Raw genomic sequence first — 168,160 nt, 5'->3', positions numbered from 1 at the left:
TTATAAAATTTAATACGACAAGTTCTGTCGCTATGAATCTATATCTTTGTATTAGAGATAAGATCAAGAACCCCGGGAAGTCATCATCTTATTAAATCAAACTATTAACCTAAAATTATTATTTTAAATTATGTTCAAAAAACAACTAGTAATCATTTTTCTTTTTCTATTTTTCATTTCTTATGCACAGAATGAATTTATTACGGTGTGGAAACCTAATATCACTGGTACCATCGATAATGCAATCTCTTTTGGCGGGACAGGAACCAACTACACGATTAGCTGGGAAGAAGTAGGATATCCTCAGCATAATGGAATTCTTTCTGTAACCTCTAATACCAGTACTTTTACGACTATTTCTTTTGGTACTCCTTTACATACCAATCCAATCCAGGCAACCTACAAAGTGAAAGTATCCAACGGTAATGGATTATTTTATGGATTTAAAGGCAGTGCTTATATGAATGCCACCGGAAATCCGGAACTCTTTGAAGTGAGTCAATGGGGAGATATACTTTGGCTTCAGCAATTTACTCAGGGTTTTGCATATTGTCAGAATCTTAACGTAACGGCTACAGATACGCCTAATTTAAGCCAAATAAACAATGTATCACAAATGTTCTCTAATTGTCCATCTCTGATTGGAAATGATTCATTTTCTAACTGGAACACAAGCACCATTACGAATATGAATGGTATGTTTAACAAAGCCAAATTGTTTAACCAGAATATTGGAACCTGGAATACAGCGAAAGTAACCGATTTTCGGGATATGTTTTCTTCAGCTTCAGCTTTTAATCAAAATATTTCTGCCTGGAATACCTCGTCCGGAACCAATTTCATTTCAATGTTCCAGGATGCGGTAGCGTTCAACCAGCCATTAAATTCATGGAATACAAGCAATGCGACGAATTTCCGTTATATGTTCTCTAATGCTAAATCCTTTAATCAGCCCCTTAATAATTGGAACACCAGTAAAGTAGTAAATTTTGACCAGATGTTTACCGATGCTTCGTCATTTAATCAGCCTATTGGAAACTGGGATGTTAGTAAAGTTGGAGGTGCTTATGGTTTTATGATGTTTAATGGTGCTACGCTTTTTAATCAGGATATTTCTGCCTGGAATATCAGCTTTCAAAATGTTCCTTCAGCCTATGTATATTTCGGATTTAATAATTCTGGTTTATCATGTATTAATTATAATAAATTTCTAATTGCTCTCAGCAATAATCCTACATTATCAAACTTAGGATCCGCAATTGGAGTTATAGAAGCAGCAGGATTAACTTATTCTACACCACAAGCCATTATGGCAAGAGCTCAATTGGTAAACAAAGGTTTTAATATTAATGGAGATGCTTATAATGCCAGCTGCAATTCAACCTTAGCAACTGCTGAAACAGTAAAACAAGCTAAGACCCCAGCTTATCCAAATCCAACAACAGGAGTGATCACTGTGGAGTCTGCAGCTAACGAAAATGTTTATTTATATGACATCACAGGTAAGCTCATTAAAAATATGACTTTAAGTAAAGGAAGTAACCGTATCGACCTAACAGAATATCCATCAGGAAATTATCTACTAAAAGGCAATACAGTTTTCACTAAAATAGTTAAGAAATAAATTATTTTCTTTTACGATAAGTTTGTCCAATACCTAATTTTATAGATTAAGCCCCAGAATCATAGATTTTGGGGCTTAATTGTTATGATAGGTTTTCTTTATCAAATTCACTTATCTGATACTCGGTTTAATATATTGAAAATTCTTTAACACTTTTCAATAAGAACTTGTTATTATTATATATTTAATTATTTTTAACAAAACTATAAAAACCAACGTTAGCTTTAATTAAAAAAATGAGTGATATTACTACTATTGTCAGCCAATTAGAGAATGCTCTCAATATCAAATTAGAAAAATCGGAGAGAAATACTGAGATGAGCGGAAACTCTCATTCTTCTGGTATGAATAAATTATGTCTTTCAAACCTGCATTTTGAAAATTTCTCAGTTCTCGAACCTATCTTTGAAACACTCAAATATCTGACATTAATAGAATGTTCGATTGATGACATACAGGATTTACACAAAATAAAACTATATTCTCTTACCCTAAATAAATGTACAGTCCCCAGTGAGGGAACTTTTAATCCTGAAGCAACAAAGGTTGAGGAAACACGTTATAATTTTCAATTTTTGAACCTGGAAAATATGATTGTTCCACATCCTGGGTTTTTCTCACCTATTTCTAACCATCTTGAATACGTTAAGTTTATTAACTGTACCGTACACAATATAAGTGAATTAAATCTTTTTCCAGATTTATATTATCTTACCATTGATAATTCCAACATCATTGAACAGGAAAATGTTATTCAGTATCAGGGAAAAACAGATAAAGGAAGCTCTGTGATACATTTTAAAAATATGTACATAAAGGATTTCGATCCCTTCCTGCCCATTTCTAACAGCTTAGATTCTATAAAGTTAAACAATTGCGAAGTGGAAAGTTTAAAAAATATTCACCAATTTTCCTCTCTGAAAAGGCTCTATGTACATCCTCCTTTACAAGTTAATGACCTCAGTATACCGGATTATGATGGGAAACAATTTGAATTAGAATTTGTGATGATAGCACCAGAACATATGATGGATTATTGGGCAAATAAAAATTGGATAACCCCTGATTTTAATACAGAAATGCTGGTATCAATCGCTCCATTTGTACGAGACCTTTTGGTAAATGGTTATCATCTTATGAATACCCATATTTTAAAGGACTTTCCGATATTAGATCATTTAGATTTTAATAAATGTTCAATAGATCTGAAAGATTATGTATTAGTAGCTCCAAAAATTCAAGAGGTTAACTTTAGCAGCACAAAAGTTAAAAATCAGAAAGCATTCAAATATTTTACGAAACTGGAAGAAATCACATTATCAGCCGATTACAACGAACCAAAATATATACATCTTAAAAAACTTCTGCCACTGAAAGGGCATTTAAAAAAAATTACTATTTATGAAAAAGAGATAATCCTAAACCTGGATCAGTTGAAGCATTTTAATGCGTTGGAAAAGCTTTGGATTGATGTAGATTCTATTGAGCTCGCACAGGACATCCTTTCTATTGAATCCCTCAAAGATCTTTATCTGAATGTTTTTGGACTAAAGCAGAAAATTAAAAGACCAATAATACTGGACTTACAGCAATTAAAAAATGTGGAAAAATTGCACCTCGATTCAAATGATGATATCTATTTTAAAGGAATAAGCCATCTGAAATCTTTAAAAATGCTTGAGGTGGATGATGATGGTGATCTGCAAGAATTGACCACTTTACCTTTACTTGAGAAATTGGTGGTAAAAGAAGAAACTATCAATAAATTCCCTAAACTGGAGCAAGTAAAGATATTGGACTTGCATGTTCCAGAAAATTACGAAGTATCTTCACTGGAAAAATTTCCAAACCTTGAAAAGCTTGAACTCAATCTATGGTCTAATCAAAAAATAGCCATTAACGGATTAGAAAAGTTAAAAACTATTGTATTTGATTATATTAATTTTGACGACATTGTTTCTTTTGAAAATCTGCCAAGTCTTGAAGAATTAGATCTTACTGAGTGTGGTGTTTCTGATTTCTCCAAATTGAAAAATCTTACCAGTTTAAAAAAACTTAATCTGGAAAATAATGACATTAAAAGTCTCGAAGGTATAGAAAATCTTAAGAATCTGGAACAATTAGCATTCTATCTAGGGGATATCTCGGATCTCAGCCTCTTGAATACACTACCCAAACTTCGGGAAATTTTCATTCAGGATTATCATAAGGAAAAAGAGAATATTATAGCCCAGCTTGATAAACCCGAAATACTAATTAGGAATGATGATACTTTTGAAATAAGTATTGATTAGAAATACAAAACCAAAAGTGGGATAATCCGGATGATAGAGTGGTGTAAGCAGGACCAATACGCGTTAGATGGAAACAGCAGTAATCTGAGTGGAGCAGAGAAACAATTGCTTCTTAAAGAGATACAGAATAAAAATAGGAGGGAACCACTTATATCATAATAGAAGTTTTATAAAACTGTAAAAATTATTTATATTCGTTAATAAATAAGTGATCCTACTGGAACAACATAAAAAACCATGAAAAAAGTAATCATATTTCTTGCCTTTACTTTTGCGTTACAATCCTGTAAAAATGAAAAGCAAAAATCAGTAGAAACCCAAAGTACAGAAGTTCAAAAAGAACAACAGAATAACATTACTGTAGATCATTCCTCTCAAAATACTGAAGGAAAGAAAAATCCAAATGACTTTATACCAAAAGGATATGTCATCAACAAATATGAAGGCGGAATTTCTGCTGAAGGCTGGAACGAAATAAAAGGAGATCTGAACAAAGACGGGTTAGAAGACATCGTACTCATCATCAAAGGCACAGACAAAAGTAGAGTTATAAAGGATGAAAACCGTGGTGAATTAGACCGAAACCGAAGAGGGATTATTGTACTCTTGAATAAAGGTAATTACTATGAGTTAGCCTCCAAAAACTACAATTGCTTTTCATCTGAAAATGAGGATGGTGGTGTATATTTTGCCCCTGAACTGAGTGTAAGCATAGAAAAAGGAAACCTGCATATCGATTATGGGCATGGCAGATATGGGAGTTGGGGGTACACTTTTAGGTATCAAAATGGAGATATGGAACTCATTGGCTATGATTCATATTCAAGCAGAGGTCCGGTGCCTCAATATGAAGTGAGTATTAATTTTCTGACAAAAAAGAAACTTACAAAAGACAACTTAAATAAAGAGGATGATGGAGATCATTATGAAGTCAAGTACAAAGATACTTGGGAACCTATCAAGTTTGAACAGCTTATCAAATTATCTGAAATAAGGGATTTTGACGAGCTGGAGTTTAATTAATAAAATAAATCAATAATAATATTAATAGGAGAGTACACTATATATTTTATAGTGAATATCTTTGGTTGATCCATTATTTAATAACCAACTACGAACTAAGAATTAATGACAGAGAGATTTCCTACCATAAACAGTACACTTTCACCAAATGAACTTGGTAAATTTATTCAACAGAAGTATACACTAACCGATAAAACACAATGTAGCATATTTCGACTTGCTATGAATCATTTATACATTGTTCATGATGACGAAAACAAATACGTTTTTAGAGTTTACACCCATAACTGGCGCACTAAATTAGAAATCGAAGAAGAATTAAGGCTTTTAATTCTTCTAAAGGATGAAGACCGACAAGTTGCTTTTCCAATAGCTGATAAATCGGGCCAATTCATTCAAGAGATTGAAGCACCTGAAGGTACTAGGTTTGGCGTTTTATTTTCGTACGCAAAAGGTATAAAAACAGCAATTTTTTCAGGACAAACAAGCTTTCTGATTGGTCAGGCACTAGCAAAGGTCCATCAATCAACAGAAGATCTCGAACTGATGAGAATATCTTACAATGCTCACAACCTGCTTGATAACCCTGTTGCAAGAACAAAAGAATTCTATAGTAAAAATACTAATGAAATCGAATTTTTAGAAACCCTTTCTGCTTTCTTAACGCTAAAAATGGAAAATATTGACAAACAGAAAATGAGGTATGGAACTGTTCATCTTGATGTTTGGTTTGATAATTTGCATATTGACAATGAAAAAGAAATAACATTTTTTGACTTTGATTTTTGTGGTAATGGCTATTTATGCTTTGACATTTCTTATTTTCTATTTCAGTTATTTACAACCAATCTGAACGAAGAAGAATATCAGGCAAAAGCTGATAGTTTTATAAAAGGTTACGAGACTGTAACTGAAATTAGTAATGAAGAAAAAAAGTTTTTACCTTATGCATGTTTGGCAATTATGACCTATTATATAAGTGTTCAGTGCGACAGATTTGATTACTGGACAAATATCTTCCTGAATGAAGATCATTTAAAAAGAATGGTCAGGAACTTAAAACGATGGACTGATTACAATAAAATTGAGATTAATAGTAAACAAAAAGAAAGGAATAATTCGTAAGGCATTTGAAGAAACATAGGAAAGGCTTTCAACAGCAAAATCCGAATTAAAATAGATAGATTTAGTTTTCACACAACTCTTAAATTTTTTTTTGATTATAAAATGAATCAACAATAAATCTCAGAAAACGATACTATACGCGAATAGATTGCGTAGTAAGAACATACCTTTGAGAGATTGTTAATAAATACAACATTTATATGAAGTTCTCAAGTGATTTGGTGATTTATGATTTTTTTATTGTTAACTAAATATAACCTTTATTATTCATAAGAAATATGGCCATCTGCCCACATGATAATTTCATCCCCATCTTGGAGGATATTCGTCGAATTTGATGTTCCAACAATACAAGGAATATCATATTCTCTTGATAGTATACAAGCGTGTGACAATATTCCACCTTCATCTGTAATGATCCCTTTGCATTTTCTGAATAGAGCTACCATATTAGGTTGCGTCATTTCCGTGACAATTATTTTATCAATGTAATCATGAGGTTCCACTATTGACTTATAATTAATTATCTTCACAATACCATGAACATTTCTGTTCAGAGATGGTATTCCAAAAAGAATGCTGTCTAATAATGGTGTGGGTGAATAGTTATTCTCAAATGATTCACCAAAGTAAATGCGCGGTGTCATTTGTTTATTCTTCTTTCTTTTCATTAACACACCGAGGCTCCTTTTATTTTTCTCTGCCTGTGATAGCTTAATATTATTTTTGATTAAGGCCACGATGTCATCAGCAAGATAATACTGATATAAATCACTCTGAGATACATTGTAGTTTTCATAAATCCACTCCATTAGTTCCAACATGTAAAAATAAACCCCAGCCCAACCTTTCTTTACATTCATTCTTTCAATTGATAATTTTTTCAAAAAGATTAAATCACTATCCAGAGTCAATTGAAAATTATCCTCTTTATCCTTATCCTTATCCTTATCCTTATCCTTTATTTTATACTGCCTTCTCACTCCTTCTATCATTTCATTTTTAGTTTTGTAGTTAATAGCTAAATAAGGGTATTTATTTATGTGGTTAAGTATACTGCAATCACTACTGTCATTTAAAGATGAAAAGTCTTCTTGCTCACGAAACATTAAGTCATCGTTATCAGCCGATAACAGCCCTGCAATTTCATTATGAGACCACCTTAATAACAACTTCCTTTCAATGATGTCAGTTACGATAGGTTCTGAACGCATATAATATCGGATATATTTACAGTAATGTGATGATAGCATTCTGAAATAATCAGCAGCAGTATCTTTTGAAAATGATTTTGGACGTTCAATAAATTCAATGGGATCAATGTAATCATATTGTTTAGAAAGTACTTTCATTGAATATTTTAATGCTGAAATGTGGTCATTAAGCCCAATGTAGCAATCAAATACTCCGCTTAAATCTCTGCTATAAATAATTTCCCTATGAAGATAAAGTTCACTACTGCCATTTTCCTCATCTTCACATCTTGTTTTAAAAGCCTGCTCCATTGCCCAAAGTGGTTCGTGTGTTGACCATGCATATCGAAAAGAATCGGATGGGATCACAGTTATAGCTCTACACTGTAATATCCATACTTTTTCGTCATGGTCTATACACCACTCAATATCCACAGCCTTTTTAAAAATCATCTCAAGACGAATTATGTATTCATACAATGTTAATGGGATGTCTTCATTATCTTCATAAGATTTCTTTTTTAAGGAAACCGTTTTGGGGATGATGCTTCCAGACACTATATTCTCGCATCGCCCTTTGTTATATTCAATGTAAATATCATTGTCTCCATTAACTGGATTTATTGAAAAAGCCACTCCAGACATCTTTGCATCAATCTGCTTTTGTACAATCACGGGAATATTTTTGCTCTTTTTAGAATATTCTCTTACAGCTTGAAGAGATATCCCTATTTTATCAGAAGAAACATCTAGCAATGTTTTATAAATACCTGCTGCTGATTTCTTTTTTCCATCTTCTTTATCAGAGCTTGACCTAACTGAAACTTTTCCATGAGATATAAATTTATCATACAATTTTGTAAGTTTTTTATCTGAAATATTTTCAGAACCGTTAATGACAAATCCTGGTGGAACAGCAATTCCTGCCTTAGCGACTATCATTAAATTAAATGCTTTATTTCCCACTAAAGATTTAGCAGCGTTCTTATATAAATCAATTGCCATATTTATTTATTGTTGATAATTATTTTAAAATTACAAATTAAATATAGAAATATAATCACCAATAAGAGATATTTTATGTTAAATTATAAAAATACATATTTAAACTTTTCTTGTTTTTTCCACTCCCAAGGGCTTAGAACTTTTGTATCATACCAAAACCTAATTTTTGCATTTTCCTAATACAATATTTTAAAAAGATAATATACGCCAATAGATTGCGTAGTAAGAATATACCTTTGAGAAATTGTTAATAAATACAACATTTATATGAAGTTCTCAAGTGATTTGGTGATTTATGATTTAGAAGGAAGTTGCAAAACTTTTGGAAAAAACGAAATAAATGAAACCAATATAATAGAAATAGGGGCTGTAAAATTAGACAAGAAGACTTTTGAAATAAAAAGTGAATTTTCAATTTTAATACAACCAAAACATTTTCCAATTCTACCTGAAATTACGGAGATTACAAACATTACCAATGAAATGGTTGAAAATGAAAAGTATTTTGATGAAGCCATTCTCCAGTTTTTGGATTGGTACGGAGAAAAAAACAAATCAACGCTAGCAGGTTGGGGGTTGTACTATGATTTACCGCTTTTGAGGAAAGAATTTACAGAATTTGGATTAGATTATAACAAATATTTTGTTGGTGGAGGTTTTGATATCAGAGCATTAGGGGTTTATTGGCTGGCTAAAAAAAACATTTCTACATCTGGAATTTCATTGGAAAGAGTTTTAGAAAAAATGAATATAAAAGAAGATTTTAAATTTCATAGAGCATTAGACGATGCTAAAGCAACAGCATTAATATTACAACAGATTCTTAAGGAAAAATAACTGTCTAATCCTTATATTCATACAAAAATAACAAACCATCTAAAACGTAATGACAGAAAATTACATACAATATGCTGAAGGATATCAGAAAGACAATATTGATGAAAAGGATATAGTAAAAGCGATAAAAGACATTCAATTAATGGATGACGAGCATGGAGTTTTCTGGGTTTCAGTTATAACCCATGATGAAAACGTGATCGAGGTAAATAAAGATCTGTAACTTTCTGTAATTTTTGAACAAAAAGAAATTAAATATCAAGCTAACGATTGGAAAGAAGTTGCTGAACTATATAAACTATTGTTGCTTGAAAAATTCGATGAGATAACTTCGAGAATAAAATAGCAAAGATCGGACATGGGTTATAGTTGTGTAATATCAAAGAAATGGTGTTCAAGATGAGAAGATTTTAAATTCTGAAATATACACAATTTAACATAATATAAATTATAGGAAAAATATAATGTTACGGAAAAGAGTATTGCTATCTCTTTTATAAGGGTCTCCAGCACATAATTCAGAGATTCCTCAAACTGAATCTGAATATCAGACATTATACCATTCCTGTCATTCTCATGATGCCAATACCTCTCTACAAATTCTTAAGTTGAAATAATAAAATTCTGGCCGTTTGTCAGCAAATATATATTTTCCTATAAATCATTCATTCTTATCTTAGTTCAATTATTTTTTTTGAGTGATCTATAATGCCTATAGTTCTGAATAATCCGCTTACATAATTTTTAAATTCCGTAGAATTGATTCCTGAGGATTTATTCAAATATTCTTTACGCATATCACTGTATCAGACAGGCACATTTCAAATTGTGAAAATGACTTTGATACTAAATATTTTAAAAGCTCATCACCAAGCCCAGAATTTCTGTCACCATTGTCTCTGATCTCAATGATAAGACTCTGAATGCCTTTAGCTTTTAACTCTGAAAACATTTATTGATTACCTGTTAAGGATCTTAAAAATTATCATTTTCTGTAATGGTTTAAAAGGCATCTTTTAACCTAAAAAAGAGATAAAGTTCTTCATTATCACTTCAATTACTTCCCTCTTCCAGCATCTGGTCCAGTTAAAAAACCTCTATTTCCCAAGCTTCTCTTCCAAATAACCTTTAACAACTTCCCGGAACTCATCTTTCGTCATAAACTGATCCAGAAACTCATCAAGATTGCCTTTATTGTCAAGCTCATCAAAATAAACTTCATGATCCGTACTGTAAACCGTTGGATTCGATTGGTCACAATCTTCCGTACAGATAAAATAATGATCCGGATATCCATAGGAATACAATATGCAGAGAAATTCAGGTTTAGAAATCCCTACAACACCCTGTACATAGTCTTCATCAATCAAATCATCGAATTCTTCCTGGTCTTCTGAGCCTTCCTTAAAAGGTGTAAACATCCAATCTTTCACAAAATACTGTCCATACGCCAGATCATGAGCTGAAAAATAATGTGCCAGCAGGTTCTCGTAGAACTTCTCCTGCTGATTCTGATACAATTCCTTATTCGCTTCATAAAACTGGTCAATTCCATAAACATCCCAATCTTTATCGTACAAATAGTGAGTAAACTTTATCTGTTTCCAATTCTCTGCAAAGCTTTTATCAACATCTACAGCCTCTGTATTGCCACCTAAAGCTTTGATTTTATTGATTATAGTATCATTCATTTTTTATTTTTTTCGTGGTTATTAAGTCCGTTATTCCATAATGTATCTGCTATCTCTTCATGGCTGTATTCATAATAGTTACCATCTTTATCTTTATGAGACTGAAACAGTTTAATATCATACCCCTTGAAATTCAATTTTAAAAAATCAGGAAAATAGCTGCTTCCGAAACAGATATAATTATAAAAAATTCCCTTAAAAGATAAATCATCAGGGTCCGGAATTTCAAAAGTTTTCATTCTTCTTACAATTTCGGACAGCTCATCTTTGGTAATATCCGCCACCATTTGAGGATTTGGTAAGCTGATATCAAAAGACAGATGCTCTGCCCCATCTCCTTCCCACCATTCCCAAAGATTAAACTGAAACATTTCTTTTCCCGTCATAACATGAAGCCTGTCTTCCAGTTTTTTATATTTAGTGGAATCTTCGTCTCCATGTTCATCACAATAATCCGTATATTCCAGAATAAGTCTCAAGATTTCAGGGTATCGTTTTCCAGCCGTTTCAAAATCCGGTTCTATTTCACTTCTTAATTCCATTATTTCTTTTATCTTCAAATATATTATGTTAAATCAATCAACAATAAACCTCTCTCCTGTTACTTTTTCCCAATAAAAATACAAAATCTTGCCACATGACAATCTTTATCTTTTTAAAAGGAGTTAATTTTACTCTAACCAAAAAATAGACGTATATGAAACCTAAAATGATCTGGGCCAATCTGGCAGTTGCCGATCTGGAACGCACCCAAAAGTTTTATGAAGCCGTGGGATGTACCCCAAACAATCCACATACATCTAATGAATTAGTAAGCTTCTTTTTCGGAGAAAATAATTTCGTCATCCACTTCTTTCTGAAAAACATCCTCGAAACCAATGTAAAAGGGGTCTCCTTTGGTAATTCCCAAACTTCCAATGAGGTCATATTTACCCTTTCAGCAGAAACCAGTGAGCACGTAGATCAATGGGCTGAAGAAGTTAAAAAAGCCGGTGGTACCATTGTTTCAGAACCTGAGAATTTTGGGAACAATTATTATGGGTTTGTCTTTGCAGACCCTGACGGCCATAAATTTAATGTCTTCAAAATGTAAAAACTCAAAAATTTTAGTCTAAAATGAAATTTGCCCATAAATCACCTGTAATTTCAGTCAGATAGCATAGGTACAGGATTGAAAACAGGGCGTATTTGGGCTTCTTTTCGATTTTCCAAATTTATAAGGCTATCATTCAATTATGAGATGTTTTTTTAGCAATTTATAAGAAATATAGAGTTGTTCAAAAAACACAGTGTAAAAGGTTTTAAAATATATGAATTAGAATAGACCTGAGTTATTCAGGTCTATTCTATTGAAATTTCTACTTATAAATCTTTTTCTTTAACCATAAACTTATTCGTACAAGTACTATTAAAACAGGTACTTCTACTAATGGTCCGATTACCCCTACAAATGCCTGTTGAGAGTGTATTCCAAATACAGCAATTGCTACGGCAATCGCTAATTCAAAATTATTCCCTGTTGCTGTAAAAGCTATAGAAGCATTTTTATCATACGGAACATTGAATGACTTACTTATAAAGAAACTCACGAAGAACATTAATACAAAATATACTATTAATGGTATCGCTACTTTTAAAACATCCAATGGTAGTTCTAAAATCGTATCTCCTTTCAGACTGAACATAAGTACAATCGTAAATAGAAGTGCATATAAAGTTAACGGAGCTATTTTAGGAATAAAATCCCTATTGTACCATTCCAAGCCTTTCCAGTTAGTTAGACAGTAACGGCTTAAAAAGCCCAATAAAAAAGGAATCCCTAAATAAATCATAACACTTTGTGTAACATCTCTCATTGACACGGTTACATTAAAATTAGCCAAGCCTAATTTCTCAGGTAAGAAATTGATAAAGAGCCAAACCATAAAACTGTAACTCAAAACCTGAAATATACTGTTTAGAGCTACTAATAATGCTCCGTACTCACGGTTACCTTTTGCCAGGTCATTCCATACTAGTACCATTGCAATGCATCTTGCTAAACCTATAAGTATTAAGCCAATCATATAGCCAGGTTCATCTCTCAGGAAAAGGATTGCTAACATGAACATTAAAACCGGGCCAATAATCCAATTCAGTAACAAAGAAATTCCCATAACTTTTTTGTCTGTAAGTACTTTTGGTAGTAGTGAATAATCAACCTTTGCTAATGGTGGGTACATCATGACTATTAAGCCAATTGCCAATGGAATATTTGTAGTACCCACGGATAGAGAGTTTATAACTTCAGAAATATTAGGGAAGAAATACCCTAACCCTATTCCTGAAAACATCGCCAAAAATATCCAAAGAGTAAGGAATCTATCAAGAAATTTTAATTTTGGTTGCATTACAATTGTTTAGTCAATTCTTATTTTTTTATCTGTGAAAAAACATAAAACATTTCAGCAGCAATCTGTAAACTTCTCTTGCTATATACCTCTGCTTGTTCAGGCGTATCATCGGAAATTTTTGGATCGTCAAAAGTAATAGGAATACGTTTCTCAGCTCCAGCAATAAAAGGACAGCCACCATCTGCCTGAGAACAAGTCATGATTGCTGCAAAGCCATAAGCAGGATTAAAAGGACTATCATATCTTTTAGAAAAGCCTATGACTGGATGTCTATCTTCGTCAAATTTAATAGCATAAACAGGATTTTCAGTATCAGAAATTTTCATAATTAAAAGCCCCTGTTCCTTCAAAGTTTCTGCGATTTTGGGAAACATTGCCGTTTCTTCTGTTCCTCCTGAATAACAGGTGACATTCGGAACGTCATGATAAACACTTGCAACCTGTGCCCAAATTTGTGACAAATGACTTCTTCTTGAATTATGAGTACAAATAAAGTTAATGGTTATTTCTTTTTGTTCTTCTAATCTTTTCTGAACAAAATCAACCAATGGTGCTAAAGTAGCTTTTCTATCTTTCCCTATTTCCTGATTTTTTAGTAACTCTATTGTTTTTAATAGTTCTGGATACATCGTTTATTAAATTTTAATTTATTCAAGTTAGCAACATCCAGAATTTGGTGTACAGCAAGATGTTTGAGCAGAAGAAAGTTCAGATAAGTTTACTTTTTCTTTTTTCACGGGAATTCCGCAAGCATCCTGAGCTAAACAAGCTGTTGTTTTGTTTTTAAGAACAAAGTTTTTCCCATTAAACTCTAAATCGAACTTGCCAATTGTTGTATTCTGATACTCAACCTCAATTTCATCATTATCAATTCCCAGTTTTTCTTCTGACAAATTGATAATATTTAGAAGTTTTGTAGGTTTTAAGCGATGTTCAAAATCATTAGCATTCCACAATTGGAAGTTTACTACCTTTTCAATTCTTATTGTTCCGCCACAATCAATAAAATGTTTTGTTACGGTTCCTACTTCTGTTACATGAAAATGTTCAGGAACAAATGTTCCATTTTCTAATTGAAATTCTACATTCTCTAATCTTGGTAAAATTTCTTTGATTTCAGATAATTTCATCAATTTTTATTTATCGGTTAAACGCAATATTACGATACATATGTTTAAAAAAATGCATTAACAGCATTTCTGATTGTTAACAGTGAGAATAATTTTTGAAAAGTAGTCTTTGAGTATTCCAAAAGTGTTTTCATCAATACAATAGCAAATTGCCGTACCTTCAATATTCCCTTTGATTAAACCTGCATTCTTTAATTCTTTCAAATGCTGAGATACTGTTGCCTGAGCCAATGGTAATTCATTAACAATATCTCCACAGATACAAGTGTCTACTTTTAGCAAATATTCTATAATAGCAACTCTTGCAGGATGCCCTAATGCCTTAGCAATAGTAGCTATTTTATTTTGTTCATCTGTAAAATGGTCTGTCTTAGTGGCTCCCATAGCATTTTATATATTGCAATATTACGATATAATTTATCAGTAAAAAAATAATTTATCATTTTTTATGGATTAAAGTATTCGTATGTAGTATAACATTCTGTAAATAAAATAATTAAATTTAAAAATAACCATTTATTATTTATTCACCCCCAAGCTGTTATATAACTGCACCTGCCAGATTCCCACAACCTCTTTCAGCATAACAAAGGTAAATGCTGCATTATAACTGTTAGGAAATACAGTGATCTCAGTATCTATAAAATCTGATGCTTGTGGAATGGGTTTTAATCCAAAAGTCTTAAAAAGAGCAACAGATCTTTTCATATGAAAACCTGAAGTCACCAGATATAGGCTGGTATTGCCCATCTTTTTCAATATCTCGCTGGAAAATTTTGCATTCTGATAGGTATTCATGCTCTTATCTTCCTTAATAATATCAGAATTCGGTACTCCCATCTTTTTAAAATCTTCCCGAAATAACTCTGCTTCACTTATATGCCCTCTTCCCTTTCCGGAAATTAATATTGTACAGGGTTGATTCTTTTTCTGGTATTCATGATACAACTGATAGGCGGTCACCATTCTGGAATAAGACATGGTATGCAGTTTCTCTGTATGGTCAATATCTACAACTCCGCCGCCCAGCACTACAATGATGGGATTCTGAACAGTTGCTGCCTTCATTTCAGGAGTATGGAGGTAATTTTTCTGTAAATATGCGGAAGTTAATTTACCCAGAAACCCGTTTCCTATAAAGATGATTAATGCCACCACCGATACAAAAATTCCTATTCTCAGATTTTTACATTTATTCTTCCTTTTCAGCAGAGCGATGATAATTACCGCAAGAAATACTAAAAAATAAGGTTCTGTAAAAAGCTGTAAAACACGGAATAAAAAGTCCAGTAAAAATTTCATCGATAATAGTATTGATTAACGCTCAGAAAACATTGAGTTTTCAAAGATAAGGTTATTTCATGACTAGTGCTTTTCTCACTGCATTTCAATGGTTTATTGAAAGTCGTTTTATTTTTAATAATTTTAGCAGAACAGAATTATTAAGTACAATGGATTATCAAACATTCCAGCCCCATCCGGAACTGGCTTCAATTATCAAATGTTATTGGACGCTGGACAGTCCCAAAGAAGACATTCCCCAAACCCAAACCATTATTCCTGATGGCTGCATGGAAATGATTTTCCATTATGGAGATCTATACAAACAGTATATTGATGGAGAAGCCGTTGTACAGCCAAGATATTGTGTTTTCGGACAGCTTACTGAACCTTTAAGAATTGAATCTACAGGCATTACCGGAATATTTTCGGTTCGTTTCCACCATGATGGCTTTCTTCCTTTTGCAACAATTCCTATTAAACAAATGGATGATAAAGCCGTTCCATTAGATCATCTGTTTGGAACAGCCGGAACTGAATTGGGAGAAAAAGTCTACCAATCCAACACCATACAGGAAAAAATAGACCTTGTAGAATCCTTTCTGCGTGAAAGGCTGAATACCGAAACTATTGATAGAATTGTACAATCTACCATCGATATTCTTTTGCAGGTTAACGGACAAATATCCGTCAATGAACTTTCCCAGCAAACCAATATCAACCGCAGACAATTGGAACGCAGGTTCTCTTCAGCGATTGGTATGAGTCCTAAACAGCTTTCCAAAACCATAAGGCTGCAATCAATACTGAAGCATCTTCTCCATAAAGAATATGTGAATCTTACGACTCTAGCTTACGATGCAGAATATTATGACCAGGCCCATTTTATCAAAGACTTTAAAGAATTTACAGGACTTACTCCCAAAGAATTTTATGGTGATAATCTGCAAATGACCTCTCTTTTTTATGGAAAAGATTCCTGATGTCGCATTTTTACAATTTTGAGACTTTGCTTATCCAGAACTTTGCTGGAATAAAATAATAAGGCAATGAAAATAAAATTAATCATCATCCTAATCGGCAGCCTGCTTATAGGCAGCTGGACTCAAAAACAAGGCGAGATCAAAAAGCTGGAATGGCTGCTCGGTACCTGGGAAAGCAAAACGCCCAAAGGAAGCCTTTATGAAACCTGGACTCAGAAAAGCAATACCGAACTTCAGGGAAAAAGTTATTATCTGAAGAATAATGACACCATTATGTTTGAGTTTGTACAATTGGTAGAAAAAGACAAAAAACTGCATTATATTGTCTCTGTAAAAGGTCAGCATGATGAACAGCCTGTCGATTTTATTTCAACGCCTGGCTCAAATCCTACTTCATTAATATTTGAAAACCGGCAGAACGACTTCCCGCAAACAATTACCTATAAAAAAATCCGGAAAGATTCTTTATTTGCTGAGATCTCAGGTCTTATGAATGGGAAAATGGCCAGACAGGCATTCCCGATGAAGAAAATAAAATAGGCTTATTTCTGAAACAGAAAAATAATAGTCTTACTTTTTGAACCATTAAGAATATATTAAGTTGTTAAGATAATTAAGGAAAATATCTGAGGATATTTGTAAAGCAAGTTCATCAAATATTTAGCTTTAAATAAAGGGTTTCGGAGGCCTCCGGCCGCCGAAACTATATCCATCCACCTTCATCAGGCAAGTTCACTTGCTCACCCTTAGCTCCCTAAAAATATCCAGCCACCAGCATAAAACTTTGCGTTAAAAAAGCTCACGCAGATCAAGCAGATATCGCAGATTCTAATCCCCAATCATCTGCATAATCTCCGAAATCTGCGAGAGATCTCAAAAGCCTTCGAATCACTATCCACACCTTCATCAGGCAAGTTCACTTGCCCACCCTTAGCTCCCTAAAAATATAACAGCTACCTCCATAAAACTTTGCGTCTAAAAAACTCTCCCATAGATCACACAGATTTCGCAGATTTTTTTTGCCACGAATGCACTAATAAAAAAGATTTCGTTCATTTTAAAGCCTATACAATGATATCTTATAAAGTTTATAAAAAGGGGTCTTTATTTACCATAACGAAATATCCTATTCGTGCATTAGTGGCAAATAATATTTTTAGTAGATAAAATGTTTTGTTTACACCTCTTCATAGTTCATCTCTTTTTCTAAAGTAATCTGATTTCTCCGAACCGTCACCACCACATGATCTCCCGGTTCAAAACCACACTCCAGCAACCACTTCCCTGCCAACCGGATTTCCGGGAAGAAAACCAGCCTTCTATAGGCTCTTTCAAATGATTTATGGGAAACCGTAAGGTTACGAATGGAGACAATCTTATATTTGCCCCGAATAATTACTTTTCTCATATCGTTGTTTTTCAACAAAGCAAGAAATATCATGACAGCTATACCAGTTAAAAATGAATATTTTATGCCGTAGAATGGATATTTTAGAAGATAATTTATTTTAAAAAGGGGCTTTATTTTTACCTTTTAAAGCTTTATATTTGTTATTATGACTTACACAGATATGCAAAATAAGAAAATACATCAAGGTAGAAATATAAAACGTTTCCGTGAAATGCTGGGCATCAAGCAGGAAGCCTTAGCTTTTGAATTGGGTGACGACTGGAACCAGAAGAAAGTCTCTCTTTTAGAGCAAAAAGAAACCGTAGAATCTGATATTCTAGCGCAGGTAGCGAAGATTTTGAAAGTTCCGGCGGAAGCGATTGAGAATTTTGATGAGGAACAGGCAGTGAATATTATTTCTAATACTTTCAATACACATGACCACTCAAATGGTGTGAATGTTCAGCCTACATTTAATTTCAACCCTCTTGATAAAATGGTAGAACTTTATGAGCGTATGCTTGAGCAGCAGAGAGAGATGATTGAGAAGTTGGAGAAATTAATAGAAAAAGATAATGATATAAGATGAGTGAAGCTGTATATTTTGAAAATTTTTCTACTAATTTATTAATTGGAACTCCATTACGCTCAACAATTTCAATAAGATACTTGAGTATCTGTAAAAGATTGAACAAAGATTTTTGGAATTTGGATGATAATATTACTGGGGGTAGATATATTGGTTCTTTTGGCCGGAATACTGCTACTGGATGGGTTAGTGATATAGATATGCTATTTGAGATGCCCTGGACACTATATCAAAGTTATAATAGCTACATTGGTAATGGTCAATCTGCATTTTTACAAGCAGTTAAAAATGCGCTTGCAAAAACCTACCCTAATACAACTCTAAAAGGAGATGGTCAGATTGTTTCGATAAAGTTTACAGATGGCATGGAAATAGAAGTGCTTCCTGTTTTTAAAAATGACGATGGTTCATATACTTTTGCTGACTCAAATGGTGGGGGCAGTTGGAAAACAACCAATCCTATACCAGAAATTAACACAATAGGTATTGGTGATATCACGACCAATTACAATCTACGCCCTCTATGCAGGATGACAAGAGCATGGAAGCACTATTGTAATGTTCCTATTAAAGGATTATTAATAGATACATTGGCTTATAGATTTTTAACTAATTGGGAACATCGCAATAAATCTTATCTATACTACGACTTGATGTGTCGTGATTTTTTTGAATACCTCAAAAATCAACCACAAAATCAATTAACTTGGTCTGCAATAGGAAGCTATCAAACAATAAATAATCCTGAAAATTTTCGATATAAATCTACAATTGCTTATAATAAAGCGAAAGAGGCTATCAAATATCAAAATGATAATATGGAATGGTCTGCAAAACAAAAATGGAAAGAAATATATGGAAACAGATTCCCTAACTAAAGAAGTACTAGAGGCCCAATTAAGAGAAAATTATGGAAAAATAGTCTATTCTCACAAAACACAGGAAAAATGTGCTGATATACTTACTCGGAGAAACAATTGTATTAAAAATATACAAATAATTTTAGCGGCTCTTATTACAACAGGGCTTTTAGTTAGAGTATTTAAAGGAGAAGAATGGGCATTAATTATTAGTACAATTTTGTCTGCGATCCAATTCGGTTTTACAAGTTTTCTCAAAGAATATAATTTAGGTGAAACTATTCAAAAACATTCAACAGCTGCCCTTGAATTATTTGACATTAGAGAAAAATATCTCTCTCTTTTGACCGATTTAAAAGCAGGATTACTCACACCTGAGTCTATAATTGAAAAGAGAAACGAATTATTAGATGATCTTTCTAAGACTTATAAAGGTTCGCCTAGGACTTTTAGCAAAGCTTATACCCAAGCACAACAAGCTCTTCAGATAAATGAGGAATTAACTTTCAGTGATTCAGAAATTGATAAATTCCTTCCATTAAAACTAAGAAAAGACAATTAGAAAAATATTTTCTATTTATTTATAAATTATTTTCTCATGAAAATACTAAAGAAAAATAAAGCTTCACAATCGTTTATAAATGCTGCGATAGAGTTTGAGAGCATAGAAAGAATTCTACTTTATCTAAAGGTAAGTAATAATTTGATTAATGAAGATTTATTAAAATCTATCGATAAATTAAAATCATTCAATGGTAAATTAGAACTTCCTTATGAACTTAACCCTCAACAAGAGAAAGAATTCTTAGAAATAAATTACTATGAGACAACATTATCAACAATGATGTACATTAAAACAATTGATAATTTTGAAAATTATTTCAAAGAGATTTTATCAGAGATAGTAATAAGTGACCCTCGAGTACTCAAATCCAAAGAAACTGAACAACTTGATTTTATTTTATCCTTTAAAGATTATCAAAGTTTAATTAATGCAATTGCTAATAAGAAGATTGAAGCATTATTTTATCAAAGTATCGATGGAATTCAAAAATTTTTTAAAGAAAGAGTTGGAGTAGAAATATTTAAAGAGAAATCTGAACAAATAAATCTTCTTATTAAACAAAGAAATTTAGCTGTCCATAACCGAAGTAAAATTTCAAAAGATTTCATTCGCCAATTTCCAAATGAAAATTTTATAGAAAGCCACTACTTAAACTTTAACTTTGATTATGTTCAAAAATTAGTGCCAGCATTGTATAAAGTAATAAGTGAGCTTGATTATGAATTTACTAAAAAATTCAACCTTCATGAAGTTGAATATTAACTTTTAAATTAATCTTGAATGAAACTAATAATACTACCCAAAGGACTTTCAGAAAATTTACTTAATTACAAATTATCTCAAATAGATTCCAAGGAACTTGATGATATATTGTATGAGCTCAAACAGATTGATAATAAAGTTCAGATTTCAGATCTAAATTTGGGTAAAGGAGCTGACTGGGTTCTAGTTCTTGCTATACTTAGCTCCATAACAAGTGTAATCACCCTTGGGGAAAAGCTTGAAAAAGGAATTGAAGGCTGGACTAAAATAGGTAAAAGAATTACCAATATATTCAAAAATTCTGATAGAGTTTATGTTGATGAAAATGGTGCAAAAATATTAGCCATCACGCATATTTCTAAAAAACATCCCATAGAGAGTATTACACTAATTGATAATCATACAATTTTTTTAGCTGATTTTTCTACGTGGTTTAGTCAGCGAAACTCAGAAAGCTTTACCTCGAAACCATTCAACATATATAATTTCACTTTTGACATAAATAATCAAAGAACAATCTCTTTAATTATTAAATCAAATGGCCAAATAACAGAATTGTTAGACATTGATAATGAGTCAATAAATCTCCCTTTCTGACTCTATAATAGGTAAATAATCAAGACTTTTCCCAAAAAAAACTTGCGTAGCTAAATAACTACACATATATTTATAGTCAAATAACTACACAATGAATTTAAGAAGAGATGTATTCCAGGCCATCGCAGACCCTACCAGAAGATCTATATTGATGCTGGTGGCTGCTCAATCTATGACTGCAGGAGCCATTGCTTCCAATTTCGATACCGCAAGACCTACCGTTTCCAAGCATCTTCAGATCCTCACAGAATGCGAACTTCTGAGATCTGAACAGAACGGCCGTGAAATTACGTACCACCTTAATCCCAATAAAATGAAAGAAATAGCCGATTTTATAGAGCCATTCCGCAACATGTGGGATGAGAAATTCAATAAGCTGGAAAGTGTGATGAAGGCGTACCAGAATTTGAAAAATGAGTAATAATAAGTAAGACAGATAGATAATAGACGAAGAGATGAGAGACGATGAGGGCAAAGTTTAACTTGTAGATTGTATATAGTTAATTTTGCTTCGCAAGTGAATCGTTAATCATCAGGGAAAGGATGCCAACCTTAAACGCTCCCACTCTAAAACCCTAATACTCTAATACTCTAATACTCTCAAACCCCAAAACACCAACCTTAAAATATGGAACTAAAAACAAAAATCCAGGCAGAAGATGGAAAGCAGGAAATCTTCATTATCAGAGAATTTGATCTTCCTTTAGAATTGCTTTTCAAGGCGTATACTGAAGCTGAACTTTTCGAACAATGGATGGGAACCAAAGTGACCAAATTTGAAAACCAACCCCACGGAAGTTACCGTTTTGAAACTTCAAATCCTCAGGGAGAAGTAATGTTTAGTGCTAACGGAACGATTCACGACATTGTTGAAAATGAGAAAATTATAAGAACATTCCAGATGGAAAATACTCCTTTTCCGGTTCAGATCGAGTTCTTAGAATTTGAAAAACTAACAGATAAAACAAGTAAAATCACCATCCAGACGATATACAAATCCATAGACTTCAGAGATCAGCATCTGAAAATGCCGTTTGCTCAGGGAATTAATAGGGCGCATGATCGTTTGCAGGAGATGTTTAGAGACCAATAGATAATAGACGAAGAGATGAGAGACGATGATGTCTGAGTTTAACTTGTGGATGCCAATAGTGAATTTTGCTTCGCAAGTGAATCGTCAATTATTAGTGAAAGGAAAACAACTTTGAACTTTAAGCATCAAACTTTGAACGTTATCACACTCCTACTCTAATACTCTCAAACCCTAAAACCCTCAAACCCAAAAACATGAATCCAAAAGTTAATTTTTTCTTCGAAAACGCCACACAGTGGAAAGAAGAATTTGAAGCATTAAGAACCATTGCTCTAAGTACCGAATTGGTAGAAGATTTAAAATGGGGCTGTCCGTGTTATACCTATGAAGGGAAAAATATTTTCTTAATTCACGGATTTAAAGAATATTGTGCCCTACTCTTTTTCAAAGGCGCTTTGATGAAAGATCCCGACCAGATTTTAATTCAGCAATCTGAAAATGTACAGGCTGCAAGACAAATCCGTTTTACTGAGATACAACAGATCAATGATCTTGAAAAAGAACTTCGGGCATATATGTTTGAAGCGGTTGAAATTGAAGAGTCCGGAGTAAAGGTTGAAATGAAGAAAACCAAAGACTTCGAAATGGTTGAAGAGTTTCAAAACAGACTGGATCAGGATGCTATATTAAAAGATGCTTTTGAAGCCCTAACCCCAGGCCGACAAAGAGCTTATCTACTCCACTTTTCCTCTGCCAAACAATCCAAAACAAGGGAAGCAAGAATAGAAAAATGCATCCCTCAAATCCTCGAAGGAAAAGGCCTTACCGACTAATCACAAAACATAATCAATATGGAAACATCAAACCGATCAGAAAAAAGAACAAAGATCATCTATTGGATCTTTACACTCTGGATGGCATTAGGCATGGTTTCTACTGCCATTGTTCAGCTTATGAAAAATAAGGATGAGCTAGCCAATTTCACCAACCTTGGCTATCCAGCTTACCTCATGACCATCATCGGAGTCTGGAAACTTCTCGGCGTCATTGCCATACTCATCCCGAAACGTTTATTACTCAAAGAATGGGCTTACGCAGGATTTTTCTTCGTCATGTCCGGAGCAGTTATTTCGCATCTTATTGTGGGAGATACCGCTGGAAGAACCTTCCCTGCTGTCTTACTGTTTGTTCTGGTTATGATTTCATGGTATTTCAGACCTGCAAACCGAAAAATCTCTCTCAACAACAACTAACACACAATTAAAAATTTTATGCAGATAACATTGATTTTGTTGGAATATCGCAAAGACACTAAGGATTAAAACCTAATGCTGTTTTTAAGGCGCAAGAAAATCTAAGATTTTCACCAAATATGAGATGAAAGTATGTAGCATTCAATTTTATCGGAGATAAAATCCTTGCGCCTTAAAAATATTCTCAGCCTCAAAAGCCTATTGCGCCTTTGCGAGTTCCAACAACAGAAACCAACTCATTCAAAAGAAGTAAAAACAAAATTTAACATGAAAAAGGAATGACAGAATCATACTAAATAAGATATCAGAATGAGTGTAAAATTTTATATAATCACTTAATTTTTAATAGTAAAGTTTTTTTAAATTAATTTTATCGTGATAAAATCTTTGCGCCTTAAAAATATTCTCAGCCTCCAAAACCTCTTGCGCCTTTGCGAGTTCCAACAACAGAAACCAACTCATTCAAAAAGAACAAACAGTAAAACAAAATTTAACATGAAAAAGAAATCATTAACTCCCGAACAAAGCGAAACTCTTCTAAAAGTACTGAAAACCCGTTTTGAAAAAAATATGAATCGCCACAAAGGTTTGAAATGGGAAAACATCCAATCCAAACTGAAATCCAGCCCTGAAAAGCTCTGGTCATTAAATGAAATGGAAGAAACAGAAGGCGAACCTGATGTTGTGGATTATAACCAAAAAACAGACGAATATATCTTCTTCGACTGTGCTCCGGAAAGCCCAAAACGCAGAAGCCTTTGCTACGATTACCCAGCATGGGAATCAAGAAAAGCCAACAAACCTGAAAGCAACGCCATTGATAAAGCTTCAGAAATGGGTATTGATATTTTAACCGAAGAACAATACCGCCACCTTCAGGAATTAGGAAAGTTTGATCAGAAAACATCCAGCTGGATACAGACACCTGCTTCAATTAGAGAACTTGGAGGCGCTGTTTTCTGCGACAGACGTTACAATACCGTTTTCTATTATCATAACGGTGCAGATTCTTATTATGCGGCGAGAGGGTTTAGGGGGAGTTTGAGAGTTTGAGTGTATTAGTGTATTAGAGTATTAGAGTATTAGAGTATTAGAGTATTAGAGTGAAAATGAAAAATCAACGATTTTTAAAATTTATGTGAACTTCTAATACGCAAAGCTTGACAACTTAAAAAACTAAAGTGTTCAAAAACTTTTATGACTTTTGTGGTTAAATAATAAAGATTGGATTCCTACCGAATGACAAAGTGTACGTAACAAGAAAATCAAAGATTTTCAAAACTTATGTAAACTTCTAATATGCAAAGCTTGATAACTTAAAAAACTAAAGCGTTCAAAAACTTTTATGACTTTTGTGGTTAAACAATAATTTTAAACCATTAAGATATTACTTAATGGTTTAAAAAAATGTTCATTAATTTAGCAGCCAGGGAGATTCCACGCTCCAGAATATAATATTAACCCCAAGAAAATTCTGTGCATAATTCACAAATTCTTCTTTTGTAAAGGGCTTTTTTGTTTTTGGATTTATATAAGTTAAAGTGGGCTCCTGGACTGCCATAGCGACCAGTGGCAATTTTCCTTTATATTGATTAAAAAACGGATAAGAGTTCTTCATCTGAGCCTTTTTATCAGGAACAATGTCCGGCCCGCCTAACCCTATCTTATTTTTATCGGCAAAATCAAATAATCTGGACATATACTGATGGTCATTTTCCCATTCGCACGGAAAAAAATTGACATATTGTAATACATAAGATTCTTTGAATGCTTGCCTTGCAAATTTTAAATTATCCAACTCTGCCTGAAAATATTTATCACAGCTAAAGCCGGTTTTATCTTTTTTCATTTCAATATCTATTGAGGTTTCAGGAAGATTAATTCCCTGAATTTTCCCATCAAACCTTTTCCCCAGCTCTCCTATCAGCTTTTGATATCGTTCTCTAACGGCAGGATTCCATTGCTGGGTTACCCAACCACTTCCAACAGGTTTATTCTCTCCCGGATTATCATATTGAGCCACCAGTCCACCGGTATACTCCTTTTCCTTCAAAATATAATCAGGAACATATCTTGCCTGAGGCTCAAAAAATCTGTCCTGGAGCTGGATAAACAGTTTTTTATCTAAAGAAGTCAAATACTCTAAATCTTTTTCAATGCCTGAAAAATTATAAACATCTTTTGAAGTCTCTAAAGCTCTCCAGTTATAGACAATCTGCACTCCTCCAATATCTTTTCGTACAATCATCTTTTCAATATTCTTCAGGTCTCCCGATGAAGTATAAATATAGTTTTGAGGTGTTTGCCCCATCAAAGAATGCAACCCTAAAAATAATAATCCTAATCCCAGCATTCTGACAGTCTTTTTCATAATAATAAATTTAAAAATAGAATAATATAAATCATTTTCCGTGCCCAAATGAATGATATTTTTAAACTTTAGAAAAATATTCATTAATATATAAATAGTATCACTAATTTAGCGCTTCAAAATTTGATTTTAAATAACTAAGGATATGAAGAAATTAATTTTAATAGTTGCTGTTTCAGCAGTAATGATCAATTGTAATAAAAAAACTGAAGCTCCTGCTCCTAAAGTGAATACTGATACTATTGCAGTAGAAGAACCTGTGATAGATACACTAGGGCCAAAATCGTTCTGCTATGTAGGAGTAACTGGAAAAGACAGTGTTTTTGCTTCTATTGACGACAACCTGGGAACGATTACCGGAAAACTATCGTATAAAAACAGTGAAAAAGACAGTTCAAAAGGAGACGTAACAGGATTTAAATCTGGAGATACTCTGAAACTTACCTACGAATTTTCTTCTGAAGGTAAAAAGAGTAAAAGAGATATTTACTTCTTACAGAAAGACAATGCTTTAACAGAAGGAATTGGAGATCATAAAGAAGAAGACGGACAATCTAAGTATGCCGATGAAAAAAAGATCAGCTACAAAGACGGACAAAAATTAAGCACTGCTGACTGTAAAATAGTGGACAAAGCTGTAAAATAAACAATCTCTATTGAAATCAAACAAAAATGCTGTTCTCAACTTCTAGGAACAGCATTTTTTATTTGTCATTATTTACTGGCATTCTACAAAAGAAAAGGTTTCATTTACCATTGGTAAACAAAACCTTTTTTTACATGTATATAAAGCGATTATTCTGCCTTATTCTTCAACATCATCAGAAGGCTGTAAGCTCCTTTCTGTACAATCTTTTTATCTTTTAAAAAATCTGCTTTTACAATTTCTGTAAACTGATCATCTGAAATACCAATGACCACGGGAATCATCTTATAATTTGATTTTCCAAGGTCTTCAAAAACATAGTTTTTGCTTTCAAAAGAAACTACAGCATCATTCGGAAGTCCCTGAGTGTATCGGTTGCTGATATTCACTTCAGCATTGATGTACATCCCTTTTACAAATTCTGAATGGGCAGATGATAATTTGGCTACTGCCGTTGCAGAACCTCCGTTTTCAATACTTGGAACTACACTTACAATTCTGGCATTGGACTTCACATCAGGTTTTTGATTGTTATATACCAGGATTTCCTGCCCTGTTTTTATATCATTAACATCATTTTCAAAAATTTTTAATTCTAAAAGTAATCCGGCCGGATTAATCAGTTCAAATAAAGTATCTGCAGGATTGATATATTGACCGTTATTCACCAGTATTTTGCTCACAAAACCACTGAATGGTGCATAAACATTAATTCTGCTTCTTATATTTCCGGTGTTTAGCCCTTTAGCATTGATTCCGATGATTCGCAGCTTTTCTTCAAGACCTCTCAGGGTAGCATTTAAAGTTGAATAATCTGCCTGTGCAGTTTCCATGGTTTTATCGCTGCTTGCTTTGCTTGTATTAAGGTCCTTCTGACGGTTCAAGTTCAGTCTTGCCGCCTCAAGCTGCGCTTTGGTTACAAGATAATCCTGCTGAAGCTGTATGAATTGCGGATCTTCCACCACTGCCAGTACCTGACCTTTAGTGAAGTGGCTTCCATTAATTATGTTGATTGATTTGATATGTCCGCCCATAATGCTTGAAACAGAACTGATATGAGAAGGCGCAATCTCTGCTTTTCCATTCAGGCGAACCAGTTTCTCCATATTTCTGTTCTGAATGGTTGTAGTTGTAATTCCTACTGACTGAATTTGCTGTGAGGTAAGATGAACGGTATTTTCAGTCCCTTTTGCAAATTTTGTGTTTTCATAAACTGTTTTTTCCTCTTCTTTCTTGCCTGAACATGATGACAAGGCAAATACTAGGGCCAGACTGTATATTGATATTATTTTGAATTGCATGATGCTGTTATTTTGAAATTAAGAAATTGAGTTCTGCTCCGATCTGATTCAGTCTTTCCAGGCTATCAATGTAATCTGCCTTGGTCTTTACAGCCTGATTCACCAGGATTACCCAGTTCAGGTAATCAATTTCTCCTGCATCCATCTGCTTTTGAGCGGTTTTTAAGATCGTTTCAGATTTGGGGAGCTGTTTCTGCTCATAATTTTCAATGATTCTCTGCTGATTCATATAGTTGTTCAACTGTTGTCCCAATCTATTTTTAAGTTCAATTTCTTTTCTTTGATATTGATTTTCAGAGATGGCAATTTTGGCTTCAGCAGCTTTGGCTAATGCTCTTTGCCCTTTAGTAAACAATGGAATTCCTACTCCCACCTGAACTGAATTAAAACGGTTATTATTGATGTTTTTCATGCTCTGATTGGTATAGCCGATAAGAAGGTCAGGAAGCAATCTGCTTTTTTCAAGCTGTACTTCAGCCTCTCCTACTTTAATCTGTTGTTGCAGATACTGAAGCTCAGGATGCTGTTTTACCATTTCCTCTGAAATCTGAAGTCCTACGTTCATTGTTGGTCTCTCTGCAATAGGTTGGTAAGGAGTATCAGACTGAAGAAGTAACTGAAGCTGTAGTTTTGCAATACTCAGATCATTTTCAAGAGAATTCAGCTGTACTTTCATCTGTTCCTTTTGAATTTCTGCAGTAGCTTCCTCTAAAATGTTTGCTTCTCCTTTTTTTAATCTTAAACCGGCTTTATCAGCAAAGTTGCTGTACAGTTGGCTAATGTATTCCAATACTTTTTTCTTTTCCTGAAGGACCAATATTCTATAGAAAACATCCGTAACTTCTTTGGTAAGCTGTGTTTTTGTAAGGTTTTGGCTGATAACACTTGCCGTCCATTCTGCATCCAGCATCTGTTTTCTTTTTGAATACACCGTTGGAAAATTGAATCTTTGGGAAATTGCGAATGAATTATCAGTTTCTTCACCCTGAATCTGTCCGAATGCTCCCGTAACTTCCAGTTGGGGAAGATCAAGATAGCTGGCTTTTAGCTTTTCCTGATAATCAGCAATTAATTTTGAACTTTTAAGCATTCCGTTTTGTTGGTAAGCCTTTTCCAAAGCCTGTTCAAAAGTGATATTTTCCTGTGCCTGAATGCTTCCGAAAGAAATCAACAGCAAGAAAACAGACAGTTTTTTATAGTTTATTTTTTTAGAGAATTTCATTTTATCTTTATTAATATGTTCAAATAAGACGTAGAGAATAGGAAGTACAAATAAGGTTAAGAAAGTGGCAAGCATCAACCCTCCTATTACTACGGTTGCCAAAGGTCTCTGTACTTCAGCTCCTGCACCATTACTTATCGCCATAGGAAGAAAACCTAATGAAGCAACAAAAGCCGTCATCAGAACCGGACGAAGCCTGATTCTTGTTCCCATCAGTACAATTCTGCTGGTATTGGTTATTCCGTTCTTTTTTAAGCGGTTAAACTCTGAGATCAAAACAATTCCATTAAGTACAGCCACTCCAAATAAAGCAATGAATCCAACTCCGGCACTGATGCTGAAAGGCATTCCTCTTAAAGCAAGGAAGTATACCCCTCCGATTGCTGATAACGGAATGGCAGTGTAGATTAATAAACTGTGTTTTACAGAACCAAATGCAAAAAATAACAGCAGGAAAATCATTACCAGAGAAATAGGAACAGCAAGTCCCAACCTTGCTTTAGCTTCGTTTAAGTTTTCAAAAGTTCCCCCATAAGAAATGGTATAGCCTGGTGTAAATTTCAGCCCTTTAGCTGCTTTTTGCTGCAACTCTTCCACAATGCTCTGAACATCTCTACCCCTTGCATTAAAACCTACAATAATTCTTCTTTTGGTATCTTCTCTCTGAATCTGGTTAGGACTGTTTTTAAGCTCTACTTTTGCCAGCTGAGATAAGGGAATCTGCTCTCCTGAAGCGGTAGGAACCAGTAAATTCTGAATGCTGGCAATATCTTTTTTATATTCATTATCCATGCGGACAACAATGTCAAACTTTTTCTCTCCTTCATATAATGCTCCAGCAGTTTGGCCTGCAAAAGCCATATTGATGACCCTGTTGATTTCAGCAACAGAAATATTGTACCTTGATAATTCGGATCGGTTGTAGTCTATAACTACCTGTGGGGCTCCTTCAACAGGTTCTATATAAAGATCCTGGGCTCCTTTTACCGTATTGATGATACTTCCCAACTTTTTAGCATAGGTAGTAAGACTGTCAAGATCTTCTCCATAAATTTTACAGACTATATCCTGTCTGGCTCCGGTCATCAGCTCATTAAAGCGCATTTGCACCGGAAACTGGAAGCTTGTTGTCAATCCTGGAATAACACTTAATGCTTTACTCATCTTTTCAGAAAGCTCAGGAAATGAAGAAGCTGATGTCCATTCTTTTTTAGGTTTTAAAACAATAATCATATCTCCTGCATCCATCGGCATTGGTTCTGTTGGAATCTCAGCACTTCCGATCTTGACAACGATCTTCTGTACTTCAGGAAACTGTTTTAAAAGAATGTCGGAAGCTTGAGTAGTGACTTTTTTAGTCTCATTAATATTACTTCCCTGAAGAATTCTCATCTCAACTGCAAAATCTCCTTCTTCCAACGATGGAATAAATTCACCACCCATTCTGGAAAGGGTGAAAACAGCGCCGGCAAAAAGAACAACAACAGCCAAAATAATTGTTTTTCGGTACTTTAAAGCTTTCATCAGGTACTTTTGATGTCCTATTTCCACTTTAGTCATTACCCTGTCTGAAATATTGTCTTTTTCCTTTTTCTTTCTGCTTAATACCAATGAACTCATCATAGGAATGTAAGTAAGGGAAAGAATAAATGCCCCAATCAGCGCAAAAGCAACAGTTTGTGCCATCGGTTTGAACATTTTTCCTTCAATTCCCTGTAGAGTAAAGATCGGAAGGTAAACAATAAGAATAATGATCTGTCCGAAAACAGCACTATTTACCATTTTGGTAGCAGAACCTGAAACCTGGTCATCCATTTCCTTTTTGCTCAGCATATTATCTTTACCAAAGTGTTTTTTATGCGCCAGCTGATGAAGAACGGCTTCTACAATAATCACTGCACCATCCACAATAAGACCGAAGTCTAATGCTCCGAGGCTCATCAGGTTTCCTCCAACACCAAAGATATTCATCATAATAATGGCAAACAGCATGGCTAAAGGAATAACAGAAGCTACTAACAATCCAGCTCTGAAGTTTCCAAGGAATAAAACAAGAATGAAAACTACGATCAAAGCCCCCTCCATCAGATTGGTTTTTACTGTACTGATGGTATTGTTCACCATTTTAGCACGGTCAAGAAAAGGTTCAATTACAACACCTTCGGGCAAAGATTCCTGGATTTTTTCAAGTCTTTGTTTAATATTGCCAATCACAACGTTGGCATTTTCTCCTTTAAGCATCAATACAATGGCTCCAGATACTTCTCCGGTATCATTATAAGTCATGGCACCATACCTTGTCGCATATCCGATCTTTACAGAAGCTACGTCTTTGATATGAACCGGTATCCCATCTTTGGTTTCTGCCACCTGAATACTTCCGATATCTTCTGTGGTACCCAAAAGCCCTTCACTCCGGATAAAAAGGACGGTTTCTTTCTTTTCAATATAAGCTCCTCCGGTATTCTGGTTGTTTTTTTCCAACGCAGCAAAGACATTATTGATATTGATATTAAAAGCCTGAAGTTTATTAGGATTAATGGCAATCTCATATTGTTTCAGCTTTCCTCCAAAACTGCTTACATCCGCTACTCCTTTGGTTCCCAGCAATTGTCGTCTGACAACCCAGTCCTGAATAGTTCTCAGCTCTGTTTCGTCATATACATTTTCATAGCCTTTTTTGGCTCTTACCACATATTGGAAAATCTCTCCCAATCCTGTAGAAATAGGCCCCAGCTCCGGTTTACCAATCCCCTCAGGAATATTGTCCTGAACGAGCTGTAAGCGTTCCTGAACCTGCTGGCGTGCCCAATATACATCGGTATCATCATCGAAAACTACGGTTACTAATGACAATCCGAATCTGGAAAGACTTCGGAGTTCAGTGATTCCACTGATATTACTCGTTGCCTGCTCAATAGGAAAGGTTACAAGACGCTCAATATCTGCAGCTCCATAGGATGGTGCGGTAGTGATAATCTGTACCTGGTTATTGGTGATATCAGGCTGTGCATCAATGGGAAGTTTGGTGGTTTCATATACTCCGAAAAGGACTAATCCTATGGTGAACAGAGCAATGATGAGTTTATTCTTTACAGAAAACTCAATAATTTTGTTTAACATGAAAAATGATTAATTAGATGATTTGCAAAATTTTACCAACTTACTGTATTTTAATACGTTAACAATAAAATTATCAACTTATTTAAGTTCAAAGTAAATATTGAAAAGTATTTTTTAATGCAAAATACAAGTAGAATGATAACAAACTACATAGTTGATTGATAGATAATAAGAATCCAATACTTCAAGTAAATCTTAAAGTATTGATTTTTAAATTTTAATCAATTAAGAATGCCGCGGAGGCTGGAAAATATTGGAAAGATAAAGGTTTGAAAAGTCCTTTTCCTGATAAATGCTATTTTTCTGAGGAATTCTGATTTCCTTAGGTTTTTTGATCTCAAAGGTATAATCAGGAAGCTGGGCATGTACGGTGAGTACAATAGGTGGATTGATAAACGGAAGTTTTTGATCCAGATCCCAGTCAGCATCTTTTTTGTGATTATCATAGTGTTCCATGACAAATTCTGAAAGATTTCCATGATATTCCATAAAATGCTCTACAAACATAGGCACCTTCACTACTTCCCCCATATTGGTGGTAGCCAGCACATACATCATTGAACATAATATGGAGAACCATTTTAACATGAGTGCAAATATAAGGTTTAAATTTTTCTTAAACAGGCTCCAGTATTAATTTTTTGAGAATTTTATTCCCTTAAAAAATGGTTTAAAACTCTTCGTAATAATGTTAGATTTATCAAATAAAAATTAAAGCCTTGATTTCAATCTGCTTAAAGTTTCCTGTGAAATATTTAGATAGGAAGCCACCATTTTATTAGAAAGTCGCCTTACCACAACAGGATTTTCATTCAGCAGCTGACGGTACTTTTCAAGCGCATCCTGAACAAGGAAAGACATCAGCCTCTTCGTATTACTCACATAAGCTGTTTCCAGATATATTCTGTAAAATTTTTCCCATTGCGGAATAATATCCAGGAGATGGTAAAAACTTTCATGACTAATGTAATATACTTCTGAATCCTCCACGGCCTGAATAAATTCGTCGGAGGGCTCAGAAGTAATAAAACTGGTTAATGCTGTTGCAAACTGATTTTCAAATGCAAAATATCGTGTGGAATCCTGCCCCTCTTCATTAATAAAAAATATACGAAGACAACCGTTTACGACAAAAAATGTCCGTTGGCTGTGCTGTCCGTTGGTAAGGAGTGTCTCATTCTTTTTTAATTGAACACATTTGAAATAAGAAAGAATGGTATTCAGTTCTTCATCCGTTACTGATATTCTATTTTTAATATATGAAGCTAAAAGTTCCTGCATGTAAGCAAAAGTAGTGATAAAAAGGTTTTGCTTACTGTTTTTATCTAAACTGTCCGGATATTTTCTGCCTGTCCGGCTTTCCAGTATGAGCATATATATAAACCATGAGGATCCCATTGTAGGGTTGTTTTAAAATAATTACGAAGCTCATGCACCGTTGTGTATTCTGCAGCGATATACACATATTCTTTCAAAACTCCGGGTGGAAACTGAACAGATTTCACAGCTTCTGCAAGTTTGCTTCCTTCTTCCGGATGAGGATTGTGAAGCCATTCAACTGATACATCTGCTGCAGAACACAGGATAAGCTCATCTTCTTTGTCTGCCACCTCTAATAGTATTTTTGCTGATACGTAAGAAGGAAACTGCTCAGCAACAGCACAAATGACAGGCAATGCTGTTGCATCTCCCGCCAGCAGATAAAAATCGGCATCGGGAACTAAAGGTCTTGTACTTTCTTTCATCCCTATTTCCAAAGAATCACCAGGATTCGCTTGTAATGCCCATGCAGATGCAGGCCCGTTATCACCATGGGCAACAAAATCTATAGTTAATTCCCGGTTTTTAAGATCAATTTTTCTGTTAGTATATGTTCTTATTACAGGAATACTTCCTTCTTCAACAGGAATAAATATTTTATTATTAGAACCAGAGTGCACATTGGTTAACAGACCAATCTGGTCTTCATTGATTTCAAACACCACACGGATAAGATGTGGAGTGAGATACTGTTTATTTTTAATGATAAATGCAGAACGTATTTTTTTCGTTTTTTCTGCCTGAGTGATGATAGAATTTTCCATTTTTATTTTTTATTACCTAGTAGAATAATCATAGATACAATACAGCTGATACCCCCGAAAAGATACACTGCCTGATAATCAAACCAGCCTGCAATCAGTCCGGCAATTGGTCCTGCTAATCCTAATGAAAGATCAACAAAAGCAACGTACGCTCCCAATGCTGTTCCTCTCATTTGTGGTTTTACTTTTTGAATGGCAAGAACTCCCAAAGCCGGAAAGACCAATGAAAATCCAACCCCGGTCAGCCCACATCCGATAATAGCTAATGTTTTGGAAGCAGACGTCCATATCAGCAGTTGTCCTGCCACTTCGATGATCAAAGAGATGAAAGCAATCTTAAAACCTCCGTATTTATCAGGAAATGAAGCAAATAATATTCGGGTAAGAACGTAACATATTCCAAAAATTATAAAAGCAAGTGAAGCATCCCCCCAATTCTTTTGTGAGAAAAATAAAGCAATAAAAGAAGCAATACATCCAAAAGCCATTGATGAAAAAGCAAGGCTCAGGCCCTGGCCTGATATTGCACCGATCACCTTGTAAAAAGGCGTTCGCACATGATCTTTATCTACAGGAATAGAAGGAAGTTTTGCAGTAGAAAGCCAACTTATAAGGGGAAGCAAGGCTATAAGGATAAAGGCAGGCAGCATATTGAATTCTTTGCTCAGCCAGATGCTGACAGGAGCTCCGATTGCAATTCCTGCATACATAGCAATACCGTTCCAGGTCATCACTTTTCCAGAATTAGAGTGTCCTACCAGCCCTATTCCCCACGTTAATGCTCCGGTAACCAGAAAGCTTTCGCCAACACCATGAATGATTCTTGCTGCTAACAGAAAGATAAGTGCCATCAGCGGATGAGCCTGAAATAGTACTGCAAGTACATAAACAACCCCGGCAATAACAGCTAATACCACACCAGACATTTTACTTTTCTTGGCTCCTCTGGTATCTGTAATTTTTCCGGAATATGCGCGGGTCAAAAGTGTTGACAATGATTGGAGACCAATAACAAGTCCTACAATAATGCTGTCAAAACCTAATGTGTTCTGGACAAATCCGGGAAGTACTCCCAGTGCAATTCCTATCGTAAGGTAAACTCCGAATACCGAAATGATAATGGGAGCAGTCGCCTGGTAGAAATTAATAGTCTGTCCTTTTTCTAATATTATACTCATAAATTTTGTTTAAAATATTCGGGTGCAAATGTCACTGAACAGTCAACACGAAACTTTGATTTAGATCAAAAAAGGAAAAAAGGCTACTCTTTTGATTCGGAATAATGTTGTAACGTTTTGAGTTCCTGATGCACGGTTGCTGTCCAGAAATCCAGTTCCCATTCTTTTTTGCGGACGGTTTCAAGAGAAAAGATACCTTTATGATAATTTTTCATCAGTTCTTTTCTTTGATAATCTGCAAGTTCAAGTTCTAAATGGAAATATTTTTTTTTCCATTCGGTATTGCCAGAATTTGAAAATGTTTGGGCAGCATGGAGCAGCTGGTCTTCTTCTTTTTCCAGTTTTTCAGACATAATTTTTATGGCCTCCCCAACCATACTGTTATCGCGGTTCAAACTTTTTAAAAAAATATTTGATTGTTTCAACAGAAGTATGTTCAGGTCTTTTTCTTCCTGTTTGCCGGGAGCAGAAGGTTTTATCATACGAATAAGCCTGGGAAGTGTAAGTCCCTGAATAACCAATGTAAAAATGATTACCACAAATGAAACAAATAACAGAGTATTTCTTTGTTCTATAACAATTCCCAGACTGTTCCGAACCGGTAAAGCCAAAGCCGCCGCCAGGGATACTACTCCACGCATTCCGGACCATGATAAAATAATATACTCCTTTTTGGATTGGGTCATAAAGCAACTTCCTTTTTTAGGAGCCTGCTGGAAAAAAGCAGGAAATAAAGCAAGTACAGCCAGTCTTACGATGACCAGAATAGTAAAAAGAAGAAAGCCATAGAAAACAAGGATAAGCAACTCGCCTTTAGGTATATTTGAAATAATTATCGGCAGTTGCATTCCCAGAATTAAAAATACCAATCCGTTCAGAATAAAAATAATAACATCCCAGAAATGACTCATCTGTATCCTGCTGCCCGCACTGAATAAAGAAAATGAATTCCAGGAAAGAAACATTCCCAATACTACGACTGCCAAAACACCGGAACATCCCAGATGCTCTGCAAAACTGTATGCAGCAAAAGGAAGCAGGATAACAGCAAAGGTTTCTGCACTGCTGTCTCCGTTAAAATACCTGTGTAATTTTAAGAATATAAAACCTATCACAAGTCCAATGAATATTCCACCAATACTGATCCCAACAAACTGGAGTCCTGCATTCCAGAAAGAAAATACTCCACTGGTAACAGCGATAACGGCACATTTGTAGGCAATCAGCGCTGATGCATCATTTAGAAGACTTTCTCCTTCAAGGATGGTTGTTAATTTCGGAGGCAGCGGAAGGTTCTTTGTAATGCTTGTGGCTGCAACAGCATCGGGTGGCGAGATGACAGCTCCCAGTACAAAAGATAACGGCCAGGTGAAACCGGGAATAATACTGTGAACAGTTACAGCAATAATGGTGGTGGTAAGAAACACCAAACCTACAGCCATCAGTGAAATTGTAGGAAATTCTCTTTTGAAATCAGGGATGGATGTATTCCAGGCTGCATCAAACAATATAGGGGGAAGTACAGTATAGAAAATCATTTCCGGGCTCATATCAATAGATGGAACGACCTTAGTAAGGCTCAATATAAGCCCTGCCAATACCAGTACAATAGGAAGCTCAAGTTTTATTTTGTCTTTTACCGAAATCAGGATCATTAAAATGATGGATATCCAGATTATTTTTTCAAGTTCTGCCATAGCTTAATAATAAGCAGCGAAATTAAAGAGCCTTTACAGGCAGAACTATGATCTAGATCAAAAAGCGTATTGTAGATTTACACAAAATCCAATAACCCGTCAGTAAGCTGTCTCCACTGAATTTTGGCAATTCCTGCCATTCCTCCTATGGCTACCATTAGATTACGGACAATATCAATAAAGCTGGCATTAAAGTTAGGGGATTCATTTCTTCCATATACAGCCGCTTTTAAATAGGTAGAATCCCTCTGAATCATAAAAGTAGACGTTGCTTTTGAACTGTAAAAATGAGCAATATGTTTGCTTTTATCTGTTGGATTGCGGGAGGGTCTGCAGGTCATCGTAATACTTTCCGAATGAGCATCTTCATAATAACAAATATCAGTAATTTCTACCCAGTCATATCCTTTGGCTTCTGTTTCTCCCGGTCCGGGAATATTGATTCTGACAAAGTCTCCTTTCTGTGGATCCCGGTCAACAGGCTGGCCATTGGAAGTATAGAGCTTAAAGGCTGCATAGGCTTCTCCACAATAACTCTTCCATTGACTGACAGAAAAGAATCTCTTTTTTAATATCCCATATTTTAATGGAAGCAGAGACGGATCATATTTCACATAGGTTTCTGTGTCATGGAATCCACCTGATTGCTGATCGGGAACTCCTCTAATCTGTTTTGGTTTCATACTTCTTTTTATTCAAATTAAAACAAACTATCCATTTTATTTTATGAGCAGAGTCACATTGAGATCATCAATTTTACTTCAGTAAGCATATCCTATTATGATTGAACAATCAGTTATTCCTTTTCGCGGACTATTTATTCCTTTTTGAGGACCCTGATTCAGGATTAGGACCAGTAAGTTTGTTTTACAATATTATTAATGTTAAAGTGAGTGTTCATAGGAAGCCGGCAGAAATAAATCGGAAATTATTTTTGTAGGTAATGAGTAATGTAGATTTAATTGATCGTTAAGATCTTAATAGTTTTCTTTTTTTGGCTCCGGTTTCCTTTATTACTACCCTTCTTCACACAGATTACAATATACAATGGAACAACAGAGACAGCTAATTTTAAATGGGAATATGCAGAAAGTAATGTGGCAGATGTCCTGGCCGGCAGTGGTCGCAATGGTACTGTACGGACTGAATAATTTCCTTGACGGAATTTTTGTAGGACATTTAATAAGCAATACAGCTCTTGCTGCCGTGGGAGTAGCCTATCCTCTGGCACAGTTTGCCCAGGGATTTGGAACATTAATAGGTACCGGTGTAGGATCTGCAGTAAGTATCTGGATTGGAGCAGGGGATAAAGATAAGCTGAACAGAGCGATGGGAACCGTTAATTTTCTTACACTGATTTTTTCTGTTGCAATTACAGTTCCCTGCTATATTTTCGCCAGAGATCTTGTATATATGATGGGCGGAAGAGGTGAAATTTTGACCCTGGGAGTAGAATATTTCAGAGCTACCATTCTGGGCAGTTTTTTTTGGATTCATGGGCTGGCACTGAATATGCTAATCCGTGCAGAAGGACGTATGAAAACTGCAGCCTGGATGATTGCCGTAGGTTTGATTGTAGATGTAGCATTAAAACCATTGTTCATTGATTCCTTTGGTGGCGGAGTAAGCGGTGCGGCATGGGCTACCAATGTTTCTATGATAATTTATATGGTACTGGGAGTCTGGTATTATGCATCCGGAAAGGCATCTTTTGTCACTCACTTTTGGACCTTAAAGTACGACAAGGCTATAATCAGGGAAGCTCTTTCTCTGGGAATGCCCGGCTTTATTATGATGGTGATGATTGTTGTTCAGAATATTGTGGTCTTCAATGTGATTGCCAAATATGGTAAAGATTCAGATGTCACCTTTTTTACAGCAGTTAACCGATTTTATATTTTATTAAATACTCCGCTTTGGGGTCTCATGAGAGCTTTACAGCCGGTATCAGGAATGAATTTTGGCGCTGAAAAATATGAAAGAACCATCAGGGCATACCGGCTTTTCTCCTTCACAGGACTTATCATTCTGATCCCTTTCTGGCTTTTTGTCATGTTTTATCCGGCAGAGGTTTTATCTGTAATGATTCCCAATGTATCTTTCCAGGCAAGCCAGCTAGCTGATTTCAGAATTTATATGAGTGTTTTACCGGCTTTACCGTTTATTTTTATGGCAATGGTTTGGTTTCCTTCTGTAGAAAATGCCCGTCCGGCTACCGTGATAAGTATTTTAAGGCAGCTCGTCTTGTATATTCCTGCCCTTCTTATTATTCCTATGCTGTATGGAATTCACAGCATTTACATTGTGAGTGCAATAATAGAATGGATCGTGTTTGGTGGAGTAATTTATATGATAAGGCTAAATTTCAAAATGTTAAGAAAAAGTAAAATATATTAACGAATGACTATTTTTAATTGAAATAAATAATATTTAAAAAAAATACACATATAATGCGTTGCATAATGTAATTTTTGCTTATATTTGTGAATCGAAATAATTTTTTTTCATCATTTGTGTTTTTTTAAGGTCTCCTTTCTGGAGGCCTTTTTGCTTTAATCAAATATATAATTGATATTTTTTTATTTATATGATAAATAGATAAAAAGAGAGTTATCTATAGAATTTGGGGACGTAAATACTTTTATATTAACATTTATAAAAATTATAATTCATGAATAAATCCCTTTTTCTAACCCTAAGTTAATATTTTTCATAAAATCTGTTGGTTTCGATTGCATTACACTCTGAAAACTTCTGCTATAAGCCTGTACACTTTTATATCCTACTTCATAAGCAGTTTCTGAAATTGTTAAATTTCCTGAACTCAAAAGTTCAAGGCTTTTAATAATGCGGAGCATTTGCTGATATTTACTCAGGGTAAGGCCGGTTTCCTTTTTGAATATACGTTCCAGGCTTCGGGAAGAAAGCAATGCCAGCTCTCCCAGCTCTTCTATTTTGATCTCAGTATTGTAATAATGATGAAGATGTTCCATGACTTTTTCTAAGCGTTTATCTTTGGGAAGGCAAAGATGAAGCTTCAGGGACTGTTCCACAAAATGAGGAAGTTCATTAAAAAGAGCTTTTAAAAAAATGGTTTCACCAGCATCCTTTTTCATCAGCTTAGACCATTTTTCTGCATACTTTATCATTTCCCTCAATACAGGAGGAACGGAAAATACATTGATCTCATCATAGAAAGCATTCTTCTGATCCGTGTCTGCAAACATAATCATCAGTTTGATCTTTTCTGAATGGGAATTGGTTTTATGAATAATATTGGATGGTATCCAGGCTGCGTGATTCTGCGGAAGAAGATAAATACGTTCTTCAATCGTGATATACTGAAACCCACTTTCCACATATACCAATTGCCCCTTTTTATGGTGATGGAGAACGTTATCATGAACCCAGTTATCTTCAAACCATACAAAATAAGGCTGCTTAAGTTCATCTATCCTGATATTGTCGTTAGCATTCATGTCGTTTTAGGTTAAAACTTTGGCAAAATTAAACAAAATTACTATGCTAATTTTGTACAAAAGTTTTTAATATGATGAAGAACGAAGTAAGAAAGAACGCTTCTTATGTTTTAATGATTTTAAATGTATTGGTGGTTATATTGATTTCCAGTAATCTTAGGTCTCCCATTGTTGCAGTATCTCCGGTACTTGGTGATGTAAGAGATGCTCTGAAGCTGGATAATTTTCAGGTAAGCCTTCTCACCTCTATTCCACTTTTTATGTTTGCGGTCTGCTCAGTTTTGGTAAGCCGGTTTTCGAATAAGCTTGGAATCAGCAAACTGTTGATGTATTCATTGATTATTTTAAGTTTTGGACTGTTTCTCAGAATTTCAGGTTCTCTTTGGTTATTATTTATCGGTTCAGTATTTATCGGCTTAGGAATCTGTATCGGAAATGTGGTGACTCCCGGCTATGTAAAGAATAATTTCCCGAAACAGATCGGGCTGATGACAGGAATCTTTGCGGTTTCTATGAATCTTACAGCTGCTTTAGCATCGGGATTCAGTGTGAGAATCGGAGAATGGACAGGTTTCGGATGGCGTGGTTCTCTGGGGATATGGCTGGTGATCGCTGCTTTGGGATTTCTGGTATTGATCCTGGAAATGATATTTAACAAAAAAAATCCTAACCAGCCTAAAACAGCTTTAGGAACTTCTGATTTTAATATGTTTAAATCTTCTCAGGCCTGGAATATCAGTATTTTTATGGGATTGCAGTCTTTATTTTATTACTGTATGGTTGCCTGGGTGCCTTCATTCCTCACTGATTATAATATGCCTGGTGAAAGCTCAGGATGGGTTCTTTTTGTTATTCAGATCACTATGATTCCCATAACATTCTGCTGCCCGATTATTGCCAGTAAAATGAAGAATCAAAGAATCATGATCCTGTTTATATGTGCGCTGATGTTTGCAAGCACCATGATGTTTGTATTCCTGAAATCTCAATGGATCTATGTGAATGCCGTAATTATTGGGATTTCCAATGGGTTGTCTTTCAGCTTATCAATTCTGTTTTTCTCTACAAGAACAAAAAGCAGTATCAATGCAGTGAAGATTTCCGGAATGGCACAATCCGTAGGCTATCTGATTGCAGCATTTGGACCACCGGTATTTGGAAAATTGCATGATTGGGATATTTCATGGAACACTTCATTCTATTTTCTGAGTGCTGCAGTATTGATCATGCTTTTCTTTGGTTTGAAGGCTGCAAGAAATAAATATGTGGAAGATTAATGAATGATAATTAGTTTTAATTTTAAATAAAGATGAGGCTTTTCCTGTTTGGAAGGCCTCATTTTATTAATGAAGTCATTTTAATCAAAAAAAATATATATTTCTTCTCCATCTTTTGGAATAAAAACAGAACCTTGCATTTTCTTATTTTTTCAAAATTTTATCATACATTTGGGAAGAAACCTAAAACATTTTATATAGAGAGTTACATAATATAACTTCAAATTTTTCTAAAAAAAACAAACAATGAAAAAAAAATTATTACTTGTGTTCATTCTTGTAACGCAAATTTCTTTTGCACAAATTATCTCCAAAGATCCTGCGTTTGCTTCAAACGGAATTTACAGCCTCCCAACAGGAAGCTCTTATTTAGGAGAATTAACAGAAACAAACAATACCGTATTTTACCAATCCTTTGACTCCAACACTAACCAGGTAATTGTTTCTAAAATGACAAGCTATAATGGCTCTTTGGACTCTACTTTTGGAACCAATGGTAAGGTTGCATTGAATTACGGATCAGGCGCTCTGGTTGGATTTGTAAGACATTCCAATGATCAATTGACTTTATTATTAAGGAGACATGACAATATAAATAACATCCATTATTTAGATGTAGTCCGGTTACTTTCCAATGGACAGTTAGACCCTTCATTTTCCAATGGCGGAATAAAGGCATTAGCCAATTTTTCTCAAGACAATTTCGATATAAAAAGCAACCTCATAGAACAAGGAAATAAAATAATTATTTCAGGAACAGGTATAGATTCCGTAGGCTTTTTTGATGGGTACACGCATACATTCAGATTAAATTCTGACGGCACATCAGATAACAGCTTTGGAAATAATGGAAAATTGTCAACATATGGGATTCCCCGCTTCATGTTAGATAACCAGTCCAATATTTTTTGCTGGGGACAAAATTCAATAAAAAAATATTCTCCTGACGGGCAGCCTATAACCGGTTTTGGTAACAATGGTGAGGCTTCATTAAATGAGGTAAATGTTAATGTTGTAAAAGTGGATTCGGGGAATAGAATTATATTCGCAAGATTTGGAGTATTAGAGCCTGCTACCATAAAAAGACTGAATGCTGACGGTACGCAGGATACCACATTCAGTTATAATGGTGTTTCTGGCATTGAATTTTGGGATATCTACGAAAAAAACGGTTCTTATTATATCGGAGGGATTGCTGATTTTAATAATGCACCTAGTTATTATATCTCTAAACTTAATCAAAATGGAACTGTTGATACTATATTTGGGGAATATATAGAAAACGATTCTAATTTATTATATCATAATGTTAGTAGGCTCAAGGTTTTTGATAACAGTATAATTGTTTACGGAAATGGAACCACAACAGAAATTGTTAAATATCTTTTAGCTGCCCCAGTTACATTATCTACAACTGAAACTTCAAAAAATGATCCTAAAATTGTTTTTGAAACCCCTGTAAAACAAAATTTAATTTATCAATCGAAAGAAAAAATCGGTAAAATAGAGATCCATTCTGTTGATGGAAGGTTATTAAAAACCGTAAAAGAAAACAATTCTAATGTTTCTGAACTTTCTAATGGAATTTATTTTGTGAAAACAATTTTTGAAAATGGAAAAATTGTCACAAAAAAACTTATTAAGAAGTAAGAAATCTATATTAAAAAAAACACCAGTTTTTACAAATGAAAAGAATCATTATTTTGATTTCCTATGCATGATTGCTCAAACGAGCTTAAAAGACATCAATTAAATGAACATAAATACCTTATAGGCTCCTAAAACCTATAAGGTATATTAAAAATATTGTTTGAAGGAATTGTTTATCCGATAAACTCATCCAAAACTTCCAGAATATTCCGATATACAAAATCCAATTCTTCGGATGTAGCACAATACGGAGGAACCAAATACATTACATTTCCCAATGGCCTCATAATGATTCCCCTTTTTAAAAATTCATTGTAAAGCTGTTTTCCTATCTCATTGAAATAAGAAGTTCCATGTCCGGTTTTAAAATCAAAAGCCAGAATAGTTCCGATCTGACGGGCATTTTCAACTTGCGGATGAGCAGCCAGCACTTTGATAAACGCTGAGTGCTGCTGAGAAATACGTTTAATATTCATTTGGGTTTCTTCCTTAAGTAATAATTCCATGCTTGCCAAAGCTGCAGTGCAGGCTAAAGGATTAGCTGTAAAAGAATGGCCGTGGAAAAGTGTTTTATATTTGTCATCAGACCAGAATGCTTCATAAATTGCTTTAGAGCAGGTTGTAATTCCCATGGGCATTGTTCCGCCTGTTAACCCTTTTGAAAAGCACATGATGTCCGGCTGTTCTGTAAGGTAATTGGCAGCAAAGAGTCTTCCCGTTCTTCCAAATCCTGTAAAAACCTCATCCTGAATCATCAGGATTTCCTGCTCTCTGCAAAATTTCATCAGGCTATCCAGATCTTCAGCGTTATACATTAGCATTCCTGCTGCACCCTGAACTAATGGCTCATAAATAAAACAAGCTACCTCATCGGCAATATCTTTAATCTGCGATTGTAACTTTTGTAGATTATCAGCATTGGGGGTATCAATAAATACGACTTCAAACAGCCTGCTTTCAAAAGGTTTGGTCCAATAGCTTTTTCCGCTTACAGACATCGCTCCAAAAGTATCACCATGGTATGCATTTTTAAAAGCAAGAATCTTTGTTTTTTCTTTTCCCTGATTGTGAGCATATTGAATACACATTTTCAAAGCTACTTCTACCGCTGTAGATCCATTATCAGAATAAAAAACCTTGTCCTGATTAGCAGGCAAAAGCTTTAACAGTCTTTCCGAAAGCTGAGTGGCCGGCTCATGAGTAAATCCAGCAAAAATAACCTGTTCCAGAGTATTGAGCTGTTCAAATATACGTTGGGCAATATAGGGATGAGAATGTCCATGCAGGGTTACCCACCATGAAGAAACCACATCCATATATTTTTTACCTTCATTGTCAAAAAGGTAAAGACCCTTCCCTTTTACAATGGGAATGATATTGTCAGCCGTTTTCATCTGGGTGTAAGGATGCCAGTTAACGGCTTTATCTCTTTCCTGAAGATTAGTTGGTGTAATTGTATCCATATTTGATATAAAATGTATTGATGGCAATAATATTTTCTGTTTTTAACGCAATGTTCGCTAAGGTTTTATAATCATACTGAATGATTTCTAAGATCGCAAGGGCGTTTCACTCAGCTAAGACTGATCATTTGCTTACTAGAGCAAAAGTTTACTGTCTCCGCTGAATGCAATGCCTTTGCGAACGGAAAATATGAAGTTTCATTATGCATTCTTGCGGCCTTAGCGTTTAAATTATAATAAATAAGCGTTTCTGCTTTTAACGCAATGTTCGCTAAGGTTTTATAATCATGCAGTATGATTTCTAAGATCGCAAGGGCGTTTCACTCAGCTAAGACTGATCATTTGCTTACTAGAGCAGAAGTTTACTGTCTCCGCTGAATGCAATGCCTTTGCGAACGAAAAATATGAAGTTTCATTATGCTTCTCTTGCGGTCTTAGCGTTTAAATTATAATAAATAAGTGTTTCTGCTTTTAACGCAATGCTCGCTAAGGTTTTATAATCATGCAGTATGATTTCTAAGATCGCAAGGGCGTTTCACTCAGCTAAGACTGATCATTTGCTTACTAGAGCAGAAGTTTACTGTCTCTGCTGAATGAAACGCCCTTGCGAACAAAAAATAAGCAGTTTCATTATGCCTCTCTTGCGGTCTTAGCGTTTAAATTGTATCAATCATCTAAAATTAACGCGAAGACCGCTAAATATTAAAATCCAGAAACTCATTATTTATAATTGTCTTAACAACAGGTTTCTTTTTTCATCATCGGCTTTAATCCAAGAGTTTCCAGCATTTGCATATCTTCAGAAACACCCGGATTAGGAGTTACCAGTAATGTTTCTCTTTCCCCTGTGAAGATAGAGTTAGCACCCGCCATAAAACACCATGCCTGTTCCGTTTCTGTCATTTCTATACGCCCTGCACTTAACCTTACCATGGAAGATGGCATCACGATTCTTGCAGTGGCAATCATTCTTACCATTTCCCAGGTATCTACTTTCTCGTTATCTTCCAATGGAGTTCCTTCTACTCTAGCTAAAGCATTGATAGGAACAGACTCCGGATGTTTAGGCATAGTAGCTAATGTCAACAGCATAGAAATTCTGTCTCTGTGTGTTTCCCCTAAGCCGATAATTCCACCTGAACACACCGTGATTCCCGCTTTTCGGACATTGTTAATTGTATTGATTCTATTATCAAAGGTTCTGGTAGAAATGATTTCTTCATAATACTGTTCAGAAGTATCAAGATTATGGTTATAAGCATATAATCCTGCTTCCTGAAGCCTTACAGCCTGCTCTTCGGTAAGCATTCCCAGAGTACAGCATACTTCCAGCCCCAATTCATTCACCCCTTTTACCATATCAATAACCCTGTCGAAATCACGGTTATTACGCACTTCACGCCATGCCGCCGCCATACAGAAACGGGATGAACCACTGTCTTTGGCTTTTTGAGCATGGGCAATTACGGTTTCAGTTGGTAACAAAGCCTGTACTTTGATATTGGTATGATAACGTGCTGCCTGTCCGCAGTATGAACAGTCTTCCGGACAGCCTCCGGTTTTGATGGATAATAAAGTTGAGATCTGTACCTCAGAAGGGTCATGCCACTCACGGTGTACGGTTGCAGCCTTATAAATCAATTCCATAAGAGGTAAATGATATATTTCTTCTATTTCTTCTTTGGTCCAGTTGTTTCTGATTGTTGTTCTGTCCATTATCATAATTTTGTTATTTTTAATTGTTTTGCAGTCGCTTTAACATGTTCCCTATTTGTACTTCCTATTTCTGGAATTTTGATAATTTTTGTTTCAGCCGTAATAAAGTTTGAAATCACTCTTTCTGTATCTACAGGAAAGTATCCGTTAAGAATCAGATATTCCAATGTGATGTTTCTTTGCTTCAGGGCCATTATGGAGAGTAAAGTATGATTGATGCAACCCAAATAATTTCTCACTACGAGGGCTGCAGGAAGCTTCAGCTTTTCAATCAGGTCAATCATAAAAATATCATCCGAAAGCGGAACCATAAGTCCGCCGGCACCTTCTACAATCAGAGAGTTTTGAGTTTCAGGTAGTTGGAAATCTTCAAGCTTTATCCGTATATTTTCTGCTCCTGCAGATTGATGTGGAGATGCAGCCAATTGAAAGCGGTAAGTTTCCGGATAGCATAATGTATCATCTGTCCATGTCTCAATTTTATGACTGTCTGTATTATGCAGGTCTCCAGATTGTACGGGCTTCCAGTAATCTGCTTTAAAATATTGTACTAAAATGGCGGAACAGACTGTTTTTCCAATTTCAGTTCCTATTCCTGTTATAAATAATTTCATTCGGGTTCTTAAGTTGTATTTCTATGGATTTGGTTTTCCTTGTTTAAATGAAATCTCTAATAATTTCTGTAAGCCTGATAATCTCCGGCTCAGTATTAAAATGATGGAGACAGATCCGCAGCCTTTCAGTTCCTTCTTTTACGGTTGGACTGTAAATAGCATAGGTTAAAAATCCTTCGCCTGATAATGCTTTCTGTAAGGATTTCAACTTTTCATTATCAGGAATGATTATAGCCTGAATCGGACTTGTTTCCGAAGATGGAGATTCTACCCTTTGGTTTCTGAATATTTTTATGTTTTCCTGAAGCTGAAGGGGTAAATCCTGATGATTTTCTAAGAAATTGTATCCTTCTTTTATCCTCATCCATTGGAAGTCCTGTGCAGAAGTGGTATAAATAAATGGAGATGCAAAATTCACCAGATAAGATTTGATACTGTCATGACAAAGTATTACTGCACCATGAGCTCCCAATGCTTTACCATAAGTGATTACATTAGCTGTAACCTGATCTTCCAAACCATATTTATTCACCAGGCCATATCCGAAGACGCCGAATGCATGGGCTTCATCAACAATTAAACTGGCTTCATACTTCTTTGCCAGTTCAGCAATCTCTTTGAGAGGAGCAAGATCTCCCTCCATAGAGTAAAGGCTTTCTACCGCGATATAGCAATGTCCTTCCTGCTTTTTTAAAATCCTTTCCAAATGCCCAGGATCGTTATGCCTGAATTTCAATTTTCTGGCATTTGACATTTTACAGGCATCATGTACGGAACGATGTATCTGTTCATCCACGATAATCGTATCATGGCGGGCTGGGAGCGTTGAAAATAAAGCCAGATTAGCAGTATAACCCGACGGAAAAAGTAATGCAGCCCGAAACCTATGCTCTTCAGCGATAAAAATTTCTGCAGATTCGGCCACTCTGCTGTTTCCGCTAATGAGCCTGGAACCTGTGCTTCCCGAAAGCAGCTGAGGACTCTCATGGATCTTCTCCAGCATGATCCTTTGAAGGTCTTTACTTTGGGCTAATCCCAGATAATCATTGGAATAGAAATCTATCCCTTCAGCTTTTGGTTTTAGCGTTCTTAATATCCCCTCCTGCTTTCTTTTGTGAAGCGCCTCCTCAAACCGGTTGATGTTTTTAAGCATAATCCAATTGAGCCACTTCTTCCGTAATAGCATTGATCCATTGCTGATGCAGGTCTTTTTCTATTTCCAGAATATGATCTGCATGCAGCTGCCAGTTTTCAGAAAATTCATTAAGCTGATTAATCATCTCTTCCAGATGTCCTTCCTCTTCCAGGATAATAGATTTTACCATGATTTTAGAAGATTCTTCTGTAAGGATTTCCTGATACACGGGATAAAGTTCATCAGCACGCACTTCAATAGCATAAGTCACGAAGAGGTAAGCTGCATATTTCAGCTCTTCTTTAGTCAGCTGAAAAACATACTGAAGGTACCTGCAGGCTTTAATATCCAATGAATGCAGATATTGCCGGGTTGCTATAGGAGCCAGTAATTCTTTGTTTTCATAAGTTTTGCAAAGTTCAGGATCTATTTTTCCAATCTGTTTTTTAAGATAGTAGGCGTGGCGATGTTCCTCAGCCGCATGTTTAAGCTGAATGAGCGTAACCATTACCGGATGTTCACATTTTGATATTTTCCTTGCGCCGGCATTTTCCATAAAAGAAAGAGTGTTTAGCCACTTAGCATGGGTGTTGCCATCCTGTACTATTCTTTTAAGCAGATGATGAAATTCCATAGATTTTTATTTTGATGTCAAAAGTAGTATATTGCCGGATGGTTACATGGTGCCAGTTTTTACATTATGGATAGTCCGGTTAAGATTCCTTATGAAAGTTTTATTAAAATAGATAGAAAATCAGAGACTTCTATCTATTTACAAATCGCTAATCAATTGGTGAATGCCATCCAAAGAGGTTTCTTACCATTTGGAACCAAACTTCCGGGAACCAGAGCCTTCAGTGAGATACTGGATGTACACAGAAATACAGCTGTAGCGGTATATGATGAACTGTCTGCACAAGGTTGGGTGGAAAGTTTTCCGAACAAAGGAACGTTTGTGATTGGAAAAGATCAAGAAAAGCCCATAAAAGTAAAGGACTTCGAGGAAAACAACCTTCAAAATTATCCTAAGAGCACAGGATTTACTTTTAAAACCTCCAATATTCTGGATAATCCCTTTGAGCATTCGGACTGTGAATATGTTTTTAATGATGGGGTTCCGGATATCAGGCTTACCCAGATCGGGCAGCATTCCCGGTTTTACAGTTCTATTCTTAAGCGGAAATCCAATCAGAAAGTTTTTGGTCATTATAATCATGATGGAAGTGAATTTTTCAAGGAACATCTGTCTCAATACCTTAATCTTTCCCGCGGCTTGCCTATTTCAAAGAACAATCTTCTGATTACCCGAAGTACAGAAATGAGTATTTATATTGTTTCCGAAATCCTTTTGTCTTCAGGTGATACCGTTTTGGTAGGTGACTTGAGTTATTTTTCAGTGAATATGATCTTTCAAAAAGCAGGAGTAAATATTGTAACCCTTCCGATTGATGAAGACGGAATAATTGTAGAAAGTGTCAGAGAAGCCTGTCAGAAAAATAAAATAAGAATGCTCTATCTTACCCCGCACCATCATTATCCTACAACAGTGGCTTTAAGTGCACAGCGGAGACTGGAGTTACTTGAGCTGGCCAATGAATACGGATTTGTTATTCTAGAAGACGATTATGATTACGAATTCCATTATGATAAAAGCCCGATTCTGCCTTTAGCGAGTGCAGATACCAACGGAATGGTGATCTATATTGGATCTTTCGGGAAATCATTGGCTCCGGGGTTCAGGACCGGATTTATTGTTGCTCCTGAAAATCTGATGGTAGAAATGCGGAAACACCTTGGAATTATAGACCGCCAGGGTGATATCCTCATGGAAAGAACATTGGGGGAAATGATTGAAGAAGGAGAAATCAATCGTTATCTGAAAAAATCCTTAAAGGTATATCAGGAAAGGCGGGATCATTTCAGTACCTTGCTCAAAGAAAATCTTGGAGAGGTGATCACTTTTGAAAAGCCTTCCGGAGGCCTTGCGATCTGGATGGAATGGAATATCCCTGTTAATCTGATGCAGCTGAGCCGGAAATGTGCCCAGGATAATCTCTTTATCCCCAAAACCCTGCTTTATCAGAATAAAAATCTTACTGCAATGAGATTAGGCTTTGGAGATCTAAGCTTTGATGAAATGGAAAGAAGTATTGAAATTCTTTCACAGAACACCCAATATTTCAGATAAAAAAGCCTCTACAATGATAGAGGCTGATGGTATTTACTTGTTCCTGATTTGAAGTTTCTTCTTTTTTCTGTTTACATAAATGATGAATCCGGTAATAGGAAGCGAAGTAGCAATCATTCCGGCTAAAAGATACATAATTCGTCCGGTGACTCCGAAGATACTTCCTGTATGCAGGTCATAATTTCTTTCTCTTAAGGCAGTACCATACCCTATTTTTTCATCTTTATAAGCCTGATGTTTTAATATTTTTCCGGAATACTGGTCAAAATTATATTGTTCATTCTGATATTGTTTATTTCCGTAGGTTAATTCAGCATAATAAGTCCCTTCATCTGTTCTTGGGAAGTTAATCAATGCTGATTTTTTATTAATCAGATCTTTTTCCACTTTTTCGCCAATGCTGTTCAAAATAAATTCCCGGTTTGTAAACTCTTCTGAAGGAATGCTGCTCTTTGACTTTTGTTCAGTTGGTACGTTTCCATTCAAAGTATTTTTTACCCATTTATCTACGTTTTCAAAATTCCAGATGAGTGCGGAATAAGAGATGAGAATCAAAGGAATTATGGCATAAAACCCCAGGACATTGTGAAGATCATAATTCACTCTTTTCCAGCTTGCTGAAGTTTTAATGAAAAACATGCCCTTAAGCATATTTTTACTCATCTTTTTAGGATACCATATGATGAGCCCGGAAAAAAGAATAATAGCTAACATGAGTGTAGAATATCCTGTAATGGTTTTTCCTATTTTTTCCCCTAATAAAAGTCTTCGGTGAAGATCCAGTACAATTTCAAAAAAGTTATGTTTAGCATCTTCCACTTCATGAACTTTTCCTGTATATGGATCAATATAAACCCGGTAATAATAAAGATAGGTTCCCCAATAGGTCAAGGCATCATTATCCATTTTAAGGGTCCGGAACACATAAGTTCTTGATGGATCAGAAGAAATCTGAACTCTTTTGATTTTGAGTCCGTCAGGAAGTGCTTTTTCAGCTTTTAATGAAAGTTCGGAAAGAGATAATTTTTTGTCTCCAACAGTTTTTATAAAATATCTGTCCGGATATACGAGATGTTTTAATTCCTCTTCAAAAGCAAGAATACATCCGGTAGCCGCCATTACCACAACTACAAGCCCGGATGTTAATCCGAGCCATAGATGTAATTGAAGGGCCGCTTTTCTCAATGTAAGCTTCATGATTAAAATTTAAGACTTACCTCAGCAACAAAATTCCGAGGCATTTGGGCAACAATTACTCCCTGTCCTGCAAAATACTGAACATTCCCAATATTATTCATTTTAAAACCTATTCTATATCTTTCTTTTTCAAGAGAAACAGAAGCGTTCACAAGAGTATAAGCCGGGAAGGTAAACTTTCCTGTGTCTGTTTTATTCTCACTGAGCTGATGCCCTACACGATTAACTCCAAAGCCTAAGCCAAGCCCTTGTAAACTGCCGGATTGAAGAGTATAACTTACCCAGGAATTAAATACGTTAGCTGGTCCTGCAGAACCTGGACGTCTTCCGTTTACTGTTGCTTCAGCTTTAACGAATTTGCTGTCATTGTATGCATATCCGGTCATGATATTAAGCCCCTGAATAGGATTGGCAATGATCTCTACTTCGATTCCTTTACTTCTTTGCTCCCCATCCTGAATGGTAGCACCGAAGCTTTTTCCATTTCTAATGACTTCAATTACTCTCTGTATATTGTCAACCTGTATATCATAATATCCTACGGTAAAATTCAAACGGTTTTTCCAAAGATTTCCTTTGAATCCTATTTCCCATTGATTGGCTTTTTGGGGTTTCATAACTCCACTATAGTCAGTAAGCTCCTGGTTAACAGGGGGTGTATAGCTGAAACCATTCATATAGTTCCCATATACTGATAAACGATCCTTAAAGATTTGGTAAACAACTCCTACTTTAGGTGATAATGCTGTTTGTGTAAAATCTCCGGAACGGGTATTTTTATTCAGATCCAGTTGTCCCTTGCTTTCATAATGGTCCACACGTAAACTCAACAACGTAATTAATCTGTCTGTGATATAAATAGCATCAGAAAGATAGGCTCCATAGACATTACTTGAGGTTGTAGTTCTGGTAAGTGCGGCTTTTGACCCCTGTATTTTCTGCAAAGCAAGATCTCTGGAGATAAAACCGTACTTAATTCCGGGATTTTGTCCGTTAATTGTATCATATTTAATGATGGGTGAATGGTTATTGTTCAGAGATTGGTTTAAATAATCTAGGCCAATAAGAACCTTATTCTTTATTTTTCCAATGTTGAACTGCCCGTTGAAATTCTGTTGAACACTTGTAGAGGCTGCTTCAGAATTCTGCCATTGTACATTGCGTTCAAGCTGGGTATCATTATCTTTTCCTCTGATAAACTGATACTGATATAAACCTTCAGTTTTTCTATAGTTTCTTGAAACAAGAGTCTGTGAGGTCCAGTTATTTGAAATTTTATAGTTAATCTCAGCTTTTACATTGGTAGATGGAGCCTTCAAAGTCATATCATTATTAGAGTACGATCTTTTCCAGTCAAAACCAAGCTCATCAGGAGTATGTGCCAGAAATGCCCGCCCTCTTGGAAGGAAAATAATGGGCGTATTGGTTCCTTCATAATTGTAAATCTGAGCGCCAAGGCTGAATTTCAGTTTATCATTTACCTGATAGCTTAAGGTTGGTGAAACAAAAAAAGACTTTCTGAATTCTGAATCTCTAAAACCATTTTGGTATTGATAAGCAGCATTCAAGCGGAATAATGTTTTTCTGGATTCTGTGATCGGTCCGTAAACATCAACGGTTGCACGATTCAGGTTGTAACTTCCTAGCATATAAGAAATTTCACCACCGAAATAATCTTTTGGCTTTTTGGTTACAAGATTAATAAGCCCTCCAAATGAAGTAACAGCACCTCCGTACAATGTTCCGGATGGACCTTTAATCACTTCAATACGTTCAATATCGGAAGGGTCTATTTCTCCGTTGGTAGTGGCAGGAACTCCATCTACCATTGATATTTTTGTTGGAAATCCTCTAAGACTATAATAAAAGCTTCCATCTCCGGAACCTCTTCCCGGGCTTCCCTGCATTTTTACCATACCGGGAACATTTTTTACCACTTCCGAAACATCATACGTAAGCTGCTCCTTCAGAATTTGTTGGTTAATACTTGTATAAGCCTGCGGATTTTCGAGATTTTTCAAAGGCATTTTTGAGACGGAAATGCTGTCTTTATTCAGAAATTTGTTTCTGCTGAAGGCATACACTGTAATTCCTTCAATCTCATTGCTTTGTGCAGGAGCGAAAATGGCAGGTATTTCATAAACATCCTTTTCAATCCTGATTTTTTCCTGCATAAGCTCAATATCATTTAAGACTACCTGAAGCGTATATTCACCAGGAGCTACATTCTCAAAGTAATAATCACCTTGATGATTGGTTTTTGCCTGATAAGAGGTATTAACAAGTCTTAAAATAGCATTTTTTATAGGTAATTTTTCAGAAACCAGAACTTTCCCATGGATGCGCTCACTTTGCTGGGCAGATAAAGCAGGGGAAAATAGAGTAAGAGTTAAAAGTAATATAGAGGTTTTAAGTATTTTCATGTTATTGTTTTTGTAGAAGTATATTGTTTTTCATGTGTTTGAATTGTAATTTCATAAAGTTTTTCAGTAGCATTTAAATTCTAAAATTTTCCATGTATCATTTCTTAAGATTATTAAAAATTGAGTTACATAAAACAGGGGCATCATCATACCTGCTGTTTGATGTGGAAGAATAAAGGAGTTATTCATATAGGTTTTATAAGTGTTTTAAAACGAATAAGTGGAGTCAACACTTGTCTTTATTGAGTTTATATTGAAGGAAATCAATAGGTTGAAGCAAGGCTTTGCAAGAAAATGTTTCATTAGTTTTTTAATTTATTCTTATTTGGAATAATTAAAAACAAAGATAAAAATAAATCACAATAACTCTAACTTTTTAATTGATAATCTAAAGAGTAATGAATTTTGGATAATCTAAGCTCGTTAACAACGAAAAAATCCTTTTTAAGACAATGCTTAAAAAGGATTTTATGGTAAAATTTTAATAACCTGTTCTATTTGAAATATTTGTCAAACAGAGTGAGCTGCTCAGAAAGTGAACGGCTCCAATATTGAGTATCATGAGCACCTAAGGATTCTGTATAAAGATGCTGGATTTTCTGTTCTGTAAGCTTGGTATGAAATTTTCTGTTTTGTCCGATCATCTGAACATCCTCAGTTCCACAGTCGAAAATATAACGTTGTCCGGCTGTTTCCATTAATTTGATCTTGCTGTCTGTAAGGAAGTTGGGATTTATTGATTCTAAAGGACCAAGTACCTTATTCACCATATATTTATTATACCCTTCCCCAAATACATTAAAGTCTAAAGCTCCACATGAACTTCCCACAATTCCAAATGTTTTGTTATAGGTAACACCAATATTTGTGGCACCATAGCCACCCATACTCCATCCCAGGATTCCTCTGAACTTTTTCTCCGTTTTTACCGGATAGTTCTTATCAATAAATTCAACAAGTTCTTTTCCAATAAAAGTTTGGTATTGGGAATCTTTAACAACCGGGCTGTCTACATACCATGAACTGTAATTCCCATCAGGCAAAACGTAAATGGTTTTATACTCCTGAGCTTTCTTAACGATATCCGGAATATCCTCTTTAATGATCCTGTCCGGATTTCCGCTGAAACCATGAAGAATATATACGGATGGATACGTTGTATTGGGTTGTAAATTCGGAGTAATAATAATGGTTTTGATCTTTTTATTCATTTTAGGACTGAAAACTTCCTGATGAATGACCTTCTGTGCTGAAAACTGTGCAAAAACACTTAAAACAACAATGCTTATTAACTTTTTCATACTTTTTAAATTTAATTAATGATGAGCAGATCATGAAAATACATCGTATATAAATTTAAGATCTTTTACTTAAATAATCAATGGTTCCATAATCTTATGACATAGCAAAGTTGCACCGGAAAAAAAGGAAAAGAGTCAACAAATGTTGACGCTTTTGTTAATTTATTTCTTTAAGCATTTATGAGCATCAGTATTTCCAAAGCATTAAGCCTGCCTGATAGCCTGCCCCAAGTGTCCAGATGAGAATATTTTCCCCCTTTTGCAGCTTTCTTACATTCTTCCGGTATTGATGCAGTGCCAGAAAAGGACTTGAAGAACCGGTATATCCTACTTCTCTTGAATAGAAAGGAACCTTTTCAGGGGGTAAATTGAAATGGTCACTAATAATATTAATATTTTTTAATGAAAATTGAGAAAATAAAAACAAGTCGATTTTTTCAATGCTCAGATGGTTGCGTTCTAAAAAACTGTTCATATCATTCAGTGCAAAGTTGACACTCCCACTTCCATCGAAGCTCTTATCCCATAAAGTGACATCATTAGGGTGGTAACAAGAATATCCGTTAGGAGGAAACAGTACCGTATTGCAGATACTACTGTCTGTATGGTAGAGAACATCCATTAACCCTGAAGAAGAGTCATCTTTTTCTACAATAAAGGCAAAAGAAGAATCCGAAAAGCAAAATGCCGTTACAGGATTTTCAGAATCCACAATACCAGATAATTTTTCAGAACATATTATCAATGCTTTTTGGGCAGTATCGGATACGGATAGATATTTTGTAATTTGGTCCAAAGCCACAAATGCTCCAATACAATTGGCATTGATGTCATAACACAGTGTATTGGCCTTGCCTTGTAATGCATGATGAATCTTGATAGCATCACAAGGAATGAGATGTTCTGAAGTGCTGGTTACAAATACAATCATATCAATATCCAAAACGGAAGTATTACTTTCTCTGAGTACTCCCTTTGCTGCATGTATTGCCATAGACAATGTTGTCTCTTCAGAGTCTTCAGTTACAATATACCGATTGCTTCGCCCCAGTGCATTCTGAATCTTTTGCATAGATACATTTTGCTGTTCAAATTGCTTGATAACAAACTCATTGGTTTCAGCATATTCCGGATGATAAAAATAAGTATGACCTAATTTCATGGTTTTGGTTTTATTAATTTAATTATTTCCCTATAAAGGGATTTAATGTAAAAATAATAAAATATACCATGCAAAAAATTGTATTACGAAAAATTATTTTACAAATAAATAGTTTTGTTTAAAATATAAACATGGAATTCGGAAAACGATAATATTATCTGTTGATTTCCTTTTTTATACGGCTGAGCTGAGTTGGGGTAATCCCTAAATATGATGCTATATGATGCTGTTTAAGCCTGTTGTACAGGGATTTATTTTCGAGCAATAATAAATACCGTTGTTTTGCGGTTTCAAATTTTAAAGAAACTTCAAGGGGCTCCTTTTTTACCACCCAGTTTTTCTCCAGATACCTGATATGAAAAAGGGCAAGATCATGATATTGTTCCAATAATTCCCGATACGTTTTAACCGGATATTTAATGACTGAGCAATCTTCAAGAGCAATGATACTGAAATCACTGGGTACGTTTTTGATGATGGCAGCGGTAGAAGCTACAAAACTGTTTTCTTCAAAAAAGATCTTATAAATAGAGCTCCCTGCTTCATCAGTCATATAATATCCTATTAAACCGGATTTTATAAAGTAATAATATCTGGCCATATTTCCGGATTCCAGAAGAAGTTCGTTTTTTTGAAAATGTTCTTCACTGCAGATATCCATCAGAGCTGCTGTAGTTTTCTCTGATAGAGGATAATAGGTATTAATTTCTTTTAAGAATTCTGAATTGTTCATCATATCAAAGAAATAACTTTTGAATTATATCTGGATGGAAAGTGTTTAATAATATTGATACAAATTTAAAGTGCAGGAAAATTTAATCCAATATTTTCTTCATCATCAGATCGGTCTGCTCCTCGTCACCAAGCCTGAAGGTATGCTTATCAAATTCAACAAACCCGTTCTTCCTGTAAAAGTTTAAAGCTCTCAGGTTTTCTTCCCAAACACCTAGCCACAGATATGATTTATTGAGGTGCTGAGCAGTTTTCAATGCCTGATCATAAAGAAGCTGACCTACTTTTTTACCATGGTGGCTTTTCTTTACATAGATTCTTTCAATTTCAAGACCGGTTTCATCCTGTAATTCAGTCTGTGCTTTACTGCAATTGACTTTCAGATAGCCAACCGGATTGTCTTCTTCCCAGGCAATATAGAAATGGGAGTCCGGATTGTTCAGTTCAGATCTTACCTTTTCTGTATTGAAGCTTTCTCTTAGGTATTTTTCCATGGCTTCTTCGGTATTGTCTTCAGCAAAGGTTTCAGTAAAAGTCTGAATTCCCAGCTTCTGTATACAATCTGTATCTTCGGCAGAAGCTTTGTTGATGATTATTGATGCCATTTTTTGAATAGATTTTATGAAAATAATATTTTTTTAAATGCTTCAGAAGCCAAATGAACCTGTACGCTCCAGTCATCAGCAGCATCATTGCCCGCATCATCAGAAATGTATTTTAAACATAGAAACGGAATATTCTCTTTTTGTGCAATTAATGCTAAAGGATAGGCCTCCATATCTACAATATTATAATCAGTTTCAGAATGATTCATCTCAAAACTGTCACCACTACCACAGATTCCTTCCTTCAAACTATCCATCTTCAGGCCGTACTCTAACACAGGTGGAACTCCTGATAATGGAGTTTCATACATTTTAAATCCAAGACCTCTTACATCCATATCCCTCTGGATAAATTTTGTACAGCAAACCACCTCCCCTTTATGAAATCCTTTGCTTCCGGCAGAACCCAGATTTACAATTAATTTAGGCTTTCTGGTTTGAATTTCTTTGGTAAGCTCTATAGCTGCATTTACCTTTCCTATTCCAGTTATTAATTTATTTTTCCCGTCAAATACTGTTCCTGCTTCAGAATCCAGTGCAAAAACAAAAAGTGTGTCTGCGATGGGATAATGAATTTCATTATTAATTTTTATCATTAAAGAATATAGATTTATACTGTTTTACAAAGATACGAGAGTTTTACCGGATTTTAGAAATGTTGGTTATTTTAATACTTATTCTGATGTTTTTGAAATAGTATGATTAAAATAAAACCCCAAGCTAATAACCTGGGGTTTTTAAAATATTAAATGCTACATCCATCAGCATCACAGGAAGCTCCGCTGTCTCCGGAGAGATCTTTGAAAGGACTTACTGTTTCTTTATAAGTCTGTTGCAATGCATTTTCAAACACTTCTACAGGTTGTGCTCCTGAAACTGCATATTTTCCGTTCAGAACAAAGAAAGGAACTCCTGAAACGCCATTGTTTCTTGCTTCCATAATATCCTGATTTACCTCGTAATCCAATTGATCGGTAGTAACTGCTTCTCTGGCTTCTTCTTTATCAATCCCTAAGTTTTCAGCAAGCGAAATCAGAACTTCCGGATCACCTACATTTTTAGCTTCAGTAAAATGAGCGATAAACAATGCTTCTTCCATTTCATTGGATTTGTTGTACTTCTTAGCTAAATGAAGAAGCCTGTGTGCGCTGAAAGTATTGATGATTAAAGTCTTTCCAAAATCAAAATTGATCCCTGCTCCTTTTCCCATTTGAGCCACCTGAGCCAGCATCTGTGTAGCCTGAGCTTCAGCAACACCTTTTTTCTCTCTGAAATACTGGATGGTATCCTGAGTTTTATGAGCATCTAAGGTTGGATCTAGCTGAAAGCTTTTCCACTCTACTTCTACTTCATCTTTAAATGGCAATTTTTCCAGTGCCTGTTCAAAATTATTTTTCCCGATATAGCAAAACGGACACATAACATCCGACCAGATTTCTATTTTCATTGTATTTAATTTAAATTTGATAGATCAAAGATACGGAATTATTTTAATGTAACAAAAATTGTTACATTTGTTTTACAGACCCTGAAAAAAACTTTTCCCTTTTTTCAAATATATTTCTCATTATCATCATAAGGAATGCAAGAATTCCGAAAACAAAGCCTATCCATGGTGTATATTCTACTCCCTGAGTGATAATAATCCAACCTCCAATAGTAGTTCCCAAAGTAACCCCCAGATTACCGAATGAAGTAGCCAGGCTGTTCGCAAATTCCAATGAGTCAGGTGCTGCAGAGATCATATAGGTAGAAGCATTCAGGAAGCTTGGTGAATAAAGAAATCCCCAGATTCCTATAACAATGACCGTAGCTAATGCATTCTCATTGGAAACAGAAAGTAATATGGGAATCAATACCGTTCCGGAAAGAAAGAATGCTAATGTGGCAGTTACATTTTTATTAAGCATTTTACCGGCTACTCTATTCGCTATAATTCCAACAGCTCCAAATAAAAAAAGCATATAACTTACCATTGCAGTATCCATTCCTTTCGCTTTACCCAGATAATCTGCAAAATAGCTATAAGTGGAAAACCAGGCTGTAATCATAAAGAAATTGGTAAGAGTACTCAGGATAAACGGTGGCTGCTTCAATATACTGATCTGGCTTCCAAATGATTTTTTCTCACTCACAGGCATAGGTGGCAGAAAAAAATGAATGATAAGCAAAGCGATCAAGCTTATTGCAGCCTGGATCATAAACGAATACTCCCACGAATAAAGTCCGGAAACCCATGTTGCAAAAGGAACAGTAGTAACCATTGCAATGGCTACCCCACTGAAAACAATACTCATCAGCTCATTCTTATTGGTGTTGTCATTTCCGGATACTGCTACAGACAATGCTGTTGCAATATAGACCGGCTGTAAAAATGCAGGAAGAATTCTTACTATCATCAGCAGCCAGAAAGGTGGTGAAAAGGAAGAGACAATCCCTGTGAACAGAAACATAAGGATAGCAGCAGTCATTATTTTTTTCCGGTCAATACCCGAAGTAAACAAAGTCATAAAAGGACCTGTAAGAGCAATGACCAGAGCAAAAGCACTTAAAAGATAACCTGCCTCATCTATGCTGATTTTATAATACTCTGCAACCTGCGGAAGAATTCCAATGATTCCAAATTCTGTAGTAATAACTGCAATAAACCCTAAGGATCCAATATAAGCATACTTTTTCATGGTTCTTTATTGAAAGGTTTATCCCAAATATTGTCGAGCAAAGTCCGCCATTTCACCAATGGCTGATTGTGTTTCATCCAAAACCTCTCCCATATGCATAAATCCATGAACCATATCTTTATAAAAAATTGATTTAACAGACATTCCGGCATTCTCCATATTCATCGTAAGATGTTTTGCATCGTCTGCCAAAGGATCATGTTCAGCGATGATAATAAGAGTTGGAGGTGTATTTTTAAAGTCTTTAATTAAAATAGGAACAGCAAGCGGGTTATGGGCTTCCTCTTTGGGAAGATACCAGTTCCAGGCATCTATTCCTCCCTGTTTATTCAGTACCGGTCCGTTTTCATAGGTTTCCCAGGTTTTGGTATTAAGTTGATTATCCACTGCCGGATAGATCAGCACCTGAAACTTAAAAAGTTCTCCTATTTGGGTAGAAACAGCTGTGGATAAGCCTCCGCCGGCACTGTCCCCTATGATTCCTATTTGATCCCGATCAATTCCTAATGATTCTGCATTTTCTATAACCCATTGTACAGCGTCAAGACAATCATTCAGGCCTGCAGGAAACGGATGTTCCGGAGCAAGACGATAATCGATGAAAATCACAACAGATTCTGTTTTATTAGCTAGTTTACGCACAACTGCATCATGTGTTTCATAGCCACCGGCAATAAACCATCCACCATGTATATAAATTATTGCAGAGGATTTTTGAACGGCTTTCCCTTTAGGACGATACATTCTAACCGGAATCTGATGATCAGCCATCGGAATATCAAGCTCTTCAATCATAGCTACAGCTTCTTTTTTTCCGCTGAGCTGCAGAGTCATTGTTTCAAGATATTTTCGGGTATCGTCTAATGGGTTTTGAGGATTAAAAGACTGTATTTTTTCCAAATGATTTAAAATCTGATTGATTTTAGGTGTCAACTGCATTTTGTTGTAATTTTAAATTAATATTATTTTGCAGTGAACATTAGCGCTATTGTTATTTATCTGCTTTTATATGGGCAAAATTAGTTTTCATATCTTACATTTGCACTATACGGATATCATTGTATGGTACTAACAAATTTGTAAGTAATGGGAAAGATAAAAGAAAGTTCAACGAATAATATCAACAAGCAATATATTCAGGAATGTGATTTGAGTTATGCCGTATGTAAGATTGGCGGAAGATGGAAACTATTTATTCTGAGTAAATTAAAAGATGAAAAGCTGCGTTTCAGCGAACTTAAAAGGTCTATTTCAGGAATTACAGAGAGAATGCTTACCCTCCAGTTAAGGGAACTTGAAAAAGAAGGTCTGGTAAAAAGAACAGTATATGCAGAAGTCCCGCCAAGAGTAGATTATGAACTTACAGAAATTGCCAGAGAACTGATTCCTATATGGGATGCCTTAAATGAATGGGGTGGAAAACACCGGAAGTTTGTTGAGGAACAGGAAGAATGTATTGAATAATAGTAGGTATGATAAAGACTATGTGCCTATCATAAAAATCATTTTTTTTTATCATACAGGCACATAGAATATTGTAATGAGATCAGTTTTATGTATAAAGTAATAAAACTATAGCTCTTCTTTAATAATTTCAATGAAACGGTTAACAGCCTCGTCTCCAGTATTCCAGGAAGTAATCAGACGAATAGCAGAAAACTCTTCATCTATTTTTTTCCACACAAAGAATTCAAAGTTCTCCGATAGAATCTGAATAAGGCCGTTGCTTAGAATCGGGAAAATCTGATTGGTATAGGTATCGGAAAGGAATTGTACTCCTTTTTCCTGCAATGCATTTTTTATTTTCATAGCCTGTTGGTTCGCGTGTTTGGCCAGATCAAAATACAGGTCATCCTTCATCAGTTCCAGAAACTGAATTCCTAATAATCTGCCTTTTGCCAGCAATGCTCCTTTCTGTTTAATATTGAATGCAAAATCCTCCTGAAGTGCCGGATTATTAATAACAATCGCCTCTCCAATTAAAGCCCCGTTTTTAGTTCCTCCCAAATAGAAAATATCCGTCAGTTCCGCTACTTTTTCCAGGGTAAGATCACTGATTTCAGAAGTTAGCCCATGTCCCAGCCTGGCTCCATCCATGAACAGATAAAGGTGGTTTTGCTTACAGAATTCTGAAAGTTCTTTCAATTCATTAGCCTGATAAATGGTTCCCAGCTCTGTAGAATTGGAAATATAAATCAACTTTGGCATTACCTGATGTGGTATATTCCTATGATTTTCCAACACCGGAATAATATCTGATGGTCTTAATTTTCCATCTTCGGTTTCAATACTTAATATTTTGTGTCCTGTTGCTTCAATCGCTCCCGTTTCATTGTTCAGAATATGTCCTGTAGACGCTGAAATGGCACATTGATAAGGTCTTAAAACAGAGGAAATCACAATTAGATTTGCCTGTGTTCCTCCGGAAACAAGGTAAACATCAGAATTATCTTTTCCTATTCTTTTCTTAATCAATTCCTTAGCTTTTAAGGAGTATTCATCTTCGCCATATCCGGCTTGCTGTTCAAGATTATATTGCAGAAGTGCATGTAGAATATTCGGGTGACATCCCTCAGAATAATCGTTTTTAAATGAAAATTTCATAGAGTAAAATTAAAAAAAGTTAAAATAACAAGAGTAATCTTTTAAGAATATTTTGTTAGATTTGTAGTGAAAATCATCTAACATTTTGAAAACAACCCTAACAGAAGAAAATTACCTGAAAGCTTTGTTTCATTTAGTTGACAATGAAGGAAAGGTGACGATTAACGAACTCAGCAAATTTTTGAATGTAAAAATGCCGAGCGTTAACAATATGATGAAAAAATTTGCCGAAAAGAAATGGGTCATTTATGAGACCTACAAACCTCTGATCGTTACAGAAAACGGAAAGCGTGAAGCTGCTCTGGTGGTACGCAAACACCGGCTTACCGAAATGTTCCTGGTTAAAAAAATGAATTTCGGCTGGGAAAATGTCCATGAAATCGCAGAACAGCTGGAACATGTGCATTCCAAGATATTTTTTGATAAAATGGATGAAATTCTGGATCATCCTAAATTCGATCCACATGGAGAACCTATTCCTGATAAAGATGGGAACATTATTTCTCAGGACCTTCAGAAATTAAGCCATTGTCAAGAAGGAGAAACTGTTGTTTTTGCTTCTGTTACTCTTTCAGATGATGCTTTTTTAAGCTATTTAAATGATCGGAAACTTCTCCTGAATACCAAGGTGAAAGTTATTAAAATTGAAAATTTTGATAAATCGATGACCATCGAGATTGGTGATAAGAAAGAAATCCTCAGTAAGAAGGCCACTGAAAAAATATTGGTAAAAAAATAATCTACTATAAACTGCTTTATTTTTGAAGCAGTTTTTTTTATGCCTCGAATACATTAAAACTGAGATAAATAAGAATTGGATTAGTAAATAAGCCTTAAAATTTGTGTATTAGTGCCCATTATAAAACCATATTTTAGTCGGACCTAATTCATTGTAGATAAAATTTTCGCACCTTAACAACGCATAACTTGCTCATAACTAAGGTTTTATTATTTCACAATAATAGCTCCAAAAATACAAATCATTGGGTATTCTCCTCTTCCGCAACTGTTAAAAAACGGTTAAACTTCTTTTCATAAAAAACTTAGAGAATTAATTTTACTAGGTTTGCAAAATATTCCATTGAGATCCATCTTTCTCATAAGTACCAAAATTTTAACTATTACCTTAAAGATTTATGAAAAAAAGCATTCAGTTTTTTATTGTTTCGATGCTGTTGAGCCCTTTTGCAAGTGCCCAGGTAAAAGATTTTGTAATCGAACCGCCAATTAAAAACAACTTATATATTTACAAGACTTTCGGCGTATTCGGAGGTAAAGAATATTCTGCCAACTCAGTATATCTTATCACCCAAAAAGGGGTGGTCTTATTTGATGTTCCATGGGAAAAAGTACAATACCAAAGCCTGATGGATACCATCAAAAAACGTCATAACTTACCTGTTGTTGCCGTATTTGCCACGCATTCTCATGATGACCGTGCAGGAGATCTTAGTTTTTTCAACAACAAAGGGATTAAAACATATGCTACTACCAAGACCAATGAATTCCTGAAAAAAGATGGAAAAGCAACCTCCACTGAGATTATCAAAACCGGAAAGCCTTACAAAATAGGTGGTGAAGAGTTTGTAGTAGATTTTCTTGGAGAAGGACATACTGCCGACAATGTAGTGGTATGGTTTCCAAAATATAAAGTTCTGGACGGTGGCTGCCTTGTAAAGAGTACTTCCGCTACTGATTTAGGAAATATCAAAGAAGCCAATGTAGAACAATGGCCTAAGACTATGAATAAACTGAAAACAAAATATTCAAAAGCTACACTGATTATTCCGGGGCATGATGAATGGAAAGGCGGCGGACATGTAGAGCATACTTTGGAGCTTCTGAACAAAAAATAAAATCATTTCAATCTAAAAGACCCGGCTTCTGCCGGGTCTTTTTAGGTCATACTATTTTGTTAAAAGATATTTGATGGCTTCTTCCATTACCCTGTCTGTAAATGTTTTAGGGCTGCTTGTCATTTGTGCAACTTCAGCATCCGAAGGCGGCGTCACATAAATATCCGGCTTTACGCCAATCCCCTCAATAACTTCATCATTAAGAGTCTTGGTGGCCATCAATGGCATATAAAACTCAAGAATACCACCGGCAACCTTATCCCGGGTACCTCCGTTAAAATCATCTGATCCTCCCAAGCCTGCAGTAGCTCCAGCACTGTAATCTCCAATAGAAATAGCATGAGTTCCCTGACTTTTGAACATCAATGTAGACATTTCTGACATGCTTGCACTTCCTTTATCCGTTAAAACAGCAACCGGAATATTCCCGGGAATTCCAAACATATGAGACTGTGCCTGTACCGGAACCCACGGAGTATAATTAAATTGTCCGTTTCCTTCTTTTGTTCTCTGATAAAATGCAACAGTGCTTTTAGTAATAAACCTGTCTGTGAAAAAACGGGCATCAACAATATTACCACCACCATTACCTCTTAAATCAATAATCACTTTCTTAATATCTCCTTTGTGCAAAGGATTCAGAAACTTTTTATAAAAAGGGGCACTAGTTAATATTTTGTCTGCCGCAGTCTGGAACTGGCTCAAATTATATCCATATTTCACATGATTATCCATCTCCTGCATAAACCATTGGATATAAGGAAGGGTTTCACTATTTAACACGGAAGAGTAAGTAGTTGTACTATTATATTTTACAAGATTCTTAGACTTAGTGAGTAACTGTTGGATCAAATCTAAAAACGAATCTGATAAAACTTCTGTACTTTTAAACGTTCCAATCTGGCTATTGAAAGATTTCATTTCATTTGAATTTGGAAATGAGTTCCATTCGTTTAAAATATTGATAGTAAAGTTTTTAACTTCATTTCTCTTGTTAATATCACCAATTGCATTGAGTTGTGGACTGTTTTCAATAGCTGCAGGGGTAAGAACAAGCGAATTTCCCGGACCTGGGCTTAAATATTTATCAGCAAGATCAATTTTAAGAGACCTTGCCAGTAAAAAGCTACTATATGAAAAATAGTAAATGTCAGGATTAGACTTTAGGCTTCCCATAAGATATGTCATACTTCCACCATCTGAATAGTTATAAGTCCGAGACTCTGCATCATTCAGTCTATCTTTCATATATCCGTACTTTGCACCAAACGGATAAATATTAGCTCTAGCTTCTTTCATCCCACCATAAAATGTATACGTATTGGTTATACCGGAATTTGAAAAAGGCACATTTATCTTAACATAAAAATGTCTGTCTATAATTGGATTTACGATTTCGGTAAAATATACACTTGCTTTTTCAGCATCCGCTTGCAATTCAGCATCGCTTACTCCAATTCTATTATAGGATTTTAAAGCAGCAAATTTCGGATAATATTCTTTATAGATGGCATTCCAATCCATCCCATCTTTTCCTTTCTGTTCGTAAAAATAATTATACCGCTGATCCATTACCGTCCAGAATACTTTAAAAAGATCGGCATAGGATTTTATATCATTGCTTGTATATCTTGTTGGTTCCGTGACAGAGGAATCATTATCCTGCATACAGGAATTGAATGTCGCAGATGCTGAAAGCAGTACGAACCCTAAATAAATAATATTTTTTTTCATTTTATAGATTTTAATTGATAGGAAAAACTTTGTTATTTGAACTTATAGGCAACACCTAAAGAAATCATATATGACCGAATGGTTGATTTACGGTCTTTATCATCATTCGCCATATTGATATCCGAAAGCCCATACTGGTAATTATAGGATGCATATACATCAAACTTCTTAAGAGAATATCCTAACTGAGCTTGACCTACCAATCCATATCCCCATCTGTTAAGCTGATTTTCATTCTTTTTGAAATCATACTTATCCGATACCTGTGTATAATTGAAAATTCCGTTTTCCTGTAATTCATTAAATACCGGATATCTACCCTCTCTTCCCATACGAAGCCAGTAGTCTGTATACATTCCACCCGCAATTTTGATCCACACACCAGTAGTTTCATGTGGATTGTTCAGGATATAGCCCCCTACCATTAAAGGAAGGGTTAAAAAATTGTTATTATATTCTGTGTACCACCCTTCCCGGTTTCCCGTTCTCTCAAACTTATAATTCTTTTGCTGGAAGGAAGCTCCGGTAGAAACAAAGAGTGATTTCCAGACCATATATTCTCCGGACAAATTGACCCCGAAGCCATACCGCCCCGTATATCTTGAATCAACAAGATTTGAAAGATCTGAATTTAAAGCACCATACGTATACCCTGCATCCAGACTTACCTTGATTTTATTTTGCCCCATCACTACTGTTCCGGCAGAAAAAAGACAAAGACAAAAGATTTTAGACATTTTTTTTTTCATAGATATTTTTTTGAGTTTATTTCATTTATAGTAACCTTAGTGTATCAATCATTAATGATTCACATCATAATAAGTTATAGATTCCTGCAAAACTATATCATAAATCAAAAAAGCTGTTAAAAACAGCATACTACACAAATACATTACTAACTCAACTAATTAATAATCAATATATTATATACTACCCACCACAATATTCACCTTAGGTATATAAGACTTAAAAAGAATATGATGTAGGGTCTATGTAGGGTAAATAATATAATATTTAGAAAATTAAAATGCAGGAAGTAAATATCCATGATAATTTTACGATGATGCAGAGTCAATAAAAAAAACCCGAATGATTGTTTCATTCGGGTTTTTTTATTTAAAAGCTGATGCTATTAGTCTAATACACTCCAACCTCTCTTCGGGTTGGTATTGGTAGAAACCTCCTGTTCATTAACAATGATGTTTTCTTTTCTCTGACCGATGTAATCCAGTTCACTCAGTTTAGAGAAAATTGTCTCCAGACTTCTTAACATCTGTTGGATGTAAAGTAAAGGCTCTCCGCAATTGTGGTGATCATAATTTGTTTCAGCAACGATAGACAATTGATTCAATAAAGTATGAGGTGCAATCTCACTCCATTCCAAACTATAGTTCAGCATTTCTTCCAATTCTGCAGGAACAAGTAGCTGTGTTGAGTTGTACAGGTGAAGCGCCAGCTTTGCAAAAGATTCAATTAAAAATACCGGCGGTTGGTAAGGCGTAATATTTCTGAATTGGAAATACATATCTCCAAAGGTAGTCACCATCGTATTACAAACAAATTTCACATTTTGAGCTAAAGCTGTATTCTGGTTTTTATGAGACGCTTTCTGAATAATTTTAAAAGCATACTGCTGCAGGTTTCCAATAGATTTCGCAAAGCTGCTGTAATAATCTACTAATGCCGGATGACTCTGAACAGAAGTACAGGGCGGAATAAAATTAGAGTCTACCTGTGCAATATTGGCTTTTAAATCTACCTTTCCTATAATCAGATAATTTCCTCCTGAGTAGCTACTGTTCAATGAAGTTACAGGAAGAAGTTCAATATGGTGATTCGGTTGTGCACTTGGGTGACGTGGTGGAATTTCTTCTGGATCAATATCGCCGAAAGGAACTTTATCAAACGGATTTACAGAGATCAAAATATAATATTCTCCATCAGCCTGCTCTTCACTCATTGATTTTGCCAGGGATTTTACACTGATTCTTCTGTCGCTTAATTCAATACGGTACCCTGCCATGGTAACAGCACTGCATCTTTTGATAACCAGCTGCACATCGTTAGTGGCAGTATTGTGAACATCAAAAATAGTACGGTCTGTATACTCAGTAGAAATAGGCAAAAGCCCATAGTTATATGTAGTAATCCCAAGCGAATTGGAATCTCTGATGGTATCAATTAAGAAATTATCCTGATCATTAAGGTGTCTTTGGGAAACTTTCATTCCATCCACCCAGTTGATTGCAAAATGTTTAATAGGCTGTATCATGTTTAATACTTTTTAATTTTTTGTGTTATGATTTTCTTGCGACTCCCTCCTCTTCATGCTGAATGACTCTTTTACAAATCACCACTTCATTTTCAGAAATGCTGTTTGCAGTAATGTCCTGGTCGAAATCTATATATTTTCTAAAGCTGAAAAACGATTTTTTAGTATAAAAGATCCAGTAATAAGGTTCTTTTACCTCATCTGAAAGATGAATGATAGATCCAGGGTTCTTGTGGTTATAATCATCCACTACTCTGTAAAACCAGTCTCCAAAAGTGATTCCTGTCGGAAGAGTTTTCGCCTTAATTCTGAATCGGTTTGAATCTTCAAGATTTTTACTTAATTCTACATTCAAAACCATCAGACGGTCAAAATCTGCCCCTTCAAAATCAGGAAGTTTTTGATCCGGGGAATATCTCCATGTTTTATAAATATCAAAAGGAATACTGATAAACTGAATATAGCAATAATAAAATACCATAGGAACTACAAAGATCAGCATACTTGTAGCTGCCATCACTGCATATCCGGTTCCTTTACTCATCCAGTTGAATAACAGGGTAAATAAATATCCACCCAAAGCAATACAAGTCAATGAAAGAATAGATTCAAACAGGATGCTCATTGCCAGAGAATCAATATGCTTTTTGAAATATTTATGCAGTAAGTTAACGTGGATAATCCCAAAAACAAGATAAACAACCTGTGCAATGAGATACCAGTACGGATTAAAAAGATTTCCGGCAAATCCGAAAAAACCAGGCAGTGCCAGGCATAAACTGCACAGAAGAACGTATACAATAATTACTTTAATTTTGATCGCAGGTTTGTTTCTCCTGATAATTCCCAGGATAAACATCATGATAATTGCGATTAAAGGCATTAGAATATACCTTAAAAAAATACCTTTTACTGAAGAAATTTCCATTTGTTTCTTTTCGAATTTATACTTTGTTGGTAGTTGTAAATATAATAAAATAATTTAGAGGAAGGTAGAGTATCCAAGGCGGCTGGCATTTCTTTCATCATCCTCCAGACTAAACGAGTATTCCAGCTTTTCTGTCACAAAATTCTCTTCAATATCCACTGTTATAGGAAGAAAATAATCATACAGGGTCTGAAGAACTTTTCTGAATGGGCTTCCCGGGATGTACTTTTTCATATCTTCATAAGGAATCGGGCCGATATTCACTACCCAGTTCCGTTGTCCATCCATATGTCTGCCACTTGGAATATAGGTTACCCCCAATCTTGAATTTCCCAAAAGCATTGAATCATCATTTTTCTCTATTCCATCAATAACATTGGGAGAAAAGGTTACTTTAACAGAAACCTGTAAAAAAGCGGTCAGGCATCTTTCAAACCATCTCTTATCCCCACGGATCTGATGAAAGAAAGGAAGAATGTGTATAAATATATAAGCACTCTGCTTATCCAGCATATCAACCAGCGGCCAAAGTTCACTTACCGTTTCCAGTAATGCATCTGTATTGCTTGTAATATCAAATTCAGACTCTTTAAGAAGGGCACTAATCTCCGTAAAAAAGACTTCCAGCTCAAAAGGGCGGAAAAATTTACGGGCATCATCTTCTATTCTTTTCTGCTTTCTGATCTCTCTTACTACCGTATCTACATTTTTTCTGGAAGCTCCGAGAGAAGGTGGGTGAAATAACCCTTCAGGAAGGTAATCGTAAATGCCCTCCCTATAACTTTCTATCGTGAATACTTCTTCATCAAAACCTAAATAACTGCTCGAAATGCTTTTAATATCCTTAAGATAAGCACGATCGTTCACCCCAACTCTTTCAATAAAAATATTGCTTACCGTCCGGTGATATTTCAAAAGATTGACAGCTACAGCCTCTGCTTTAAAGTCTGTCTGCAGCTTATTGTAATTCATGTCTACAATATTATTCTCATGCATAGTGTTTCCTGTGATTATGACTTGTAAAGATAATATATCTCGTAAGTTTGAAAAAATATTTTACCAATAATTTTATTTTAAAAATACTAATTTATTGACATTAAAAGGAATAATTTTAAGTAAATTCCGTAAAAATACGGTAATCAGGGATTTTTTATAAAGTTTAAGATTCCAGGTTCAGAGTTCAGAATCAAGGGCTTATGGTTTAAAGTTCAGGATCAGAAGTTTAAATGGTATATTCCTATTCCTTATTATATCTATTAAATATCTTATATCCTTCCTCTCACATTCCCCCAAAATTCGTCTTCAAACCTAGTACAATTCCTTATTTTATTCAGATTAAATTTTATTAATATCATCTGTTGGAATAAATTCGGGATAATTTGTGGTCATTCGGAAAGGGGGCCGTATCTTTGCAGACTGAAAATTGTTATTTAAAATGAAAAGTATTTATTCTAAAATTCTGATTTTAGCATTCATTTCCTCTTCACTTTATTCTTATGCGTGGGGATTAACGGGGCACAGAGTAATTGCAGATATTGCAGAGAATCACCTTTCCAGAAAGGCAAAAAGGGAAATCAAAAAAATAATGGGCAAGGAACGTCTTGCGTATTGGGCAAACTGGCCGGACTTTATCAAGTCTGATACTACAGGAGTCTGGAAGCAGGCTTCATCATGGCATTATGTAAATATTGATCCGCAAACTGATCTGAAAACTTTTGACCAAAACCTAAAAATGCAGGCAGGACCAAGTCTTTACACACAGGTAAATACCCTATCCAGCCAGATTAAGGACGAAAAAACCTCAGCAAAAGACAGAAAAATTGCTTTGATCTTCCTTATTCATATTATGGGTGACCTTGCTCAGCCCCTACACGTAGGAAGAGCTGATGATTTAGGAGGAAACAAAATCAATGTTACGTATTTCGGGGATAAAACCAATTTACACTCTGTTTGGGATGGAAAATTAGTGGATTCTCAAAAATACAGCTACACAGAATATTCTAAACTTCTGGATATTAAATCTAAGGAAGAAGTAGCACAGATTCAATCCGGAACTTTGGAAGACTGGTTGTATGATTCTCACAAAATCGCCAACAAGATCTATGCACAGACTCCTGACGGATCAAAATTATCTTATGACTACCAATACAAATTCAATGATACTCTTGAAAGACAGTTATTGTACGGAGGATTGAGATTGGCTAAACTATTGAATGAACTCTTCTAACTGGAAATAAAATTCTAATAGATATAGATAAAAACGGGACTTGGGTTCCGTTTTTTTTTGTTTAAAGTTTAATATTGTGTGTTCTATGAATGTTGGACTGTTTTCACCACCCCGTCAAAAATTCTTTGAACTTTGACACCCCTCCAGAGGATGGAAATAATAGAAGACATTCCATTATAGAATTGTATTAAAGGATAATTTTCATTCTTTTTATCCTGGATTATCTTCTTTTCTTTCTATTTTTCAACTTCTGAATCTCTGTTCCACGCTCATCTATTAGCATTCAAATTAAAATATTAATAAAAAAGTAAAACTAGTGTAACCTTTTTGTATTTCCAAACGTATAATATATAGTAACTCTTTTTTGAGGATAAAATAAATGAGACAATTAAAAATCACTAAGCAGGTTACCAACAGGGAAACTGCTTCATTAGACAAGTATTTGCAGGAAATTGGTAAAGTGGAACTGATTACTGCGGACGAGGAAGTAGAATTGGCACAAAGAATACGTGCTGGCGACAGAGCTGCATTGGAAAAATTAATCAAGGCCAACCTTCGTTTCGTAGTTTCTGTATCTAAGCAATACCAAAACCAAGGTCTTTCCTTACCCGATTTAATTAATGAGGGTAACTTAGGATTAATGAAGGCGGCAAAAAGGTACGATGAAACTAGAGGTTTCAAATTTATCTCTTATGCAGTATGGTGGATCCGTCAATCAATTTTACAGGCGTTGGCTGAGCAATCAAGAATTGTAAGACTTCCGTTGAACAAAATTGGTTCCATCAATAAAATTAATAAAGCATACGCTCACCTTGAGCAGGAAAATGAAAGACCACCTTCTCCGGAAGAATTGGCTGAAGTTCTTGACATGAGTGAGGAAGATATCAAAGAATCTATGAAAAACTCCGGTAGACACCTGTCTATGGATGCACCTTTGGTAGAAGGTGAAGATTCTAATCTTTATGATGTATTACGTTCAGGAGAATCTCCAAGTCCTGATAAAGACTTAATGCTTGAATCTCTTCAAATTGAGATTGAAAGAGCATTAAACACTTTAACTCCAAGGGAGGCTGATTTGGTTAGACTATACTTCGGACTGAACGGAAAACACCCAATGACTTTAGAGGAAATTGGTGAGACTTTCGATCTTACAAGAGAGAGAGTTCGTCAGATCAAAGAAAAAGCAATTAAGAGACTAAAACATAATACCAGAAGTAAGATCCTTAAATCTTACTTAGGTAAATAATTTTAGCGCAAACAATTTTATAAGCGGAGTCTGTTTTCAGGCTCCGTTTTTTTTATTTTTGTTATTATGGATACAGATTTTTCTTTACTTCTTGCCGGAGCCGTTTTACTTTTTATTCTTATCAGTATTGGTATTTCTCTGTATTTAAAACAGAAGCGGAATTTCTTCTTCCGTTATATGAAAAAAAGAAAACATCAGCTTGTAAAAAATGTTGAGATCAGTTTTGAAAACCAAACAACAATTGATGTTAACCTTACCTACAGAGGTGCCGACATTATTTTTTTAGAGGATGAAATTTTTGTAATTCCCTTCAACAGACCTATTTTACATTTGAATAGTAATCCAGAAATTATATTGCCGGGCACTCAAAAATTTAAAATTAATTCCAGATCCATATCCAACGATCTGTTGGAAGTAAAAGTAAATGATGACATCGGAAGTATGCAGATTCTTTTAAATCTAAAAAATAAGAATATTGATTCATACTCTGCTAATAAGTATTTGTAACAATCTCCAAAGAAACCTCAACTAATATTCATATAAGAAAAAGATTACATGATTACTCTACCATTTGAAAATAAGATCACTAAAGATAAAAACGTACTTGTTATTCTACAAAATAATGAGAATATCAACTCTGAACTTCAATACCTTATCAACAATTTCTGCGGATTGGTTATCAATACTTTCTCCGATACAGCCATTGATTTTAGTAATAAAAAGATCTATGCATGTGGAGATTTCAGTACGCTTAAAGAAATAACTCCTTTCATTCATATTATAGAAGATTTTTCAACTCAATATGAAAATATGAGTCCTGAAAAATATAAATTAGTAACCTTGGGAGAAGTCCCTGTTATAATCAGCAATGCCGGTGTTTATTACAGAAAGCTGTTTGTTGGTGATAGTAATTTTGATATGATTAAATCTGAACACAATTTTCAGGAACTTACAGAATCCAATAAAGAAAGTAAAGCTTTAAGAAAAGGAATCTATCTGAGTAAAGTTGCTAAAGAGACTACTGAAGGAGGCAAAGAGGCTTTTCATTACAACCTTTTAAGATGCTCAAGTAATTTAACAGGCCCCACAGATAATTTCCGCACTACCGATACAAAAATTATCAGCATTTTAAACCAGTGCGTTCTGGAAACGTTCGAACACGAAACCAATCTTAATCACGCTTTGGTACAGATCTATGAGAACAAAAAGAAAACAGCAGATTCTGAAAAGGAAGTAAAAGCTAAGATCAAAGCCCATTCGGATAAGACGAAAGATATGCCGAAGGAAGGACTTATAGTATTTTGTACGTTCTATGATGATTCCAATACAGATCCATTAAAGCCTTCTGTTACAGACCCATTCGATTGGTGTTATAAACAGACAAGTGCATTAACCCAACTGCATTTTAAGCTAAAGAAAACAGTTGAGGATGATTCTCTGGAGAAAGAATTCACTGTAACCCTATATCCTAACTCTGCATTTTTGATCCCGCTTTCTACCAACAGATTGTATACTCACGAAATCAAGCCGTCTGTTTTGGGAGTTGACCAAATTCCTATCAGGAATGGGCTATGTGGTTCGATGTTCTAATCTTGAAGCGATGCATACAGATGATCAGACTTATATAAAAGACAATGGTCAATTTATTAAGCTTGAAAAAATGACTCCGGAACTTCAGGAGGAGCTGCGTAATTCTTATTATGAGGAAAATGTATCTGAAAAGATGGTTGAATATGGCAAAATTCATTTCAGCATGAACTCCGGTGATTATGAAAAACCTATTTTTTAATCTGCAAACAAAAAAAATGAACTTCACTGAATTTCATACAATTACACTTCCGACAGATCAAAATCTGTTTAATGAGCTTATTCATTCTGCAGATTTTGAAACTACAGGAAAAGGCAGACTTGGAAATCATCTGGTAGATGTACAGGATGAAAATATTCCGGTTGTAAGAACCACTACCCGATTTACTACTCCAGCTGTTACTTTCTCACCGCTTCACCATCGGCTTGTTGCGAAAATTAATGATACGCTGTTGGCCAATCATATTGAAATCCCTGTACAGAGTTTCAATAATGCTCTCATTGAAGTGTATGATTCTTCATATTCTAAAATGGGTTTTCATTCTGACCAGGCTTTAGATCTGGAAGAGAATTCTTTTATTGCACTTTTTACCTCTTATGAACGACCGGATGAACTTAAAGAGTCTCATCTGAGAAAACTTGTTATTAAAGACAAAATAACAGAAGAGGAATCTGAAATTATATTGCATCATCATTCTGTTGTTTTATTTGCTATTGAAACCAATAAACGATTCCAGCATAAAATCATCCTGAATGTACCACCAAATTCAATTATAAATCACAATAAGTGGTTAGGCATTACATTCCGGACTTCAAAAACACATATCCGGTTCAGAGATGGAAAACCTTATCTTTCTACCGGAGAACCTCTTACATTGGCAAATACTGATCAGGAATCAGAATTCTTTAAACTGAGAGGCCGGGAAAACAGGGAACTGGATTTTGCTTATCCAGACTTACAATATACCATTAGCAATGCTGATCTTCTGGTTCCCATCACCAAAATATAATTATAAAATAATCACAATGAAAAAAATACTTTTTGCTTCTACATTCGTTTTATCTTTACTTTCCTGTAAAGAAAATAAACCACAAAATAAACCGGTTATAGAAAATGCTATTGATAACGCAGAATCTTCAGTTTCAGGCTCATTTGAAAGCTACCGTGGTGACAATCTTATTGATAATACTTATTCTGAACTGATTAAGAATGATAAAAGTCTTAAATTACTTGATGATAAAATAATAAAAACTCAGCAGGAAACCGGAAAAACTCTGGAAGTATATGATAAAATAATCAGTACATCTGAATCTTTTTACATGCAAGCCAGGAACCGTGCAAAATCAATTACAGACTCTCTGACCAAACAACAAGTTGAAAAAGAAATTAAAGCTAGCGCAGATCAATACAACATAAAAATCAGAGATGTAAATCTCCTTATTGCTCAGGTTATTAAAAACAATACTGAACTGAACAACTTATATACCGCTTTTAAGCTCAGAAAAACACTTACTGAAATTGAAAAATATCAAAATGCACATCCTTTAAAAACGGACAGTCTGAATCAGTTGATCAACAGACAGAATAAGTTGCTTGAAGAATTAAAAAAATTAAAATAAAGACATCTTATGAACTATACTACACAATGGCTTACCGATAAAACCCGTGTTAAAGAATTGGTAGACTTTTTTATCACCCATAAAACAGACTCATACATTTCCCATGGCGAAATGATGTCTGGGCGAGCAATAGATTCTCATCATTGGAATCCGGATCTTGATGTTATTTTAACAGAACAGCTTCTTACCGATTTCAACTCTGATGGAAGCACTAAACTGAATATTTTAATTGCAGAAGACGAGAACAAACAAATTGTTGGAATGATGGTTTTCAATGTAATCAACAGTCCTTTTAAAAAGTATGCGATTCTGGAAGATATGCTTTTGGACCAGTCGGTAAGAGGACAGTCTTTGGGAAGTAAACTGCTGGAAAAAGCTATTGAAGAATCTAAAAACTGGAATATCAGTTTCATTCTGCTGGAAAGCGGTGTTGATAATCACGGTGCCCATCATTTTTTTGGTAAATACGGTTTCCAAAAAGTATCTGAAAGTTATATACTGACATTATAAGTTTTAATAGGAGTTGGAAATACGCGAAGACGCTAAACAGCCTGGATATATGGAAATCTTTTTAAGGTGCCAGGATTTTATCTGCAATAAAATTGAATGCTCCTTAATTATTGCCACGAATGCACGAATAATTTTATTTAACTATAAATTTTATGTTTTTATGTGGTTTAAATAAAATCTTAGATACATAGAATTTTGTAACAAAAAAAATTGAAACCTCTTACTGAAAATCGTTGATTTTCTTGCGCCTTAAAGCAGCATCTAATTTAAAAAACTTTGCGCTATTGCTTATTTCCAACAACATTACACTACATTTCACAAATTAAACAATGAATACTATTTCAATCATCGGAGCCGGAATTGGCGGACTTACTTTAGGAAATGTCCTTAAACAAAATGGATACGATTTTACCATCTACGAATCTGCACCGGAAATAAAGCCTGTAGGAGCTGGAATCATGATGGCCGTTAATGCCATGCAGGTCTTTGACAAACTAGGTTTAAAGGAAAAAATTGAAAATGCAGGAAACAAAATTCATAGAATTATTTTATCCAACGAATCACTGAAACCTTTTTCAAAAACGGAGATTCTTGAGCTCGAACAACAATACAACTCCTGCAATGTGGCAATTCATCGTGCAGAATTACAGCGGATTCTTGCAGAAAACCTGAATACAGATTCCATTCAGCTTAACCATTCTTTAGGGAAAATTGAAAAGAAGGAAAACTATATTTTAGATTTTGAAAATGGAAATCAGATTGAAAGCACGACTGTTTTTGGTGCTGATGGTATCAAATCTCCTGTCCGGAATCAGATCTTTAAAACAGGAACCATAAGAAATGCCGGCCAGAAATGCTGGCGTGGTCTTGTAGATTTTGAGCTGCCTGAAGAACATCATCATGAAGCTTTTGAAATGTGGGGAAAAGGAAAACGTTTCGGTTTTATAAAAATATCCGAGAAAAAGGTTTACTGGTATGCCTGCATCAATGAAAAAAGTTTCAGCAGATACTCAGGGATTGCAGACATTTTTAGAGACTTTGATCATTTGGTGTTGAAACTGATAGAAGCGACACCAGAGAAAAACATCATCTGTAACGAAATTTCAGACCTCACTCCTATTCCCCTATGGTATGCCGAAAACCTCTGTCTGATTGGAGATGCAGCACATGCTACCACTCCCAATATGGGACAAGGTGCCTGTCAGGCCATTGAGGATGCTTATGTCATCGGCAGACTACTGGAGAAAAGCAGGGATTTCAATGCTATTTTTGAAGAATTTCAGAAAATCAGAAGAAAAAAAGTAGATTATATTGTGAATACAAGCCGTAGCATCGGGAAAATTTCTCAATGGGAATATGGAAACTCGTTGCGAAATTTCATGATGAGTTTAATTCCTGAAAATATCAACCAAAAGATGGCAAAAAAAATCATTGAATTGGACATGTGAACTTAATTGTCACATTTTCAACTAAAAAAGAATCAAAAATTCATATTTCTTTAGAAATTATTGAGTAAATTAACCAATATCAAATTAAAAAAATATGAAAAAAATATTTTATGTATTGCTCCTAATGATAGGGTTTCAAAGCCTTCGGGCACAGGAAGCTCAATTATTGGACCGAAAACTTTTTTTTGGAAATCCTGAAATTTCCGGGGGGCAACTAAGCCCGGATGGGAAATGGATCTCATTCCTGAAAGAACATGGCGGCATCATGAACATTTGGGTCAAAAAGTTCGATGAATCTTTTGAAAAAGCCAGACCATTAACTGATAGCAAGCGACCATTAAATGGATATTTCTGGTCGGAAGACGGAAAATATATTTTGTATGTAAAAGATAAAAACGGAGATGAGAATCTCAATATTTTTGCTGTAGATCCAATGGCGAAAGCAACCAATGGCGTTCCTGAATCCAGAAATCTGACACCACTTAATGAAGTGGCTGCTCAAATATACATGGTCAGCAGAAAAGATCCTGATCTTCTAATGATCGGATTAAATAACCGTGATAAAGCATGGCATGACCTGTACTCACTAAAAATTTCTACCGGCGAACTGAAAAAGGTCTTCGAAAATAAAGACCGTATTACGGGATACGATTTCGACTGGGATGAAAAGCTTAGAATTTTAAACAAAACCGATGATAAGGGAACCACTCAGTTTCTGTATAAAGATGGGGATAAACTGACTCCCATTTATGAAACGTTAGTCACTGAAGAAGCCTATATTCCCAACTGGAACGAAGATAATTCAAAGTTCTATCTGGTAACCAATAAGGGAGATCTGGATCAATCTGCATTATTCCTGATGGATCCAAAAACCAAGCAGATCACGAAAATAGAAAGTGATCCTAAAGGGAAAGTAGATTTCGGCGGCTTATCTGCAGACAGAAATACGAGAAAAATTATTTTCACCTCTTACACAGGGGATAAAACTGAATACTATTGGAAAGATAAAGCGTGGGAAGCTAACTATAAGTTCCTGCAGAGTAAATTTCCCGGTAAAGAAGTTAATTTTTCAAGCTCTACAAAAGATTATACTAAATTTTTAATTTCGGTTTGGAGTGATCAGTATGTTTCTGAGTCTTATTTCTTCGATACCAAAACAAAACAATTAATTTTCCAGTACACCCCAAGACCGGAATTGAAGAAGGTTGAAAAATATCTGGCAGCCATGACCCCAATTCGCTACAAAAGCAGTGACGGGCTTGAAATTCCTGCTTATTTGACTTTACCAGCAGGATCTTCGGGTAAAAACGTACCTGTAGTGGTTCTGGTGCATGGAGGACCAAAAGGACCTAGAGATTATTGGGGATATAATTCAATAGTACAATTTCTTGCGAACAGAGGCTATGCCGTACTGCAGCCTAATTTCAGAGCAAGTGGCGGATATGGTAAAAAGTTTCAGAATGCAGGTGATCTGCAATGGGGGAAACTTATGCAGGACGATATCACTTGGGGCGTAAAACACCTGATTAACAACGGAATTGCTGATAAAAACAAGGTAGTTATTATGGGAGGCAGCTATGGTGGATATGCTACTTTAGCCGGATTAGCATTCACTCCGGACGTATATGCTGCAGGAGTGGATATTGTTGGGCCAAGCAACCTTTTCACTCTATTGGATTCTGTGCCTGCTTACTGGGAATCTGCACGGGCCTCTCTTTATGGTATGGTAGGTGATCCAAAAACTGAAGAAGGTAAAAAGCTAATGCATGAAGCCAGCCCGTTATTCAGTGTCAATAAAATCAATAAACCCTTACTGATTATTCAGGGAGCTAATGATCCGAGAGTAAAGCAGGCTGAGGCAGATCAGATTGTTATTGCGCTTCGTGATAAAGGCAAAAAAGTAGATTATATTTTAGCTGATGATGAAGGACATGGATTCAGAAAGCCTGTAAACAGTATGGCGATGTATGCTGAAACAGAAAAGTTCCTTTCCGAAGTTATTGGTGGAAGATATCAGAAAGACATGCCTGAAAACGTAGCAAAACGTCTGAAAGAAATGACAGTTGATATTGCAAAAGTGACCTACACTCCAGCAGTGAAGAATCAGGAAGTAAAACCTAACAAATAAACGATAAAATTCAATATACAAAGCCACCTTTCAATGAGGTGGCTTTTGCTTTATAATATTATTGAAACAGTCAAATCTGTTTATAAAAGATAGAGGCTTTATCTTGAACCATTGATTTCACAGATGATTGCATCCTATTAAACATGATGATAAAATTTGCGAAATCAGCAAGATCCGCGGATATAAAAAAGTATCACAGACCTTATTCGCCTGCTTTATTTTCCTCCCAATCTCTTTGCTCTGTGAGAAATAAAATTTTTAACTTTTACTAAAGGAAAGGACTATGATTACAACAAAATTCAAAGATTTAAACACTTAAGTAACTTTAAGCTTAATAAGAAGCGTACTTAAATTATTGAAAATCAACGATTTTCTTATTCGAAAGCATCTGCGAGAGATCATTCATTCATCATAACGAAAAAACCGCCTCAATGAGACGGTCTTTTATTTAATAAGTTAAGGTAACACCGGCACCCCAACCCATTTCATTATCATAGTTTCCGGAAATAGATAGATATTTCTGAACAATATATCTTATTCCTGTTGAAAATTCGCCGTCAGAATTGACACTAAAGTTTCCTCTGAATCTTCTTGAAAGCGGAATATCTTCTCTACTCAGTTCCAGTAATACTTTCCCGTTCTGATCTACACTTGCATCTGCCGTAATCAACATGGGTAATACATACTGCATTCCTACCATAAAGGCATATCTGCTTTTTGAAGCTTTCTGCTGCCCAAACCAGTTTTTTTTACCATGAAAATCCATGCCCATATCTTCTGCCATCCGGCGTTCCATAATCTCATGGTTTTTCTGGACTCTGAACCCTGCATAAGGTAATGCCCACTGGAATTTCCCTAAGAAGCGTCCTACTTTTGCACTTCCTTCAAAATGGTCAAAGTTCCAATTCGTATGAAATTCATTCAGGTTGGCCCATCTTGGTCCAAACATAGTCATGGTTTCTGCATGGATTTTATTGCTTGCCACATCCAGCATCGCCATAGAGCTTACCATTTTATTGTCTTGCAGAAAATTCTTCCAAGCTAATTTTCTGTTGGGAAGCTGTGGATTGGGTTTTGAATTTTCATAACTGAAGATTCGTCCCATTCCGGCCATCATATGGTATAAAATATGACAGTGGAAGAACCAGTCACCATCCTGATTCGCTGCAAATTCAAGAGTAACAGTTTCCATCGGCATGATATCTACTACATTTTTTAGCGGTGAGTACTCTCCTTTTGAATTAATCAATCTGAAATCATGCCCGTGAAGATGCATCGGGTGACGCATCATAGAATTATTATACAATTTAATTCTTACAATCTCTCCCTTTTTGATCAGAATTTTATCTGTTTCTGTCACCGTTTTGTTGTCCAGGGTCCATAGATAATGGTTCATATTTCCTTCCAGGGTAAACTTCATTTCACGGATACTGTCTGTAGGAAGGGTTGTTTTTTCAGGAGATTTTAAAATATTATAAGACAATCTTTTGATAGTTTTCTCTTCCTTCATATCCATTCCTGCATGCTGAGAATGATCTTCTTTCTTAGTTTCTTCTTTTGTTTTTACTCCCATCATCTCATTGATATGTTTCGCAGTCGTTTTTCTCTGACTTTCCGGAATTTCAGGATACATTACTTCATTCATATCCATCATCTGATTTCCCATCGTCATGGTCATCGGCTTCATATTTCCGCTCATTTCCATCATTCCGTTCATCATTTTCATTCCTTCAAAGAGCATCAGTCTTGGTAAATTAGGTGCTTCTACCTTTTCACCTGAGCCCAGCCAGAGTGAAGCGTGTCCAATCCTGTCTTCTGATGTGGCACGGAACTCAAAGCTTTTATTCTCAGGAATGGTAACTTCAATATCATACGTTTCAGAAACTCCGACAATCAACCGGTCTACTTCTACAGGAACCACATCATTTCCGTCATTTCCTACCACTTTTATTTTGCCACCACCATAATTCAGCCAGAAATAAGTGGATGAACCGCCATTGGCAACTCTTAATCTTACTTTATCTCCTGCTTTCAGGTTAGAATAATCCGAGCTTGGAACTCCATTGATTAAGAATTTATCGTAATAGACATCACTTACATCCATCGCTTCCATTCTTTTCCATTCATTCAGGGCCTTTGTACCGAAGTTTCCGGACTTAATGGCTTCCCAATAACTCTGCACTGCATTTTTCTTTACAGCATACCAGTCTGTATTGGCCATATGAAGCCTGCGGGCAATCTGCATTGGATCATCATCACTCCAATCTCCTAATAATACAGGGATTTCTGCATTATATTCTGTTTTGGGTTCGCCTTCTCTTTTTTTAAAGACCAAAATTCCATTCATTCCGATCTGCTCCTGTAATGCTTCATGTGAATGATACCAATAGGTTCCGTTTTGGGAGATTTTAAACTTATATAAATGTGTTTCTCCAGGTTTTACAGGTTTTGTGGTAAGATAAGGAACCCCATCATGTTCATTGGGAAGAATCACCCCATGCCAGTGAAGTCCTGTATTTTCCTTAAGCATATTGTGCAGGTAAATTTCTGCAGTATCTCCTTCTGTAAAATACAGGGTTGGAGCCTGAAGTTTACCATTGATCGCAAGGGCTCTTCTGTTTTTTCCTGTAAAATTAACAATGGTATCTTTTACATACAGGTCATAACGAACCGTTTTTCCGCCAAAAGTAAGTTTTCCGTTCTCAGAATTTCTTTTTAAAACAGACTTTTCTTCTTTTGGATCTTCAACTACAGCATGTTGATGGTTTTGTTTTTCCACCAGCTCCATTCCACATTTAGGACACTTTCCCGGTTTGTCTGAAATCACTTCAGGATGCATTGGGCAAGTATAAGTGGTTTGAGCCTGCGTTTTAGGTTCTGATGAAGATGAAACTTGGGGTTGCTTGCCTGATTTTAAAACAGGTTTAGCCACCCTGGCCGGTTCTGCCTTCCCTACTGTATTTACTTTCTTAGCTTCTTCAGCCTTTTTAACATCAACTTTTGCTTTATTTACTTTTGCTTCTACCGGTTTTGTTTTTGTTTCTACTTTGGGTACAGGTTTTACTGCTGGCTTTGCCACAACTTTCGGCTGTATTACAACTGTTTTCTTTACCAATGTCATTTTACATTTCGGGCAGTCTCCAGGTTTTGAAGAGACTACTTCAGGATGCATAGGACAGGTATAATAGGTTTTTGTGGTTTGTGCGAACGTAAAAACAGAGAACAAAAGCACCAGAAACATTATTAGTTTTTTCATAATATTCCGAACTTTTAGAAGTTGCAGATCTTAAAGTTTCAAATAAACTAAACCCTACAACTTATTGTTTTAAAGATTGATACAATACTTATTTAATTTCTGACTTTACACTTCCGCATGAAAGCATAGATTTCCCATAGTATGGATTCATGATCTGCTTTTCATCACTCAACCAGCTTCCGTCAGCCATTGGACAATATTGTACATACACCGGTTTTTCAGAAAGCTTAAATTCTTTGGTCAGAGCAATCATATTGTCTGAAAGGTTAAGAAAAGTCTCTCGTTGAGCAGCAATATTTCTAGCTTCTGAAATGACAGAAGCATCTTTTCTAAGAATATTAAGATTACCTTCTGAAACCAATTTATAATCGATGGCAGAAGCTGTTTTAATGAATTCTGTAGCAGCTTTTGAAGTTTTATCAGCATCATCTGAAGCTAAAGCAGACTTGATCGCAATATAATTCTGGTATAGTTTTGAAACCTGAGCATCTTTTTTAGACTGTGCTGAAAGTGAAATAACTGAAAATAAAGATAGGGCTGCTGTAATGATATACTTTTTCATTGTTTTAAATTTTAGAATTAATTTTTTAATAAAGAATAATGGGAACGCACAGGAAATGCGTCAGGGCATATCGCTATAACGATGTAATCATAACACCGGACACGACGGACGGATTCTAAATTCTAAAATTACAATGATTGATATAGATAGGTACCGGTTTGTATTCCGGTGGTCCATTGATTTGGATTTGCGTAAACTTAGTGGCAGAGAAAGATTTATCTACAAAGACGAAATGATGGGTTACAGGAATTTCGGCAATCTGACCTAAAAAGTCAACATTAAGCAGATCAGACTTTTGAGAGTCATCTACTTTTACCACTTTGATCTCTGTCTTGCAGCATCCTTTTTTATCTTTTACGCCGCATTTACCACAAATATCATCAACCTTCTGACTTACAGAAACAAATTCCTTCATACAATAATGAATACTAAATGCTGCTCCGGAAGAGAATCCGAAGTAGAAAATAGAGAATAGTATGGCAAGAATCTTTTTCATTATGAGACAAAGTTAGAAATATCCGTGAAACCGTTGTTATAAAATTCTGTAATCTTGTTATAAAATTCTGGCAAATAAAAATCCTCTGAATTATTTTTCAGAGGATTTTTCTATTTTTAACTGCTCTCACTTTATCATGCAGATTGAGCATATATTATAGTTTAAATTCTAGCTTCACATTGAAGAAACGCCCTGTAAGACGTACCGGAACCGGATACATATTGTTGGTATTATAATCTGTGATCCATTGGTTAGCAACGGTATTATTGATATTAAATGCGTTGAAAACCTGAACTCCTAAAGATAATTCCTGGAAATTACCCCAGAAACCTGACTTTTTATTTTTATCCTTTGGATCAATGAATACTTTTGTCAATCCAATATCTACCCTTTTATAAGCTGGTAATGTTTTCTGATAACTGTATGCAGAATTGAAATCCGGCTGTCCGTTATCATTAAACATAACAGGAGATCCCGTTGGTAATCCCATTGCATATACTAAGGTAAGGTTTACCCTCATCGATGGGAATTGCGGCATGTAATCCTGATAGAACATCGCTACCCTGAATCGCTGATCTGTAGGTCTTGGGATATCTCCTCTTCCATCAATATTTTCATAAACCCTTGCGTAACTGGCAGATAACCAAGAATCTACACCTGGAACAAATTCACCGAATAACCTGGTATCAATTCCATACGCATATCCTTTGGCATTATTCTGTCCTGAATAACGGATTCTCACATTATCCATATAATAAGGAATCAGGTTATCCATTTTCTTGTAATAAAGCTCCGTTGTTAATTTAAACGGTCTGTCATACATGTAGAATTCGTAGTCATTGGAAAGAATTGCCTGGATTGATCTTTGTGACTTAATATTTGGATTGAAATTTCCGTCTAAATCTTTAATTTCCTTATAAAATGGAGACTGATAATAGATCCCTCCGGAAAGTTTAAATAACATATCAGTATCCCAATCCGGTTTTATTGCAAACTGGACTCTTGGTGAGAAGATTGTCTCTTTATTGAAACTCCAGTTGGAAACTCTTACTCCGGCATTCAAAAACACCTTGCTTGCTCCCCAGTAAAATTTTTGGGAATACTGAGCGTAAGCAGATAGTCTTGTAGGTTCAATATTGTTTTTTCCGGCAATATGATAGAACATTCTAAGATCTCCTGTTGTAGTTCCTGTTCTCGGATCAATAACTTCCGGTCTTGGAAGGCTGTATCCGGCAGAATCTACCAGTTTCCATTCATTGGTAAGATCTTTAAGGTTTTCTTTTTCGTATTTGAATCCAACCTCGATATCTGTATTTACATTGGGAGAAAACTTAGCTCTGAACTGCGTTCCGTAAGTTCTTACAAATAAATCATTTCTGGCATGCTCCGTCTGGCCTCCAACATCATAGCTGGAAATCGGTTCCTTCGTTACCGGATCAAATGTCTGAAGATCATATTCTGAACGGATGGTATAATATTCTCTTTCCCTGTTTTGGTAAGAAAAGGCATCCAATGTAAGCTTCCACCTGTCTGCTGGCTTATAGTTCATGGAAAAAGTTCCCATCATATTCTTGTACTGGTCATTTTCTTTACCCGCATATCCTATATTTACAGTGATAGGCTGCTGAAGGCTTCCGAAAGTAACACTTTTCGCCTTGGGAATCATTTCATAATCATTCTTGGAATAATATCCAATGAATGACATGGAAAGCTTGTCATTAACATGATAATTCAGATAAGACTGGAAATCCCAATACGTAGGATTAAAGTCTGTATCTTCCTTTAGGGTATTCAGAACAAGATTGGTATTTCTGTATCTTCCTGAAAATAATGCGGTAAACTTCTTATTCTTTGAAGCCAAACCGGTTGTTAATCTTCCTCCGATTAAACTTGCTTCTCCGGAAACCTCAAATTTCTCAGGTTCACGGTAATAGATATTTAAAGCAGAAGACATTTTATCGCCATATTTAGCTTCAAATCCTCCTGCTGAGAAGTTCACTGAAGAAACCATATCCGGATTGATGATACTCATCCCTTCCTGCTGAGAGTTTCTGATCAGAAAAGGTCTGTAGATCTCAATATCATTGATATAGATAAGGTTTTCGTCATAGTTTCCACCACGCACCATATATTGGGAAGACAGCTCAGTATTGGAATTTACGGAAGGCAGCGTTTTGATCAGTCCTTCAATTCCACCACTGATAGAAGCGACTGCTTTCGCTTCTTTTGCTGAAATTTTCACATTGGTAAGGTCATTGGTTCTTCCTGTTGTTTTTTTCTGGAAGACAACTTCCTCTATATCGGTTACTTTGGTCGCTGTATCTCTTTTTCTCTGTTGAGAGAAAATCAGCATTGGGACCATAAGGCTTAGCGGTAAAACTAGTTTTTTCAAAAGAAATATTTTAGAATTTCTAAAATTAATGTTTTTTTAACAATTACAAAATCGATTCTCTAATTCTTGTTAATTTTTGTAATAAATCTTCTAATAAATCCAGTCTTAACATGTTGGCTCCATCAGATAGTGCAGTTTCCGGAGTTGGGTGGGTTTCGATGAAAATTCCGTCAGCTCCTACTGCAATTCCTGCTTTTGCAACCGTTTCAATAAGATCCGGTCTACCTCCTGTTACTCCTGAGCTTTGGTTAGGCTGCTGCAATGAATGTGTAACATCCAGAATTACAGGCGCATACTCTCTCATGGTAGGAATTCCTCTGTAATCTACAATCAGGTCTGTATATCCGAAGGAATTTCCTCTTTCAATGATCGCTACTTTCTGATTATCGGAATCTGTAATTTTCTGAACTGCAAACTTCATGGATTCCGGTGAAAGGAACTGTCCCTTTTTTAAAGACACACATTTTCCTGTTTTTGCTGCTGCAACCAATAAGTCTGTCTGACGTACTAAAAATGCAGGGATCTGAAGAACATCCACATATTGAGCTGCTAATGCTGCATGCTCATTTTCATGAATATCCGTAGTAGTAGGAATATTGAAAGTTTCTCCTACTTTTTTAAGAATTTCAAGGGATTTTTCTTCTCCAATGGTTGTAAAAGAGTCTACACGGCTTCTGTTCGCTTTTTTGAAACTTCCTTTAAAAATATAAGGAATATTATACTTGTCTGTAATGTTGATTACTTTTTCAGCAATTCTCAATGCCATATCTTCCCCTTCAATAATACAAGGTCCGGCAATAAGGAAAAAGTTCTTTGAATCTTTGTGCTGAATATTATCTAAATACTGAATCATTTTGTTGTAATTAAAAAGTTCAGTAAAAATACTGAGAAAGTTTCAGACTTGGAAATTATTTAAGGTTTAAGAGTAATTAAAAATTTCCTGCATCAATGCCACGTAAAAAATTGTAATGATAAATGAAATGGATAAAAATATAAGAATGTAAAGAGGATATTTTTCGATTCCAAAACCATTTCTCGTCAATAAATGAGCTAAAAAAATCAATGTATAATAACCTGAAATTGTCACAAAAACCTCAAGTATCTCTCCTGAATAACTCAACGCAACCACTACAGAAAGCAGGGAAACAATAATCAGCAACAGACCGAAAAGCTTAAGCCTTCTTAATGGATTCGGAAAGACATAATAATAGAAGTTCGCAACTGCAAACATAATGACCAGGTAAATAAGTCCACCGACACTTTAAAATTTCTTTAAAATTTTCTCAAACGTATTGACATTCCTGCTAGTCATTTGATCTTTCAGACTTTTCTTTCCTAAGATTTTTCCAAAGGTAGAATCTAAAGTATTCCCTTTCGGAACCTGCCAATAAAATATATCATTAACGATTTCAGCCTTTTCGTTTTCAGCCTGGGTTGCCTTTTCAAATTCTTCCATCAAAATATTTTCCACACCAGGCATTCCGACAAAACTATAAATATGAAGATCTTCATTTTTTTCAAAAGGAATCCCCTTCCAGAAAGATTCTGTTTCTTCATGGGATTTGATAAACAGGAATGCTTCATAAGAAAAATGCTCTGACATTGCTTTTTCCAGAATTATTTTTAATTCATCAGCACTTTTATCAGAGGAAAATACAATATTTCCTGAGGCCAATATGGAAATAACATCCTTCATTCCGGCATCTTTAAAGACCTGGCAAACCTCTGCCATTTTCATGTTAGTTCCTTTTACATTGACACCGCGGAGAAAAGCACAATATTTCATTTTTTCAGGTTTTAGAATTTTAGAGGGATGCTATTTATAAATACTCTTCGATTTTTAATCGACTCTGATATATAAGTTATAGTCTGTTCCGGAAGGTTTCAGATTATAGATCTTTTCCAATATTTTGTTATCGCTTTTCAGGTGATCTTTTACTCTGAATTCTTTCAACAATTTATAATGGGTCTGGTAATAGTCTGCATTCTGTCCTTCATATAAATTCTGGTAGGAAAGCAGGTATTTCGGTTTCCTGTTTTTTACTGTATTGATCCAATAATTTGTTTTATCTTTTTTGATTTCTTCCTGAATCTGTTTATCTACCAGACCTACTTCATCAATGGTTTTTAATCCTGAAAAATAAGGCACATAACCTGCAGGCTCCAATAAAATCCATTGATTTTTATCTTTCTCATATTTATTTAAAAATACTCCAATAGTTCTTCGATAGTTCCATTCCCCATTTCCTGTTGCAATGCAATGAACCGTCTGGAAAGCCAGCATCGGAACAATATAAAATACAACAAGCAATGATAACCATAAGTTTCTTCTCTCTTTCTGCTCCAATACAAAAATAAAAACCGGAACAAAAAGTAAAAGCTGTGGCACCCAGTAATACCAATCAAACAAGCTTTTCTGAGAGATAAAAACAATCTGTTTTACCCATCCGAAAATAAAGATCATCCACAGGAAATAATTTCTCTTTTCTCTTTGTCTGATCAGGTAAATAAAACAAAGCAGTTCAAAAATAAGGACAATAACCGTGATAGGATTAAAAGCACCCGGAACTTTCAGCATTCCCCAGAAATTACCAAAACTTACCAGGAAATAATCAAGATGCTCTCCGAAGGTCAGCTGTTGTTCGTAAAGTAATTTTTTTGCAGTAATGGTATTATTGACAACTTCTCCAAAGTAAAACCAGTTGAAAGCAACTGTTGATAAAACGCCTAAAATTCCACCAAAAATATAGTTCCATCTTATTTTTCTGTTCCAAAACAGGTCAACTAAAAACACAATTCCAAGGAATATGACTGTATCTACTCTTGTAAACATAATCAGGATCGGAAGAAGGGTCAACACCCATTTTTTTCCTTTGTTGAAACCATAATACAGGAGGGACATTTCCAGAAAGAAAAGAATTCCGTACTCCATTCCAAGGATTGAGATCTTAATGGCTGGTGGTAGAATTCCGATTAAAAAGATGAAAACAGCCTTGTGCCAAGGGTTTTTAAGAACCAGATGGGATAAGAATAATGTTCCTATTGTAAACAGGATGGAATTAAAGATCAAAAGGGGTTCAATAAAATATTCCTTCCCAAAAATCAGGTTGAAAATATAGGACACAAAAACGTACAGGTGCGTCGTAGAAGCAGAGATTTTAGTATCTCCATTGAAACCGATTACACCATAGTCCAGTAAATTCTGGGCTACTCTCCAGGTGATGAAAGCATCTTCCTGAATGTAATGCGTCAATAAGAAAAGAAGTTTAAAAACCACCGTAACGATTACGGCATATATTGGGAATCTGCTTTTTTGTGTTTCTGCCATTATGCATTTTTAGTTTCACAAATATAATCTTAAAATTCAGGATTCCCAATAACAAAAAAACGGAACCGAAGTTCCGTTTTTAAAAATGTTTTATTGTGTTGCTTTAATTATCGCTGAAGTGATCTGATCTTCTTTTTCCTTGGAATAAGTGGAATCAAAAGGCTCCATGACATCAAATAAATACTGATAGAATGGTGTGATCTTTTGAACATCTTCAGATTCTTTCATTGCTTTTTCTTTGCCCATCTGCTGAAGTTCTTTTACAAAAGCATTGAATTTTTTGTCGATCGGCTCAATAGATTTTACCAGATAAGCATACGCTTTTTCTTTCTGTCCAATCTTCATATATGCATCTGTAACCGCTGCCACAACAAGAGAATATTCCATTGGTTTTGTTCTCATCTGTCTTCTTAAGTAGCTTTGATCAGACTTGGAAAGGCTTAGATAATAGTCATACTCATCAAAGATTCCTTTTTTAAGTACTTCTGCCAGCTGCAATCCTTTCTGCTCTTGTCCTGCAATGATATATCCGGTTACAATTGAGCTTAATGAACGTGGGTCATTGTATTTTTCAGCAGGAATTTCTTTTGCTGCAAGATCTAGAATTTCTAATGCTTTTGCTTTCTGTCCCTTTAATGCCAATGCTGAAGCGGCTCTGCTTGCTGACATTCTGTAGCTGATAATATTAGAAGTTGCTGTTTCATCAAAGTGAGCACTCAGATCTTTAAAGTTACCCCATCTGAAGCTTTTCACTACATTATAAAGATTCTCGGCATCCACTCTTCCCATATCTCCGTCTGCTGATGGTAAAGTTTGAATAGGAATCAATCTGTAGCTGAACCCGTCAAACTGGAGATAATCATTAAGGTAGAAAATATTTTCACTGTCATAAATTCCTCCTGAAGAGAAGTTAATTGGGCGTTTCCAGTCGAAGTTCGCCAATAAATCCATTAGAATCAGGTTGTTTTTATATAATGTATTTCCTTTGTAAGTAATCATAATCTGATTCGCTACCTTCGAAAGATCTTCCTTATTGATAATTCCTGCTTTTAAAGCATTGTCTTTATTTACAGGAAGGATAAATTTATTAACCGGAAGAATATTATATTTTTCATATTTCTCTTCTCCGAAATACATTTTCAGTAACTGATCTTTTTCAGGAGATTTGAATTTAATAAACTTAATCGCTTCTTTCAGTGTTAAAGAATCCTGTGTAAGATATTTTCTGAAGTCCTGGAATTCTGTATCCGGAACACCTTGCTCTTTCAGCATAGAGAAAACTCCTTCCCAATCTTCCTTCTTCATCATATAGATCTGGTCGTTTACTCCGTCTCTGTAATCCTCGTGAGTCAATTCACTTGGAATTCCCATTGCGTTATACGTTCTTCTTTTTACCTGGTCAAGATTCCAAGGTGTTGAAGCAAGCGTAAAATTAACCACTTTTACATCGTCTCTGAATCTTTCCGTTTCCTGGATTGCCCAAACCGGATACGTATCATTATCACCATACACGAATAGAATACCGTTCTTTGGTAATGATTTTAACACTGAGTAAGCATAGTCGTATGCGGTATATCTGTTACTTCTGTTGTGAACATTATAATTCTGGAAGCCCATCATAAAAGGAATTCCTAACATAACAACTCCCAGGGCAATATTAGCACCATTAGATTTGATCTTAGACTGTACGAACCACAAAATAGCTCCTGCTCCCAGTCCGATCCAGATGGCAAAGGCATAGAATGAACCTACCATTGCATAATCTCTTTCTCTCGGTTCAAAAGGTTTTACTCCTGTATAGAAGACAATTCCGACACTTGTAATAATAAATAAGGATAATAAAGCATAGAATCTTCCGAAATCTCTGTTCAGTTGGAAAAAGAACCCGACTAGCCCTAGGATTAACGGAAGGAAGAAAAATGCTACTGTACTTTCATTCTTGAATTTTGCAGGCATTTTATCCTGATTTCCTACGTTTACATTATCAATAAACGGAATTCCGGAAATCCAGTTTCCTTTTGTGATTTCCATGTTTCCTTCAAGGTCATTCTGTCTTCCCACGAAGTTCCACATCAGGTATCTTACAAAATAATATCCGTTCTGGAAGGAAATAAAGTAATCCATATTCTGAAGCAGTGATGGCTTCTGAACATTGATAAGGTTATAAGGTTTTACCTTTAAATAATCTGCAGCAGTAATAGATTTATCATCATATTTCGCTCTCAGCTCATCAAAGATCTGTTTAGCCTGAGGGTTGTCTGCCACATCTTCATTCGCATAATTGAATGTAAAATCAGGAGCTCCGTACATTGAAATGTAGTTGGCCATTACATCTTTATCCTCATTAAACATTCTTGGCATTAAGCTTATCTGCGACTGACTGAAAATATAGTTGAATCGGTCTCCTGTCTTTCTGTAGGTTCCCGTTTTTTCATCTTTTTCGTAGATTTCTCCGGTCTTTTTTGTTTTAAAGCTTCCGTCTTCGTTCTTTTGGATTCCGTTGGCATCAAGGAAAGCAGTATAGTTTTGTCCGTAAATTGTTGGCCAATCCCCATATTGCTCTCTGTTATAATAATCCAGCATACCAATTGCAGTATCCGGGTCATTAAGGTTCATTGGCGGATTAGCATTCGCTCTGATTGGGATTACCATCCAGCAAGAGAAACCAATCATCATAAAAACTACAGATAAAGCAGCTGTTTGATAAATATTCTTTTTTGCTTTTCTCGCATACTTAATCAGGAAATAGCAGATCGCTACCATGATGATAAATGCTGCAATAGTTCCTGAGTGGAAAGGAAGTCCAAGACCATTCACAAAGAAGATCTCAAGTCTTCCGAACATCGTCATAATCAAAGGGAAAATAATTTTGAAAACGACGATCAGAATTCCTAATGTAATAAGGTTTGCCCAGATAAAATTCTTCCAGGTAAACTTATAATTTCTTGCATAATATACAAGACATACCATAGGAGTTGCCAGCATACACATCATATGCACCCCAACGGAAAGTCCTAAAACGAAGAAAATTAGAATAATCCATCTCTCACTGTCTGCTGCCTGATACTCATTTTCCCATTTCGTAATCAACCAGACCAAAAGCGCAATAAACATAGAAGCCATTGAGTAAACCTCACCTTCTACTGCCGAGAACCAGAAGGTATCTGAGAAGGTGAAGCAAAGTGCTCCTACCGCTCCGGCAAATAAAATAGAGATTTCCTGATGTTTTGTAATTTCTTCAAAATCTTTGTTGAGAAGCCTTCTCACAAAATGAGTGATCGTCCAGAACAAAAATAAAATAGTCAGCGCACTGAACAATGCAGACATCGCGTTGATTACGATGGAATAATTTTCGCCTTTCCCTAATGCAAAAATGGCTGCCACGGCACCCACTATCTGGAATAAAGCTGCTCCGGGAGCGTGCGTTACTTCAAGTTTTACTGCAGAAGAAATGTACTCGCCACAATCCCAAAAACTGAAATTGGGTTCTATTGTGGACAAGTACGTGAAAAACGCAATGACGAAAATCACCCATCCTAAAACGGTGTTCCATTGCCTAAAAGTCCAATTTTTCATAGTATTAAATCAATTATGCGAAAATAAGGCTTTTATATTATTTTATATTGTTTTTAACAAAATTTAAAAACTTGGCGCAAAATTTGCGATTACACTCGTGCTAAAACTGTAAACAGGAAAATATTTTTTTACGTAACGATGCCCTAGAAATCAAACAAAAGTTTAGTAATTATTTATTTTTTTGTATTTTTGCAGTCAGATTTTTATTGAAAATAACAAATAATGAGTAATGTTTACGATAATATTCTTGGCCTAATAGGACACACTCCTATGGTGAAGCTAAATACTGTTACAAAAGATATTCCAGCAACCGTTTATGCCAAGTTAGAATCATATAATCCTGGACATTCCACCAAAGACCGAATCGCACTTCATATTATTGAGAACGCAGAGGAAAGAGGCTTATTGAAAGAAGATTCCGTAGTTGTAGAAACTACATCAGGAAACACTGGGTTTTCTATTGCAATGGTATGTATCATCAAGGGATATAAATGTATTCTCGCTGTAAGCGACAAAACAAAACCTGAGAAAATTGCTTATCTAAAAGCATTAGGAGCTACTGTATATATATGTCCTGCCAATGTACCTGCGGATGATCCAAGATCTTATTATGAAGTAGCGAAAAGAATTGCTTTGGAAACTCCCAATTCTATTTACATCAATCAGTACTTTAATGAACTGAATATTGATGCCCATTACCAGACCACAGGTCCTGAAATCTGGGAACAGACAGAAGGTAAGATCACTCACCTTTTTGCCTGTACCGGAACAGGAGGTACTTTATCTGGTTCAGCAAAGTTTTTGAAGGAGAAAAACCCGGATATTAAAATTATTGGGGTGGATGCTGATGGTTCTATATTAAAAAGCTATCACGAGACAGGTGAGATTCACAAGGAAGATGTACACCCTTATCAGATTGAGGGAATGGGAAAAAATTTGATCCCTTCTGCACTTCTATTTGATAAGGTAGATGAGTTTGTAAGGGTAAATGATGAAATGGCCGCATACAGAACCCGTGAAATCGCTTTGAAGGAAGCAATTATGGGAGGTTATACTACAGGAGCTGTGACTCAGGGATTGATGCAATATGCAAATTCTCACGAATTAACCGAAAATGATATGATTGTTTTAATCTATCCTGACCACGGTTCAAGATATATCACTAAGGTATACAGTGATAAGTGGATGGCCGAACAGGGATTTGTTAACAACTGTGTCCACAATTACGACGAAGTCTTCAAGACCGAGTTTATTAAATAGGAACAAATAAAATCACGATACAAATAAAGCCTTTTGCGTGTTCTACAAGAAAGGCTTTTTTACTTAAAAATTACGATACAATGTTGGATATTTTTGAAAGAATAAAAGAAAATCCAGGACCTCTTGGACAATTTGCAGATTATGGAGAAGGATATTTCATTTTCCCAAGATTAGAGGGACCTATCGGCCCAAGAATGCAATTTCAGGGTAGAGAAGTAATTTTCTGGAGTGCCAATGATTATTTAGGGTTATGTAATCATCCTGAGGTAATTGAAGCAGATGCCAAGGCGGCTGCAGAATACGGAATGTTCTATCCAATGGGAGCAAGGGCGATGTCTGGAGAAACAGATCAGCACCTTCAGTTGGAAAGAGAATTGGCAGACTTCGTACAAAAAGAATCAGCATATTTATTGAATTTCGGTTACCAGGGAATGGTTTCTACCATTGATGCTTTGGTAAGCAGAAATGACGTTATTGTTTATGATATGGATTCTCATGCCTGCATCGTGGATGGAGTAAGACTTCATGCTGGTAAAAGATTTACTTACAAGCACAACGATATGGCGAGTCTTGAGAAAAACCTTCAGAGAGCTACCAAAGTAGCAGAAGAAACAGGAGGAGGAATCCTTGTGATTACGGAAGGAGTTTTCGGAATGAGAGGTCAGCAGGGAAAAATTAAAGAGATCTGCGAACTTAAATCAAAATATCAGTTCAGACTTTTAGTAGATGATGCTCACGGTTTCGGAACACTAGGTAAAACAGGTGCCGGAGTTGGTGAAGAACAGGACTGTACAGATCAGATTGACGTATATTTCTCTACTTTTGCAAAATCGATGGCTGGTTTCGGAGCATTCCTTGCGGGAGACAAAGAAATCATCAGATACCTGAAATTTAACCTGAGATCACAAATCTTCGCAAAATCTCTTACAATGCCAATGGTAATTGGAGGATTGAAAAGATTAGAGCTGTTGAGATCAAGACCTGAGATCAAAGCTAAACTTTGGGAAAATGTAGAAAAACTGCAGAGCGGATTAAAAGAAAGAGGATTTAACATTGGTGATACTAACACTTGTGTAACTCCGGTAATGATGCAGGGAACTCCTGTAGAAGCTACTCTATTAGTAAAAGATCTTAGAGAGAATTACGGGATCTTTACATCAGTAGTGGTCTATCCGGTTATTCCTAAGGGAATGATTCTTTTAAGACTGATTCCTACCGCTTCTCATACGGATTCTGAGATTAATGAAACTCTGGCCGCGTTTGAAGCAATTCACGATAAACTAGTAAGTGGTTACTATAAAGAGCAGGAACAAATATTACTGCAGGAACAGGGATTAAGTTTCAAACCGATTTAATCTTTAACAAAATATAAAAAAACCACTGATCTACTTGATTCAGTGGTTTTTTGTTTTAAAAACTATAACTAATACAATGCAAATAAAACTTAGGGGTTATTTATTGGGTGTTTTGTCAGCGGTTTCATATGGATTGATTCCCATTTTTATTCTGCCGATCAAGCAGGTTCATTTTCCAATGGACATTACTCTGTTTTACAGATTTTTCTTTTCAGCTTTAATGGTGGGTGGATATCTCATTTATTCCAAACAAAATTTCAGAATCAATAAAAAGGAAGCTTTAATATTGGCTATTCTGGGAATTTGCTATGCCCTTTCCTCCGAATTTCTGTTTATAGGATATGATTTTCTGACCCCGGGAATTGCCTCTACGGTTCTGTTCATCTATCCGGTGATTGTAGCATTGATTATGTTTTTCTTTTATAAAGAAAAACTCACCAAACTGTCTATCGTTTCATTGTTTCTTGCTTTTGCAGGAGTAATTGTTTTATGCCTGAAAGGAACAGGTTTTGAGATTAATTTTGCAGGACTGGGAATTGTTATGCTCAGTTCATTGTTTTATGCGCTTTATATGGTAATTGTCAACAAATCCCAACTGAAAGTTTCCGGGTTTAAGCTTACCTTCTACTCGATGCTTTTTACGTCTTTATTTTTTATGAGCAAGTCTGTTATAGGACATGAATCATTTGCTATTCCTTCAATGACTATCTTTATTAACTTTCTTATTTTTGCTTTCCTTACTACAGTTATTTCCAGTTTATGCCTGGTATATGCCATTAAGAGCATTGGTTCTACCCCGGTTGCTATTTTAGGAGCACTGGAGCCGGTAGTCGCTGTAATGGTAAGTGTATTTATGTTTAATGAAAAGTTTACCACCAACTTATTGATAGGAATTACCCTAATTTTACTGGGAGTCATACTGAATGTAATTTCCGACCGGAAAAACATGGCTCACGCTTAGAGAACTTAAAATATGTATAAAAAATAACCCCGAGGAAAGTATTCTTCGGGGTTTGTATTTTTTAGGATGGAAGCGGGAAGATGGAAGCTGGGAGTTTTTATTTGCCGTACAACTAATGAAAATTATGATAAACAACTTAAAAAAAGTATGATAGTCTTTCTTATGACCTTCAGCACTTCCCTCTTCCAGCTTCATTCTTTATTCTTTATTCCGTCCTATTTAAACATCTTTTTGAAAAATCCTCCGGAACTATTCCGTTTATTTTCTGCTTCGGCTGTTTTGAGATTATCTTCTGCTATGGGTGAATGGTTGTACTGTAAAGACAGTTTCAGATTTTCCGCTGCATCAGCATATTGGCCAAGGTCCAATTGTGCTGTTCCTATATGTTCATAAACTTCTGCAATAATATCCTTAGTTACTCCTTCCTGTTGTGGTAAAACCTGAAGAGCCAATAAAGCATACTCTACCGTTTTTTCATTTTCCTGTAAGTGATATCCGCAATGAACAGCCCAGTAATAACACCAGAAGTCTTCATTTCCTAATGCAATACTCTGTTCAAAACTTTCAAATGCTGCTGTTTCATCCTGTAGTTTTACAACCTGAATGTATCCCATATTATATAAAGCTACCTGTACAGATCTTATCTTATTTTGTTCTGACGCAAAATGGATAGCATACTGAAGACATTCCAGTGCTTTTCCATAATTTTCTTCCTCTAAAAAAATATTGGAACGGCTGATTAATATACTTGGATTATCCGGCATTTCTTCCAAAATGCTGTCAGCCTCCTGAGATGCAGTATTTACATTTGGTTTTATACCTGTCTGTTCTTCAATTTTAGCTTTATAAATATAAAAATTGGTAAAGCATCTTACAATTTCCGGATGGGTTAATAAGGAATCTGTAGCATCTAAAGAATAGTAGCTTTCCATGCCGGCATTAAGCCATTCCATTGAAGACTCGTAATCCTTCAGTTCCATATAGCTACTGCAAACCTGATCTGTGATAGTAAAATAGGTTACGGAATCCATTCCATCTATAAAATCTTCCATCAACTTTTCTCCATCTGCCACTGCTTCTTCGAGGTTTCCTGCTTCTAAGTGGGCATTAAATCTGTTTTGAAGAATGTACATGAAATAACTGAATTTCATCCCTTCTGTCGTCACAGTAATGGCTTCGTCATATTTTTCCTGGTTGGTAAGCTCTATCGCCAGGTTATTACAGCACATCGCAAAGGTATGGGGATCTTCATTGTATGGATCTCCGTTTCTTTCCATCAGCGTTTTATGATAAAGACGGTAAGCTACGGCATAACAATCTCTTTTCAATTGGGTAAGCCTCTCCTTTTCAAACTCAGACATTTGAGGATATTGATTGAGCATTCTATTAATTTCAACACCGGCATTATAGGCTTCCATTGCTTCGGTAGTCTCAGGATTCACATCCAATAACAGAAAATCAGGATGAGGGTTCTTCTTATTTTTAATAGTAAATAATCTAACTTGTAAAGTTGGTGATGGAACTAATGATATTGCTTTTTCATAATAAGGAACCGCTTCTTCCCATTGATTCATCCAATAGAAGGAAGATCCAGCATGACGATGACACCATGGGTGATTAGGGCTGATACTGATTCCCTGTTTACTCCATTCTATACATTGGAGAAGAGCTTTTTCACGGTCATTGGTAAAAATATCATGATGATCCAGAGCAATTAATCCCAATATCGAACAAAGATCGGAGTCCGGGGAAGTTTCATTTAAAGAATTTGCCCAAAGATAAATTTCTTTAAGCTCCTCCCTGTCATCCGGAAGAGCATGTCCTTTGATCCAGTTTTTTGCCGCTACAGCATAGTTTTTTTGGCGGAATGCTTCAATGGCCTCTTGATGTAATGTATTCACAGTATTTGTCTTTAGGTTTATATATTCTTTTCTTCCAGATATTCTTCATTCATTGCTGTAAATGCCTTTCCTACTTTAGGATACCATTCTGTTGATTCTCTAAACAACTCCCAATCGTAAAGAAATACTTTAAATACTTCTCCGTTACCTGAGTAACTGTCATCACTAAGGTTTTCCTGGCTTGAAGCGTAAAAAAGGTTGCATCTTTCAGGCTCATCAAGTTCATCTGGTCTGAAGCAGTAGGTTCTCATATCAAAAGTCTCTGCTTCCCTCTCCTTCCCTATATCAATACTTCCTGCCAATCCTCTTTCGCCATGCCTGCGCATCAGGAAACAATATCCGCCATACCAGAAATTATTTTTATCCGCATCTTTATAATCGTTATACTTTTCCTGTACTATTGGTAGGTTTAGAAAACTGAGAATTTCTTCAGGCTTAACGGTTTCCAGAAATTTATTATAGAAGTAAGCACCACGCTCAGCTCTTGTAAGAAGATCATTCCAAAGAATATTCAATGAAGTGATATAATGCAAAGTTGTTCCTTGTTGAAAAACATTTATAAAAGAAGATTCTTCGTTTTCACGATATACTGCTGAGATTACTTCTCCTTCATTTTCATCCGTTACTATGCAGATAAAAAATATAAAGCCTGATACATGGGTAAACATGACATGAGCCTGTCCTTCTTCTGTATCAGGGTGGAGCTGTACTTCGTAATCTTCGAAAGTATAATACTGATATTCTTCTTTATGTAACTTTACAATATTCATCAGCTTATGAAAGTTATCTAGCTGTAAAATAAAAGATGAAAAGCCATTAAACACTGTATTTTCAAAACACTTTGGAATAGAAGAAAGTTCAGTGTTCTTTTGTTCTTCTTTTGAAATAACATGAATATCTTTCTTTATAATGGAATCGTTTTTTTCCAACATTTTGATAGCCTCAGAACGGGAAAGCCAGGCATTCCAGGTAAAAAGATCGTCTTCCTCTACTTCATCTTCTGTATATAGTATTTCTTCAGAAAAAACAGCTTCTGGAAATGTGCGGTCGAAAATTCCATCTTCTTCCTCTTCATCACAAAGAAAAAATTCAGCTGTTACCCGTTCTTTTTTATAATCATAGTGATAACCTTCCGTTGCTACAAAGACTCTGGTTTTTGTTTCTCCTTTTACAATAAGATCTCCATGGTTATAATTACCCCAGAAACATTCTTTTATATTCAGATTTCCTGTAATATATAATTCCTGTCCGCCAACAATCATATTATCTGCGTCAAGATTTCCCAATACACACAGGCAAATAGAACCGTCTGATTCGTTATTATAGATATTTTCTGCTTTAAAATTTCCATCAATAAGCACAGCTATACAGGCTTCCTGATTGATGTCAGTTAAATTTTCTATGGTATTAAAAATAGTAAAAGGATCATCCAGGTTCAAATTTTCTACTTCAAAAGTATCTTCAACATAAATCACCCAATTTTCATCAAATTCACCATCATGTTTTTCATTGCGCCAATACAGCCAACTGTCTTTAGGAAATTTATACTTGATATCTTTAAACTGTACATACCTCATTTCAGAAATTTTAATGCATTACATATATTGTATTTTTTTCATCATTTGTGAGTCTTAATGTTCTATTTTCAATCCATCAATAATAAGGACATTACAGCTTAGATTCATAAACATACCATGATAATCCCCTGTTGTCTGGTCTGTCATCAGGTCCATGACCGCTGATTTAAATTCAATTTTCCGGGCTGGTAATTTTCCGAAGGTATCTGTTATTGTAATCTGCCCATCCAAGCCGGTTTTGTTTTGTACAAATGCCTTTAAAAGTGGAATATCCTGTTTTTCAAAATCCAATGATATATAAAATGCTTTCACCTCATTGGTTTTATTGTTTTCAGGAGTTATCAGCGTTTTATTATAAGATATTGTATAGGATTTCACAGCAGAAACAATCTGGTTTTTTCCATCCTTCACGGATACTTCAATGTTTATTCGTTTTTCATCCGGCTGCTGAGAAAACAGAAACTTAACAGGGAGAAATAAAAGAATAAAGATCAGAAGTTTATATATAGTTTTCATGGTTATTACATTATATTCTATGCAAGATTAAATATTCAAACGTGCTTTCACCAGCATCAATTGGTATTTGTATATTCTGAATTGGTATTCGGAAAAAAATTAGCTGTAACATGCTTAGTTTGGTTCAAATTCTCTCTTAAAATCTGCATTTTAAACCTATTGCTATTTTGTCAATACTTCCACAATTTATACTTTAGCCATACGAATCAATTACATAGTGAAGAAAAAAAACAATATAACCAACATCTTATTTTGCTTTCTATTTTGCTGGATTTCTATGGGCACTATAAAAGCTCAGAAAGTATCAGCTATAGAACATGAAGCCAGTGAAGGATATTCCAAAAGATTTACTGATTCAATGACAAGTCTTACCATTCAGATGGCAGCTCTTCAAACAGCTCAAAAAACAGGAAATAAAGAGGATGAAGCTATTTGCAGTGCTTATCTCGCCCTAACCCATAAACGTCTTCTCCATCTCAAAGAATTCACTAAATATGCGGAAAGATCTTATGATATTGCAAGCTCCATAAAAAGCAATCGTGCAAAAGCTTTTTCCAATACTGCTATGGGCTACCTTAAATCGTATACTGATGATAAAACACAGGCACTTACTTTCTTTCTGGAAGCCTATGCCTTGTTTAATACAATGCAGAGCTACGACCAATCAGCTAAACTCGGAGCTGACATTTCCTATCTTTTCTCACCAGACTCTTCTGATAAAGTAAAAAAATATGCTGATGAAGGGCTTTCATTTGCAGAAAAATCCGGAAATCCGGAAAGTATTCTCCATGCCCGGCTTGCAGTAGGAAGTTATCTTTCTGACCTTATTGCGGCAGGAGAAAATAACCGTTGGCAGGAAGCAGTTTCTTTTTTTAAGCAAACTATTGATTTTATTGAAAAAAATGAGGCGAAAATAGACAGTAAAAGCAATATCGGAATTGCTTATATTAACCTGGCAGCTTTATATATGAACGGACCGAAACCTATTGATGAAAATTCATTTCTTTCAGCATTGGAAAAAGCTGTAGTGATTGGTAAACAATATGGAATAAAAGGAGTTTACCGAAGTTCTATGGGCCTGCGCGGGCAGTATTATGTATCAAAAGGAGAATACAGAACCGCAGAAAATCTGTTCAAGGAAGGAATCGCCTATCAGCAGAGTCTTCCCTACAAGGACAATTATCTTTTGGCAGCATTTTATGAATGTCTGAAAAATATTGCTGCTGAAGAAAAAGACTATAAAGCCTACTTTGAATATGATGCATCTTTCATCAAATATAATAAACTAAAGTATGATGAATCTACTCAACAGATCCTTCAAAATACTGATGCCAAATATGAATCTGAAAAGAAAATAGCTCGCATTAAACAGTTGGAACAGGAAAATAAACTTCAGAAAAAAAATCAATTATTAGGATATGGAATTTCCGCCGTTTTACTGATTGGATTGGTCTTTATGTACCGATCTTACTACTTCCGGCAACGCTATCATCAGAAAAGAGAAGATTTTCTTCAACAGCAACAGACTAATAATAAGCTTAAAATGGAGCTTCTTGAAAAGGAAACGCTCGAAAACTTAGCAGAGAAGTTATCTCTCGAAAGGCGATTGCTACAGTCTCAGATGGATCCTCATTTCATATTCAATGCATTAGGGAATATCCAGGGAATGATCCTCAGAAAAGATACAGATCTTGCAGTGTTGTATCTTGGAAAATTTGCCAAGCTAAGCCGTCGTGTATTGGAACAATCCAGAATGGAAACAGTCACTCTTGAAGAAGAAACACTCACTTTGAAAAATTATATCGAACTCCAGCAGCTTCGCCTGAATCAAAGTTTTGATTACCATATACAATGCAATGATTCTGTAGATCAGCAGCTTCCTATTCCGCCTCTTTTAATACAGCCATTTGTTGAAAATGCGATTGAGCATGGTCTTAAACCTTTGGAGGTATTTCAAAAAGGAATATTATTTATTACTTTTGAAGAAAGGCCAATAGAAAATCTTCTTATCTGTACTATTAAAGACAATGGAATTGGGCTTACCGCTTCCAGAAGGCAGAAAACAGATGATTCCCATCGCTCTCTTTCAACTAAAATTACGGATGAGAGACTGCTTCTTATGCTTAAAGATAATTCACAGGCAAAACTTGAAGTCAGAGAACTTACAATTGACAAAGATGGTCAGCAAGGTTGTATGGTCACATTATCTATTCCAATATTATAAAGTATGTACAAAACAATCATCATAGAAGACGAATATCACCTACGGGAAGCATTGTCTATTATGCTGGAGATGATAGCTCCGGATAAAATACAGATCATTGGTTATGCTGAAAGCGCTGATGAAGCAGCAAAACTGATTGACAGGCTTCAGCCGGATCTTGTCTTCATGGATATTATGCTAAAAAACGGGACCGGTTTTGATGTATTGCAAAAAATTTCTCACCGGAAATTTCATTTGATTTTTACAACTGCTTATCAAGAATATGCTATCCGGGCGTTTAAGTTCAGTGCTTTGGATTATTTACTAAAACCTATTGATACTGAAGAACTCAAAATAGCTATCGACAGAATTTCAGGACTAAAGGAGCGATTCTTTGAAGAACAGCAAATAAGCGAACTCAGTCATAATATGCACAAAACCCCACAAAGAATCATTCTTCCTACTCAGGAGGCGATGCATGTGGTGAAGATCAGCCAGATCATGCATTGTGAAACATCAGGTTCCTACACTACTTTTTACCTGAATGATGGAAAGAAAATTATGATTTCCAAACCTCTTAAAAATTACGAAAGTATTCTGCTTCCCCCTGATTTTTTTCGGGTACATCAATCTCATCTTATTAATACCCAATATATTGTAAGCTATTCCCGGGAAGGTATGATAGAAATGGAAAATGGTGCCAGCATTCCGATATCAAGGGCAAAGAAAGAGGCTTTTTTTAAACTCATGAGAGAAGAATAAAATTGACTGGAAACCATTTTTTGCCAGGACCTACAGAATACCAATTCAAAGCAGCAATAAACCAATCAGCTCTTGACAGGTGAAAACCTCCTTCTTATTTTTGGCAGAAAATATTTTAATATGAACAGCAAAACAATTTCTATTTTAAGCTATGTAACGATTATCGGCTGGATTATCGCTTACGTTAAAAGCAAAGATTTATCCACTAAAAATGACCTGGCCCATTATCATTTGGAACAAGGTTTGGGGTTCTTTCTTCTAACTGTGGTTGTCAATATTATTCTTTCAATTACAGTTTCAATTCTTCCTGTTTTATCATTTTTAAATTATATTGGATTGATTTTATTAATCTTATGGGTGTTCGGGATTATTAATGCAGCTAATGAACAGAGAAAACCTATTCCTGTGATAGGAAAATTGTTTGAGAATAAATTTGGCTTTCTGGCATAACAAAATTGATCTCCTTATATTGCATCTATCTATTTTCTTTAGAATAAGTAGGTGCAGTATAGCTAAAGTTTATGAAAGAATTACAACAACTCACAAAAGATCAATTATATACCCGGCTTAAAAATCAATCTGAGAATTTTTATTCTACAGTTTCATCAACGTTAGATTTTACTTTTTTTGAAGATCATTCTTCAGATGAGGAAGATCTTTCAGAATTTCTTGAAATGCTGGATCAGGAAACCGCAGAAAAGATAAAAGCAGCATCTTTAGAGGAAAATAATGATGATAATACCCCTAAAATTACCCTTGCAGAGCACATGCATTCAACCTCTCTTGATTTAATAACAGAAGATGGAGAAGGCTATAAAATCATCTTATTTGAACAAGACATTACCCTTTCCGAAAATCTTTTTGTTGAGGATTATGTTATACTTATTGTTATTGGAAATATACAGGCAAAAAATATTATTGTCAACGGTTCACTTTATTGTTCAGGAAACCTTTCCTGTAATCTTTTGTTTGGAGCATCGGGTAATGATAATGAAACTTTTAGTAATGGAAATATAACCAGTTCACTTATTGCAGAAAACGGACATTATACCGTTGCAGAAGGCAGTATCCGTTCAAAATATTTAATAAGTCTTCACAATGTAATTGAGGGAAAAGAAGGAAGATTTATTGAAAATATAAGTTTGGATGGTTCTAATGAAGCAGAATTCCTGCATCCTGAAATTATAGATAAAAATGGCTATTTTGATGAAGGGGCTTTTCTTCATTTCATCAATAAAAATACACCCGATGCTGTGTTTAAATAATTTTTTGCATCCGTTTTATAAGAGAAGAAAGGAAGAAAGCCCTGGTGAATCTATTGTAAATTATATTTAGCCACAAACTTCTCAAACTTCTGATCTGTATTTCGCATGACAGGTCCATGACCGAAGCAGATAATGGATGGATTCAGTTTTGCCAACTTCTGGAGTGATTGGATATTGCGTTGCTGATCCGAGGTGAATATATTTGGGGGAAGCCGCAAACCGGTCGCTGTAGTAAGCAGGTTCATATTGGTTGCCACATCTCCGATTATCAGTACACCATCTTGCTCACGGAATAAAGAAATATGACCTGGCGAATGTCCAGGCGTTTCTATTACCCGAAAATTTCCGATCCTATCATTTTCAACGATTGTGCGTTCTACTTTATTTCCCTGACCTGCCCAATACTTTTGTTGAAGCTTTGCTATCCAATGTTCCGGATTTGGATAGTCTTTGGTTACCATCCCCGTTTCAGTCCTCAAAACTTCGTCCGGATGGCAAAGTAAGGGGATCGCAAACTCAGTACATATCTGATCGCTACAACCTTGGTGGTCTGCATGAGCATGGGTAAGTACATGTTGATAAACGGGAATTTTCTGGAGAGCTTTCTTTACACTCGTATACGAACTCCTGATTCCGGAGTCTACCAATATACCTTCAATAATATAGCAGTTGATACTGTTTCGTGGCATCAGTGAAATCTGGAACACTTCGGGAGCAATCTGACGTAGCATAGTTTTTTTATGCAAATCTACATCACCGATCCATACTTGTATAAGGACATTTGTCTATAATATATTGGACTTATGTATTTGTCCTTTTGCCCGCGTAAGCGATCTTTGTGTAATGCCAAGGTATGATGCCAGATCTTGCGTCGTTATGCGCTGGGCAAGCATCGGTTCGTTAGACAGAACACTACGGTATTTATCCACAGCCGACCTGTTATTATAATTCAACAGATAACTTTCCTTTTGACTATACTCCTGCTCCATTACCGAGTGTATAACTCCGTTCCAGGCGGTCACCTGGCTAAGCAGATGTTGATAGTCCGGATAGTTTATTCTATAGATTACGCTATCTTCAATAACTCTGACACTCCTTCTGGATTTTTCTTGCATCACAAACTCCTGAAAAGAGGTCACGAATTCATTTTCAAACTTGAAGCAGGTTATATTTTCCTTTCCTTCTTTGTCAATAGCATATGCTTTTACAGCTCCACTAGCGATAAATCCAATATGGCGGCAGGTTTCATCTTCATGAATAAAAAAATCACCCTTTTTTAAGTGGATCGGTTTGAAGAACTTCGCAGAAAAGCTGATTTCCTCTGCTAATAGTGATCCTTTCGAGAATAGGTAATTTTCAAATACATCAGTCATTTTGTTATCTTTTTTCCTTTTACTTTCTTATTAACCGTCTATTGGATTATACACAAAATCCAGCATCCAAAACTAACAATTATTATACATTTAAAAAAAATAATATCTTTCAGCTCTACTTTTTTCTCATGTTTCAGCTCTTTATAATAAACTGATTATTAAAACATTCCTTTTTAATAATATAGGGCTATTTTTCAAGAAAATTTTTATATTTACTCAACAAATTGATGGCAAATACAATATGAAATTTATTTTGAAGATCGTTTTTTCTTTAATTACAAGAATACTTTTCTGCATCGTTTTGTTATTTTCAGACCCATTGTCAATACCCTTCAGGATTCTATGTATTGTTATTTTTTGTATTCCCTGGCTAAGGTTTTTCATGAATGATACAGATAGGAGAAATATTGATCAATTAACCTCTTATAAGCTTCTGTTCCTCACTACACCTATTCTATATTTTCTTATACTCTGGAAAATTCTTGAATTTTATAATTTTACTTTAATCACTAATTTTCTTTTATTTATTTTACCGGTAATAGGATCTCTTTTTATTAAGTCAAAAAATATGTCAGCCAATAATCAGAATATCTTACAGACTATGACTTATTATTGTATACCATTCTTTTTAGCAGTTAATATGTCTTTTGATTTTTCAAAACCGGTATCGAAAAAATTTTTAATCGTTGACAAAGCTATTTCTAATGAAAAGGGATCAGATTCGGATGGCACTTATGAGGTAACTAAACATGAATTAAAAGTGGTCTCAAAAGAAAAAATGAATAGCCCTGCATTTTGGAAAGATCTCTCAACAGCCGAATATACAGATATATATCCAAACATTCCCGGTAAAGAATTCATTACTATTCAAAATAAGAAATATGAAATTCTGGGTAGAAAAAATAAGGTCATAAGATCTGAAAATGGTCTTCAATATTCTCGCTCTTATTATTTAAAAGAATATGTAAAACCAATGGCAATTGATGTAGACCGAAAGATCTATAACAAATTTGGGAAAGGAAATGATCTCGATATTGAAACACATTCCGGATTATTTGGGATTGAATGGACTTATTATCACTGGAAAATGTAATCATAAATAGGCACAGAAATTAGAGAAAAGTATTTTATGCTTTTAGGTGAATAATTAATCAAAACTTTTGCTCTTTTGCATTTAAAACTTATAACTTTGCAAAAAATTTCTGTTGAAAGACTTACTTCTTATTACTCCGCCTTTTACCCAACTTAACACTCCTTATCCAGCTACTGCCTATATTAAAGGATTTTTAAATACTAAAAATATTTCCAGTTATCAGATTGATTTAGGAATAGATGTTATTTTGGAGTTATTTTCAAATGGTGGATTACAAAAAGTTTTCAATAAAGAAATTGATCTTCAGAATATTTCTGAAAATTCCCAGAGAATTTATGCATTAAGAGAAGAATATTTAAAAACCATTGACCAGGTGATTCCTTTTTTACAGGGGAAAACTCCTACACTGGCAAGACAGATCTGTAGCATGAACTTTCTTCCTGAAGCTTCCCGTTTCAACCAGTTGGATGATATGGAATTTGCTTTCGGAAACATGGGATTACAGGATAAAGCAAAACATTTGGCTACCCTATATCTGGAGGATATTTCAGACTATATTGTTGAAAATGTTGATGCTGATTTCGGTTTCAGCAGATATGCCGAACGATTGGGAAAAAGTGCCAATTCTTTTAATGAATTATATTCAAAATTAGCTGATAAAGAAACATTTATCGATGATTTCACCTTAACCATTCTTCGAGAAAAAATAGCAACTGTTCAACCTAAATTGGTGTGCTTTTCTATTCCATTTCCAGGAAATTTATATTCTGCATTCAGAAGTGCACAGTTTATAAAGAAAAATTTTCCACACATTAAAATTGCAATGGGAGGAGGTTTCCCCAACACTGAATTAAGAGAGATTAAAGATCAAAGAGTCTTTGAGTTTTTCGATTTTATAACATTAGATGATGGAGAACTTCCTCTTGAACTGCTATGTGAAAATGTCTGCCATCCTCAGCAAAACGAAGAACACCAATACAAAAGAACATTTTTACTTGAAAATCAGGAAGTCGTTTATAAGAATAACACCAAAAGACATGATTATAAGCAGGTAGATATTGGCACGCCGGATTATACAGATTTAAGACTGGATCAATATATTTCAGTCATTGAAATTGCCAATCCCATGCACAGTTTGTGGAGTGACGGAAGATGGAATAAATTAACCATGGCTCACGGATGCTATTGGGGAAAATGTACTTTCTGTGATATTTCTTTAGATTATATTAAGATCTACGAACCTATTTCTGCTAAAATTCTGGTTGACAGAATGGAGGAACTTATTAAAACAACAGGGGAAACCGGATTCCATTTTGTTGATGAAGCCGCACCACCGGCTTTGATGAGAGAGGTTGCTCTTGAAATTCTCCGAAGAAACCTTGTTGTTACCTGGTGGACTAATATTCGTTTTGAAAAAAGTTTCACCCGTGATTTATGTTATTTATTAAAGCTTTCAGGTTGTGTTGCTGTTTCCGGTGGATTGGAAGTAGCAAGTGACCGTTTATTAAAATTAATTGATAAAGGAATTTCTGTGGAACAGGTTGCAAAAGTGACAAGAAATTTTACAGAAGCCGGAATTATGATCCATGCTTATCTGATGTATGGCTACCCAACACAAACCATTCAGGAAACGATTGATTCTATGGAAATGATTCGTCAGTTATTTGAAATGGGAATTCTTCAAAGTGGATTCTGGCATCAGTTTGCAATGACTGCCCATTCACCTGTTGGATTAAACCCTGAAGAATTTGGAGTGACTCCAATCAAACAGGAAATTTTATTTGCTAATAATGATATTGATTTTACGGACAAGACCGGAATCAATCATGGTAAATTTAGTTCGGGTTTAAAAAAATCCTTATTCAATTATATGCACGGAATTAATTTTGAACTTCCTCTTCAAGAGTGGTTTGATTTTAAAATTCCAAGAACAACAATCCATCCCGATTATATTCACGACAGTTTATTGGAAGAGGAAGATTTTAAATTTAAAGGAAATTCAAAAGTTGTCTTTTTAACCAAAAATGTAATCGCTGAGAATCGCATAAAAAATAAAAAGAAATATTCTGGTACATATACACTTCTTACATTCCACTTAAAAACCAATATTGTTAAGGTTGAAATGGAACAGGACAAAGCAGAATGGCTGATGAATATTTTGGAAGAACATTCTATAGACAATCAGAAAAAACCTATAGTTCAGCAACTTAAGACTCAGTTTGAAGAAAATTTTGAAGATTTTGAATTGTTCTGGTTCTCAAAACCTATGCAGCAATTGAAGGAAAATGGGGTGATTTTGAGTTTGTAAAATTGTGGCGATTTTTCTCAGGGATTTTCTAATTAATGATTTTTTTATTTTTCTCTCGCTGATTTTGCTGATGACGCAGATTTTTAAATTCTGAATGAGTCTTTTAGTAATCATATTTCCATTTGATCTTATTGGCTATTTCTTCAAAAGTGTATTTTCCCAATTCGATGACTTCTCCTTTAGTATTGATGTATCCATTATTCTCACATTCAATGAAATAATGTTGACAGCCTTGCTCTTGTGGATGGTCATTTAAAGATTTTTTTTTGCATTTTTCTCCAATAATAGCCTTTCCATGGTAAAAGGAAGATACTTCCTCAAATCGAGGTTTAATAACTATTCTCCCTTTTTCATCTGCAAATCCAATTTTATTGTTTTCATCAACAATTCTTATCTTTTTTTGAATGATATCATCAGGACTCATAGTTCCTATTTCGGTATTCAAAACTTTAAATAACTTCTTTCCGTTGATGTCAATGGCCGTCCAACCATCTTCTCCCTTAATTGAGAAAATAGAAAAATAACCTAAAGTTTCTGGTCTATAATTCAAACCAAATGAATCATCAAGTTTCCTGATGACTTTCCCATTTTTATCAGCAATATAAGCCGTATAATAATCCCCATTCTGATAGATTATCTGGAATTTCTTCTGGGCTGGAGTCATTGAGAACAGAAATAAGGCAACAAAAAATAATATCTTCTTCATTGGAATTTATTTTAGATTAAAATACTAAAAATAAATCAATATGAGATTTGTTGTAATGTTTTGGCTAAAGCCAATGGAATATTATGTTTATTATAAAACGGGATAAAGCCCGTTGCTATTGAATTATTTTTACTTTGAACTGTATCTAAATATCCGCACCTTTGTCATGTTGCAGGAATGTGGAAAAGAAAAGGTTTCCGCAGATATCACAGGTTTATCAGATAATTATATACTATTTTACACACAGCAAAAAAGAAAATTCGTGCATTCGTGGCAAAAAATATACGCCCCAAAATAAGTGAAAAATCTATATAATTAAGTGGTTATAAAAGAAAACCTCAGAAAGTTTGCTCCAAGGTTTTTGTTTATGTATTTTTTAAACGGATTCAATTTAATTAGGAGTATCTTTTGTCACTGGTCCTACAGTTACCTTTTCCTGGATTTTAATAAAATTGGGATCCATGATGGCCATACGTTCGGCAAGTGCTTTATAGGTTGGATATTTTAAGATTGATGCTCTTCCGGACATTTCCTTGAAGAGGGTAAAAGACTTTCCACCAGCTGTTTTCAGTTGCTTTGTGGTTGTAATATATCTTCCTATGAGCTTACTTTTTGCATCATAGATCTCAATATCCAGAAAGCTTTTCTCCATGATTTTATCATCTGAACCAAAACTTACAGGTAGATTCGTAAAATAACCGACAGGAACTCCATTGCTAAGGATCTCACCTACTTTATTGACTTCCAGATTCATTTTATCAATCTTCTTTCTGATCGTATAGGCATCCTTTGTTTTACTGTCCAGTTTCCTTTTCGGAATATTTGAAAACAGCTCATCCAGGGTCTTTACGTTTATTCCTTTATTATCAATGATTTTAAAATCTTTCACGGAAGTATACACCGCAGATTTTTCTTCTCCGGAAAATGCAGAAGGTGATGAATAATCTACTTCAATGGTTTTATCCCTGTTATAAACCCTATTAATCTGTATATAGCTGTCTCTGACAGAGTCAACAATACTTTTATCAATAAATTTTATTGTATACAATGGTGTTTCCTTTAAATCCATGAAGGTATACTCATTGGATTTATTGGATATTTTCGCCACCGGGATTCCGTCTAAACTGATAATTCCTCTTTTGGTTTTGATATTCTGAGCATTGAGGAAAATTCCCAGAATTGTAAAGAATATGATTATACTTTTCTTCATAGAATCAGACTTTTACATGAAATGAAATAAAAAAAGTGTAACCAAAGTTACACTTTTTTGAAAATATATTTAGCTTTTCATTTAATTATTCGCAAAGGATAATTCCTTTGTTATGATTAAATTCCACAACACCGCTTTTGATAGAATATGAAAAGATAGAGTCTTTATCATTTTCTTTGGTTAGGTTTTTTGCGAAAGCTTCATCTACAGAGTTTGTAAAAAGCTTTACTTTCCCACCAATTAAAGAAGAAACAATTCCTGCGTGGTTTTTCATGATGTGAAATTCACCATTTTTTCCAGGCAATAATACTGAGTTTACTTCTCCTTCAAAAACTACGTATTCTGGTGTTAAAATTTTTATATTCATTTTAATTTAGATTTGAAGATTTCAGATTTCAGATTTCAGACACTTTAAAGTCTCATGTCTAGTATCTGATATCTTTATGTCTAATTATTAAGCGTTTTCAGCTAACATTTTTTGTCCAGCTTCGATAGCTTCCTCGATCGTTCCTTTCAAGTTGAAAGCAGCTTCTGGTAAGTGATCTAATTCACCATCCATAATCATGTTGAATCCTTTGATGGTATCTTTGATATCTACTAAAGATCCTGGAATACCTGTAAACTGTTCTGCAACGTGGAAAGGCTGAGATAAGAATCTCTGAACTTTTCTTGCACGGTAAACAACTGATTTATCTTCTTCAGAAAGTTCTTCCATACCAAGGATTGCGATGATATCCTGAAGTGACTTGTATCTCTGAAGGATTTCTTTTACTCTTTGAGCACAGTTATAGTGTTCATGACCAATAACTTCTGGAGACAAGATTCTTGAAGTAGAAGCCAATGGATCTACCGCTGGGTAAATACCTAATGAAGCAATCTTTCTGTCAAGTACCGTAGTTGCATCCAAGTGAGCAAACGTTGTTGCAGGAGCCGGGTCAGTTAAGTCATCCGCAGGTACGTATACCGCCTGTACTGAAGTAATTGAACCATTTTTAGTTGAAGTAATTCTTTCCTGCATCGCACCCATCTCAGAAGCAAGAGTTGGTTGGTAACCTACCGCTGATGGCATACGACCAAGAAGTGCAGATACCTCAGAACCAGCCTGTGTAAAACGGAAGATGTTGTCTACGAAGAAAAGTACGTCTCTACCTTGTCCGCTTTCACCACCATCTCTGTAGTACTCAGCTAATGTAAGACCAGAAAGTGCTACTCTAGCTCTTGCACCTGGCGGCTCGTTCATCTGTCCGAATACGAATGCTGCTTTAGATTCTTTCATAGCCTCTAGGTCTACTTTTGAAAGATCCCAACCTCCGTTTTCCATAGAATGCATGAAATCATCACCATACTTGATAATTCCTGATTCAAGCATCTCTCTCAAAAGGTCATTTCCTTCTCTCGTTCTTTCACCTACTCCGGCGAATACAGAAAGACCTCCGTGTCCTTTTGCAATATTGTTAATCAACTCCTGAATCAATACCGTTTTACCTACACCAGCACCACCGAACAATCCAATTTTACCCCCTTTTGCGTAAGGCTCAACTAGGTCGATTACTTTAATACCTGTAAATAAAACTTCTGCTGAAGTTGATAATTGATCAAATTTTGGAGCTGGTCTGTGAATTGGAAGACCACCATCCTTAGATATATTTTGAAGTCCGTCGATAGCATCACCAACAACGTTGAATAGTCTTCCGTTTACAGCCTCACCGATTGGCATTGTAATAGGATCTCCATATCCGATTACATCTTGACCTCTCTTAAGACCATCAGTAGCGTCCATTGCAATACATCTTACTGTATCTTCGCCAATATGTTGTTCTACCTCTAAAACTACTTTTTCACCGTTTTCTTTTGTAATTTCTAACGCATCATAGATAGATGGAATTGCTTCCACATCATTGAAGACAACGTCGATTACCGGACCAATAATTTGAGAAATTTTACCTTTAATTTGGTTTGCCATTGCTAAATTTTTTCTTGGTGCAAATATAGTGATTCTTCATAAACCCGCAATTGGTAAAAAAAAGATTTTTATCATACTTTTTAGAAATTTACCAAAGGCACTATTTACTAGTTTTACAAACCTATTTACCAGAAAAAAATATTGGTCCATTGTTATATTGATAGATTGTTACATTATATCTATATTTGCAGTCAAATTTTTCCCGTTTTGAAAGTTTTCAAGAATTTTAAAGATTATACCTCTCAAAAGCCTCTAGCATTGTCTTTAGGTATGTTTGACGGGGTACATCTTGGACATAAAAGTATTATCGATGAACTAATTAAAGTAGGAACAGAGAACAATCTGGAAACAGCCATCCTTACGTTCTGGCCACATCCGAGGTTTGTTTTTAATCCTAATGAAGATTTAAAACTCCTGAATACAATAGAGGAAAAGCAACAGCGTATTGAAAAGTACAGCATTGACAATTTGTTTCTGAAGGAGTTTGACGAAGAATTCAGAAACCTTACCGGAGAAGAATTTGTACGCCAGATCCTGATTGATAAACTTAATGTGAAATACCTTATTATAGGATACGATCATTCTTTCGGAAAAAATAAAAGCGGAAATTTTGAACTTCTTCAAAAGCTGTCCAAAGAACTAGATTTTGAAGTGGAACAGATGGAAGCTATTAACATTCATGAAAATAACATCAGTTCTACCAAGGTTCGTAATGCACTTTTAACGGGAAATATTAAAGAAGCCAATGAAATGTTGGGATACTTCTACCCTGTTTCCGGAACTGTAGTTCATGGCAAGAAAATCGGAAGAACTATAGGTTATCCTACGGCTAATATAGATACGCAATCTATTAAACTTTTACCTAAAAAAGGAGCTTATATCGTTGAAGTAGACATAAAAGGTCAGCAATATAAAGGAATGCTGAGCATTGGAACCAATCCTACGGTAAATGGAGAAAAGTTAACCGTTGAAGTGTATATCCTTGATTTTGACCATGATATTTATGATGAAAAGATCACTGTGAGATTCAGAGATTTTCTTCATGATGAAATAAAGTTTGAAGGTTTGGAAAAACTTATTGAGCGACTAGACGAAGATAAGCGATTAACAGAAGAATTTAATTTTTAAGATATAAAGAAAAAGCTATTCAGTGATGAATAGCCTTTTTAGTTTTTTATTTCAAAATCTTTACATAGATTTTTTGGGTGTCACTATTTAATTTTACATTCGGAAATGCTTTATCGTGATCAATGAAGATATCTCCTTTTTCATTCGCTTTTCCATTACCATCAGAATCCCATTCAGTCGCTATATAATATTTAGCACCCTTCATAGGTTTTGGATTGATTTTGCTTTGAGCATCTGCCGGTAATGGTAATTCAATCGTAAAAGGAATCGCTTTTCCTTCAAATTCCTTTTCTGCAATCAATGTGGCAGGAGTATCCTGTAATCCTTCACTTATTCCGTATAAGCTTACTTTAAGTTTTGGATTTTTGATTGTAAATTGTTCTGTACCTGTAAATTCTATCTTAAGATTACCAGAAGAATTTTCTGCAACCTTTTCAGATACTGAAGCTTCAGGAGCTGTTTTCTTTTCTGCTTTATTACAACTTGATAGCATCAATGCACCAGCTGCCATGAATAATAAAAAGTGATTTTTCATTTATTCTTATTTTAATTAATTTCAATTTAATATTTCACAGCTATTTGACAACAAAATTCGTACCTATATCTTTAAAATTTTAATTTCACAAAGAGTAATTGCCTATATTTTATGCCAAATAATTAAAAATAAGTTTAAAACAGTATTGAAAAATACACTAAAAGTCTATTAAACATTAATAATAAATCAATAAAAACTATTTTGGTTTATTATTTTATTTATATTTACTTAGTATCACTTCAGGTTGTAACTAAACCTCACATCTTTTGTAAATAATCTGACTGAATGGACTACTAGCAGAAAGTCAACAAATACTAACGGATGTACTAACTTTAAAACAAAATAGATATTCTATAATAAAATGATTTTCAAATCTATTATCTCCGCTATTCTGGTTACCATATTGAGTTTAGCGGGCATGTTATGTACACAGAATGCCGATTTAAATCTGGTATATGCAGCACTATTCTGCTCACCCTATTTTATTTTAATTACCCTATTCTATTTCTGTTTTAATGGCATTCGCAGAAAGTTAAACCTACTTGATCAGCCCAATATAATCTTTGAACTGGCTTATGGTTTTATATTTTACCTTACTTCCTGTGTGCTTTTGCCTGTCTTATTATTTGTCAGTACGTTAGGTGATGAATATGAACACAAGCTGTATGCTGATTTGGGTGATCTTATCTCAGAAATGTTTCCCATCATTTTAATCCTGAGTATTTTTTTGACGGTTTTCAGCAGTATTCTAATAACCTGGGCCATTAGATCATACAAAACGCTACTTCCGGTCATTATCATATATATTGTTGTTATCTCTATTGTATATAACATTATGCAACATAATGAAAGACAAGAAACAGTAGCTTCTACAGGTAATATAAAGGCAACCGGAGAAGGATGGCGTGGTTCAATGAGTAATCCAGATGCTTATCCCGTGCAGTTATACAAAGGTATTTTTTTACTTTCCAATAATGAAAGATATGAATTTACCTTTAATGAAGGGAATACTGTAAATTACGGTGCAAAATGGGGTGAAGACGGAGGCAATACAGATAAGAAAACAATGTCACTCCCCAAGGAACTGGATCTTACCTGGTATTCATTTGCAGAAGATTGTTTTTACCGAGTGAACAGTCCTATTGATTATAACAAACTGCAAATGCTCTTCAATACACCCTATACTGAGCAAATAGGTAAAAGAAAAACACAGGAAAACTATAACAGTGTTATTATGGGTTTTGCTCCGGGAGGAATATTAGTGGTATGGGCTGGCAGCAGCGGGCGTCGTCAAATAGAAATTGGCCGCTACTCTGCAGAAAAAGTAAATATCACCAAACCAATAATTGATGGAGAAGGACTTAAATATGGAGATGTATTTAATCAGGAATGGCGCAAAAAAGTATTAACAGATACCACTATTATACCTTTTAAAACACAACAGCATACAAAAAACAAACCTATCCCTTATGGTTATTGGGACAAATTGCGAACACGTTACAACTGGTATCCAACCTTTGTAGTATCTCCGGAAATAAAAATCTCTGATGCTGATTTTAGGTTTTACAATGCTGAGCGTTTTGTATTTTTTGATGAAACCCTTCAAAACAACATCTATGAAGAACGTGGCATTCCTAAAAATGTATATATTAAATGGTATGATAAAAACGGTAACCGATGCGCTGTAGATTTTGAGTTTAATGAAGAAAAAACCTTTAAACAGTTTGATTCTTTTTTTAATCATCAAAAAAATACCAAGGCTACAATAGAATTTAATATTAGCCAAAAGGATAAAACAGCAACCGCAATGCTAAGGAATGGCAAAAATCAACTATTGCTTTTACAAACCAACATGATTGAATACGATAAGAATTAATAAAAATGTAAGATGATATTTAATTCTTACAGGTACGATATGCTGATCAAAAATAAAATTTTACGAATTATTAATAAGCTCCCTACTTTTCTTTGTCAGCGATTTAAAAACCAGATCATATGACTGATCAATAAGTTTTAAGATCAAATCTCTTTTTAACCCATCTACTGCAACAGAGTTCCAATGGGTTTTATTCATATGGTAAGCTCCTTCAATCTGGGAATATTGCTCCCGAAGCTCTGCACTCCACTCTGGATCTGTCTTTACATTGATGGATAATGGCTGTCTTTCCAGACTCATTAGCAGGAACATCTTGGTGTCTACCTTCAGTACAAGGGTTTCGTTGTCAAATGGAAAACTTTCTGTAACTGCTTTTTTGGAAAGACAATAGTCTAGTATTTCGTTGGCATCCATGGTTTTTTACAAGTAATTAATAATGAGTAATATGATTAATGACAATTTATAAATGATGATTGATGGGTAAGATATTTAATGATAAGATCTTTTATCTTTTATCTTTTATCTTTTATCTTTTATCTTTTATTCAAATTTAGTAAATTTAAGAAAGAAAATACCATTACATAAACCCCTATTGTTATGAAAGCTTTAGTAATCGGTGCTACAGGCGCTACAGGAAAAGATCTGGTTAATCAGTTACTCAACGACAAGGCTTTTGAGGAAGTCGATATTTTTGTACGAAAACCTGTTGACATTGAGAATGAAAGACTTAAAGTTCATGTTGTGGATTTTGAAAAACCTGAAGAATGGAAAGAGATGGTGAAGGGAGATGTTGCATTTTCATGTCTGGGAACTACTCTGAAAAATGCAGGAAGCAAGGAAGCTCAGAAAAAAGTAGATTTTGATTACCAATATGAATTTGCGAAAGCTGCCAGAGAGAATGATGTGGAAGATTATATACTTGTTTCTGCTTATGGTGCCGATCCGAAATCAAGGATTTTTTATTCTAAAATGAAAGGAGAACTGGAAGACGCTGTAAAACAATTACATTTTAATAAGATCACCATTTTTAAACCCGGAATGCTTGAGCGAAAAGATTCTGAAAGAACGGGAGAAGTTTTGGGCAGCCGGATTATAAAATTTGCGAATAAACTAGGGTTATTGGAAAGTCAAAAGCCTTTGCCTACAGATATTTTAGCAAAAGCTATGATTAATTCTTCTAAGATAAAAAGTAATGGCTACTCCAGTATTAAGCTTGGAAATATTTTTTGTTTTGCAGATAAGGTGATTGATAGATGATAAAATAGTATCCTAAAAAATCTGTGTAAATCCGTGCAATCTGTGGTAATTTTTATTTACCCGCAGATTGGCACAGATGCTTTGATTTAGTTTGTATTTTATTTAAAGATTCGGAACAAAAATATAATTTATTTTGTAGTCTTACTCCCCATACTTTGTCCCAGCTTTTCATATTCAATATCATTAGGCTCCCAAAGCTCTATTTTATTGCCTTCAATATCCATTATATGGACGAATTTTCCATAGTCATAGCTCTCAATTTTATCCAGAATGGTTACATTTTCTTTTTTTAACTGTTCTACCAACTTTTCAAGATCCTGTACCCGGTAATTAATCATAAAATCTTTTTCAGAAGGTTGAAAATATTTTGTTTTTTCACTGAAAGGACTCCATTGGCTGAACCCTTTCTTAGAGTTATCAGCACCCTGATACCATTCAAAAACAGATCCGTATTCATTAACTTCAAGGCCCAAATGTTGCTGATACCATTCTCTTATTTTTTTTGGATCTTTAGATTTAAAAAAGATACCACCAATTCCTGTTACTCTTTTCAGATCATCAGATTCTTTTTCTGTAACTGCTTTAAAGGCAAATCCTGATAAAAAAGCGGCTACAATACAAACTGCAAAAAATATTTTTTTCATGAGTTATTATTTATTCAAAAATAAAAAAAGTGGATGATAACATCCACTTTCTGTATATAAATTTACTTTTTATTTATTTCAAATGCTTTGTAATGGCATCACTTGTAGGCTTGGTTGTACTTACATAAGTATCAATCAGTTTTCCGTTCTCATCAATCAGGAATTTGGTGAAGTTCCAAAGAACAGTTGTATTCTTCACTCCGTTTAATTCCTGCTCTGTTAAATATTTAAAGATAGGTGCTGTATCATCTCCTTTTACAGAAACTTTCGCTGCCATTGGGAATGTTACTCCATAGTTTTTCTGGCAGAATGTTCCGATTTCAGCATTGCTTCCTGGTTCCTGTCCGCCAAAGTTATTGGCTGGGAAACCTACAATTACCAATTTGTCTTTATATTCTTCATATAGTTTTTCAAGATCAGCATACTGAGGAGTAAATCCGCACTCTGAAGCTGTATTCACGATCAGGATTTTTTTTCCTTTGAAATCAGCAAAGTTGATTTCCTTACCGTCAAGGCTTTCTACTTTAAAGTCATATATTGTTTTTCCCATAAGTTCTTTGGTTTTTGCTTGAGAAATTTCACTTTTTTGATTGGTGCAGCTTTGCAGAAACGCCATGAAAGAAAGCAGCATTAAAAAAATATTTTTCATTTCTTATAAATTTAAGCAGCCGAAACTGCTGATGAATTAAAACTTAAAGATATTCGCCGGAAAGACCTTATTGATATCTATTCTGTTAAGAAGCATCACATAATCACCATCTTTTTTAGGACTTGAAGATTCTATTCTGAAAGGCATCGTAAGATTTCCTACTTTTTTATAATCGGAATATACTACCGTTTCTTCTTTTTTAATTTCCTTTAAAAGCATATAAGTGGTTGTATCAAAATAATACATATTCTTATTCACATTCTTGGTCAGCTCTACTTTATGGCAATAGATCTCGCCTACTTTTTCCTTTCCAAGGTATTTGGCATCAAAGCCTTTATTTTCCCAGTCAATAAAATCATTATCAAAATTTTCCGGTACATATTCCGGATACACCTGAAGTTTATTGGCTGCATAGTTCATTGCATAGCCTTTGTTTCCGTCAAAACCTTCAATCGCAGTTTCTTTTCCTCCAATTACAATGATCGTTTTGGTAAGATTAGGTCTCTGCTGGTATATTTTTATAGGATACTCATCCTTAATTCCCAATACTACTTTTCCTTGCAGCAATACGGAGTTTAAAAGCTTCCAATTGGTTAGGCCTCCGGATAATTCAATATTTTTATCTATAATTTCCTTTGCAGTCTGGCCATAATACAATGAACTTGTAACGGTAAAAAGGATTAAGTATATTATTTTTTTCATTTAATTTTATTAAAATAGTTCTTTAAAGAAGGTTTAAAAATCAAGCCTAGCTTGCTTTTTTTATTTTGTGGAACCAGATTTCCATTTACATATTTAAAAATCATTCCCGGATCTTCTTTAAAACCTAACGTTTTTGTAAGATATAATATTTTATTTTCATATTTATAGGTAACAGGATCTTTGCTGTTTTGCTCTCCGGAAGGTATCTGTAAATACGCCGGATATATTACATTATTTTTAAATTCCAGGACCAGAAAAGTATATCTATCATAGGCTCCATTGGTAGTTGCCACACAGCTATGATGAATCTGGGCATAGAATTTTTTATGATTCAGATCCTGAGATTTCAAAACTGAACCGTAAAATAATGCGATTAAAAATAAGATCCTGACCAAAATAACTTATTTATCAATTCAAATATAAGGGGAATTGGGATAAAAAGCAAAAAGCCAGAGAAAGTAAAATGGTATTATTACATTCTCAAATGATCTCATTTTCAAATTTTGAGATCAAATCAGCTTCCTCGCCTTTTCCAGGTCTTCCGGCGTATCGATGCCTACTCCAACGAAATTGGTTTCTATCATTCTTATTTTCATTCCGTATTCCAGGTAGCGGATGCATTCAATCTTTTCGGATATTTCCAAAGGTTTCATTTCCAGTTTTGAAAACTGTAATAAAGCTTCTTTTCTGAATGCATATACTCCAATGTGCTTAAAGTAGCTTACATCATAAGAAATTTCTCTGTGAAAAGGAATTGCAGAACGGCTGAAATATAAAGCAAAACCATTATTATCTGTAATTACTTTTACATTATTCGGATTTTCTATTTCTTCTTTTTCTGACAGTTTTATTTTTAGGGAAGCCAGAGAGATTTCCTGTTGATCGTCTTGTTTAAAAACTTCAATCAACTGTTTCAAAGGTTCCAGCTTAAGGAAAGGCTCGTCGCCCTGAACATTAATCACGATATCGCAATCTATGTTCTGTACCGCTTCGGCAATACGGTCGCTTCCTGTTTCGTGTTGTCCTGTCATTACAGCTTTTCCTCCATTCTTAGTAATTTCCTCCAAGATGATTTCAGAATCTGTTGCTACAAATACCTCATCAAACAAACCTGTTTCCACTACATTCTGATAGGTCGTGGTAATAACAGTTTTTTCTCCCAGTATCTGCATCAGTTTTCCCGGAAAACGGCTGGCTTCATAGCGCGCAGGGATGACAGCGATTATTTTCATTCAGTACGATATTAATTAAGTCATTTCAAGCCCTCGTCTCCAAAAAGACGATTGACAGGGCTTATTCAGACCAAAAATAGTGAAAACTATTCTACTTTGCTCTATAAAATGTGGGATTGTGTGCAATTTCTCTATTCAATTCTATGATTTTTTTATCCTTCAAAAAACAAAATTCCCACATCTTCTATGAAAATGTGAGAATCGGGTATAGATTTTTATTAAATGAGTCAGTATATTAAAAAGATAGTTTTACGCCTACCATATTGTATTCCCATTGGCGGGAGGCCATAAGGTCAAATTTATATTTTGTTTTTCCTATTGTTCCTTCTGAAGTTGTATATCTGCTTTTTGATATTGTTTTTCCAATAAAGTAACCCATTAATAAGGCTAACGGATAATCTGAGGCCCAGTGAACTTTGCTCTGCATCATCTGAAAGCATAAGGCTCCAGCTAATGTATATCCTACAGGCTTTATCCATCGTGCATCCGGATAGTTGTCTGCAATAACCGTAATCCCGGCCATAAAGGTTGTTAAGTGTCCCGATGGCATTGCATCATAGTTTGAGGTATTTTTACCAAATGCTGAGAAACTTGGAAAGGGATTCCATGCACCGCCTTTATTTCCATTTTCTTCTGCGATAAAAGGGCTTTCTCTTCCGGTAATTCTTTTAATGGTTTGGGTGAAAACTCCGGAAAGGATTAAACTTTCCATTAATCCACTGGCGGTTGCCTGTGCTCTGTAATCATTTTTAATTAAACCGTAGGCTCCAAAACCGATTCCAAGAAACACTAATGTAGAACCATTTCCTATAAGATATAATGTAGATCCAATGTCTTTGGGAATTTTGAAAACACCCCCCAGTTTGGTATAATTGTTATCTTTATCCATCCCCCATCTTTCTCCCAATTCTCTTGAATTATCAATTAATTTCTGGTCAAAAGGTAAAAGGATCAATGTAGATGCAACAGCGCCTCCTAAATAATAGGCATGATCTTTTGCTACAAAATCTTTATTGGTATTGATAAAGTTTCGGGGAAGTTTGGTTACAAAATCCAGCAGTTTAGGTTTTGGATAGGTTCGCACAGAACCGTCTTTTAAAGTATAAGTCTGTACTTTTGGAGATTCAAGCTCTTGTGATAATTCTTTAACCTGCAATGTATCCACCTCCTGTGAATAAACCAATACAGACATTGGCAATAGCAAAAATCTCAATTTTTTCATCATTGTTGTTTTCAACCCTGTTTATTCTTAGCTTATAAAGGGCTCAAAGATAATTCCTAGCTGACTTTGTACAAAGCGTTTGCTTAATTTTTAATGTTTATTTAATTTTTATGGAATAAAAACCGGACCTTAATTTATATAATTGACAAGGAAAATGATTCCATAAATCCAGGAAACATATAAAAATGAATAGAAAGCCCCAAATCCAAGACTTTTTATCATATCTCCTTTGCATTTGCCTGAGTTTTTAAAAACTAATCTCAATGCTCTGAAAAAAATCCAATATAGCATGGCGGTCAGAAATAATAAAGCTGACCAAAAGAAAAGTCCTAAGAAATAAGAAAGAAATATAAGCACAATGGAAAATATAATCCACACAACCACTGAAAGTATAGCACTTCCTATTCCGTCTCCTACTACAGGAGGATCAAAGTCAAAACTGCCAATCTCCGGTGCTTTATCAGTATATTTTTTTATTCTTTCTCTGTTTAAAATATTTCCTACATTATCTTTTAGCTTCAGACCATAATACAATCCTAAAGTAATGAACAGGAAAAATACACCTGCAAGAATAGAGGTTGATACTATAGAGTTTTGAAATAGGGACCTATGACCTCCTTTCCCGGAAAGCCAAACACTGATGATCACTATTGGAATTATAGCCAGTTTGGAATAAAACAAATATTTTGTTTCAATAAAGGCTTTTTTGGGAGGTTTCATGAGTTATTAGGTTATAAAAACGCTTCAACTCCGCTCAGCGTGACAATGCTAATACTATTTGTATATTTAACAATGTCTTGCTGAACGGAGTCGAAGTATATGTTTGTTTGAAATTATTTCAGATTATTCAAAGCTGTTTCCAATTTTGGAAGCATTACTTTGATCTCATCTACAGCTAATCCTCCAACAGAAGCACGGAACCAAGGTTCAGATTTATCTTCCCCGAATGCTGAGAATGGTACTAAAGCCACTCCTGCGTCATTGATAAGGTAAAATACAAGGTCTGAAGAGTTCTCAATAACAGCTCCATCCGGTTTTGTTTTTCCGATATAATCCAATTTGATGGTAAGATAAAGTGCTCCCATCGGTTCAATACTGTCTACTGCTAAACCTTTTGCTTTCAGATCCTGAACTCCGCTGTGAAGAACTTTTAAACTTTCTTCAAGCTTTCCTTTAAAATCTTCTACGAATACGTTTACATTTTCAGGGTTTTCATAGAATTTTGCTGTTGCTTCCTGCTCCGGTTTTGGTGCCCACGCTCCAACGTGCGTAAGAAGTGCTTTCATTTTATCAATGATATGCGCAGGACCGAATCCCCATCCTACACGTACTCCTGTAGCAGCCAGACATTTTGAAATTCCATCAATATATACGGTATATTCTTTCATTTCAGGGAAAAGAGAAACCGGATCTACATGTTCTGCACCAAAAGTAAGGTTAGAATAGATCTGGTCATACATTAAGTATAACGGCTTTTCGTCTGCTCCTCTCTTCTTGTTTTCAGCAATTACCAACTCACAGATTTCTGAAAGCTGTTCTCTTGTGAACATTGTTCCTGTTGGGTTCAATGGTGAACAAAGTGCTAATAAAACTGCTCCATCCAAATGAGGTCTTAAATCATCTGCTGTTGGAAGAAAATTGGTTTCAGGCTTTGTCTTTACTTCTACTGCATTCGCTGAAGTAAGGTAAGCGTAGTGATTATTGTTCCATGATGGTGTAGGATATACTATTTTATCTCCTTCATCTACGATGGTTTTATATACTGCATAGATCAAAGGTCTTGATCCTGCTGTAATCAAAATATCATTTGGAGAATAATCCAGGTTCCATCTGTTTTTTAAGTCTTTGGAAACTTCTTTTCTTAAAGATAAAAGTCCGTTGGCAGGTGGATAGTTTGTCAGGTTATTCTGATAGGCTTTCTGAACCTCTTCCTTCAGCAATGCCGGAATAGGATAGATATTAGAATTCAGGTCACCAATAGTAAGATTGGCAATTTCTGCACCTTTTGCTTTTAGATCATTTACTTCGTTACCAATTTTTACAATTTCAGAACCGATCAGGTTCGCTGCTAATTTTGAAACTTTCACTTTATTCTTATTTAAAATTTACTAATATTATCTTCTCAGATTAATTTTGTCTTCTATCTGATCCACAGGTGTGTGGGCATCATAAGCGGCTATTAGTTCTTTAGTTTTTTTTACGGTATTGGAATTCGGATATTTTTTGATGAGTTTATTGTAAGCTTCTCTTTTATCATCATAAATTTTTCCTTCCTCACTGTCATAAATCCGATCACTGTCCATTCCCAGAAGATAATCTAACAAATAATTGTAATAATTATCTTTTGCGGCCTTAAGTAATGGGCTTTTGGGATATTTATTGATAAAATTTTCCCATTCGATCAATCGGTCCCCTAATTCTTCCCAGGTAATCAAAAGTCCGCCGTTTACAGCATAGTTTTCCTTATTATCTTTTGCCATCTGTGAGATGTAAGCATCGTAATCAGGAGTTACTTTATTCTTGAAAACAGATGCATAATATCCCGGCAGCGAGTGAATTTCAGTAAGACCTTCTCCCATTTCGCGGAATTCAAGACCAGCTTTATTCAGCTCAGTAGCCATTTTCTTTATATTATCCGGCAGATTATAAGTATCCGGTCCTGTATGATAATCAATATATTTGTCAAGGATTTCAGTTTGAGAATCGTTAAAACACTCGGTGTATTTCTCTCTGATTTTCACATAATCTTCATACACTTTGTTGTTCTGCTCCGGACTGTTTCCTGCAATCTCTTTATCAATCTTAGTACGATACCATTGCAAAGCTTTAATATAGTCTTCCGTTTTATTATTGGCAGAACAGGCTGTATCAATGGGTTTGTACTGATCCTCTTTGGTTTCGTTTTTAGCGATTGAGTCGTTTGCAGGTTTTCTGTCCGGAACTGCAGTCTCCTTTTTACAGGAAACTACAGCTGCAGACAGTATGCAAACTGTTATTAATTTTTTTATCATATCTGCTTTCAGAGATTAATCCAGTTTTAAATCTGTTTTAACGGCCTGAATTTTAGCTTCCAATGATTTCAGTTTATCTTTAAAATCTGCTTCAGAAGAGATAGAGTCTTTTACTGAAACATAGAATTTAATTTTTGGTTCTGTTCCTGAAGGTCTTACACAAACTTTAGTACCGTCTTGTGTATAATAAATCAATACGTTAGACTGCGGAATGTCGTTCATTACTTTTTTCTCTCCTGATGAAATGGTAAGGCTTGTCTGCTCTTTAAAGTCTTTCACTTCTTCCACTAATGAACCTGCCAATTCTTTTGGAGGGTTTTCACGGAAGTTTTTCATCATATCCTGAATTTCTTCAGCACCTTGTCTTCCCTTTCTAACAATATTGATTAATCCTTCAAAGTACATCCCCAAATCTTCATAGATTTCGATCATGTATTGGTACATTGTTTTCCCGTTGGCTTTACACCAGGCTGCAATTTCGCAAGCCAGAAGGATACTTCCACAAGAGTCTTTATCACGAACAAAATCTCCGGTCATGAATCCGAAGCTTTCTTCTCCACCACACACAAATTTCTGTGTTCCTTCTGCTTCACGGATCATTTTTCCGATCCATTTGAATCCTGTAAGACCTACTTTGCACTCAACACCGAATTTCTGTGCAATATCATAGAAAATATCTGAGGTAACAATGGTGGACCCGATGAATTCTTTTCCTGTAATTCTTCCCTGCTTTCTCCATTCGTTCAGGATGTAATATGTAAGGATAGTGTTAGTTTGGTTACCGTTCAATAACTGCATTTCACCATCAAGGTTTCTTACCGCAATTCCTAATCTGTCACCATCCGGATCTGTTCCGATCACAATATCCGCATTGGTAATCTTTGCTAGATCCATAGCCATTTCCAATGCTGCAGGCTCTTCTGGGTTTGGAGAATCTACGGTTGGGAAGTTTCCACTTGGAATCATCTGTTCTTTAACCAGATCTACTTTTTTGAAGCCAGCTTTTGCTAACGCTTTTGGAATGGTAGTATAAGTGGTTCCGTGAATGGAAGTGAAAACAATATTTAAGTTTTCTTTTCCTTCGTTCTGATACGTAGAATTTTCAATACATGCATCAATGTAAACGTCATCCTGCTCCTCTCCGATCCATTCGATCAGATCATCGTTTCCGTTGAATTTAATTTCTTCGAATTTTACAGAATATACTTCTTTGATAATCGCTTCATCGTTTGGTGGAACGATCTGTGCACCGTCATTCCAATATACTTTATATCCATTATATTCAGGTGGATTGTGGGAAGCGGTTAATACAATTCCTCCGTTACATTTTTTATCACGAACTGTGAAAGACAATTCAGGAGTTGGTCTGTGGTCTTTGAAAAGCAATACTTTAATTCCGTTTGCCGTCAAAACATCTGCCACCAGTTTTCCGAATTCTTTTGAATTGTGACGAACATCATAAGCAATAGCTACTTTAATTTCCTCTCCTTTGAACTGCTCCAGCATATAGTTAGCCAATCCCTGAGTTGCCTGTCCTAATGTATATTTATTTAAGCGGTTGGTTCCTACTCCCATTATTCCACGCATTCCTCCTGTTCCGAATTCCAGTTCTCTGTAGAATGAATCTTCCAGATCCGGGGAATTGCTGTCGATTAATGCCTGTACTGCCTTTCTCGTTTCTTCATCAAAGGTCTCACTTAACCAAAGTTTCGCTTTTTCTAATGTGTTCATATTTAGTTTAGTTTGGAAGCTGGAGGCTGGAAGAGGGAGGTTGTTTTTGTCCCGGATTCAACCTTTCAGCTTTTGATTTATTATTTATCTTATTTATAAGGCTGGAAGTAGGAAGCTGGGAGATGGAAGATATTACATTCCCTAATTCAGACTTCTGCCTTTTATTTTAATTATTCTTTTTTATTTGATTAAAAAGAGAAAGAATCGTTTGGTAAACTGGAATTCCCTCCAGCTTCCAACTCCCATCTTCAGCCATTAATCTTTTATCTGATTTCTAAAAGCTATAATCTGATTCATTAAGTTATAACTTTCATTATAAAATTTATTAAATTCCATTTCTGTAATATACTTTCTGTTTTTTGCTTTATATAAGCAGGTTACTGTCTCTGCCAAAGAACGGATCGAGTATCCTAAAAATTTTTTAAATTCCAATTTTGACTGTAAAATACTTCCTTCTGAAATATTAAGAGCTATGGAATCAGTTGCTCTTCTTATTTGCGAAGTAAGATTAAACGCTTCATCTTTTGGAAAACCTTGAGACAAATTGAAAATATCTTCTCCGAAACCCATTGATTTCTGCCAGATTACCAATTTTTCAAATTTGAAGCTCATGTGTTTATTTTACCAGGCTGGAAGTAGGAAGCTGGGAGATGGAAGATATCACATCCCCTAATTCAGACTTCTGCCTTTTATTTCATTATTTTTATTAAAAAGTGAAAGAATCGTTTGGTAAACTGGAATTCCCTCCAGCTTCCAACTCCCATCTTCCAGCTCTCTACTCTAATTTCTTATTTTCAACTTTTGTTGTTTTTTCTACTTTAAATGCTCTGATCGGATCATTATAGTAGATGAATTTTGCGGTGTTCTGAATATTTCCTTTTAAAGAATCTTTTACGTTCACCTCAGCATAGTTTCCATTTTTGGAATCGATATTCAGATTGGTAATTTTCCAGTAAGGGGCAATTAGACTTGCGGTATCGGAAATCTTTATCACTGCATCTTTGGTTAATCCTAAAAAGTTAGCACGGCTTCTGTTATGCATTTCCACTTCTGCCCTTCTTGTGTTGACAGATCCCATGAAGCTTGCATTATTTTTCATATTCAGTCTGAAATTATCGGTTTTAATTTCACTTGAAATATTCACTTCTACGGAGTCTGAAACGGCTACTTTTTCAAGATTATATTTTGAATAGATAGTTACATTGTAGAAGTCTACGCCTTTTGTTCCTCTTTTTTCTTTGATGGTAAGGGTCTTGTCCTTTACTTCTACATCAAGGTTACTCGCTACGTTTGGATAGGTTTCTATTTCCACAAAGTTTTTCGGGCCTCTGGCATAAAATACACGGAATTTACCGTTCAGATCCAGGTTTACAAATTCCGGAACGTCCACATCTTTCTTTTCAATATTTCCTTTTGGGGAAACTTTCCCACAGGAAACAACTGCAACCAGCATCAATGTGTATAGTACTTTTTTCATATTTAATTTTAAATATTCTACTGACGATCATTATGATCTGCTTTATTGAAAGTTTTCCGGGCTTTCAATATTATCTTTTAACAAAAATAAGATTAAAATTTCTAAAAATCTTTGTCTTTTGGCAATAAAATACCTGATAATTTTCAATTTTTCAGTTTTTCAGGGAAAGCTATTTTTTTGCTTTTATTTTTTTATAAAACCAGGTATCAGACTTCTCAGACATTGATGACAACAGCAAATAATCCTTATTGATATAAGCAATTTTCATTCGTATTGTATCCTTACTTTCATTGTATTTCATTTTCAACAGGTTATTTTCCTTTTGGTAATTTCCAGTAAGATCTTTGGAATCAAAGGAGTTATTGGGGTGAAAACTCAAAATACCTGTTCCGTATCTGGAGCGGTTCTGCTTGTTTTTCAGGGTATCTATCTTTGGCACTGTCCCTTCATATAGTTCTATAAATTCCCATGAACCAATAAGCTTATTGGATGAACAGGAATATATTGACAATAGGACTGCAACAGCTAACAGCCTTTTTATGTTCAGCATTTAATTTTATTTAAGATTTGTTTGGCGTAAAAATAAATAAAAAAACACCCTATTTACTATGGGTGCTGTTCTTTATAGCGTTTGTAATTGGACTTATTAATTTTTACGCAAAGGTTTAATAAGCTTGTAGAATATTTTTAAGGAGGCAAAGGTGAAATCAATTTCATTAATTTTTTTCAAGCGGATGGACAGCTGTCCTCTGTTAAGGTTTGATAGTATACTTTTTTTATCCATTTTATATTCATTCTAGCCACCCCAGATTCTTTTTACTTTAAATTTCTCTAAAGCTATCTTTTTATCTTTACACTGTACAACTACTTTAAAATCATTATACATAAAATCGGGAACCAGAACAATGTCTATTGGTTGATCAGGGTATAACTTTCTCATTTCACCAAAAACCTCTAACATTTCTTGATCATTAAAAACAATCTCTGCATTGTATTTGGCAAAATAAAAGTTAACATCATAAGGAATTCCATCCGATTTATAAGACTCAACAGCTTTGGCATCTATTAAAAACTCAGATTCTCCATTATAATTAATACGATATAATCCTGTAATTTTGTCTTTATTATCATAAGGAGCCAGTACAAAACGGTAAGTATATTTTTCTCTGTATTTATCCCATAACCCAAAAGGAATACCCGTTTTTACAATTGCCGTTTTTACACTATCAGGAACTGCTATTTTAAACCATGAATCAAAAAACTGTTCTTGATTTTCTTCATCTGCATTTTGATAAAATTCATTAACATCAACAAACGTTTCCTTTGCCTGTAAACGACAAACCTCTCTGCGGTGATGATTTCCTGATAACCAAACAACAACAACCCCTCCAGGCGCTGCTCCTATAGTAATTTTGTCATATGTGCTTTTTTCCCATGGAAAATTGCCATTATTATCAGGATTTCCCTGCACCATAAATCCCTCTTGAAATAATTGAAGTATTTTTTCTTTAGGTAACTCTGCATCTATCTTCCAAAATTTTTTTTCTGCATAATTAACATATGTAAGATCCAAATGAGATGGAATTCTACTCCCTCCTTGTCCACCAGCATCTCCATCATATTGCCAGCCCCCATCTTCAACACCCGTTTTAGGCACTCCACATATCAGTTCTTTTTTCTCATCTTTTAAAACTCCGATATGCACTTCTATAGGGTATTCCTTAGGTGCTGTGACCGTGACCATATATGAGAATTCTTGTTGTTGGCTGCTTTTCATCTTTGGAATATCATTTTTTTTGCATGCTAGTAATAGAAATATACTACAAAGCAAACTGAGAATATATATTTTCATTATTTATTTTTCTTAAATCCATCCTCATCTCATTTCTAAAACATGGAAGTTTATTAATATACGGTTCTTTTTCTTTTTCCATCCACAATATTAGGATAATTTTTCTGGCTAATAAGATCAGATCCAGACTGTCCGTAAGTAGCATTCCAATGCAGGTAATTGTTTCTTAAAAACTTAATTTCTTTATTCTTTTTTTCTGCTTCTGAATCATTACGCCTTTGACCTTCCAACTGACGCTGTTGCCAGTCCGCCACCGCTTTTCTATCACCTGTGGCATGTACAACAGGGGGTTCTTTATACACTTCTGGCTCAATAAATATCAAAGGATTACCTCCATTAAAGCTATATTTTTTCAATTTCTCTTTAGTCCCTTCTAAGAATACAACATTATCTGGGATCCAATTTTTCTTAAAATTATAAGATTTTATTAAAGTTTCTTTATTAACAGGTATGCATTTTTTAATACAGAATTCAACCATTAGATGCAGCGGAATAAAACTATACTGATTGCTAAGTTTTCTTTCCCCTTCAAGCCTATAATTGTTAACGGTAAGCCTATAAAAAGGGTCTGCTTTTATTGTAAGTTCTCCAGGTAGAAACCAACCTTGTCTTATCAGTTCTTGGGAAAGCGGATATAAAGAGTCCTTAATAATAGTTGCGTCTATTCTTTTCGGATTATCAGGCCATCCTTCTACATAGGCACCTCCTACATCACAATGCACCCCAGGATAATGCAATTCAATTCCTCCTTTTTTACCACTGTCAGGAGAAACTTTAGCTACAGAAGAAATATCTACTAAACTAAAATTCGCACGATGCTCATCTGCTGCTACCATATGTACTACATAATCTGCTCTGTTCACATCATTTAACCCAAGATCCTTGGAATCATTCGATTGCAACAATCCATGATGGGGTACCGTATCATAAATCCCCACAAATCTGATTTTTATTTTTGTCTGCTCATCCATTAGTCCTACTTCGGAAAGCAATTGTCCTAAATATCCAAAAGCCGGCATTACCCCATTAGCATAAGACTCTGATATATTATATCCAAACATATCTTTAACAATAACGCCTTCCTTCCAAGCTTTTGTACATGCTCTATAACTTGCCTGAGTCACAACATGTACAAAATGTCTTGCAGCAGCAGCTCCACGACTAAATCCAAAAACATCAAATGTTAACGTACCTACTACTTCTTTGCCTTTGACTACATTATTAACTATTTCTGTTTTAATATCATTTATTGATTTCCTTACTCTATCCATAATTCCAGCAGACCCCATTCCAAAGGCAGGCCCCATCATCATATCATCTCCTTTATAATCATTTGTATTTAATACATCTCCATAGTTTTTAGGAGCAGTATTAGTTCCCATTCCTTCTGTATAAACTCTAAATATTTTATCATTTTTACTTTTCTTATAGTTTTTAAATAAAATAGCAGGATTAGAGAGGTCGTTTTCAAAACTTGTTTCTCCTTTAGAAGGTTTTCCATCTACAGCTCCACCCTTTTTCTTATAAATTTTTTGTGCTTCATCATCAGTTACTCCCGATATTTCAGCTTTAATAACATCTATACCAGTTACTTTTTGCCTGATCTCCGTATTATACATATTATTAAGAGTACCATCCAAGAAAACTCCAAATGTAAAATTAACAGGAGCTTTTTTTGTCTTAGCTACAGAATCCACCTTCCCCACCACAACAGGATTACTTCCTACACGGGGTGGCACCAGTTTAGAAAGCTCATTTTTAACCTGCAGCTGTATGGTATCTTTTATCTGATTAACCTTATTGCTGTACACTACCTTGGCATAAAATTCATGGACACTTTCGTCCACATAATCCATACTGTTCAGCTTTTTCTGATAGACCTTTATATTATCGAAAGTGATATAGGCATAGCCTTTTTTATCTACATAAGGCTCATAGGTTCCCATATTTCTTGAGGAATCTTCATCATGTCCGTCAGCATATTCATCCTCATAGATGGTTACCTTTATTTTGTCATTGGCAGGGATATTTTTGGTTTTGATAACCAGTTTTACTGTATCCAGATAGCCTACAATACGTTTTCCGATTTTTTCATTATTAATATCCAGCCAATACAAATCTTCTATTGCCGGCATTGCAGCGAGAATCTGTAAATTGATGAAATAACTCATTTCTTTACCATGGATATCAACAACAGCAGTTAGTTTCACTGTTTTTCCAGCCATAGAAGGGTTAAAATTAAAAACGCCGTTGGTACTTGTAGCAAGCACTTTACCGGCGTACTCCACCTTCCATTGTTTTACCTTTGGATTTCCTGTAGCCGCACTGATGGTATACGTATAATTCTTACTGGCAAGCGGGCGTGTATCTCCTATAATGACCATATTACATGTGTTTTTTAAAAGTAACCTATTTCCAATTATTGTTACCGCTCAATATCAATCTGTTATTTTAGAATATTGCTCAGAAATAGCCTACTGCAATTAATTATTTAATTTTTATCTTATTTATTTCCAAAACACCTTTCGATTTCAGATATAAATGATCGGCAGGAAATGTTTTGTATATCTTTTGTTTTGTTTCAAAATTTGTTTCCTTACCCAATCCCACCTGAAAAGCAGTGATCTTTTCATTAAAGACCTTCTTCGAAATATCAAAAGTCTGTTTAGTATCTGTAATTAACCGGCTTTCATTATTTCTATGAATAGCATACCTGAAAACTCCCTGATGATGCGACAAGATCTTTTTTTCTAATGCCTGATCTCCTTCTGCAGATTCTTTTAAAAGATATTTTAAAACTCCTTTTCCATCATAATCAAACTGTATATTCCATTTATCCAGATAATCTGAAGCCTGGGATCGATAAGATTCCATATAAGCCTTTAATACCCTGAAATCATTATGCTTATATTTTTCAAGGGAAGAAATACATCTTAGTTCTTCAATATTGTAATCTTCGAGAAAGTCTTCAAGAAAGTCTAGCAAATCCGGAATATTTAAGTTTTCATAAACACTTTTATGGAGATAGTTATAATATGCATCGTTCAGATAAAAAATATCTTTATTATTTATTGTAATTGTTTTTCCCTGACTATCAAATTCCAGATTCATATTACTCTCATCACTTCCTTTACAATGCAACACTATTTTATCCGTCTTTTTTTCAAGAGTATACAATGACGGTTCTTCATTTTCTGTTACTGCTGAATTATAAAAGCTATAGTATACTACACTGTCCTTTTTAGCATTATATCCATAAACCCGCCTCATTATATTCACTTCATCTTTTTTATCTACCTTTTCATCAGCAACATATTCTTCCCTATCAACCGTTTTATTCACTATATAAACAAGAGTATAAGGCTCAGAAGACTGAGCTAAAATATGTATGCCAACCAGAAATAATATAAAAGAGATCCCATTTTTCATGATATCATTGTACAATTTCTATTTATCATTCACAACCTGTAGGGAATCAATCATCTTTACAGAATAATTCTCCAGTTTCAGATTTTTAAATGCATATTTCTTTTTATACTGCTTCCTTCCCCAGGATTCAAGCTGAATATGATCTACATACAACTCATTTACTTTATAAGACACTTTAACTTTTGAATACATTTTTGATGAATTCCCCTTTTCCATAGAGATTACAAAACCTTTTGGGTCAGGTATTATTTCCTGAAATGTATTGGGTTCATCCTCGTATAAAGCATTTTTATAGACATTTGTTTTTTGAGTAGCATTATGCATAGACTAAAATCAGATTTCCATATGTTTCTTCAGGAAAACAATCTCCATAAGAATCATTCTGAGTATAAAAAGGATGGGCTATCATCACACTGTCTTTGGTATTGAAGGATAAACTTTTTTCTGCAGTATAAAATTTGGAGAGTAATACATTATACTTACTGTTAAACCCCTTCATACTCTGCTGACAATTGGGATCCTTTGCAGTATACCAGTATACCCTGCCGGCGCGAAAATAGTATCCTTCCTAGTTGAGTTTTGAATGGTTTCCAACTTATTATTGTTTTTGCAATAATAAAATGAAAAGCATATCATAAAATAAAAGCCTATTATTCTCATAATTTCTTCCTGTCTTTTATTACAATTAATTGATCAATCTGTAATTTTTGAATAACGGTCAGAAACTGATATAGATACTAATTGATTATAATAAAAAGTAAAGTTAGCGTATGCTTTTTTATTGCCATCAGTTATCACAACGGTATATCCTACTGCATTCTCTGGTGATGTCCCAGGAATATAAGAAGGAGATTTATAAGATTTTGGAAATACTTTTTTAAAATCGGCACTTGTTGTTGAAGATGATAATTTAATCGTTTTCTTATAATATACAGTCATATTACTTTTTTCTAAATCGATGTATTTTATATATCCCTTTTTATTTACCATGTAAATTAAAACATTGTCATTTTCTAAAATTTTTCCATTTACAGTATTAATAAAGGGTACAATTTCATCATCATTGCTTCTTTCATTCAATTTTCCAAAGGTTTTTTCAAAGCAAGTAATTTGTTTCTTAGCAAATACAAAAATATTCCCATCTACTGTCAGATTTTTTAAATCGATCTGATTAAGACTGTTTTGAGAATAAACAAGCGTAGAAAATAAAAAGAACAGTATATTATAAAGTAGTCTCATAATTTATTTTAATGTTTTATAAAATATACTTGCGGCATACGTTGCTACCACTTGAAATAATGGTTTAAAACTTCTATTTTCCTCATATATTATTAGTTTTTTTAAATGAGTTAATTTTGCTTGATAATCTTTTTTTAAATTAGCACTGACTTTAGGAGATGCGATTTTATCTTCTAAGGCTTTTTTCACAGAAGCATAAAAGGTAGGGCTAAGTCCCTGAGAATCTGATATGCCTTTGTATTTACCACTGGCTCTTTGCCTATAATGGCTTTCTTGCTTCCAGGCGTTCCAAGAGCCTCCAGTCAAAACATCAACTCCATCCCATGAGTCTGCTCCATTAGAAAAATCAAATCCATTGGTAAATGCATTTATTGATGCTCCAATTGCAGTTTGCATTATTTTATTATTTCTTTCAATCGCTTTCTTATTCTTAAATGCTTTGGATCCAGCGCTATCACTTCCATACGCAACATTTTCAGGATGATGAAAATGAACATATGCAATTGCATAAAGCTCATTTTTAACATCCAAGTTGTATTCTAATGAACATTCTCCATAGCAAGTTGCTGATAAATTGACCAGTCTCGTATTGGGAATTGGTTTATTCTTTTCCTTCAAAACATTGGATTCTATATTAATCAGTGACCACTTTTTTCCATCTTTAGCTTTATCATAGTCCTCCTGAGAAGACAGATATACCTTTGTACTATTATCCAGCCCTCCAAGATAAGCACCATCCTTAGTATAATAAACATATTCTTTATTATCTTCTTTCAAAGGTACCAGCTGTGACAGCACTTCAGGTCTGGCATTTGCCACATTCTGCGGAGTAGGTTCTGCCGTTTGTCCGTGGAATATAATTTTTATACTCGGAGCATTGCTTACCGCACAGGTTGCTTTGGAATCTTCGAGAAGTGCTTTCCCACTGTTGTCTTCTACTGTGATCTTATCATAGAATCCGTCCCATTTTGTTACGGCCGGAACGCAGGGATTGTTGTTGAGCTTTTTGCAGCTTCCAAATGTATTTTTTTCAAAAGTGGGTCCAATATCGGCATGAGTAGCCATCAGCTTTTGGGTGCCGTCTTTATCGTTGATGTATCTTTTGGATTGGGTTTTCACCATAAGCTTATCAGTAGTGCTTCCGAAATCACAGCTACAGACAGCTCCCTGGCATACCAGATGTTTTTCGCTCATCGTAATTTTGTGTTTTTTTAATTCATAATTGACTATTCTTCCTTAAAGCATCTCCTGATCATTCAGGGTACTGTATGAGGATAAAAGAGTATTAAAACATCCTGACATCAAAGATATCCGGTTTCAAAAACACATAAACACCTCTTTTTCAGGAAGAATATTACTTCAAACAACAGAAAATATGATCGAAATTCAGGGTTGATTTTCTTTTTCAGAGACAGGAAATATATTCATAACATTATTTTTAATGATTGGGTAAATCAAATATAAGATTTCTGCTGATAAATTTCAATATAAATCTTTATTTCTTCATTTCTGTAAAAAGTTGACAATTCCGCTTCCACAGAAGTTATATACTTTGTATTCTTATCTACTCTATACATTACATTCAAACTTCCTCTTTTTCCGCCTACTTCTCCATTATCTTCTTCCTCACCAGTTACATGAATTAAAATCTGATCCTGTTCCGTAAATGTTTTCTGCATTGAAAAGTGAGCTGCATAAGAAACAAACTGATCAATACCTGAAAAATTAAAACTCAGAGATTCTTCTTTCTCATAATCAGGATATGAAGTATATAAAGGCAAAAAGAATATCGGATAAAAGATATTAGTGTAAAGATCCTCCGGGGCTTCGTCTATATTTTCATAAAAACCGTTCAACTTATCGATAAACTCTTCTGCCACAGAGCCTACGTAATACTGTTTTATTTTAGGAAGGTACTCTTTTTCCCATCGTTTCCGGATCTCTTTTCCGTTTAAAATTTTATCAATTTTTCCATCTTTTTTCAAAGAAAAATCTAATGGATAAAGAGCTTCTGACGCAGATTCTATCAGTTTTTCCATCATCAGTTCCAATTCCTGATCGTCTACATACATTTTCCTTTTTGTAAAAGAAACTTTATTTTCATATTCTCTCTGAATATCCACAAGGTAATGCATCTGAATCCCAGAGAGAGCGTCTTTTATCAATACTCCATAAGTAAGATCTGCCAGAGTATCCGGAAGATCAATTCTTGAATTAACGATCTTATCCTTCCGTTGAATTTCTATATCAGCAGGAATATAGAGGTATTTTATATATTTTGGAAGATGATCCGGAAGGATTTCATGCAGGGAGCAATGTTGATTATGAAAGGCAATCAACTCTTTCTTTGGGATATTAAATTCCTTGGATAAAATTTCCAGATCCGCCAGATTACCGACTTCAATTCTTATACTTTCCATTTGTGTTTTTTATCATCTTACACTAAGATCGGAAAATAAATTAAATGAATCAAAAAAAATCCCTTAAAAAGCCTGGTACTTTTTAAGGGATCATATTGTTTTAATTCTAAATTGATAAAATACAGTTGTTTTAATTCCTATATCACTTCGTCAATATTATAATTCTTATGCTCACGATTGGTTCTGATAATCATTTCTCCCAGGAATCCTGCTACAAAAAGCAGTGTTCCCATAATCATCATGGTTAAAGCAATGTAAAACCAAGGATTATTTGTGATTAAATGACCATAGATTCCTCTGGCTACATCAATCAGTTTTGAAAGTCCCAGCCAAAGTGCTGAAAGGAAACCGAAGATAAACATCAATGTTCCTACCGCTCCGAAGAAATGCATAGGTCTTCCTCCAAAACGGCTTACGAACCAAAGGGTTACCAAATCCAGAAATCCCCTTACAAATCTCTCTGTTCCGAATTTTGAAGTTCCGTAAGGTCTCGCCTGATGCTGTACCTCTTTCTCTGTAATTCTTCTGAAACCTGCATTGGCAGCCAATACCGGAATATAACGGTGCATATCTCCGTATACATCTACAGATTTTACCACCTGTCTTTTGTAAGCTTTCAATCCACAGTTGAAGTCATGAAGATAAACTCCGGAAACCTTTCTTGCTGCTGCGTTGAATAGTTTTGACGGAATATTTTTCGTCATTACATTATCAAAACGTTTCTTTTTCCAGCCGGAAACAATATCGTAATTGTCATGAATCACCATATTGTACAGCTCAGGAATCTCTTCCGGAAAGTCCTGTAAGTCGGCATCCATGGTAATTACCACATCCCCGTTTGTTCTTGCAAAAGCGGCATGAAGCGCCTGTGATTTCCCATAATTTCGGGAAAATTTAATAGCGTGGATCTGAGGATACTGTACTTTTAAGTTCTCGATAATACTCCACGATAAATCCGTACTTCCATCATCTACAAACCAGATCTCGTAAGATAAATTACTGGTTTTGCAGACGTTGTCAATTCTTGAAAAAAGCTCTTCCAGAGAGTCTTCTTCGTTCAGTAACGGAATAACTATAGATAAGTTCATTTAATTTTAATAAAAAATTAGTCTTGATTGGTTTCTTCGGGCTGATAGATACTTCTTGTTCTGAAAAATGCTCCGAAAAACACCGACAAAACTACGTAAAATATAAGAATTGCTGCAAAATATCCTGAAAAATGACTTGCGGTAAGCATATCTTTTCCTTTTACAGCCTCCGGACTAAAGCTCTGAAGCCTTTCATTATACTTCTGATCCAGCTCGTCAATATCTTTCTGATGCTTCATAATCTTTCTCGCAGAAGTATATTCCGTATCCAGTTCCGACTTCTGTCTTTGAACATATTGATAGTTCAAAAGCTTTTTTGCATCAGTATCTGCAAAGTTTAAAAAAGCATAAATACTGAAAATCGAAAGAATTCCTCCGATGAACATCGGAACGAATGATCTTTTGAAAGCTTCCTTAAAAGTTACCACGCGATGGTTGTTCCAATATAGTTTTACTGACCAGAATGCTGCTCCGGCATATAAAATAGGCAGAACAAATGCATTGGCTTTCAGTGATATATCAAAATAATTGATTCCTGAAAAAAAAGTGTACACTACAAAAAAAACGATCATTGTAGCGATAAAAAGTATAATTCCTAATGTTGATGGACTTTTCGTCATGTTTAAATTTTTAGAAAAAAGTTGAAAAATTATCCTCCTAAATGTCAGCTGTTTAGCTCTACCACTGCATTTTTTCGACAAATTTTCTTTAATAAAGTTTTGAAGTTTACAAATATTTCCTACCTTTGCAACGGCAAGTCCTAAACAACCAGCTCCTGAGAATCCTCCAGGGTGGGAACGCAGCAAAGGTAATTGGTCGTAGCGGTGTGATTTAGGTAGCTTGCCATTTTTTTTTGGTTTAAAGTGAAGAGAGAGGTAATTTGATAATTATCTTTTTTTGTTTTTAATACCTTAGTCATTATTTCCATTGTTTCTAATTTCGGTTTACCCCTTTCTTATTATTGATTAAAATTCGAATGTCTCCCCTAATGTTGGTAAAACAAGTTCTACATTTTTATCTGCGAAATGCTTTAATGCACTTTCATGATTGATCTCAATAGCTGGGAACGTATCAAAGTGACATCCGATTACTTTTGGAGTTTTTAATAGTTCTGCTGCTGCGAAAGAAGCTTTTCTAGGACACATTGTGTAATGACTTCCAATTGGAAGGATAGAAAGATCAATATTCCCGTATAATCTTGGAAATAGCTCCATATCTGCCATTACTCCTGTATCTCCAGCCAAATATACATTCTTCCCTTCAGGCAGTCTGAAAATATACCCTACAGGAACACCGCCATAGCTTCCATCCGGGAATGAACTTGTGTGGTGAGCCGGAACCATGGAAATTTTAAGATCGTCGATTTTTGCCGATCCTCCGAGGTTCACATCATCTGTATTTTTAGCCTGTGTAAAGTATCCGCATACTTCCGGTACTCCAATTACGGTTGCTTCCGGATAATGCTGCAATACTTCCGCTACATCAGCAATGTGATCTCCATGAGCATGAGTCAACAGAATGTAATCGATTTTTTGAGCGGTAATATCAAAACCTGATTCCGCTTTTTTGTAGTTGTAGAAAGGGTCACTTAAAATTGTTTTGTCCTTGTACGTGAACAGAAAACAATTTTGCCCTAAAAATTGTATTTTCATTGTAAGTTTAATTTCAATTATTATTAAACACAAATGACTCAAATATTTTCACCAATAGCACAATAAGGTTAGTGACATTCGTGAAAATATTCGCGTCATCTGTGTTTGTTTAAAAACGCAAAGCGTTGTTTATTTACTTTAACTATTTCGATGGGAATTTATCTTCAATAAGTCTCAGATTGATCCCATGTTCCAGATACGCTTTACAACCGTCTAAAACTGTCGTAAAACCGCCTGTATTATCATTAACCTGTCTTAGGAGCTCTTCACCTGTTTGAGTGAATCCATAGCTCTTAATAATCACAAGAGTTCCATTTTCCATGGTTTTAAACTCATAGTCTACGTTTACAGAAGCTTCTCCCCATTCTGTCTTAATCAGTTGGTTCGGAATAATCTGATGAACGTTTACCACGTTTTTCACCCCATACATTTCCCATTCCCAGGTTACTGTTTTCCCTTCTTCTAATTTTCCGGTAGATTTTGTAAACCAGAAATTAGTGGTTAATTCAGGATTGATGAATGCTTCAAAAACATCTTCAACCGGTTTTCTGATAAGCATTTGTGCTTCAACATAGACATTGGAACTCATGATATACTATTTTTAGATTTAGTTAAATAAATTAAGTCCGGCTGCCGTAAGAATAGCCATTATAAACGTCATAATTCCTACCTGCTTTAAATACTGATCTAATTCTTTCGGCTCTTTTACTGACATGATGCTTCTTCTCAGTTTCGTCAAAGGAAACATTAGGATCATCACAATAAAAGCATAATAGTTTTGTTGCTCAAAGAATCCATTAATCCCCAGGAAAGCCAAGATCAATATCAATGGAAGATTTAACAGGATCATTTCATAGATCATTGCATTTTTGAATCCGATTCTCAATGCAAAACTGTTTTTTCCTGATAGCTTATCACTTTCGATATCTCTCATATTATTCAGGTTCAAAACAGCCATACTCATCATTCCTATTGCAGTTCCCGGCAACAGCATATCCCAGCTGAATGTTTTGGTAAACAGGAAATAACTTCCGCATACAGAAACCAATCCGAAGAAAATAAATACAAAGATATCTCCCAATCCCATATACCCATAAGGCTTCTTCCCTACTGTATATCCGATGGCTGCCAAAATACAGGCCACACCCAATCCGATGAAAATATAAAATTCATTCATATAATCCGGAATGAAAGCTACGTATAACAAAGCAATGGTAGCAACAAATGACAATGCTGAGAAAAGAATCACTGCATTTTTCATCTGCTTAGCTGTAATTTTCCCTGATGCTACTGCTCTTGCTTCCGCTTCATTGATTCTTTTTGCATCAGTTCCTTTTACCCCATCGCCATAATCATTAGCATAATTTGATAAAATCTGATATAAAAGGGTTACCAAAAGGGCTAAAGCAAAAATCTTCCAGTCCCATGTTCCTCCTTCTCTGTACAGCCTCCATTTTGCGATGAAAGCTCCCATAATAATCCCGCTTAATGATAGCGGTAAAGTTCTTAGCCTTGCGGCTTTTATCCAATCTGTCATTCTATTTTATATACTGAATTTATAAAATTATTTGAATCATATTCTATTTCTGTAGGTTCGAGATTCATACCCAATAAACTGTAAGTAAACCACTTGCCACCATAAACAATCAATTCATCAACAGTATCCCCATCCCATTCATCGGTACATCTTGAACAACGTAACAGTCTTCCACCTTCATTTAAAAGAAAAACATTTTCGCTTATTTCCTCAATCCAGTCGTATACGCATGGAATGAGAATTTCTTCATTTTCATTGATGATTCCCCATTTACCATTGGGATGAAAACTGTAAACCAATATATCTGATCGGATTTCATCCAGTTTAGCCTGAACAATTTCAATTTCAGGATCTTCTTTTTCATATCCTGTAAAATGATACCAGCTTCCCTGAAAAAACTTATATTTTTGACTCATTGAACATTTTTCAACAAAATCATAAACCTGCTTCAAGAGCTGCTCTCCATCAAAATTGATAAGACTAAAGCCTACTTCATCTGTTGACTTATTATAAACTCTGAGACAATTCTCTCCAATTTCATCAATATGATTGAAACCGGGATAGGTTCTTTTCTTATCACCTTTGGTATCGAAACAGATTATTTCATTTTCATCTATAGCAAAAATGGTTTCTTCAGCAGGGCAAACTACTACATCAAGATAAGCTTTATCTAAAATAAAATTTCCATGATTATCCACTGTCTGTGTTTTTACAGCTTCACCAGAGCCTTTAATATACACAACAAACAAATCATATCGATATACCTCACCTACATTGAAACCATCCAGCTTTATTTCTTTTACTTCATTATCAATAACGGCAACATGAGGAAATAAATTAAGATAACGTTCTTTTTCCTGCCTGATAAATCTTCCTTTCGCATCAAAATAATATACCTGGCCTAATAAGGATTCCGAGTTTACAGGATCTTGAAAAGAGTTTCTACAAACAAAAACATTAAATAGGCTGTAAAACTGTATCGAATCAAAATAAGGCATTATGAGTATATTATTATTCTCTTCGGAACAAATCCCATAACAGGTTTTATATTTCCAAGGATAAATCGCCTTCGTATCCGTCAGATAAATACTCCTAAATCTTGAATCATAACCTTCAGAAGACATTTTACCTACTTCAAACTCCTGATCATTTATATTGAAACGATACCATTCGTGTTCGGGTTTTAATGGATTCAGTGGAAAAAAATCTTTCGAAGAGAAATCTTTATCAAGATTATCATAGAAATAGCGATCTGACAAATACTGTTCAAAGTCGACAGAGAGAAGAAATTCACTTTCCCTCCTTCTTTCTTTACTTGCTCTATTTTTTTCAAGATCTTCCCTACTGATTCCCATAGCCTACAAAAATAGTTTCCCGGAATTTATGAGATCCATTGATCGTCTCCGAAATTCGGTTTTCTTTTTTCAAGGAATGCATTTCTTCCCTCTTTAGCTTCTTCTGTCATATACGCTAAACGGGTTGCTTCTCCTGCAAATACCTGCTGGCCAACCATTCCGTCGTCTGTAAGGTTCATTGCAAACTTCAGCATTCTGATAGACATTGGGGATTTTCCTAAAATTTCCTGAGCCCACTCGTAAGCAGTATCTTCTAGTTCTGCATGTGGAACTACTTTGTTTACCATTCCCATTTCAAAAGCTTCCTGAGCAGAATAGTTTCTTCCTAAAAAGAAGATTTCACGGGCTTTTTTCTGTCCTACCATTTTTGCAAGGTAAGCAGATCCGTAACCACCGTCAAAGCTTGTCACATCAGCATCAGTTTGTTTGAAAATTGCATGCTCTTCACTTGCTAAAGTAAGATCACATACAACATGAAGTGAGTGTCCACCACCTACAGCCCATCCCGGAACTACCGCAATTACCACTTTAGGCATAAAACGGATCAGACGCTGAACTTCCAGAATATTTAAACGGTGTCTTCCGTCTTCTCCTACATACCCCTGATCACCTCTTGCTCTTTGATCTCCTCCACTGCAGAAAGCCCAGCCTCCGTCTTTAGGACTTGGTCCTTCTCCTGAAAGTAAAACAACGCCTATTGAAGGGTCTTCAGAGGCATCATAAAAAGCATCATATAATTCTGAAGTTGTCTTTGGCCTGAAAGCATTACGCACTTCCGGTCTGTTGAAAGCAATTCTTGCTACACCATTACATTTTTTATAGGTAATATCATCGTATTCCTTAACGGTTTTCCACTCGATCATCTTGTTAAAATTTTTCTCAAAGATACGGAATTACAGAGAATTTCCGGGGATGAAATTTACTGATCCTCTTCAGAAAGAAGAGAAATTTTGAATGATATATTTCAAGCAATAAATCCTGTTTTTTGCTAAAAACAAAAGCCGGAACATGTATGTTCCGGCTTTTTATTGTTGAGTTATCAAATGATTACTTTGCTGCTGCGCTTAGCTCAGCTTCTTTAGCTTTCATTTCTTTCACTTTATCCATGTTTTTAGTTACTACATAAATTTCTTTTAATGTACTAACGGCATCGATACTCTTAGGATCTGCTTTATACCAGCTTTCTGCAAAAGGTAAAGCTTGAGTAAATCTAGCTTTTCTCTCATCGATTAACTTAGTTGCTGCATCCGGCTTGTCTTTTCTCAATGCATTGATCTCAGTTACAATTTTAGAATCATCACCAATTGTTGTATAAACAAGGTTTTGATAAGCGTTAGCAAAATCTGGCTTAAGCTCAATTGCTTTTTTGAATGACTCTAATGCATCATTTACAGTAGCCGGAGTTTTTGCCTGCATTACTCCAAGGTTATACCAGTTTGTTGCATCATTAGGATTCTTAGCTAATTGCTCTTTCAGACCAGCAACAAATTTCTCTGTATTTCCTGACGCAAGATAAGCATTGGTCTGATTTTCTTTAAGCTTAGCATTATTAGGATATTTAGCTAATCCTTTCTCGATAACTACAAGAGCTTCATTTGGTTTTTTAGCGTTAAGATATAATGAAGTTAAAGTTTCATATAAATCTTCTTCTACCCCTTTTGACTGTTCAGTTTTGAAATCTGAGTAATCAGAACTTTTTTTCATAAGTTCCCAAGTAGCTTTATCAAGGTTTACTACCTGCCCACTTTTCTTTTCTTTTGCAGTATAAGTAGTTTCTACTCCTGTAAATCCGGAATTTACCAGATCAGAATATATTTTGATTGCTGCATCACTGTTATTAGCTAACGCCTGGCTAAGTCCGGCATAATACATATATAATTTATTATCCTGACCATTAGCCTTCAATAGGTCATAAACTTCTACAAACTTAGGTGCCGCAGCTGCATAGTTTTTTGCATTATATGCATCCATAGCTGCTTTATTAGCTTCCTGAAGCTGAGCGTTCACATCTTTCTTCTGTCCGAAAACCAAAGCAGATGCCACGATAGCCATACCTAAAATTAGTTTCTTCATAATAACTATTTTATATTAATTGTACATTTATTCTTCAGAGTCTGAATTCTCATTGTCAGCCTGAGGTGCTGTATTATCGTCTTCCAGGTTATCAAATAGTGTTCCGGTTCCTTCCTGAACTTCTTCCTCAGCTCCTTCAGTTTCGTTAAATTCTTCAGAATCCTCCTCTACATCCTTATCCATTTCTACTTTTGCAATTGCTGCAATTTCGTCATTTTTCTTAAGGTTGATCAGTTTTACTCCCTGGGTGTTTCTACCCATTACTCTCATTTCATCCATTCCCATTCTGATGGCAACCCCGGATTTATTGATAATCATCAATCCATCTTCGTCTGTTACGTTTTGAATAGCAATAAGATTTCCTGTTTTTTCGGTAATGTTTAGAGTGATAACACCTTTTCCTCCTCTGTTTGTAATTCTGTAGTCTTCTACTGCAGTTCTCTTACCGTATCCTTTTTCAGATACTACAAGTACTGTTTCGTTCTCTACGTCATTTACAACAATCATACCAATAGCTTCATCATTGTCTTCCATGGCAATACCACGAACCCCGATTGATCCTCTACCTACTTCTCTTACTTTTTCTTCAGGGAAACGGATACATTTACCATTTTTAGTTGCAATCATGATCTGAGAAGTCCCGTTTGTAAGGTAAGCCCCTAATAATTGGTCATTATCTCTAATCTCAATAGCATTTACCCCATTTACCCTTGGTCTTGAATAAGCTTCCAATGATGTTTTCTTGATCGTACCATTCTTAGTTACCATCACAACGCTCATTTGATTTACATATTCGGAATCCTTAAGGTTATTGGTTCTGATATACGCTTTGATCTTATCATCCGGCTCAATGTTGATAAGGTTTTGTACTGCTCTTCCTTTAGCTGTTCTTGAGCCTTCCGGAATTTCAAATACTCTTAACCAGTAACATCTTCCTTTTTCTGTAAAGAATAACATGTATTGGTGATTCGTTGCAGAAACGATGTACTCAAGGAAGTCAGAATCCCTTGTTGTTGCTGCTTTGTTTCCTACACCACCTCTACTCTGAATTTTGTATTCTGAAAGTGAAGTTCTCTTCACATATCCTGCATGAGAAATTGTAAGAACTACGGATTCATTTGGAATAATATCTTCAATAGACATTTCTCCTCCTGAGTAATCAATTTCAGTTCTTCTTTCGTCACCGTATTTTTCTTTAACTTCAATCAGCTCATCTTTAATAATCTGGAATCTTCTAGTCTCATTAGCTAAGATATCTTCCAAATCAGCGATCTCTCTCATAATAGCATCATACTCGTCACGGATCTTATCAAGCTCCATTCCTGTAAGACGTGCCAGTCTAAGATCAAGAATCGCCTGAGCCTGGATCTCTGAAAGCTCAAACGCTTCGATCAATCCTTCTTTTGCAGCCTGAGGGTTTGCACTGTGACGGATAATCGAAATTGCTCTATCAAGAGAATCCTGAGTACCAATTACCTTCATGAATCCTTCAAGGATGTGGGCTCTTTCCTTCGCTTTTTTAAGCTCATACTGAGTTCTTCTTACGATTACCTCATGTCTGTGCTCTACAAAGTGATGAATGATGTCTTTCAGATTCAACTGCTCCGGTCTTCCGTGTACCAACGCAATATTATTAACGCTGAAAGAAGTCTGAAGTGCTGTATATTTGTATAAAAGATTCAGAACTACATTTGGAATTGCATCGTTTTTCAATTCATAAACAACACGAAGTCCTTTTCTGTCTGATTCATCTCTGATCTCGTGGATACCGGGAATCTTCTCATCTTTAACAAGTTCTGCAGTTCTGGCGATCATTTCCGCCTTGTTAACCTGATAAGGAACTTCTGTTACAATAATTGCATTTCTGTTTCCAATTTCTTCAAAGTTAACCTTTGCTCTTAGCACCACTCTTCCTCTTCCTGTATGGAAAGCATCCCTTACTCCGTCATATCCATAGATAATACCTCCTGTAGGGAAATCCGGTGCAATAATATGCTGCATCAACTCATCGATGGTTACATCTTTATTATCAATATAAGCACAGATTGCATCTACAGATTCCGACAGGTTGTGTGGCGCCATATTGGTTGCCATCCCTACTGCAATACCTGAAGCTCCGTTTACCAAAAGATTCGGGATCTTAGTAGGCATTACAGTTGGCTCCTGTAAACTGTCATCAAAGTTATTTTGGAAATCAACAGTTTCTTTGTCAAGGTCAGAAAGAACCTCATCAGAGATTTTTTTCAGTCTTGCTTCGGTGTAACGCATTGCTGCTGGCGGGTCACCATCCATAGAACCGAAGTTACCCTGTCCGTCTACCTGAGGATAACGTAAACTCCATTCCTGAGCCATTCTCACCATCGCGTCATATACAGAGGAGTCTCCGTGCGGGTGATATTTACCCAACACGTCCCCAACAATTCTCGCAGATTTTAAATATTTTCTATTCGAAAAAACCCCTAGTCCATACATACCATAAAGTACTCTTCTATGAACGGGTTTCAAGCCGTCTCTTACATCCGGTAACGCTCTTGAAACGATAACCGACATCGAATAATCGATATAAGACGACTTCATTTCATCAACAATGTTGATAGGAATCAGTCTTTCTCCTTCTTTTTGCATAAACAAATTTATTATAATGATTGCCAGACCTTTAGCTGTAAGTCTGAAAATTATTTATTTCCAATTTTTATTAACGGGCTAATTTACGAAAAAAATGCCGATTTTTGTCCTAGAATTTGTCCTAAAAATCTTAAAAATTCTTAAAATATGAGCGTATTAAGTATAACTTTCCACTGCACGAAAAATAATCTGGAAGAATGGGAAAATTATATTGATGAAACCCTGGTTTTAATGACCGAAAATCTGATGGATGTTGACAAGTATATCCTATCTGAAGTTCATAGTGATTATATTGATGAAGGAAAAAATTATAACCTTCTGTTGATCTTTGATAATGATGACCTGAGAACTGATTTTCTTGAAAGTGAACTGAAAAATATAGCGGAAAGGATTGAAAATAAATTCGGACAGGAAGTATTGATATTCGATACACTTCTGAACCCGAAAAAATCGAGGCTGTAATCATACAAAGCAAAAAGCACTGAAGGTTTCAGTGCTTTTTTATTTTTATCTGTGATGCCCGTGCCCGTGGCCTCTTCCTCTGTGATGATGGCCGCGATCTTCATAGATATATACCTTTTTAACATGTCCGGGTGCGTAATACCTTGCACTTCCACCATATACTCTTTTTGCATGACCAGGTGGCATTCCTCTTCTCTCATGAACCACACAAGATGATATCATCAGTGCTATCACACCTGCTGCTGCAATTTTTAACATACTTTTCATTATTTCACTTTTTCAAACTTAATAGCGAAATATATCAAGGTTAATGCAAAAAAAAACTTATTTAATTTTTATTGTACCCTATTTTTTAGTACCCATTTCTCTTTTTTACCTGTCCCGGAGCATAATCTTTAGCACTTCCACCATATATTTTTTTAGCCTGTCCCGGAGGAAGTTTCTTTTCCTGATAGCCCCCACTATTATCATACGCTACACAGGATGTAAACATAGACATCAGTAACAAAACACCTATGATTTTAAATATATTTTTCATTATTTCTACTTTTTCCAACTTAATGAACAATCCATAACAAGGTTCAGGCCAAATGGTTTGAAGTTCTGTATTGAAGGTTGATCATTGAGAACAAATTACTTTCTCAACTTTACTACTTCTTATATTGTTTCGCTTCTTTTCTCCATCATAACAAGGTCTTTCCATTCACCGTTGAGTTTTCCTATTTTTTTGCGGACGCCTACCATTCTGAAACCGTTTTTCTGGTGAGATTTGATTGCCATTTCATTTTCGGAGAAGATATTGGTCTGTAAAGTCCAGAATCCGTGATCTTCACTGTCCAGAATTATCTTTTTAAGCAATACTGAACCCAATCCCTTTCCCTGATATTCATTATCGAAATAGATGCTTACTTCTGCCACTCCTTTGAAAGCTTCTCTCTTGCTTACCGGTTTAAGAGCACACCATCCTACAACTTCATTATTTTCGTTTTCCAATACCCAACGGCAATCATTGAAGTATTCCATACTCCAGGCTTCAGCTGTGGGGACTTCTGTTTCCAAAGTGGCAATACCACCTTCTACTCCCTGTCTGAAGATTTCCAATACTCTTGCTTCATCATTGGGAAGCATTTCTCGTAATTCGTAATTCATGATGATTAATGATATTTTCTTTTATATTTTCTCTTAATTCTGGAATAATGGGTCTGCTTACTTTTTTCATCTTCAGAAACCACACTTATATTTCCATCCACTTCCAAAACAGACAGCTTCACATTCTTTATTTTTTCTATACCGTGTTCTCTTATTGCTTCTTCCAGTTCGTCCTGGGTTATCTTTACCCGATTCAGAGCCGACTGGTCCGCAATACCATCTCTTATTAAAATCACAGGTTCATCTTCCATAAACGCTTCAAAGGAACGATTGGAAAACATCAGTCTTTTTAAAATAAAATTAGCTACAAATAAAACTAAAGCCGCAATAATACCTCCCTGCAACGAAGTATCCTGCCCCACCATTGCATTCTGAACTGCATTGGAAATCAGCAGCAGCAAAACAATATCTCCTGCATTAAGCTGAGAAAGCTGATTTTTACCAAATAACCGGATTGCTATCACCATAAAAAGGTAAACACAAAGGGAACGGACAACAACATTAAGTATAGGATCCATTATTTTTTTATCTATTCAAATGTATTGATTTTTTGGTATCGCATTCAGGTATTTATGACTTATCATAAAAATTGATCACCGAAGACCGCTGAAGCTGCTCTTTTTCTTTCCAGAGCATACTCCTTTGGTATAGCTTTTGGAGTCAGACACCCATCAACATCCCCTTATGATACGACCATTTTTTTTATATTTTGTTCTTATTCTATGTTTTACTGCCTGTGGTAAAACCGAATCCCAGTCAGCTGAAAAGAAACTGATCACTGAAAAAACAAATCAGCTTTACAGTCAATATGGAATATCTAATGAATCTATTTACAAACACCCTCTACCTGATAACTTGTTTTCTCCTGAGCTGAAAAAGGCATTGGAAACAGCAATACATGCTTCAAAAGCCGATATTGAAAAAGTGAAAAACAGTGACCACCCTGATGAGAAACCTCTAATATTTGAAGGGGCTATTTTTTCCAGTCTGTATGAAGGATATACAGGATATACCATTAAAGATATTACTATTCATGGGAAAAAAGCGAAAGCAGTGATTCAGTTTGAATACAACATGGCTTCTCCAAAGATATTCTGGACAGATACAATACAGCTCATTGATTCTGATAAAGAATGGAAAATTGACAATATTATCTTTGATTCTATAAAAAACTCCAAAGATCTTAAAACAAGTCTGACGGATTTTATCCAATATACAAAACAATAAAAAAGCCGCTTCAAAAAGCGGCTTGATCTTTTATGGACACTGAACAATTGGAATTTCGCTGCAAAATACTTTATTTGCCCATTCGCAATACGTGCAATATTGTTTTGGCTGTCCTCCGTACACTGACTTTAAATCTCCTTTAGTCAGTTTTTTTAAATTTTTCATATAGCTTTATTTTTATGGTATTGTAAATGTAAAACGAATATTGCTGCAAATTATTACAATTTAAGGCTTTCAATTTTCATTATTTACACTTTTTTAACTAAAAATTCTGCTTACAAATATTACCTGTTATGAATTTCAACAGTAACAGGCATCACATAGGTATAAGCCACCATATTGTCCGTCAATTTATTACGGTCTACTCTATAATCCAGATCGCTTAGAACCGTTTCAATTTCTTTACTTACCGTCTTACAATCACCTTTAGAATGGACATTCACAATTTTTCCGTTTCTGGCAATATCAAATTTTACAACTGAATTTACAGTTCCCTGTTTGTATTCAGGATTATCCAAATCAAAATTTGACATTAATTTATTTCTTATATCATTAAAAGTTTCGCTTTTATTCAGCTGAATGGCCTGAATTGTATTTTTATCTGTAGTTTGGGCTTTTGTTTGATTCATTACAGCTGCTAATCCGGTAACAAAAAGGGAAGCGATCAATATTTGAATTTTATTTTTCATAACTATCTGGTTTTAAATATTATAATAAATTTATTTGTATCTCTTACTCAAAGTTATTAAAAATAATTCATATTAAATTTACTTTCAGTTAACATTCAGTTAATATTGAAATATAACTAACTGATTAACAATGTTTTAAATTTTAAAAATAAATGAAAATTTAACATTGGACACTAAATTCCATGCTGAAATCTTTAAAAATTAAGCCTAATCATTCTCATTTTAATAGCGGATAGGGTGTATTATTAACAAAAAACCGCCTACAATAAGCGGTTTAGATTTTTTAGAATGCATTGAATGAATTAATTTGCTTTTACTGGTATTATATTAAAGACATGGTAAACCAAGAAGGTCCATTTCAGAACTCCAAAGCAGATTTACTTTTCCTTTTGTTCCTATTTCGAAAACAGCTCTTTCCGGAAACTGACAATGAGAACCGGATTTTTTATCATACCATTTAAAATCGTCATAATAGGTAAAATACAGATTTTTATAGTTTCCGTAAGTGGTTGGATTATAATTTCCAAAGCCATAATTATTTTCTGTACTTTCTTTAGCCGCTGATTTTTTGATAGATTGATTGATCTCTGAGTAGCTATTGCCATATTTCAACGGAATTTCTTTTTCTGAAGCAATAAGCGGATTCCCGATCAGATTTTTATCAACATTCAGAATGTAAGCAATATAATCATTTCCACATTCTGTAGACTGGAAGACAACCCGTTTTATCGTACACTTCTGGAAAGACCTGGTCCCGTACACAAAATAAGAATCCTTCATTTCTTTTTTAAAGGTATCCTCAAATCTTTTATTATAGTATAATGGACCTACAGATATTGTATCATAATATTTATAATCTTTCATGTCCTTTCCATATATCCACGGAATGGAGTCTTTGGCGAGAAAATTTTCATATTTCCTTGATAATGGAACATCAGGATCACCAAACTGCACGGGGATGCAGATTGCGATATCCTTGCTGGTAAGCTGATATACTCCGAAGAGTGAATTTTTATCCAATTGATATTGCTCTTCATCTGTTTTAATACTGTCCTTCTTTTGAACTGCAGCTTCGGTGGGTACAGGTACAGTTTTCTCTTTTTTACAGGATAAAAGAAATGGAAAGATGGAAAGGATGATATATTTTTTCATGATTAGGTTTAGGATTTGATTTGGGATAAAAATAAAAAAAGAATCTGCTTTCGCAAATTCTTTTGTATACTTAAATTAATGTGTTCTATTATAATTCCCTCTTCAAAAACTTCCCGGTCAAACTTTTTTTAGACTTTACAATCTCTTCCGGAGTTCCCTGTGCCACGATCTGACCACCATATTTTCCTCCTTCCGGACCTACATCAATGATATGGTCTGCCAGTTTAATCACATCCATATTGTGTTCAATAATGATGAATGAGTTTCCAAGTTCTACCAATTGATTGATCGCATCCATTAAGATTTTCACATCCTCAAAATGCAGTCCTGTTGTAGGTTCATCAAGGATATAAAGGGTATTTCCGGTTTGCCTTTTTGCCAGTTCGGTTGCCAGTTTAATACGCTGGGCCTCCCCTCCTGAAAGTGTTGTAGATTGTTGTCCAAGGGTAATATATCCCAATCCTACATCCTGCAGAGTTTTCACTTTAGCAAAAATCTTTGGAATCGGCTGGAAGAATTCTACTGCTTCATCAATGGTCATATCCAGCACATCGGAAATAGATTTTCCTTTGTAACGAACTTCAAGAGTTTCCCTGTTGAAACGTTTTCCGTTGCAGGTTTCACAATGAACGTATACATCCGGAAGGAAGTTCATTTCGATCACCTTTAATCCTCCACCCTGACAGGTTTCGCATCTTCCACCTTTTACGTTGAAAGAAAATCTTCCCGGTTTGTACCCACGGATCTTACTTTCAGGAAGCTCTGCAAAAAGATTTCTGATGTCTGTAAACATTCCGGTATACGTTGCTGGATTTGAACGTGGTGTTCTTCCGATCGGAGTCTGGTCTACGTCTACAATTTTATCGATATTGTCAAGACCTTCAATTTTTTTGTATGGCAAAGGTTCCTGAACTGCTCTATAGAAATGTTTGTTCAGAATTGGATATAATGTTCCATTGATCAGGGAAGATTTTCCACTTCCAGAAATTCCGGTTACCACCACCAGTTTTCCAAGGGGAACATCCAGGGTTACATTTTTAAGGTTGTTTCCCGTAGCTCCTTTCAGTACAATATTTTTTCCGCTTCCTGCTCTTCTTTCTGCAGGAATTTCAATTTTTCTTTTCCCGTTGATATACTGAGCAGTAATGGTATCTGCTTTCAGAAGATCTTTTGGTTTCCCTTGCCAAAGTATTTCTCCACCGAATTTCCCGGCTCTCGGACCAATATCCAGTACCTCATCGGCTTCCAGAATCATGTCCTTATCATGTTCTACTACTAAAACTGAGTTTCCGATGTCTCTAAGGTTCTTCAAGGAATGAATCAGTCTTTCGTTATCTCTTTGGTGAAGTCCGATACTTGGCTCATCCAGGATATACAGAACATTCACAAGCTGTGACCCAATCTGCGTTGCCAGACGGATCCTTTGTGATTCTCCTCCTGAAAGGGTTTTTGAGCTTCTGCTTAAGCTCAGATAATCTAAACCTACATCCAGCAGGAACTGAAGTCTGGTTTCAATTTCTTTTAAGATCTCATGAGCAATAATTTTATTTTTCTCAGAGAATTTATCTTTAACATCTGCCAACCATTCTTTTAAATCAGCTAAACTTAACCCATTTACCTCAGCAATATTTTTTCCGTCAATTTTAAAACTTAAGCTTGAAGGCTGAAGACGGGTACCACCACATTCCGGGCATATTTCTTCCGTTGTAAAGTGTCTTTCCAGTAAAATAGCTTCATAAGATTCTCTTTCATCGATAATTTCTTCCATGAAAGCGATCAAACCATCAAAGCTGATCTTGATCTTTTTGGTAATTCCTGCATATTTCAGGTCTTTGTTGAATTCTTTGTGACATCCGTTATAGATATAGTCTAAAGCTTCTTCAGGAATATCCTTTAGCGGTGTTGTCATTCCCAATCCAAAGATCTCCAGAACGTTTTTGATCTGCGCCAGAATCCATTTATTAGATTTAATATCTTCCAGCGGCAGTAAACCTCCCTGATTGATCGACAGTTTTGGATTATCAATAAAATAGTCTGTATTGATCTTTTTAATTGTTCCTAATCCTTTACAGTTTGGACAGCTTCCTTTCGGAGAGTTGAATGAAAATGTATTAGGTTCCGGTAATGCTAAGGAATGCCCTGTGTCAGCATCCATCAGGTTTTTGGAGAAATATTCTATATCTGTGCTTCCCAGTTTCTGAATTCCGATGATTCCCTCACCCATTTCCATTGCAGTACGCAGGGATTTTTCCATTCTGCCTTCGGAAGCACTTTCTCCGATGATCCAACGGTCGATCACGATATCAATATCGTGGGTTTTATAACGGTCAAGTTTCAGATCATATTCAATATCCTGTAATTCACCATCAATTCTTGCCTGTCCGTAGCCTTTTTTAGCCATCTGTACAAAAAGTTCATGGTAATGTCCTTTTCTGGAACGTACAACAGGAGCCATCAGCATGATCTTTTCCCCTTTATAGTTTTCTTTAATGGTATCCAGGATCTGATCTTCAGTATAGCTTACCAGTTTCTGCCCTGTAGACAATGAGTAAGCATCCGAAACCCTCGCATACAGAAGACGAAGAAAATCATACAGTTCTGTAACCGTTCCTACGGTAGAACGCGGGTTTTTATTGGTTGTTTTCTGCTCAATGGCAATAACGGGTGAAAGTCCTTCAATTTTATCTACATCAGGACGCTCCAATCCACCCAGAAACTGACGTGCATAGGCAGAAAATGTTTCTATATAACGACGCTGTCCTTCTGCAAAAATAGTATCAAAAGCCAGTGAAGATTTTCCACTCCCCGAAAGCCCGGTAATCACTACCAGTTCATTGCGCGGGATCTTAACATTAATATTCTTCAGATTGTGTTCACGTGCTCCGTAAATTTCTATATATTCTGTTGATTTGCTCATAATTTGGAGTGAGTTTGCCTGAAAATCACAACGTGCAAAAATACGGAATTTTTATGGAATTTATTTTATTCTGAAAGGGTTAAAATTTTTATAATATTACTTTATTTTATTTGATACTATAATAATATTTATATAAATGCTGTTGATAGGTTTTGGCTAAAGCCAATGATTGATTATTATTGAAAAAAGGACTAAATCCAGTTTCTATTGAACTTATTTGCCCATAGATGATTGTGGAGATTATTATTCTTATGCTGATTGATAGGTTAAGCAGCAGGTATCAGAGGATTAAAATTATGGATTCATCACTCATAGTTTTGGGTTATGGCTTGTTTATGTAATATTCCCAGACTGCACTTCCTATATCTGCAATAATTTTTTCTGTGTCTTTCATTTCTTCATTGATGTTTTTCAGATATACAGATAAAATGAAATGTTTCCCATTAGGCAGTTTTGCAATTCCTACATCGTTCATGGCAGCTCTTATATTATCATCATTTCTTCCTGAAATTCCTGTACGGTGAGCCAATTCTGTTCCTGTTGGTAAGCCGGCCTTCATCCAGGTTAGTCCTCTTGAAGTTTCTACCATAATCTGATATAGATATTTTGTAGTTTCCTTTTTCAGAACTTTCCCTTTGTAGAATTTTTCTAACAGGTCTGTTGTAGCTAAAGGAGTTGATGTATTAATGAAATAGGATTCAAAGGTATTCATTTGCTGTTCGTTCAATTTTACAGTGAAATCTTTAATACCTTGCTGATTGATGAATTTCTGAACAACAGGAGCTCCACCGATAATTTTTAGCAGAATATCACAACCATTATTATCGCTATGGGAAACGGTATATCTTAATAACTGATCTAATGTAAGATATATATCCCCTTCCTTATATTCTTCCCTGATCGGGCTCCAGGTCTCAGGTAATAAATCTTCTTTTTTAATAAAAAATTTCTGATCCAGTTTCAATTTCCCTTTATCTACCTGGTTTAAAACTGCTAATGCAATATGGAATTTAAAAACACTCAGCATTGGCATTTCTTTATTTCCGTTAATACTTAAGGTATCATGATCTTCAATTCCTTTTACAGAAATTCCAACTGTTGCATTTTTTGTTGATATGATCGTTTTGATTTTATTTCGCAGATCTTGTATTGTCTGGCTTTTTAACTGAAAGCTAAAAATACAAAGAGATATAAAAAGGAATATTTTTTTCATTTAAACCGTTTAGTTTTTAATAGATTTTTATAAATAGAGTATAAAAAATGCCGTATTTTCTACGGCACATATTTTAAAATTGATTGTTGGTTATACAACAAATCAAAAAAGTTACTTTACAAAGATATTATATGCTCCCAATACACTTTCATACGATGAATCGATCTGCTGAATATCATTGTCCTGAATTTTGCTTTTCTCTTTAGCGTCCCGGATCAGTTTTCTGTACAAATCTAAAAAGTTAGAAGCATTTTTGTTGAAGCTTTCAAACTGAGGTTTTTTGTAGGAATACTGCTGATCTTTAACATCAAAATTTAGCTTAGAATTGGCTTCTACTGCTTTGGCAAATTCATCATACTTTTTCTGAGCTTCTGCCTCATTGAACTGCCCTGAATATTGTTTCTCAAGAAGGTCTATTACAGAATCCATTGAATTCATTACACTTTTGGAGGAAATAATATATTCTTTCATCGGATGATCCTTTAAAATAACCTCTTCCGCAGCATCTGTAGCAGGTTTGATCTTAAGCATAATATTCTCTCCTGCAGTATAGAAATCATTCACGTCACCCTCAATTTCTTTTCTGATGGCCTCTGCTTTTGCTCCTTTATCATCTTTATAATCTTCTGAAGTCATATAAGACTTAAGTTCTTCAACTTTTTTATCTATATTTTCCTTTTTACTCTTATAAATACTGAAGTCTTTTTCAATAGCCGTCTTCTCTTTATCAAACCCTGATGGAATTTCTTTAATCTTTGAAAAGGAATAATCCATTGAGGTTAATGTGATAGGCATTATCAATACATTTTCACCTTTTGATTTGGCTACTGCTGCATCTGCATATTTTAAGATTCTTTCAATATGTTTGGATGTACTTTTATAGGAGTCTATAAAGTTGTTATTAAAATCAATAACAGCATTTGCATCTGCCTCACCTCCCATGTTTAAAACTGCACTCCCCAGTTTTCCGGCACCTTTTTTACAGCTTACCACTGTCGCAGTCAAAGACAGGGCCATTGCAAGTACAATAATCTTCTTCATATTTTTTGTTTTAATTTTTCAACTTACATATCCTGGAATTCAACATCCTCATTGGTTACTTTTACCAGATATTCAATACCGTCTATTGCTTTTGCAATAATCTGATTTCTGGTAATGTTTGCCATATTTTCCCAGTATGCTCTTCCGTAGAAAGAATAATTCTGTGGAACAATCTCTACCTCAACGGTCCTTACAAAACCTTCTTTAGGTTTATTACTGATCATTGTTCCTCTTCTTACTCTTACTTCCCTCAACTCATCTTTCAGGATCATCCGGCAATAGTTTTTTACATCTTCAAGGGAAATAATTTTATCTCTTGTTGTCAATGCATATTTATAAGCCTGAATACTGTCAGTCCCTTTTTGTTCTTCAGCTCCACCCAATGTTTCTGTAAGCAATACAACAGTTTGCGATTTCAGCTGATTGGAAAGTTCTGTTCCGGGGCGCATATGATTGGCCAGTGTACAATGTGTGATCCAGAAAGAGGCGTAGGTATGGTCTGTTTTTTCTACAGGTTCCATAATGACGTAATTCAGTTCCTGTCTGATATTCCTCTTCGCATTATTTACTTTCTGTACCATAGACTTCATCTTGTCTGACATTTCGCTGAGAACACCTTTTACATTGTCTCTGTTTAAAAGGGAAAATGCAGCAATCTCATCTCTTGTAAGCTCCAGAACATTGGCAATCATATCCACAGCATTTCTGCTGGTGAAACGCTCCATTCCGCCTTTTCTTACGGTATATAATCCTTTTTTAAGATCATCAGCTGGTGTAAATGGTATTTCAGTATATTTTCTTCCATCTCCGTCCTGAACCTCATCCACATATAAGAAATGCTCACCTTCATCTGTCACCAAAGGAATATTGTTCCCCATGATATCAAGGCTGTACTCAGTTTTTTTCCATCCTCTGTTATAGATTGGAAAGGCATTCAGTACAAATGAGAAGTTATCGAGAATCTCTGCTGAAAACTGTGGCGGGAATTCAAAAGTAAGCCATAAATAGCGTTTGTTGTCCAGATATTTTACAATCTCTTCTTTTCCTGCAAGGAAATCCAGGTTCTGAGGAAGTTGTCCTGGCTCTGAAAACAAACTGTTTGATAGTCCTGTGATTTCAATAAATTTATGACGGTAGATACTTTTAATATCTTCAATCACTTTACTTCGGATAGACTGTTCTTTAAACATCTGCTCATAGCCATCCGGGGCACTTTCTGTAAGATAACTTAAACCTTCTCTTACAAACAAAGGATTACCGTTACTTGATACGGTAATATAAGGTAACAGTTTATACACAAAATCCAGATGTTCGAATGCGGGATTGGAGCAGAATATGCTCATGTATTTAGGAAAATATTCACTTACATATTTGCTTACATCAACCCCTACGGTAATTTTTCTGTAATCTTCCGGTCTGCCGTTAAATCTTGCAATAGGAATTTTATTGAATCTGTCATCAATACTGTAGCAGGTGTTTCCTACAAACATAATTGAAGTGTGAACTTTATTAATTCTCACATTCCCTACCGGAGTAAAAGGAATATTCAGTTGTTTATCCGATTCCGATTTTACTGTGGAAGTCATTTGTTTACGGAAGAAAAACTCCGTGTGCTCCAATAAAACTTCGGTAGAATCATAAGGCTGTGTAAATGCAACAGCATGAGCCGGAATAGGATGAGTATAAATGGATGGAGTTAACAGCTTTGCCAGTTTTTCAAGAATTCGGGCATTAACTGTCTGTATTTCATTATTCGCTTTGAAAACTTCTGTACTGAATGCATCAATTAATAGTTTTACAAATGGATCTAAAGACTGTGGGCTTTTTAATCCCCATACTTTAGTTGCATTCTGCAGCATTCTTGCTTTTACAGATTCTTTGGAATAAATATTCTGATCTAGGTTCATAATTTTTTTTCGCTGTTAAAAATATTAATCAATAGACATCGGGCTCAGGAACAGTTCTGTTGAAAAACTGAAACGATCTCCTGTTTCCTCCATCTTGGCATTGATGGCAATTCTTACTTTCTTTTTGATTTCGGTGTGTTCTTTGGTATCGTAACTGTGTTCTACAAATTGGATATTGGCATCGATCTGCGGCTGTACAATTCTTGGTTCATATTCCTGAATCTGCTTTCTCAGACTTTTAACAAAAACATTTTCCCAGATGGCACTTGTTACTCCATTGTCGAATTCCAGGTTCCAAACATCGTTTCCATAGTTTTCATCATATCTGTTCTCTCCTTTTTTGGTAGTGATCAGCAGCATAATATTGTGGGCAATACTTTCCCCCATATCGCAGGTATCGATACTTCCTCCTTCGGTCATTAAAGTGGATGGCACAAAGGGCATTCTGTAATTTGGTGTATCCATAGCTTTTTGTTTTTTACTTCATGGTTCCGCTTCTTTAAAAACGAAATACCAAAATACACATTTTCACTTAATAATTGTTATAATAAATTAAAATATTATTCAAAAACCAGGGCCTTCAAACTGAATTGAAAGCCCTGAAACCATTATCTATATTGAATTTATTCTCTTAATTTACTGATCGCCTCTTCTCCGGTTGATGAAATAGTATACCGGAAGCCCTAATAATACCAGTACAAATCCAGGCCATGTATATTGCTGCTTATATATTAATAATAGGATACAGAAAACAGTTCCAATGATAAGGTAGATGATAGGTGTCACAGGGTATAACCATGTTTTATAAGGTCTTTCCAAGGCCGGTTGTTTAATTCTTAAATAAATTACTCCGTAAACAGTAATCATATAGAAAAGAACGATCACAAACGAAATCATATCCAACAGGTTTCCATACTGTCCGCTCAGACATAGTAAAGAAGCCCAGACTCCCTGCATCCATAATGCATTTTCCGGTACTTCATTTTTATTGTTTTTTTCTGCAGACTTAAAAAACATTCCGTCTTTCGCCATGGTCTGAAAAACCCTTGCTCCTGCTAAGATCAGCCCATTATCGCAGCCAAAAGTGGATATCATTACCAATAAAGCAATAATAATAGTTCCGGCACTTCCAAAAATATTCTGAGAAGCAGCAACAGCAACTCTATCATTAGTTGCAAAGGCAATACCATCTCTATCAAGTGCATTTAAATACACAAAATTAACGGCTATATATAAAATCATCACAGCAGAAGTTCCGTAAATCATTGATTTTACAACATTTCTCTTTGGGTTCTCAATTTCCCCGGAAACAAACGTTACACTTTCCCATGCTACAGAACTGAAAACAGAACCTACCATCGCTGCGGCAATACCTCCCATTAAGGTCATTCCGCCAATAGGCTCCCAACCTTCTTTCAGAAAGTTTCCGCTCAGATCTTTTTTCAGATTATTAAAAGAATCCATTCCCAGACTGAAGTTTTCAGATAAATGAGAGAAATCAACCAGGATAAACCCTGCGGCAATCAATCCCAGTAAAGCTAAAATTTTAGATCCTGTAAATAAATTCTGCAAAAACTTTCCGCTTTCTACCCCTCTTGTATTAATATAAGTAAGAAGAAGAATGACTGCAATAGCTAAAATCTGTATCCATGTAATCTTGAATTCTCCACTTTGGATAATAGGTGCTGCATCATTAAGTGAGGGCACCAGATAGGCTGTAAACTTACCGAAAGCCATCGCTACGGCAGCAATTGTTCCCGTTTGTATCACAGTAAACAACCCCCAACCATATAGAAATCCCATTCTTTTACCGAAGATCTCTTTCAGATAAGTATATTGTCCGCCAGCCTTTGGAAACAGAGCAGAAAGTTCGCCATAGCTTATCGCTGCGGCTACAGTCATAATTCCGGTTATAATCCAGACAACAATCAGCCAGTAGCCGGAGCCCAGATTACGCATCATGTCAGCGCTTACAATAAAGATTCCACTTCCGATCATAGATCCCATTACAAGCATAATGGCATCCCATAGTTTCAGTTTTTTCTGCATAGTCAAGTATAGGCGTCAAATATAAACAAATCTACCTTTCATTTTTAATTTTATTAACATTTCATGCAAGCACCTATTTATTATTAAATTTTATCGATTTATGATTCAATATTAATTAGTATTTTTGAAAAAAATATTAAACATGAAATTTAAAGCTATTCTATTTGCGGTGGCTGTAAGCGCTTCTACACTTGCATTTGCTCAGGAGACCTCACAGAAGAAATTTTCGCCACCAGCAGGCAATGCCTTAGTGGGAGACACCTACGGAGCAGCAGTTGCTGCTAATACAGAATCCAAAGCTATTACAGTAAATAAACTGGGAAAGAAACTTAAAAAAGAAAATAAAAAGCTGGAAAATATAGCTATCAAAGGAAAAGTAACCGATGTATGTGAAAAAAAAGGCTGCTGGCTGACTATTCAGACAGATGATAACTCTCAGTTTTTTGTAAAAATGAAAGACTATGCCTTCTTTGTACCAACTGCTTTAAAAGGTAAAAATGTAGTTCTGGAAGGGAATGCTGAAAGAAAAGTAATTTCCATAGATGAACAAAAGCATTATGCTGAGGATGCTAAGAAAACTCAATCTGAAATTGATGCTATTACACAACCTAAAGAAGAAATAAGATTCCTGGCAAGCGGAATTAAGGTAGTAAACTAAGATTTTTACTAATTGAATAAAATATTAAAATCTCTTGCTGATTTTACAGATTACACAAATTTGAAAAATTAGGAAAAAGATAAACCTATAATGTATCATTTTGGAAGAATCTGATCTATAAATAGTATTAAGTTTTTATTCATAGAAATTAAATAAAAAGCAATTTCGGCAACCCTTTGGGTTGCCGAAATTTTTAATCTTCTATTTTAAAATCCACTACTGCATCCAGCTTGGGATATTTATTGGCAGAAATAAATTTCTTTCCCGTACAGTCTATTTCCAGCCAGCCTTTTCTTTTTTTAACATCACCAGCTTCCATCACAAATGGAACAAAAGAAATCTCGTTTTTCCCTTCCTCTTTCATTTCTCTATATTGAACTGCAATATCTAAAATGCATTCATGTTCCGTATTCAGTTTTACATTTCTGTAGATAATATCGTAATGGGTTTCCCTGTTCTCGGGGATATCAAGATAAGTTTCCCAACCTGTGATATCCGAGTTCAGTTCACTGATTGCTTTTAATGCATAATATAAAGCAATCGTATAAAATTTTCTGGTACCATTTCTGGTATAATCATCTACAAAATGACCACCTTCAAATAATATAGTAGGCATTCCCGCTTTTATAAAATTATCTCCGGTAGAAGTAGGATAGAATTCATCAGAATATCTCCCGATCTGATTAGGGATCATTTCTTTTAAATGATCATAAACACTTCCGATTACAGCCATACATTTTTTTCGGTTTTCTGTAACTGTACGTTCTATATTTTCAGAAGGTGCCAAAAAAGAAAGCGTAGCCGGATGAATACCGTCAGTAGTAAAAATGGTTCTCTGTTCATGAAGGTTTAAAGCATAATCATATTTCTTTGATGATGCTGCTTTTTTCAGAAACTTAATCTCCTTACTAGCCTCATTATGGAAATCGCGGTTAAGATCAATATCCACAGCATTCAATCTTGTCCATTTTTCAGACCCGTCAGGGTTCAACATAAAGATAAAGTCCAGTCTGATTTTACTGAATAAATCCTCCTTCATTTCCGGAGCCTTATCAAGGGTTGTTAAAAGATCAAGCATCGCGTGCGTTGCATTGGATTCATTTCCGTGCATTTGTGACCAAGCCAATATCTGAATGCTTCCGGTTCCGATGCTTAATTGATAAATAGGTTTCTCTAAATAGGATGTTCCGATCTCCTGAATATAATCGCTGAGATTTGTCTGTAGGTAAGAAAATAATTTTTCAGGAGAAATATAGCGATTTGAGAAATCGGGATTGGGAGAATAAATGTGTTCAAAGTTCATTGCTGGAAAAATAATTTACTGGAATCAAATTTAACCATTTTGAGGCAAAAAATAAACATTAACATTTGTAAACACCATGAAACCAATAAAAATTGAAGAAATTTTTGTAAACAGATTTTAATTTACAAAAGTTAAAAATAGAATTTTACCCGTTCCTTGCCTATTACCATCTGTAACATTGTTAAACAGTCTGTATGGACAAAATGTCTGTTGATAAAATTGTGGATTGCGAATAATTCAAACAATATTATATAAAATGCTTAAATTCAATAAGTTATGAAATCCATCTAAACAGTATTTATAAGAATACTTTAAGTGATAAAACCCTTGTTTTAGGCCAAATGGGTATGCTTTTTTTAAACACATAAAATATGGAAAACAATATTATTTATTCTTTTATACAAATGTAAAAAAGTAAAAAATTTTAAAATAGCATGAAAATTTAGCTTAAATTGATTTTCTTGAGAGTTTTAAACTTAACCAAAAATTAATTTACCCGGCATGAGAAATTTATCCCTCAATTATCTTAAAAAATGCCATTAAATTGGATTTTACATAAGTAATTTACGGATGTATATCTGTTGTAATCCTTTCTATATAGTATTATAACGATGATTTAGGTTATTTACTACTCTATTTTCAAATGTATATCGGATTATTTATGTAAATAGAAATATCGTAACATAAATCAAACAGAAAATGGACTATTATAGGTTGAAATTTACATTTATAATCACCTTTTCAAAGGTTGTTTAATGGAAATTAACTGCCAGGCATTATTTTAGGATAAATGAAATTTAATATATATAGTATTATAATACATTTGTAATTTACATATAAACATATAAAATACAGTTAATTATATGCTATTTACATTTGTATATTAAAAATATTTTAAACTATTTACATTTGTGTTTTGCTTTTGTAAATTTTATAGGTTACATTTGTAACATAATTAAAGGCTTATTTTTATGAGTTTAAACGAAAGAATTTCAAAAGTAATAGAGTACTCCCAATTTACCCCATCTGAGTTTGCAGATGAAATCGATGTACAGCGTTCCTCAATTTCGCATATTACGTCCGGAAGAAATAAACCGTCACTAGAGTTTATCATAAAAATAAAATCCCGTTTCCCCGAGCTTCTTTGGGACTGGCTGGTCACTGGTGAAGGTGAAATGCTGAAATCAGAAGTCCCGGAAATAAAAATTTCTGAAGAGCAGCCTGAAGAAGATCAGGTAAGAACAACACCTCTACCCGATCTTTTCACAATGATGAATGATGATGATGAATTCGGAATCGATGAAACCGAAACAGAACCTGCTCTGACAGCTTCTGGAGAATCGGTTATACCAACACCAGATAAAGCTGCTGAAAAAATATCGGATTCTCAGCGATTAGAAACTTCACCTGAAGAAATTTTAAGTCAAGTTATTGGTAATCAAACAAATAAAATAAAACGTATTGTTCTGTTCTATGAAAATGGAAAATTCGAGAGTTTTGAGCCTTAGATTTAGATAATATTACTACTACATAGCTGTATTTTTTAATAGCCACGAATGCACGAATGATTTTTATTCGTGCATTCGTGGCAAAAAATAATCGTGTAATTGAGTTAAAAATTATTGTTTTTTACTCCTTATAATATAATCTTTACAACACATTTTCCTCTTATTTTAGTTTCAAATTATACAGATTTTGACCTATAGTCTATCCTTAATCTATGGAAAAAGAAGAAATTTTTATCTGTAATAAGGGTAAATTTCAATAGCCACGAATGCACGAATGATTTTTATTCGTGCATTCGTGGCAAAAAATACTCGTGTAATTGACTTAAAATTATTGATTTTTCACTCCATGTAATATAATCTTTACAATACATTTTCCTCTTATTTTAGTTTCAAATTATACAGATTTATGACCTACAGTCTATCCTTAATCTATGGAAAAGAAGAAGTTTTTTATCTGTAGTTTTTATTGTAATAAGGGTAAATTTCGATAGCCACGAATGCACGAATGATTTTTATTCGTGCATTCGTGGCAAAAAAATAATCGTGTAATTGAGTTAAAAATTATTGTTTTTTACTGCTTACAATATAATCTTTACAACACATTTTCCTCTTATTTTAGTTTCAAATTATACAGATTATGACCTATAGTCTATACTTAATCTATGGAAAAAGAAGAAATTTTTATCTGTAATAAGGGTAGATTTCAATAGCCTCGGATGCACGAATGATTTTTATTCGTGCATTCGTGGCAAAAAATAATCGTGTAATTGAGTTAAAAATTATTGTTTTTTACTGCTTACAATATAATCTTTACAACACATTTTCCTCTTATTTTAGTTTCAAATTATACAGATTTATGGCCTATAGTCTATCCTTAATCTATGGAAAAAGAAGAAATTTTTATCTGTAATAAGGGTAGATTTCAATAGCCATGAATGCACGAATGATTTTTATTCGTGTATTCTAAGACATATGCAAATTATATCTTGTTAAATTTACAAAAGGTGCCTCTCTTTTTACCACAGCAAATATTCTATAAATCAGTTTGCAACATA

General features: G+C 35.1%; 157 protein-coding genes and 1 other RNA gene. 54 read left to right on the top strand and 104 right to left on the bottom strand.

What is annotated here, in order from left to right:
• Positions 1-130 precede the first annotated feature (130 nt).
• From WH267_RS11515 to WH267_RS11500, 4 genes are all read left to right on the top strand, one after another.
• The gene (locus WH267_RS11515) at positions 131-1,624 is read left to right on the top strand and encodes a BspA family leucine-rich repeat surface protein (RefSeq protein ID WP_340008329.1); all 1,494 of its coding nucleotides are present in this window, start codon (positions 131-133) and stop codon (positions 1,622-1,624) included.
• A gap of 236 nt (positions 1,625-1,860) precedes the next feature.
• On the top strand, positions 1,861-3,918 hold the full coding sequence (locus tag WH267_RS11510; RefSeq protein WP_340008327.1) for a leucine-rich repeat domain-containing protein: 2,058 nt from the start codon (positions 1,861-1,863) through the stop codon (positions 3,916-3,918).
• A 237-nt stretch (positions 3,919-4,155) separates the two neighbouring features.
• The gene (locus WH267_RS11505) at positions 4,156-4,941 is read left to right on the top strand and encodes a hypothetical protein (RefSeq protein WP_340008325.1); all 786 of its coding nucleotides are present in this window, start codon (positions 4,156-4,158) and stop codon (positions 4,939-4,941) included.
• A 105-nt stretch (positions 4,942-5,046) separates the two neighbouring features.
• Positions 5,047-6,066 carry a phosphotransferase gene (locus tag WH267_RS11500; protein WP_340008323.1) on the top strand — a complete coding sequence of 340 codons (1,020 nt, stop codon included), beginning with the start codon at positions 5,047-5,049 and terminating at the stop codon, positions 6,064-6,066.
• Between the two features lie 263 nt (positions 6,067-6,329).
• Here WH267_RS11500 and WH267_RS11495 read toward each other — a convergent pair whose 3' ends face one another.
• A complete protein-coding gene (locus WH267_RS11495; protein ID WP_340008321.1) occupies positions 6,330-8,264 on the bottom strand; it encodes a PEP/pyruvate-binding domain-containing protein in 1,935 nt (644 codons plus the stop codon).
• Positions 8,265-8,531: 267 nt separating this feature from the next.
• Between WH267_RS11495 and WH267_RS11490 the strand changes: the two genes are divergently transcribed.
• Both WH267_RS11490 and WH267_RS11485 read left to right on the top strand, forming a co-directional pair.
• Positions 8,532-9,101, top strand: a complete 570-nt coding sequence (locus tag WH267_RS11490; RefSeq protein ID WP_340008319.1) for a 3'-5' exonuclease — start codon at positions 8,532-8,534, stop codon at positions 9,099-9,101.
• Between the two features lie 49 nt (positions 9,102-9,150).
• Positions 9,151-9,324 carry a hypothetical protein gene (locus tag WH267_RS11485; protein WP_340008317.1) on the top strand — a complete coding sequence of 58 codons (174 nt, stop codon included), beginning with the start codon at positions 9,151-9,153 and terminating at the stop codon, positions 9,322-9,324.
• 874 nt (positions 9,325-10,198) lie between these two features.
• Here WH267_RS11485 and WH267_RS11480 read toward each other — a convergent pair.
• Both WH267_RS11480 and WH267_RS11475 read right to left on the bottom strand, forming a co-directional pair.
• Positions 10,199-10,792, bottom strand: a complete 594-nt coding sequence (locus WH267_RS11480; RefSeq protein WP_340008315.1) for a hypothetical protein — start codon at positions 10,790-10,792, stop codon at positions 10,199-10,201.
• Positions 10,789-11,334, bottom strand: coding sequence for a hypothetical protein (locus WH267_RS11475; protein ID WP_340008313.1), 546 nt, complete (start codon positions 11,332-11,334; stop codon positions 10,789-10,791). Before WH267_RS11475 ends, WH267_RS11480 begins: the two co-directional genes overlap by 4 nt.
• 155 nt (positions 11,335-11,489) lie before the next feature.
• Between WH267_RS11475 and WH267_RS11470 the strand changes: the two genes are divergently transcribed.
• Positions 11,490-11,885, top strand: coding sequence for a VOC family protein (locus WH267_RS11470; protein WP_115971520.1), 396 nt, complete (start codon positions 11,490-11,492; stop codon positions 11,883-11,885).
• 265 nt (positions 11,886-12,150) lie between these two features.
• Here WH267_RS11470 and arsB read toward each other — a convergent pair whose 3' ends face one another.
• The 5 genes from arsB to WH267_RS11445 form a co-directional block, all read right to left on the bottom strand.
• Entirely contained in the window at positions 12,151-13,182 is a 1,032-nt protein-coding gene (arsB, locus tag WH267_RS11465; protein ID WP_340008311.1) for an ACR3 family arsenite efflux transporter, read from the bottom strand.
• A gap of 20 nt (positions 13,183-13,202) precedes the next feature.
• On the bottom strand, positions 13,203-13,814 hold the full coding sequence (locus WH267_RS11460) for an arsenate-mycothiol transferase ArsC (protein WP_340008309.1): 612 nt from the start codon (positions 13,812-13,814) through the stop codon (positions 13,203-13,205).
• Positions 13,815-13,841: 27 nt separating this feature from the next.
• Positions 13,842-14,315: a DUF6428 family protein gene (locus WH267_RS11455; RefSeq protein ID WP_115971517.1), complete on the bottom strand. Its 474-nt coding sequence runs from the start codon at positions 14,313-14,315 to the stop codon at positions 13,842-13,844.
• A gap of 57 nt (positions 14,316-14,372) precedes the next feature.
• Positions 14,373-14,699 (bottom strand): ArsR/SmtB family transcription factor, encoded by a 327-nt coding sequence (locus WH267_RS11450; protein ID WP_115971516.1) that lies wholly within the window; start codon positions 14,697-14,699, stop codon positions 14,373-14,375.
• Between the two features lie 135 nt (positions 14,700-14,834).
• The gene (locus WH267_RS11445; RefSeq protein ID WP_340008305.1) at positions 14,835-15,617 is read right to left on the bottom strand and encodes a YdcF family protein; all 783 of its coding nucleotides are present in this window, start codon (positions 15,615-15,617) and stop codon (positions 14,835-14,837) included.
• Between the two features lie 149 nt (positions 15,618-15,766).
• On the opposite strand from WH267_RS11445, the gene WH267_RS11440 reads away from it, so the two are divergent.
• Complete coding sequence (locus tag WH267_RS11440) at positions 15,767-16,579, top strand: helix-turn-helix domain-containing protein (RefSeq protein WP_340008303.1); 813 nt, start codon at positions 15,767-15,769, stop codon at positions 16,577-16,579.
• Positions 16,580-16,645: 66 nt separating this feature from the next.
• The gene (locus WH267_RS11435) at positions 16,646-17,119 is read left to right on the top strand and encodes a DUF6265 family protein (RefSeq protein ID WP_340008301.1); all 474 of its coding nucleotides are present in this window, start codon (positions 16,646-16,648) and stop codon (positions 17,117-17,119) included.
• Positions 17,120-17,756: 637 nt separating this feature from the next.
• On the opposite strand, the gene WH267_RS11430 is transcribed toward WH267_RS11435, so the two are convergent.
• Positions 17,757-17,987, bottom strand: a complete 231-nt coding sequence (locus tag WH267_RS11430; protein ID WP_164466519.1) for a SymE family type I addiction module toxin — start codon at positions 17,985-17,987, stop codon at positions 17,757-17,759.
• A gap of 148 nt (positions 17,988-18,135) precedes the next feature.
• On the opposite strand from WH267_RS11430, the gene WH267_RS11425 reads away from it, so the two are divergent.
• From WH267_RS11425 to WH267_RS11380, 10 genes are all read left to right on the top strand, one after another.
• On the top strand, positions 18,136-18,558 hold the full coding sequence (locus WH267_RS11425) for a helix-turn-helix transcriptional regulator (protein WP_340008298.1): 423 nt from the start codon (positions 18,136-18,138) through the stop codon (positions 18,556-18,558).
• Positions 18,555-19,436, top strand: a complete 882-nt coding sequence (locus tag WH267_RS11420) for an SMODS domain-containing nucleotidyltransferase (protein WP_340008296.1) — start codon at positions 18,555-18,557, stop codon at positions 19,434-19,436. The genes WH267_RS11425 and WH267_RS11420 overlap by 4 nt, the downstream gene beginning before the upstream one ends.
• Positions 19,414-19,980, top strand: a complete 567-nt coding sequence (locus WH267_RS11415; protein WP_340008293.1) for an SLATT domain-containing protein — start codon at positions 19,414-19,416, stop codon at positions 19,978-19,980. Before WH267_RS11420 ends, WH267_RS11415 begins: the two co-directional genes overlap by 23 nt.
• Before the next feature lie 36 nt (positions 19,981-20,016).
• A complete protein-coding gene (locus WH267_RS11410; RefSeq protein WP_340008292.1) occupies positions 20,017-20,745 on the top strand; it encodes a hypothetical protein in 729 nt (242 codons plus the stop codon).
• 18 nt (positions 20,746-20,763) lie between these two features.
• A complete protein-coding gene (locus WH267_RS11405) occupies positions 20,764-21,342 on the top strand; it encodes a hypothetical protein (RefSeq protein ID WP_340008290.1) in 579 nt (192 codons plus the stop codon).
• Positions 21,343-21,433: 91 nt separating this feature from the next.
• Complete coding sequence (locus tag WH267_RS11400; protein WP_340008288.1) at positions 21,434-21,763, top strand: ArsR/SmtB family transcription factor; 330 nt, start codon at positions 21,434-21,436, stop codon at positions 21,761-21,763.
• Between the two features lie 207 nt (positions 21,764-21,970).
• On the top strand, positions 21,971-22,435 hold the full coding sequence (locus WH267_RS11395) for an SRPBCC domain-containing protein (protein WP_340008286.1): 465 nt from the start codon (positions 21,971-21,973) through the stop codon (positions 22,433-22,435).
• A 194-nt stretch (positions 22,436-22,629) separates the two neighbouring features.
• Entirely contained in the window at positions 22,630-23,208 is a 579-nt protein-coding gene (locus WH267_RS11390) for a YdeI/OmpD-associated family protein (protein ID WP_340008284.1), read from the top strand.
• A gap of 18 nt (positions 23,209-23,226) precedes the next feature.
• Positions 23,227-23,628 (top strand): DoxX family protein, encoded by a 402-nt coding sequence (locus tag WH267_RS11385; protein WP_340008282.1) that lies wholly within the window; start codon positions 23,227-23,229, stop codon positions 23,626-23,628.
• Positions 23,629-24,123: 495 nt separating this feature from the next.
• Positions 24,124-24,681, top strand: a complete 558-nt coding sequence (locus WH267_RS11380) for a DUF4256 domain-containing protein (RefSeq protein ID WP_340008280.1) — start codon at positions 24,124-24,126, stop codon at positions 24,679-24,681.
• 361 nt (positions 24,682-25,042) lie between these two features.
• Here the strand turns inward: WH267_RS11380 and WH267_RS11375 are convergent, their stop codons facing one another.
• On the bottom strand, positions 25,043-25,999 hold the full coding sequence (locus WH267_RS11375) for a hypothetical protein (protein WP_340008278.1): 957 nt from the start codon (positions 25,997-25,999) through the stop codon (positions 25,043-25,045).
• A 145-nt stretch (positions 26,000-26,144) separates the two neighbouring features.
• Here WH267_RS11375 and WH267_RS11370 point away from each other — a divergent pair, with 145 nt between their 5' ends.
• A complete protein-coding gene (locus tag WH267_RS11370; RefSeq protein WP_340008276.1) occupies positions 26,145-26,645 on the top strand; it encodes a hypothetical protein in 501 nt (166 codons plus the stop codon).
• A 149-nt stretch (positions 26,646-26,794) separates the two neighbouring features.
• Here the strand turns inward: WH267_RS11370 and WH267_RS11365 are convergent, their stop codons facing one another.
• From WH267_RS11365 to WH267_RS11330, 8 genes are all read right to left on the bottom strand, one after another.
• On the bottom strand, positions 26,795-27,946 hold the full coding sequence (locus WH267_RS11365) for an efflux RND transporter periplasmic adaptor subunit (RefSeq protein ID WP_340008274.1): 1,152 nt from the start codon (positions 27,944-27,946) through the stop codon (positions 26,795-26,797).
• A 7-nt stretch (positions 27,947-27,953) separates the two neighbouring features.
• A complete protein-coding gene (locus WH267_RS11360; protein WP_340008272.1) occupies positions 27,954-32,291 on the bottom strand; it encodes a CusA/CzcA family heavy metal efflux RND transporter in 4,338 nt (1,445 codons plus the stop codon).
• Positions 32,292-32,516: 225 nt separating this feature from the next.
• Positions 32,517-32,879, bottom strand: coding sequence for a hypothetical protein (locus WH267_RS11355; protein ID WP_123947355.1), 363 nt, complete (start codon positions 32,877-32,879; stop codon positions 32,517-32,519).
• Between the two features lie 123 nt (positions 32,880-33,002).
• On the bottom strand, positions 33,003-33,572 hold the full coding sequence (locus WH267_RS11350; RefSeq protein ID WP_115971551.1) for a Crp/Fnr family transcriptional regulator: 570 nt from the start codon (positions 33,570-33,572) through the stop codon (positions 33,003-33,005).
• Positions 33,573-33,616: 44 nt separating this feature from the next.
• On the bottom strand, positions 33,617-34,375 hold the full coding sequence (locus WH267_RS11345) for a siderophore-interacting protein (protein ID WP_340008270.1): 759 nt from the start codon (positions 34,373-34,375) through the stop codon (positions 33,617-33,619).
• A 2-nt stretch (positions 34,376-34,377) separates the two neighbouring features.
• A complete protein-coding gene (locus WH267_RS11340) occupies positions 34,378-35,553 on the bottom strand; it encodes an MFS transporter (RefSeq protein ID WP_340008268.1) in 1,176 nt (391 codons plus the stop codon).
• Between the two features lie 83 nt (positions 35,554-35,636).
• A complete protein-coding gene (locus WH267_RS11335; RefSeq protein WP_340008266.1) occupies positions 35,637-37,250 on the bottom strand; it encodes a Na+/H+ antiporter in 1,614 nt (537 codons plus the stop codon).
• A gap of 77 nt (positions 37,251-37,327) precedes the next feature.
• The gene (locus WH267_RS11330) at positions 37,328-37,933 is read right to left on the bottom strand and encodes a hypothetical protein (protein WP_340008264.1); all 606 of its coding nucleotides are present in this window, start codon (positions 37,931-37,933) and stop codon (positions 37,328-37,330) included.
• A 364-nt stretch (positions 37,934-38,297) separates the two neighbouring features.
• On the opposite strand from WH267_RS11330, the gene WH267_RS11325 reads away from it, so the two are divergent.
• Entirely contained in the window at positions 38,298-39,647 is a 1,350-nt protein-coding gene (locus WH267_RS11325) for an MATE family efflux transporter (protein WP_115971497.1), read from the top strand.
• 272 nt (positions 39,648-39,919) lie between these two features.
• Here the strand turns inward: WH267_RS11325 and WH267_RS11320 are convergent, their stop codons facing one another.
• Positions 39,920-40,729, bottom strand: a complete 810-nt coding sequence (locus WH267_RS11320; RefSeq protein ID WP_115971496.1) for an AraC family transcriptional regulator — start codon at positions 40,727-40,729, stop codon at positions 39,920-39,922.
• A 71-nt stretch (positions 40,730-40,800) separates the two neighbouring features.
• Between WH267_RS11320 and WH267_RS11315 the strand changes: the two genes are divergently transcribed.
• Both WH267_RS11315 and WH267_RS11310 read left to right on the top strand, forming a co-directional pair.
• On the top strand, positions 40,801-42,006 hold the full coding sequence (locus WH267_RS11315; RefSeq protein ID WP_340008262.1) for a CynX/NimT family MFS transporter: 1,206 nt from the start codon (positions 40,801-40,803) through the stop codon (positions 42,004-42,006).
• Between the two features lie 246 nt (positions 42,007-42,252).
• Positions 42,253-43,656: a T9SS type A sorting domain-containing protein gene (locus WH267_RS11310; RefSeq protein ID WP_340008260.1), complete on the top strand. Its 1,404-nt coding sequence runs from the start codon at positions 42,253-42,255 to the stop codon at positions 43,654-43,656.
• Between the two features lie 173 nt (positions 43,657-43,829).
• On the opposite strand, the gene bioA is transcribed toward WH267_RS11310, so the two are convergent.
• From bioA to WH267_RS11285, 5 genes are all read right to left on the bottom strand, one after another.
• Positions 43,830-45,119 carry an adenosylmethionine--8-amino-7-oxononanoate transaminase gene (gene bioA / locus WH267_RS11305; protein ID WP_340008258.1) on the bottom strand — a complete coding sequence of 430 codons (1,290 nt, stop codon included), beginning with the start codon at positions 45,117-45,119 and terminating at the stop codon, positions 43,830-43,832.
• 735 nt (positions 45,120-45,854) lie between these two features.
• Positions 45,855-46,841 (bottom strand): biotin synthase BioB, encoded by a 987-nt coding sequence (gene bioB, locus WH267_RS11300; protein WP_115971491.1) that lies wholly within the window; start codon positions 46,839-46,841, stop codon positions 45,855-45,857.
• Positions 46,838-47,449, bottom strand: a complete 612-nt coding sequence (gene bioD, locus WH267_RS11295) for a dethiobiotin synthase (protein ID WP_340008255.1) — start codon at positions 47,447-47,449, stop codon at positions 46,838-46,840. The genes bioB and bioD overlap by 4 nt, the downstream gene beginning before the upstream one ends.
• Positions 47,450-47,492: 43 nt before the next feature.
• Positions 47,493-48,602, bottom strand: coding sequence for an aminotransferase class I/II-fold pyridoxal phosphate-dependent enzyme (locus tag WH267_RS11290; RefSeq protein WP_340008253.1), 1,110 nt, complete (start codon positions 48,600-48,602; stop codon positions 47,493-47,495).
• Positions 48,595-49,218 (bottom strand): hypothetical protein, encoded by a 624-nt coding sequence (locus WH267_RS11285; protein ID WP_340008251.1) that lies wholly within the window; start codon positions 49,216-49,218, stop codon positions 48,595-48,597. The genes WH267_RS11290 and WH267_RS11285 overlap by 8 nt, the downstream gene beginning before the upstream one ends.
• 66 nt (positions 49,219-49,284) lie before the next feature.
• Here WH267_RS11285 and WH267_RS11280 point away from each other — a divergent pair, with 66 nt between their 5' ends.
• Positions 49,285-50,772, top strand: coding sequence for an aminotransferase-like domain-containing protein (locus WH267_RS11280; protein ID WP_340008249.1), 1,488 nt, complete (start codon positions 49,285-49,287; stop codon positions 50,770-50,772).
• A gap of 33 nt (positions 50,773-50,805) precedes the next feature.
• On the opposite strand, the gene WH267_RS11275 is transcribed toward WH267_RS11280, so the two are convergent.
• From WH267_RS11275 to WH267_RS11230, 10 genes are all read right to left on the bottom strand, one after another.
• The gene (locus WH267_RS11275) at positions 50,806-51,969 is read right to left on the bottom strand and encodes a PepSY-associated TM helix domain-containing protein (protein WP_340008247.1); all 1,164 of its coding nucleotides are present in this window, start codon (positions 51,967-51,969) and stop codon (positions 50,806-50,808) included.
• 2 nt (positions 51,970-51,971) lie between these two features.
• Positions 51,972-54,392, bottom strand: a complete 2,421-nt coding sequence (locus tag WH267_RS11270; protein WP_340008245.1) for a TonB-dependent receptor — start codon at positions 54,390-54,392, stop codon at positions 51,972-51,974.
• 494 nt (positions 54,393-54,886) lie between these two features.
• A complete protein-coding gene (locus WH267_RS11265; protein WP_115971484.1) occupies positions 54,887-55,693 on the bottom strand; it encodes an alpha/beta hydrolase in 807 nt (268 codons plus the stop codon).
• A 187-nt stretch (positions 55,694-55,880) separates the two neighbouring features.
• Complete coding sequence (locus WH267_RS11260) at positions 55,881-56,855, bottom strand: 3-oxoacyl-[acyl-carrier-protein] synthase III C-terminal domain-containing protein (RefSeq protein ID WP_340008242.1); 975 nt, start codon at positions 56,853-56,855, stop codon at positions 55,881-55,883.
• 154 nt (positions 56,856-57,009) lie between these two features.
• On the bottom strand, positions 57,010-57,588 hold the full coding sequence (locus tag WH267_RS11255; protein ID WP_115971482.1) for a Crp/Fnr family transcriptional regulator: 579 nt from the start codon (positions 57,586-57,588) through the stop codon (positions 57,010-57,012).
• 82 nt (positions 57,589-57,670) lie between these two features.
• The gene (locus WH267_RS11250; RefSeq protein ID WP_340008240.1) at positions 57,671-58,192 is read right to left on the bottom strand and encodes a GNAT family N-acetyltransferase; all 522 of its coding nucleotides are present in this window, start codon (positions 58,190-58,192) and stop codon (positions 57,671-57,673) included.
• A gap of 14 nt (positions 58,193-58,206) precedes the next feature.
• Positions 58,207-58,788 (bottom strand): 5'-methylthioadenosine/S-adenosylhomocysteine nucleosidase family protein, encoded by a 582-nt coding sequence (locus WH267_RS11245; RefSeq protein WP_340008238.1) that lies wholly within the window; start codon positions 58,786-58,788, stop codon positions 58,207-58,209.
• A 149-nt stretch (positions 58,789-58,937) separates the two neighbouring features.
• Positions 58,938-59,639: a DsbA family oxidoreductase gene (locus WH267_RS11240; protein WP_123321612.1), complete on the bottom strand. Its 702-nt coding sequence runs from the start codon at positions 59,637-59,639 to the stop codon at positions 58,938-58,940.
• 61 nt (positions 59,640-59,700) lie between these two features.
• Positions 59,701-60,873, bottom strand: coding sequence for an MFS transporter (locus tag WH267_RS11235; RefSeq protein ID WP_340008236.1), 1,173 nt, complete (start codon positions 60,871-60,873; stop codon positions 59,701-59,703).
• A gap of 18 nt (positions 60,874-60,891) precedes the next feature.
• Positions 60,892-61,812 carry an alpha/beta hydrolase gene (locus WH267_RS11230; protein ID WP_340008234.1) on the bottom strand — a complete coding sequence of 307 codons (921 nt, stop codon included), beginning with the start codon at positions 61,810-61,812 and terminating at the stop codon, positions 60,892-60,894.
• A gap of 147 nt (positions 61,813-61,959) precedes the next feature.
• Between WH267_RS11230 and WH267_RS11225 the strand changes: the two genes are divergently transcribed.
• Positions 61,960-62,337, top strand: a complete 378-nt coding sequence (locus WH267_RS11225; RefSeq protein ID WP_115971476.1) for a winged helix-turn-helix transcriptional regulator — start codon at positions 61,960-61,962, stop codon at positions 62,335-62,337.
• A 108-nt stretch (positions 62,338-62,445) separates the two neighbouring features.
• On the opposite strand, the gene WH267_RS11220 is transcribed toward WH267_RS11225, so the two are convergent.
• Entirely contained in the window at positions 62,446-63,477 is a 1,032-nt protein-coding gene (locus WH267_RS11220) for a threonine aldolase family protein (protein ID WP_340008231.1), read from the bottom strand.
• Between the two features lie 85 nt (positions 63,478-63,562).
• On the opposite strand from WH267_RS11220, the gene WH267_RS11215 reads away from it, so the two are divergent.
• Positions 63,563-64,216 carry a metal-dependent transcriptional regulator gene (locus WH267_RS11215; protein WP_115971474.1) on the top strand — a complete coding sequence of 218 codons (654 nt, stop codon included), beginning with the start codon at positions 63,563-63,565 and terminating at the stop codon, positions 64,214-64,216.
• A 397-nt stretch (positions 64,217-64,613) separates the two neighbouring features.
• Positions 64,614-65,333 carry an IND family subclass B1 metallo-beta-lactamase gene (blaIND, locus tag WH267_RS11210; protein WP_115971473.1) on the top strand — a complete coding sequence of 240 codons (720 nt, stop codon included), beginning with the start codon at positions 64,614-64,616 and terminating at the stop codon, positions 65,331-65,333.
• A 51-nt stretch (positions 65,334-65,384) separates the two neighbouring features.
• Here blaIND and WH267_RS11205 read toward each other — a convergent pair whose 3' ends face one another.
• The 5 genes from WH267_RS11205 to WH267_RS11185 form a co-directional block, all read right to left on the bottom strand.
• Positions 65,385-67,067 (bottom strand): S41 family peptidase, encoded by a 1,683-nt coding sequence (locus WH267_RS11205; protein WP_340008227.1) that lies wholly within the window; start codon positions 67,065-67,067, stop codon positions 65,385-65,387.
• Between the two features lie 32 nt (positions 67,068-67,099).
• Positions 67,100-67,816: an outer membrane beta-barrel protein gene (locus tag WH267_RS11200; RefSeq protein WP_340008225.1), complete on the bottom strand. Its 717-nt coding sequence runs from the start codon at positions 67,814-67,816 to the stop codon at positions 67,100-67,102.
• A gap of 383 nt (positions 67,817-68,199) precedes the next feature.
• Positions 68,200-69,339, bottom strand: coding sequence for a hypothetical protein (locus WH267_RS11195; RefSeq protein ID WP_123321604.1), 1,140 nt, complete (start codon positions 69,337-69,339; stop codon positions 68,200-68,202).
• 25 nt (positions 69,340-69,364) lie between these two features.
• On the bottom strand, positions 69,365-70,267 hold the full coding sequence (locus WH267_RS11190; protein WP_115971469.1) for a TssN family type VI secretion system protein: 903 nt from the start codon (positions 70,265-70,267) through the stop codon (positions 69,365-69,367).
• A 54-nt stretch (positions 70,268-70,321) separates the two neighbouring features.
• Positions 70,322-71,239, bottom strand: a complete 918-nt coding sequence (locus WH267_RS11185) for a type VI secretion system baseplate subunit TssG (RefSeq protein WP_228438717.1) — start codon at positions 71,237-71,239, stop codon at positions 70,322-70,324.
• A 463-nt stretch (positions 71,240-71,702) separates the two neighbouring features.
• Here WH267_RS11185 and WH267_RS11180 point away from each other — a divergent pair, with 463 nt between their 5' ends.
• The 10 genes from WH267_RS11180 (at position 71,703) to WH267_RS11135 (ending at position 81,033) form a co-directional block, all read left to right on the top strand.
• The gene (locus tag WH267_RS11180) at positions 71,703-72,494 is read left to right on the top strand and encodes a S1/P1 nuclease (RefSeq protein ID WP_115971467.1); all 792 of its coding nucleotides are present in this window, start codon (positions 71,703-71,705) and stop codon (positions 72,492-72,494) included.
• A gap of 379 nt (positions 72,495-72,873) precedes the next feature.
• Positions 72,874-73,740, top strand: coding sequence for a sigma-70 family RNA polymerase sigma factor (locus WH267_RS11175; RefSeq protein WP_002979276.1), 867 nt, complete (start codon positions 72,874-72,876; stop codon positions 73,738-73,740).
• A gap of 66 nt (positions 73,741-73,806) precedes the next feature.
• Entirely contained in the window at positions 73,807-74,247 is a 441-nt protein-coding gene (locus WH267_RS11170) for a hypothetical protein (protein ID WP_340008219.1), read from the top strand.
• Between the two features lie 48 nt (positions 74,248-74,295).
• On the top strand, positions 74,296-75,330 hold the full coding sequence (locus tag WH267_RS11165) for a hypothetical protein (RefSeq protein ID WP_340008217.1): 1,035 nt from the start codon (positions 74,296-74,298) through the stop codon (positions 75,328-75,330).
• A gap of 10 nt (positions 75,331-75,340) precedes the next feature.
• Entirely contained in the window at positions 75,341-75,529 is a 189-nt protein-coding gene (locus tag WH267_RS11160; RefSeq protein WP_340008215.1) for a hypothetical protein, read from the top strand.
• A 16-nt stretch (positions 75,530-75,545) separates the two neighbouring features.
• Complete coding sequence (locus tag WH267_RS11155) at positions 75,546-76,337, top strand: hypothetical protein (protein ID WP_340008214.1); 792 nt, start codon at positions 75,546-75,548, stop codon at positions 76,335-76,337.
• 16 nt (positions 76,338-76,353) lie between these two features.
• The gene (locus tag WH267_RS11150; protein ID WP_340008212.1) at positions 76,354-76,947 is read left to right on the top strand and encodes a hypothetical protein; all 594 of its coding nucleotides are present in this window, start codon (positions 76,354-76,356) and stop codon (positions 76,945-76,947) included.
• A 9-nt stretch (positions 76,948-76,956) separates the two neighbouring features.
• Positions 76,957-77,457, top strand: coding sequence for a GNAT family N-acetyltransferase (locus WH267_RS11145; RefSeq protein WP_115971463.1), 501 nt, complete (start codon positions 76,957-76,959; stop codon positions 77,455-77,457).
• A gap of 329 nt (positions 77,458-77,786) precedes the next feature.
• Positions 77,787-78,905, top strand: coding sequence for an FAD-dependent monooxygenase (locus tag WH267_RS11140; RefSeq protein ID WP_115971462.1), 1,119 nt, complete (start codon positions 77,787-77,789; stop codon positions 78,903-78,905).
• A 94-nt stretch (positions 78,906-78,999) separates the two neighbouring features.
• Positions 79,000-81,033, top strand: coding sequence for a S9 family peptidase (locus tag WH267_RS11135; protein ID WP_340008210.1), 2,034 nt, complete (start codon positions 79,000-79,002; stop codon positions 81,031-81,033).
• A 448-nt stretch (positions 81,034-81,481) separates the two neighbouring features.
• On the opposite strand, the gene WH267_RS11130 is transcribed toward WH267_RS11135, so the two are convergent.
• From WH267_RS11130 to WH267_RS11090, 9 genes are all read right to left on the bottom strand, one after another.
• Positions 81,482-84,274, bottom strand: coding sequence for a multicopper oxidase domain-containing protein (locus WH267_RS11130; RefSeq protein ID WP_445223272.1), 2,793 nt, complete (start codon positions 84,272-84,274; stop codon positions 81,482-81,484).
• Between the two features lie 103 nt (positions 84,275-84,377).
• A complete protein-coding gene (locus WH267_RS11125; protein ID WP_340008206.1) occupies positions 84,378-84,851 on the bottom strand; it encodes a DUF3347 domain-containing protein in 474 nt (157 codons plus the stop codon).
• Between the two features lie 115 nt (positions 84,852-84,966).
• Positions 84,967-85,347, bottom strand: a complete 381-nt coding sequence (locus WH267_RS11120; RefSeq protein ID WP_228438713.1) for an HYC_CC_PP family protein — start codon at positions 85,345-85,347, stop codon at positions 84,967-84,969.
• 154 nt (positions 85,348-85,501) lie between these two features.
• On the bottom strand, positions 85,502-87,739 hold the full coding sequence (locus tag WH267_RS11115) for a TonB-dependent receptor plug domain-containing protein (protein ID WP_115971459.1): 2,238 nt from the start codon (positions 87,737-87,739) through the stop codon (positions 85,502-85,504).
• A 43-nt stretch (positions 87,740-87,782) separates the two neighbouring features.
• Positions 87,783-88,592: a 3-deoxy-8-phosphooctulonate synthase gene (gene kdsA / locus WH267_RS11110; protein ID WP_115971458.1), complete on the bottom strand. Its 810-nt coding sequence runs from the start codon at positions 88,590-88,592 to the stop codon at positions 87,783-87,785.
• A gap of 66 nt (positions 88,593-88,658) precedes the next feature.
• Positions 88,659-88,970 carry a hypothetical protein gene (locus tag WH267_RS11105; protein ID WP_340008200.1) on the bottom strand — a complete coding sequence of 104 codons (312 nt, stop codon included), beginning with the start codon at positions 88,968-88,970 and terminating at the stop codon, positions 88,659-88,661.
• Positions 88,971-89,000: 30 nt separating this feature from the next.
• Complete coding sequence (locus WH267_RS11100) at positions 89,001-89,525, bottom strand: DUF1697 domain-containing protein (protein ID WP_340008198.1); 525 nt, start codon at positions 89,523-89,525, stop codon at positions 89,001-89,003.
• Positions 89,526-89,579: 54 nt separating this feature from the next.
• Complete coding sequence (locus tag WH267_RS11095) at positions 89,580-91,067, bottom strand: hypothetical protein (protein ID WP_123319045.1); 1,488 nt, start codon at positions 91,065-91,067, stop codon at positions 89,580-89,582.
• 90 nt (positions 91,068-91,157) lie between these two features.
• Positions 91,158-94,643 carry a glycosyltransferase family 117 protein gene (locus tag WH267_RS11090; RefSeq protein WP_340008196.1) on the bottom strand — a complete coding sequence of 1,162 codons (3,486 nt, stop codon included), beginning with the start codon at positions 94,641-94,643 and terminating at the stop codon, positions 91,158-91,160.
• 222 nt (positions 94,644-94,865) lie between these two features.
• Here WH267_RS11090 and WH267_RS11085 point away from each other — a divergent pair, with 222 nt between their 5' ends.
• The 3 genes from WH267_RS11085 to WH267_RS11075 all read left to right on the top strand — a co-directional run bounded on the left by WH267_RS11085 (position 94,866) and on the right by WH267_RS11075 (position 98,219).
• Entirely contained in the window at positions 94,866-95,903 is a 1,038-nt protein-coding gene (locus WH267_RS11085) for a PLP-dependent cysteine synthase family protein (RefSeq protein WP_340008194.1), read from the top strand.
• Between the two features lie 83 nt (positions 95,904-95,986).
• A complete protein-coding gene (locus WH267_RS11080; protein ID WP_340008332.1) occupies positions 95,987-97,258 on the top strand; it encodes an aminotransferase class I/II-fold pyridoxal phosphate-dependent enzyme in 1,272 nt (423 codons plus the stop codon).
• A gap of 76 nt (positions 97,259-97,334) precedes the next feature.
• A complete protein-coding gene (locus WH267_RS11075; RefSeq protein WP_340008192.1) occupies positions 97,335-98,219 on the top strand; it encodes a DMT family transporter in 885 nt (294 codons plus the stop codon).
• Between the two features lie 215 nt (positions 98,220-98,434).
• Here the strand turns inward: WH267_RS11075 and WH267_RS11070 are convergent, their stop codons facing one another.
• Genes WH267_RS11070 through WH267_RS11060 form a run of 3 tightly spaced genes read right to left on the bottom strand, consistent with a single transcriptional unit; the run spans position 98,435 to position 102,213 of the window.
• Positions 98,435-100,120: a tetratricopeptide repeat protein gene (locus WH267_RS11070; protein ID WP_340008190.1), complete on the bottom strand. Its 1,686-nt coding sequence runs from the start codon at positions 100,118-100,120 to the stop codon at positions 98,435-98,437.
• A gap of 17 nt (positions 100,121-100,137) precedes the next feature.
• Positions 100,138-101,697 carry a hypothetical protein gene (locus tag WH267_RS11065; protein WP_340008189.1) on the bottom strand — a complete coding sequence of 520 codons (1,560 nt, stop codon included), beginning with the start codon at positions 101,695-101,697 and terminating at the stop codon, positions 100,138-100,140.
• A gap of 54 nt (positions 101,698-101,751) precedes the next feature.
• Positions 101,752-102,213: a hypothetical protein gene (locus tag WH267_RS11060; protein ID WP_340008187.1), complete on the bottom strand. Its 462-nt coding sequence runs from the start codon at positions 102,211-102,213 to the stop codon at positions 101,752-101,754.
• A gap of 277 nt (positions 102,214-102,490) precedes the next feature.
• On the opposite strand from WH267_RS11060, the gene WH267_RS11055 reads away from it, so the two are divergent.
• The 4 genes from WH267_RS11055 (at position 102,491) to WH267_RS11040 (ending at position 106,443) form a co-directional block, all read left to right on the top strand.
• A complete protein-coding gene (locus WH267_RS11055) occupies positions 102,491-104,437 on the top strand; it encodes a sensor histidine kinase (protein WP_340008185.1) in 1,947 nt (648 codons plus the stop codon).
• A 3-nt stretch (positions 104,438-104,440) separates the two neighbouring features.
• Positions 104,441-105,178 (top strand): LytR/AlgR family response regulator transcription factor, encoded by a 738-nt coding sequence (locus WH267_RS11050; protein ID WP_340008183.1) that lies wholly within the window; start codon positions 104,441-104,443, stop codon positions 105,176-105,178.
• Between the two features lie 120 nt (positions 105,179-105,298).
• Complete coding sequence (locus WH267_RS11045) at positions 105,299-105,628, top strand: DUF4870 domain-containing protein (RefSeq protein ID WP_340008181.1); 330 nt, start codon at positions 105,299-105,301, stop codon at positions 105,626-105,628.
• 71 nt (positions 105,629-105,699) lie between these two features.
• Positions 105,700-106,443, top strand: coding sequence for a hypothetical protein (locus WH267_RS11040; protein ID WP_340008179.1), 744 nt, complete (start codon positions 105,700-105,702; stop codon positions 106,441-106,443).
• A 50-nt stretch (positions 106,444-106,493) separates the two neighbouring features.
• Here WH267_RS11040 and WH267_RS11035 read toward each other — a convergent pair whose 3' ends face one another.
• Both WH267_RS11035 and WH267_RS11030 read right to left on the bottom strand, forming a co-directional pair.
• The gene (locus WH267_RS11035; protein WP_340008178.1) at positions 106,494-107,174 is read right to left on the bottom strand and encodes an MBL fold metallo-hydrolase; all 681 of its coding nucleotides are present in this window, start codon (positions 107,172-107,174) and stop codon (positions 106,494-106,496) included.
• Positions 107,175-107,228: 54 nt separating this feature from the next.
• Positions 107,229-107,816 carry a Crp/Fnr family transcriptional regulator gene (locus tag WH267_RS11030; RefSeq protein ID WP_340008177.1) on the bottom strand — a complete coding sequence of 196 codons (588 nt, stop codon included), beginning with the start codon at positions 107,814-107,816 and terminating at the stop codon, positions 107,229-107,231.
• 568 nt (positions 107,817-108,384) lie between these two features.
• On the opposite strand from WH267_RS11030, the gene WH267_RS11025 reads away from it, so the two are divergent.
• Together WH267_RS11025 and WH267_RS11020 are read left to right on the top strand one after the other, a co-directional pair.
• Positions 108,385-108,909: a hypothetical protein gene (locus tag WH267_RS11025; protein WP_340008175.1), complete on the top strand. Its 525-nt coding sequence runs from the start codon at positions 108,385-108,387 to the stop codon at positions 108,907-108,909.
• A 112-nt stretch (positions 108,910-109,021) separates the two neighbouring features.
• The gene (locus WH267_RS11020) at positions 109,022-111,217 is read left to right on the top strand and encodes a B12-binding domain-containing radical SAM protein (RefSeq protein ID WP_340008173.1); all 2,196 of its coding nucleotides are present in this window, start codon (positions 109,022-109,024) and stop codon (positions 111,215-111,217) included.
• A gap of 103 nt (positions 111,218-111,320) precedes the next feature.
• On the opposite strand, the gene WH267_RS11015 is transcribed toward WH267_RS11020, so the two are convergent.
• The 4 genes from WH267_RS11015 to atpD form a co-directional block, all read right to left on the bottom strand.
• Positions 111,321-111,923, bottom strand: coding sequence for a WG repeat-containing protein (locus WH267_RS11015; protein ID WP_340008171.1), 603 nt, complete (start codon positions 111,921-111,923; stop codon positions 111,321-111,323).
• Between the two features lie 391 nt (positions 111,924-112,314).
• On the bottom strand, positions 112,315-113,133 hold the full coding sequence (locus WH267_RS11010; protein WP_340008169.1) for a hypothetical protein: 819 nt from the start codon (positions 113,131-113,133) through the stop codon (positions 112,315-112,317).
• Between the two features lie 85 nt (positions 113,134-113,218).
• A complete protein-coding gene (locus WH267_RS11005) occupies positions 113,219-113,500 on the bottom strand; it encodes a FoF1 ATP synthase subunit delta/epsilon (protein WP_115971439.1) in 282 nt (93 codons plus the stop codon).
• 87 nt (positions 113,501-113,587) lie between these two features.
• Positions 113,588-115,096: a F0F1 ATP synthase subunit beta gene (atpD, locus tag WH267_RS11000; protein ID WP_340008167.1), complete on the bottom strand. Its 1,509-nt coding sequence runs from the start codon at positions 115,094-115,096 to the stop codon at positions 113,588-113,590.
• Between the two features lie 207 nt (positions 115,097-115,303).
• On the opposite strand from atpD, the gene WH267_RS10995 reads away from it, so the two are divergent.
• Positions 115,304-116,224, top strand: a complete 921-nt coding sequence (locus tag WH267_RS10995) for a bifunctional riboflavin kinase/FAD synthetase (protein ID WP_340008165.1) — start codon at positions 115,304-115,306, stop codon at positions 116,222-116,224.
• Positions 116,225-116,270: 46 nt separating this feature from the next.
• Here WH267_RS10995 and WH267_RS10990 read toward each other — a convergent pair whose 3' ends face one another.
• Entirely contained in the window at positions 116,271-116,759 is a 489-nt protein-coding gene (locus WH267_RS10990) for a hypothetical protein (RefSeq protein ID WP_340008163.1), read from the bottom strand.
• A gap of 361 nt (positions 116,760-117,120) precedes the next feature.
• Between WH267_RS10990 and WH267_RS10985 the strand changes: the two genes are divergently transcribed.
• Positions 117,121-118,635: a DUF2931 family protein gene (locus WH267_RS10985; protein ID WP_340008161.1), complete on the top strand. Its 1,515-nt coding sequence runs from the start codon at positions 117,121-117,123 to the stop codon at positions 118,633-118,635.
• 60 nt (positions 118,636-118,695) lie between these two features.
• Here WH267_RS10985 and WH267_RS10980 read toward each other — a convergent pair whose 3' ends face one another.
• Complete coding sequence (locus WH267_RS10980; RefSeq protein WP_115971434.1) at positions 118,696-119,049, bottom strand: MmcQ/YjbR family DNA-binding protein; 354 nt, start codon at positions 119,047-119,049, stop codon at positions 118,696-118,698.
• A gap of 183 nt (positions 119,050-119,232) precedes the next feature.
• Between WH267_RS10980 and WH267_RS10975 the strand changes: the two genes are divergently transcribed.
• Positions 119,233-119,892 (top strand): NAD(P)H-binding protein, encoded by a 660-nt coding sequence (locus tag WH267_RS10975; RefSeq protein WP_115971433.1) that lies wholly within the window; start codon positions 119,233-119,235, stop codon positions 119,890-119,892.
• Positions 119,893-120,020: 128 nt separating this feature from the next.
• Here the strand turns inward: WH267_RS10975 and WH267_RS10970 are convergent, their stop codons facing one another.
• The 23 genes from WH267_RS10970 to WH267_RS10860 form a co-directional block, all read right to left on the bottom strand.
• Entirely contained in the window at positions 120,021-120,536 is a 516-nt protein-coding gene (locus tag WH267_RS10970) for a VOC family protein (RefSeq protein WP_317126192.1), read from the bottom strand.
• Positions 120,537-120,609: 73 nt separating this feature from the next.
• On the bottom strand, positions 120,610-121,185 hold the full coding sequence (locus tag WH267_RS10965; RefSeq protein WP_115971432.1) for a glutathione peroxidase: 576 nt from the start codon (positions 121,183-121,185) through the stop codon (positions 120,610-120,612).
• A gap of 36 nt (positions 121,186-121,221) precedes the next feature.
• On the bottom strand, positions 121,222-121,887 hold the full coding sequence (locus WH267_RS10960; protein WP_115971431.1) for a histidine kinase: 666 nt from the start codon (positions 121,885-121,887) through the stop codon (positions 121,222-121,224).
• Complete coding sequence (locus tag WH267_RS10955; RefSeq protein WP_340008156.1) at positions 121,884-122,282, bottom strand: hypothetical protein; 399 nt, start codon at positions 122,280-122,282, stop codon at positions 121,884-121,886. The genes WH267_RS10960 and WH267_RS10955 overlap by 4 nt, the downstream gene beginning before the upstream one ends.
• A 114-nt stretch (positions 122,283-122,396) precedes the next feature.
• Complete coding sequence (kdsB, locus tag WH267_RS10950; protein WP_340008154.1) at positions 122,397-123,119, bottom strand: 3-deoxy-manno-octulosonate cytidylyltransferase; 723 nt, start codon at positions 123,117-123,119, stop codon at positions 122,397-122,399.
• A 235-nt stretch (positions 123,120-123,354) separates the two neighbouring features.
• Positions 123,355-124,344: a phosphatase PAP2 family protein gene (locus WH267_RS10945; protein WP_340008152.1), complete on the bottom strand. Its 990-nt coding sequence runs from the start codon at positions 124,342-124,344 to the stop codon at positions 123,355-123,357.
• Positions 124,345-124,470: 126 nt separating this feature from the next.
• Positions 124,471-125,061 (bottom strand): hypothetical protein, encoded by a 591-nt coding sequence (locus WH267_RS10940; RefSeq protein ID WP_340008150.1) that lies wholly within the window; start codon positions 125,059-125,061, stop codon positions 124,471-124,473.
• Between the two features lie 113 nt (positions 125,062-125,174).
• A complete protein-coding gene (locus WH267_RS10935; protein ID WP_123319022.1) occupies positions 125,175-126,428 on the bottom strand; it encodes a pyridoxal phosphate-dependent aminotransferase in 1,254 nt (417 codons plus the stop codon).
• 27 nt (positions 126,429-126,455) lie between these two features.
• Complete coding sequence (locus tag WH267_RS10930; RefSeq protein WP_340008148.1) at positions 126,456-127,352, bottom strand: hypothetical protein; 897 nt, start codon at positions 127,350-127,352, stop codon at positions 126,456-126,458.
• Between the two features lie 15 nt (positions 127,353-127,367).
• Entirely contained in the window at positions 127,368-129,083 is a 1,716-nt protein-coding gene (locus WH267_RS10925) for a phospho-sugar mutase (RefSeq protein ID WP_115971424.1), read from the bottom strand.
• Between the two features lie 255 nt (positions 129,084-129,338).
• Positions 129,339-129,695 (bottom strand): four helix bundle protein, encoded by a 357-nt coding sequence (locus WH267_RS10920; RefSeq protein ID WP_340008144.1) that lies wholly within the window; start codon positions 129,693-129,695, stop codon positions 129,339-129,341.
• 163 nt (positions 129,696-129,858) lie between these two features.
• A complete protein-coding gene (locus WH267_RS10915) occupies positions 129,859-130,560 on the bottom strand; it encodes a GIN domain-containing protein (protein WP_115971423.1) in 702 nt (233 codons plus the stop codon).
• A 169-nt stretch (positions 130,561-130,729) separates the two neighbouring features.
• On the bottom strand, positions 130,730-131,110 hold the full coding sequence (locus tag WH267_RS10910) for a hypothetical protein (protein WP_115971422.1): 381 nt from the start codon (positions 131,108-131,110) through the stop codon (positions 130,730-130,732).
• Positions 131,111-131,356: 246 nt separating this feature from the next.
• Positions 131,357-132,337 (bottom strand): DUF2931 family protein, encoded by a 981-nt coding sequence (locus tag WH267_RS10905; RefSeq protein WP_340008141.1) that lies wholly within the window; start codon positions 132,335-132,337, stop codon positions 131,357-131,359.
• A gap of 128 nt (positions 132,338-132,465) precedes the next feature.
• Positions 132,466-134,796, bottom strand: coding sequence for a T6SS phospholipase effector Tle1-like catalytic domain-containing protein (locus WH267_RS10900; RefSeq protein ID WP_340008139.1), 2,331 nt, complete (start codon positions 134,794-134,796; stop codon positions 132,466-132,468).
• 103 nt (positions 134,797-134,899) lie between these two features.
• Complete coding sequence (locus WH267_RS10895; protein WP_340008137.1) at positions 134,900-135,841, bottom strand: hypothetical protein; 942 nt, start codon at positions 135,839-135,841, stop codon at positions 134,900-134,902.
• A gap of 18 nt (positions 135,842-135,859) precedes the next feature.
• On the bottom strand, positions 135,860-136,165 hold the full coding sequence (locus WH267_RS10890; RefSeq protein ID WP_340008135.1) for a hypothetical protein: 306 nt from the start codon (positions 136,163-136,165) through the stop codon (positions 135,860-135,862).
• A complete protein-coding gene (locus WH267_RS10885; protein WP_340008133.1) occupies positions 136,158-136,340 on the bottom strand; it encodes a hypothetical protein in 183 nt (60 codons plus the stop codon). Before WH267_RS10885 ends, WH267_RS10890 begins: the two co-directional genes overlap by 8 nt.
• 194 nt (positions 136,341-136,534) lie before the next feature.
• On the bottom strand, positions 136,535-137,080 hold the full coding sequence (locus WH267_RS10880; protein ID WP_340008131.1) for a hypothetical protein: 546 nt from the start codon (positions 137,078-137,080) through the stop codon (positions 136,535-136,537).
• 3 nt (positions 137,081-137,083) lie between these two features.
• Complete coding sequence (locus tag WH267_RS10875) at positions 137,084-138,274, bottom strand: DUF4280 domain-containing protein (RefSeq protein WP_340008129.1); 1,191 nt, start codon at positions 138,272-138,274, stop codon at positions 137,084-137,086.
• 260 nt (positions 138,275-138,534) lie between these two features.
• Positions 138,535-139,500, bottom strand: a complete 966-nt coding sequence (locus WH267_RS10870) for a hypothetical protein (protein ID WP_340008127.1) — start codon at positions 139,498-139,500, stop codon at positions 138,535-138,537.
• A gap of 137 nt (positions 139,501-139,637) precedes the next feature.
• Positions 139,638-140,588: a glycosyltransferase family 2 protein gene (locus WH267_RS10865; protein ID WP_115973769.1), complete on the bottom strand. Its 951-nt coding sequence runs from the start codon at positions 140,586-140,588 to the stop codon at positions 139,638-139,640.
• A 17-nt stretch (positions 140,589-140,605) separates the two neighbouring features.
• Complete coding sequence (locus tag WH267_RS10860) at positions 140,606-141,208, bottom strand: DUF4199 domain-containing protein (protein ID WP_115973778.1); 603 nt, start codon at positions 141,206-141,208, stop codon at positions 140,606-140,608.
• 131 nt (positions 141,209-141,339) lie between these two features.
• Here WH267_RS10860 and ffs point away from each other — a divergent pair.
• Positions 141,340-141,437: signal recognition particle sRNA small type (gene ffs, locus WH267_RS10855), an RNA gene on the top strand.
• Positions 141,438-141,553: 116 nt separating this feature from the next.
• Here ffs and WH267_RS10850 read toward each other — a convergent pair.
• The 7 genes from WH267_RS10850 to gyrA all read right to left on the bottom strand — a co-directional run bounded on the left by WH267_RS10850 (position 141,554) and on the right by gyrA (position 149,830).
• Positions 141,554-142,240: a metal-dependent hydrolase gene (locus WH267_RS10850; RefSeq protein ID WP_115973768.1), complete on the bottom strand. Its 687-nt coding sequence runs from the start codon at positions 142,238-142,240 to the stop codon at positions 141,554-141,556.
• Positions 142,241-142,382: 142 nt separating this feature from the next.
• A complete protein-coding gene (locus WH267_RS10845; RefSeq protein ID WP_115973767.1) occupies positions 142,383-142,829 on the bottom strand; it encodes an SRPBCC family protein in 447 nt (148 codons plus the stop codon).
• Positions 142,830-142,847: 18 nt separating this feature from the next.
• Complete coding sequence (gene menA / locus WH267_RS10840; RefSeq protein ID WP_115973766.1) at positions 142,848-143,777, bottom strand: 1,4-dihydroxy-2-naphthoate octaprenyltransferase; 930 nt, start codon at positions 143,775-143,777, stop codon at positions 142,848-142,850.
• On the bottom strand, positions 143,774-145,132 hold the full coding sequence (locus tag WH267_RS10835; RefSeq protein ID WP_115973765.1) for a WG repeat-containing protein: 1,359 nt from the start codon (positions 145,130-145,132) through the stop codon (positions 143,774-143,776). The genes menA and WH267_RS10835 overlap by 4 nt, the downstream gene beginning before the upstream one ends.
• Before the next feature lie 26 nt (positions 145,133-145,158).
• Positions 145,159-145,995, bottom strand: coding sequence for a 1,4-dihydroxy-2-naphthoyl-CoA synthase (locus WH267_RS10830; protein ID WP_123319010.1), 837 nt, complete (start codon positions 145,993-145,995; stop codon positions 145,159-145,161).
• 184 nt (positions 145,996-146,179) lie between these two features.
• Complete coding sequence (locus tag WH267_RS10825; RefSeq protein WP_340008121.1) at positions 146,180-147,205, bottom strand: tetratricopeptide repeat protein; 1,026 nt, start codon at positions 147,203-147,205, stop codon at positions 146,180-146,182.
• 27 nt (positions 147,206-147,232) lie between these two features.
• Positions 147,233-149,830 carry a DNA gyrase subunit A gene (gyrA, locus tag WH267_RS10820; protein ID WP_340008119.1) on the bottom strand — a complete coding sequence of 866 codons (2,598 nt, stop codon included), beginning with the start codon at positions 149,828-149,830 and terminating at the stop codon, positions 147,233-147,235.
• A 147-nt stretch (positions 149,831-149,977) separates the two neighbouring features.
• Between gyrA and WH267_RS10815 the strand changes: the two genes are divergently transcribed.
• Positions 149,978-150,292 carry a DUF4286 family protein gene (locus WH267_RS10815; RefSeq protein WP_115973761.1) on the top strand — a complete coding sequence of 105 codons (315 nt, stop codon included), beginning with the start codon at positions 149,978-149,980 and terminating at the stop codon, positions 150,290-150,292.
• A 45-nt stretch (positions 150,293-150,337) separates the two neighbouring features.
• On the opposite strand, the gene WH267_RS10810 is transcribed toward WH267_RS10815, so the two are convergent.
• From WH267_RS10810 to WH267_RS10795, 4 genes are all read right to left on the bottom strand, one after another.
• Positions 150,338-150,559 (bottom strand): hypothetical protein, encoded by a 222-nt coding sequence (locus WH267_RS10810; protein ID WP_340008117.1) that lies wholly within the window; start codon positions 150,557-150,559, stop codon positions 150,338-150,340.
• 85 nt (positions 150,560-150,644) lie between these two features.
• Entirely contained in the window at positions 150,645-150,830 is a 186-nt protein-coding gene (locus WH267_RS10805) for a quinol oxidase subunit 4 (RefSeq protein ID WP_445223271.1), read from the bottom strand.
• Between the two features lie 119 nt (positions 150,831-150,949).
• Positions 150,950-151,441: a GNAT family N-acetyltransferase gene (locus WH267_RS10800; RefSeq protein ID WP_115973758.1), complete on the bottom strand. Its 492-nt coding sequence runs from the start codon at positions 151,439-151,441 to the stop codon at positions 150,950-150,952.
• A 5-nt stretch (positions 151,442-151,446) separates the two neighbouring features.
• Positions 151,447-151,959 (bottom strand): DUF421 domain-containing protein, encoded by a 513-nt coding sequence (locus tag WH267_RS10795; protein WP_123319007.1) that lies wholly within the window; start codon positions 151,957-151,959, stop codon positions 151,447-151,449.
• Positions 151,960-152,125: 166 nt separating this feature from the next.
• Between WH267_RS10795 and WH267_RS10790 the strand changes: the two genes are divergently transcribed.
• Positions 152,126-152,668 carry a hypothetical protein gene (locus tag WH267_RS10790; RefSeq protein ID WP_340008113.1) on the top strand — a complete coding sequence of 181 codons (543 nt, stop codon included), beginning with the start codon at positions 152,126-152,128 and terminating at the stop codon, positions 152,666-152,668.
• 30 nt (positions 152,669-152,698) lie between these two features.
• On the opposite strand, the gene WH267_RS25145 is transcribed toward WH267_RS10790, so the two are convergent.
• From WH267_RS25145 to WH267_RS10750, 9 genes are all read right to left on the bottom strand, one after another.
• Positions 152,699-152,833 carry a bacteriocin-like protein gene (locus tag WH267_RS25145; RefSeq protein WP_082811220.1) on the bottom strand — a complete coding sequence of 45 codons (135 nt, stop codon included), beginning with the start codon at positions 152,831-152,833 and terminating at the stop codon, positions 152,699-152,701.
• Positions 152,834-152,952: 119 nt separating this feature from the next.
• Entirely contained in the window at positions 152,953-153,357 is a 405-nt protein-coding gene (locus WH267_RS10785) for a hypothetical protein (protein WP_340008111.1), read from the bottom strand.
• Between the two features lie 327 nt (positions 153,358-153,684).
• Positions 153,685-154,509 carry a hypothetical protein gene (locus tag WH267_RS10780; RefSeq protein ID WP_340008110.1) on the bottom strand — a complete coding sequence of 275 codons (825 nt, stop codon included), beginning with the start codon at positions 154,507-154,509 and terminating at the stop codon, positions 153,685-153,687.
• 88 nt (positions 154,510-154,597) lie between these two features.
• Positions 154,598-157,426, bottom strand: coding sequence for an excinuclease ABC subunit UvrA (uvrA, locus tag WH267_RS10775; RefSeq protein WP_340008108.1), 2,829 nt, complete (start codon positions 157,424-157,426; stop codon positions 154,598-154,600).
• 322 nt (positions 157,427-157,748) lie between these two features.
• The gene (bla, locus tag WH267_RS10770; RefSeq protein WP_340008106.1) at positions 157,749-158,639 is read right to left on the bottom strand and encodes a class A beta-lactamase, subclass A2; all 891 of its coding nucleotides are present in this window, start codon (positions 158,637-158,639) and stop codon (positions 157,749-157,751) included.
• A 111-nt stretch (positions 158,640-158,750) separates the two neighbouring features.
• Positions 158,751-159,680: a DUF3829 domain-containing protein gene (locus WH267_RS10765; RefSeq protein ID WP_340008104.1), complete on the bottom strand. Its 930-nt coding sequence runs from the start codon at positions 159,678-159,680 to the stop codon at positions 158,751-158,753.
• Positions 159,681-159,703: 23 nt separating this feature from the next.
• On the bottom strand, positions 159,704-161,587 hold the full coding sequence (locus WH267_RS10760; protein ID WP_115973749.1) for a type VI secretion system baseplate subunit TssF: 1,884 nt from the start codon (positions 161,585-161,587) through the stop codon (positions 159,704-159,706).
• A gap of 24 nt (positions 161,588-161,611) precedes the next feature.
• On the bottom strand, positions 161,612-162,052 hold the full coding sequence (locus WH267_RS10755; protein WP_115973748.1) for a GPW/gp25 family protein: 441 nt from the start codon (positions 162,050-162,052) through the stop codon (positions 161,612-161,614).
• 171 nt (positions 162,053-162,223) lie between these two features.
• Positions 162,224-163,636, bottom strand: a complete 1,413-nt coding sequence (locus WH267_RS10750) for an APC family permease (RefSeq protein ID WP_340008100.1) — start codon at positions 163,634-163,636, stop codon at positions 162,224-162,226.
• A gap of 142 nt (positions 163,637-163,778) precedes the next feature.
• Here WH267_RS10750 and WH267_RS10745 point away from each other — a divergent pair, with 142 nt between their 5' ends.
• Positions 163,779-164,294: a DUF4920 domain-containing protein gene (locus WH267_RS10745; protein ID WP_340008098.1), complete on the top strand. Its 516-nt coding sequence runs from the start codon at positions 163,779-163,781 to the stop codon at positions 164,292-164,294.
• A gap of 193 nt (positions 164,295-164,487) precedes the next feature.
• Here WH267_RS10745 and WH267_RS10740 read toward each other — a convergent pair whose 3' ends face one another.
• Positions 164,488-165,597, bottom strand: coding sequence for a M14 family zinc carboxypeptidase (locus tag WH267_RS10740; RefSeq protein ID WP_340008096.1), 1,110 nt, complete (start codon positions 165,595-165,597; stop codon positions 164,488-164,490).
• Positions 165,598-166,568: 971 nt separating this feature from the next.
• Between WH267_RS10740 and WH267_RS10735 the strand changes: the two genes are divergently transcribed.
• Entirely contained in the window at positions 166,569-167,105 is a 537-nt protein-coding gene (locus WH267_RS10735; protein WP_340008094.1) for a helix-turn-helix domain-containing protein, read from the top strand.
• The last annotated feature ends 1,055 nt before the right edge of the window (positions 167,106-168,160 follow it).

The sequence above is a fragment of the Chryseobacterium sp. MYb328 genome (assembly GCF_037572595.1).
Lineage (GTDB): Bacteria > Bacteroidota > Bacteroidia > Flavobacteriales > Weeksellaceae > Chryseobacterium > Chryseobacterium pennae.
The sequence above is the reverse complement of the archived record's forward strand: the minus strand, read 5'-3'. Positions and strand labels throughout refer to the sequence as shown.

Excerpts from the sequence above, each read along its gene's own strand:
- WH267_RS11515 (WP_340008329.1), top strand. The coding sequence starts at position 131 with ATGTTCAAAAAACAACTAGTAATCATTTTTCTTTTTCTATTTTTCATT.
- menA (WP_115973766.1), bottom strand. The coding sequence starts at position 143,777 with ATGACAGATTGGATAAAAGCCGCAAGGCTAAGAACTTTACCGCTATCA.
- WH267_RS10970 (WP_317126192.1), bottom strand. The coding sequence starts at position 120,536 with ATGAAAAAAATATTTTTTGCAGTTTGTATTGTAGCCGCTTTTTTATCA.
- bioD (WP_340008255.1), bottom strand. The coding sequence starts at position 47,449 with ATGAAATTATTTATAACAGGAATAGGAACTGAAATTGGAAAAACAGTC.
- WH267_RS10985 (WP_340008161.1), top strand. The coding sequence starts at position 117,121 with ATGATTTTCAAATCTATTATCTCCGCTATTCTGGTTACCATATTGAGT.
- WH267_RS11475 (WP_340008313.1), bottom strand. The coding sequence starts at position 11,334 with ATGGAATTAAGAAGTGAAATAGAACCGGATTTTGAAACGGCTGGAAAA.
- WH267_RS11500 (WP_340008323.1), top strand. The coding sequence starts at position 5,047 with ATGACAGAGAGATTTCCTACCATAAACAGTACACTTTCACCAAATGAA.
- WH267_RS11375 (WP_340008278.1), bottom strand. The coding sequence starts at position 25,999 with ATGAAAAAGACTGTCAGAATGCTGGGATTAGGATTATTATTTTTAGGG.
- WH267_RS11325 (WP_115971497.1), top strand. The coding sequence starts at position 38,298 with ATGGAACAACAGAGACAGCTAATTTTAAATGGGAATATGCAGAAAGTA.
- WH267_RS10880 (WP_340008131.1), bottom strand. The coding sequence starts at position 137,080 with ATGAGACTACTTTATAATATACTGTTCTTTTTATTTTCTACGCTTGTT.
- WH267_RS10765 (WP_340008104.1), bottom strand. The coding sequence starts at position 159,680 with ATGAAGAAGATTATTGTACTTGCAATGGCCCTGTCTTTGACTGCGACA.
- WH267_RS10990 (WP_340008163.1), bottom strand. The coding sequence starts at position 116,759 with ATGAAAAATCACTTTTTATTATTCATGGCAGCTGGTGCATTGATGCTA.
- WH267_RS11010 (WP_340008169.1), bottom strand. The coding sequence starts at position 113,133 with ATGAAGAAAAGTATAATCATATTCTTTACAATTCTGGGAATTTTCCTC.
- WH267_RS11290 (WP_340008253.1), bottom strand. The coding sequence starts at position 48,602 with ATGCTTAAAAACATCAACCGGTTTGAGGAGGCGCTTCACAAAAGAAAG.
- WH267_RS10845 (WP_115973767.1), bottom strand. The coding sequence starts at position 142,829 with ATGAGTTCCAATGTCTATGTTGAAGCACAAATGCTTATCAGAAAACCG.
- WH267_RS11105 (WP_340008200.1), bottom strand. The coding sequence starts at position 88,970 with ATGTTTGCAGTTGCGAACTTCTATTATTATGTCTTTCCGAATCCATTA.
- WH267_RS10830 (WP_123319010.1), bottom strand. The coding sequence starts at position 145,995 with ATGATCGAGTGGAAAACCGTTAAGGAATACGATGATATTACCTATAAA.
- WH267_RS10745 (WP_340008098.1), top strand. The coding sequence starts at position 163,779 with ATGAAATTTAAAGCTATTCTATTTGCGGTGGCTGTAAGCGCTTCTACA.
- WH267_RS11205 (WP_340008227.1), bottom strand. The coding sequence starts at position 67,067 with ATGAAAAAAAATATTATTTATTTAGGGTTCGTACTGCTTTCAGCATCT.
- WH267_RS10925 (WP_115971424.1), bottom strand. The coding sequence starts at position 129,083 with ATGAACACATTAGAAAAAGCGAAACTTTGGTTAAGTGAGACCTTTGAT.
- WH267_RS11245 (WP_340008238.1), bottom strand. The coding sequence starts at position 58,788 with ATGATAAAAATTAATAATGAAATTCATTATCCCATCGCAGACACACTT.
- bioB (WP_115971491.1), bottom strand. The coding sequence starts at position 46,841 with ATGATAATGGACAGAACAACAATCAGAAACAACTGGACCAAAGAAGAA.
- WH267_RS11380 (WP_340008280.1), top strand. The coding sequence starts at position 24,124 with ATGAAAAAGAAATCATTAACTCCCGAACAAAGCGAAACTCTTCTAAAA.
- WH267_RS11490 (WP_340008319.1), top strand. The coding sequence starts at position 8,532 with ATGAAGTTCTCAAGTGATTTGGTGATTTATGATTTAGAAGGAAGTTGC.
- WH267_RS11150 (WP_340008212.1), top strand. The coding sequence starts at position 76,354 with ATGAAAAAAATACTTTTTGCTTCTACATTCGTTTTATCTTTACTTTCC.
- WH267_RS11270 (WP_340008245.1), bottom strand. The coding sequence starts at position 54,392 with ATGAAAATACTTAAAACCTCTATATTACTTTTAACTCTTACTCTATTT.
- WH267_RS10965 (WP_115971432.1), bottom strand. The coding sequence starts at position 121,185 with ATGAAAAATATTTTTTTAATGCTGCTTTCTTTCATGGCGTTTCTGCAA.
- arsB (WP_340008311.1), bottom strand. The coding sequence starts at position 13,182 with ATGCAACCAAAATTAAAATTTCTTGATAGATTCCTTACTCTTTGGATA.
- WH267_RS11265 (WP_115971484.1), bottom strand. The coding sequence starts at position 55,693 with ATGAAAAAGTTAATAAGCATTGTTGTTTTAAGTGTTTTTGCACAGTTT.
- WH267_RS11035 (WP_340008178.1), bottom strand. The coding sequence starts at position 107,174 with ATGCTACGTCAGATTGCTCCCGAAGTGTTCCAGATTTCACTGATGCCA.
- WH267_RS10910 (WP_115971422.1), bottom strand. The coding sequence starts at position 131,110 with ATGCTGAACATAAAAAGGCTGTTAGCTGTTGCAGTCCTATTGTCAATA.
- WH267_RS11175 (WP_002979276.1), top strand. The coding sequence starts at position 72,874 with ATGAGACAATTAAAAATCACTAAGCAGGTTACCAACAGGGAAACTGCT.
- WH267_RS10760 (WP_115973749.1), bottom strand. The coding sequence starts at position 161,587 with ATGAACCTAGATCAGAATATTTATTCCAAAGAATCTGTAAAAGCAAGA.
- WH267_RS11260 (WP_340008242.1), bottom strand. The coding sequence starts at position 56,855 with ATGAAATTAGGTCATACTTATTTTTATCATCCGGAATATGCTGAAACC.
- WH267_RS11145 (WP_115971463.1), top strand. The coding sequence starts at position 76,957 with ATGAACTATACTACACAATGGCTTACCGATAAAACCCGTGTTAAAGAA.
- WH267_RS10815 (WP_115973761.1), top strand. The coding sequence starts at position 149,978 with ATGAGCGTATTAAGTATAACTTTCCACTGCACGAAAAATAATCTGGAA.
- WH267_RS11495 (WP_340008321.1), bottom strand. The coding sequence starts at position 8,264 with ATGGCAATTGATTTATATAAGAACGCTGCTAAATCTTTAGTGGGAAAT.
- WH267_RS10975 (WP_115971433.1), top strand. The coding sequence starts at position 119,233 with ATGAAAGCTTTAGTAATCGGTGCTACAGGCGCTACAGGAAAAGATCTG.
- WH267_RS10790 (WP_340008113.1), top strand. The coding sequence starts at position 152,126 with ATGATACGACCATTTTTTTTATATTTTGTTCTTATTCTATGTTTTACT.
- WH267_RS10735 (WP_340008094.1), top strand. The coding sequence starts at position 166,569 with ATGAGTTTAAACGAAAGAATTTCAAAAGTAATAGAGTACTCCCAATTT.
- WH267_RS11395 (WP_340008286.1), top strand. The coding sequence starts at position 21,971 with ATGGAACTAAAAACAAAAATCCAGGCAGAAGATGGAAAGCAGGAAATC.
- WH267_RS11220 (WP_340008231.1), bottom strand. The coding sequence starts at position 63,477 with ATGAAATTTTCATTTAAAAACGATTATTCTGAGGGATGTCACCCGAAT.
- WH267_RS10785 (WP_340008111.1), bottom strand. The coding sequence starts at position 153,357 with ATGAAAAATAAAATTCAAATATTGATCGCTTCCCTTTTTGTTACCGGA.
- WH267_RS11340 (WP_340008268.1), bottom strand. The coding sequence starts at position 35,553 with ATGAGTATAATATTAGAAAAAGGACAGACTATTAATTTCTACCAGGCG.
- WH267_RS10885 (WP_340008133.1), bottom strand. The coding sequence starts at position 136,340 with ATGAAGGGGTTTAACAGTAAGTATAATGTATTACTCTCCAAATTTTAT.
- WH267_RS11160 (WP_340008215.1), top strand. The coding sequence starts at position 75,341 with ATGCATACAGATGATCAGACTTATATAAAAGACAATGGTCAATTTATT.
- WH267_RS10980 (WP_115971434.1), bottom strand. The coding sequence starts at position 119,049 with ATGGATGCCAACGAAATACTAGACTATTGTCTTTCCAAAAAAGCAGTT.
- WH267_RS11135 (WP_340008210.1), top strand. The coding sequence starts at position 79,000 with ATGAAAAAAATATTTTATGTATTGCTCCTAATGATAGGGTTTCAAAGC.
- WH267_RS11075 (WP_340008192.1), top strand. The coding sequence starts at position 97,335 with ATGCAAATAAAACTTAGGGGTTATTTATTGGGTGTTTTGTCAGCGGTT.
- WH267_RS11235 (WP_340008236.1), bottom strand. The coding sequence starts at position 60,873 with ATGAAAAAGTATGCTTATATTGGATCCTTAGGGTTTATTGCAGTTATT.
- WH267_RS11125 (WP_340008206.1), bottom strand. The coding sequence starts at position 84,851 with ATGAAAAAGTATATCATTACAGCAGCCCTATCTTTATTTTCAGTTATT.
- WH267_RS10825 (WP_340008121.1), bottom strand. The coding sequence starts at position 147,205 with ATGAAGAAACTAATTTTAGGTATGGCTATCGTGGCATCTGCTTTGGTT.
- WH267_RS11345 (WP_340008270.1), bottom strand. The coding sequence starts at position 34,375 with ATGGAAAATTCTATCATCACTCAGGCAGAAAAAACGAAAAAAATACGT.
- WH267_RS11410 (WP_340008292.1), top strand. The coding sequence starts at position 20,017 with ATGAAAATACTAAAGAAAAATAAAGCTTCACAATCGTTTATAAATGCT.
- WH267_RS10890 (WP_340008135.1), bottom strand. The coding sequence starts at position 136,165 with ATGCATAATGCTACTCAAAAAACAAATGTCTATAAAAATGCTTTATAC.
- kdsA (WP_115971458.1), bottom strand. The coding sequence starts at position 88,592 with ATGATTCAGTATTTAGATAATATTCAGCACAAAGATTCAAAGAACTTT.
- WH267_RS11420 (WP_340008296.1), top strand. The coding sequence starts at position 18,555 with ATGAGTGAAGCTGTATATTTTGAAAATTTTTCTACTAATTTATTAATT.
- WH267_RS11005 (WP_115971439.1), bottom strand. The coding sequence starts at position 113,500 with ATGAATATAAAAATTTTAACACCAGAATACGTAGTTTTTGAAGGAGAA.
- WH267_RS11275 (WP_340008247.1), bottom strand. The coding sequence starts at position 51,969 with ATGAAGCTTACATTGAGAAAAGCGGCCCTTCAATTACATCTATGGCTC.
- WH267_RS11415 (WP_340008293.1), top strand. The coding sequence starts at position 19,414 with ATGGAAACAGATTCCCTAACTAAAGAAGTACTAGAGGCCCAATTAAGA.
- WH267_RS11045 (WP_340008181.1), top strand. The coding sequence starts at position 105,299 with ATGAACAGCAAAACAATTTCTATTTTAAGCTATGTAACGATTATCGGC.
- WH267_RS11430 (WP_164466519.1), bottom strand. The coding sequence starts at position 17,987 with ATGAGAAAAGTAATTATTCGGGGCAAATATAAGATTGTCTCCATTCGT.
- WH267_RS11470 (WP_115971520.1), top strand. The coding sequence starts at position 11,490 with ATGAAACCTAAAATGATCTGGGCCAATCTGGCAGTTGCCGATCTGGAA.
- kdsB (WP_340008154.1), bottom strand. The coding sequence starts at position 123,119 with ATGAAAATAATCGCTGTCATCCCTGCGCGCTATGAAGCCAGCCGTTTT.
- WH267_RS10895 (WP_340008137.1), bottom strand. The coding sequence starts at position 135,841 with ATGAAAAATGGGATCTCTTTTATATTATTTCTGGTTGGCATACATATT.
- WH267_RS11225 (WP_115971476.1), top strand. The coding sequence starts at position 61,960 with ATGGGAAAGATAAAAGAAAGTTCAACGAATAATATCAACAAGCAATAT.
- WH267_RS11405 (WP_340008290.1), top strand. The coding sequence starts at position 20,764 with ATGAAACTAATAATACTACCCAAAGGACTTTCAGAAAATTTACTTAAT.
- WH267_RS10795 (WP_123319007.1), bottom strand. The coding sequence starts at position 151,959 with ATGGATCCTATACTTAATGTTGTTGTCCGTTCCCTTTGTGTTTACCTT.
- WH267_RS11120 (WP_228438713.1), bottom strand. The coding sequence starts at position 85,347 with ATGAAAAAGATTCTTGCCATACTATTCTCTATTTTCTACTTCGGATTC.
- WH267_RS10875 (WP_340008129.1), bottom strand. The coding sequence starts at position 138,274 with ATGAGCGAAAAACATCTGGTATGCCAGGGAGCTGTCTGTAGCTGTGAT.
- WH267_RS11360 (WP_340008272.1), bottom strand. The coding sequence starts at position 32,291 with ATGTTAAACAAAATTATTGAGTTTTCTGTAAAGAATAAACTCATCATT.
- WH267_RS11195 (WP_123321604.1), bottom strand. The coding sequence starts at position 69,339 with ATGATACAGCCTATTAAACATTTTGCAATCAACTGGGTGGATGGAATG.
- WH267_RS11165 (WP_340008217.1), top strand. The coding sequence starts at position 74,296 with ATGATTACTCTACCATTTGAAAATAAGATCACTAAAGATAAAAACGTA.
- WH267_RS11335 (WP_340008266.1), bottom strand. The coding sequence starts at position 37,250 with ATGGCAGAACTTGAAAAAATAATCTGGATATCCATCATTTTAATGATC.
- WH267_RS11050 (WP_340008183.1), top strand. The coding sequence starts at position 104,441 with ATGTACAAAACAATCATCATAGAAGACGAATATCACCTACGGGAAGCA.
- WH267_RS11450 (WP_115971516.1), bottom strand. The coding sequence starts at position 14,699 with ATGGGAGCCACTAAGACAGACCATTTTACAGATGAACAAAATAAAATA.
- WH267_RS10960 (WP_115971431.1), bottom strand. The coding sequence starts at position 121,887 with ATGAAAAAAATAATATACTTAATCCTTTTTACCGTTACAAGTTCATTG.
- WH267_RS11390 (WP_340008284.1), top strand. The coding sequence starts at position 22,630 with ATGAATCCAAAAGTTAATTTTTTCTTCGAAAACGCCACACAGTGGAAA.
- WH267_RS11015 (WP_340008171.1), bottom strand. The coding sequence starts at position 111,923 with ATGAAGAAGATATTATTTTTTGTTGCCTTATTTCTGTTCTCAATGACT.
- WH267_RS11025 (WP_340008175.1), top strand. The coding sequence starts at position 108,385 with ATGTCAGCCAATAATCAGAATATCTTACAGACTATGACTTATTATTGT.
- WH267_RS10755 (WP_115973748.1), bottom strand. The coding sequence starts at position 162,052 with ATGGATACACCAAATTACAGAATGCCCTTTGTGCCATCCACTTTAATG.
- WH267_RS11055 (WP_340008185.1), top strand. The coding sequence starts at position 102,491 with ATGGGCACTATAAAAGCTCAGAAAGTATCAGCTATAGAACATGAAGCC.
- WH267_RS11370 (WP_340008276.1), top strand. The coding sequence starts at position 26,145 with ATGAAGAAATTAATTTTAATAGTTGCTGTTTCAGCAGTAATGATCAAT.
- WH267_RS11030 (WP_340008177.1), bottom strand. The coding sequence starts at position 107,816 with ATGACTGATGTATTTGAAAATTACCTATTCTCGAAAGGATCACTATTA.
- WH267_RS11140 (WP_115971462.1), top strand. The coding sequence starts at position 77,787 with ATGAATACTATTTCAATCATCGGAGCCGGAATTGGCGGACTTACTTTA.
- WH267_RS11085 (WP_340008194.1), top strand. The coding sequence starts at position 94,866 with ATGAGTAATGTTTACGATAATATTCTTGGCCTAATAGGACACACTCCT.
- WH267_RS11460 (WP_340008309.1), bottom strand. The coding sequence starts at position 13,814 with ATGTATCCAGAACTATTAAAAACAATAGAGTTACTAAAAAATCAGGAA.
- WH267_RS10900 (WP_340008139.1), bottom strand. The coding sequence starts at position 134,796 with ATGGTCATTATAGGAGATACACGCCCGCTTGCCAGTAAGAATTATACG.
- WH267_RS11155 (WP_340008214.1), top strand. The coding sequence starts at position 75,546 with ATGAACTTCACTGAATTTCATACAATTACACTTCCGACAGATCAAAAT.
- WH267_RS11505 (WP_340008325.1), top strand. The coding sequence starts at position 4,156 with ATGAAAAAAGTAATCATATTTCTTGCCTTTACTTTTGCGTTACAATCC.
- WH267_RS10905 (WP_340008141.1), bottom strand. The coding sequence starts at position 132,337 with ATGAAAAGCAGCCAACAACAAGAATTCTCATATATGGTCACGGTCACA.
- WH267_RS10800 (WP_115973758.1), bottom strand. The coding sequence starts at position 151,441 with ATGAATTACGAATTACGAGAAATGCTTCCCAATGATGAAGCAAGAGTA.
- WH267_RS11170 (WP_340008219.1), top strand. The coding sequence starts at position 73,807 with ATGGATACAGATTTTTCTTTACTTCTTGCCGGAGCCGTTTTACTTTTT.
- WH267_RS11510 (WP_340008327.1), top strand. The coding sequence starts at position 1,861 with ATGAGTGATATTACTACTATTGTCAGCCAATTAGAGAATGCTCTCAAT.
- WH267_RS10940 (WP_340008150.1), bottom strand. The coding sequence starts at position 125,061 with ATGAAACCTCCCAAAAAAGCCTTTATTGAAACAAAATATTTGTTTTAT.
- WH267_RS11285 (WP_340008251.1), bottom strand. The coding sequence starts at position 49,218 with ATGGAATTTCATCATCTGCTTAAAAGAATAGTACAGGATGGCAACACC.
- WH267_RS10750 (WP_340008100.1), bottom strand. The coding sequence starts at position 163,636 with ATGCAGAAAAAACTGAAACTATGGGATGCCATTATGCTTGTAATGGGA.
- WH267_RS11320 (WP_115971496.1), bottom strand. The coding sequence starts at position 40,729 with ATGAATGCTAACGACAATATCAGGATAGATGAACTTAAGCAGCCTTAT.
- WH267_RS11315 (WP_340008262.1), top strand. The coding sequence starts at position 40,801 with ATGATGAAGAACGAAGTAAGAAAGAACGCTTCTTATGTTTTAATGATT.
- WH267_RS11350 (WP_115971551.1), bottom strand. The coding sequence starts at position 33,572 with ATGCAGGAACTTTTAGCTTCATATATTAAAAATAGAATATCAGTAACG.
- WH267_RS11065 (WP_340008189.1), bottom strand. The coding sequence starts at position 101,697 with ATGAGGTATGTACAGTTTAAAGATATCAAGTATAAATTTCCTAAAGAC.
- WH267_RS11435 (WP_340008301.1), top strand. The coding sequence starts at position 16,646 with ATGAAAATAAAATTAATCATCATCCTAATCGGCAGCCTGCTTATAGGC.
- WH267_RS10835 (WP_115973765.1), bottom strand. The coding sequence starts at position 145,132 with ATGGGAATCAGTAGGGAAGATCTTGAAAAAAATAGAGCAAGTAAAGAA.
- WH267_RS10780 (WP_340008110.1), bottom strand. The coding sequence starts at position 154,509 with ATGAAAAAATATATCATCCTTTCCATCTTTCCATTTCTTTTATCCTGT.
- WH267_RS10930 (WP_340008148.1), bottom strand. The coding sequence starts at position 127,352 with ATGATAAAAAAATTAATAACAGTTTGCATACTGTCTGCAGCTGTAGTT.
- WH267_RS11445 (WP_340008305.1), bottom strand. The coding sequence starts at position 15,617 with ATGAAATTTTTACTGGACTTTTTATTCCGTGTTTTACAGCTTTTTACA.
- bioA (WP_340008258.1), bottom strand. The coding sequence starts at position 45,119 with ATGGATACAATTACACCAACTAATCTTCAGGAAAGAGATAAAGCCGTT.
- WH267_RS11185 (WP_228438717.1), bottom strand. The coding sequence starts at position 71,239 with ATGAATTACAATAAGCTGCAGACAGACTTTAAAGCAGAGGCTGTAGCT.
- WH267_RS11060 (WP_340008187.1), bottom strand. The coding sequence starts at position 102,213 with ATGAAAACTATATATAAACTTCTGATCTTTATTCTTTTATTTCTCCCT.
- WH267_RS11385 (WP_340008282.1), top strand. The coding sequence starts at position 23,227 with ATGGAAACATCAAACCGATCAGAAAAAAGAACAAAGATCATCTATTGG.
- WH267_RS11440 (WP_340008303.1), top strand. The coding sequence starts at position 15,767 with ATGGATTATCAAACATTCCAGCCCCATCCGGAACTGGCTTCAATTATC.
- WH267_RS11310 (WP_340008260.1), top strand. The coding sequence starts at position 42,253 with ATGAAAAAAAAATTATTACTTGTGTTCATTCTTGTAACGCAAATTTCT.
- WH267_RS11480 (WP_340008315.1), bottom strand. The coding sequence starts at position 10,792 with ATGAATGATACTATAATCAATAAAATCAAAGCTTTAGGTGGCAATACA.
- WH267_RS11280 (WP_340008249.1), top strand. The coding sequence starts at position 49,285 with ATGGATAGTCCGGTTAAGATTCCTTATGAAAGTTTTATTAAAATAGAT.
- WH267_RS11200 (WP_340008225.1), bottom strand. The coding sequence starts at position 67,816 with ATGAAAAAAAAAATGTCTAAAATCTTTTGTCTTTGTCTTTTTTCTGCC.
- WH267_RS11180 (WP_115971467.1), top strand. The coding sequence starts at position 71,703 with ATGAAAAGTATTTATTCTAAAATTCTGATTTTAGCATTCATTTCCTCT.
- WH267_RS11230 (WP_340008234.1), bottom strand. The coding sequence starts at position 61,812 with ATGCAGTTGACACCTAAAATCAATCAGATTTTAAATCATTTGGAAAAA.
- uvrA (WP_340008108.1), bottom strand. The coding sequence starts at position 157,426 with ATGAGCAAATCAACAGAATATATAGAAATTTACGGAGCACGTGAACAC.
- WH267_RS11095 (WP_123319045.1), bottom strand. The coding sequence starts at position 91,067 with ATGGCAGAAACACAAAAAAGCAGATTCCCAATATATGCCGTAATCGTT.
- WH267_RS11190 (WP_115971469.1), bottom strand. The coding sequence starts at position 70,267 with ATGGAAATTTCTTCAGTAAAAGGTATTTTTTTAAGGTATATTCTAATG.
- WH267_RS10945 (WP_340008152.1), bottom strand. The coding sequence starts at position 124,344 with ATGATGAAAAAATTGAGATTTTTGCTATTGCCAATGTCTGTATTGGTT.
- WH267_RS10810 (WP_340008117.1), bottom strand. The coding sequence starts at position 150,559 with ATGAAAAGTATGTTAAAAATTGCAGCAGCAGGTGTGATAGCACTGATG.
- WH267_RS11365 (WP_340008274.1), bottom strand. The coding sequence starts at position 27,946 with ATGCAATTCAAAATAATATCAATATACAGTCTGGCCCTAGTATTTGCC.
- WH267_RS10805 (WP_445223271.1), bottom strand. The coding sequence starts at position 150,830 with ATGAAAAATATATTTAAAATCATAGGTGTTTTGTTACTGATGTCTATG.
- WH267_RS11355 (WP_123947355.1), bottom strand. The coding sequence starts at position 32,879 with ATGTTAAAATGGTTCTCCATATTATGTTCAATGATGTATGTGCTGGCT.
- gyrA (WP_340008119.1), bottom strand. The coding sequence starts at position 149,830 with ATGCAAAAAGAAGGAGAAAGACTGATTCCTATCAACATTGTTGATGAA.
- WH267_RS10850 (WP_115973768.1), bottom strand. The coding sequence starts at position 142,240 with ATGAAAATACAATTTTTAGGGCAAAATTGTTTTCTGTTCACGTACAAG.
- WH267_RS11400 (WP_340008288.1), top strand. The coding sequence starts at position 21,434 with ATGAATTTAAGAAGAGATGTATTCCAGGCCATCGCAGACCCTACCAGA.
- WH267_RS11330 (WP_340008264.1), bottom strand. The coding sequence starts at position 37,933 with ATGAAACCAAAACAGATTAGAGGAGTTCCCGATCAGCAATCAGGTGGA.
- WH267_RS11485 (WP_340008317.1), top strand. The coding sequence starts at position 9,151 with ATGACAGAAAATTACATACAATATGCTGAAGGATATCAGAAAGACAAT.
- WH267_RS11455 (WP_115971517.1), bottom strand. The coding sequence starts at position 14,315 with ATGAAATTATCTGAAATCAAAGAAATTTTACCAAGATTAGAGAATGTA.
- WH267_RS11100 (WP_340008198.1), bottom strand. The coding sequence starts at position 89,525 with ATGAAATATTGTGCTTTTCTCCGCGGTGTCAATGTAAAAGGAACTAAC.
- WH267_RS11090 (WP_340008196.1), bottom strand. The coding sequence starts at position 94,643 with ATGAAAAATTGGACTTTTAGGCAATGGAACACCGTTTTAGGATGGGTG.
- WH267_RS11040 (WP_340008179.1), top strand. The coding sequence starts at position 105,700 with ATGAAAGAATTACAACAACTCACAAAAGATCAATTATATACCCGGCTT.
- WH267_RS10860 (WP_115973778.1), bottom strand. The coding sequence starts at position 141,208 with ATGACGAAAAGTCCATCAACATTAGGAATTATACTTTTTATCGCTACA.
- atpD (WP_340008167.1), bottom strand. The coding sequence starts at position 115,096 with ATGGCAAACCAAATTAAAGGTAAAATTTCTCAAATTATTGGTCCGGTA.
- WH267_RS25145 (WP_082811220.1), bottom strand. The coding sequence starts at position 152,833 with ATGAAAAATTTAAAAAAACTGACTAAAGGAGATTTAAAGTCAGTGTAC.
- WH267_RS11240 (WP_123321612.1), bottom strand. The coding sequence starts at position 59,639 with ATGAAAATAGAAATCTGGTCGGATGTTATGTGTCCGTTTTGCTATATC.
- WH267_RS10920 (WP_340008144.1), bottom strand. The coding sequence starts at position 129,695 with ATGAGCTTCAAATTTGAAAAATTGGTAATCTGGCAGAAATCAATGGGT.
- bla (WP_340008106.1), bottom strand. The coding sequence starts at position 158,639 with ATGAAAAAAATATTCCTTTTTATATCTCTTTGTATTTTTAGCTTTCAG.
- WH267_RS10870 (WP_340008127.1), bottom strand. The coding sequence starts at position 139,500 with ATGGAAAGTATAAGAATTGAAGTCGGTAATCTGGCGGATCTGGAAATT.
- WH267_RS11255 (WP_115971482.1), bottom strand. The coding sequence starts at position 57,588 with ATGAACAATTCAGAATTCTTAAAAGAAATTAATACCTATTATCCTCTA.
- WH267_RS11250 (WP_340008240.1), bottom strand. The coding sequence starts at position 58,192 with ATGGCATCAATAATCATCAACAAAGCTTCTGCCGAAGATACAGATTGT.
- WH267_RS11130 (WP_445223272.1), bottom strand. The coding sequence starts at position 84,274 with ATGTTTCTGGTGCTTTTGTTCTCTGTTTTTACGTTCGCACAAACCACA.
- WH267_RS10915 (WP_115971423.1), bottom strand. The coding sequence starts at position 130,560 with ATGAAAAAAGTACTATACACATTGATGCTGGTTGCAGTTGTTTCCTGT.
- WH267_RS10865 (WP_115973769.1), bottom strand. The coding sequence starts at position 140,588 with ATGAACTTATCTATAGTTATTCCGTTACTGAACGAAGAAGACTCTCTG.
- WH267_RS10740 (WP_340008096.1), bottom strand. The coding sequence starts at position 165,597 with ATGAACTTTGAACACATTTATTCTCCCAATCCCGATTTCTCAAATCGC.
- blaIND (WP_115971473.1), top strand. The coding sequence starts at position 64,614 with ATGAAAAAAAGCATTCAGTTTTTTATTGTTTCGATGCTGTTGAGCCCT.
- WH267_RS11425 (WP_340008298.1), top strand. The coding sequence starts at position 18,136 with ATGACTTACACAGATATGCAAAATAAGAAAATACATCAAGGTAGAAAT.